Origin of the sequence: Luteimonas sp. 100069, assembly GCF_003813845.1 — a bacterium.
In the GTDB taxonomy this organism is placed as follows: Bacteria; Pseudomonadota; Gammaproteobacteria; order Xanthomonadales; family Xanthomonadaceae; genus Luteimonas; species Luteimonas chenhongjianii.
In genome coordinates this window covers 1-228,155 of sequence record NZ_RPFN01000002.1, presented here as the reverse complement: position 1 = coordinate 228,155, position 228,155 = coordinate 1, and the positions used below count along the sequence as shown (strand labels likewise).

The 228,155-nt window shown below is 67.8% G+C and carries 209 protein-coding genes, 7 tRNA genes and 2 pseudogenes (1 of these 218 running past the window's edge); 61 read left to right on the top strand and 157 right to left on the bottom strand.

What is annotated here, in order from left to right; translation table 11 throughout:
- From pstS to rnt, 6 genes are all read left to right on the top strand, one after another.
- A protein-coding gene (gene pstS / locus EGK76_RS07535) for a phosphate ABC transporter substrate-binding protein PstS (protein WP_123832191.1) crosses the window boundary here: on the top strand, positions 1-98 show its 3' end. The gene continues 967 nt to the left of window position 1, outside the view; the window shows 98 of its 1,065 coding nt (coding positions 968-1,065); its start codon lies off the left edge, out of view; the stop codon is at positions 96-98.
- 176 nt (positions 99-274) lie between these two features.
- A complete protein-coding gene (pstC, locus tag EGK76_RS07530) occupies positions 275-1,246 on the top strand; it encodes a phosphate ABC transporter permease subunit PstC (protein WP_123832190.1) in 972 nt (323 codons plus the stop codon).
- Positions 1,246-2,136 carry a phosphate ABC transporter permease PstA gene (gene pstA, locus EGK76_RS07525; protein ID WP_123832189.1) on the top strand — a complete coding sequence of 297 codons (891 nt, stop codon included), beginning with the start codon at positions 1,246-1,248 and terminating at the stop codon, positions 2,134-2,136. Before pstC ends, pstA begins: the two co-directional genes overlap by 1 nt.
- A 19-nt stretch (positions 2,137-2,155) precedes the next feature.
- Positions 2,156-2,983 (top strand): phosphate ABC transporter ATP-binding protein PstB, encoded by an 828-nt coding sequence (gene pstB, locus EGK76_RS07520; RefSeq protein WP_096297583.1) that lies wholly within the window; start codon positions 2,156-2,158, stop codon positions 2,981-2,983.
- Between the two features lie 141 nt (positions 2,984-3,124).
- Positions 3,125-3,829, top strand: coding sequence for a phosphate signaling complex protein PhoU (gene phoU / locus EGK76_RS07515; protein ID WP_096297582.1), 705 nt, complete (start codon positions 3,125-3,127; stop codon positions 3,827-3,829).
- Positions 3,830-4,029: 200 nt separating this feature from the next.
- Positions 4,030-4,677 (top strand): ribonuclease T, encoded by a 648-nt coding sequence (rnt, locus tag EGK76_RS07510; protein WP_096297581.1) that lies wholly within the window; start codon positions 4,030-4,032, stop codon positions 4,675-4,677.
- A gap of 19 nt (positions 4,678-4,696) precedes the next feature.
- On the opposite strand, the gene EGK76_RS07505 is transcribed toward rnt, so the two are convergent.
- The 5 genes from EGK76_RS07505 to rnr all read right to left on the bottom strand — a co-directional run bounded on the left by EGK76_RS07505 (position 4,697) and on the right by rnr (position 10,550).
- On the bottom strand, positions 4,697-5,827 hold the full coding sequence (locus EGK76_RS07505) for a metallophosphoesterase (protein ID WP_123832188.1): 1,131 nt from the start codon (positions 5,825-5,827) through the stop codon (positions 4,697-4,699).
- Between the two features lie 183 nt (positions 5,828-6,010).
- Complete coding sequence (gene sugE, locus EGK76_RS07500) at positions 6,011-6,325, bottom strand: quaternary ammonium compound efflux SMR transporter SugE (protein ID WP_096297579.1); 315 nt, start codon at positions 6,323-6,325, stop codon at positions 6,011-6,013.
- Positions 6,326-6,762: 437 nt separating this feature from the next.
- Positions 6,763-7,527 (bottom strand): 23S rRNA (guanosine(2251)-2'-O)-methyltransferase RlmB, encoded by a 765-nt coding sequence (gene rlmB / locus EGK76_RS07495; protein ID WP_096297577.1) that lies wholly within the window; start codon positions 7,525-7,527, stop codon positions 6,763-6,765.
- Between the two features lie 73 nt (positions 7,528-7,600).
- Complete coding sequence (locus EGK76_RS07490) at positions 7,601-8,056, bottom strand: GFA family protein (protein WP_199730880.1); 456 nt, start codon at positions 8,054-8,056, stop codon at positions 7,601-7,603.
- 10 nt (positions 8,057-8,066) lie between these two features.
- A complete protein-coding gene (rnr, locus tag EGK76_RS07485; protein WP_123832186.1) occupies positions 8,067-10,550 on the bottom strand; it encodes a ribonuclease R in 2,484 nt (827 codons plus the stop codon).
- 118 nt (positions 10,551-10,668) lie between these two features.
- Here rnr and EGK76_RS07480 point away from each other — a divergent pair.
- The 3 genes from EGK76_RS07480 (at position 10,669) to EGK76_RS07470 (ending at position 11,480) form a co-directional block, all read left to right on the top strand.
- A tRNA-Leu gene (locus EGK76_RS07480) sits at positions 10,669-10,755 on the top strand.
- A 125-nt stretch (positions 10,756-10,880) separates the two neighbouring features.
- A complete protein-coding gene (locus EGK76_RS07475; protein ID WP_123832185.1) occupies positions 10,881-11,303 on the top strand; it encodes a CopD family protein in 423 nt (140 codons plus the stop codon).
- Between the two features lie 90 nt (positions 11,304-11,393).
- Positions 11,394-11,480 (top strand) — tRNA-Leu (locus EGK76_RS07470).
- Positions 11,481-11,725: 245 nt separating this feature from the next.
- Here EGK76_RS07470 and EGK76_RS07465 read toward each other — a convergent pair.
- The 5 genes from EGK76_RS07465 to EGK76_RS07445 form a co-directional block, all read right to left on the bottom strand.
- Positions 11,726-11,938, bottom strand: a complete 213-nt coding sequence (locus EGK76_RS07465) for a hypothetical protein (RefSeq protein WP_123832184.1) — start codon at positions 11,936-11,938, stop codon at positions 11,726-11,728.
- Between the two features lie 140 nt (positions 11,939-12,078).
- Positions 12,079-12,189 (bottom strand): cytochrome bd-I oxidase subunit CydX, encoded by a 111-nt coding sequence (gene cydX / locus EGK76_RS07460; RefSeq protein WP_096297572.1) that lies wholly within the window; start codon positions 12,187-12,189, stop codon positions 12,079-12,081.
- Between the two features lie 28 nt (positions 12,190-12,217).
- A complete protein-coding gene (gene cydB / locus EGK76_RS07455; protein ID WP_123832183.1) occupies positions 12,218-13,366 on the bottom strand; it encodes a cytochrome d ubiquinol oxidase subunit II in 1,149 nt (382 codons plus the stop codon).
- Positions 13,367-13,390: 24 nt separating this feature from the next.
- Positions 13,391-15,025, bottom strand: a complete 1,635-nt coding sequence (locus EGK76_RS07450) for a cytochrome ubiquinol oxidase subunit I (protein WP_123832182.1) — start codon at positions 15,023-15,025, stop codon at positions 13,391-13,393.
- A gap of 403 nt (positions 15,026-15,428) precedes the next feature.
- Positions 15,429-16,265, bottom strand: a complete 837-nt coding sequence (locus EGK76_RS07445; protein WP_233580212.1) for a Crp/Fnr family transcriptional regulator — start codon at positions 16,263-16,265, stop codon at positions 15,429-15,431.
- 238 nt (positions 16,266-16,503) lie between these two features.
- On the opposite strand from EGK76_RS07445, the gene parC reads away from it, so the two are divergent.
- Both parC and EGK76_RS07435 read left to right on the top strand, forming a co-directional pair.
- A complete protein-coding gene (gene parC, locus EGK76_RS07440) occupies positions 16,504-18,747 on the top strand; it encodes a DNA topoisomerase IV subunit A (protein ID WP_123832181.1) in 2,244 nt (747 codons plus the stop codon).
- Positions 18,748-18,923: 176 nt separating this feature from the next.
- Complete coding sequence (locus tag EGK76_RS07435) at positions 18,924-19,583, top strand: thiopurine S-methyltransferase (protein WP_123832180.1); 660 nt, start codon at positions 18,924-18,926, stop codon at positions 19,581-19,583.
- A 317-nt stretch (positions 19,584-19,900) separates the two neighbouring features.
- Here EGK76_RS07435 and bfr read toward each other — a convergent pair whose 3' ends face one another.
- A complete protein-coding gene (gene bfr, locus EGK76_RS07430; RefSeq protein ID WP_096297567.1) occupies positions 19,901-20,395 on the bottom strand; it encodes a bacterioferritin in 495 nt (164 codons plus the stop codon).
- Between the two features lie 172 nt (positions 20,396-20,567).
- On the opposite strand from bfr, the gene EGK76_RS07425 reads away from it, so the two are divergent.
- Both EGK76_RS07425 and EGK76_RS07420 read left to right on the top strand, forming a co-directional pair.
- Positions 20,568-21,926: an Hsp70 family protein gene (locus EGK76_RS07425; protein ID WP_123832179.1), complete on the top strand. Its 1,359-nt coding sequence runs from the start codon at positions 20,568-20,570 to the stop codon at positions 21,924-21,926.
- 65 nt (positions 21,927-21,991) lie between these two features.
- Positions 21,992-24,550 (top strand): penicillin acylase family protein, encoded by a 2,559-nt coding sequence (locus EGK76_RS07420; RefSeq protein ID WP_123832178.1) that lies wholly within the window; start codon positions 21,992-21,994, stop codon positions 24,548-24,550.
- A 13-nt stretch (positions 24,551-24,563) separates the two neighbouring features.
- On the opposite strand, the gene EGK76_RS07415 is transcribed toward EGK76_RS07420, so the two are convergent.
- Positions 24,564-25,169 (bottom strand): alpha-ketoglutarate-dependent dioxygenase AlkB, encoded by a 606-nt coding sequence (locus tag EGK76_RS07415; protein ID WP_123832177.1) that lies wholly within the window; start codon positions 25,167-25,169, stop codon positions 24,564-24,566.
- A 222-nt stretch (positions 25,170-25,391) separates the two neighbouring features.
- Between EGK76_RS07415 and EGK76_RS07410 the strand changes: the two genes are divergently transcribed.
- Entirely contained in the window at positions 25,392-25,715 is a 324-nt protein-coding gene (locus EGK76_RS07410) for a hypothetical protein (RefSeq protein ID WP_123832176.1), read from the top strand.
- Positions 25,716-25,777: 62 nt separating this feature from the next.
- Here the strand turns inward: EGK76_RS07410 and fabV are convergent, their stop codons facing one another.
- Positions 25,778-26,989 carry an enoyl-ACP reductase FabV gene (gene fabV / locus EGK76_RS07405; RefSeq protein WP_123832175.1) on the bottom strand — a complete coding sequence of 404 codons (1,212 nt, stop codon included), beginning with the start codon at positions 26,987-26,989 and terminating at the stop codon, positions 25,778-25,780.
- A 318-nt stretch (positions 26,990-27,307) separates the two neighbouring features.
- Here fabV and EGK76_RS07400 point away from each other — a divergent pair, with 318 nt between their 5' ends.
- The gene (locus EGK76_RS07400; protein ID WP_123832174.1) at positions 27,308-27,856 is read left to right on the top strand and encodes a cytochrome b; all 549 of its coding nucleotides are present in this window, start codon (positions 27,308-27,310) and stop codon (positions 27,854-27,856) included.
- A gap of 293 nt (positions 27,857-28,149) precedes the next feature.
- On the opposite strand, the gene asnB is transcribed toward EGK76_RS07400, so the two are convergent.
- From asnB to trpB, 31 genes are all read right to left on the bottom strand, one after another.
- Complete coding sequence (gene asnB, locus EGK76_RS07395; RefSeq protein ID WP_123832173.1) at positions 28,150-29,856, bottom strand: asparagine synthase B; 1,707 nt, start codon at positions 29,854-29,856, stop codon at positions 28,150-28,152.
- A 521-nt stretch (positions 29,857-30,377) separates the two neighbouring features.
- Positions 30,378-32,486: a polyribonucleotide nucleotidyltransferase gene (gene pnp, locus EGK76_RS07390; RefSeq protein ID WP_123832172.1), complete on the bottom strand. Its 2,109-nt coding sequence runs from the start codon at positions 32,484-32,486 to the stop codon at positions 30,378-30,380.
- A 121-nt stretch (positions 32,487-32,607) separates the two neighbouring features.
- Positions 32,608-32,874 carry a 30S ribosomal protein S15 gene (gene rpsO, locus EGK76_RS07385; RefSeq protein WP_096297558.1) on the bottom strand — a complete coding sequence of 89 codons (267 nt, stop codon included), beginning with the start codon at positions 32,872-32,874 and terminating at the stop codon, positions 32,608-32,610.
- A 155-nt stretch (positions 32,875-33,029) separates the two neighbouring features.
- Positions 33,030-34,037: a tRNA pseudouridine(55) synthase TruB gene (truB, locus tag EGK76_RS07380; protein ID WP_255409779.1), complete on the bottom strand. Its 1,008-nt coding sequence runs from the start codon at positions 34,035-34,037 to the stop codon at positions 33,030-33,032.
- A 26-nt stretch (positions 34,038-34,063) separates the two neighbouring features.
- The gene (gene rbfA / locus EGK76_RS07375) at positions 34,064-34,426 is read right to left on the bottom strand and encodes a 30S ribosome-binding factor RbfA (RefSeq protein ID WP_179948227.1); all 363 of its coding nucleotides are present in this window, start codon (positions 34,424-34,426) and stop codon (positions 34,064-34,066) included.
- 113 nt (positions 34,427-34,539) lie between these two features.
- Positions 34,540-37,155: a translation initiation factor IF-2 gene (gene infB / locus EGK76_RS07370; protein ID WP_123832171.1), complete on the bottom strand. Its 2,616-nt coding sequence runs from the start codon at positions 37,153-37,155 to the stop codon at positions 34,540-34,542.
- 154 nt (positions 37,156-37,309) lie between these two features.
- Positions 37,310-38,821 carry a transcription termination factor NusA gene (gene nusA / locus EGK76_RS07365; RefSeq protein WP_096300405.1) on the bottom strand — a complete coding sequence of 504 codons (1,512 nt, stop codon included), beginning with the start codon at positions 38,819-38,821 and terminating at the stop codon, positions 37,310-37,312.
- 8 nt (positions 38,822-38,829) lie between these two features.
- The gene (rimP, locus tag EGK76_RS07360) at positions 38,830-39,456 is read right to left on the bottom strand and encodes a ribosome maturation factor RimP (RefSeq protein WP_123832170.1); all 627 of its coding nucleotides are present in this window, start codon (positions 39,454-39,456) and stop codon (positions 38,830-38,832) included.
- 232 nt (positions 39,457-39,688) lie between these two features.
- Positions 39,689-39,765 (bottom strand) — tRNA-Met (locus EGK76_RS07355).
- Positions 39,766-39,901: 136 nt separating this feature from the next.
- On the bottom strand, positions 39,902-41,368 hold the full coding sequence (gene nuoN, locus EGK76_RS07350) for an NADH-quinone oxidoreductase subunit NuoN (RefSeq protein ID WP_096297555.1): 1,467 nt from the start codon (positions 41,366-41,368) through the stop codon (positions 39,902-39,904).
- Positions 41,369-41,381: 13 nt separating this feature from the next.
- Positions 41,382-42,896 carry an NADH-quinone oxidoreductase subunit M gene (locus EGK76_RS07345; RefSeq protein WP_096297554.1) on the bottom strand — a complete coding sequence of 505 codons (1,515 nt, stop codon included), beginning with the start codon at positions 42,894-42,896 and terminating at the stop codon, positions 41,382-41,384.
- Between the two features lie 13 nt (positions 42,897-42,909).
- Positions 42,910-45,048, bottom strand: a complete 2,139-nt coding sequence (gene nuoL / locus EGK76_RS07340) for an NADH-quinone oxidoreductase subunit L (protein ID WP_096297553.1) — start codon at positions 45,046-45,048, stop codon at positions 42,910-42,912.
- 7 nt (positions 45,049-45,055) lie between these two features.
- On the bottom strand, positions 45,056-45,382 hold the full coding sequence (nuoK, locus tag EGK76_RS07335; protein ID WP_096297552.1) for an NADH-quinone oxidoreductase subunit NuoK: 327 nt from the start codon (positions 45,380-45,382) through the stop codon (positions 45,056-45,058).
- On the bottom strand, positions 45,379-46,020 hold the full coding sequence (locus EGK76_RS07330; protein WP_123832169.1) for an NADH-quinone oxidoreductase subunit J: 642 nt from the start codon (positions 46,018-46,020) through the stop codon (positions 45,379-45,381). The genes nuoK and EGK76_RS07330 overlap by 4 nt, the downstream gene beginning before the upstream one ends.
- A gap of 3 nt (positions 46,021-46,023) precedes the next feature.
- The gene (gene nuoI / locus EGK76_RS07325; protein WP_096297550.1) at positions 46,024-46,512 is read right to left on the bottom strand and encodes an NADH-quinone oxidoreductase subunit NuoI; all 489 of its coding nucleotides are present in this window, start codon (positions 46,510-46,512) and stop codon (positions 46,024-46,026) included.
- The gene (gene nuoH / locus EGK76_RS07320) at positions 46,512-47,612 is read right to left on the bottom strand and encodes an NADH-quinone oxidoreductase subunit NuoH (protein WP_096297549.1); all 1,101 of its coding nucleotides are present in this window, start codon (positions 47,610-47,612) and stop codon (positions 46,512-46,514) included. The genes nuoI and nuoH overlap by 1 nt, the downstream gene beginning before the upstream one ends.
- Complete coding sequence (gene nuoG, locus EGK76_RS07315; RefSeq protein ID WP_123832168.1) at positions 47,609-49,852, bottom strand: NADH-quinone oxidoreductase subunit NuoG; 2,244 nt, start codon at positions 49,850-49,852, stop codon at positions 47,609-47,611. Before nuoG ends, nuoH begins: the two co-directional genes overlap by 4 nt.
- Positions 49,849-51,216 (bottom strand): NADH-quinone oxidoreductase subunit NuoF, encoded by a 1,368-nt coding sequence (gene nuoF, locus EGK76_RS07310; RefSeq protein ID WP_096297547.1) that lies wholly within the window; start codon positions 51,214-51,216, stop codon positions 49,849-49,851. The genes nuoG and nuoF overlap by 4 nt, the downstream gene beginning before the upstream one ends.
- Before the next feature lie 14 nt (positions 51,217-51,230).
- Positions 51,231-51,758, bottom strand: a complete 528-nt coding sequence (nuoE, locus tag EGK76_RS07305; RefSeq protein WP_096297546.1) for an NADH-quinone oxidoreductase subunit NuoE — start codon at positions 51,756-51,758, stop codon at positions 51,231-51,233.
- Positions 51,755-53,062, bottom strand: coding sequence for an NADH-quinone oxidoreductase subunit D (locus tag EGK76_RS07300; protein WP_179948239.1), 1,308 nt, complete (start codon positions 53,060-53,062; stop codon positions 51,755-51,757). Before EGK76_RS07300 ends, nuoE begins: the two co-directional genes overlap by 4 nt.
- A 5-nt stretch (positions 53,063-53,067) precedes the next feature.
- Complete coding sequence (locus EGK76_RS07295) at positions 53,068-53,844, bottom strand: NADH-quinone oxidoreductase subunit C (RefSeq protein ID WP_096297545.1); 777 nt, start codon at positions 53,842-53,844, stop codon at positions 53,068-53,070.
- Positions 53,837-54,415 carry an NADH-quinone oxidoreductase subunit B gene (locus EGK76_RS07290; RefSeq protein WP_096297544.1) on the bottom strand — a complete coding sequence of 193 codons (579 nt, stop codon included), beginning with the start codon at positions 54,413-54,415 and terminating at the stop codon, positions 53,837-53,839. Before EGK76_RS07290 ends, EGK76_RS07295 begins: the two co-directional genes overlap by 8 nt.
- The gene (locus EGK76_RS07285; RefSeq protein ID WP_096297543.1) at positions 54,406-54,762 is read right to left on the bottom strand and encodes an NADH-quinone oxidoreductase subunit A; all 357 of its coding nucleotides are present in this window, start codon (positions 54,760-54,762) and stop codon (positions 54,406-54,408) included. The genes EGK76_RS07290 and EGK76_RS07285 overlap by 10 nt, the downstream gene beginning before the upstream one ends.
- Positions 54,763-55,104: 342 nt before the next feature.
- A tRNA-Leu gene (locus EGK76_RS07280) sits at positions 55,105-55,189 on the bottom strand.
- Positions 55,190-55,274: 85 nt separating this feature from the next.
- Positions 55,275-55,709, bottom strand: a complete 435-nt coding sequence (gene secG / locus EGK76_RS07275; RefSeq protein ID WP_123832167.1) for a preprotein translocase subunit SecG — start codon at positions 55,707-55,709, stop codon at positions 55,275-55,277.
- 58 nt (positions 55,710-55,767) lie between these two features.
- The gene (gene tpiA, locus EGK76_RS07270) at positions 55,768-56,517 is read right to left on the bottom strand and encodes a triose-phosphate isomerase (protein ID WP_123832166.1); all 750 of its coding nucleotides are present in this window, start codon (positions 56,515-56,517) and stop codon (positions 55,768-55,770) included.
- Positions 56,518-56,721: 204 nt separating this feature from the next.
- Positions 56,722-57,660, bottom strand: a complete 939-nt coding sequence (locus EGK76_RS07265) for a 2-oxoglutarate and iron-dependent oxygenase domain-containing protein (RefSeq protein WP_096297541.1) — start codon at positions 57,658-57,660, stop codon at positions 56,722-56,724.
- Between the two features lie 17 nt (positions 57,661-57,677).
- Complete coding sequence (gene glmM / locus EGK76_RS07260) at positions 57,678-59,030, bottom strand: phosphoglucosamine mutase (RefSeq protein WP_096297540.1); 1,353 nt, start codon at positions 59,028-59,030, stop codon at positions 57,678-57,680.
- Entirely contained in the window at positions 59,027-59,908 is an 882-nt protein-coding gene (accD, locus tag EGK76_RS07255) for an acetyl-CoA carboxylase, carboxyltransferase subunit beta (RefSeq protein ID WP_123832165.1), read from the bottom strand. Before accD ends, glmM begins: the two co-directional genes overlap by 4 nt.
- A gap of 92 nt (positions 59,909-60,000) precedes the next feature.
- The gene (gene trpA / locus EGK76_RS07250) at positions 60,001-60,807 is read right to left on the bottom strand and encodes a tryptophan synthase subunit alpha (RefSeq protein ID WP_123832164.1); all 807 of its coding nucleotides are present in this window, start codon (positions 60,805-60,807) and stop codon (positions 60,001-60,003) included.
- A gap of 184 nt (positions 60,808-60,991) precedes the next feature.
- Positions 60,992-62,209: a tryptophan synthase subunit beta gene (gene trpB / locus EGK76_RS07245; RefSeq protein ID WP_123832163.1), complete on the bottom strand. Its 1,218-nt coding sequence runs from the start codon at positions 62,207-62,209 to the stop codon at positions 60,992-60,994.
- Between the two features lie 92 nt (positions 62,210-62,301).
- Between trpB and EGK76_RS07240 the strand changes: the two genes are divergently transcribed.
- On the top strand, positions 62,302-63,186 hold the full coding sequence (locus tag EGK76_RS07240) for a LysR family transcriptional regulator (protein ID WP_123832162.1): 885 nt from the start codon (positions 62,302-62,304) through the stop codon (positions 63,184-63,186).
- 27 nt (positions 63,187-63,213) lie between these two features.
- Here the strand turns inward: EGK76_RS07240 and EGK76_RS07235 are convergent, their stop codons facing one another.
- The 7 genes from EGK76_RS07235 to prmB all read right to left on the bottom strand — a co-directional run bounded on the left by EGK76_RS07235 (position 63,214) and on the right by prmB (position 71,124).
- Positions 63,214-63,849 carry a phosphoribosylanthranilate isomerase gene (locus EGK76_RS07235; RefSeq protein WP_123832161.1) on the bottom strand — a complete coding sequence of 212 codons (636 nt, stop codon included), beginning with the start codon at positions 63,847-63,849 and terminating at the stop codon, positions 63,214-63,216.
- Entirely contained in the window at positions 63,846-64,634 is a 789-nt protein-coding gene (truA, locus tag EGK76_RS07230; protein WP_123832160.1) for a tRNA pseudouridine(38-40) synthase TruA, read from the bottom strand. The genes EGK76_RS07235 and truA overlap by 4 nt, the downstream gene beginning before the upstream one ends.
- An 8-nt stretch (positions 64,635-64,642) precedes the next feature.
- Positions 64,643-66,421, bottom strand: coding sequence for a FimV/HubP family polar landmark protein (locus EGK76_RS07225; RefSeq protein ID WP_343205619.1), 1,779 nt, complete (start codon positions 66,419-66,421; stop codon positions 64,643-64,645).
- 178 nt (positions 66,422-66,599) lie between these two features.
- Positions 66,600-67,628, bottom strand: coding sequence for an aspartate-semialdehyde dehydrogenase (locus tag EGK76_RS07220; RefSeq protein ID WP_123832158.1), 1,029 nt, complete (start codon positions 67,626-67,628; stop codon positions 66,600-66,602).
- A gap of 85 nt (positions 67,629-67,713) precedes the next feature.
- Entirely contained in the window at positions 67,714-68,775 is a 1,062-nt protein-coding gene (locus EGK76_RS07215) for a D-glycerate dehydrogenase (protein WP_123832157.1), read from the bottom strand.
- A complete protein-coding gene (gene aroC / locus EGK76_RS07210; protein ID WP_123832156.1) occupies positions 68,729-69,847 on the bottom strand; it encodes a chorismate synthase in 1,119 nt (372 codons plus the stop codon). Before aroC ends, EGK76_RS07215 begins: the two co-directional genes overlap by 47 nt.
- A 305-nt stretch (positions 69,848-70,152) precedes the next feature.
- On the bottom strand, positions 70,153-71,124 hold the full coding sequence (prmB, locus tag EGK76_RS07205; protein WP_096297530.1) for a 50S ribosomal protein L3 N(5)-glutamine methyltransferase: 972 nt from the start codon (positions 71,122-71,124) through the stop codon (positions 70,153-70,155).
- A 110-nt stretch (positions 71,125-71,234) separates the two neighbouring features.
- Here prmB and EGK76_RS07200 point away from each other — a divergent pair, with 110 nt between their 5' ends.
- Positions 71,235-71,900, top strand: a complete 666-nt coding sequence (locus EGK76_RS07200; RefSeq protein WP_123832155.1) for an SCO family protein — start codon at positions 71,235-71,237, stop codon at positions 71,898-71,900.
- Positions 71,897-72,745 carry an archaetidylserine decarboxylase gene (asd, locus tag EGK76_RS07195; protein ID WP_096297528.1) on the top strand — a complete coding sequence of 283 codons (849 nt, stop codon included), beginning with the start codon at positions 71,897-71,899 and terminating at the stop codon, positions 72,743-72,745. The genes EGK76_RS07200 and asd overlap by 4 nt, the downstream gene beginning before the upstream one ends.
- A 187-nt stretch (positions 72,746-72,932) precedes the next feature.
- Here the strand turns inward: asd and EGK76_RS07190 are convergent, their stop codons facing one another.
- Positions 72,933-74,480 (bottom strand): transglycosylase SLT domain-containing protein, encoded by a 1,548-nt coding sequence (locus EGK76_RS07190; protein WP_123832154.1) that lies wholly within the window; start codon positions 74,478-74,480, stop codon positions 72,933-72,935.
- 133 nt (positions 74,481-74,613) lie between these two features.
- Here EGK76_RS07190 and EGK76_RS07185 point away from each other — a divergent pair, with 133 nt between their 5' ends.
- Genes EGK76_RS07185 through EGK76_RS07175 form a run of 3 tightly spaced genes read left to right on the top strand, consistent with a single transcriptional unit; the run spans position 74,614 to position 77,196 of the window.
- Positions 74,614-76,104 (top strand): helicase HerA-like domain-containing protein, encoded by a 1,491-nt coding sequence (locus EGK76_RS07185; RefSeq protein ID WP_123832153.1) that lies wholly within the window; start codon positions 74,614-74,616, stop codon positions 76,102-76,104.
- Positions 76,105-76,111: 7 nt separating this feature from the next.
- Complete coding sequence (greB, locus tag EGK76_RS07180) at positions 76,112-76,618, top strand: transcription elongation factor GreB (protein WP_123832152.1); 507 nt, start codon at positions 76,112-76,114, stop codon at positions 76,616-76,618.
- Entirely contained in the window at positions 76,615-77,196 is a 582-nt protein-coding gene (locus EGK76_RS07175; RefSeq protein WP_123832151.1) for a hypothetical protein, read from the top strand. Before greB ends, EGK76_RS07175 begins: the two co-directional genes overlap by 4 nt.
- A 225-nt stretch (positions 77,197-77,421) precedes the next feature.
- Here the strand turns inward: EGK76_RS07175 and EGK76_RS07170 are convergent, their stop codons facing one another.
- Positions 77,422-77,817, bottom strand: a complete 396-nt coding sequence (locus EGK76_RS07170) for a hypothetical protein (protein ID WP_123832150.1) — start codon at positions 77,815-77,817, stop codon at positions 77,422-77,424.
- Positions 77,814-79,187, bottom strand: coding sequence for a 30S ribosomal protein S12 methylthiotransferase RimO (rimO, locus tag EGK76_RS07165; RefSeq protein WP_123832149.1), 1,374 nt, complete (start codon positions 79,185-79,187; stop codon positions 77,814-77,816). The genes EGK76_RS07170 and rimO overlap by 4 nt, the downstream gene beginning before the upstream one ends.
- A gap of 174 nt (positions 79,188-79,361) precedes the next feature.
- Here rimO and EGK76_RS07160 point away from each other — a divergent pair, with 174 nt between their 5' ends.
- On the top strand, positions 79,362-80,051 hold the full coding sequence (locus tag EGK76_RS07160) for a dienelactone hydrolase family protein (protein WP_123832148.1): 690 nt from the start codon (positions 79,362-79,364) through the stop codon (positions 80,049-80,051).
- The gene (locus EGK76_RS07155; RefSeq protein ID WP_123832147.1) at positions 80,048-80,467 is read left to right on the top strand and encodes an HIT family protein; all 420 of its coding nucleotides are present in this window, start codon (positions 80,048-80,050) and stop codon (positions 80,465-80,467) included. The genes EGK76_RS07160 and EGK76_RS07155 overlap by 4 nt, the downstream gene beginning before the upstream one ends.
- A 58-nt stretch (positions 80,468-80,525) precedes the next feature.
- On the opposite strand, the gene dcd is transcribed toward EGK76_RS07155, so the two are convergent.
- The gene (gene dcd / locus EGK76_RS07150; RefSeq protein ID WP_096297520.1) at positions 80,526-81,104 is read right to left on the bottom strand and encodes a dCTP deaminase; all 579 of its coding nucleotides are present in this window, start codon (positions 81,102-81,104) and stop codon (positions 80,526-80,528) included.
- Positions 81,105-81,193: 89 nt separating this feature from the next.
- Positions 81,194-82,045, bottom strand: coding sequence for an iron-sulfur cluster carrier protein ApbC (gene apbC / locus EGK76_RS07145; RefSeq protein ID WP_123832146.1), 852 nt, complete (start codon positions 82,043-82,045; stop codon positions 81,194-81,196).
- Positions 82,046-82,429: 384 nt separating this feature from the next.
- On the opposite strand from apbC, the gene EGK76_RS07140 reads away from it, so the two are divergent.
- The 6 genes from EGK76_RS07140 to rnfB all read left to right on the top strand — a co-directional run bounded on the left by EGK76_RS07140 (position 82,430) and on the right by rnfB (position 94,041).
- On the top strand, positions 82,430-85,453 hold the full coding sequence (locus EGK76_RS07140; protein WP_123832145.1) for a TonB-dependent receptor: 3,024 nt from the start codon (positions 82,430-82,432) through the stop codon (positions 85,451-85,453).
- A 92-nt stretch (positions 85,454-85,545) separates the two neighbouring features.
- Positions 85,546-87,591, top strand: coding sequence for a prolyl oligopeptidase family serine peptidase (locus EGK76_RS07135; protein WP_123832144.1), 2,046 nt, complete (start codon positions 85,546-85,548; stop codon positions 87,589-87,591).
- A 108-nt stretch (positions 87,592-87,699) separates the two neighbouring features.
- Entirely contained in the window at positions 87,700-88,140 is a 441-nt protein-coding gene (locus EGK76_RS07130) for a DUF2147 domain-containing protein (RefSeq protein WP_123832143.1), read from the top strand.
- 280 nt (positions 88,141-88,420) lie between these two features.
- Positions 88,421-91,423, top strand: a complete 3,003-nt coding sequence (locus EGK76_RS07125; RefSeq protein ID WP_123832142.1) for a TonB-dependent receptor — start codon at positions 88,421-88,423, stop codon at positions 91,421-91,423.
- Positions 91,424-91,529: 106 nt separating this feature from the next.
- Positions 91,530-93,596: a methionine--tRNA ligase gene (gene metG / locus EGK76_RS07120; protein WP_123832141.1), complete on the top strand. Its 2,067-nt coding sequence runs from the start codon at positions 91,530-91,532 to the stop codon at positions 93,594-93,596.
- Positions 93,597-93,630: 34 nt separating this feature from the next.
- Entirely contained in the window at positions 93,631-94,041 is a 411-nt protein-coding gene (gene rnfB, locus EGK76_RS07115) for an Rnf electron transport complex subunit RnfB (RefSeq protein WP_123832140.1), read from the top strand.
- Between the two features lie 4 nt (positions 94,042-94,045).
- Here the strand turns inward: rnfB and EGK76_RS07110 are convergent, their stop codons facing one another.
- The 6 genes from EGK76_RS07110 to EGK76_RS07085 all read right to left on the bottom strand — a co-directional run bounded on the left by EGK76_RS07110 (position 94,046) and on the right by EGK76_RS07085 (position 101,585).
- A complete protein-coding gene (locus tag EGK76_RS07110; RefSeq protein ID WP_158613461.1) occupies positions 94,046-95,128 on the bottom strand; it encodes a TraB/GumN family protein in 1,083 nt (360 codons plus the stop codon).
- Positions 95,129-95,157: 29 nt separating this feature from the next.
- Positions 95,158-96,114, bottom strand: a complete 957-nt coding sequence (locus EGK76_RS07105; RefSeq protein WP_123832138.1) for a DUF1684 domain-containing protein — start codon at positions 96,112-96,114, stop codon at positions 95,158-95,160.
- 1 nt (position 96,115) lies between these two features.
- Positions 96,116-97,939 (bottom strand): DNA mismatch repair endonuclease MutL, encoded by a 1,824-nt coding sequence (gene mutL / locus EGK76_RS07100; protein ID WP_123832137.1) that lies wholly within the window; start codon positions 97,937-97,939, stop codon positions 96,116-96,118.
- Between the two features lie 77 nt (positions 97,940-98,016).
- Entirely contained in the window at positions 98,017-99,510 is a 1,494-nt protein-coding gene (locus tag EGK76_RS07095; protein WP_123832136.1) for an N-acetylmuramoyl-L-alanine amidase, read from the bottom strand.
- Between the two features lie 75 nt (positions 99,511-99,585).
- Positions 99,586-100,071, bottom strand: a complete 486-nt coding sequence (gene tsaE / locus EGK76_RS07090; protein WP_123832135.1) for a tRNA (adenosine(37)-N6)-threonylcarbamoyltransferase complex ATPase subunit type 1 TsaE — start codon at positions 100,069-100,071, stop codon at positions 99,586-99,588.
- Complete coding sequence (locus tag EGK76_RS07085; protein ID WP_123832134.1) at positions 100,068-101,585, bottom strand: NAD(P)H-hydrate dehydratase; 1,518 nt, start codon at positions 101,583-101,585, stop codon at positions 100,068-100,070. Before EGK76_RS07085 ends, tsaE begins: the two co-directional genes overlap by 4 nt.
- Before the next feature lie 77 nt (positions 101,586-101,662).
- On the opposite strand from EGK76_RS07085, the gene queG reads away from it, so the two are divergent.
- Positions 101,663-102,697, top strand: coding sequence for a tRNA epoxyqueuosine(34) reductase QueG (gene queG / locus EGK76_RS07080; protein ID WP_233580220.1), 1,035 nt, complete (start codon positions 101,663-101,665; stop codon positions 102,695-102,697).
- Between the two features lie 34 nt (positions 102,698-102,731).
- On the opposite strand, the gene pgi is transcribed toward queG, so the two are convergent.
- From pgi to pcnB, 6 genes are all read right to left on the bottom strand, one after another.
- The gene (pgi, locus tag EGK76_RS07075; protein ID WP_123832133.1) at positions 102,732-104,258 is read right to left on the bottom strand and encodes a glucose-6-phosphate isomerase; all 1,527 of its coding nucleotides are present in this window, start codon (positions 104,256-104,258) and stop codon (positions 102,732-102,734) included.
- Positions 104,258-104,638 (bottom strand): aspartate 1-decarboxylase, encoded by a 381-nt coding sequence (gene panD / locus EGK76_RS07070; RefSeq protein ID WP_096297507.1) that lies wholly within the window; start codon positions 104,636-104,638, stop codon positions 104,258-104,260. Before panD ends, pgi begins: the two co-directional genes overlap by 1 nt.
- A 114-nt stretch (positions 104,639-104,752) precedes the next feature.
- Entirely contained in the window at positions 104,753-105,619 is an 867-nt protein-coding gene (panC, locus tag EGK76_RS07065; protein WP_123832132.1) for a pantoate--beta-alanine ligase, read from the bottom strand.
- Between the two features lie 31 nt (positions 105,620-105,650).
- A complete protein-coding gene (gene panB, locus EGK76_RS07060; protein ID WP_123832131.1) occupies positions 105,651-106,466 on the bottom strand; it encodes a 3-methyl-2-oxobutanoate hydroxymethyltransferase in 816 nt (271 codons plus the stop codon).
- Between the two features lie 4 nt (positions 106,467-106,470).
- Complete coding sequence (gene folK / locus EGK76_RS07055) at positions 106,471-106,965, bottom strand: 2-amino-4-hydroxy-6-hydroxymethyldihydropteridine diphosphokinase (RefSeq protein WP_123832130.1); 495 nt, start codon at positions 106,963-106,965, stop codon at positions 106,471-106,473.
- Between the two features lie 40 nt (positions 106,966-107,005).
- Positions 107,006-108,343: a polynucleotide adenylyltransferase PcnB gene (gene pcnB, locus EGK76_RS07050; RefSeq protein WP_123832129.1), complete on the bottom strand. Its 1,338-nt coding sequence runs from the start codon at positions 108,341-108,343 to the stop codon at positions 107,006-107,008.
- A gap of 127 nt (positions 108,344-108,470) precedes the next feature.
- Between pcnB and EGK76_RS07045 the strand changes: the two genes are divergently transcribed.
- Positions 108,471-108,546, top strand: a tRNA-Glu gene (locus EGK76_RS07045).
- A 352-nt stretch (positions 108,547-108,898) separates the two neighbouring features.
- Positions 108,899-109,222, top strand: coding sequence for a ferredoxin FdxA (fdxA, locus tag EGK76_RS07040; RefSeq protein WP_096297503.1), 324 nt, complete (start codon positions 108,899-108,901; stop codon positions 109,220-109,222).
- 93 nt (positions 109,223-109,315) lie between these two features.
- Here fdxA and EGK76_RS07035 read toward each other — a convergent pair whose 3' ends face one another.
- Positions 109,316-109,828 carry a hypothetical protein gene (locus tag EGK76_RS07035; RefSeq protein WP_096297502.1) on the bottom strand — a complete coding sequence of 171 codons (513 nt, stop codon included), beginning with the start codon at positions 109,826-109,828 and terminating at the stop codon, positions 109,316-109,318.
- A 19-nt stretch (positions 109,829-109,847) separates the two neighbouring features.
- Positions 109,848-110,750, bottom strand: a complete 903-nt coding sequence (dapA, locus tag EGK76_RS07030) for a 4-hydroxy-tetrahydrodipicolinate synthase (protein WP_123832128.1) — start codon at positions 110,748-110,750, stop codon at positions 109,848-109,850.
- Between the two features lie 170 nt (positions 110,751-110,920).
- On the opposite strand from dapA, the gene EGK76_RS07025 reads away from it, so the two are divergent.
- From EGK76_RS07025 to EGK76_RS06995, 7 genes are all read left to right on the top strand, one after another.
- The gene (locus EGK76_RS07025) at positions 110,921-111,529 is read left to right on the top strand and encodes a glycine cleavage system protein R (RefSeq protein WP_096297500.1); all 609 of its coding nucleotides are present in this window, start codon (positions 110,921-110,923) and stop codon (positions 111,527-111,529) included.
- Positions 111,530-111,609: 80 nt separating this feature from the next.
- Entirely contained in the window at positions 111,610-112,092 is a 483-nt protein-coding gene (locus EGK76_RS07020) for a peroxiredoxin (protein WP_123832127.1), read from the top strand.
- A gap of 127 nt (positions 112,093-112,219) precedes the next feature.
- Positions 112,220-113,617: a PhoH family protein gene (locus tag EGK76_RS07015; protein WP_123832126.1), complete on the top strand. Its 1,398-nt coding sequence runs from the start codon at positions 112,220-112,222 to the stop codon at positions 113,615-113,617.
- Positions 113,618-113,702: 85 nt separating this feature from the next.
- Entirely contained in the window at positions 113,703-114,383 is a 681-nt protein-coding gene (locus EGK76_RS07010) for a YoaK family protein (protein WP_123832125.1), read from the top strand.
- A 39-nt stretch (positions 114,384-114,422) separates the two neighbouring features.
- Positions 114,423-115,235, top strand: coding sequence for a bifunctional hydroxymethylpyrimidine kinase/phosphomethylpyrimidine kinase (gene thiD, locus EGK76_RS07005; protein WP_123832124.1), 813 nt, complete (start codon positions 114,423-114,425; stop codon positions 115,233-115,235).
- The gene (locus EGK76_RS07000) at positions 115,232-116,071 is read left to right on the top strand and encodes an alpha/beta hydrolase (protein WP_233580211.1); all 840 of its coding nucleotides are present in this window, start codon (positions 115,232-115,234) and stop codon (positions 116,069-116,071) included. The genes thiD and EGK76_RS07000 overlap by 4 nt, the downstream gene beginning before the upstream one ends.
- A gap of 54 nt (positions 116,072-116,125) precedes the next feature.
- Positions 116,126-117,415 carry a nucleotide sugar dehydrogenase gene (locus EGK76_RS06995; RefSeq protein WP_096297496.1) on the top strand — a complete coding sequence of 430 codons (1,290 nt, stop codon included), beginning with the start codon at positions 116,126-116,128 and terminating at the stop codon, positions 117,413-117,415.
- Positions 117,416-117,945: 530 nt separating this feature from the next.
- Here EGK76_RS06995 and EGK76_RS06990 read toward each other — a convergent pair.
- The 16 genes from EGK76_RS06990 to EGK76_RS06915 form a co-directional block, all read right to left on the bottom strand.
- Positions 117,946-118,022 (bottom strand) — tRNA-Arg (locus tag EGK76_RS06990).
- 101 nt (positions 118,023-118,123) lie between these two features.
- Positions 118,124-118,216 (bottom strand) — tRNA-Ser (locus EGK76_RS06985).
- A 50-nt stretch (positions 118,217-118,266) separates the two neighbouring features.
- On the bottom strand, positions 118,267-118,473 hold the full coding sequence (gene csrA, locus EGK76_RS06980; RefSeq protein WP_096297495.1) for a carbon storage regulator CsrA: 207 nt from the start codon (positions 118,471-118,473) through the stop codon (positions 118,267-118,269).
- 157 nt (positions 118,474-118,630) lie between these two features.
- Positions 118,631-121,273 (bottom strand): alanine--tRNA ligase, encoded by a 2,643-nt coding sequence (alaS, locus tag EGK76_RS06975; protein ID WP_123832122.1) that lies wholly within the window; start codon positions 121,271-121,273, stop codon positions 118,631-118,633.
- 176 nt (positions 121,274-121,449) lie between these two features.
- Positions 121,450-121,905 (bottom strand): regulatory protein RecX, encoded by a 456-nt coding sequence (locus EGK76_RS06970; RefSeq protein ID WP_233580219.1) that lies wholly within the window; start codon positions 121,903-121,905, stop codon positions 121,450-121,452.
- 118 nt (positions 121,906-122,023) lie between these two features.
- Positions 122,024-123,058: a recombinase RecA gene (recA, locus tag EGK76_RS06965; protein WP_096297492.1), complete on the bottom strand. Its 1,035-nt coding sequence runs from the start codon at positions 123,056-123,058 to the stop codon at positions 122,024-122,026.
- A gap of 186 nt (positions 123,059-123,244) precedes the next feature.
- A complete protein-coding gene (gene lexA / locus EGK76_RS06960; protein ID WP_096297491.1) occupies positions 123,245-123,874 on the bottom strand; it encodes a transcriptional repressor LexA in 630 nt (209 codons plus the stop codon).
- Positions 123,875-124,095: 221 nt separating this feature from the next.
- A complete protein-coding gene (locus EGK76_RS06955) occupies positions 124,096-124,323 on the bottom strand; it encodes a hypothetical protein (protein ID WP_123832120.1) in 228 nt (75 codons plus the stop codon).
- Between the two features lie 74 nt (positions 124,324-124,397).
- Positions 124,398-125,477, bottom strand: coding sequence for a tRNA pseudouridine(13) synthase TruD (gene truD / locus EGK76_RS06950; protein ID WP_123832119.1), 1,080 nt, complete (start codon positions 125,475-125,477; stop codon positions 124,398-124,400).
- A complete protein-coding gene (gene ispF, locus EGK76_RS06945) occupies positions 125,474-125,974 on the bottom strand; it encodes a 2-C-methyl-D-erythritol 2,4-cyclodiphosphate synthase (protein ID WP_123832118.1) in 501 nt (166 codons plus the stop codon). The genes truD and ispF overlap by 4 nt, the downstream gene beginning before the upstream one ends.
- Before the next feature lie 287 nt (positions 125,975-126,261).
- Positions 126,262-126,951, bottom strand: coding sequence for a 2-C-methyl-D-erythritol 4-phosphate cytidylyltransferase (gene ispD, locus EGK76_RS06940; protein ID WP_096297489.1), 690 nt, complete (start codon positions 126,949-126,951; stop codon positions 126,262-126,264).
- Entirely contained in the window at positions 126,948-127,298 is a 351-nt protein-coding gene (gene ftsB, locus EGK76_RS06935; protein WP_096297488.1) for a cell division protein FtsB, read from the bottom strand. Before ftsB ends, ispD begins: the two co-directional genes overlap by 4 nt.
- An 18-nt stretch (positions 127,299-127,316) precedes the next feature.
- Positions 127,317-128,603: a phosphopyruvate hydratase gene (eno, locus tag EGK76_RS06930; RefSeq protein ID WP_123832117.1), complete on the bottom strand. Its 1,287-nt coding sequence runs from the start codon at positions 128,601-128,603 to the stop codon at positions 127,317-127,319.
- Positions 128,604-128,665: 62 nt separating this feature from the next.
- Positions 128,666-129,499: a 3-deoxy-8-phosphooctulonate synthase gene (gene kdsA / locus EGK76_RS06925; RefSeq protein ID WP_096297486.1), complete on the bottom strand. Its 834-nt coding sequence runs from the start codon at positions 129,497-129,499 to the stop codon at positions 128,666-128,668.
- Positions 129,496-131,172, bottom strand: a complete 1,677-nt coding sequence (locus EGK76_RS06920; RefSeq protein WP_096300384.1) for a CTP synthase — start codon at positions 131,170-131,172, stop codon at positions 129,496-129,498. Before EGK76_RS06920 ends, kdsA begins: the two co-directional genes overlap by 4 nt.
- Positions 131,173-131,308: 136 nt before the next feature.
- On the bottom strand, positions 131,309-131,620 hold the full coding sequence (locus tag EGK76_RS06915; RefSeq protein ID WP_096297485.1) for a hypothetical protein: 312 nt from the start codon (positions 131,618-131,620) through the stop codon (positions 131,309-131,311).
- 297 nt (positions 131,621-131,917) lie between these two features.
- Here EGK76_RS06915 and parE point away from each other — a divergent pair, with 297 nt between their 5' ends.
- The gene (parE, locus tag EGK76_RS06910) at positions 131,918-133,807 is read left to right on the top strand and encodes a DNA topoisomerase IV subunit B (protein ID WP_096297484.1); all 1,890 of its coding nucleotides are present in this window, start codon (positions 131,918-131,920) and stop codon (positions 133,805-133,807) included.
- 139 nt (positions 133,808-133,946) lie between these two features.
- Here the strand turns inward: parE and mdtD are convergent, their stop codons facing one another.
- Genes mdtD through EGK76_RS06880 form a run of 6 tightly spaced genes read right to left on the bottom strand, consistent with a single transcriptional unit; the run spans position 133,947 to position 140,631 of the window.
- Positions 133,947-135,371, bottom strand: coding sequence for a multidrug transporter subunit MdtD (mdtD, locus tag EGK76_RS06905; protein ID WP_123832116.1), 1,425 nt, complete (start codon positions 135,369-135,371; stop codon positions 133,947-133,949).
- Positions 135,368-136,171 (bottom strand): N-formylglutamate deformylase, encoded by an 804-nt coding sequence (gene hutG, locus EGK76_RS06900; protein ID WP_123832115.1) that lies wholly within the window; start codon positions 136,169-136,171, stop codon positions 135,368-135,370. Before hutG ends, mdtD begins: the two co-directional genes overlap by 4 nt.
- Positions 136,172-136,217: 46 nt before the next feature.
- A complete protein-coding gene (gorA, locus tag EGK76_RS06895; protein WP_233580210.1) occupies positions 136,218-137,609 on the bottom strand; it encodes a glutathione-disulfide reductase in 1,392 nt (463 codons plus the stop codon).
- Positions 137,606-138,868 (bottom strand): FAD-dependent oxidoreductase, encoded by a 1,263-nt coding sequence (locus EGK76_RS15650; protein WP_158613460.1) that lies wholly within the window; start codon positions 138,866-138,868, stop codon positions 137,606-137,608. The genes gorA and EGK76_RS15650 overlap by 4 nt, the downstream gene beginning before the upstream one ends.
- Positions 138,865-140,100, bottom strand: a complete 1,236-nt coding sequence (locus EGK76_RS06885) for a DUF418 domain-containing protein (protein ID WP_123832112.1) — start codon at positions 140,098-140,100, stop codon at positions 138,865-138,867. Before EGK76_RS06885 ends, EGK76_RS15650 begins: the two co-directional genes overlap by 4 nt.
- Before the next feature lie 51 nt (positions 140,101-140,151).
- Positions 140,152-140,631, bottom strand: coding sequence for a peptidylprolyl isomerase (locus EGK76_RS06880; protein ID WP_096297479.1), 480 nt, complete (start codon positions 140,629-140,631; stop codon positions 140,152-140,154).
- A gap of 135 nt (positions 140,632-140,766) precedes the next feature.
- Here EGK76_RS06880 and EGK76_RS06875 point away from each other — a divergent pair, with 135 nt between their 5' ends.
- Together EGK76_RS06875 and EGK76_RS15645 are read left to right on the top strand one after the other, a co-directional pair.
- The gene (locus tag EGK76_RS06875) at positions 140,767-141,279 is read left to right on the top strand and encodes a C40 family peptidase (RefSeq protein WP_123832111.1); all 513 of its coding nucleotides are present in this window, start codon (positions 140,767-140,769) and stop codon (positions 141,277-141,279) included.
- A 131-nt stretch (positions 141,280-141,410) separates the two neighbouring features.
- Complete coding sequence (locus EGK76_RS15645; protein WP_233580209.1) at positions 141,411-142,067, top strand: C40 family peptidase; 657 nt, start codon at positions 141,411-141,413, stop codon at positions 142,065-142,067.
- 714 nt (positions 142,068-142,781) lie between these two features.
- Here the strand turns inward: EGK76_RS15645 and EGK76_RS06865 are convergent.
- Positions 142,782-144,164, bottom strand: coding sequence for a DEAD/DEAH box helicase (locus EGK76_RS06865; protein ID WP_123832110.1), 1,383 nt, complete (start codon positions 144,162-144,164; stop codon positions 142,782-142,784).
- A 599-nt stretch (positions 144,165-144,763) separates the two neighbouring features.
- Here EGK76_RS06865 and EGK76_RS06860 point away from each other — a divergent pair.
- The 3 genes from EGK76_RS06860 (at position 144,764) to EGK76_RS06850 (ending at position 151,458) form a co-directional block, all read left to right on the top strand.
- Positions 144,764-146,623: a monovalent cation:proton antiporter-2 (CPA2) family protein gene (locus EGK76_RS06860; RefSeq protein ID WP_123832109.1), complete on the top strand. Its 1,860-nt coding sequence runs from the start codon at positions 144,764-144,766 to the stop codon at positions 146,621-146,623.
- 476 nt (positions 146,624-147,099) lie between these two features.
- Positions 147,100-149,184 (top strand): M13-type metalloendopeptidase, encoded by a 2,085-nt coding sequence (locus EGK76_RS06855; protein ID WP_123832260.1) that lies wholly within the window; start codon positions 147,100-147,102, stop codon positions 149,182-149,184.
- A gap of 249 nt (positions 149,185-149,433) precedes the next feature.
- Complete coding sequence (locus EGK76_RS06850; RefSeq protein WP_096297475.1) at positions 149,434-151,458, top strand: M13 family metallopeptidase; 2,025 nt, start codon at positions 149,434-149,436, stop codon at positions 151,456-151,458.
- Positions 151,459-151,709: 251 nt separating this feature from the next.
- On the opposite strand, the gene EGK76_RS06845 is transcribed toward EGK76_RS06850, so the two are convergent.
- From EGK76_RS06845 to EGK76_RS06830, 5 genes are all read right to left on the bottom strand, one after another.
- Positions 151,710-152,363: a rhomboid family intramembrane serine protease gene (locus tag EGK76_RS06845; protein WP_096297474.1), complete on the bottom strand. Its 654-nt coding sequence runs from the start codon at positions 152,361-152,363 to the stop codon at positions 151,710-151,712.
- Positions 152,364-152,424: 61 nt separating this feature from the next.
- Positions 152,425-152,793: an MGMT family protein gene (locus tag EGK76_RS06840; protein WP_233580208.1), complete on the bottom strand. Its 369-nt coding sequence runs from the start codon at positions 152,791-152,793 to the stop codon at positions 152,425-152,427.
- 2 nt (positions 152,794-152,795) lie between these two features.
- The gene (locus EGK76_RS15525; protein WP_179948156.1) at positions 152,796-153,026 is read right to left on the bottom strand and encodes a hypothetical protein; all 231 of its coding nucleotides are present in this window, start codon (positions 153,024-153,026) and stop codon (positions 152,796-152,798) included.
- A gap of 61 nt (positions 153,027-153,087) precedes the next feature.
- Complete coding sequence (locus EGK76_RS06835) at positions 153,088-154,215, bottom strand: inorganic phosphate transporter (protein ID WP_096297473.1); 1,128 nt, start codon at positions 154,213-154,215, stop codon at positions 153,088-153,090.
- A gap of 12 nt (positions 154,216-154,227) precedes the next feature.
- Entirely contained in the window at positions 154,228-154,854 is a 627-nt protein-coding gene (locus EGK76_RS06830) for a DUF47 family protein (protein ID WP_096297472.1), read from the bottom strand.
- Positions 154,855-155,148: 294 nt separating this feature from the next.
- On the opposite strand from EGK76_RS06830, the gene EGK76_RS06825 reads away from it, so the two are divergent.
- Together EGK76_RS06825 and EGK76_RS06820 are read left to right on the top strand one after the other, a co-directional pair.
- Positions 155,149-156,456, top strand: coding sequence for a hemolysin family protein (locus tag EGK76_RS06825; RefSeq protein WP_096297471.1), 1,308 nt, complete (start codon positions 155,149-155,151; stop codon positions 156,454-156,456).
- On the top strand, positions 156,446-157,075 hold the full coding sequence (locus tag EGK76_RS06820; RefSeq protein WP_096297470.1) for an exopolysaccharide biosynthesis protein: 630 nt from the start codon (positions 156,446-156,448) through the stop codon (positions 157,073-157,075). The genes EGK76_RS06825 and EGK76_RS06820 overlap by 11 nt, the downstream gene beginning before the upstream one ends.
- Positions 157,076-157,222: 147 nt before the next feature.
- On the opposite strand, the gene EGK76_RS06815 is transcribed toward EGK76_RS06820, so the two are convergent.
- The 3 genes from EGK76_RS06815 to EGK76_RS06805 form a co-directional block, all read right to left on the bottom strand.
- On the bottom strand, positions 157,223-159,313 hold the full coding sequence (locus EGK76_RS06815) for an EAL domain-containing protein (protein WP_123832259.1): 2,091 nt from the start codon (positions 159,311-159,313) through the stop codon (positions 157,223-157,225).
- A gap of 38 nt (positions 159,314-159,351) precedes the next feature.
- Complete coding sequence (locus EGK76_RS06810) at positions 159,352-160,236, bottom strand: phosphate/phosphite/phosphonate ABC transporter substrate-binding protein (RefSeq protein WP_123832258.1); 885 nt, start codon at positions 160,234-160,236, stop codon at positions 159,352-159,354.
- Positions 160,237-160,346: 110 nt separating this feature from the next.
- Positions 160,347-161,126, bottom strand: a complete 780-nt coding sequence (locus tag EGK76_RS06805) for an RNA methyltransferase (RefSeq protein ID WP_123832257.1) — start codon at positions 161,124-161,126, stop codon at positions 160,347-160,349.
- Positions 161,127-161,242: 116 nt separating this feature from the next.
- Between EGK76_RS06805 and EGK76_RS06800 the strand changes: the two genes are divergently transcribed.
- Positions 161,243-162,070: an inositol monophosphatase family protein gene (locus EGK76_RS06800; RefSeq protein WP_096297468.1), complete on the top strand. Its 828-nt coding sequence runs from the start codon at positions 161,243-161,245 to the stop codon at positions 162,068-162,070.
- Positions 162,071-162,366: 296 nt separating this feature from the next.
- On the opposite strand, the gene secF is transcribed toward EGK76_RS06800, so the two are convergent.
- The 6 genes from secF to EGK76_RS06770 form a co-directional block, all read right to left on the bottom strand.
- On the bottom strand, positions 162,367-163,332 hold the full coding sequence (gene secF, locus EGK76_RS06795) for a protein translocase subunit SecF (RefSeq protein ID WP_123832108.1): 966 nt from the start codon (positions 163,330-163,332) through the stop codon (positions 162,367-162,369).
- Positions 163,333-163,347: 15 nt separating this feature from the next.
- Complete coding sequence (secD, locus tag EGK76_RS06790) at positions 163,348-165,231, bottom strand: protein translocase subunit SecD (protein ID WP_123832107.1); 1,884 nt, start codon at positions 165,229-165,231, stop codon at positions 163,348-163,350.
- Positions 165,232-165,294: 63 nt separating this feature from the next.
- Positions 165,295-165,633, bottom strand: a complete 339-nt coding sequence (gene yajC / locus EGK76_RS06785; protein ID WP_096297465.1) for a preprotein translocase subunit YajC — start codon at positions 165,631-165,633, stop codon at positions 165,295-165,297.
- Between the two features lie 127 nt (positions 165,634-165,760).
- Positions 165,761-166,897 (bottom strand): tRNA guanosine(34) transglycosylase Tgt, encoded by a 1,137-nt coding sequence (gene tgt, locus EGK76_RS06780; protein WP_123832106.1) that lies wholly within the window; start codon positions 166,895-166,897, stop codon positions 165,761-165,763.
- 84 nt (positions 166,898-166,981) lie between these two features.
- A complete protein-coding gene (queA, locus tag EGK76_RS06775) occupies positions 166,982-168,034 on the bottom strand; it encodes a tRNA preQ1(34) S-adenosylmethionine ribosyltransferase-isomerase QueA (protein ID WP_123832105.1) in 1,053 nt (350 codons plus the stop codon).
- A 421-nt stretch (positions 168,035-168,455) separates the two neighbouring features.
- Positions 168,456-168,887: an Lrp/AsnC family transcriptional regulator gene (locus tag EGK76_RS06770; protein WP_096297462.1), complete on the bottom strand. Its 432-nt coding sequence runs from the start codon at positions 168,885-168,887 to the stop codon at positions 168,456-168,458.
- A gap of 177 nt (positions 168,888-169,064) precedes the next feature.
- Here EGK76_RS06770 and EGK76_RS06765 point away from each other — a divergent pair, with 177 nt between their 5' ends.
- A complete protein-coding gene (locus tag EGK76_RS06765) occupies positions 169,065-170,564 on the top strand; it encodes an aminotransferase class III-fold pyridoxal phosphate-dependent enzyme (protein ID WP_096297461.1) in 1,500 nt (499 codons plus the stop codon).
- Between the two features lie 383 nt (positions 170,565-170,947).
- Positions 170,948-171,580 (top strand): uracil phosphoribosyltransferase, encoded by a 633-nt coding sequence (upp, locus tag EGK76_RS06760; RefSeq protein ID WP_096297460.1) that lies wholly within the window; start codon positions 170,948-170,950, stop codon positions 171,578-171,580.
- 101 nt (positions 171,581-171,681) lie between these two features.
- Here the strand turns inward: upp and EGK76_RS06755 are convergent, their stop codons facing one another.
- The 6 genes from EGK76_RS06755 to EGK76_RS06730 all read right to left on the bottom strand — a co-directional run bounded on the left by EGK76_RS06755 (position 171,682) and on the right by EGK76_RS06730 (position 179,343).
- On the bottom strand, positions 171,682-172,512 hold the full coding sequence (locus EGK76_RS06755) for a ferritin-like domain-containing protein (protein WP_096297459.1): 831 nt from the start codon (positions 172,510-172,512) through the stop codon (positions 171,682-171,684).
- Complete coding sequence (purF, locus tag EGK76_RS06750) at positions 172,509-173,975, bottom strand: amidophosphoribosyltransferase (RefSeq protein WP_096297458.1); 1,467 nt, start codon at positions 173,973-173,975, stop codon at positions 172,509-172,511. The genes EGK76_RS06755 and purF overlap by 4 nt, the downstream gene beginning before the upstream one ends.
- Positions 173,976-174,040: 65 nt before the next feature.
- Positions 174,041-175,063, bottom strand: a complete 1,023-nt coding sequence (locus EGK76_RS06745; protein ID WP_123832104.1) for an SPOR domain-containing protein — start codon at positions 175,061-175,063, stop codon at positions 174,041-174,043.
- Positions 175,064-175,121: 58 nt separating this feature from the next.
- Entirely contained in the window at positions 175,122-176,390 is a 1,269-nt protein-coding gene (folC, locus tag EGK76_RS06740) for a bifunctional tetrahydrofolate synthase/dihydrofolate synthase (RefSeq protein ID WP_123832103.1), read from the bottom strand.
- Complete coding sequence (locus EGK76_RS06735; protein WP_123832102.1) at positions 176,387-177,031, bottom strand: histidine phosphatase family protein; 645 nt, start codon at positions 177,029-177,031, stop codon at positions 176,387-176,389. The genes folC and EGK76_RS06735 overlap by 4 nt, the downstream gene beginning before the upstream one ends.
- A gap of 224 nt (positions 177,032-177,255) precedes the next feature.
- The gene (locus EGK76_RS06730; RefSeq protein WP_123832256.1) at positions 177,256-179,343 is read right to left on the bottom strand and encodes a S46 family peptidase; all 2,088 of its coding nucleotides are present in this window, start codon (positions 179,341-179,343) and stop codon (positions 177,256-177,258) included.
- Between the two features lie 223 nt (positions 179,344-179,566).
- Here EGK76_RS06730 and tdh point away from each other — a divergent pair, with 223 nt between their 5' ends.
- A complete protein-coding gene (gene tdh, locus EGK76_RS06725) occupies positions 179,567-180,601 on the top strand; it encodes an L-threonine 3-dehydrogenase (RefSeq protein WP_179948225.1) in 1,035 nt (344 codons plus the stop codon).
- Positions 180,602-180,652: 51 nt separating this feature from the next.
- Positions 180,653-181,648 carry a hypothetical protein gene (locus EGK76_RS06720; RefSeq protein WP_123832101.1) on the top strand — a complete coding sequence of 332 codons (996 nt, stop codon included), beginning with the start codon at positions 180,653-180,655 and terminating at the stop codon, positions 181,646-181,648.
- 586 nt (positions 181,649-182,234) lie between these two features.
- Here the strand turns inward: EGK76_RS06720 and EGK76_RS06715 are convergent.
- Positions 182,235-183,905: a Na/Pi symporter gene (locus EGK76_RS06715; protein WP_123832100.1), complete on the bottom strand. Its 1,671-nt coding sequence runs from the start codon at positions 183,903-183,905 to the stop codon at positions 182,235-182,237.
- Positions 183,906-184,038: 133 nt separating this feature from the next.
- Between EGK76_RS06715 and kbl the strand changes: the two genes are divergently transcribed.
- On the top strand, positions 184,039-185,244 hold the full coding sequence (kbl, locus tag EGK76_RS06710) for a glycine C-acetyltransferase (protein ID WP_123832099.1): 1,206 nt from the start codon (positions 184,039-184,041) through the stop codon (positions 185,242-185,244).
- A gap of 391 nt (positions 185,245-185,635) precedes the next feature.
- Here the strand turns inward: kbl and EGK76_RS06705 are convergent, their stop codons facing one another.
- From EGK76_RS06705 to EGK76_RS06695, 3 genes and pseudogenes are all read right to left on the bottom strand, one after another.
- Entirely contained in the window at positions 185,636-186,388 is a 753-nt protein-coding gene (locus tag EGK76_RS06705; protein WP_233580207.1) for a pseudouridine synthase, read from the bottom strand.
- A 73-nt stretch (positions 186,389-186,461) separates the two neighbouring features.
- Positions 186,462-186,947 (bottom strand): hypothetical protein, encoded by a 486-nt coding sequence (locus EGK76_RS06700; protein WP_123832097.1) that lies wholly within the window; start codon positions 186,945-186,947, stop codon positions 186,462-186,464.
- Positions 186,948-187,220: 273 nt separating this feature from the next.
- Positions 187,221-188,207, bottom strand: a pseudogene (locus tag EGK76_RS06695) (OmpA family protein); the annotation flags it as partial.
- Between the two features lie 499 nt (positions 188,208-188,706).
- On the opposite strand from EGK76_RS06695, the gene EGK76_RS06690 reads away from it, so the two are divergent.
- The 4 genes from EGK76_RS06690 to EGK76_RS06675 all read left to right on the top strand — a co-directional run bounded on the left by EGK76_RS06690 (position 188,707) and on the right by EGK76_RS06675 (position 193,415).
- Positions 188,707-189,723: a zinc-binding alcohol dehydrogenase family protein gene (locus EGK76_RS06690; protein ID WP_123832096.1), complete on the top strand. Its 1,017-nt coding sequence runs from the start codon at positions 188,707-188,709 to the stop codon at positions 189,721-189,723.
- 106 nt (positions 189,724-189,829) lie between these two features.
- Positions 189,830-191,875, top strand: a complete 2,046-nt coding sequence (locus EGK76_RS06685) for an NADPH-dependent 2,4-dienoyl-CoA reductase (protein WP_123832095.1) — start codon at positions 189,830-189,832, stop codon at positions 191,873-191,875.
- Between the two features lie 374 nt (positions 191,876-192,249).
- The gene (locus EGK76_RS06680) at positions 192,250-192,729 is read left to right on the top strand and encodes a cell wall hydrolase (RefSeq protein WP_096297446.1); all 480 of its coding nucleotides are present in this window, start codon (positions 192,250-192,252) and stop codon (positions 192,727-192,729) included.
- A gap of 56 nt (positions 192,730-192,785) precedes the next feature.
- Positions 192,786-193,415 (top strand): glutathione S-transferase N-terminal domain-containing protein, encoded by a 630-nt coding sequence (locus tag EGK76_RS06675; RefSeq protein WP_233580206.1) that lies wholly within the window; start codon positions 192,786-192,788, stop codon positions 193,413-193,415.
- Between the two features lie 42 nt (positions 193,416-193,457).
- On the opposite strand, the gene EGK76_RS06670 is transcribed toward EGK76_RS06675, so the two are convergent.
- The 6 genes from EGK76_RS06670 to prpB all read right to left on the bottom strand — a co-directional run bounded on the left by EGK76_RS06670 (position 193,458) and on the right by prpB (position 201,056).
- Positions 193,458-193,949 (bottom strand): hypothetical protein, encoded by a 492-nt coding sequence (locus EGK76_RS06670; protein WP_179948224.1) that lies wholly within the window; start codon positions 193,947-193,949, stop codon positions 193,458-193,460.
- A gap of 162 nt (positions 193,950-194,111) precedes the next feature.
- Positions 194,112-195,302, bottom strand: coding sequence for a 2-methylaconitate cis-trans isomerase PrpF (gene prpF, locus EGK76_RS06665; protein ID WP_123832094.1), 1,191 nt, complete (start codon positions 195,300-195,302; stop codon positions 194,112-194,114).
- Positions 195,303-195,540: 238 nt separating this feature from the next.
- The gene (acnD, locus tag EGK76_RS06660; RefSeq protein WP_123832093.1) at positions 195,541-198,138 is read right to left on the bottom strand and encodes a Fe/S-dependent 2-methylisocitrate dehydratase AcnD; all 2,598 of its coding nucleotides are present in this window, start codon (positions 198,136-198,138) and stop codon (positions 195,541-195,543) included.
- 76 nt (positions 198,139-198,214) lie between these two features.
- Entirely contained in the window at positions 198,215-199,372 is a 1,158-nt protein-coding gene (prpC, locus tag EGK76_RS06655; RefSeq protein ID WP_123832092.1) for a 2-methylcitrate synthase, read from the bottom strand.
- A gap of 157 nt (positions 199,373-199,529) precedes the next feature.
- Positions 199,530-200,138, bottom strand: coding sequence for a hypothetical protein (locus EGK76_RS06650; RefSeq protein WP_123832091.1), 609 nt, complete (start codon positions 200,136-200,138; stop codon positions 199,530-199,532).
- A gap of 33 nt (positions 200,139-200,171) precedes the next feature.
- On the bottom strand, positions 200,172-201,056 hold the full coding sequence (prpB, locus tag EGK76_RS06645; RefSeq protein WP_123832090.1) for a methylisocitrate lyase: 885 nt from the start codon (positions 201,054-201,056) through the stop codon (positions 200,172-200,174).
- 105 nt (positions 201,057-201,161) lie between these two features.
- Between prpB and EGK76_RS06640 the strand changes: the two genes are divergently transcribed.
- Complete coding sequence (locus EGK76_RS06640; protein WP_233580205.1) at positions 201,162-202,379, top strand: citrate synthase family protein; 1,218 nt, start codon at positions 201,162-201,164, stop codon at positions 202,377-202,379.
- Positions 202,380-202,496: 117 nt separating this feature from the next.
- On the opposite strand, the gene prpE is transcribed toward EGK76_RS06640, so the two are convergent.
- From prpE to EGK76_RS06620, 4 genes are all read right to left on the bottom strand, one after another.
- A complete protein-coding gene (gene prpE / locus EGK76_RS06635) occupies positions 202,497-204,398 on the bottom strand; it encodes a propionate--CoA ligase (protein ID WP_123832088.1) in 1,902 nt (633 codons plus the stop codon).
- Between the two features lie 416 nt (positions 204,399-204,814).
- Positions 204,815-205,801, bottom strand: a complete 987-nt coding sequence (locus EGK76_RS06630) for a malate dehydrogenase (protein WP_123832087.1) — start codon at positions 205,799-205,801, stop codon at positions 204,815-204,817.
- 69 nt (positions 205,802-205,870) lie between these two features.
- Positions 205,871-207,070, bottom strand: a complete 1,200-nt coding sequence (locus EGK76_RS06625) for an aminotransferase class I/II-fold pyridoxal phosphate-dependent enzyme (RefSeq protein WP_123832086.1) — start codon at positions 207,068-207,070, stop codon at positions 205,871-205,873.
- Positions 207,071-207,205: 135 nt separating this feature from the next.
- A complete protein-coding gene (locus tag EGK76_RS06620; RefSeq protein WP_096297436.1) occupies positions 207,206-207,700 on the bottom strand; it encodes a peptidylprolyl isomerase in 495 nt (164 codons plus the stop codon).
- Between the two features lie 180 nt (positions 207,701-207,880).
- Between EGK76_RS06620 and typA the strand changes: the two genes are divergently transcribed.
- From typA to EGK76_RS15370, 3 genes are read left to right on the top strand one after another with little or no spacing between them, the layout of a single operon-like run.
- The gene (typA, locus tag EGK76_RS06615) at positions 207,881-209,710 is read left to right on the top strand and encodes a translational GTPase TypA (protein WP_096297435.1); all 1,830 of its coding nucleotides are present in this window, start codon (positions 207,881-207,883) and stop codon (positions 209,708-209,710) included.
- Positions 209,707-210,288 carry a 2'-5' RNA ligase family protein gene (locus tag EGK76_RS06610; RefSeq protein WP_096297434.1) on the top strand — a complete coding sequence of 194 codons (582 nt, stop codon included), beginning with the start codon at positions 209,707-209,709 and terminating at the stop codon, positions 210,286-210,288. Before typA ends, EGK76_RS06610 begins: the two co-directional genes overlap by 4 nt.
- Complete coding sequence (locus EGK76_RS15370; RefSeq protein WP_157745290.1) at positions 210,285-210,743, top strand: DUF2127 domain-containing protein; 459 nt, start codon at positions 210,285-210,287, stop codon at positions 210,741-210,743. Before EGK76_RS06610 ends, EGK76_RS15370 begins: the two co-directional genes overlap by 4 nt.
- Before the next feature lie 225 nt (positions 210,744-210,968).
- On the opposite strand, the gene EGK76_RS06600 is transcribed toward EGK76_RS15370, so the two are convergent.
- The 30 genes and pseudogenes from EGK76_RS06600 to EGK76_RS06455 form a co-directional block, all read right to left on the bottom strand.
- Entirely contained in the window at positions 210,969-212,369 is a 1,401-nt protein-coding gene (locus tag EGK76_RS06600) for a 3-deoxy-7-phosphoheptulonate synthase class II (RefSeq protein WP_199730877.1), read from the bottom strand.
- Between the two features lie 47 nt (positions 212,370-212,416).
- Positions 212,417-212,935: a disulfide bond formation protein B gene (locus tag EGK76_RS06595; RefSeq protein WP_096297431.1), complete on the bottom strand. Its 519-nt coding sequence runs from the start codon at positions 212,933-212,935 to the stop codon at positions 212,417-212,419.
- A gap of 124 nt (positions 212,936-213,059) precedes the next feature.
- Positions 213,060-213,443, bottom strand: coding sequence for a 50S ribosomal protein L17 (gene rplQ / locus EGK76_RS06590; protein WP_096297430.1), 384 nt, complete (start codon positions 213,441-213,443; stop codon positions 213,060-213,062).
- A gap of 182 nt (positions 213,444-213,625) precedes the next feature.
- Complete coding sequence (gene rpoA / locus EGK76_RS06585; RefSeq protein ID WP_096297429.1) at positions 213,626-214,624, bottom strand: DNA-directed RNA polymerase subunit alpha; 999 nt, start codon at positions 214,622-214,624, stop codon at positions 213,626-213,628.
- A 55-nt stretch (positions 214,625-214,679) separates the two neighbouring features.
- Positions 214,680-215,315, bottom strand: coding sequence for a 30S ribosomal protein S4 (gene rpsD / locus EGK76_RS06580; RefSeq protein ID WP_096297428.1), 636 nt, complete (start codon positions 215,313-215,315; stop codon positions 214,680-214,682).
- 15 nt (positions 215,316-215,330) lie between these two features.
- Positions 215,331-215,723, bottom strand: a complete 393-nt coding sequence (gene rpsK / locus EGK76_RS06575) for a 30S ribosomal protein S11 (protein ID WP_096297427.1) — start codon at positions 215,721-215,723, stop codon at positions 215,331-215,333.
- Between the two features lie 10 nt (positions 215,724-215,733).
- Positions 215,734-216,090: a 30S ribosomal protein S13 gene (gene rpsM, locus EGK76_RS06570; RefSeq protein ID WP_096297426.1), complete on the bottom strand. Its 357-nt coding sequence runs from the start codon at positions 216,088-216,090 to the stop codon at positions 215,734-215,736.
- Between the two features lie 385 nt (positions 216,091-216,475).
- Entirely contained in the window at positions 216,476-217,852 is a 1,377-nt protein-coding gene (secY, locus tag EGK76_RS06565; protein WP_096297425.1) for a preprotein translocase subunit SecY, read from the bottom strand.
- Positions 217,853-217,857: 5 nt separating this feature from the next.
- Entirely contained in the window at positions 217,858-218,292 is a 435-nt protein-coding gene (gene rplO, locus EGK76_RS06560; RefSeq protein WP_096297424.1) for a 50S ribosomal protein L15, read from the bottom strand.
- A gap of 4 nt (positions 218,293-218,296) precedes the next feature.
- The gene (gene rpmD, locus EGK76_RS06555; protein WP_096297423.1) at positions 218,297-218,494 is read right to left on the bottom strand and encodes a 50S ribosomal protein L30; all 198 of its coding nucleotides are present in this window, start codon (positions 218,492-218,494) and stop codon (positions 218,297-218,299) included.
- Positions 218,487-219,026, bottom strand: a complete 540-nt coding sequence (rpsE, locus tag EGK76_RS06550) for a 30S ribosomal protein S5 (protein WP_096297422.1) — start codon at positions 219,024-219,026, stop codon at positions 218,487-218,489. The genes rpmD and rpsE overlap by 8 nt, the downstream gene beginning before the upstream one ends.
- A 167-nt stretch (positions 219,027-219,193) precedes the next feature.
- Positions 219,194-219,550 carry a 50S ribosomal protein L18 gene (gene rplR, locus EGK76_RS06545; RefSeq protein ID WP_096297421.1) on the bottom strand — a complete coding sequence of 119 codons (357 nt, stop codon included), beginning with the start codon at positions 219,548-219,550 and terminating at the stop codon, positions 219,194-219,196.
- Positions 219,551-219,579: 29 nt separating this feature from the next.
- The gene (gene rplF, locus EGK76_RS06540; protein WP_096297420.1) at positions 219,580-220,107 is read right to left on the bottom strand and encodes a 50S ribosomal protein L6; all 528 of its coding nucleotides are present in this window, start codon (positions 220,105-220,107) and stop codon (positions 219,580-219,582) included.
- Positions 220,108-220,122: 15 nt separating this feature from the next.
- A complete protein-coding gene (gene rpsH, locus EGK76_RS06535; RefSeq protein WP_096297419.1) occupies positions 220,123-220,518 on the bottom strand; it encodes a 30S ribosomal protein S8 in 396 nt (131 codons plus the stop codon).
- Positions 220,519-220,665: 147 nt separating this feature from the next.
- The gene (rpsN, locus tag EGK76_RS06530; protein WP_096297418.1) at positions 220,666-220,971 is read right to left on the bottom strand and encodes a 30S ribosomal protein S14; all 306 of its coding nucleotides are present in this window, start codon (positions 220,969-220,971) and stop codon (positions 220,666-220,668) included.
- An 18-nt stretch (positions 220,972-220,989) separates the two neighbouring features.
- Positions 220,990-221,532, bottom strand: a complete 543-nt coding sequence (rplE, locus tag EGK76_RS06525) for a 50S ribosomal protein L5 (protein WP_096297417.1) — start codon at positions 221,530-221,532, stop codon at positions 220,990-220,992.
- A 10-nt stretch (positions 221,533-221,542) separates the two neighbouring features.
- Complete coding sequence (gene rplX / locus EGK76_RS06520) at positions 221,543-221,860, bottom strand: 50S ribosomal protein L24 (RefSeq protein ID WP_096297416.1); 318 nt, start codon at positions 221,858-221,860, stop codon at positions 221,543-221,545.
- A 14-nt stretch (positions 221,861-221,874) separates the two neighbouring features.
- On the bottom strand, positions 221,875-222,243 hold the full coding sequence (gene rplN / locus EGK76_RS06515) for a 50S ribosomal protein L14 (RefSeq protein ID WP_096297415.1): 369 nt from the start codon (positions 222,241-222,243) through the stop codon (positions 221,875-221,877).
- Positions 222,244-222,258: 15 nt separating this feature from the next.
- Positions 222,259-222,519, bottom strand: a complete 261-nt coding sequence (gene rpsQ / locus EGK76_RS06510; protein WP_055246847.1) for a 30S ribosomal protein S17 — start codon at positions 222,517-222,519, stop codon at positions 222,259-222,261.
- Positions 222,520-222,529: 10 nt separating this feature from the next.
- Positions 222,530-222,718 carry a 50S ribosomal protein L29 gene (rpmC, locus tag EGK76_RS06505; RefSeq protein WP_096297414.1) on the bottom strand — a complete coding sequence of 63 codons (189 nt, stop codon included), beginning with the start codon at positions 222,716-222,718 and terminating at the stop codon, positions 222,530-222,532.
- Positions 222,718-223,131, bottom strand: coding sequence for a 50S ribosomal protein L16 (gene rplP, locus EGK76_RS06500; protein ID WP_096297413.1), 414 nt, complete (start codon positions 223,129-223,131; stop codon positions 222,718-222,720). Before rplP ends, rpmC begins: the two co-directional genes overlap by 1 nt.
- Positions 223,132-223,133: 2 nt before the next feature.
- Complete coding sequence (gene rpsC, locus EGK76_RS06495; protein ID WP_096297412.1) at positions 223,134-223,871, bottom strand: 30S ribosomal protein S3; 738 nt, start codon at positions 223,869-223,871, stop codon at positions 223,134-223,136.
- A 1-nt stretch (position 223,872) separates the two neighbouring features.
- The gene (gene rplV, locus EGK76_RS06490) at positions 223,873-224,265 is read right to left on the bottom strand and encodes a 50S ribosomal protein L22 (protein ID WP_055246839.1); all 393 of its coding nucleotides are present in this window, start codon (positions 224,263-224,265) and stop codon (positions 223,873-223,875) included.
- 10 nt (positions 224,266-224,275) lie between these two features.
- Positions 224,276-224,548 (bottom strand): 30S ribosomal protein S19, encoded by a 273-nt coding sequence (rpsS, locus tag EGK76_RS06485; protein ID WP_096208158.1) that lies wholly within the window; start codon positions 224,546-224,548, stop codon positions 224,276-224,278.
- Positions 224,549-224,554: 6 nt separating this feature from the next.
- Positions 224,555-225,382, bottom strand: coding sequence for a 50S ribosomal protein L2 (gene rplB / locus EGK76_RS06480; protein ID WP_096297411.1), 828 nt, complete (start codon positions 225,380-225,382; stop codon positions 224,555-224,557).
- Positions 225,383-225,392: 10 nt separating this feature from the next.
- The gene (gene rplW, locus EGK76_RS06475) at positions 225,393-225,692 is read right to left on the bottom strand and encodes a 50S ribosomal protein L23 (protein ID WP_096297410.1); all 300 of its coding nucleotides are present in this window, start codon (positions 225,690-225,692) and stop codon (positions 225,393-225,395) included.
- A complete protein-coding gene (gene rplD, locus EGK76_RS06470; RefSeq protein ID WP_096297409.1) occupies positions 225,689-226,294 on the bottom strand; it encodes a 50S ribosomal protein L4 in 606 nt (201 codons plus the stop codon). The genes rplW and rplD overlap by 4 nt, the downstream gene beginning before the upstream one ends.
- Positions 226,295-226,305: 11 nt before the next feature.
- The gene (gene rplC, locus EGK76_RS06465; protein WP_096297408.1) at positions 226,306-226,959 is read right to left on the bottom strand and encodes a 50S ribosomal protein L3; all 654 of its coding nucleotides are present in this window, start codon (positions 226,957-226,959) and stop codon (positions 226,306-226,308) included.
- Positions 226,960-226,970: 11 nt separating this feature from the next.
- Entirely contained in the window at positions 226,971-227,282 is a 312-nt protein-coding gene (gene rpsJ, locus EGK76_RS06460; protein ID WP_047137645.1) for a 30S ribosomal protein S10, read from the bottom strand.
- 540 nt (positions 227,283-227,822) lie between these two features.
- Positions 227,823-228,155 (bottom strand): annotated as a pseudogene (locus EGK76_RS06455) (elongation factor Tu); the annotation flags it as partial.

The window sequence follows — 228,155 nt, the reverse complement described above, 5'->3', positions numbered from 1 at the left end:
AATCGGGCCAGGCCCAGGCGAGCGAGCTGCATTACGTGCCGCTGCCGCCGGAGCTGGTGCAGCAGATCGAGGCCTACTGGGCTGCAGAGTTCCAGTGAGATTGAAGACCGCGTCCGCGGAAGCGGGCGCGGTCGCAAGACCGGCCCGGTGATGCCTGGCCCCATCCGGAGCCAGCATCGACTCGCCGGAAGATCGGCGACCCACCGTTGCAGCGCAGGCCGGCTCATCCGGACTGCCGGCTGCGCTCCGCGGCTCTTCCCTCCCGGACTTTCCAATGCACGCCGCTATCCCTTCCCCCGTGCCGGCGCCGAGCACCCGCGACCTCCGCGATGCCCGCGCCGACCGCCTGTTCAAGATCGTCCTGACCGCCACCGTCGTATTCGTGATGCTGGCGCTCGCCGGCGCCGCGCTGTCGATGCTGTGGGGCGGCCGAGACGCCCTGGCTTCGCAGGGGCTGTCGTTCTTCACCAGCTCCGACTGGAACCCGGTCGAGAACCGCTACGGCGCACTGGCGCCGATCGTCGGCACCATCGTCACCGCGCTCATTGCCATGATCGTCGCGGTTCCGGTGAGTTTCGGCATCGCCTTCTTCCTCACCGAAGTCGCGCCGCGCTGGCTGCGCGGCCCGGTGGGCACGGCGATCGAACTGCTCGCTGGCATCCCCTCGATCATCTACGGCATGTGGGGTCTGTTCGTGTTCGTGCCGGTGATGACGACCCACATCACGCCGTGGCTCAACGATACGCTCGGCGGGATCCCGGGCCTGGGCGCCCTGTTCCGCGGTCCGCCGCTCGGCATCGGCACGCTGACCGCAGGCTTCGTGCTCGCGATCATGGTGATCCCCTTCATCTCGGCGGTGATGCGCGAAGTGTTCCTCACCGTGCCCACGCCCCTGAAGGAATCGGCCTACGCCCTCGGCTCGACCAAGTGGGAAGTGAGCTGGGACATCGTGCTGCCCTATACCCGCTCGGCCGTCATCGGCGGCATCTTCCTGGGTCTGGGCCGCGCGCTCGGCGAGACGATGGCCGTGGCTTTCGTCATCGGCAACTCGGTGCGCCTGACGCCGTCGCTGCTGGAGCCGGGAACGACGATCGCGGCCTTGATCGCCAACGACTTCGGTGAAGCCACCGAAACCTACCGCTCGGCACTGCTGCTGCTCGGCTTCGTCCTGTTCATCGTCACTTTCGTGGTGCTGGCCCTCGCCCGCCTGATGCTGATGCGCCTGGCCCGCAAGGAGGGCACCTGATGAGCGCCACCACCGTCATCGACCGCGAGCGCAAGGTCGCGGACCGTCTGTACGCACGCCGTCGCGTGCGCAACGCCCTCGCGGTCCTCATGGGCTGCCTGACCGCCGCATTCGGTCTGTTCTTCCTCGGCTGGATCCTGTGGACGCTGGTGTCCAAGGCCGCCGGCGGCATCAACCCGGCGCTGTTCACCCAGATGACCCCGCCGCCGATGCAGGAAGGCGGCCTGCTGAACGCCTTCTTCGGCAGCGCGGTCATGTGCGGGCTGGCGATTGCGATCGGCACGCCGCTCGGCGTCGCCGCGGGCACCTGGCTGTCGGAGTACGGCCGCGCCCGCAAGGTGGGCATCGTCGTGCGCTTCATCAACGACATCCTGCTGTCGGCGCCGTCGATCGTGCTGGGCCTGTTCGTCTACACCGCGTTCGTGATGACCACCGGCGGCCGCTTCTCGGCGCTGGCCGGCGCGATCGCACTGGCCTTCATCGTATTGCCGGTGGTCGTGCGCACCACCGACGAGATGCTGCAGCTGGTGCCCACGCAGATGCGCGAGGCCGCGCTGTCGCTCGGGGTGCCGCAGTGGAAGGTCGTCGTGCAGGTGCTCTACCGCAGCGCTTCGGCCGGCATCGTCACCGGCGTGCTGCTGGCCCTTGCGCGCATTTCCGGCGAGACCGCGCCCCTGCTGTTCACCGCATTCGGCAACCAGTACTGGAACAGCAACATCATGCAGCCGATGGCCAGCGTCCCGGTGGTGATGTACCAGTACGCGGGCAGCCCCTACGAATCCTGGCAACAGCTGGCCTGGGCCGGCGCGCTGGTGCTGACCTGCTTCGTCCTGCTGGTCAGCCTCGGTGCGCGCGCGATCCTGCTGCGCAACAAGATTCCCAATGACTAATCTCAGCCTGGACCCGTCCATGAACGACCTCCACACCGCTCCGTCGCATCGCATCGCGCTGGCGACGCAGGCGCGCACCCAGCTGGCGCCGACGCCGGTCAAGATCGCCGCGCGCGGGCTGGACTTCCACTACGGTGATTTCCACGCGCTCAAGGGCATCAATCTGGAGATTCCGGAAAAGCGCGTAACCGCACTGATCGGCCCTTCCGGCTGCGGCAAATCGACGCTGCTGCGCACCTTCAACCGCATCTACGCCCTGTATCCGAACATGACCGCCAGCGGCGAACTGCTGCTCGACGGCGAGAACATCCTGTCGCCGAAGTATCCGATGAACCGGTTGCGCAGCAAGGTCGGCATGGTGTTCCAGAAGCCGGTGCCGTTCCCGATGACGATCTTCGAGAACGTGGCCTACGCGATCCGCCATCACGAGAAGCTCTCGAAGGCCGATCTCGACGTCCGCGTCGAGCAGGCGCTGACCCAGGCGGCGCTGTGGAACGAGGTGAAGGACAAGCTGGGGCGGAACGCGCTGGGCCTGTCTGGCGGCCAGCAGCAGCGCCTGTGCATCGCCCGCGCCGTCGCCCTGCATCCGGATGTCCTGCTGCTCGACGAACCGACCTCCGCGCTGGACCCCATCTCCACCAGCCGCATCGAGCAGCTGGTCGAGGAGCTCAAGCTCGACTACACGATCGTCATCGTCACCCACAACATGCAGCAGGCGGCGCGCGTCTCCGACTACACCGCCTTCATGTATCTCGGCGACCTGATCGAGCACGACACCACCGAAACCATCTTCTCCAATCCCTCCAAGCAGCAGACCGAGGACTACATCACCGGCCGGTTTGGGTGAGGCAGGGCCGCTTGCGCGGCACTGCCGCGCGCCCTGCCGAACGCCGCGCGTGCTGCGCGCGGCCGGACGAGCGCTCGCCATCAGACTTCAGTGTCATTGCAGTTCCTTCCACTGCCGCCACCTCCTCTCCAGGTACCCGCCATGCCCAACCAACCCACCGAGCACATCGTCAAGAGCTACGACGACGAACGCGCCCGTCTGACCAGCGAGATCCTGCGCATGGGCGAGATGGCGGCAGCGCAGCTGGAAGCCGCGCTCGACGTGGTCGAGCGCCGCGACGACAAGGCGGCCGCGCGCATCATCGCCAACGACGAGGCCATCGACACGCTCGAGCAGGAGATCAGCCAGGACGTCATGAAGCTCGCGCTGCGCGGGCCGCTGGCGCGCGACCTGCGCGACATCCTCGCGGCCCTGCGCATCGCCGCCGACATCGAGCGCATCGGCGACTACGCGGCGAACGTCGCCAAGCGCTCGACCGCGCTCAACCTCGCACCGCCCCTGCCCTATACGCGTGGCCTGACCCAGCTCGGCCAGCTGGCGGTGCGCCAGGTGCGCGAGGTCCTCGTCGCGTTCCGCGACAGCGATCCCGACGCCGCCCGGCGCGTGCGCGCCCAGGACGCAGAGATCGACACGGTCTACACCGGCCTGTTCCGGGAGCTGCTGACCTACATGATGGAAGATCCACGCGCGATCACGCCAAGCACGCACCTGCTGTTCATGGCCAAGAACATCGAGCGCATCGGCGACCACGCGACCAACATCGCCGAGAACATCTGGTTCCAGGTCAGGGGCGACGAGCCACTGCTGCCGCGCGACAAGCGCGACTTCACCAACACGGTGTCGTGAGTCGCCGAAAAGTACCGCCAGGGCCCGCGGCGGGCGTCGTGGCAAACCACGCCCACCGCCGCTGCGGGGCGCACCGCTGCGCCGTCCATTCCGCAATGCGGTCCGGCGTATGGACGGTCCTGCGTCGGCCGCGCGCCTCCGCCTCCCGCTAACGCGTCCACCGCGCAGTCGAGTCACCCCGCTCTGCTAGGCTTGCGCCCATGAGCGAAGCTGCAGCACCCGCCGAAACGGCGTCACACACCCCGATGTCCCGCCGCTTCCGCGGCTTCCTGCCGGTCGTCGTCGACGTCGAAACCGGCGGTTTCGAGGCGCGTCGCCACGCCCTGCTGGAAATTGCCGCGATCCCGCTGGATCTCGACGACGACGGCCGCCTGGTGCCCGGCAGTCCCGTGCACGCGCATGTCGAACCGGCCGACGGCACGTCGATCGATCCGCAGTCGCTCGAAGTGACCGGCATCGATATCCATCATCCGTTCCGCTTCGCCAAGCCCGAGTACGACGCGCTCGACCATGTGTTCGCGCACGTGCGCAACGCGGTGCGCCACCACAATTGCCAGCGCGCGATCCTGGTCGGCCACAACGCGCACTTCGATCTGGGTTTCGTCAACGCTGCAGTGGCACGCACCCAGCACAAGCGCAACCCCTTCCATCCGTTCAGCGTGTTCGACACCGTGACCCTGGCCGGCGTGGCCTACGGGCAGACCGTCCTGGCGCGCGCGGTGGCGGCGGCGGGGCTGGAATGGGACCAGAACCAGGCGCATTCGGCGCTCTACGACACGACGCTGACCGCGCAGCTGTTCTGCCGCATCGCCAATGCATGGCCGGCGATGGCGCCGCCGGCCGACTGATCCACCCGCGCGAACGCACTCAGCCCGGCGCGCGGCGCAGGGTCAGCACGGTGATCTCGGACGGCACGCCGATGCGCGTGGCGAAGCCCGGCCACAGGCCGGCGCCGTTGCTGACATAGAGCTGCATGCCGGCCACCCGGTACAGACCCGAGACGAAGCCACCGTTCGCGCGCGCGACGAGCCGGTGCATGCCGGTGATGTGACCGCCATGCGTATGTCCCGAGAGCTGCAGCGCGACGCCGCGCGAGGCGGCTTCGGGCGCCGCGACGGGGCGATGGTCGAGCAGGATTACCGGCGCCTGCGGCGGCGCGCCGGCGAGCGCTGCGTCGAGATCGGGGCCTGGCAGGCCGTAGCGTTCGGCCACCGGATCGGTGACGCCGGCGATGGTCAGCACCGCATCCCCGCGCGCGATCCCCAGATGCGTGTTCTCCAGGACCTGCATGCCCAGCGCGCGGAAGGCATCCATCCATGCCCGGTACTGGGCGTAGTACTCGTGGTTGCCGGTGATCGCCACGACGCCGTCGGGTGCGCGCAGGCCAGCCAGCGGCCGCACGTCGTCGGCGCGCGCCTCCACACTGCCGTCCACCAGATCGCCGGTGATGACGACCAGGTCGGGCTGCTGCGCGTTCGACAATGCGACGACATCGGCGACCCAGTCGCCGGTCAGCAGCCGGCTCGCGTGGATATCGGTCAACTGCAGCACGCGGTAGCCCTCGAAGGCCGCCGGCAGCCCGTCGATCGCGATCTCGACCTGCCGGACCTTCGGGACCGCCATCGCCTGCCAGGTCCCGTACAGCGCCAGCAGCAGGGCCAGCGCCGCGGCCGCAGGCCTCGGCCCCGGCGCGCGGAGGCGCGCGAGCGCCCCCCGCCGACGCAGGACCCGCGCCAGCAGCGTCACCGCGTCCAGCACGAGCACGAATACCGCCGTCAGCAGCAACGCGATGAAGCCGGTCCCCAGCGTGGCGATCACGAGTTTCGGCAGCTCGGGCGACGCCATGCTCCCGGCGAAGCGCGCGACGATGCGGTGATGCAGGGCCAGCCCGTACACGAGTACCGCCAGCGCGCTGCGGACTGGCCAGGACAGGCGAAGCGGCCACACCAGGCGCAACACCACATAGGACGCAAGAACGATCGCGACGACACTCAGCACAGGCACTTCCGGCTAGAAAACACAGGCGACCCGCTTGGCAGGGCCGCCGCGCGGGGCCGGCAATGGTCCCCGATGCGGACCGCTTGCACCAGCGCATTGGGCGGGCGCGGGCCTGCATGCGTCATCACAGCGCGCGGCCTGTGCGACCGCGCAGTGCGTGCGGTGCGCGTATCAGCCCTGCAGTCAGCTTGCGAGCTTCAGCCCGACGATGCCCATGACGATCAGGCCCAGGCTGATCAGACGTCCCGGCGTCGCCGGATCGCCCATAAGCACGATGCCGAGGATGACCGTGCCGACGGCGCCGATACCGACCCAGATGGCATAGGCCGTGCCCACGGGTAGCGTCCGCATCGCAACGCCCAGCAGGCCGATGCTGATCGCCATGGCCGCCAGCGTGGCGACGCTGGGCCAGAGCCGGGTGAAGCCTTCGGTGTACTTGAGGCCGATCGCCCAGGCGATCTCGAACAGCCCGGCCAGAACGAGAATGATCCACGACATACGCTGCCTCCACCGTGGCGATGGGGCCGTCCCCGGGAGCGGTGTGTCCCGGCAGGGTCGTCCCTGCCGTCGCCGAGCAATGCTAGCGACGCGCGACTGAATCGACCGGAATCAGTCGTCGCACACGCGGAACAGCTGCCGCCCGCAAGCACCGAACCCACAGACCGCCGGTTTCATCCTCGGCGAGGCTGAGCACAGACGGGACGACGCCCGGCTGCAGCTCGACCGGTATCAGCGGGCCACCGGACACCTGGCGGTCCAGACCGCTGGAATCGCGCAGCGCGCCCGCCGGCGGATCGCCCGGCGGTGGCACGAATGCGGCGACCGGCCAGGCAAGCGTCAGTACCAGCAGTCAGGGCAACACACACGGACGCGCGCTCGCCCCTCGCCGTCCCTGGCGTGCACGCACGCACCGCCTGCCACTGGGTTTCCCGGGGTCAGCCCTGGCGCTGGCGGACCGCTTCGAACAGGGTCACACCTGCGGCCACCGACACGTTGAGGCTCTCCACGCCACCGGCCACATCGACGCCGGGCATCGGGATCGTCACCAGCTGGTCGCAATGTTCGCGGGTCAGGCGACGCAGGCCGTCGGCTTCGCCGCCCAGCACCAGGGCGACGTTGCCGCGCAGATCGAGCGCGTACAGCGACGCGTCGGCCTCGCCGGCCAGGCCGTAGATCCAGACGCCGAGCTTCTGCAGGTCGCGCAGCGTGCGCGACAGGTTGGTCACGCGCACGACCGGCACGCTGTCCGCGGCGCCGGCGGATGTCTTGCGCACCGTGGCATTGACCTGCACCGCCTTGTCCTTGGGAATCACGACTGCAGTGACCCCGGCCGCGGCTGCGCTGCGCAGGCAGGCGCCGAGGTTGTGCGGATCCTGCACACCGTCGAGCACCAGCAGCAGGGCCTTGCCCTCGGCGGCCTCCACCAGGCCTTCGAGTTCGTCCTCGTCCCAGGTTTTCGCCGCCGCATAGCGCGCAACCGCGCCCTGGTGGCGCAGGCCGCCGGCGACGCCATCGAGCGCCTGCTGGTTGACCCGGCGCACGTCGATGTCGCGGCGACGCGCGCTCGATTCGATCTCGACGATGCGCGGATTCTTCGCGCCGGCTTCGAGCAGGACCTCGCGCACGTTCTCGGCGTCGTGCTCGACGGCCGCCGCGACGGCATTGATGCCGACGATCCACTGGTTCTGCTTGTTGCTCATACGTGCGCTGGAGAGACGGGAAACGGGTCGGCAAGCGTACACGAGCGCGCCTGAGCAGGCCCTGCGCGGCGGCTCAGGTGTCGTGATCTGGGTGCTGGTTGGAGACGATGTCGGCCATGAACGCGCTCGCGGCCTCGTCGTCGCTGCGCCGCCTGGGAAGCTGCGCCAGCGCGTCCACGAACGGCAGCGCCGCCTCGGTGCCGTACTGGATCACCGGCGGCAGACGCGCCGGTGTGTCGAACGCACCTGCGGCAATGGCCAGCCCCTGGGGCGACTCGTAGGTCAGCGGCGTTCCGCAGTCGGCGCAGAAGCCGCGTTGCACCAGGTTCGACGATGCATAGCGCCGGGGCGCGCCGCGGGTCCATCGGAACGTGGCCTCTTCGACCGAGACCAGCGGTGCGTAGTACGCACCGAAGGCCGTCTGGCACATGCGGCAATGACAGACCGAGGCCTCGAGCAGGCCCTGCGCCCGGAAGCGCACCGCGCCGCATTGGCAGCCGCCCGTGTACACCGCTTGCGCACTGTCCACGGGCGTGACCTCAGTAAGGCTTCTTTTCGCGCTTGGCCGGCTTGCCGCGCGGCGGGAGCGGTTTCGGCCCACCCTGCTCGGCCGCATCCGGATCGACGAGCCGGAAATCGATCTTGCGGTCTTCCAGGCTGGCCTTGAGCACGATGATCCGCACCCGGTCGCCCAGGCGGTATTCGCGCCCGGCGCGCTGGCCGTTGAGGGTCCGCCGGATCGGATCGAAGCTGTAGAAATCGTTCGGCAGCTGGGTGACGTGGACCAGGCCGTTGACCTTCGACTGATCGAGTTCAACGAACAGACCGAAGCTGGTCACGCCGCTGATCACGCCGTCGAACTGGCCGCCGACATGCTGCTCCATCCATGCCGCCCGGTAGCGCTCGTCGACTTCGCGCTCGGCCTCGTCGGCGCGTCGCGCGCGCTCCGAGCACTGCAGCGACAGGCTCTCCATCAGGCGCGGCGTGTAGAGGAACTTGGCCAGCGGCTGGCCCGACAGCACGTGTTTGATCGCGCGATGCACCAGCAGGTCGGGATAGCGGCGGATCGGCGAGGTGAAGTGCGCATACGCGGCAAGAGCCAGGCCGAAGTGGCCGATGTTCTCGGTCGTGTAGACCGCCTGGCTCTGGCTGCGCAGCAGCACCGACTCGAGCAGGGTCGCATCGGGTCGTTCGCGGATCTTCTTCAGCAGCTGGGTGAAGTCCTTGGGCTGCACCTTCGACCACGGCGGCAGGCGCAGCGAGAACTCCTTGAGGAACTCCAGCAGGTCGGCGTACTTCGACTCCGGCGGCTTGTCGTGGACGCGGAACGGCGCGGGAATGCCGGCTTCGAGCAGGAATTCCGCAGCCTGGACATTGGCCGCGATCATGCATTCCTCGACCAGCTTGTGCGCATCGTTGCGCTGGAGCATGCCGGCCTGGGTGACCTCGCCGGTGTTGTCGAGCACGAAGCGCACCTCGCTGCTCTCGAACTCGATCGCGCCGCGCTTGGCCCGGGCCTTGGCGAGCACCGCGTAGAGCTGGTGCAGGCGCTCGACCTGCGGCAGGACCGGCGCGATCGCCGCGCGCGTTTCGGCATCGTCCTCGCCGACCGCCTTCCACACCTGGGTGTAGGTCAGGCGCGCGTGCGAATACATCACCGCCTCGTAGAACTTCGAATGCGACACCGTGCCGTCGCGCTGCACCTGCATGTCGCAGACGAAGCACATGCGGTCGACCTTGGGCTTGAGCGAACAGATGCCGTTGGACAATGTTTCGGGCAGCATCGGCACGACGAACCCGGGGAAGTACACGCTGGTCGCGCGCAACTGGGCCTCGTCGTCGAGCGGCATGCCGGGGCGCACGTAGTTGGACACGTCGGCGATCGCGACCACCAGGCGGAAGCCGTCGCGGTTGGGCTCGCAGTACACCGCGTCGTCGAAATCCTTGGCGTCCTCGCCGTCGATCGTCACCAGCGGCAGGCTGCGCAGATCGACGCGGCCGCCGATCATCCGTTCTTCCACGTCCACCGGTATCGCGGCGGCTTCCTCGAGCACCGCCGGCGAGAACTCGTGCGGCAGGTTGTGGCCGTGGATCGCGGCTTCGACCACCAGCGACGGCTTGAGCACGTCACCGAGCACGGTCAGCACGCGGCCGATCGGCGGGCGGTGCGCGTCACCCGGCGCGGTGATCTCGCAGACCACCAGCTGACCGTGCTGCGCCTCCTGGCGCGCGTCGGCGGGAATCTGGATATTGCGCTGGATGCGGCGATCGTCGGGCACGACGTAGCTGATGCCGTGTTCGACCGAGAAACGGCCCATGAGGCGCGTGGTGCGCCGCTCGAGCACCTCGACCACCACACCGGCGCGCCGGCCGCGTGAATCGACATTGGTGAGGCTGGCCAGCACGCGGTCGCCGTGCATGGCCTTGCGCATCTCCGCCGGCGGCAGGAACAGATCCTCTCCGCTGCCCGAATCGGGGCGCAGGAAACCGAAGCCTTCCGGATTGGCGATCACCGTGCCGGGGATCAGATCCATGCGCTTGGCCGGCACCAGGCCGCCGCGGCGGTTCTGCAGCAGCTGGCCTTCGCGCATCATCGCCGCGACCCGCTTGCCCAGGGCGTCGGCGCGGTCGGGTTCGGTCAGGCCGAGCTTGGCCGCGAGCTCCTCGGCGGTCATCGGCCCGTCGGCGTCGGCGAGCACCTGCAGGATCGCTTCGCGACTGGGGATCGGATTGGCGTAGCGCGCCGCCTCGCGCGTGGCGTAGGGATCTTCGAAGCGCCCGCCACGTGCCGCGGCTGGTGGCGGCTGCGCCGGGGTCGCAGCGGACTTCGGCGCGCCCGAGCGCAAAGCCCGTTGCAGGCCGGGATCGGGCATCCACGGCGGCAGTGCGGTCGCGCCGCGCGCGCCGCTGTCGCTGTCTCGTTGGGGGCGGCCGGCGTCGTCAGGGCCGCGCTTGCGGGCCCCCTGCTTCGCGGGACCGGACGTGTCGCGGCTGCCGCCGCGCTTGCTGGGTGGTTTAGCCATTGGCGCGATGGTACAGCTTCGCCTGCGAGGAGCGCATCGATGCTTGCCCCGACCGGCGCCACATCCACAAACGCGTTGACAAGCGCCCGGCGCATCGACAACATACGCGCCCTGACCTGCCCGGGTGGCGGAATTGGTAGACGCACTAGCTTCAGGTGCTAGCGGGGGCAACTCCGTGGAGGTTCGAGTCCTCTCCCGGGCACCAAGGTCATCGCAGGCTTACCACCTGCGAACATCAAACCCGCCAAGGCGGGTTTTTTTGTGCCCGCTGCCCTCGATGCGACAACGCCGCCATCGCGACTGGGCCACGCACAGCCCGGCGGGGCCGTCATGGACCATGTCTCGCTCAGGCTGCTGCACGTGACCGCTGCCGCGGCCTGGGTGAGCGGGCTGCTGGGCGCGGCGCTCGGCGTGGCACTCCACCGTGCGATGGACTCTGCCGCCGGCCGTTCGGTGCTTGCGAGCCTGCGCAGCTGGCACCGCTGGGTGACCACGCCGGCGATGCTCGTGGTGCTCGGCTGCGGCGGATACATCGCCCTGCAGGCAGGCTGGATCGTGATGCACTGGCTGCAGATCAAGCTGGTCCTTGTCGCCTCGCTGGTGGTGATGCAGGTCCTGCTGGACCATGCGCTGGGGCGCATCGTGCGCGCGCAGGCACCGAGTCCACTGCCGATGGTCCTGCGCCAAGCAGCGCTGCTGACCTTGCTGGCCGCCCTGGCCATTGTCGGGCTGGCACTGGCAAAGCCGTTCTGAGGACCTGCACTGCATCGCCCCGCCGGGTGCCGCTTCTTCGCGGCGCATTGACAGCCGCATCGCGGGCCCGCAGAATTCGCGCCCTGACCTGCCCGGGTGGCGGAATTGGTAGACGCACTAGCTTCAGGTGCTAGCGGGGGCAACTCCGTGGAGGTTCGAGTCCTCTCCCGGGCACCAAGGTCATCGCAGGCTTACCACCTGTGAACATCAAACCCGCCAAGGCGGGTTTTTTTGTGTCTGATGCTTTGCCCTGAGATCCGAGGTTGCGGCGAGCGGCCCAGGACCAGCGCCTGCGGCTTAAGCCGTCGCGCGGCGCGTGTCGACCGCATCCGACGCGCGTGCGACAGGAGACGCACGCTTCAGCGTGATCGGGTGGCGCATGGCCCCCGCCATATCGTCGACGCCGCAGCCGATGGACCGTCTCAGTCCCGCTTGCGGTTGCCCGGATTGCCCGGGGGGCCGTCGCCGCCGCGACGCGCGGTATTGCCCGCCACCGCGCCCGGCATCGAGGCCGGGTCGTTGCGTTCGTCCTGATCGCGCTTCTCGGCCGATTCGCCGGGCACCTTGGGGGCGTCTGGCGTGCGCGTCTTCTCCAGCGGTCCGCGCGCGGTGTCGGGGGCGTTGTCTTGGGTCATCGGGCGAGCTCCGTGGACGGTGACCCGCAGTGTCGCGCCGCCGAGCGTGTGCGGACGTGAGTTCCGGGCCAACCGCCCGCCTCCGTTACGCCCGTCGCGCGTGGGCGGGCCCGATGTCGCCGGCCCGCTGCCTGCACACGTCAGTGGTCGGCGCGCACGCGGCGCTGCTCGCGCACTTCGAACCACATGCCGTTGAGGATCGCGAACGTCGCGGCCAGGCCGATGCCGAGGATCCAGGCGAAGTACCACATGGTGTCGTTTCCTTGAGAGTGCGCGCTGTCAGTACGCGTTGGGGGTGTCGGCGACGCTGGCGTCGGTGACCTTGCCGCGCAGGACGCGGTAGACCCAGCTGGTGTAGGCCAGCACCAGCGGCAGGAACACGATCGTCGCCAGCAGCATGATCCACAGCGTCATCCGGCTGCTGGAGGCATCCCAGAGGGTGAGCCCGGCCGAGGGCATGCTCGATGACGGCAGCAGGAACGGGAAGATCGCAAAGCCGACGGTCAGGATCACGCTGGCGATGGACACGCCCGATGCGATGAACGCCGACATCCCGAAGCGCATGCGCAGCAGCCAGGCCGAGGCAAGCGCGCCGGCGATGCCCAGCAGCGGGGCGAGCATCGTCCATGGCATCGTCTGATAGTTGTCCATCCACGCGCCCGGCGCCGTTATCACCTGCTTGTGCAGCGGATTGGACGGAAGGCCGCCATCGACCACGGATTCGATGCGGAATCCGTCGATTCCGGTCGCGATCCACACCCCGGCGCCGACGAACAGCAATGCACCCGCCAGGGCCGCGACGCTGCCGTAGCGGGCGGCGCGGTTCGCGATCGGACCATCGGTCTTGATCACCAGCATCGCCGCACCGTGCGCGACCAGCAGGCTCACGCTGACCAGGCCGGCGAGGAGTGCGAACGGTGTCAGCAACGCGAAGAACCCACCGGTGTAGACCGGGCGCAGCTCGGGAGTGAAATGGAACGGCACGCCGAGCAGCACGTTGCCCACCGCCACGCCGAAGATCAGCGCGGGCACCGCGCCGCCGATGAACAGCGCCCAGTCCCAGGTCTGCTTCCAGCGCGTGTTCTCGACCTTGCCGCGGAACTTGAAGCCGACCGGCCGCAGGATCAGCGCGAACAGGATCAGGAACATCGCGAGGTAGAACCCCGAGAAACTCACCGCGTACAGCGGGGGGAATGCGGCGAAGATCGCACCGCCGCCGAGGATCAGCCAGACCTGGTTGCCCTCCCAGACCGGGCCGATGGTGTTGACGACGATGCGACGCTCCGCATCGGTCCTGGCGACGAACGGCAGCAACGTGCCCACGCCGAGATCGAAACCGTCCATCACTGCGAAGCCGATGAGCAGCACGCCCAGCAGCAGCCACCAGATCAGGCGCAGCGTGGCGTAGTCGAGGGGAATGAAGTCCATGGGGAATGTCCTGGGGCAGACGCGTCAGGCGCGCGCGTTGGGGGCGGGATCGAGATCGTCGGCAGCCTGCAGCGGCAGACCGTCCCGATCGGGCACCGGATCATCGACAGCGGCCGGCGCGGCGTCGTGCGCAGGCGGGGCGAGCACGTCCGGGCCCTTGCGGATCGCGTTGAGCATCAGCTTGGCCGCGACGATCGCCAGACCCGTGTAGATGATCACGAAGCCCGCCAGCGAGATCAGAATGTCCTTGAGCGCGATGCCCGAGGCTGCATAGAACGTCGGCAGCACGCCTTCCACGGCCCAGGGCTGGCGACCGTACTCGGCGACGAACCAGCCGCATTCGATGGCGATCCACGGCAGCGGCAGGCTGAACAGTGCGACCCACAGGAAACGCCGGCTGTCCTCGATGCGGTTGCGGCTCACCAGCCAGAAGGCGATGGCGAAGAACGCGATGAGGTAGAAGCCGATGACCGCCATGATGCGGAAGGTCCAGAACAGCGGCGCCACGCGCGGCACGGTATCCAGCGCGGCCTGCGAGATCTCGGCCTCGGAAGCGGCCAGGATGTCGTCTCGATAGCGCTTGAGCAGCAGCGCATGGCCCAGATCCGCCCAGTGCCGGTCGAAGGCTTCGCGCGCGGCGGTGTCGTTGCGGTCCTCACGCAGGCGCTCCAGCGCGGCGTAGGCGAGCTGGCCGCCGCGGATGCGGTGTTCGGCGCGCTCGACGAGTTCAAGGATGCCGGGGATTTCGCCATCGAGCGAACGCGTCGCGATCAGCCCCATCAGCCAGGGAATCTTGACCTCGAAGCGGTTCGACTGGCTGGCCTGGTCCGGCAGGCCGATGACGGTGAAGCCGGCCGGCGCGGGCTCGGTGTGCCACATCGCCTCGATCGCGGCGAGCTTCATCTTCTGGTGTTCGGTGGCGGCGTAGCCGCTCTCGTCCCCGAGCACCACGACACTCAGCGCCGAGGCCAGGCCGAAGCTCGCCGCGACCGCGATCGAGCGGCGCGCGATGTCCTGGTGCTTGCCACGAAGCAGGTAGAACGCGCTGACCGACATCACGAAGATCGCGCCGGTCACGTAGCCGGCCGAGACCGTGTGCACGAACTTGGCCTGCGCGACGGGATTGAAGATCACCGCCATGAAGTCGGTGATCTCCATGCGCATCGTGTCGGGGTTGAACACCGCGCCGACCGGGTTCTGCATCCAACCGTTGGCGACCAGGATCCACAGCGCGGAGAAGTTCGCGCCCAGCGCCACCAGCCAGGTGATCACCAGGTGCTGCAGCTTCGACAGGCGGTTCCAGCCGAAGAAGAACAGGCCGATGAACGTGGCTTCGAGGAAGAACGCCATCAGGCCTTCGATCGCCAGCGGCGCGCCGAAGATGTCGCCGACATAGTGGCTGTAGTAGGCCCAGTTCATGCCGAACTGGAACTCCATGACGATGCCGGTCGCCACGCCCACCGCGAAGTTGATGCCAAACAGCACGCCCCAGAACAGCGTCATCCGCCGCCAGACGTCGCGGCCGGTCATCACATAGACGCTTTCCATGATCGCCATCAGGAAAGACAGCCCCAGGGTCAGCGGGACGAACAGGAAGTGGTACATCGCGGTCAGCGCGAACTGCAGGCGGGACAGTTCGACGACGGTCATGTCGATCATGGGGTGCGGCCGGAGCGGGTCATGCGCGCAGGTTGCGCCGCAGCCGCGGGCTCGGCATTGATCTGGATCAATGCGCTTGCGACCGCGCCTGCTGTCAGTGGACGCTCTGCTTCAAGCCCCTCTCCCCCTGGGAGAGGGGTTGGGGTGAGGGCAGCCGGTCGAGCGGCGCTGCAAGACAAAGTGACCCTTCCAACCACGCAGGAGGGGATCTGTTCCAGACGCCGCCAAGCAACCGTTGCAGCTGCCGCCGATCTGCTCCGGCACAAGCGAATGCTTGATCCCGCATCTGCATCGACGTCCCTCACCCGACCCTCTCCCGGAGGGAGAGGGGCTCAGGCTGGTCGCGTCCTGCAGAAATCGCCGGCGCTGCGCAGGGACTGCCGCACGCGCCATCGCTGCCGCACTAGAGCCCCGCCGAGGCCCGCAGCGCCGGCACGTCGACCAGATCGATCCGGTGTGGATCCGTGAACGCGACCGCCCCGCTCTGGCGCAGCTTGGTGAAGCTGCGGCTCACGGTCTCGATCGTCAGACCCAGATGGTCGGCGATGTCGGCGCGGGTCATCGGCAGATCCACCTGGCCGGCCGGTGCGCCGCGGCGGCGCTGGCGCTCGGCGAGTTCGACCAGGAATCCCGCGAGGCGTTCGCTCGGCCCCAGCCGGGCCAGCAGCATCAGGCTGCCGCGGGTCGCATCGAGCTCGCTGCAGGCTTGGGCCAGCAGGCCCGATTCGAGATCGGGATAGCGCTGGCACAGGCTGCGCATCGACTGCATCGGGAACACGCACAGCACGCAGTCGGTCACCGCTTCGAGCGTATGCCGGTAGTGCGGCGCGCCGCTGAAGCCGATGAAATCCCCGACCATCAGGAACCCTGCCACGAGCCGGCGCCCGTCGGGCAGCAGACGCACGCGGCGCAGCATGCCGCGGGTGACGGTGTAGACCTCGCGTCGCGCGTCGCCCTCGTGCGCGAGCGTCGCGCCGGCCGGCAGCAGCACTTCGCCGGCCACCGCCTCCAGCGCCTGGGTCTCGGTGGCGGGGATCGACGCACAGACCGCGAGCGGCCGGGCCAGGCAACCGGCGCAGCCACTGTGCGCCGCGCGCTTGGGCGTACCGGCGGCCGAATGGCGCGCCGGTCCGGCAGTATCGGGGGACGTGCGCGTACGCGCCTTGATGTGCATGGCCGCCATGATACCGCCCGCGTCGACGGCCACCGGCTCGCGACCGGTGGCGCCGCTGGGCGTCATCCCTGCACGGCTGGGGATGGCGCGCCGCAGCTTGACCGGTCCCGACGCCCCGCTGGTCGATTCCCCTCCACCCCCGCCCCCGCTGCACGCACCCAGGGCAATGACCTGTCCGCCAGAGCCGGCGCACGCCATGACCGTATGCCGCTGAACGCGGCGTCGATCGCCCTGCCGCCAACGGACGCAGCACCTGCGACCGGCAACCGCTAAAATCGCCGGTCCGCCGTAGATGCCGCCTTCGATGACCGAGTCCGTCCGCACCACGTTCCATGGTTTCGAGCAGTTGCCGCTGCGCGAGTTCGCCGAGCGCGCCTATCTCGATTACTCGATGTACGTGGTGCTCGACCGCGCGTTGCCGTTCATCGGCGATGGCCTCAAGCCGGTGCAGCGCCGCATCGTCTACGCGATGAGCGAGCTGGGCCTGGGCGCCGCCGCCAAGCCCAAGAAGTCCGCGCGCACCGTCGGCGACGTGATCGGCAAATACCACCCCCATGGCGACAGTGCCTGCTACGAGGCGCTGGTGCTGATGGCGCAGCCGTTCTCGTACCGCTATCCGCTGATCGACGGCCAGGGCAACTTCGGCTCCAGCGACGATCCGAAATCCTTCGCGGCGATGCGCTACACCGAATCGAAGATGACGCCGATCGCCGAGATGCTGCTGGCCGAACTGGGCCATGGCACCGTCGACTGGACCGACAACTTCGACGGCACGATGCAGGAGCCCTCGTGGCTGCCGGCGCGACTGCCACACCTGCTGCTCAACGGCACCACCGGCATCGCCGTGGGCATGGCGACCGACGTGCCGCCACACAATCTCGGCGAGGTGGTCAGCGCCTGCGTGCGCCTGCTCGAGGATCCCGACGCGAGCGTGCGCGATCTGTGCGAACACGTGCGCGGTCCCGACTATCCGACCACCGCCGAGATCATCACCCCGGCCGCCGACCTGCTCGCCATGTACGAGACCGGCCACGGCAGCGTGCGTGCCCGGGCGACGTTCGAGAAGGAACACAGCAACATCGTCATCACCGCGCTGCCGCACCAGGTCAGCCCGAGCAAGGTGATCGAGCAGATCGCAGCCCAGATGCGCGCCAAGAAGCTGCCGTGGCTGGAGGACATCCGTGACGAGTCCGACCACGCCAATCCGGTGCGCGTGGTGCTGATCCCGCGGTCGAACCGCGTGGATGCCGAGCAGCTGATGGGTCATCTGTTCGCGACGACGGATCTGGAGCGCAGCTACCGGGTCAACCTCAACGTCATCGGTCTGGACGGTCGTCCGCAGGTCAAGAACCTCAAGATGCTGCTGTCGGAGTGGCTGCAGTTCCGCACCACCACGGTCACGCGGCGCCTGACGCATCGGCTGGAGAAGGTCGATCGCCGACTGCACCTGCTCGAAGGCCTGCTGGTCGCGTTCCTCAACCTCGACGAGGTGATCCACATCATCCGCACCGAGGACGAGCCGCGCGGCGTGCTGCAGGCGCGCTTTGCGCTCAGCGACGAGCAGGTCGACTACATCCTCGAGACGCGCCTGCGCCAGCTGGCCCGCCTGGAGGAGATGAAGATCCGCGGCGAACAGGCCGAGCTCGAAAGCGAGCGCGATGGCCTGATGTCGACGCTCGCCAGCCCCGCAAAACTGAAGAAGCTGCTCAAGGACGAGCTGCTGGCCGATGCCAGGAAATTCGGCGATGCGCGCCGCTCGCCGCTGGTCGTGCGCGGCAGCGCCCAGGCGCTGGCGGAGACCGACCTGGTGCCGAGCGAGCCGGTGACCATCGTCATCAGCGAAAAGGGCTGGGTGCGTGCCGCCAAGGGCCACGACGTCGATCCGGCGGCCATGAACTACCGCGAAGGCGACAGCCTGCTGGCCTTCGCGCGCGGCCGCAGCACGCAGCAGGTCGCGTTCCTCGATTCCACCGGGCGCAGCTATTCGACGGTCGCGCACTCGCTGCCATCGGCGCGCGGCAACGGCGAGCCGTTGACCGGGCGCTTCTCCCCGGCCGCGGGCGCCTCGTTCCAGACCGTCGTCAGCGGCGAGGCCGATGCCCGCTTCGTCATCTCGTCCTCGCATGGTTACGGCTTCGTGACCCGCTTCGAGAATCTCACCAGCCGGCAGAAGGCCGGCAAGGCAATGCTGTCGCTCTCGCCCGGTTCGACCGTACTGCAGCCGGCCGGCGTACGCGATCCGCAGACCGATCGCCTGGTCGTGGTCACCAGCGCCGGCCATCTGCTCGCATTCCCGGTGGCCGAGCTGCCGGAGCTCGACAAGGGCAAGGGCAACAAGATCATCGAGATCCCCAAGGCCAAGCGCGGCACCGAACAGGTGGTCGCCGTCGCCGTAGTGCCGCCGGCTGGCTCGCTACTGGTGCGCTCGGGCGCGCGCACGATGACGCTGACGTTCAAGGATCTCGATGCCTATATCGGCGCACGCGCCTCCCGGGGCGGCCTGCTGCCGCGAGGCTGGCAGAAGGTCGAAGGGTTGACGGTCGAGTAAGACAAGGGCGCGCATGCCGGTGGACCGCCATGCGCGCCTGGTCGATCCGCGCGTCGTGAGGTTCCGGCCGTGACATCTCACGGCCTTCGCGCCCGAGGCGCGGTCGGCAAGGACGTACGACCTCAGGCTTTCGTGGGCACGCCCCCATGTGACCGTCGCCCCGTCAAGGAGACACCATGCACCCCGAGTTCTGGCACGAGCGCTGGTCCAGCAACCGCATCGGCTTCCATCGCGACGCGCCGTTGCCGCTGCTGGCCACCCACTGGCCGGCGCTGGGACTCGCTGCCGAGGCCCGCGTGTTCGTGCCGCTGTGCGGCAAGTCGCTGGACATGGTGTGGCTGGCCGAACGCGGACATCGCGTGCTCGGCGTCGAGCTGTCGGAGCTGGCGGTGCGCCAGTTCTTCGACGAGCGTGGCCTCGCGCCGTCGGTCCATGAGACCGCGACGGGGCGGCATTTCACCGCCGGACCCTACGAGCTGATCGTCGGCGACGCGTTCGCGCTCGACGCGAAGACGCTCGCCGACTGTGCAGCGGTCTACGACCGCGCGGCCATGATCGCCCTGCCGCCGGACCTGCGCCGCACCTATGCCGCTACCGCGTGGCGCGATCTGCCTCCCGGCTGCCGGGGATTGCTGATCACGCTGGAATATCCGCAGGCCGAGAAGGCTGGGCCGCCGTTCGCTGTGGACGCGGACGAAGTGGCTGCCTTGCTCGATCGGGACTGGGTGGTCGACGTCGTCGAGCGACGCGACATCCTCACCAACGAGCCCGGGTTCGTTGCCGATGGCGTCACTGCCTTGTCGACGGCGGTATATCGGGTGGCGCGGCGGGGGTGATGCCGGTTCTGGGCGGCGTGCGGTACGGGATGTGCCCGGCGGCGGCCCTCACCCCAACCCCTCTCCCGGAGGGAGAGGGGCAAAGAGAATGCGCGCGGGTTCCAGCCTCTGCCCCTCTGGTCGCCACGCTTGGAAGCCAATACCCGCGAAATCCGGGCCCCCTCCCTCCGGGAGAGGGGTTGGGTTGAGGGCATGCGGCCCACCCCGATGGCGCCGAAGGAGGCCGTCGTCAGCGGCGAATCGGGAAAACAGAAACGCCCGCGACAGCCGCAGGCGTTCCAACGATTCCCCAACGCGGCGAATCCGCCGCGTCCATCTCACCCGACGCCAGGATGGGCACCTTCTTCGCCCATGCGGCTCTGCTGGTAGCGCTCGATGCCGATCATGCGGATCAGGCGCAGCTGCTTCTCCAGCCAGTAGGTGTGGTCTTCCTCGGTGTCGGCCAGCTGGGTCACCAGCACTTCGCGGCTCACGAAATCGCCGTGCTGCTCGCACAATGCGATGCCCTTGGCCAGGTTGTCGCGCACGAGGTATTCGAGATCGAGATCCTTGCGCAGCATCTCCTCCACGGTGACGCCGGGCTCGAACGCATCGGGACGCATGTCCGGCACGCCTTCCAGGAACAGGATGCGCTTGAGCAGCGCGTCGGCGTGCTGGGTCTCCTCCTCCATCTCGTGGTTGATGCGCGCGTAGAGCTGGTACAGACCCAGGTCTTCATAGCGGCGCGAATGCAGGAAATACTGGTCGCGCGCCGCCAGCTCGCCACGGAGCAGGAACTTCAGGTAGTCGACAACTTCGGGATGACCCTTCATGGCAGCTCTCGCGACGCGTGGAATGCATGCAGTATGCCGGCGCGCGGTGAAGGATGATCGGATGGGAATGGATGCATTTCGCATTCTCAGGCGGGTTGCCACGACCCGGCGGCATGCGCCACCACGGGCAAGCGCGTAGACTCCCGCGCCTTTCCGCCCGGCGTCTCCCGCAATGAAGATCGGCATCGATTTCGGCACCAGTTATTCGGCCGCCGCCGCGCGCGTCGGCGACGACCTGGTGCACATCCGCTTCGACGGACAGCCGCAGTTCCGGACCGCGGTGTATTTCCCGACCACCCTGCCCGACCTCGACGCCTTCGAACTCGACGCGGCGATGGAAGCCGAGGTCGACGCCATTGCCCGCTCGCTGCGCAGCGAGCAGTCCCGTGCCGGCACGCCACCGCGCCCTTCGGCGTTGCTGCGCCGCGACGCCATCCGCGTGGTCCGCCGGCGGTGGCTGGAAGCGCGCATGCGCGATGCCGCCGCGTCCGCCGCCGACCTGCAGCACGCCGTCTTCGGTGAGGCGGCGATCGAGAGCTATCTGCTCGAAGGCAGCGGCAATCTGGTGCAGTCGCCGAAATCCATGCTCGGCTTCAACCTGCATCCGCGCGCGAAGGAGACGATCACCGGCATCGCCGCGCACATCCTCGAGCACATCCGGCTGACCGCGAGCCAGCAGCTCGGCACCACCGTGCGCGCGGCGACGCTGGGGCGGCCGGTGCGCTTCCGCAGCTCGCTCGGCGAGGCCGGTGGCGAGCAGGCGCTCGCGCTGCTGCGCGAGGCGGCAACCCAGGCGGGCTTCGATGCGATCGAGTTCCTCGAAGAACCCGCCGCGGCCGCGCTGCACTACCACGCCGCCAGCCCGGCGCGGCACACGACCCTCGTCGTCGACATCGGCGGCGGCACGACCGACATCGCACTGGCCGAGATCGGCGGCGGCGAGGCGCCACGGGTGCATCGCGCCTGGGGCGTCGCCAACGGCGGCACCGACGTCGACCTGGCGCTCAGCATGGCCCAGGTCATGCCCCTGTTCGGCAAGGGCGCCAGCCGCATCCCGGTCCATCACTTCGTCGAAGCGGCGACCGTGCAGGACATGCCGCGCCAGCGCGAATTCCACAACCGCGATTTCCGCCATGTCGATGCGCCCTTCGGCGCGCGGCTGCAGGGCCTGCAGCGCGACGGCGGCACCACGCGGCTCTACCGCGGCGTCGAAGGCATGAAGGTGCGGCTGAGCGGCCATGACACCGCCGGGCATGCACTCGACTACATCGAGCCCGGTCTACGCGTGGACGCATCGCGCGCCGATCTCGAGGCCGCCAGCGCGCGCTTCCTCGCAACCATCGGCGGACTGCTCGACGAGGTCCGCGGAGAACTCGATGCACCGCCCGACAGCCTGTTCCTGACCGGCGGCATGTCCGGCGCGCCCTATGTGCAGGCCGCCGCGCAGGCACGCTTCCCCGATGCACGCATCGTCCGCGGCGATCCCTCGCTGGGCGTGGTCTCCGGCCTCGCCGAGCACGCGCGCACCTGACCGACCGCCCCTGCCTGCGTGGAATAATCCGTCGGGGCCGCATCCGTCGCGGCCGGGGAAGCGCGATGCGCAAGTGGTTGCTGCGGACGGTGTTCACCCTCGCCGTGGTGCTGGTGCTGGCATGCGCCGGCACGTGGCTGGCGCTGCGTGCGAGCCTGCCGACGCTGGACGGCGAGATCGCACTGGAAGGACTCGGCGCGCCCGCCACCATCGAGCGCGATGCCGACGGCGTTGTCACCATCTCCGCCGCGAACGAAACCGATGCGATGCGCGCACTGGGCTATGTGCACGCGCAGGAGCGCTGGTTCGAGATGGACCTGATGCGGCGCGTGCCGCCGGGGGAACTCTCGGCGCTGTTCGGCGCGCGCGCGCTGGAAGCGGATCGCCGCAACCGCGTGCACCGCATGCGTGCGCGGGTGGAGGCTTCGCTTGCGGACATCGCCGGCGACCGCATGCCGCAGCTGCAGGCCTATGCCGACGGCGCCAATGCCGGACTTGCCGCACTGCGCGTGCGGCCATGGCCCTACCTGCTGCTGCGGCAATTCCCGCAACCCTGGACTCCCGCAGACTCCGTGCTGACCGGTTTTGCGATGTATTTCGATCTGCAGGACGCGACCAACGCCCGCGAGCTGGCGATGCATCGGCTCGCGCCCGCGCTGCCGCCGGCCCTGTTCGATCTGTTCGCGCATGCAGGCAGCCGCTGGGACGCGCCGCTCTTCGGCGCCACGCGGGGCGATGCAGTGTTGCCGGGCGCGGACGTCGTGGATCTGCGGTTGTTGGAGATGGTGGAGGGGGATGGCGGTCTTCGGGAACGTTCGCCGTTTGCGTCCATGGGTGCCGCACGAGACGAAGCTTCTTACGGAACATCTCCGCTGGCCCTCACTCCACCACCTGCTCCGCAGGTGGTCCCCCTCTCTCCCGCAACGCGGGAGAGAGGCGTTGGTGCGCCGCCTTCGGCGGCGGATCTTTCGCCGGGCAGCAACAACTTCGCCGTGTCCGGCGCCCTGACCGGCGACGGCCGCGCGCTGGTCGCCGACGATATGCATCTGGGCCTGCGCGCACCCAACATCTGGTTCCGCGCCCGGCTGCGCTATCCCGATCCGCGCGCGCCGGGTGGCCGGGTCGATGTCACCGGCTTCACCCTGCCCGGCCTGCCGGCCGTCATCGTCGGCAGCAATACCCACATCGCCTGGGGCTTTACCAACAGCTACGGCGACTTCCTCGACTGGCAGCGCCAGACGCCGTGCGGAGCGACGCCCACCGCAGGCTGTGTGCCGGTGGTGCGACACACCGAGCGCATCGAGGTGGCCGGAGGCGAGGCCGTCGAATTGGTCGTCGAGGAGAGCGACTGGGGCCCGTTGATCCACCGCGGCGACGATGGCAGCGCGCTGGCATTGCGCTGGACTGCGCATCTGCCCGGCGCCCTGAATCTCGGCCTGGCGGACTTCGCCCTTGCACGGGATGTCGATGACGCGCTGGCGATCGCCGACCGCACTGCGATGCCCACGCAGAACGTGGTGATCGGCGACCGCGTCGGCGCGATCGCCTGGCGCCTGCTCGGACCGATCCCGGTGCGGGGGCCGGCCTGCGACGGCGCGCGCGTGTCGGTACCGGCCGGTGCGGCCACCAACGCCTGCGCGCCCTGGTCCGTCGCCACCGATGCCTCGCCGGTGCTGCGCTCGCCCGACACCGATCGCCTGTGGACCGCGAACAACCGCGTCGTCGACGGCGCCGACTTCGTGCGCATCGGCGACGGCGGTGCCGCGCTCGGCATCCGCGCCTGGCAGATACGCGAAGGACTCGCCGCGCGGACGCGCTTCACCGAACAGGACCTGCTCGCGATCCAGCTCGACGATCGCGCGACGCTGCTGTCGCGCTGGCACGACCTGCTGCGCGACGTGGGCGGGGACGCGGCGGAAGACAGCGCGATGCGCGCACTCGCGGAGGCTTCGCGCGACTGGAGCGGTCACGCCAGCGTCGACTCGGCCGGCTACCGGCTGGTGCGCGCCTGGCGGATCGGAGTACATGCACGGCTCGCCGAGGGCCTGGCCCTGCCGGCACGGGCGAGACTCGGCAAGGACTTCGCGCTGCCTGATCCACCGAACTTCGAGGGTGTGGCGTGGCCGCTGGTCGAGCAGCGCCCGGCCCATCTGCTGCCACGTCGGTTCGCCTGCACCGCCGACACCCAGCGCGGCGCCTGCGTGCCGACCACCGACGGTTGGGCGGCCCTGTTCGAGGATGCCGCGCGCGAGGTCCGGGACACGCTTGGCGCGGACGGCCCGCTGGCGCAGCGCACCTGGGGAGAGCGCAACACCGCGGCGATCTGCCACCCGCTGGCTTCGGCCGTACCGTTGATCGGCAGGCGGGCCCTGTGCATGCCGGCCGAGCCGCTGCCCGGCGACGGGACCGTGCCCCGCGCCCAGGGCCCCGCCTTCGGCGCCTCGCAGCGCATGGTGGTGGCCCCCGGGCACGAGGCCGACGGCATCGCCCATATGCCGGGCGGACAGAGCGGGCATCCGCTGTCGCCGTACTGGGGCGCCGGCCACGCCGACTGGGCCGCGGGCCAGGCCACGCCATTCCTGCCGCAGGCCACCACGCACACGCTGCGGCTGGTGCCGCGCTAGCGGCATCCGCAAGTCACGGTGCGTCCTCGCGGTCCTCATCCACCGCCGCGGCCGAGCGCACGCGGAACACGACGCTGATGCGCGGCCCGACCGGTCGCGCGGTCTTGGGGATGCCGTGCAGATGGGTCAGCTGCGAGGCATGACTCATCACCAGCACGCTGCCCGGCGCGAGATCGACGGGAACAGCCTTCGCGCCTTCCCGCTGCGCGCGCAGCAGCATGCGCCGCGGCGCACCCAGCGACAGCAGGCCCAGCGGCTGCCCGGGCGCCAGGGTCCGGAGCGTGTCGTGGTGCATCGCCACGCTGTCCTGGCCGTCGCGATACAGGTTCAGGCCAGCGCCGGTGTAGGGCGCCGGCGCGAGCCGCTGCACCAGCGCGAGCATCGGGGCAAGCGGCAGGTCGGCCGGCAACGCATCCGTCCGATAGGCGGCCAGCAACCGCGGGACGGCGACGATGCGGTCATACATCGGCCGTTGCTGGGACTGCCAGCGAGCGCCATCGCGCAAGGCTTCGAACCATGCGGCGGCGGTCTGCGCGTCGACCGCACCCGGCCAGTAGCGCACACCGCCTTCGGCGTCGTCGACGAGGGTGATCGCTTCAGGGGAACCGAACAGATCCATGACCCGATCATTCCAGCACGGAGGTGTCGCGCAGGACGCGACGGTGCCGCAGAGGGCGCTCCACCGACGCGCGGCGGCGTGGGCGGGTTTGGTTTATGCGGGGTCTCGCGCACCGGAAACGCACGCCGCGACCTCGGGCGGCCGTCTTCTGACGGCGGAGCAACGCTTGACGCCTCCGCGCCCGCTGGCGAGCATCACCGGCTCCTGGTGTGGAGCGCGCGCATGGATGGCCTGCGGTTCCTGGGCATCGCCCTTCTGGCAGTTTCACCGGTGCTGGGCGTGGTGGCCCTGGCGGTCCGCTACGCCGGCGCGCGAGCGAGACCGCTCACCGGCGTCGATTACCGCCGCGTACACGATGCGGAGGCGCTGCATCGCTGGGCCGGACGCCGGCTTGCGATCCTGCCGGCCACGGCCTTCGTCCTCGGCCTGGCCTCCTTGCGGATGCCCGGCCTGGCCCTGCCGCTGACCGGGCTGTTCGCACTCGTTTCCATGGTGGTCGGCGCCTGGATCGCCCTGGGCGCCGAACGCTTCAACAGACCGACGTAGGCCGCGGCGCAGCCGGCTTGCCACGGCCGGAGCGCGCGCAGCGCCCGCTGTCGTTGCGCCGTTCAGTCGCGCAGTTCGATCACGTCGAATTCCACGACCGGATCGACCTCGGCGTCATAGTCCACATCACTGCGCTCGAAGCCGAACAGCTTCAGGAACTCGTGCTTGTAGCCGGCGTAGTCGGTGAGTTCCGACAGGTTCTCCGTGGTGATCTGCGGCCACAGCGCCTTGCACTGCGCCTGCACGTCATCGCGCAGCTCCCAGTCGTCCAGACGCAGGCGGTGTTCTTCGTCGAGCTCGGCCGGCGCGCCGTCGGCGCGATACATGCGCTCGCGGAACAGGCGGTCGAGCTGGTCGAGCGTGCCCTCGTGGAGTCCCTTCTCCTTCATGACCTTGAAAGCGATGGCGATGTACAGCGGCAGCACCGGGATGGCGGCGCTGGCCTGGGTGACCACGGACTTGAGCACGGCAACGTTCGCGCTGCCGCCGGTTTCGCCGAGTTGCGCATCGATGCGCCGCGCGGTTTCATCGAGATCGGCCTTGGCGCGGCCCAGGGCGCCGTGCCAGTAGATCGGCCAGGTGATCTCGGTGCCGATGTAGCTGAAGGCGACCGTCTTCGCGCTATCGGCGAGCACGCCGGCATCGCGCAGCGCGTCGATCCAAAGCTGCCAGTCCTGGCCGCCCATCACGGTCACGGTGTCGGCGATCTCCTGCTCGGTCGCGGGTTCGATCGAGGCCTCGATGATCTGGTCCTTGTTGGTGTCGATCGCGGTCGAGGTGTAGGCCTCGCCGATCGGCTTGAGCGCCGAGCGCTTCACTTCGCCGGTGTCGGGCAGCTTGCGCACCGGGGATGCCAGCGAATACACGACCAGATCCACCTGGCCGCCCATCTCGTTGCGGATCAGCTCGATCGCCTGCGCGCGCGCCGCATCCGAGAACGCATCGCCATTGATCGAGCGGCTGTAGAGCCCGGCCTGCTTGGCATACCTGTCGAACGCGGCGGCGTTGTACCAGCCGGCGGTCCCGGGCTTCTTCTCGGTGCCGGGCTTTTCGAAGAACACGCCGAGCGTGTCGGCGCCGAAGCCGAACGCAGCGCTGATGCGCGCCGCCAGGCCGTAGCCACTGGACGCGCCGATCACCAGCACCTTTTTCGGTCCGTCGTCGCGCACGCCGCGCGCGCGCGTGGCCTCGATCTGGTCACGCACGTTGAGGTCGCAACCGGTCGGATGCGTGGTGGTGCAGATGAAGCCGCGGACCTTGGGATGGATGATCACTGTGCTGCCCGTGTGTCTGGAAACGTGGCGCCCAGTTTACGGGCTGGGATCGCGGCGGTCCCGTACGGGGGTCGATGGTGACGCGCCGATCCGACGCGGTGGTTCCGTCACCATGCACTCGCCTCGTGCGCGGCAGCGCATGCAGACCATCGCTTCGCAGGCAGCGCCGGAGCGCGTCGCCGGCCACGTCGGCGATCCACGTTGCGCATGGCGCGCGCGCCGGTCTTCGCCTGCCGGCGCCGGAACGGGCGCGTCCTGCGATTGACAGCACTCGGCTGTGCGGCTGAACTGTGCGTCGTTTTTTCAAGGACGTTGTGCATGTCGTTTCACTGGAGCGATTCCCCACTGCGCTACGGCCTGGTCACACGCGTGCTGCACTGGGGCATGGCGGCGCTGCTTGCCTGGCAGTTCCTCGGCATGGGTGTGAAGCTCACGCTGGGCCGGCATCCGCTGACGGCCTTTCTCGTCGGCACGCACAAGCCGATCGGCACCACGCTGATGCTGTTGATCCTGTTGCGCGGCGCCTGGGGGCTGTCGCAGTGGCGACGGCGCCCACCGCATCCGGCCACCCGGGCAGGCCGCCTGGCGGCGCTCGGCCATGCGCTGCTGTATGCCTTGATGCTCTACGTGCCGATCGTCGCCCTGCTGCGCGAGTTCGGCTCGGGCCGGGGTTTCGCTCCGTGGGGCATCCCGCTTTTCCCGGCGACTGGAGAACGGATCGACCAGCTGATGGCACCGGCCAACCTGTCCCACGGCCTCGTCGCATGGACCCTGCTGGCGCTGATCACCGGGCACGTGGCGATGGTCGCGCTCCACCATTTCGTGTGGCGCGATACGACGCTGTCGCGGATGGCAGGAAAGTTCTGATCCGACGCGTGGTTCCGCGGAGTGCCTGGGATCGTCGCTCCGCATGGTCATGACCGTTGCCGTCGGGCCGATGCGGCTCAGCGCTTCAGTACAGCTGGAACGACGCACGACAAGCCGCGCTTGCGCGACATCAATGTAGAGCGGCCACCATCGGGCAGCGGCCGGCGCGACGCGCACCCAGCGGGACTGCGCAGGAGCATCAGCGCCTGCGCGTTTCGCCCCGCCCCGCCGCACCGGCGGCCCGGGGAGGCAGGACGGTCGCGCTCCACTGGACGGGCCGCACCGTCAGTCCATCAGGCCACAGCGGCGTTGTGCACACCCGCCACCGCCCGCCCCGAAGGATCGGCGGCGCTGGCGAAGGCGGCATCCCACGCGATCGCCGCGGGCGACGAACATGCGATCGATTTGCCACCAGGCACGGTCATCGCCGCTGCAGGTGACGGAAACACCTGCTCGAACAGGCAGCGATAGAGATAGGCCTCCCTGGTCTGCGGCGGATCGTGCGGGAACCGGCGCGCTGCGGCTGCGAGCTCGCGGTCGCTGACATGCTCCAGCGCGTGCGCCTTGAGGCCATCGATCCAGCCGTAGCCCACGCCATCGCTGAACTGCTCCTTCTGCCGCCACAGGATCTCGTCGGGCAGATGACCGTCGAAGGCGGCACGTAGCACGCCTTTCTCCATGCGCTGGAAGCTGTCGCTGCCGCGATGGATCATCTTGTGCGCGGCATCGAAACGCATGGCGACATCGAGGAATTCCCGGTCCAGGAACGGGACGCGCGGCTCGACGCCCCAGGCCATCATCGACTTGTTCGCGCGCAGGCAATCGAAGGTATGCAGCGCATCGAGCTTGCGCACCAGCTCTTCGTGGAACTGGCGTGCATCCGGCGCCCGGTGGAAGTACAGATAACCGCCGAAGATCTCGTCGCTGCCCTCGCCCGAGAGCACCATCTTCACCCCCATCGCCTTGATGCGGCGCGCGAGCAGGAACATCGGCGTCGACGCGCGGATCGTGGTCACGTCGAAGCTCTCGACATGACGGATCACGTCCGGCAGCGCGTCGAGACCTTCCTCCAGGGTGTATTCGAAGCCATGGTGCACGGTGCCCAGCGACTCGGCGGCAATCGCGGCGGCCGCGAGATCGGGCGAGCCCCGGAGGCCGATCGCGAACGAATGCAGGCGCGGCCACCAGGCCTCGCTGCGGTCGCCGTCCTCGACGCGGTGGCGCGCATAACGCGCGGCCACGGCGGCGACCAGCGAGGAATCCAGACCACCCGACAGCAGCACGCCGTAGGGCACGTCGGTCATCAGCTGGCGATGCACCGCCGCTTCGAACGCTTCGCGCAGTTCGTCGAGCGACACGTCCACACCTTCGACCGCCTCGAAGTCGCGCCACGGCCGCCGGTAGTACCGCGTGAGTACGCCGGTGGCACTGTCATAGAAGTGCCCTGGCGGAAACTGCGAGACATCGGCACAACTGTCGGCAAGCGCCTTCATCTCGGACGCGACGCGCAGGCGGCCCTCGCGGTCGTGCCCCCAGTACAACGGCACCACGCCGATCGGATCGCGGGCGATGATCGCGCGGCCGCTGTCGCGGTCCCACAGCGCGAACGCGAAGATGCCGTTGAGCCGTTCGAGGAAGGCGGCCGGGCCGCTGCCATCGGTCTCATGCTCGCGGTAGAGCGCGTTGACCACCTCGCAGTCCGATGCGGTCTTGAACGCGTAGGCCGAGCGCAGGCCGGCCTTCAACGCCTGGTGGTTGTAGATCTCGCCGTTGACTGCCAGCACCAGCGCCCCGTCCTGCGACAGCAGCGGCTGCGAACCGCCGGCAGGGTCAACGATCGCGAGGCGCTCGTGTACGAGGATCGCCTGGTCGTCGACGTACACGCCGCTCCAGTCGGGCCCGCGGTGGCGCTGGCGCTGCGAACATGCGAGGGCCTGGCGACGCAAGGCAGACACGTCGTCGCCTGGTTGCAGGCCGAAGATGGTGAAGATCGAACACATGGTGGGGCTCCTGAGCGGGTGATCGGGTCGATGGAGCCGGATACGGGCATGAAAAAACCCGCATCGCGGCCGATGCGGGTTGTGTGATTCGGTGCCTGCGCGTTCTTGCCTGTATTGCTACGTCCGCGCCCGCTCCCACACCCGCATCGGCCGCGCACGATTGTTCGTGCGCAGTGCGTTGCGGTTGCGATTGTTGGCGGCGATCTGCGGCATGGGATCGAAACTATCGGCGCAGCGCTCGTGGTGCAACCGTTGCGTGCGCAACAACCGCGTTCCCCCATGCAACCCACCTCCGAACCAAGCGGTTGCTCCAGCGCTGCCGCGCGGCAAGAGCGGCGATCGGCGGGCTGGCGGGCTGGCGGGCCGGCAGGTTCACACGCCAGCATCCGGCGCGGCGTGGCAGACCGATGCGCAGTGCGCGGACAGGGCCGCACCACGGCGCACATCCAGTCGCCAGCGAGGCCCCAACGAAAACGGGCCGCTTGCGCGGCCCGTTTCCTTGTTGCTTCGGACGCTGGCGATTACTCGGCCGGCGTGCCCTCGCCTTCGGCGACGGCCTTCATCGACAGACGGATACGGCCCTGCTTGTCGACTTCCAGCACCTTGACCTTGACCACGTCGCCTTCCTTGAGCACGTCGCCGACCTTCTCGACGCGCTCGTTGGAGATCTGCGACACGTGGACCAGGCCGTCCTTGCCGGGGGAGATCGTCACGAATGCGCCGAAGTCCATCAGCTTGACGACCTTGCCCTCATAGATCCGGCCCGGCTCGACGTCGGAGGTGATCTGCTCGATACGCTCCTTGGCGGCACGGCCGGCGGCCGCGTCGACCGAGGCGATCGTGATCGTGCCGTCGTCCTGGATGTCGATCTGGGTGCCGGTCTCCTTGGTGATGCCCTGGATGACCGAACCGCCCTTGCCGATGACCTCGCGGATCTTGTCGGGGTGGATCTTGATCGTGATCAGGCGCGGCGCGAACTCGCTGAGTTCGGTACGGGCGGTGGTCAGCGCGCTGCTCATCTCGTTGAGGATGTGCAGACGACCCTGCTTGGCCTGTGCCAGCGCGACACGCATGATCTCTTCGGTGATGCCCTGGATCTTGATGTCCATCTGCAGCGCCGAGATGCCGTTGGTGGTGCCGGCAACCTTGAAGTCCATGTCGCCGAGGTGATCTTCGTCACCCAGGATGTCCGACAGCACGACGTACTCGTCGCCTTCCTTGACCAGACCCATCGCGATGCCGGCGACCGGTGCCTTGATCGGCACGCCCGCGTCCATCAGCGCCAGCGACGAACCGCAGACCGACGCCATCGACGAGGAACCGTTCGACTCGGTGATCTCCGACACGACGCGGATGGTGTACGGGAACTCTTCCATCGTCGGCATCACGGCGAGCACGCCGCGCTTGGCGAGGCGGCCATGGCCGATCTCGCGACGCTTCGGACCCATCATGCGGCCGGCTTCGCCCACCGAGTAGGGAGGGAAGTTGTAATGGAACAGGAAGTGTTCCTTGTACTCGCCGGAGACCGAATCGATGATCTGGCCGTCGCGGGCGGTGCCCAGCGTGACCGCAACGATCGCCTGGGTCTCGCCACGGGTGAACAGCGCCGAGCCGTGCACGCGCGGCAGGATGCTGACCTTCGAGCTGATCGGACGCACCTGGTCGAGCGCGCGGCCGTCGATGCGGACCTTGGTCTTGAGGACCGAGTTGCGCATCGTCTGGTATTCCTGCTCGCTGAACTCCTTCGACAGCTCGCCGGCCGACCAGGCATTGGCCTCGGCGTGCGGCGCGACGGCTTCGAGGATCGCCTTCTTGACCTTGGAGATCGCGTCCTTGCGCTCGAGCTTGTCGCGCACCTGGAACGCGCCGGCCAGCTGCTCGCCGACCGCATTGCGGATCGCGGTGATCAGGCTTTCGTTGGTGGCCGGAGCCGACCACTCCCACTTCGGCTTGCCGGCCTCGGCGACGAGCTCGTTGATCGCGGCGATCGCGACCTGCATCTGCTGGTGACCGAACATCACCGCGCCGAGCATCACGTCTTCCGACAGCTCCTTGGCTTCCGATTCCACCATCAGCACCGCGTTGGCGGTACCGGCGACGACGAGCTCGAGGTCCGAATCCTTCAGGGCCGACACGGTCGGGTTCAGCAGGTACTGGCCGTCCTTGTAGCCGACCTTCGCCGCGCCGATCGGGCCGTCAAATGGCGCGCCGGAGAGCGAAAGCGCGGCGGACGCGCCGATCAGGGCCAGGATGTCGCCGTCGACTTCCGGGTTCATCGACATCACCGTGGCGATCACCTGGACTTCGTTGCGGAAGCCATCGGGGAACAGCGGACGGATCGGACGGTCGATCAGACGCGAGGTCAGCGTCTCCTTCTCCGTGGCGCGGCCTTCACGCTTGAAGAAGCCGCCGGGAATGCGGCCGCCCGCGTAGAACTTCTCCTGGTAATCCACGGTGAGCGGGAAGAAATCCTGCCCCTCGCGTGCGGTCTTGTTGGCGACCGCGGTGACGAGCACCTGGGTGCCGTCGCAGGACACCATGACGGCGCCGCCAGCCTGGCGCGCGATCTCGCCGGTCTCGAGCGTCACGGTCTGGCTGCCGTACTGGAAGCTCTTTGTCACTTTTGCCACGTTGGAATTCCTTGATGTCTCTTGCGATGAACCGGCCGGAACCCTTGCCCCGGTCGGGCGGGCGTTACCCACGCCCAGAAAAGAACCACGGCGCATTTCTGCGCCGTGGTGGGTGTCACGCTTAGCGACGCAGGCCGAGCTTTTCGATCAGCGCCTTGTAACGATCGGCATCCTTCCGGTGCAGATAGTCCAGCAGGCTGCGACGACGGTTGACCATCATCAGCAGGCCGCGGCGGCTGTGGTGGTCCTTCTTGTGCGTCTTGAAGTGCTCGGTCAGGTGCACGATGCGTGCGGTCAGCAGGGCGACCTGGACTTCCGGCGAGCCGGTGTCGTTGTCGCCGCGCTTGTGTTCTTCGATGATCTTGCCGTTGTCGATGCTGCTGGTCATTGCTGTTCTCTTGACGCGGGTCCCGCAGAAGATCGCGCTGTGCAGTTCGCACCGGCGCGTACCGCCCGGACCGCCATGAAATGGATGTTGCGGAGTGCCCCTAAAAGGGCGCACGAATTGTACCGCCGACCCGGAAGCCGGACAAGGCAGGCCATTCAGCCCGCAGTGTCCGACCCTGCCCGACGGAACATGCGTTGGGGCCTTAGACGGCCGTTCTCGTCCACGTGGCCCAGGCCCTCGGCCAGTCCGGCCGGGCCCATGACCGCGACCTCGCCTGCTGGTGCGTACGGCCCAGGCAGGTCCTGCCCATGCTGGAGACGCGCCGCCTGGCGAAGATCGACATGAACCTGCGGCCAGGCCAGCATGCCCGCCTCGATGTCCAGCACGCAGGCTTCGAGCTGCGCCTCGTCGCGGGCGGCCAGTGCCTGCAGGTCTTCGAGCGTCCACATGCGCGGATCGCGGAACGGGTCCACCCACAGCCGCCGCAGCTCGGCCACGTGGGCCCCGCAGCCGAGCAGTTCGCCCAGATCCCGCACCAGACTGCGCACGTAGGTGCCGGAACCGCATTCGACGTGAAGCCGCAGCTGCGGCATGCCGCCGGGCTCGACCACGCCGTCGAGCAGGTCGGCGGCGGATTGGAGTTCGAACGCATGCACGTCGACCGGTCGGGTATCGATCTCGACCGTCTCGCCACGCCGCGCCTTGGCATAGAGCGGCTCGCCGCCGCGCTTGAGCGCCGAGTAGATCGGCGGTCGCTGCTGGATGCGGCCGACCAGCTGACCGAGCGCGGCATCGAGCATCTCGATGCTCAGCGCCGGCACCGGGCGCTCGCGCAGCACCTCGCCGTCGGCATCGTCGGTATCGGTCACCTGGCCGAGCCGGGCGACCGTGGTGTAGGCCTTGCGCGCGCCGAGCAGACCGCCGGCGATCTTGGTGGCCTCGCCGAAGCACACCGGCAGCAGGCCGGTCGCCAGTGGATCAAGGCTGCCGGTATGCCCGCCCTTCTCGGCACGGAACAGGTGCCGCACGCGCTGGAGGGCCTGGTTGGAACTCATGCCGCGCGGTTTGTCGAGCAGCAGGATGCCGTCGAGCTTGCGGAACTTCGTGCGTGGCCGATCCTGGCCGCGGCGGTTCGCGCGCGGGCCGCTCGATGGACGGGGCACCGGCGCGACCGCAGGGTCGCGATCGCTCACTCGGCGGGACGTCCGTCGTCGAGGTCGCGCAGAAGATTGTCGATGCGTTCGCCGCGGTCGACCGAATCGTCGTAGTGGAAATGCAGCTCCGGCACGTGGCGAAGCTTGACCGCGCGCGCAAGGCGGAAGCGGATCTCGTGCGCCACCGCCTTGAGCCCCTTCATGGCTTCGGCGGCGCGCTCGGACTGCAACGCGGTCACAAAGACCTTGGCGTGGGCCATATCACGGGTGACCTCGACGTCGGACACGCTCACCGAAGGCAAGCCGTGTTCGGAGACCGCCTCGCGCACGAGCGTGCCGAGCTCGCGGCGCAGCTGGGCGGATACACGGTCGGTACGGTGGAAGGATTTGGTGGACACGGGAATGGGGCCTGTAACGATGGAACGGGACGGCCAGCGGCCGCCGTAGACGACGACGGCCGGGTCCGTGGGAAACGGAGCCCGGCCGCCGGTGTTTGCCGCCCGGCGCGCCCTTAGAGGGTGCGCTGGACCTCGATGCGCTCGAAGCACTCGATCTGGTCGCCCGGCTTGATGTCGTTGTAGGCCTTGACGCCGATGCCGCACTCGGTGCCGTTACGCACTTCGTCGACGTTCTCCTTGAAGCGGCGCAGCGATTCGAGCTCGCCTTCGAAGATGACGGTGTTGTCGCGCAGCACGCGGATCGGCTTGTTCCGCCGGACCACGCCCTCGATGACCATCGAGCCTGCGACCGCGCCGAACTTCGAACTGCGGAACACGTCGCGCACTTCGGCCACGCCGATGATCTCCTCGCGGATCTCCATGCCCAGGATGCCCGAGGCGACCTGCTTGACCTGGTCGATCACGTCGTAGATCACCGAGAAGTAGCGCAAGTCGAGACCATTGCTCTCGATCACCTTGCGCGCCGATGCGTCTGCGCGGACGTTGAAGCCGATGATCGTCGCCTTCGCCGCGGCTGCGGAGTTGGCATCCGACTCGGTGATTCCGCCGACGCCCGAAACGATGACGTTGATGCGGATCTGATCGTTCGACAGTGCGACCAGGGCCTGCTTGAGCGCTTCGACCGAACCCTGCACGTCCGCCTTGATGACCAGATTGAGCGACAGCTGCTGCTCGGCCTGGCCCATCTGCGCCATGATGTCTTCCATGCGGTTGCCCGCGGCCTGCACCAGGCGCGTCTCGCGACGCTTGGTCTCGCGCTGCTGGGCCACTTCCTTGGCCAGGCGCTCGTCGGCGACCACGACGAAGTCGTCGCCCGCGTCCGGCACGCCCGAAAGGCCAAGCACCTGCACCGGGATCGACGGGCCAGCCGTCTGCACCTGGTTGCCGGTTTCGTCGAACAGGGCGCGCACACGGCCGTACTGCACGCCGCAGACGAGGTAGTCGCCACGCGCCAGCAGGCCGTTCTGCACCAGTACCGTGGCCACCGGGCCGCGGCCCTTGTCCAGCGACGATTCGATCACGGTACCGCTGGCGCGGCCTTCGGCCACCGCACGCAGTTCGAGGATCTCCGACTGCAGCGAAATCGCATCGAGCAGATCGTCGACGCCGTCGCCGGTCTTGGCCGACAGTTCGACCATCTGCGTGTCGCCGCCGAACTCCTCGGCCACGATTTCGTGCTCGAGCAGCTCGTTCTTGACCCGCGACGGGTCGGCGCCGGACTTGTCGATCTTGTTGATCGCGACGATCAACGGCACCTTCGCCGCCTTCGCATGCTTGATCGCCTCGACCGTCTGCGGCATGACGCCGTCGTCGGCCGCGACCACCAGGATCACGATGTCGGTGAGCTTGGCGCCACGTGCGCGCATCGACGTGAATGCCGCGTGGCCCGGGGTGTCGAGGAAGCTGATGACGCCCTTCTCGGTCTCCACGTGGTACGCGCCGATGTGCTGGGTGATGCCGCCTGCTTCGCCGGAGGCGATCTTGGTGCGACGGATGTAGTCGAGCAGCGAGGTCTTGCCGTGATCGACATGACCCATGATCGTCACGACCGGCGGACGGGGCACCAGCTCGCCCTGCGTTTCGCCCACGTGTGCGATCAGCTCGCTCTCGGCGTCGTCGGCATCGGCGCGCACCGGAATGTGGCCGAGTTCTTCGACGGCCAGCGCCGCGGTGTCGTGGTCGATCGACTGGGTGATGGTCGCCATGACGCCCATCTTGAACAGCGCCTTGACCACGTCGCCGCCCTTCATCGCGAGCTTCTGCGCAAGGTCGGCCACGGTGATCGCATCGCCGATCGCCACTTCGCGCTGCATCGGCGCGGTCGGACGTTCGAAGCCGTGCGGGCCACCACCGCTGCGCGACGGCGCATTGCCGCGACGCTGCGGACCACCACGCTGCGGCTTGCCGCGGGTGTTGCTGGTGCTGCGACGGGCGCGGTCGGAGGCACTGAGGTGCAGCTGGCCGGCGAATCGCGCGGTCTTGTCGTCGTCCTCGACGCCGCTGACCATCGCATGCGAGCCGCGGTTGCCCTTCTTGGCACCGGCAGGCGCGTTGCGGTCATCGGCGCGCGGCGGCGTGGCCGGCTTGTGGCCATGGCCGTGCGCAGGCGGCGCGCGGCGGACAGTCTCGGTGGCTTCCGCCGCCGGCGGCGGCGCGGCGGCGGCAGCAGCCGCCTGCTCGCGCAGGCGCTCGGCCTCGGCCTCGGCCTCACGCTTGCGCTGCTGGACCTCCTCGGCGCGGCGCCGGTCATCCTCAGCCAGGCGCTGCTGCTCGGACAGGTTCTTCTGGCGCGACGCCTCGAGCTTGCGCAGGATTTCGGCGCGCTCGGATTCAGGATCGACCTTGCCACCCTCGCCGGGGCTCAGCGTGACCTTCTTGCGGACGACGACATCGACCGTCTGGCGGTTCTTGCCGCCACCGACCGTCAGTTCCTGCTTGCGGCTGCGGCTGAGCGTGATCTTCTTCGGCGCGGCGACTTCCTCGACCGGGGCATCGCCCTTGCCGTGCGCGCGCTTCAGGAAGCCGAGCAGCTTGAGCTTCTCGGCACTGGTGACGACCTGGTCGGGATCGCTGAACGGCATGCCCGCTTCGGACAGCTGTTCGAGCAGTTTCTCGACCGGCGTGTTCACCAGTGCGGCCAGCTTACGGATGGTGGTTTGTTGCGACATTCGTGGTTCCGGTTCCTTGCGCGCCGCCGCGAAGGCGGCGCAGTGGATTTGTCATTCTAACGCTGCATGGGATGCGTTCCGACTGGATCGTGTTCCATGACCGGGCGTCTGCTCGTCCGACCGCTGCCGCGAGGCAGCGAGCCGGCGCGTCCGATCAGCCTTCGCGCTCCAGGCGCGCGATTTCTTCGGACCGGGCGGCGAGGATCAGCGCCGCAGCGCGGCCCTCGTCAAGATCCTCGATACCGAACTCGAGCACCTCGTCCGCGCCGAGATCGGAGAGATCCTCACTGGTACGGATGCCGTGTGACGCCAGCGCATACGCAGTGGCCTCGTCCATGCCCGCCAGCGCCAGCAGATCCTCGGACGGCGCATTCTCGTCGACGCCCTCCTCGACCGCGAGCGCATCGTTGAGCAGCGAGTCCCTGGCGCGTCCACGCAGTTCCTCGACGATATCCTCGTCGAAGCCCTCGACGGCCAGCAGCTCGCCGACCGGCACGTAGGCGATTTCCTCGACCGTGCTGAAGCCCTCGGCAACCAGGATGGCGGCGATTTCCTCGTCGACCTCCAGCTTTTCCTGGAACAGGGCGCGCGCCGTCGCCTGCTCGGCGTCCGACTTCGCGGTGACCTGGTCCTGGGTCATCACGTTCAGCTGCCAGCCCGACAGGCGGCTGGCGAGGCGCACGTTCTGGCCGCCCTTGCCGATCGCCTGGGCCAGCTTGTCCTCGGCGACCGCCAGGTCCATGGAGTGCTTGTCCTCGTCGACGACGATCGACTGCACCTCGGCCGGCGCCATCGCATTGATGACGAACTGGGCCGGATTGTCCGACCACAGCACGATGTCCACGCGCTCGCCGTTGAGCTCGTTGCTCACGGCCTGCACGCGCGAACCGCGCATGCCGATGCAGGCGCCGATGGGATCGGTCCGAGTGTCGTAGGCCAGCACCGCGATCTTGGCGCGGTCGCCCGGATCGCGGGCACAGGCCTTGATCTCGACCAGACCCTGGCCCACTTCCGGCACTTCGAGCTTGAACAGCTCGATCATGAATTCAGGTGCGGCGCGGCTGATGAACAGCTGCGGGCCGCGGGGTTCACTGCGCACGTCGTACAGGTAACCGCGGACACGGTCGCCGGCGCGCACGACGTCGCGCGGGATCGCCTTGTCCTTCTGGATCAACGCCTCGGCGTTGCCGCCCAGGTCGACGTAGACATTGCCACGCTCCACGCGCTTGACCACGCCGGTGACCAGCTCGCCCACGCGATCCTTCCAGGCATCGACGACCTGCTGGCGCTCGGCTTCGCGCACGCGCTGGACGATGACCTGCTTGGCGGCCTGCGCAGCGATGCGGCCGAAGTCGACGTTCTCGATCTGCTCTTCGATGTAGTCCCCGACCTCGACGCCATCGGCCTCCTCGATCGCGTCCATCAGCCGGATCTGGCGGTCGGGCGATTCCATCACGACGTCGTCGGCCACGACTTCCCAGCGACGGAAGGTCTCGTAGCTGCCGTCCTTCGCGTCGATGGTGACGCGCGTCAGCACGTCCTGGTCATGGAAACGCTTCTTTGCGGCAGTGGCCAGCGCGGCTTCGATCGCTTCGAGGATCACCGACTCCGGGACACCCTTCTCGCTGGCGACCGCATCGACGACCAGCAACAGTTCCTTGCTCATCTTTTCATTCACTCCGCAGCGGTGGACGGATCCGCCGACCGCTTGTTGTCACGTGGTGTGTGGTTTGCCTTGCGGGTCGCACCCGAAGCGCGCCCCTTGTCTTTCTTCTCGCTCGACGGCGCCAGGCCCAGGGCGGCCCAGTCGGGCACCAGGCGGGCCTTGTCGATGTTGTCGCCCTGGGCGACAAACGCCGTACCGTCGATGTCGAAGGTCACCGTGTCGCCCTCGACCGAGACGATGCGGCCGGTCAGGCGACGGCGGCCGTCCTGCGGCAACCTGAGGGTGACCTTCGCACTCTCCCCGACATAGCGCGCGAACTGCGAGGCGCCGAACAGGGGCCGGTCGATGCCGGGCGAGGAGACCTCGAGCGTGTAGTTGCCGGTGATCGGATCCTCGACGTCGAGCTGCGCCGAAATCTCGCGACTGACCGCTTCGCAATGCTCGATCGTCACGCCCTGGCCACCCTCGCCTTCCGGGTCGGCCTGGCCGGCCTCGGCGCCGAGGGGCACGTCGATATAGATGCGTACGAGCGAACCGCCCGGCGCGGGCAGGTACTCGATACCGAGCAGCTCGAGGCCGAGCGCCTCGACCGTCGGCGCAAGCAATTGAGTGAGTTGTGTCGCCTTGTCCGCCACTGGTCCCTCGTCGGTTACGTGTCCGGTACCGCACGATCGCCGCACTTCGCGCGACCACCGCTTCGCCCCTGGGCGCCTGCGGCTTTCCGGTCGCGGAAAACGACAAAGGGCCCGATGGGCCCCTTGTCCGATACCACTGGATGTCGGCGCCGAAGCGAAGCAGTAGCTTCGGCAAGCCCAGATTCCTCGCTCCGACCGACCTTGAAGCCTGTCGTCGTTACCGCGATGAATATGGTAGCGGGGGCAGGATTTGAACCTGCGACCTTCGGGTTATGAGCCCGACGAGCTGCCAGACTGCTCCACCCCGCATCAGAAGCGGAATTATGAAGATTGCTCTTCGATATTGCAAGAAGTTTCGGGCGATTCCGCGTCCCTCAACTCTTCCCGATCGCGATGTTGCAACGACCGGGCGCGCATCTTAACAGATGCAACGCCCTTGGCAAGCTCAACCGGCGAATGCCTGCCGGCACCAAGCCATCAGCGGGCTGAAGAACGGCACGACCGCCACCAGCGCGAGCACGTTGAGCGCGAACACGATGCGCATCGGAGCGCCTGGACGCTGCGCCATCGGCGCGGCCTCGGGGGCATCGAAGTACATGACCTTGATCACGCGCAGGTAGTAGTACGCACCGACCACCGCGAACACGATGCCGACGATCGCCAGCCACAGCAGCCCGCCTTCGAGCGCGGCCTGCAGGACTGCGAGCTTGGCCCAGAAGCCCAGGAACGGCGGCACGCCGGCCAGCGAGGCCATGACGCACAGCACCATGAACGCCATCCACGGGCTGCGCTGGTTGAGACCCTTGTAGTCGTCGATGCGGTCGGCCTCGAAGCCGTTGCGCGACAGCATGACGATCGCGCCGAATGCCGCGGCCGACATCAGCGCGTAGGTGATCACGTAGAACATCGCCGATGCATAGCCCATCTCCCCGCCACCGGCCAGGCCGAGGAACAGGAAGCCGACATGCGAGATCGTCGAGTAGGCCAGCATGCGCTTGAGGTTGGTCTGCGCCAGGGCGAACAGGTTGCCCACCACCAGCGACAGCGCGGCGAGCAGCGAAACCAGCAACTGCGACTGGTCATGCAGCGGACCGAGCGCGGTATCGAGCAGGCGCCAGGCCATGCCGAACGCGGCAATCTTGGGCACCGAGCTGATGAAGGCCACGATCGGGGTCGGCGCGCCGGTATAGGTGTCGGGCAGCCACATGTGGAACGGCGCGGCGCCGAACTTGAACGCGATGCCGACGACCAGGAAAACCATGCCGGTGAGCAGCAGCACGCGGTTCTCGCCGTCGAGCGCGCCGATCGCCTGCTGGATCTCCGGCAGCGACAGCGAGCCGGTCGCGCCATACACCAGGGACATGCCGAACAGCAGCATGCCCGAGGCCAACGCGCCGAGGACGAAGTACTTCATCGCCGCTTCGGAGGCCAGCTTGCTGTCGCGGTCGCAGGCGACCAGCGCATACGAACACAGCGCGAGCAGCTCCAGGCCGACGTACACCATCGTCAGGTTGTTGGCCGAGACCAGCAACATCATGCCGGCGGTGGTGAACAGGAACAGCACCGGGATCTCGCCCTGGTAGAGATTCCGCTCACGCAGGAAGACCCAGGCATAGCCGAGCGCCGCGGCGCCGACCAGCAGGCCGGTGACCTTGAGCACGTCGGCGCCGCTGTCGCGCACGAACATGTCGGCCAGGATCGTGCCGTGGCCGCCAACGCCCATCATGATGAGGACGGCAGCGCCAATCAGCGTGGCCACCGCCAAGACGTGGGTGATCAGCCGTCGGCGCGGATCGATGAACAGGTCGAGCATCAGCAGGGCGAACGCGCCCAGCACCACTACGAGCTCGGGAACGATCGGGCCCAGCTCGGCCAGGGTGCGGATGGGAGGCGTCATCGGAGCAGAAATCATCGCAACAGTGTCCTCAGAGCTTGCTTACGGCGATCAGGTTCGCCAGTTGCGCGATGGACGGCTCCATCAGATCGATCAGCGGCTTGGGATAGACACCGATCAGCAGCGTGCCGGCCGCGAACACACCCAGCACCAGCGCTTCACGGGCGTTGATGTCCTTGAGCGCGGCGACGTGGGCATTGGAAACCTCGCCATAGAGCACCCGCTTGACCAGCCACAGCGTGTAGGCCGCGCCGATGATCAGCGTCGTCGCGGCGAAGAACGCGATCATCGGATGGCTCTGGAACGCCGCCATGATCACCATGAACTCGCCGACGAACCCTGACGTACCCGGGAGCCCGGAGTTGGCCATCGCGAACAACACGTAGAACGCGGCGAACCACGGCATGACGTTCGCGACGCCACCGTAATCGCGGATCTGCCGCGTGTGCATGCGGTCGTAGAGGATGCCGATGCAGGAGAACATCGCGCCGGAAATGAAGCCGTGCGACACCATCTGCACCATCGCGCCCTGCAGGCCGAGCCGCGCGGCGTCGGAGCCGTCAGGCACCTCGCGCACCAGCGCGAACGCGATGAACACGCCCAGGGTCACGAAGCCCATGTGCGACACCGACGAGTACGCCACCAGCTTCTTCATGTCCTGCTGGACCAGCGCGACCAGGCCGACATAGACGATCGCGATCAGCGACAGCGCGATGACCAGCCAGGCCCATTCGTGGCCGGCGTCAGGCGTGATCGGCAGGTTGAAGCGCAGGAAGCCGTAGCCGCCGATCTTCAGCATGATCGCCGCCAGGATCACCGAGCCGCCGGTCGGCGCCTCCACGTGCGCGTCGGGCAGCCAGGTGTGGACCGGGAACATCGGCACCTTGACCGCGAAGGCAGCCAGGAATGCGAAGAACAGCCACATCTGCTCGGTCGAAGACAGCGGCAGCGCGTAGAGATCGGGGAGCTGCCAGCTGCCTGCCTGGATGTACAGGTAGATCAGCGCGACCAGCATGAACAGCGAACCGAGGAACGTGTACAGGAAGAACTTCATCGACGCGTACACGCGGTTCGTACCACCCCACACCCCGATGATGATGAACATCGGGATCAGCATGGCTTCGAAGAACACGTAGAACAGCATCGCGTCGACGGCCGCGAACACGCCGACCATCATGCCCTCGAGGACCAGCATCGCCGCGAGGTACTGCGACACGCGCTTGGTGATCGAGGTCCACGCACCGATGATCACCAGCGCGGTGGTCAGCGTCGTCAACACGATCAGCGCGACCGAGATGCCGTCGGCGCCGAGGTGGTATTCGATGTCCAGCGACGGGATCCACTCGCGACGTTCGAGGAACTGCAAACCCCCGTTGGTGTAGTCGAAGCCGGTGAACAACGGGATGCTGACCACAAAGACGAGCAGCGCGACCGCCAGCGACACCCAGCGGGCGGCATCGGGGCGGCGCTCGCCCAGGGCGAGCACGCAGGCACCGCCGAGGATCGGCAGCCAGATCAGGAGACTGAGAAGAGGCCAATTCGACACGTAGGTATTTCCGTCAGCGCCAGTACTTGATGAGGACGGCCAGGAGCACGATCAGGCCGACGATCATCGCGAATGCGTAGTGGTAGAGAGCACCGGACTGCAGCCGGCGGACGAGGCCCGAGACCAGGCCGACGACGCGCGCCGGCCCGTTGACGAACAGGCCATCGATCACCCGGGTGTCGAACACGCGCGACAGCTTGCCCAGCGCGACGCCGCCACCGGCGAAGCCACCGATCCACAGGTCGTCCATGCCGTACTTGTTCTCGAGCACCCGGATCGGCAGACGGAACACATGGGCAGCCTTGGCGGGAAGCTCGGGCTTCCACCAGTACATCACCGTGGCCAGCACGAAGCCTGCCAGGACCAGCCAGAAAGCCGGGGCGACGAAGCCGTGCATCGCGAACGCAGCCGGACCGTGCCAGAGCTCTTCCTTCAGCGTCGCCATGACGTCGTGCGAAGCCAGCACGTGGATCACGCCGTCGAAGAAGCCACGCACGTCGTGGTGACCGGTCCAGTCGGTGCCGAACAGCATCGGACCCGCGGTGAAGTAGCCGATGAGGATCGACGGGATCGCCAGCAGGATCAGCGGCAACGTCACCACCCACGGAGATTCGTGCGGCTCGTGCGGGCCGTGATGTCCGTGATCGTCATGGGCGTCGCCGCCCGCCGGATGCGCATGGCCGTCGTCATGCAGCGGCTCGTGCAGGGTGTGCTGGCCGTGCGCGTCATGTGCGGCGTGGCTGTCCGACGCATGCGCCTCACGGAAGCGTTCCTTGCCGAAGTAGGTCATGTACAGCAGCCGGAAGCTGTAGAACGACGTCACGAAGGCGCCGAGCAGCACCGACCAGTACGCGTACTGGAACACCCAACCGCCGCCATCGCTGGCGTGCTTGGCAGCCTCGATGATCGTGTCCTTGGAATAGAACCCGCTGAAGAACGGCGTGCCGACCAGGGCCAGCGTGCCGATGACGCTTGTCCAGAACGTGATCGGCATGTACTTGCGCAGCCCGCCCATCTTGCGCATGTCCTGCTCGTGGTGCATGCCGATGATGACGCTACCGGCCGCCAGGAACAGCAGCGCCTTGAAGAAGGCGTGGGTCATCAGGTGGAACACCGCGGCCGAATACGCCGATACGCCGAGCGCAACGGTCATGTAACCCAGCTGCGACAGTGTCGAGTACGCGACCACGCGCTTGATGTCGTTCTGCACGATGCCGATCAGGCCGGTGAAGAACGCGGTCGTCGCGCCGATGAAGAGGATGAACTGCAGCGCGGTTTCGGACAGCTCGAACAGCGGCGACATGCGCGCCACCATGAAGATGCCGGCGGTGACCATCGTCGCGGCATGGATCAGCGCCGAGATCGGGGTCGGACCTTCCATCGAGTCGGGCAGCCACACGTGCAGGGGGACCTGGGCCGACTTGCCCATTGCACCGACGAACAGACAGATGCAGACCAGCGTGGCGACCGACCATTCGAAGCCGTTGATCACTTCGACCGTCTGCCCGCCGCCGATGGTGGCGTCGGCCGCGGCGAACACCGTCGCGTAGTCGAGGCTGCCGAACCAGTACAGCACGCCGGCAATGCCGAGCAGGAAGCCGAAGTCGCCGACGCGGTTGACCAGGAACGCCTTCATGTTGGCGAACACAGCGGTCGGCTTCTTGAACCAGAAGCCGATCAGCAGGTACGACACCAGGCCCACCGCCTCCCAGCCGAAGAACAGCTGCAGGAAGTTGTTGCTCATCACCAGCATGAGCATCGAGAAGGTGAACAGCGAGATATAGCTGAAGAAGCGCTGATACCCCGGGTCCTCGGCCATGTAGCCGATGGTGTAGAGATGCACGAGCAGCGCCACGAACGTCACCACGACCATCATCATCGCGGTGAGGTTGTCGACAAGGAAGCCGACATACGCCGAGTAGTTGCCGACCTCGAAGAACGTATAGACGTTCTCGTTGAAGACCGGCGCGCCCTGCATCAGCTGCCACAGCGTATAGATCGACAGCGCGCAGCTGATCGCGACGCCCGCGATGGTCACCGAGTGCGCGCCGACGCGGCCGACCTGACGACCGAACAGTCCCGCGATGATCGAGCCCAGCAGCGGCGCCACGACGATCGCGATCAGGATGCCCTTGGAAATTGTGTACTCCATGCCCGGGTCAGCCCTTCAGCGTGTCGAGTTCGGCGACGTTGATCGTGCGCCGGTTGCGGAACAGCGTGACCAGGATCGCAAGGCCGATCGCGGCCTCGGCCGCGGCCACGGTGAGAATGAAGAACACGAAGATCTGGCCGGCGGCATCACCGAACTCGCGCGAGAACGCAACGAAGTTGATGTTCACCGCGAGCAGCATCAGCTCGATCGACATCAGCAGGATGATCACGTTCTTCCGGTTGAGGAAGATGCCCGCCACGCTGATGCAGAAGAGCACCGCGCCCAGCGACAGGTAATGGCCCAGCGCGAGGCCGGTCCCGAACAGCTCGGTCATTTCGTTTCTCCCTCACCCGCACCCGGCACCGGCTCGACCACCGGACGCACCGCGTCCATCTTGACCACGCGCATGCGGTCACTCGCCCGCACGCGGGCCTGCTCGCTGGGGTTCTGGTGCTTGGCACCGGGACGGCGACGCAGCGTCAGCATCACCGCGGCGATCACCGCGACGGTCAGGATGACCGCGGCGATCTCGAACGGCAGCAGGAAGTCCGTGAACAGGCGGCGTGCGATCCATACCGTATTGGACAGGCCCGCCTCGTCGACCGCATCGGCGGCGAACGGCGTCATCCGCGCGCGAACCCCGATCAGCGTGATGATCTCGACCAGCATCACCACCGCGACGACCAGGCCGACCGGCAGGTAGCGCACATAGCCTTCCCGCAGCGGCGCGACATCGACGTCGAGCATCATCACCACGAACAGGAACAGCACCATGACCGCGCCGACATAGACCAGCACCAGCGCGATGCCGAGGAACTCGGCGCCTACAAGCAGCCAAGTGCAGGCGGTCGAGAAGAACGTCAACACCAGGAACAACGCCGCATGCACGGGGTTGCGGGCGCTGATCACCCCTACCGCGGCCATCACGGTGATCGCGGCGAAGACGAGGAATGCAATGAGGGTGGATTCCATGACTTACCTGTACGCGGAGTCGGCGGCGCGACGTTCGGCGATCTCGGACTCGAGACGGTCGCCGATCGCGAGGAGTTGCTGCTTGTTGACGATGTTCTCGCCGCGCTTCTCGAAGTGGTACTCGAGCACGTGGGTTTCGACGATCGAGTCCACCGGGCACGACTCCTCGCAGAAGCCGCAGTAGATGCACTTGAACAGATCGATGTCGTAGCGCGTCGTGCGGCGGCTGCCGTCCTCGCGCTGCTCCGAATCGATGGTGATCGCCAGCGCCGGGCACACCGCCTCGCACAGCTTGCAGGCGATGCAGCGCTCTTCCCCGTTGGGATAGCGACGCAGCGCATGCAGCCCGCGGAAACGTGGCGACTGCGGCGTCTTTTCCATCGGGTACATCAGCGTGTACTTGTCGCGGAAGAGATAGCGGAAGGTCAGCGCCATGCCGCCGATCAGCTCGAGCAGCAACAGGCTACGGAACCATGCAACGAACTTGCCCATCACCGTCCTGCCTCGAATACGCCGAAATACGCCATCAGTGCCGTCACCACGATCCAGCCGATGCTGATCGGAATGAACACCTTCCAGCCCAGGCGCATGATCTGGTCATAGCGGTAACGCGGGAACGACGCGCGGAACCAGATGAAGCAGCTGGCGAAGAAGATCACCTTGGCGAAGAGCCACCACCAGCCGTCGACCGACAGCAGCGGGATGCCCCAGCCCTGGAACGGCGACAGCCAGCCGCCGAGGAAGAAGATCGCGACCAGGAAGCTGATCAGGATCATGTTCGCGTACTCGGCGAGGAAGAACAGCGCGAACGCCGAACCCGAATACTCGACCATGTGACCGGCGACGATCTCCGACTCGCCTTCCACCACGTCGAACGGCGCGCGGTTGGTCTCGGCCACGCCGGAGATGAAGTAGATGACGAACAGCGGCAGCATCGGCAGCCAGAACCAGTCGAACAGGCCCTTGCCGCCCGCTTGCGCCATGACGATCTCGGACAGGTTCAGGCTGCCGGCGCCAACCATCACGCCGACGAGCGCAAAGCCCATCGCGATCTCGTAGCTGATCATCTGCGCCGAGGCACGCATCGCGCCGAGGAAGGCGTACTTGGAGTTCGACGCCCAGCCGGCGAGGATGATCCCGTAGATGCCCAGGCTCGTCATCGCCAGCAGATACAGCAGGCCGGCGTTGGCATTCGACAGCACCAGCTGCGCATCGAAAGGCACCACTGCCCAGGCGGCGAACGCCGGCGCGAGCGTGATCAGCGGCGCCAGCACGAACAGCACGCGCTGCGCGTTGGTCGGCTGGATGACTTCCTTGAACAGCAGTTTGAAGACGTCGGCAAAGGCCTGGAAGATGCCCATGCCCACGTACATCGGACCGTGCCGCTGGTGCATCCAGCCGAGGAGCTTGCGCTCCCAGACCACGTAGAACGCCACGCACAGGATCACCGGCACTGCGATCAGCAGGATCTTGAGCACGATCCACAGCACCAGCCCGACCGAGCCCAGGGACATCAGCCAGTCGTACAGGGGCGCGCTGGCGTCACCGAGGAGCGACGCGGTGTTGACGACGCTGTTCTGAACCCCGCTCATGCCGCCACCACCTTGACCTTGCCGGCTCCCAGCGCCGCAGTGGCGCCGTAGCCCGATTCCACCCACGCCGCGCCAGGTGCGACACGGTCGTCGACCGCCACCTGCAGCGTCGCGGTACCGACCCCGTTGGAGACCTTCGCCATCGCACCGTCGACCAACCCGCTCGCCGTGGCGTCGTCCGGATGCAGGACGATGCGCGGACCGACGGTCAGCGGATGCGACTGCAGCGCAGCGGCGCGGCGGGTCAGCCCATCGACGCGATAGATCGCCTGGGTCACGGCCAGTTCCAGACCGTCACCGTCCACGACCGGCGCCGCGGAGGCTGCAACCGTCACCGACTTCGGCTCGATACCCGCACGCAGGCCGGCCAGATCGGTGAACTCGAAACCGGGCATCGCCAGCGCACCACCCAGTGCGCGCAGCACGCGCCAGCCGGCACGCGCATCGACCGGCAGCTTGCCGGCGGCAGTGGCCTGCTGGTCGCGGCCTTCCAGATTGGTCAGCGTCGCGTCGATCTCGGCGAGGGCGCCGATCGGCAGGATCACGTCGGCCACGGCGCGCGTGGATTCACAGGCGAAGTGGCTGAAGGCCACGACCTGGGCAGCGCCCAGTGCCTGCAACGCAGTCGCCTGGTCGGCGAAGTCCAGACCCGGCTCGATGCCGTAGATCACGTAGGCGCCGCGGCGCTCGGCGAGCATCGCATTGGCGTCGCGCGAGGTCGGCAGCACGCCCAGGCGGCTCAGGCCCAGCGCATTGGCGCCCTGCGGGATGCGGCACAGCGCCGCACCGGTCGCACTGGCGAGCGCGGTGGCAGCCTTGCGGATGTCGGCAGCGTGCGCGCTGGCTTCCGCCTGCGCGCCGAGGATGATCGCGGCATGCTTGCCGCCGCGCAGCGCGTCACCGAGCTCGGCGACCTGCAGGGTCTCGGCGATCTTCGACGGCGGCACGATGGCCTTGTCGACGATGTCGAAAGTGAACTCGAAATCGACCGGATTGACCACGTACACCTTGGCGCCGCGCTTCCACGCCTGACGCACGCGGTGGTGGAGCAGCGGAACCTCGTGGCGCAGATTGGTGCCGACCAGCAGCACCACATCGGCCCGGTCGAGCTCGGCGACGGGCATCGGGAAAGCCTCGGCCACGGCGCCGTCGGACAGGTCGCGCTGGGCAATGCGGTGATCGAGATTGCCGGTCCCGAGCGCTTCGGCAAGGCGGACCAGCAGAGCGCCCTCCTCGTTCGAAGTCGCCGGATGCACCAGCACGCCGAGCTCGTCGGCAGCGTTGTCGCGCAGGATGGTCTCGGCGCGGGTCAGGGCTTCCTCCCACGAGGCTTCGCGCCATGCGCCGCCGTCCTTGACCAGCGGACGCACCGCGCGGTCTTCAGCCGCCAGGCCCTGGTGCGAATACCGGTCCCGATCGGAGATCCAGCACTCGTTGACCGCTTCGTTCTCACGCGGCACCACGCGCATCACTTCGCCGCGGCGCACGTGCAGGAATGTGTTGCTGCCGAGCGCGTCATGGCCGCCGAGCGACTCGCGCGCGAGCAGCTCCCAGGGACGCGCGCGGAAGCGATAGACCTTGTTGGTCAGCGCGCCGACCGGGCAGACGTCGATGACGTTGCCGGAAAGTTCGGTCGTCAGCGGCTTGCCGTCGTAGGTGCCGATCTGCAGGTTCTCACCGCGCTGCATGCCGCCCAGCTCGTAGGTGCCGGCGATTTCCGCGGTGAAGCGCACGCAGCGCGTGCACTGGATACAACGGGTCATCTCGGTCGCGACCAGCGGACCGAGATCCTCGTCGGCGACGACGCGCTTACGCTCGGCGAAGCGGCTGACCGAGCGGCCATAGCCCAGCGAGAGATCCTGCAGTTCGCACTCGCCGCCCTGATCGCAGATCGGGCAGTCGAGCGGATGGTTGATCAGCAGGAACTCCATCACGTTGCGCTGGGCCTTGAGCGCCTTCTCGTTGCGCGTGAAGACCTTCAGCCCGTCCATCACCGGCGTGGCGCAGGCCGGCGACGGCTTGGGCGCACCACGGCCGCCGACCTCGGTGTCGACCAGGCACATGCGGCAGTTCGCGGCGATCGCGAGCTTGTCGTGATAGCAGAAACGCGGGATCGGAATGCCGGCCTTGTCGGCGGCATGGATGATCATCGAACCCTTGGGCGCGGCCAGTTCGACACCGTCGATGAAGACGGTGACATGGTCTGGCGGCAGGTTCGGGTTCACCGGCTGGGCGCTCATGCGGCCACCGCCTTCGGCACGACGGTGCCGTTGCGCTGATCGTCGACGAGGAAACGCTTGTTCACGATCGCGTACTCGAACTCGTCCCAGAAGTGGCGCAGGAAGCCCTGCACCGGCCATGCGGCCGCTTCACCGAATGCGCAGATGGTGTGTCCCTCGATCTGTCCCGCCGCCGCCCGCAGCATCTGCAGGTCCTCTACAGTCGCGGTGTGCTCGGCGATACGGGTAAGCATGCGGTACATCCAGCCGGTGCCCTCGCGGCACGGCGTGCACTGCCCGCAGCTTTCCTTGTAGTAGAAGCGTGCGATGCGCTGGCAGGCACGCACCATGCAGGTGGTGTCGTCCATCACGATGACCGCGCCCGAGCCCAGGCCGGAGCCGGCCTTCTGCAGCGCGTCGTAGTCCATCGTCAGGCCCATCATGGTCTCGCCCGGCAGCACCGGCATCGAGGAGCCACCCGGGATCACGCCCTTGACCTTGCGGCCTTCGCGCACGCCGCCGCACATCTCGAGAAGTTCCGAGAAGGGCGTCCCCAGGCGGATCTCGTGGTTGCCGGGCCTGACGACATGGCCGGACACCGAAAAGATCTTGCAGCCGCCGTTGTTGGGCTTGCCGAGATTCATGAACCACTCGGCGCCATTGCGCACGATGGCCGGCACCGAGGCGAACGTCTCGGTGTTGTTGATCGTCGTCGGCTTGCCGTAGAGGCCGAAATTCGCCGGGAACGGCGGCTTGAAGCGCGGCTGGCCCTTCTTGCCTTCCAGCGACTCCATCAGCGCGGTCTCTTCGCCGCAGATGTAGGCGCCTGCGCCGAGGGCGTTGTGGATGTCGATGTCGATGCCGCTGCCGAGCACGTTCTTGCCCAGCCAGCCATTGGCATAGGCCTCGGCGGTGGCTTCTTCCAGATGCTCGAAGGGCTCGTGGTGGAACTCGCCGCGCAGGTAGTTGTAGGCCACGCTCGCGCCGGTCGCGTAGCAGGCGATCGCCATGCCCTCGATGACCGCGTGCGGGTTGTAGCGCAGGATGTCGCGATCCTTGGCGGTCCCGGGCTCGGATTCGTCCGAGTTGCAGAGGATGTACTTCTGCATCTCGCCCTTGGGCATGAAGCTCCACTTCAGGCCGGTCGGGAAGCCCGCGCCGCCGCGACCACGCAGGCCGGACTGCTTGACCATCTCGATGACGTCGGTGGGCGGGATCTTCTCTTCGAGGATCCGGCGCAGCGCGCTGTAACCACCCGTCTTGAGGTAGTTCTCGTAGGACCACGGCTTGTCGAAATGCAGCGTGGTGTAGACCGCCTGGTGTTCCTTCGGCGCAGGCCCGACGGGCCCGTAACCTTCGGAAGACTTGGGATGGTGATGTGCCATGTCCGCGCGATGCCCTACTTCAGACCGTCGAGCAGCTCGTCAACGCCCTCGGGCGTGAGCTTCTCGTGGTAATGACCGTTGATGACCACCACCGGCGCGCCGCAGCACGCGGCGACGCACTCTTCCTCGCGCTTGAGGTAGACGCGACCGTCGGCGGTGGACTCACCGAGCTTGCAGCCCAGCTTCTTCTCGGCATGGGCAACGAGCCCTTCGGCGCCGTTGAGCCAGCAGCTGATGTTGGTGCAGAACGCGACGTTGTTGCGACCGACCTGCTCGGTTTCGAACATCGAGTAGAACGTCGCGACCTCATAGGCCCACACCGGCGGCAGATCCAGATACTTCGCCACGGCGGCGATCAGCTCGTCGGTCAACCAGCCGTTGTTCTGTTCCTGGGCAGCGAACAGACCCTGCAGTACCGCGGACCGCTTGCGGTCCTCCGGGAACTTGGACAGCCAGTGGTCGATGTGCGCGCGCGTATCGCCGCTGAGCACGACCATCGGGTCGACGTTGCGGGCGTTCTCGAAATTTCCGGTCGCCTTCATCGGTCGACTTCTCCGAACACGATGTCATAGGTGCCGATCATCGCCACCACGTCGGACAGCATGTGCCCGCGCGTGATGTCGTCCATCGACGAAAGATGTGCAAAACCCGGCGCACGCAGGTGCACGCGGAACGGCTTGTTGGCGCCGTCGGAGATCAGGTAGCAGCCGAACTCGCCCTTCGGGCCCTCCACCGCGCTGTAGGTTTCACCGGCGGGCACGCAATAGCCCTCGGTGAACAGCTTGAAGTGGTGGATCAGCGCTTCCATGTCGTCCTTCATCTCCTCGCGGGAGGGCGGCGACACCTTGTAGTTGTCGAGCATCACCGGGCCGGGGTTGGCCCGCAGCCAGGTCACGCACTGCTGGATGATCTTCGCCGACTCGCGCATTTCGAACACACGCACGAGATAGCGGTCGTAGCAGTCGCCGTTGACGCCCACGGCGATGTCGAAATCGACATCCGCGTAGCGCGCATACGGCTGGGTCTTGCGCAGATCCCACTCGACGCCCGAACCACGCAGCATCGGGCCGGTCATGCCCCAGGCCTTGGCCAGATCCGGAGGAATCACGCCGATGCCGACGGTGCGCTGCTTCCAGATGCGGTTGTCGGTGAGCAGGGTCTCGTACTCGTCGACGCGGCTCGGGAAATCCTTCGCGAACGCCTCCAGATAGTCGAGCATCGAGCCTTCGCGCCACTTGTTGAAACGCTTGAGCTTCTCGCCCTTGCGCCAGCGCGATTCCGCGTAGCGCGGCATGTGGTCGGGCAGATCACGATAGACGCCACCGGGCCGGTAATAGGCCGCGTGCATGCGCGCGCCGCTGACGGCTTCGTAGACGTCCATCAGCTCTTCGCGCTCGCGGAACGCGTAGAGCATGACCGCCATCGCACCGAGATCGAGCGCGTTCGAGCCGATCCACATCAGATGATTGAGGATGCGGGTGACTTCGTCGAACAGAGTGCGGATCCACTGCGCACGCTCGGGCGCCTCGATCCCCATCAGGGTCTCGATCGCGCGCACGTAGGCGTGCTCGTTGCACATCATCGACACGTAATCCAGACGGTCCATGTACGGCACCGACTGGTTGAACGGCTTGCTCTCGGCAAGCTTTTCGGTACCACGGTGCAGCAGGCCGATATGCGGATCGGCGCGCATCACGGTCTCGCCGTCCATCTCCAGGATCAGACGCAGCACGCCATGGGCGGACGGATGCTGGGGACCGAAGTTGAACGTGTAGTTGCGGATTTCCTGCTTCAGGGCCTCGGCGCTGGGCACCGTATTGGCCTGATGCAGCGAAGTGGTCGGGATGGCGCTCACTTGCTGCTCTCCTGGCGACGGCCCTTCTGCTCGTCACGCGCAGTCGCATAGCGCGCATCGTCGCGGATGACGCGCGGCACGCCGACCCGCGGCTCGACCGAGGTCACGGGCTCATACACGACGCGGCGACGCTCGGCGTCGTAGCGCACTTCGACATTGCCGATCAACGGGAAATCCTTGCGGAACGGATGACCGACGAAGCCGTAGTCGGTCAGGATGCGGCGCAGGTCCGGGTGGCCCTCGAAGATCACGCCGAACAGGTCAAAGGCCTCGCGCTCGAACCAGTTCGCGACCGGCCACAGCACGGTCAGCGACGACAGCACGGGCAGATCGACGCTGGGCGCGAAACACTTCACCGCGACCCGCCGGTTGTGCTGGATCGACAGCAGCTGCGCGACCACGGCGAAACGCCGCTCGGGCACCGGAATCGCGGATTCCCCGCCCTGCGCCTGCGTGTCCTGGCGGCTGATGGTCTCGCCGAACTTGAAGCGCCCCGGGCCACGACCTTCGACGCCACGGCTGAATCCCTCGGAGGAGACCTCGGTGTCCCACTCGTCGCTGCCATGACCGAGGTAGTCCACGCCGCACAGGTCGATCAGCGACTCGAAGCCGAACTCGTCGCGCAGTGCGCGGCAGGTCTCGAGCCAGTCACCAGCGGTGGTGATGGTCACCTCGCCACGCGGCAGCGCGACGGCCACATCCGCATCGCCGAAACGGGCGCGCAGGCGCGCGGCGAAATCGGTCGCGGTCTCACGGGCAGGCTGCTCACGCATCACGCAACCCCACCTTGGTCTCACCGAAATTGGTCGCGCGACGGATCTTCTTCTGCAGCTGCAGGATGCCGTAGACCAGCGCCTCGGCGGTCGGCGGGCAGCCCGGCACGTAGATGTCGACCGGCACGATGCGGTCGCAGCCGCGCACCACGGAATACGAGTAGTGGTAGTAGCCGCCGCCATTCGCGCAGCTGCCCATGGAGATGACCCACTTCGGGTCGGGCATCTGGTCGTAGACCTTGCGCAGCGCCGGGGCCATCTTGTTGACCAGGGTGCCGGCGACGATCATCACGTCCGACTGGCGCGGGCTGGGACGGAACACGACGCCGTAGCGGTCGAGATCGAGGCGCGCGGCGCCGGCGTGCATCATCTCCACCGCGCAGCAGGCCAGACCGAAGGTCATCGGCCACATCGATCCGGTGCGCGCCCAGTTGAGCAGCACGTCGGAACTGGTCGTGACGAAACCACGCTCGAGCAGCGGGTTTTCGCCTTCCGGGCGCAGGATGTCCTCGACCCGGCCTTCCGGCAGCGGGTTGTTCATCAGGCGCGCAACGGTCTGGTTCACTCCCATTCCAGCGCTCCCTTCTTCCAAACGTAGACGAAGCCGAGCAGCAGCATGCCGGCGAAGATGCCCATCTCGATCAGACCCAGCACACCGAGTTCGCGGAACACGGTGGCCCAGGGCACGATGAAGATGATTTCCAGATCAAAGACGATGAACTGGATCGCGATGAGGTAGTAGCGCACGTCGAACTGCATGCGCGCGTCTTCGAATGCTTCGAATCCGCACTCGTACGGCGACAGCTTCTCGGGCGAAGGGCGCTTGGGTCCCAACAGGTTGCCGATGATCAGCAAGGCAATGCCGATCCCCGTGGCAACAATCAGAAACAGCAGGGTCGGCAGATATTCGGCCAGCACTCGGATGTTCTCTCGGCTACGGCCGCGACTTGCGGCCTTGGCTCGGCGCCCTGCGACGCCGCATTCTCGAAGCGTCGAAGCGCTTCACGAAGGCCGGGCAAGGCACGTTTCTGTGCGATGACCCGATCACTGCAATTGTACCGGTTACAGAACTGGCGAGTAAACGATTTACACCGGCGTGCAGACCACTTCATGCAGCATTCGCCACTGATGTGTCCGCGCGCGTGAACCCCGCGCAAAAAGGATTCCCGCACAGGGAAAACCTCTTGTAGCGGATACGAAAAACCCCGCTTGCGCGGGGTGATCCGTTCGACACGGGCAATGCCGCATCGGTTTTCCGGTTGGTGCCCAAGGGGGGACTCGAACCCCCACGACCTAAGCCGCTACCACCTCAAGGTAGTGCGTCTACCAATTCCGCCACCTGGGCCGGTCAACCTGAAACTGCTTGCCTGGCATCACTGCGTCGGCGAGCCGCGCATTGTAATGCCAATTCATCGATCTGGGGAGCCCCGTCAGGGCGTTTCCTGCGAAGAATCTTCTGCTGCGGGCGGCGCAGCCGGAACCGCACCTTCGGCGGGGGGCGCGGTCGGCACCGTAGCGTCCGCCGCAGGCGCCTGCGGCGTGGCCACCGGGGGAACCGCGCGATCGACCGGCGCCGCCGGGACTTCACTACCCATCACGCCCAGGTCCATATTCATCGCATTGGGGTTGGCGCGGTGCATCGCGTACCAGGCCATGAACAGGGTGACGGCGAAGAAGCTGATCGCCAGCCACTTGGTGGCCTTGGACAGGAAGTTCGAAGATCCCCGCGCGCCGAATACGGTGGACGACGCGCCGCCACCGAACCCGGAACCGGCCGAGGCGCCAGCGCCGCGCTGCATGAGGATCAGCGCGATCATCGCGATGGCGATGATGACGAACAGGATATTGAAGACGGTCAGCAGCATTGCGTGTGTGCTCAGCGGTGCCCGCGGACGGGACGTGTTTCAGAGGCGCCAGCCGCGCTCAACGCGCGGCCGCGGCGACGATGGCCAGGAAGTCGTCGGCCGCCAGCGAGGCGCCGCCGATCAGTCCGCCGTCGACGTCGGGCTGCGAGAACAGCGCAGCGGCATTGTCGGGCTTGCAGCTGCCGCCATAGAGCAGCGGCAACGAATCGGCGATTCTAGCATCCTGCCGGGCGACCACGCCACGCAGGAAGGCGTGGACCGCCTGGGCCTGTTCGGGGCTGGCGGTCAGCCCGGTGCCGATCGCCCAGACCGGTTCGTAGGCGATGATCGCGCCGTCGAACGCGGCCGGCCCGGCCGCGTCCAGTACGGCCTGGACCTGCGCGCCGATGACGTCCTCGGTCTGCCCGGCCTCGCGCTGCTCGCGGGTCTCGCCCACGCACAGGATGGGGGCCAACCCCGCTTCGCGTGCGGCAATGAACTTCGCCGCGACCAGCGCATCGCTCTCGCCGTGGTGCTGGCGGCGCTCGGAGTGCCCGACCAGCGCATAGCGCGCGCCGACCTCGGCAAGCATTTCGGCACTGACCTCGCCGGTATAGGCACCCTTGGCATGGGCACTGGTGTCCTGCGCGCCGAAAGCCACGCCGCGACCCTCGAATGCCTGCGCCAGCGCCGGCAGATACGGATACGGCGGCAGCACGATGGCCTCCACCCCGGCCGGCATGCCGGCGGCGATGCCCTCGACGAGGTCGTTGGCGAACAGGCGGCTGCCCTGCAGTTTCCAGTTGCCGGCGACAATCCTGCGGCGCATGGCGGACTCCTTGTGCGAAAGGCGCAAGAGCATAGCCCATGGCCGGAGACGGTTCGATGGCGCGCCGACCCGCCGCCCACCAGGTCGACAGCGGCGTTGACGACGGCCAGACCGGCGCCGTCCGCCTTGACCAGCCCGTCCGATGGCGCTTCCGCCGCAATTGAAAACGGCGCCCGAAGGCGCCGTTCGATCCCCTGCCCCGCCCTACTTCAGCTTGATCTCGCGCAGGCGCTCTTCGAGGTAGCCCTGGGCGGTGATCGGCTCGGGGTAGCGGCTCGGATTGTCCGCGGTCACCGTCGAGGGCAATACGTCGATGACGAAATCCGGATTCGGGTGCAGGAAGAACGGCACCGAGTAGCGCGGCTTGCGCGCGGCTTCGCCCGGCGGGTTGGTCACCCGGTGCGTCGTGGACGGGTATACGTGGTTGGTCAGGCGCTGCAGCATGTCGCCGATGTTGACCACGATGGTGTCGGCTTCGGACGTGAATGGCACCCACTCGCCCTGCTGGGAGCGCACCTCCAGGCCCGCCGCACTCGCGCCGACCAGCAGCGTGATCAGGTTGATGTCCTCATGCGCGCCGGCGCGCACGTTCGGAATGTCGTCGGCAGTGATCGGCGGATAGTGGATCGGCCGCAGGATCGAGTTGCCGACGTCGGTCTTGTCCGCGAAATAGTTCTCCGGCAGGCCGATGTGCAGCGCCAGGGCCGAGAGGACCTTCGAACCCAGCGCATCGAGCGTCTGGTACAGGCCATAACCGTGCTCGCGGAAGCCCGGCACTTCGGTCGGCCACAGATTGGGAGGCATCACCTCGCGGTACTTCGAATCGTCCGGAATCTCGCGGCCGATGTGCCAGAACTCCTTGAGGTCGAAGTGCTTGGCCCCCTTGGCGGTCTCCACGCCGAAGGCGGTGTATCCGCGCGCTCCGCCGCCGCCGGCCACGTGATAGCGCTTCTTGGTCTCTTCCGGCAGCGCGAAGAACGCCTTGAAGACCTCATAGGCGCCGTCGATCTGCGCCTGCGGGATGCCGTGGCCACTGATCCCGGCGAAGCCCCATTGCCGGTAGGCCGCACCGAGCTCGGCGACGAAGGCCTCGCGGTCGGTGTCGAAACGGCGGATGTCGAGCGTGGGGATGCGGGCGGTCATGCGAGGGGTCCTTGGAATCAGGGGGCGGCCGCCGCGCGTACGGCGTCGGCCAGTTGATCGAGGGTGGATTGCATCAGGGCATCGTCGTCGGCCTCGACGGTCACCCGCACCACAGGCTCGGTGCCCGACGGGCGCAGGAATGCGCGGCCACGGCCCTGTACCGCGGCCTGCGCATCGACGAGCGCGGCCTGTACGACCGGGGCCTCCGCCGGCCTCGCAGCGCCTTCGTAACGCACATTGATGGTCTTCTGCGGCACCTTGGACAGCCCGTGCAGCGCTTCCTGCAAGGACTCGCCGCGGCGGCGCAGCACCTCGAGCACCTGCAGCGCGCTGATGATGCCGTCGCCGGTGGTCGCGCGATCCAGGCACAGCAGATGCCCGGACGTCTCGCCACCCAGCACGCCGCCCTGTTCAAGCAGCATCTGGTGCACGTAGCGATCGCCGACATTGGCGCGGGCGAAGCCGATGCCCGTCTCGCCGAAGGCGCGCTCGAGCCCGTAGTTGCTCATCAGGGTGCCGACCACGGGGCCCCGCAGGCGGCCGGACTGCTGCCAGTCGCGCGCGAGCACGTACAGCAGGTCGTCGCCGTCGCGCACGCTGCCGTTGGCATCGACGAACAGCACGCGGTCGCCATCGCCATCGAAAGCGATGCCGAGATTCGCGCCGCTGCGGCTGACGCGTTCGCTCAGGTGTTCAGGGTGCGTCGAGCCGACGCCGTCATTGATGTTCAGGCCGTTGGGCTCGGCGCCGATGACCTCGACCTGCGCGCCAAGCTCGCGCAGCACGATCGGACCGACCTGGTAGGTCGCGCCGTTGGCGCAGTCGACGACGATGCGCATGCCGTCGAGATCGAAGCCGCGCGGCACCGAGGCCTTGCAGGCTTCGACGTAACGCCCGACCGCGTCGCGCGTGCGTACCGCCTTGCCGAGCTTTTCGGAGGCAACGGTGCGGAACGGCTGGTCCAGCGCGGCCTCGATCGCCAGCTCGCTCGCGTCGTCGAGCTTCTCGCCCTGGCGGTTGAAGAACTTGATGCCGTTGTCGTGATGGGGATTGTGCGAGGCGGAGATCACGATGCCGCCGTCAGCGCCGAGCGAATGCGTCAGATGCGCGACGGCGGGTGTGGGCATGGGGCCCATCAGCTGGACGTCGACGCCGGCCGCGACCAGGCCGGCCTCGAGCGCGGCTTCGAACATGTAGTTCGAGATGCGCGTGTCCTTGCCGATCAGCACCTGGGGGCGGCGCCAGTCACCGCCGCGGCCGCGCAGCGTATGCCCGTAGGCATTGCCGAGACGCAGCATGAAATCGGCCGAGATCCAGCCCTCGCCGACGCGGCCGCGGATGCCGTCGGTGCCGAAATACCTGCGGCTCACGCAGCCGCTCCCTCGGGCGCGCTCTGCCGGGTCAGCATCGCCAGCAGGTGGGCGATGCGCGTGCGCAGTTCGCGGCGGTCGCAGATCTGGTCGATCGCGCCATGCTCGACCAGGAACTCCGAACGCTGGAAGCCCTCCGGCAGCGTCTCGCGAACGGTCTGCTCGATCACACGCGGACCGGCGAAGCCGATCAGCGCCTCCGGCTCGGCCATGTTGATGTCGCCGAGCATCGCGAACGAAGCCGACGCGCCGCCGAAGGTCGGGTTGGTCAGCACCGAAATGTAGGGCAGTCCGGCTTCGCGCAGGCGCGAGAGCGCCGCGGAGGTCTTGGCCATCTGCATCAGCGAGAACATGCTTTCCTGCATGCGCATGCCGCCACTGGCGGTGAAGCACACATAGGGCGCGCCGATCTCGAGGGCGCGTTCGGCGGCGCGGGCGAACTTCTCGCCACCCACCGACCCCATCGAGCCGCCCATGTAGGCGAAATCCATCGCACTCGCGACGATCGGGCGAGCCATCAGCGTGCCCTCCATCGCGATCAGCGTGTCGCGCTCGCCGGTCGAACGCTGCGCGGCCTTGATGCGGTCGGCGTAGCGCTTCTGGTCCTTGAACTTGAGGATGTCGGTCGGGCCGAGGTCGGCCGCGATCTCCTGGGGGCTGCCCGGATCCAGGAAGGCCTTCAGACGCGCGCGGGCGCGGATCGGCCGATGGTAGGCGCACTTGGGACAGACCTCGAGGTTCTCCTCGAGTTCGGGCCCGTAGAGCACCGCGCTGCAGCGCTCGCACTTCTCCCACAGGCCCTCGGGGACGCTGCGCTTCTTGACCGCGGCGGCATCGGTACGGATGCGCGGCGGCATGATTTTCTGCAACCAGGACATGGCCTGCCTTCTCCCGACGGCCGCTACGGGGCCGTAAAGCGCGGAAGTGTAACCGACCGCCGGGGGGCACCCGACAGACCCCGGTCTGCCGGTCAGCCGCCGTCGAGGGCCGCCCGCAGCGGCCCCAGGAAGCGGTGCGCGCGGCCTGCCGCATCGGCCGGCGTGTCCGCGCCATCCAGCGCTTCGACCAGCGCACTGCCCACCACGACGCCGTCGGCCGCCGCGGCCATCGCCGCCGCGCTGGCGGCATCACGGATGCCGAATCCCACCACCACCGGCACCGCACTGGCCTCGCGCAGCGCACGCAACCGGGCGCCGGCACAGGCGGGGTCGAGCCGGTCGGCCGCACCGGTCACCCCGGCGAAGCTGACGTAGTACAGATAGCCCTGCGCCTGCTCGCACAGCGCGCGGCTCCGCTCCGGGGTCGTCGTCGGCGAGGCCAGCAGCACCAGCGCGAGCCCGTGCGTTGCGAACGCCTCGCGGAACTCGCCGGCTTCTTCCGGCGGAAGATCGACCAGCAGCACGCCGTCGACGCCGGCGTCCCGGGCCTGCGCCGCGAAAGTCGCCGGGCCGCGGATGTCGATCGGATTCAGATAGCCCATCAGCACGACCGGGGTGGCGGCGTCCTTCGCGCGGAATTCGCGCACCGCATCAAGCACATAGGTCATGCCCGCGCCCCGCCCCAGCGCGCGCTCGGAGCTGCGCTGGATCGTCGGGCCGTCAGCCATCGGATCGGAAAACGGCACGCCCAGTTCGATGACATCGGCCCCGGCCGCGACCAGCGCATGCATCACCGGCACCGTCGCTTCGAGCGACGGATCGCCGGCGGTGAAGAACGGGATCAGGGCCTTGCGGCCGGCGGCGCGGAGTGCGGCGAAACGGGTGTCGATGCGGTTCATGGGATCCGGCGTCGCGGGATTCGATTGAGAGGACGTCGCAGACATCAAGTGCATCCGTCCGACAGCGTGGCCACGTCGGCCGGACCGATCCGGAAGTCGCCGACAGCGTGATGCGGCCACTCGTCGGCCGATGCGGACATCGCAGCGAGGGGTGAGATGGCTGCGAGCCGGCAGACATTCTTCCTCACAGCACGAATCCTTCGCGCTGCGCGATGGTGTGGACATCCTTGTCGCCGCGGCCGGACAGGTTGGCGAGCACGATCGCGTCCTTCGGCAGCTCGCGCGCGAGCTTGATCGCCTGCGCGATGGCGTGGCTGGATTCGAGCGCGGCGAGGATGCCTTCGGTCTTGGCGAGCTGGTGGAATGCGGCCAGGGCTTCGTCGTCGGTGATGCCGACGTACTGCGCGCGGCCGGCGTCGGCGAGGAAGGCATGCTCCGGCCCGACGCCGGGGTAATCGAGGCCGGCGGAGACCGAATGGGTTTCGGTGATCTGGCCGTCGTCGTCGCAGATCACATAGGTGCGGTTCCCATGCAGCACGCCCGGTCGACCGGCCGCGATCGAAGCCGCATGGCGCCCGGTGTCGATGCCGTCGCCCGCAGCTTCGGCGCCGACGATGCGCACGCCCGGATCGTTGAGGAATGCGTGGAACAGGCCGATCGCGTTGCTGCCGCCGCCAACGCAGGCGGTGATCGCATCGGGCAGGCGGCCATACTCGGCCAGCATCTGCGCGCGCGCCTCGCGGCCGACGATCGCGTTGAAGTCGCGGACCATGCGCGGGTACGGATCGGGACCGGCGACGGTTCCGATGATGTAGAAGGTGTCGCGCACATTGGTGACCCAATCACGCATTGCCTCGTTGAGCGCGTCCTTGAGCGTCGCCGAGCCACTGGTCACCGGCACCACGGTCGCACCGAGCAGCTGCATGCGGTAGACGTTGATCTTCTGCCGCTCGATGTCGGTGGCGCCCATGTACACCACGCAGTCCAGGCCCAGGCGCGCGGCGACGGTGGCCGAGGCCACTCCGTGCTGGCCGGCGCCGGTCTCGGCGATGATCCGCGTCTTGCCCATGCGGCTGGCGAGCAGCGCCTGGCCGACGGTGTTGTTGATCTTGTGCGCGCCCGTGTGGTTGAGGTCCTCGCGCTTGAGCAGGATGCGCGCGCCGCCGAGGGCATCGCTGAGCCGCTCGGCGTGATAGATCGGGCTCGGCCGACCGACGTAATGCGCCAGATCCCGGTCGAAGGCCTGCTGGAACGCCGGATCGGCCTTCGCGGTGTCGTAGGCCGCCGCGAGTTCGGCGATCGGCCCCATCAGCGTCTCGGCGACGAAGCGGCCGCCGTAGCGGCCGAAGTGGCCGTTGGCGTCGGGATAAGCATGGAAATCGGAGATCGGAAGCTGCGACATCGGCGGACACGGATTCGGAAGATCTGCACTTTAACGCACACATCGGCGCGTCAGAATCGATAATATCTGACCGAACCGTCAGCAAATCTCACATGACCGATTCGGACCTGCCACCGCTCAACGCGCTTCGCGCCTTCGAGGCCGCTGCGCGGCTGGGCAGCCTCAGCCGCGCAGCCGAAGCCCTGCACGTCACCCATGGCGCGGTCAGTCGGCAGGTGCGGCTGCTCGAGGACTGGCTGGGCACGCCCCTGTTCACGCGCGCCGGGCGTGGCCTGCGCCTGACGCCCGCGGGCATCCGCCTGCGCGACGCGGCCGGCGACGCCTTCGCCCGGCTTCAGGGCGCCGCGGCGACCATCCGCCGCGCCGGGTCCGGGCAGGCGCGCGTGCTGGGCTGCCCGGGCAGCCTGCTGGCGCGCTGGATGATCCCGCGACTGCCGCGACTGGCCGAAGCCCTGCCCGACCTGAAGCTGCATCTGTCGCCGCATGAAGGCGCGTTTCCGCCGTCGCTGGACGGCTTCGACGCCGCCCTGCTGATCGCCACGCCGCCATGGCCGGCGTCGTGGCGCGTGCGCACGTTGGCAGTCGAGCGGATCGGGCCGGTACTCAGCGCCCGCCACGCCGAGGTGGACCGCCTCTCGGCACTCACGCCCGATGCGTTGCTGCGCGAGCCGCTGCTGCACACCACCTCGCGTCCGCAGGCCTGGCCGACGTGGGCATCGCTCCACGGCGCGGCGGCGCCTGGCAGCCCGGGGGCCGACTTCGAGCATCTGTATTTCCTGCTCGAAGCCGCGGCCGCCGGTCTCGGCGTCGCGATCGCCCCGCAGGAGCTCGTCGCCGACGATCTTGCGGCTGGCCGGCTGCTCGCGCCCTGGGGCTTTGTCGGAACCGACGCGCAGTGGATTCTCGCGACCCGCCGGGACGACGACGATGCGCAACTCGAGGCGCTCGCGGCGTGGCTGCGGCTGGAACTGGACTGAGTACGAAGCGCGCGCCAGGCCGCAACGTCACCGCCTGCCGCGTGCCGCGTCCACGAACGCCCGCATCCGCGCCGCGTCCTTGATCCCCGCGGCAGATTCGATGCCGCTGGAGACGTCGACGCCGGCGGGCCGCGCGACGGCGATCGCCTGGGCAACGTTGCCGGGATCGAGACCACCGGCCAGCCAGAACGGACGGTCGAGCGAGGTCGGCAACGCGTTCCAGTCGAAACGCTCGCCGCTGCCGCCCGGCTCGCCGGCGGCATGGCCGTCGAACAGGAAGGCCGACGCGCCAGGCCAATCGCCCAGCGAGCGCAGCGCCGCCGCGTGATCCCCGCCCATCGCGATCGCCTTCCAGTACGGCAGCCCGAATCCGGCGCAGAACGCGTCGTCCTCGGCGCCATGGAATTGCAGGATGTCCGGACGCACGACCGAGACGACAGCCGCGACCTCGTCGGCCGGCGCGTCCATCGTCAATGCGACCACGCGCATCGATGCCGGAACGGCCGTCCGCAGGCCGACTGCCGCGTCCAGGGTGAGCCTGCGCGGACTGCGCGCGGCGAACACCAGGCCGATGCAGTCCACGCCGAGCGCGACGGCCAGCGCGACATCCTCCTGCCGGGTCAGTCCGCAGAACTTGATCAACGGTTCGGCAGCGGCGCTCATGGGGCCAGCGTCACTTCCGCCGGCAGCTGCCATTGCGGCGGATACAGCGGCCCCAGGAACACCAGCCCGGCGGCGGGCGCGGTTGGCCCGGCCAAGCTGCGGTCGCGGCCGGCCAGCAGCTCGGCGACCCAGGCTTCGGGCCGCACGCCAGCGCCGACTTCCAGCAGCGAGCCGACGATGTTGCGGACCATGTGATGCAGGAATGCGTTGGCCTGCACCTCGACGATCACTTCATCGCCCTCGCGTACGACCGAGATGCGTTGCAGGTCGCGGCGCGCGTGCGGGGCCTGGCACTGGACCGTGCGGAACGCAGAGAAGTCCTGCTCGCCCAGAAGCGCCTGGGCGGCGCGGTGCATCGCGCCGGCGTCGAGCGCGCGCAGCTCCCAGGAGAGGTACTGCCGATGCAGGGCCGGACGGACCGGCCGGTTGAGGATCCGGTAACGGTAGTGGCGCGCGCGCGCGGAGAAGCGGGCGTTGAAGTCGTCCGGCACTTCCTTGCACCAGCGCACGCATACCGAGGGCGGCAGATGGGTGGTGGTGCCGAGCATCCATGCCCGCGGTGTGCGGACGGCCTCGGTATCGAAATGCACGACCTGGCAGCGGGCATGGACACCGGCGTCGGTACGACCGGCGCAGGTCGTCGAGACGGGATGGGCGGCGATGCGCGACAACGCGCGTTCCAGCGCCGCCTGCACCGATCCCTTGCCGGTTTCTTCCGCGCTTCCCAGCCGCTGCCAGCCATGGAATTCGTGGCCGTCGTACTCGACGCCGATCGCGTACCGCATCGACGTTCTCAGCCCAGCGTGCGCAGCAGCTGCGCGGCCTCGGCCGCCGCGATCGGATCGTCGCCGTCCGCCACTTCCTGCAGCAGACTGCGCGCGGTCCCGGTATCGCCCAGATCGACGTAGGCGCGGGCGAGTTCGATCCGCTCCAGTCCGATCGGCGTCTCGACCGCGTCGCCTTCGTCGAGTTCGACATGCGTAGCGGTTCCGCGCGGCGCATCGTCCGACCGGTCCGGCTCGGCCGGCCTGACGACGGGAGCCGCCTCCGGCGCGTGCCAGGTGGGGCCGACCGTTGCCGGCCCGGCACCGGTGGCAGGCGAGACTGCAGGCGCTGCATCCGGCACTTCGCGGACGAATGCGGGGGATGCGGCATCCTGCGCGGGCGCAGGCGTCAGCGAAGCCGGCGCGGCGGTCGGCATGGCCGTGGCCAGTGCGGCGCGGTCGAACGGGCGAGCGGTCGCCGGCATGCGGCCACGGCGACCGAGCAGGAACGCCAGCGCAGCGACGACGAGCAGGGCCAGTCCGAGCCAGACCCACGGGAACGACGCAGAGGCGGCCTGTTGCTGGTTGCTGGCCTCCATGCGCTGCTGCGCGGCGGCGAGCTCGGCATCCTTGAGTTCGATCAGCTGCTGCTGTTGCCGTTGCAGCTGCTCGAGGTCATCGAGCCGCGCCTTGAGTTCGTCGATCTCGGCGGTACGCGCGGCCACGGTCTCGTTGGCCTGTTGCAGTTCCTGACGCAGCATGTCCCCTCCGGTGCCGGCGGAAATGCCGGACTGGCTGCCCGCCGGCTGGGCTTCGCTGGCGGGTGGTGTGATTTCGAGCCGCGCGGCGGCCGTGCGTGGGGCGGCGTCCGATGCCGCGGCGGCGGTCGTATCCGCGGCCGGCGCGTCGGCAGTCGGCTCGGCTGGCTGCGGCGCCGGGCGACGCATCTCGCGCCACTGCCCGACCTGTTCGCGCACCACGGCGTTGGCCTCCGCGGCGCTGAACTGCGCCCAGGCATCGCGCGCCGGGATCCGCAGCACGGCGCCCTGGCGGACCAGGTTGAGATTGCCGCCGATGAACGCTTCCGGATTCGTGCGCAGCAGCAGCACCATTGCCTGGTTGACGCTGATGCCGGCCTGTTCGGCGAGCGGCGCGGCAATCGCCGACAGCGTCTGGCCCGCGCGCACCGCAGGCAGCGCATCACCCGGCGCGAGCGGATCCGCTGCGGCAGGTCGCGCCGCCGGGGCCGGCGCGGGCGCCGTGGCGAGGGCGTCGCCCGGCGCCGCAGTGTCGGTAGATGCCTCGGACTGCGGCGAGGACGAAGCCGCAGCGGCGGGCGTGCGGACGATGGTCGGCGATGACGCCGCGACCGGCGCCTGGATCGTCGGCTGGGCAGGCGCAGCGACCGTGTCGGGCACCGCAAGCAACGCGGCGTATTCGCGCACCAGACGTCCCTGGCCCCAGTCGACTTCGACGAGGAAGGTCAGCGATTCCTGGTCGACAGGCCCTGCGCTGGTGACGCGGATCACCGGGCGGCCGCTGGCATCGAGGGCGACATTGAACTGCAGGTCGGAGACCACGCCGCGCGGCGGCTCGAGGCCGATGCGCGCAAAGGTGTCGGGCGAGGCGAGCCGCGCCTGCAGCTGGCGCAGCTCGGCCGGATCGCTGGAGACGATCGGAATTTCGGCCAGCAGCGGTTGGCCCTGCTGCGAGCGGACCTCGATGCGGCCCAGTCCCAGCGCGAGCACGGGCCCCGCCAGGGCCATGAGCCCGGCGGTGAGCAACAGACGCGGAAGAATGCGCGACACGAACGTCCCCTGGTTCCTGCGGAGCGGCCTGGAGCGGCGCGTGCGCCGACTGACCGGATTCATCGGACGACTGTAGCGGCGCGGCATCCCGCTCCGCAACGCAACGCGTCCGCGCGGCTGTCGCCTACGCTTGCCGGTGCCCGCTGCGAGGTCGGGCGCGATGCGCTGCCTGCGTCCATCAGCCCTCGCCCGCCACCAGCTCGGCAACCTGCACCGCATTGAGCGCGGCGCCCTTGCGGATGTTGTCGGCAACGATCCACAGGTTCAGACCGTTCGGATGCGAGAGATCCTCGCGGATGCGGCCGACGAACACCGGATCGCGCCCCGATGCGTGGGTGACCGGCGTCGGCCAGCCGCCGGCGATGCGCTCGTCCACGACCTCCACGCCCGGTGCATCGGCGAGGATGGCACGCGCCTCGTCCACGCTGATGCGCTCGCGCAGCTCGACGGCGACCGACTCCGAATGCCCGTAGAACACCGGCACGCGCACGGCGGTCGGGTTCACCAGGATGCTGTCGTCGCCGAGGATCTTGTGCGTCTCCCAGACCAGCTTCATCTCTTCCCTGGTGAAGCCGTTCTCGAGGAAGGCGTCGATCTGCGGGATCAGGTTGAAGGCGATCTGCACCGGGAACTTCTGCGGGTCGATCCCACGGAAATTGAGCAGGTCGCCGGTCTGGCGGCCGAGCTCCTCCATCGCCGAACGCCCCGCACCCGACACCGACTGGTAGGTCGACACATTGATGCGCACGATCCCTGCGCGGCGGTGCAGCGGCGCCAGCGCGACCAGCATCTGCATCGTCGAGCAATTGGGATTGGCGATGATGCCGCGCGGGCGCTCGCGTGCGGCTTCCGGATTGACCTCGCTGATCACCAGCGGCACGTCGTCGTCGTAGCGGAACGCCGAACTGTTGTCGATGACGACGGCGCCGGCCGCGGCGAACTTCGGCGCGTACACCTTGCTGGTGTCGCTGCCGGCGGAGAACAGCGCGATGTCGATGCCGGAAGGATCGAACGTGGCGAGATCCTGCACGACGATGTCGTCATCGCCGAACTTCACGGTGGTGCCGGCGGAACGCTCGGAGGCCAGCGCTACGAGCTCTGACACGGGGAAATCGCGCTCGGCGAGGATCGACAGCATGGTCTCGCCGACGGCGCCGGTGGCACCGACGACGGCAACGCGGAAACGGCGGTTCAGGTCAGGGGACATTGCAAACTCTCGAAAGGATTCTTGGGGGGGCGCGCATGCGCGCGGATGCTGGGGATCGGACTTGCGGGAACCGCCCGGTCGGGCGTCAGGCGGCTCCCGCCCGTTTGCCGGCATCGCCGCCTTGCGTCACCGGCACGATCGGCGTCGGCGGACGACCGGCGTCGGGGCCGGCGCCGAGCGCGGCGATGAGATTGTCGACCGCCAGCGTCACCATCGCCCGGCGCGTGGACAGGCTGCCGCTGGCGATGTGCGGGGTGAGCACGATGTTGTCCAGTGCCAGCAGGCGCGGATCGACCGCCGGCTCGCCCTCGAACACGTCGAGCGCGGCCGCGGCGAGGCGGCCACTGCCCAATGCCTCGGCCAGCGCGGCCTCGTCAACGATGCCGCCGCGGGCGATGTTGGTCAGCGTCGCAGTCGGCTTCATCTTCGCCAGCGCGGCGGCGTCGACGATGTGGTGGGTCTGCGGCGAGTACGGCAGCACCAGGACCAGGTGATCGGCGCGTGCCAGAAGCGTGTCGAAGTCGACATACGAGGCCTTGTACGCGCCCTCGACATCGGCCGGCAGCCGGCTGCGGTTGTGGTAGAGCACCTGCATGTCGAAACCGGACGCACGTTTCGCGATGCCCTGCCCGATCCGGCCCATGCCGAGGATGCCGAGCGTGCTGCGATGCAGGTCGGCGCCGAGCAGACCCTTGAAGTTCCAGCCGGTCCACTTGCCACCACGCAGGTGACGTTCGGACTCGGTGACGCGGCGCGCGGCGGCCATCATCAGCGCGAAGCCGAAATCGGCGGTGGTCTCGGTCAACACATCCGGCGTATTGGTCGCGACGATGCCGCGCGACTGCAACGCGCCGACATCGAGATTGTCATAGCCGACGCCGACGTTGGCGACCGCGCGCAGCTTCGGCGCATTCGCGATCTCGCGCTCGCCGATGCGCTCGTTGAGCGTCACCAGCGCGCCGTCGACCTCGCGCAGCGCGGCGGCGATCGCGGCTTCGTCGTGCTCGCGGACATCGGGCGCCTGCACGACATCGAAGTACGCGTGCAGCCGGGAGACGATGTCGTCGAACAATGGCTGCGACACCCAGACGCGCGGCCGCTCAGCCACCGATGCGGCCCGGTATGCGTGGCGTGACGTCGCCGACATCGCCGCACTGCGCGCGATGCCGCAGCGCGTGGTCCATCAGCACCAGTGCGAGCATCGCCTCGCAGATCGGGGTCGCGCGGATGCCGACGCAGGGATCGTGGCGGCCGGTGGTGACCACTTCGACGACATTGCCGTCGACGTCGAGGCCGTCGGCCGGCAGACGCAGACTGGAGGTCGGCTTGAATGCGGTGGAGACCACGATCTGCTGGCCGGTGCTGATGCCTCCGAGCACGCCGCCGGCGTGGTTGGACGCAAAGCCCTGCGCCGTCATCAGGTCGCGATGCTCGCTGCCCCTCTGCGCAATGGAGGCGAAGCCGGCGCCGATCTCGACCCCCTTGACCGCATTGATCGACATCATCGCCGCGGCCAGATCGCCGTCGAGCTTGCCGTAGACGGGCTCGCCCCAGCCCGGCGGCACGCCGTCGGCCACGGCGGTCACGCGCGCGCCGACTGAGTCGCCGGACTTGCGCAGCGCATCCATGTAGGCCTCGAGTTCCGGCACCTGCGAGGCATCGGGCCAGAAGAACGGATTGGATTCGACGACGTCGAAGTCGATCGCCGCGCTGTCGAACTGCGCGGGCACGATGTCGCCGAGCTGCGAGAGATAGCCGCGCACGCGAACGCCGAAGCGATCATTCAGCCACTTCTTGGCGATCACCGCCGCGGCGACGCGCATCGTGGTTTCGCGCGCCGACGAGCGCCCGCCGCCGCGCGGATCGCGGATGCCGTACTTCTGCCAGTACGCGTAATCCGCATGCCCGGGCCGGAACTGTCGGGCGATGCTGCCGTAGTCCTTGCTGCGCGCGTCGGTGTTGCGGATCAGCAGCGCGATCGGCGTGCCGGTGGTCACGCCCTCGTAGACGCCGCTGAGGATCTCGACCTCGTCCGCCTCGCGCCGTGCCGAGGTGTGCCGGGTCTTGCCGGTCGCGCGACGCGCCAGGTCGTGGGCGAAATCCTCGACGGCGAGCTCTATGCCCGGCGGACAGCCGTCCACCACGCAACCGATCGCCGGCCCGTGGCTCTCGCCGAAGGTCGTGACGGTGAACAGATGGCCGAAGCTGTTGCTGGACATGGCACCAGGCGCCGAAGGGGCGCAGGAGGGAAACGCGGCCGGCAAGCTTAACGCGGAGAGGGCCGCGTGGCGGCATGGCCATCGGCAGCCCTGGCGGCGGCCGGAGGCGCCGGCCACGGCCGGCCGACGCCCGGGCATCACATCGTCACGTCATGCGCGACCAGCCGGGCACTCCCGGGCGATCGGGATCGGCGCGGCGGACCACGCAGCATGCTGATGCGGCTCCGGGGCACGCCGCTGATTGCGCCTACCACCACGCTGCCCGCGCGGACGGCGCGGCGCACGGGCCGATCAGAACAGCGCGATCAGAACAGCGCCGCTGCCCCGCTGCCCGTCGCCGCCACCGGGGCGGCGGCCTTGGCCTCGCGCTCGGCGGCGAGCTGGGTGATCCGCGGGTTGTGGGTCACCAGGTCGTGGCGTTCGACCACGAAGATCCCCATCTGCCCGACCTGGAACTCGATCCACATCAGCGGCAGTTCCGGCAACAGCTTGACCAGGTGCTGCTCGGACTCGCCGACCTCGCAGATCAGCAGGCCGTCCTCGGTCAGGTGCAGCGGCGCGTCGCGCAGGATCTTGAGGACCAGATCGAGGCCATCGTCGCCCGCGCGCAGCCCCATCTCGGGCTCGTAGGAGTACTCCCGCGGCAGGGCGTCGGTCTCGTCGTTGGTGACGTAGGGGGGATTGGTGACGATCAGGTCGTAGTGCTCGCCCTGCAGGCCGTCGAACAGATCGGACTTGAGAAAGCGGGTATTGCGCACTTCCAGACGCTGCTCGTTCTCCCTGGCGAGGCTCAGGGCGTCGTCGCTGAGATCGACGCCGTCGACGTGCCAGTCGGGATTGTGGTGCGCCATGGCGATGGCGATACAGCCCGAGCCGGTGCACAGGTCCAGGGCGCGGCGCACCTCGCGGCCACCGAGCCAGGGCTCGAAGCCACTCATGATCAGCTCGGCGATCGGCGAGCGCGGCACCAGCGCGCGCTTGTCGGACTTGAAGCTCAGGCCGGCGAACCAGGCCTCGCCGGTCAGGTACGCGGCCGGCACCCGCTCCTCGATGCGGCGGATGAACAAGCCGAGCACGTCTTCCTTCTCGGCCAGCGTGACCCGCGACTGGCCATAGACCGGGCTCAGGTCGTGCGGCAGATGCAGTGCATGCAGGGTGAGTTGGGTGGCTTCGTCGATCGCGTTGTCGTAGCTGTGGCCGAAGGTCAGGCCCGCGGCGTTGAAACGGCTGGCGCCATAGCGGATCAGGTCGACGATGGTCTGCAGTTCTTCGGTCATGGCGCGTGGAGCTCGGGAACGCTTGATGGCCACGGATTATAGGTCACCGGCCAGCCGGAGCCGGCACGAACGCGGCGGGTATCATGGCCGGCGCTCGAAACGGACCTGCCATGTTCAACCGGACCACACTCATCATCCTCTGCGTCGCGCTTGCCGGCGGTCTCGGCCTGCTGGCCGCGCAGCGCTACTTCGCCGCGCCCGCAGCCGCGCCAGCGGTCCAGCTCCAGGCGGTGCAGCTGTATCCGCAGCCGCGCCCGCTGCCGGATTTCGCCCTGCAGCAGTCGGACGGCACCCAGTTGCTGCCGGGCGAGCTCGCCGGTCACTGGACGCTGGTCTTCATCGGCTTCACCCACTGTCCCGACGTGTGCCCGATGACGCTGACGCATCTCGCCCGCGCCCAGCGCCAGTGGGAAGCGCTGCCGGCCTCCACCCGCCCGCGCGTGCTGTTCGTCTCCGTCGACCCCGAGCGCGACACACCCGAGCGCCTCGGCGAATACGCCCACGCCTTCCACCGCGACACCCTGGCAGCGACGGCCGATATCCCGTCGCTGGAAGCCTTCACGCGTTCGCTGTCCATGGTATTTGCGAAGGTGCCGCTGGACCCGGACATGCCCGACGGCCCCTACACGATCGACCACAGTGCGTCGCTGGCCGTGCTCGACCCGCAGGGCCGCATGGCCGGCGTCGTCTCGGGCCGCCTGCTCGGTGCGGAGACGCCCGACCCGGACGCCATTGCCGCCGACCTGCTGCGCCTGACCAACGAGCATCGCCCATGAGCTTCGTCACGACCCTGACCTACGTACTGCCGCACCGCCTGCTGTCCTCGCTGGCACGGCGCCTGGCGTATTCGCAGGATCCCCGCACCCGACGCTGGCTGATCGATACCGTCGTGCGCCGGTTCGGCGTGGACCTGTCGGAGGCTGCGAACCCCGATCCGGCGTCGTACGCCAGCTTCAATGCCTTCTTCACCCGTGCCCTGCGCGAGGGCGCGCGCGTGCCCGATCCCGATCCGCGCGCGCTGGTGATGCCGGCCGACGGCCACATCAGCCAGTGCGGTGCGATCGAGGCCGGGCGCATCTTCCAGGCCAAGGGCCAGTCGTTCACGGTCGCCGAACTGCTGGGCGACGAAGCGGACGCGGCGCCGTATCTCGACGGCAGCTTCGCCACCGTCTATCTGTCGCCGCGCGATTACCACCGCGTGCACATGCCGTGGACCGGCACCCTGCGCGAAACGGTGCACGTGCCCGGCCGGCTCTTCAGCGTCGGCACCGCGGCGGTCGGCCGCGTGCCGCGCCTGTTCGCGCGCAACGAGCGCCTGGTCTGCCACTTCGACACCGATTTCGGGCCGATGGTGCAGGTGATGGTCGGTGCGCTGCTGGTATCGGGCGTGGAGACGGTCTGGAGCGGCGAGGAGATCCCCGCCTATGGCGATCGCATCCAGCGCAAGGACTGGCGCGGCCGTGGCATCACCCTGCAGCGTTTCGAGGAAATGGCGCGCTTCAATTACGGCTCGACGGTCATCGTGCTGCTGCCGAAGGGCGTCGCCGAACTCGAGCCGTCGCTGCATGCCGAATCGCCGGTGCGGCTGGGGCAGCGGCTGGCGATGCGGACTGCTGACTGAAAGCGGCGTACTGCGCCGTTTCAGTCATGCGACATCTCCGGAAAATCGAGCCCCTCTCCCTCAGGGAGAGGGGTTGGGGTGAGGGTGCTTCTGCGGCTCTCCCGCGAACCCCCAGCCCTCACCCGACGCGCCATGCGCGATGCGCGTCGAGCTCCCACAGGGCGAGGTGTTCAACCATCCCTCACCCTCAGCCCGAGCACCCCTCCAGCTTCAGCGTCTGACCCAGCCGGAGCGTATACGCCGGCGCCCGGAGGCCGTTGGCGCCGGCCAGCGCGGGCACATCGCAACCGAAGCGCTGGGCGATGCTGCCGAGGGTTTCGCCACGCGCGACGCGATGCGTGCGCGCTGCGGCAGGCGCAACCTGTGGCGGACGCGGGGCAGCGGGCGCGGGCGGCAGCGCGGCCGGCGCCGGGGTATCCCCCACCGACATCACTTCGATCGCGCCGGTGCGCACGATGGCGGCACGCGGGTCGCTGTTGACGAGCTCTGCGGCCAGATCGGCGCGCTCTCCGCGCACGCACCAGCGCTTGTAGAGGCTGGCGATCCGCGTGGTGCCGGCGAGCGTGGTGCCGACCGGCAGCAGGCTGTCGGCCTCGTAGCTCGGGTTGAGGTTGCGCAGCGCGCGCATGTAGCCGTCGCGGGTATTGCCGTTACCCAGGCAGATCGTCAGTTCGTAGATCGAAGCCGGACGCTCGAGCGTGAACGTGGCCGGACGCGTGTCGATCTTCGGGAAGGTCAGGCCGTATTCCTCCGGATGCAGGTACAGCCAGGCCGCGGCGATCACCATCGGGACGTAGTCCTTGGTTTCGGCGGGAAACTGGTTGTAGACCGACGGATCCCAGAAGCTGCGCCCCGCGGCCTCGCGGTAGACGCGCAGCGCGCGGCCTTCGCCGCCGTTGTAGCCGGCGAGCCAGTACTCGATCTCGTTGCCGTGCTGGGCGAAGCGCTCGTTGAGATACACGGCAGCAGCGTCCGCGGCCTGGCGCGGGTCGTAGCGGGTGTCGAAGCCGGTGCCGTCGGGGCCCAGGCCGAAGCGCCGGCCGGTCGCCGGCATGAACTGCAGCGGCCCGGCAGCGCCGGCGCGCGATCGCGCATGCACGCGACCGTTGGATTCCTTGGCGAGGATGCCGAACAGCAGCGCCTCCGGAAGGCCGCTGCGCTTGAACGCCGGCGACATCAGGTGCTGCATGTACTGGTAGTTCTCGTGGCTGGTCATCAGCGCCACGCGCATGTCGGTGAGCCAGCGCCGGATCGACGCCTGCACCGCGGGATTGAGCTGGACCATGCGCTTGAAGCGCTCGTCCTCGGCGAGCAGCGCCGATGCGCTCGCGGCAGCCGGCACGTCGGCGGTGGGGAGCCCGCCGTCCGGTCCGTCGATGCCGGCCTCGCCGGGCCCCTGCCCGGCCTGGGCGTCGGCGTCGGCCTTGAGCAGGCGCTTGTAGGTGGTCAGCAGCTGCGGAACGCTGCAGGCACGCTGCTTCTCGCAGGCCAGCATCACGTCTTCCATGTCCTCGAGCGCGGCGTTGCTCGCATCCATGCCGGCGGGATCGTCGTTGGCGAGCTGCACCAGCGCCTGGCGGTAGCGGCCCTCGGCCTCGAGCATGCGCTGGGTCAGGCCCTCGGCGGCCTCACGGTCGCGGCGCGACTGCGCCTGCGCGTCGGTGGCCGTGCCGGCCAGGGCCAGCGCGAGCGCGAGCGCGCCGAAGCGCAGCGTCGTGGAAACGGAATCTGGCATCGTGACCGGGGTCCAGCAAAGAGGGCCCGCAGGGTAGCCCTGCCCCTCGCGGCCCGGCAAGGCGCGTGGCGCGAAGCGCTACCTGCGACACAGTCGCTAGAATCACTGTCCCTGGCGCCAGGACATGCATGCGATGGATCCGATCCTGCTCGGCAAGGCCGTCACCACGCCCGACGACGGACCCGTGCACCTGTTGCCCGGGCTCGGCAACCGCCACGGCCTCGTCGCCGGTGCGACCGGCACCGGCAAGACCGTGACGTTGATGACGCTGGCCGAAGGCTTCTCGCGGATCGGCGTGCCGGTCTTCATGGCCGACGTCAAAGGGGATGTCGCCGGCCTCGCGGTCGCGGGCACAGCGAGCGAGGCTCTGCAGGCGCGCGCCCTGGACATCGGCATCCCCGACTGGGCGCCCGCCGCCAGCCCGGTGGTGTTCTGGGATCTCTACGGCGAGCTGGGCCATCCGGTGCGCACGACGGTCAGCGAGGTCGGGCCACTGCTGCTATCGCGCATCCTCGAACTCAACGACACCCAGTCCGGCGTGCTCGACATCGTGTTCAAGCTGGCCGATGACCGCGGCCTGCTGCTGCTCGACCTCGCGGACCTGCGCGCCCTGCTCGGCGTGGTCGCCGACGAGCGCAAGGACATCTCCACCCGCTACGGGCTGGTCAGCGCGCAATCGGTCGCAGCGATCCAGCGCGCGCTGCTGCGGCTGGAACAGGACGGCGGCGATCGCTTCTTCGGTGAGCCGGCGCTGGAGCTGTCGGACCTCATGCGCACGACCACCGACGGCCGCGGCGTGATCGGCATCCTGGCCGCCGACCAGCTGGTCCTGCGCCCGCGCCTGTATTCCACGTTCCTGCTGTGGCTGCTGTCGGAGCTGTTCGAGACGTTGCCGGAAGTCGGCGATCTCGACAGACCGAAGCTGGTCTTCGTGTTCGACGAAGCGCACCTGCTCTTCGACGACGCGCCCCGTGCACTCCAGCAGCGCATCGAACAGGTCGTGCGCCTGATCCGCTCCAAGGGCGTCGGGGTGTATTTCTGCTCGCAGTTCCCCGACGACGTGCCCGGGGCTGTACTGGGCCAGCTCGGCAATCGCGTGCAGCACGCACTGCGCGCGTACACCCCGCGCGACCAGAAGGCGGTGCGCACGGCGGCCGAGACCTTCGCGCCGAATCCCGCGCTCGATGTCGCCGCGACGATCTCGCAACTCGCAACCGGTGAGGCGCTGGTCTCGACCCTCCAGCACAAGGGCGTGCCCATGCCGGTCGAACGCACGCTGATCGCGCCGCCACGCTGCCGGATGGGTGGCATCAGTGCGGACGAGCGCGCACGTGTGCGCGCCGGCAGCCCGATCGCCGGCAAGTACGACACCCCGGTCAATCGCGAGTCGGCGGCGGAACTGCTCGCCAGCCGCGCCCAGGATGCCGCCGCGCAGGCAAGGACCCCGCCCGCGCAAACCGCGCGTGAGGCCGAGGCCGAAGGTAGTGTCGGCCGGTCGATCAACGAGTTCCTGTTCGGCACCAGCCGCCGCCAGGGCGCCGTGCAGGCAGCCGGCAAGCAGGCGGTGCGCACGATCACCAATCGCATCGTCCGCAACCTGCTCGGCGGGATGCGCGTCAGGTGAGCGCCCCATGAGTCGCTGGCGTCCACCCTCCGCGGCGAGCACCGCGCTGATCACGCCCGAGGGGCATGCACGGCTCAAGACCGAGCTCGACGACCTGTGGCGCGTGCGCCGGCCCGAGGTGGTGCGGGCGCTGTCTGCGGCCGCAGCCGAAGGCGACCGTTCGGAGAACGCCGAGTACACCTACCGCAAGAAACAGCTCGGCGAGATCGACCGGCGCGTGCGGTATCTGTCCAAGCGGCTCGAATCGCTGCGCGTGGTCGACACCGTGCCCAGCGATGCAGACGCGATCTTCTTCGGCGCATACGTCGAGCTGGAGGACACCGACAGCGGCGAGCTGGCGCGCTATCGCATCGTTGGACCCGACGAGACCGACGCCAGGGCGGGCTGGATCAGCATCGACTCGCCACTCGCGCGGGCGATGCTGAAGAAACGCGTCGACGACGAGTTCGAAGCCCAGCTGCCTGCAGGACCGGTGCGCTTCGCGGTCGTGGCGGTCGCCTACCGCTCGGCATGAGCGTCAGGCAGCGGGTACGCGCCGGCGCTGCGTCCGCCGCGACGGGCAGCCCACGACTGGCGCGGGCACTGTGGCCGGTGCTGCTGGCGACCCTGCCCGCCTGCATGCAGGAGGCGCCGTTGCCGCCACCGGTCGCCGAGGCGACGGTGCGTGTGGATGCGAAAGCCCGGGCGCACGCCGAGCTCGCGCATCGCGTGCGTCGGTTCCTGATCGATCGCGGCGCGCGCGGACCGGTCGCGGCCAACGACGAACGGTTCCGGCTCGGCGCGTTCTGGCGCGCGCGCGCGGACACCCACCATTTCGGACCCGATTTCCACGCCCGCGCACGCGTCGCGCTGGCCGCTCCGGGGGCACCGACCCAGGCCGATACCGCGCTGCGGGCACTGCAGGCGACGGTGGATGCCCGCCTGCCGCACTGGCAGGCGCTGGTCGATTACAACGCCTCGGGCCGGATGCGCGACGACGCCGGCGAAGAGGGCCGTCGCCTGCTGCCGTGGGCGATCGCGGCGCTCGATGCGATCGAAGCGGCGGCCTGGCGGTACGTGGACGCGGTGGAATCGCCCCCGACCCGCGAGTGATCGGGCGGATGCAGCGCCCGAAGTGATGCGTCTTCCCTGCGCCGGCCGCGCGCCAGCGCTTCATCCCACGCCTGTGTCGCCGACGTCGGTCGGCATGTGCGCGCAGCCTGCGACGACACGCAGGTGAGCCGGCCAGAGCGGCCCGGTCTCGCGCGGTGCGGACGCGGTGGGCCATGCCATGCAGCGCGTGGGCCCGCCCGCACTCTGCGCTGCAACGCGGAGCCGTCAGTCGATACGACGCATCTCGAAGATCCGCTCGTCGGACAGCGCGGTGAAGTAGCCGGTCGTCGACCTGAAATTCTGCTGCGGGAACTCGGTGCCGGGCGACACCCGGCACAGCAGGAATGCCCGCGAGTAAGCGCACTGCAGACGGGCCTGCGGATCGACATCCGGAAACAGTCCCGCCTGCTCCAGGCGATCGAGCGGCAGCAGCGCCAGCCCCTCGCCGCGGAACATCGCCAGCCAGCCGCGGCCTTCGGCGCGCACCACCAGCTCGGCGTCGGCGGGAAACGCATCATTGCCGTCGCCCGCCGGCCGGTAGGTGCCACTGAGCCCGTCGCCTGCCTGCGCATGGGCGGCCGCGCCCAGCATGGCCAGCAGCACGAGCGCGAGGCGGTTCACGCGTGGACCTCGGCGACCTCGCCGTAGAGGTCGTGCTCGTCGCTGCCCATGATCTCCACATCGACGAAATCGCCCGGCTGCAGATCGGCTTCGCGGCCATCCTGGATCTGCACCACGCCGTCGATCTCGGGCGCGTCGCCCATCGAACGGGCGATCGCCAGATCGCCGTCGACCATGTCGACCAGGCACATCTGCACCGTGCCGACCTTGGCTTCGAGGCGGGCGGTGGAGATCTCCGCCTGCTTGTCCATGAAGCGCGCGAGACGCTCCTGCTTCACTTCCTCGGGCACCGCGTCCGGCAGCGCATTGGCCGTCGCGCCTTCGACCGGCGAATAGGCGAACGCACCCACGCGGTCGAGCTGGGCCTCGTCCATGAAGTCGAGCAACTGCTGGAAATCGTCCTCGGTCTCGCCGGGGAAGCCGACGATGAAGGTGCTGCGGATCGTCAGTTCGGGGCAGATCTCGCGCCAGCGCGCGATGCGTTCGCGGGTCTTGTCGATCGCGCCGGGCCGCTTCATGAGTTTGAGGATGCGCGGGCTGGCGTGCTGCAGCGGCACGTCCAGATACGGCAGCAGCTTCGGCATGCCGTCGACGTGGCGCTCGGTCATCAGCGGGATGATGTCGTCGACGTGCGGATACGGGTACACGTAATGCAGCCGCGTCCACACGCCCAGTTCCGACAGGCCTTCGCACAGCGCCTTCATCCGCGTGGCGTACTGGCGCTCGCGCCAGGTGCGCTCGGCATAGCGCACGTCGACGCCATAGGCTGAGGTGTCCTGCGAGATCACCAGCAGCTCGCGCACCCCGCCGCGCACGAGCTTTTCGGCCTCGCGCAGCACGTCATCTACCGGGCGCGACACCAGATCGCCGCGCATCGACGGAATGATGCAGAAGCTGCAGCGATGGTTGCAGCCTTCGGAGATCTTCAGGTACGCGTAGTGCTTGGGCGTCAGCTTGATGCCGACGTCGTCGTCCATTGCCGCGCGGCGCGGCAGCAGATCGAGGAAGGGGTCATGCTTCTGCGGCGCCGCGGCGTGGACGGCGCGCATCACCGAGCCGTAGTCCTGCGGCCCGCTGATCGACAGCACGCCCGGATGCGCCTCGCGGATCACCTCCGAACGCTTGCCCAGGCACCCGGTGACGATCACCTTGCCGTTCTCGGAGATCGCCTCGCCGATCGCATCCAGCGATTCGGTCACTGCCGAATCGATGAAGCCGCAGGTGTTGACGACGACGACGTCGGCATCGTCATAGGTCTGCACGATGTCATAGCCCTCGACCCGGAGCTGGGTGAGGATGCGTTCGGAATCGACGAGGGCTTTCGGACAGCCGAGGCTGACGAACCCGACCTTGGGATTGGCTGCGGACATGGGGAACCGTTGCTTGGGGAGATGGCCGCTGCAGCGGCTCCGGATCGCGTTCGCGCGGCATGAGGCCCACGCGCGGGCCGCGCAGTATACCGCCGCGCCGCGCCCGGACCGACCGCACACCATCGGCGCCGGCCTCCCGGTAGACTCGGGCCCTCACCTGAACAGGGAAACCGCATGGGCCGGGACATCAGCCTCGTCACTCCCTACGGACCGGTGAACGCCTGGCGGGCAGACCCGCCGCACGGCGCCGCGCCCCGGGGGGCGCTGCTGGTCATCCAGGAGATCTTCGGCGTCAACGCGCATATCCGCAGCGTCGCCGACGGCTATGCCGCCGCCGGTTATGTCGCCCTCGCACCGGCGGTGTTCGACCCCGTCGCCCGCAACGTGGAGCTGAGCTACGACGCCGAGGGCGTGAGCCGGGGTCGGGCCCTGGTCGCCTCGCTCGGCACCGAGCGTGCGCTCGGCGTGCTGCGGGCCGGGCGCGACCTGCTGCAGGCGCAGGGCCACCGTCGCGTAGGCGCCGTGGGCTTCTGCTGGGGCGGGACACTCGCGTTCCTTGCCAACGCGAGGCTGGGCATGCTGGCGGCGAGCTACTACGGCGCACAGACCCTGCCCTTCCTCGAGGAGCCCCTGCAGGCGCCGATGCTGTTCCACTTCGGCGCCGACGACCCCTCGATCCCTCCGGAAGCCATCGAGCGCCACAGGACCCTGCAGCCGGACGCGGAGGTCCGCGTGCACCCGGGCGGCCATGGCTTCAACCGGGATATCGACCCGAACCACTACCATGCGCAAAGCGCGACCAGCGCCCGGCGCGCGACCCTCGCCTTCCTCGACGCCGCCCTGCGGCGGGAGCCCACGCCATGACCCATGCCGGCCCGTACATCCTGCACCCGCAACTGGCGGAGGATACCCACCCTCTGGCCCTGCTCGGACTGTGCGAGCTGCGCCTGATGGACGACGCCAACTACCCCTGGCTGGTCCTCGTACCGCGGATCGCCGACGCCCGTGAACTGATCGATCTCGATCCCGACCAGCGCCGTGCGCTGACCGACGACATCGACACCGCCGCGCGCCTGCTGCGCGACACGTTCCAGCCCTACAAACTCAACATCGCCGCGCTCGGCAACATGGTCGAGCAACTGCACGTCCACGTGATCGGGCGCGAGCGCGACGATCCGGCCTGGCCGGCGCCGGTCTGGGGCCGGGTCGCCGCCAGACCCTATACGCCCGAGCAGCTGGTCACACGGATCGCCAGCCTGCAGGCAGCGCTGCAAGGCTGAGGCCGGGCATCACCGGCGGGCCGGGACCCCGGGCGCCGCGTCCCGCGAAGAAAGTTGCTCAGGTGCGCGGCAGGGTGACGCCGCGCTGGCCCTGGTACTTGCCGCCGCGATCCTTGTACGAGGTCTCGCAGACGTCATCGGCATCCGACTGGAAGAACAGCATCTGCGCCACGCCTTCGTTGGCGTAGATGCGCGCCGGCAGCGGCGTGGTGTTGCTGAACTCCAGGGTCACATGCCCTTCCCACTCCGGCTCGAGCGGCGTGACGTTGACGATGATCCCGCAGCGGGCGTACGTGCTCTTGCCCAGGCATACCACCAGCGTGTCGCGCGGAATGCGGAAGTACTCGACGGTGCGCGCCAGCGCGAACGAATTCGGCGGGATGATGCACTCGTCCGCCTCGATGTCGACGAAGCTCTTGGGGTCGAAGTGCTTGGGATCGACGATCGTCGAGTTGATGTTGGTGAACACCTTGAACTCGCGCGAACAGCGCACGTCGTAGCCGTAGCTCGATGTGCCGTAACTGACGATGCGCGCGCCGGCCGGGTCCTGCTTGATCTGGCCGGGCTCGAAGGGCTCGATCATGCCACCCGGCTGCTCGGACATGCGGCGGATCCAGCGGTCGCTCTTGATGCTCATCGTGGGGGTTCCTGCGGCCTTGGGCCTGGCCGGTCATTGTCCACGGCCTGTCTGCCGACGTCACCCCGGCTGGCCATGGCGCAGCTGGGTCAGAGCAGCGACGCGGAAATCGACATCGGCGCGCGCGGGCGCTTCTCGAGTTCTTCGACCAGACGCCGCGCTGCGGCGCGATAGGCCGTCGCGGCGGGCGATGCGGGCATCGCGGCGACGATCGGCACGCCGGCATCGCCCTGCGCGCGGATGCCGATCTCAAGCGGCAGCGAGCCCAGCAGCGGTACTCCGTACTGCGCCGCCATGCGCTGGCCACCGCCCTCGCCGAACAGGTGTTCCACATGGCCGCAATTGGAGCAGACGTGCTGGGCCATGTTCTCGACGAGCCCCAGCACCGCCACTTCGACCTTCTCGAACATCCGCAGCGCCTTGCGCGCGTCCAGCGTCGCCACGTCCTGCGGCGTGGTCACGATGACCGCGCCGGCCACCGGAATCTTCTGCGCAAGCGTCAGCTGGATATCGCCGGTGCCCGGCGGCAGATCGACGAGCAGGTAATCAAGCGCCTCGTCCCCGCCCCACAACGTGTCGTTGAGCAGCTGGGTCAACGCGGACGTCGCCATCGGTCCACGCCAGATCATCGGCGTGTCCTGGTCGACCAGCAGGCCGATCGACATCGCCTCGATGCCATGCGCCTGCATCGGCAGGATGGACTTGCCGTCCGGGCTGTCGGGCTTGCCGGACAGACCCAGCATCGTCGGAATGCTGGGTCCGTACACGTCGGCGTCCAGCACGCCCACCCTCGCCCCCTCGGCCGCCAGCGCAAGCGCAAGGTTCACCGCGGTCGTGGATTTGCCGACCCCGCCCTTGCCGGAACCGATGGCGATGATGTTGCGGATGCGGGGGTGGGAAGACAGGTTGGCTTGAACGGAACGGGCTGCGGCGTGCGGCATCAGAGTCTTCTTGTGATCGTGGTGGTGGCAGGCCGACGGTATCGGCTCCCCGCACTGGCAGCAGCTCGAGCGACGGACGAAGCCTGCACAGGCCGTGTTGAGGCACGGGATCTACGACATGCATCACGGTAGGCCGCTACCCGAGGCCAGCGCACCGCCGCCGTTGGGTGCGGCCCTGCGTATGAGCGCATTAGCTTAAACCGCGCCACTGACGGAAGGGCGGGACAGCGGATCCGGAAGGGACGACCGCAATGCGGCGAAAAAGCGCATATGAACCCAGGCGGAACTTGACCAAGGTTGTGAAATTGGTGTTAGGATCGGTTCACAACCGCTTAACGCTGCGTTCACTTAGACCATATGTGGTTGATAACCAAGGGGATTTAAATGCGCTCACGTCGAACCCTGGGCCCTGTCCGGCCCCGCCGCAACCCGCTTCATCTGGCGCTCGCCGCAGCCCTGCTGCTGCCCATGGGCCTCGCATCGGCGCAGAGCACCCCGCCGACAGACGACGAAGAAGAGCCGGCGCCCACGGCGGAGCAGACGCAGGCCGCCGCTTCCGCGCCAGCCACTACCCTGGATCGCGTCAGCGTTACCGGCTCGCGCATTGCGCGCGACACCTTCAACTCGGTTTCACCGGTTCAGGTGATCAGCCGCGAGGAATCCACGCTGGCAGGCTTCAGCTCCACCACAGGCGTGCTCCAGAGCAACTCGGTGACCGGCGGCTCCTCGCAGATCAACAACGCCTACGGCGGCTTCGTCGTCAATGGCGGGCCGGGCGTGAACACGCTGTCGCTGCGCGGTCTTGGCGCGACCCGCACGCTGATCCTGCTCAACGGACGTCGCGTCTCCCCGGCTGGCTCGCGCGGCGCCGTGGGTTCGGCGGATCTCAACGTGCTGCCGAACATGATGATCGAGCGGATCGAAGTGCTGAAGGACGGCGCCTCGTCGATCTACGGCTCCGATGCGGTTGCCGGCGTGGTCAACGTCATCACCCGCACCCGGGTCGATGACACCACGGTCGAGTTCCAACGCAACTTCACCCAGGACGGCGGTGGCGACGAAACGCGCGCCGGCATCATGACCGGCGCCGTAGGCGATCGATGGCATGCGTCAGGCTCGCTGGAAATGAATCAGCGCGCGGAACTCACCCTCGGCCAGCGCGGCTGGGCCAGTGACTGCCCGCGGCCGCTCCTCGGCCGCAACGCTGACGGCTCGTATGGCGCGGACGACTACATCGACCCCCGCACCGGCCGCCCGAAATGCTGGACGATCGACGACAGCGGCGTGACGATCAACACGATCGGCACGGGCAACATCGCCGGCGTCCCGGGCCTGGGCAGCGTCGGTACCGGCGCGAGCGGCAACATCTTCAATCGCTGGCGCCCGAACCCCGGCGTGACCACGGGTCTTCCCGGTTACGAAGGGGTCGACTACTTCGGTCGTGACAGCTTCGATCCGGCCATGCTGCGCGAGTCGCTGATTTCACCTACCAAGAACACCACCGGCTTCCTGCAGGCCGGCTTCGATCTCAATGCCCTGGGCGATGCCGAGCTCTACTTCGAGGGCCTTGGCCACCGTCGAGAGTCGCAGCAGATCGGCTATCTGCAACACAGCCTCGACTATCCCGTGGGCAGCCCGCTTCTCGGCAGCCTTTCGACCCTCCCCGCGTGGCTGGCAGCGCCTGCCGACGGATCCACCAATGGCAGGAATGTGTCGGTGCGCGCCTTCATCGGCTGGGGCCCATACAAGAGCTGGCAGGAAGTGGACTTCTTCCGCGCGACCGGGGGATTGCGCGGCAATCTCGGCACCGAGTGGAGCTACGACACTTACTACAGCCATGCGCGCTCTGATTCGGCATACATGGTGGAAAACCGCCTGACCGACCGCATCGCGCGGAGTATCGACGTCGTATCCGACGGGCGCGGCGGTTTCGTGTGCCGCGACCCCTCTGGCGGATGCGTCCCCACGCCTGCGTTGTCGGCTGCAGTGGTTGGCGGAGATCTTCCGCAGGCCTACCGTGACTACATCATGCAGGACACCCGCGGCCAGACCATCTATACCGAGTCCACGTTCAACTTCGGCGTCAATGGTCCACTGTTCGACCTGCCCGCGGGCACGGTCAGCACCGCGATGGGCGTGGAACACCGTCGTCAGGAAATCGACGACACCCCCGACATCAACTCGATCAACAACAACCTCTTCGGCTTTACCGCATCCCAGCCTACGCGCGGCAAGGACTCGGTGAGCGAGGCGTATATCGAGTTCGAGGTGCCGCTGCTGTCGGATCTGCCGTTCGCGCAGGAATTCACCTTCAATGCGTCCGCGCGCTACACCGACTACGACTCCTACGGTGACGACTCCACGTGGAAGCTCGGCGTGCTCTATACGCCGGTCGACTGGTTGTCGATACGCGCCTCCCGCGGCACGTCGTTCCGCGCCCCGGCCCTGTTCGAACAGTTCCTGGGTGCCACCAGCGGCTTCCTGTCCTCGGCTACAGACCCCTGCAACGAGTACGGCAACCGGAACCCCACCTCGGCCCGCTATCAGAACTGCGCCAGTGAAGGCCTGCCGACGAACTTCCAGCAGACCAGCAGCGTGACCTCGATCACGCAAGGCGGTGCCGAGACCGGCCTGGCCGCCGAGACCTCCGTCGCCGTGACGGCGGGCATCGTCCTGCAGCCGGAATTCCCGGAATGGTTTGGTGATCTGTCGTTCGCCGCCGATTACTACGACATCAAGGTCGACAACGGTGTCGCGCGCCTGTCCGGCCAGAATGTCATGAACCTCTGCTACGACAGCCAGCCGGCGGACTTCAATTCCGATGCCGGCCAGTGCAGCCTGGTGACCCGCGGCGTCAACAACACGATGTCGGTGACCTCGGGCTACGTGAACATCTCGGAAAGCCTGGTGCGCGGCTGGGACTTCACCGCCCGCTTCGTTCGGGAAATCGGTCCGGGCTCGTTCCGCACCACTGCGCGCCTTTCCAACTACCTGACCCAGGCCGGCCGTACCTTCCCGACCGACCCGCTGCGCAACACCACGGGAACGGTAGCGCAGCCCCAGTACGCCGGTGATGTGGACTTCTCGTATTCGGTGCAGAAGTGGCTGGTGCGTTACGGGCTCGAGTGGGTGGGGTCGACGAACGACTACGATTACTACGAGACCTATTTCGACACGGACTACCGTCCCCTCTATCTCCTCGAGACCGGCAACTACTTCCTGTCCAATCTTTCGGTCCAGTACCGGGGTGACGACTGGTCGGCCACGGTCGGCGCACGCAACCTTGCCGACAAGGAACCGCCGATGATCTCTGCAGGCTGGGGCAATCGCATCGGCAACGCCCCGCTCTACAGTGGCTACGACTATCTCGGAAGGACATTCTTCTTCAATCTGAGCAAGTCGTTCTGATCTGATCAGGGCACAGGTCCGGGCCGCCACTCTTCGAGTGGCGGCTCTTTTTTTGGCGGCAACCCGCCACCCCGAATTCTGGAAGGCATTCCATGAAACGCTTGCTGACCGCAGTATCGATCGCATCGGCTCTGGTCGTTGTCCAGACCGCACATGCCGAAAACAAGACGCCGAGCGCGCCGGCCATTGAGCAGCTGGCCGCATTCCCGGCCTTTTCCAGCTTCACCCTCTCACCTGACGGCCGGCACATCGCCGCGTTGCGGGCCATGGGAGAAGACCGCGCCATCGCGGTCTGGAAGACCGACGCACTGGACCAGCCACCCACGCTGATCGGCTCGGACCGGATGAAGTTCGGCGGCGTGTCTTTCATCAAGAACGATCGCCTCGCAGTTTCCCTCTGGCAACCGTTCGACCTGAGGACAGACCGTGTCACACGGACATTCCTCAACAAGCTGATGATCACCGACCTCCAGGGCAAAGAGTGGAAAGAGCCGCTGTCGCTGCCCCGCGCGCAGAGCCGTGCGGAGGAACTGCTTCAGGCCCGAACCAGCCCGTCCGTCCTCGACAGCCTGCCCAACGATCCGCACCACATCCTGGTGGTGAACACCATCGGCAGCAGTGCAGCGGACGTCTACCGGGTGGATCTACGCAACTACTCGTCGGCCCGGGTGCAGATGTCGGGCGAGAACGTCGCGGGCTATGTGACGGATCTTGATGGGGAGTTGCGTGCGCGGCTCAGATCGAATGTCGACAGCGTGGGCGCTTACATCGCTGCGGAGTTCCGCAACCCCGAAACCAACAGCTGGGACGAACACTTTCGCTCGTACGTCAAGAACCGTGACCAGACACAGATCATCGGCTTCGGCAGTGATCCCAACATCGCCTTTGTTGAAAGCAACGAAGGTCGCGACAAGTCCGTCGTCTACGAGTACGACATCCGCGCCCGACAGCGCAAGGAAGTTCTGTTCGAGCACAACTTCTTCAACGCGAACCGCGTCATCGTCAACCCGTATCGCAGCGCCGGCGAAGGGTACGGTGCCATCATCGGACTGGGCTATGAAGGCCCGCGCGGTGACGACGTCGAATGGACCGCCCCGCAGATGCGCGCACTCGATGCCGGACTGCGACAGGCGCTCGGAATCGGCGCCACGCCCATGGAGCTGGTGGATCCCGAATCAGGCGCCCGCGCGACGATCCAGTATCCGGTCGAGAAGCAGTACCGGATCGTCGGCTACACCCCGGACTTCACGACGGTACTGCTCGTGGTCGATGGCCCTTCGCTTCCGCCGGAGCATTACCTTTTCCGCGACGGACAGCTGTCGCTGCTCGCGAAGGCCTATCCGGATATCGATCCGAGGGCGCTGGGCAGGACGGAACTGGTCTACTACACCGCGCGCGACGGGCTGGAGATTCCAGCGTTCCTGACCCGACCCGATCCCGGGCTCTGTGGCGCCGGTCCCTGGAGTGCAGTCGTCCATCCGCACGGGGGGCCTTGGTCACGCGACACGATGGATTTCGACGGGTCGATGTGGGTGCCACTGCTGGCATCGCGGTGCCACGCGGTCCTGCGGCCGCAGTTCCGGGGTTCGGACGGCTGGGGCCGGAAGCTCTGGATCTCCGGCGACGCCGAATGGGGCCAGAAGATGCAGGACGACAAGGACGACGGCGCGAAGTGGATGCTCCAGCAGGGCATCGCGCTGGAAGGGCGCATCGCGATGTTCGGTTTCTCCTACGGCGGCTATTCCGCCTTCGCCGCCGCCGTGCGCCCGAACGGACTCTACAAATGCGCGATCGCCGGTGCCGGCGTCTCGGACATCGAACGTATCTGGTCAAGGTTCTACACCAATCCGTTCTTCCGCCAGGCACAGGCACCGACCGTAAAGGGCCTGAGCCCGCTCAGCCAGGCTGCCGACATCCAGATTCCGATCATGGTCTATCACGGCGTCCGCGATCAGACCGTCCCTATCGAGCAGTCGCAATGGTTTGTCTCGAGTGCGAAGCAGTCGCAGCAGGACGTGGAGTACCACGAGCTCGCCGACTACGGCCACGGCCCGGCATGGACGCGCGCGATCATGGCCGAACAACTCCGCGTCATCGATACCTATCTGAGGGAGGGCTGCGGCGGCCAAGGTCTCTGAACCATCGCCTGCCCATCACTGGCCACTGCAATGGCGCCTTTCCGAGATGCGTTATATAAGGCCGGTGTGCGGTCGCCACTCGGTCGGCCCCAACTCCTGGGAGGGAACATGCGTATCCACACACTTGCACTGCTGTGCGCGCTGCCGCTGGCCGCGCTTTCATCGTCGGCGTTCGCCGCCGATGGTCCGGTCGGCCGCTGGAAGACCATCGACGACCAGACCGGCCAGGTGAAATCGATCGTGGAGATCAGCCAGGCCACCAACGGCACGCTCAGTGGCCGCGTCGTCGAGGTGCTGCAGTCCGACCGCGGCCCGAACCCGGTCTGCGACAAGTGCAGCGGCGAGCGCCGGAACAAGCCGATCACCGGCATGACGATCCTCTGGGATCTCAAGCCCGACGGCAACGAGTGGGCCGGCGGCACCATTCTCGACCCTTCCAACGGCAAGACCTACAAGTCGAAGGCGAAGATGCTCGACGCCAACCGCCTTGGTGTCTCGGGCTGCATTGCCTTCATCTGCCGCGAGCAGGTGTGGCAGCGGGAGACCTGATACGCGTGATGGCTTAGAACGCCCCTGACCACCAACAAGGCGCCCGCAGGGGCGCCTTTTTTCTGCCCCCTGTCCGCCAGGTGTTGTCGTCAATCGACGCAGCAGACGCGCAACAGCGGAAGGCCAGACTCCGCATAACAAGCCAGCCGATCCGATGCCCGCGTTTCATTGCGTTCATATCGCTCCCCATGTCAGAAATGTTAACTCTGCGTTAAGCAGAAAGTGGCCGCCTCAGAACCCATGAACTGGGCCGGCTTTGTTCACACAGGGACATATTCGAATGACTGTACGCAACACCTCGACGTTGAGCGCGTCGATAGCAACCGCGCTGCTCGCTACCGCGACGACCGCTTGGGCCCAAGAGGCCACTTCAAATGATCCTCAGACGCTCGATCGCGTCTCTGTCACCGGTTCGCGCATCGCGCGCGAAGGCTTCGTCACGCCATCGCCCGTCACAGCCATCAGCGCCGAGGAAATCCGCGCCACCGGCGCGGTCACCATCGCCGACCTGATGACCAAGATGCCGGCGCTGAGCCCCAACTACACGCTGGGCAACTCCACGCGCTTCATCGGCACCGCCGGCCTCGGCCTGCTGGACCTCCGCGGCATGGGCACGGCCCGCACGCTCGTGCTGGTCAATGGTCGGCGCCACGTCGGTGCCACTCCGGGCTCGACCGCGGTCGACGTCAACACCATTCCGGTCGAGTGGATCGAGCGCGTCGAAGTCATCACCGGCGGCGCGTCCGCGGTCTACGGTGCCGACGCAGTGGCGGGCGTGGTCAACTTCATCACCAAGAAGTCGTTCGACGGCGTCGAGATGCGCGCCCAGCGTGGCGGCTCGGGCGAGGGCAACTTCGGCCGTGCATTCGCCAGCATTTCAGCCGGCAGCGACTTTGCCGATGGCCGCGGCACTGCTGCGGTCTCGATCGAGCGCAGCGAGCAGGACCGTTTCAGCCGCACGAGCCGGGAGATCGGCCGTCGCTACCAGGTGTCGCGCCCGAATCCGGACTTCGATCCGAGCCAGCCGTCCAGCGAGCGCAATCCCCAGACGATCCTTGAGGGACCCGGCGGCAATCACTCGATCTCCTACGGCGGCACGTTCAACGTCGGTACGTTCAACCCGGCCGATCCCACCACCCGCTACCAGTTCCGGCCCGATGGCAGCTTCGCCCGCAACCGCTACGACGGCTGGGTCAATTCCACCTCGTGCATCGACTGTGATTTCACCGACCTCAACGCGCTCGCGGATCTCGAGCCCGAGTTCAACCGCACCAGCGTCAACGCGATTTTCGGATTTGACCTGACCGAAAACCACCGCGTGTTCGCCGAGGCCAAGTACAGCAAGACCGAGTCGAACTTCTTCGGGCAGCCCGCGTTTGACCAGCCGATCCGCATCCGGCCCGACAACGCCTACATCACCCCCGAACTGGCCGCGTTCCTCGCCGCCAACCCGTCCGCGCTCTCGTCGACGAACCTCGGAGGCACCACGTACCGCTTCCTCGGCGTCAACCGCATGAACGCCGATGCAGGTCGACGGGGCGAGCAGGTTGACCGCGACACCAAGCGCGTCGTTGTCGGCGTCGAGGGATATTTCGGTGACAGCTGGAGCTACGAGGCGTCGTTCAACTACGGCGAGTCGTCGATCAACCGCCTGAATCTGAACAACCGTATCAACGAGCGCTGGCAGGCCGGCCTGGATACCGTCCGTGATGCGAACGGCAACATCGCCTGTCGCGTATCGGTGGACCCGACTGCGATCAACATCCACACGGGCCAGGCGTACAACCTCGACCTCACCGCCGGCTGCGTGCCTTTCTCGGTGTTCGGCGATGGCGCGGTGGCCGCCAACCCTGCGGCGGCAGCCTGGTTCAACACCGATTCGCTCAACCAGTCGAAGCTGCGACAGACGGTCTACAGCGCGTCGGTCGCGAACAGCGCGCTCTTTTCGCTGCCTGCGGGTGACGTCGGCTTTGCCGGCGGCATCGAGCACCGTACCGAACGCAGCCAGGAGAACACCGATCCGCTCGCCGCACAGGGGCTGACGTTCCTCAACGCCATCGCGAGTCGCGGCGGGCAGTACGACGTCACCGAAGTGTTCGCCGAGACGACGATTCCGCTGCTTGCCGGAGTACCCGGCGTGGAGCGGCTCGCGCTGGATCTGGCCGGTCGCTACTCCGACTACGACACCATCGGTTCGACCAAGACCTGGAACATCGGCATCGACTGGGAAGTTGTTCCCTCGCTGCGTATCCGCGGCACCACGGCCAAAGCCGTCCGCGCCCCGGGCATCGGCGAACTGTTCAACCCGCAGTCGCAGAACTTCGCGACGTTCAACGATCCGTGCAACACGCGCGTCACCAACACCAACCGGCCGTCGACCGCCGCGGATGTCGCTCTGCGTCAGGCCAATTGCGCTGCGCTGGGCATTCCGGCCGACTGGGTCGACGACTACACGTCCAACCGCCCCGGCCTGAGTGGCGGCAACCCCAACCTGCGTCCGGAGTCGGCCGATACGGTGTCGTTCGGCGCGGTCTGGCAGCCCGGATTTGTCCGCGGCCTGGGCGTTTCGGTCGACTACTGGCGCGTCACGCTGCACGATGCGATCGGTGCGGTCAGCGCGCAGACCAATGCGACGCGCTGCGTCGACTCGCCCGGCGGCGTGACCAACAACTTCTTCTGCGACCAGATCTTCCGTGCGCCGGTCGGTGGCTACAACGATCCCCAGGGTCGTGCATTCCCCGCCTACAGCGTCTACGACTGGATCGCGCTCAACGAGAATCTGGCCAAGTCGCGTCGCGTGGGTATCGACTTCGAGGTCGACTACCGCTTCGAGCTGGCGGGCGGCAACGCGGTCACCCGCCTGGTCGGCACGCGCTTGCTGCAGTCGCGCGAATGGGCGTTCCAGGACTTCCCGACCGAATACCGCGAGTGGGTGACCAACGTCGCCGATCCGCGCTACCGGGCGAACCTGGAAACGTCGTACAGCCGCAACGAGTGGAACGTGTCGTGGACCGCGCGATACATGCACCACAACCTGCGCGTGGAACCGGCGTCGTACCAGAGCAACCCGGGCCAGTCGAGCCCGATCCGCAACGGCTCGTACGTCTATCACAATGCCCAGGTCGGCTACACCTTCCCCGATTCCGGAATCAAGGTGTACCTCGGCGTGGACAATGTGTTCGACAAGGAGCCGCCGGTGAACTATTTCGGCGCCGACATCGGTTCGTCGTTCTACGACAGTGTGGGGCGCTTCATGTATCTGGGCGCTTCGTACAAGTTCTGACCGGTTCCAATGCGTGACGAAAGAGCCCGGCCCCGGCCGGGCTCTTTCTTTGGTGCGGTCGGAGCGCAGATGCGATAATTCCGCATCGCATACCACGCCCACGCCCATGCCCCGCAAGCTGCTCGTCACCACCGCACTGCCCTACGCCAACGGCCCGCTTCACCTCGGCCATCTGGTGGGCTACATCCAGGCCGATATCTGGGTGCGGGCCCGGCGCATGGATGGCGACACCGCGCATTTCGTCTGCGCCGACGACACGCACGGCACGCCGATCATGCTGGCTGCGGAGAAGGCCGGCACCACGCCGGAAGCCTTCATCGCCGACATCCAGGCGGGCCACGAGCGCGACTTCGCCGCGTTCGGCGTCGAGTTCGATCACTACGACTCCACCCATTCCGCCGGCAACCGCGAGATGGTCGAAACCATCTACGCGCGTCTCGACGCGGGCGGCCACATCGCACGCCGGGATGTCGCGCAGCTCTTCGATCCGGTGCGCGGCATGTTCCTGCCCGACCGCTACGTCAAGGGCACGTGCCCGAAGTGCGGCACTCCGGACCAGTACGGCGACAACTGCGAGCACTGCGGCGCCACCTATTCGCCGAGTGACCTGATCGACCCGGTCTCGGTCGTGAGCGGCGCCACGCCCGAACTGCGCGAATCGGAGCACTTCTTCTTCGAGCTCGGACACTTCGAAAGCTTCCTGCGCGAGTGGCTGTCCGGCGATGTCGCGGTATCGGGCGTCAAGGCGAAGCTCGCCGAGTGGCTCGATGGCGACGGCGGCCTGCGCGCCTGGGACATCTCGCGCGATGCGCCCTACTTCGGATTCGAGATCCCCGGCCATCCAGGCAAGTTCTTCTACGTCTGGCTGGATGCGCCGATCGGCTATCTCAGCAGCTTCAAGGCCCTGTGCACGCGCGAAGGGCTCGACTTCGATGCCTGGCTCGCGCCCGACAGCGGCGCCGAGTTGCACCATTTCATCGGCAAGGACATCGTCAACTTCCACGGACTGTTCTGGCCGGCGATGCTGCACGGCGCCGGCCTGCGCGCACCCGCGCGATTGCACGTCAACGGCTACCTGACCGTCGACGGCGCCAAGATGTCCAAGTCGCGCGGCACGTTCGTCATGGCGCGCACCTATCTCGACCAGGGGCTCGATCCCGAAGCGCTGCGCTACTACTTCGCGGCGAAGTCCTCCGGTGGTGTCGACGATCTCGATCTCAACCTCGGCGATTTCATCGCGCGCGTGAACAGCGATGTCGTCGGCAAGGTGGTCAACCTGGCCAGTCGCTGCGCCGGCTTCATCGGCAAGCGTTTCGACGGCCGGCTTGCCGAGGCGCTGCCGGAGCCGGAGATGTATGGCCGCTTCGTCGAGGCGCTGGTGCAGGTTCGCCAGAGTTATGCGCGCAACGAACCGGCCAGCGTGCTGCGCCAGGTGATGGCGCTCGCCGACGAGGCGAACCGTTACATCGACGAGCGCAAGCCCTGGGTGATCGCCAAGCAGGACGGCAGCGATGCCGAGCTGCAGGCGGTGTGCACCCAGGGGCTGAACCTGTTCCGCGTGCTGGCCACTGCGCTGCGGCCGGTGCTTCCGCGCGTGGCCCGTGATGCCGAAGCGTTCTTCGCGGCGCCGGCCCAATCCTGGTCCGCGCTCGATGCACCGCTGCTCGGCCACGTGATCCAACCGTATGCCCCGCTCTTCACCCGTATCGACCCAAAGCAGATTGACGCCATGACCGACGCCTCCAAGGACACTCTCGCCGCCCCGGCAGCGCCTGCCACGCCCAAGAAACCGGCCGACGTTCCGGCGGCGCCGGCGAAGGCGGCCGAGCCCGGGGTGCCTGCGCACATCTCGATCGACGATTTCGCGAAGCTCGATCTGCGCATCGGCAAGGTCGTGGTCTGTGAATTCGTCGAGGGCTCGGACAAGCTGTTGCGTTTCGAACTCGACGCCGGCGACCTGGGCACGCGTCAGATCTTCTCCGGCATCCGCGCCAGCTACGCCGAGCCGGACCGCCTGGTCGGGCGCAACGTGGTGTTCATCGCCAATCTCGCACCGCGCAAGATGCGCTTCGGCATCAGCGAAGGCATGATCCTGTCGGCCGGCTTCGACGGTGGCGCGCTCGCCTTGCTGGATGCCGACGCCGCCGCGCAGCCGGGTATGCCGGTCCGCTGAGGCGGCGCGTCACCCCGACCGGGATCTTCCGCGCATGTCCCCCAGCCCCGTCGAGCACGTCGACCGCCTGCTGCCGCAGACCCAGTGCGGCCAGTGCGGATTCGACGGCTGCCGTCCCTACGCCGAAGCGATGGCGCTCGGCGAGGCGGATGTCGATCGCTGCCCACCCGGCGGCGATGCCGGCGCACGTGCGCTCGCGCGCGTGCTGGGCGTCGCGCCGAGGCCGTTCGACCGTACGCGCGGCGAGTACCATCCGGTGCCGCCGGTCGCACTGGTCATTGAAGCGGACTGCATCGGTTGCACCAAATGCATCCAGGCCTGCCCGGTCGACGCGATCGTCGGCGGATCCAAGCTGATGCACACGGTGCTGGTCGATGCGTGTACGGGCTGCAGGCTGTGCGTGCCGGCCTGTCCGGTGGATTGCATCATGATGGTCGCCGCCTAGCCCCTCAGCGAGCACCCGCCGCGCTGTCCGGCGACCCGGCTCCGACGGGCGGTGTCTGCTGCGGCGCACATGCCGTGCAGATTCGCTCCACCTGATAGCCCTTGGCGGCCAGCTTCTCGACCACCCCGTCCGGCCCGAGCAGGTGCAGCGCACCGACGATAATCAGGATGTCTCCGGGCTGCTGCAGCATCTGCTCGAGCCTGGGCAGCCAGGCATCGTTGCGCTCGGTATTGATGCGCGCGTACAGCGCAGGAAAACGCGCATGCATGTCGCGACCCATCCCGTTCCACAGCGCATCGGCATCACCCGCGCGCCAGGTCGCGTGCAGGGCCTCGATCGATTGCGGGCCGGAACCGACCTGCTCGAGTGCTTCCTGGAGCATCTGCACCTGCTCCAGCCGGCCCATGCCGTCGAGAAAGCCGATCTGCTGCTCGGCCGATTCGAGCCCGGCCGTCGGCGTGCCGGCGGCCTGCGCCTGACGGGCGAGCTGCGCGTCCATGCCCAGGTGCGCCTGCAGGCCGGAACGGCCGAGCTCGCTGGTCGTCACCAGCAGGGACACGAACCACGGCTCGAACATCTGCAGGCTCGAGGCGCCGCCGGCGGCCTGCAATGAAGCCGGGTTGGCCTCGGCCCAGGCACGCAGTTGCTGCGCGGTCTGCGGCGGCAGCTCGTCATCGAGCTTGCTTCCGTCGGCGCGCAATCCGGCCTGCATCATCTGCAGGCCAAGCGTCGGCGAATGCAGTTCTTCGGGCGCGAGCTCGAACACCACTTCCCCCGCGCCCGCGATCACCGCGGCGACGTCTTCGGACAGCGGATAGTCGTCGGGCTTGAGGAAGTGGAACGACCCCAGCAGATACAGCGCGCCCTGCTCCCCGGCGACCCGCCAGAGCAGCGGAACGGGTGCTGGCGCGAGCGCGCCATAGCCGATCGCGGGAACGTCCTGACGGCCGTCGGCAGGCAGGACAACGGGCGAGAGCAGGATCGGCGGAGCCTCGAGCGGCAACTCGGCCTGCCCTGCGCCCCCGGCGAACAGACAGGCCAGCAGCACGAACGGGCGGGCAAAGCGAAGCGGCGCGTGTCTGCGCATGCGGGAACGGTACTCCGGGGTATGCGGCGTCATTCGAGTGTTGGCGGCGGCGGCGGGCGGTAGGCCTTCTCGCCTGCGGACACCGCGAGGTCCAGCCGATTGCCAGCTGGTGGCAACGGGCAGGTCGCGAACGCGGTGAACGCACATGGCGGGTTGTAGGCGCGGTTGAAGTCGAGCCGCAACCGGCCCTCGTCGTCCGGCAGCGGCGCATCGAGATAGCGGCCGGCGCTGTAGCTCCCGTGACCGCTGGTGCGATCGGCGAAGATGAGGAACAGGGTGTCATCGTCACCCTGCAGCGCCTGCAGTGCGTAGCGGCTGCCATCGCGCTCGAATGTCACCGTGCCCGGCGTGGGCATGTCCTCGATCATTCCCAGGATGTTGGCGATCGGCAGTGTCGCGCCGGCGCGGGCGGGTTCGAAGGTCGCATCCACCTGCCAGTCGCGCGCCGTCGGCCAGTACTCGAGCCCGGTGAATCGCGTGCGCGTGCGCGCATCCTCGTGTCGCGCGCGCACGAAGGCGACGCCGCCACGCTCGATGATCGACAGCGTGCCCTTGCCGGCGTCGAAACCGAGCGCGCTGGGCGACGCGTCCGCATCGCTCAGCAGGCGCACGCGACCACGCACCGGCACGTCATCAAGCGTGACGACAACGCCGCGCTCCGGCGTGAACCAGTACGCGCCCTCGTCCGATTGCAGCAGCCCGAGCTTCTCCGGCCCCATTGACAGCCGGATACCGGCCGCCTGACCGCTCCCGATGAAATGTGATTTCAGCTCGATTCGATGCAGACCGATCAGGCTGAGCCAGCCATCGGGCGAGACCAGCTCGGCCCGGCGCTTGTCCTGCCAGACGCGCGTCTGCGCCGAGAACACAACGTCGAGGCGCGCTGCATCGGCGCGCGCGGCCGGATCTTGCGAATCCGATGTCACGCCGCAGGCGACCAGCAACATCGCCAGTCCGATCGTCACGCAATGGCGCCATCGCAGCATGTCAGCGCCCTCGCAGGAACCAGCGGTCGATCTCGGCGATCGGGAAATGCGCCCAGGTCGGGCGGCCATGGTTGCACTGCCCGGAGCGCTCGGTCGCCTCCATCTGGCGCAGCAGGGCGTCCATCTCCGGCAGGCTCAACCGGCGGTTGGCGCGCACCGCGCCGTGACACGCCATCGTCGACAGCAGCGCGTCGCGCGCCGTGCGCACGCGCAGGCTCTCGCCGTGTTCGCGCAGGTCGGCGAGCACATCGCGCAGCAGCGCCTCGGTGTCGCCGTGCGCGAGCAGTGCCGGCACGCCGCGCAGCAACACCGAGTGCTGGCCGGCGCGCGATACCTCGAAGCCGAGCTCGGCGAGCGTGGCGGCCTCATGCTCGGCCACGTCCGCCTCGCGTTCGGAAACCGCGACCGTCTGCGGGACCAGCAAGGGCTGCATCCGGACACCCTCGCCGTCATGGGCGGTCTTGAGCTTCTCGTAACCGATACGCTCGTGCGCGGCATGCATGTCCACGACGATCAGGCCGTCGGCAGCCTGGCTGAGGATGTAGATGCCGTGCAGCTGCGCCACGGCATAACCCAGCGGTGGCACCAGCGCCGCAGCGTCATCGATCGCGCCGTCCATGCGCGGCGCGGCCTGCGATTCGTAAATGCCCTGCCCTTTGGCGACTTCCGGCCCCGTCTGGCCGTACAGGCCCGCGTAGGCGGCGCGCGTTTCGTCGACGCGCAGCGCGAGGTTCGACTGTGGCATCGGCCGCGACCAGTCCGGCAGCTGCGTCGCTGCCGGCGATGCAGCGAACGCGCCGCCGGCCGCTGCCGGTTCGCCCGCCTGTCCCGCGCGCGTGTCGGCCAGGGCTGCGTGCAGCGTGCGATAGACGAAGTCGTGGATGAGCCGGGCGTCACGGAAGCGCACCTCGTGCTTGGCCGGATGCACATTGACATCGACACGGGTCGGATCGAGCTCCAGGAACAGCACATACGCCGGTTGGCGACCGTGATACATCACGTCGGCGAACGCCTGCTTCACCGCGTGCGCGACGCTGCGGTCGCGCACGGCGCGGCCGTTGACGTAGAGATACTGCTGATCGGCGCTGGCGCGCGAATAGGCCGGCTTTGCGATCCAGCCGTGCAGGCGCAGGCCGGCCGCGGTGTGTTCGACACGCAGCGCCGCATCGGCGAATTCGCGACCGAGCGTCTCGACCAGGCGCGCGCCCGAAAAAAGGTCTTCGTCGCCGCGATAGCGTCGCGACGGCTTGCCGTTGTGGCTGATGCGCAGCTCCACATCGGGGCGGACCAGCGCCAGTGCGCGCAACCATTCCTCGATATGCCCGAGTTCGGTGCGTTCGGCGCGCAGGAACTTGCGCCGCGCCGGCACGTTGTAGAAGAGATCGCGCACTTCGACGGTCGTGCCACGCGGATGCGGCTTGGGCATGATCTCGCCGACGTGGCCGCCCTCGACCTGCAGCGCCGCGCCATGCGCGTCGCCTTCGCGGCGCGATGCCAGCGAAAAACGGCTCACCGATGCGATCGACGGAAGGGCCTCGCCTCGGAATCCCAAGGTTGCCACGGCTTCGAGATCGTCGAGGGATCCGATCTTGCTGGTGGCATGACGGGAAACCGCGAGCGGCAATTCCTCGGGCGGCATGCCGACGCCATCGTCGCGGATCCGGATCAGGCGCACGCCGCCTTCTTCCAGATCGATGTCCACGCGCATGGCACCGGCATCGAGCGCGTTCTCGACCAGCTCCTTGACCACGGACGCAGGGCGCTCGACCACTTCGCCGGCGGCGATCTGGTTGATCAGGATGTCGGGAAGTTGGCGGATCGGCACGTGGGCATCGGCGGCGCAGATGCGTCGCGGCAGGAATCAATCCGGATGATACCGGCTCGCGCGGTGCAACCGCCGGCTCAGGGGCTGCCGCCCCCGACCGCCGAACCGTTCGCCGCGACAGCCGCAGCGCGCGCGGCATACAGCGTGCCCGGAGGAGGCTGCGCGGTGAAGTAGGTATTGATGCCGTCGAGCACGGCACTGGCAAGCCGGCGCTGATGCGCGGGGTCGATCAGGCGGCGCTCTTCTTCCGGGTTCGAGATGAAGCCGGTTTCGACCAGCATCGCGGGCATGTCGGCATTGCGCAGCACCGAGAAGTTCGCGTACTCGACACTCGGCTTGTGGGTCTTGCCGACATTGCGCAGGCCCGAGAGCACGTGCGTGGCCGCATCCTGTGAGGCGCGCATGTGACCGCTCTGCGCCATCTCCAGCAGCACGTTCGACAGGGTGTCGCGCGAGAGCGATACGCCGCCGACCAGATCGGCACTGTTTTCGCGATCGGCCAGCCAGCGCGCCTGCTGCGACGACGCGCCCCGCGTGGACAGCGTATAGACCGATGAGCCATAGGCGGCGCGGTTGTGCGCGGCGTCGGCGTGGATCGAGACGAACATGTCGGCCTTGGCCCGGCGCGCACGCAGGGCGCGCTGCGGCAATTCGATGTAGCTGTCGTTGTCGCGCACCAGGTGCGCGCGCATGCCGGGCGTGGCATTGATCTGGCGGGCCAGTTCGCGCGAGATCGCCAGGACGACGTTCTTCTCGTGCGTTCCCGCCGGACCGATGGCGCCGGGATCCCGGCCGCCGTGACCCGGATCGATGGCGATCACCAACGGACGCATACCCGGCCCCAGAGCGGCCGGCATCGGAACCTGCGCGGGCGGCGGCACGGCGCGCTGCACGGCGGGCGCCGGTGGTAGCTCCGGCGCGGCAGCGACTTCGGGCGACGGATCCGGAGCCGTGCCTGCGGCAACGGCCGGCGACGACAGGACGGTCGAAGGCGTGGTGACCGCGGGCGACGGCGCCGGGGCCTGCGTGCCCGCCATGCTGGAGATCAGCCGCGAGGTCGCGTCGTTGGAGGCCGCAGCCGGATCGGGGGCTGGAACGACCGGGGCAACGGTCGGCGCGACGGTCGCGGCCCCGCTGGCCGCGGCGACCCGCGCGATCGGGTCGGCATCGCCATCGCCGGGCCATTCGATGACCAGTTTCGCGCCGTCGGCCCCCTCCTCGACGCGCGGCGGCAAGGCCTTCACCGCCGAGGCGAGATCGAACACGATGCGCGTCGTACCGGGGACGGGCTGGCCGGTGCGTACCGAGCGAATGGTGCCACTGCCGGCCGGCATGGCCGACGTCCGCATACGCGTGCCGGGCAGGTCGATGACCAGCCGGTCGGGATTGGCAAGCGAGATGACCGAATATTGGGTGCTGGCGTCGAGGCGCAATTCGGCACGCGTTCCGGTGGCCCCCGAGCGGACATCGATGCCACGCAGTTCGGCGGCAGACACGATGTTCCAGCACAACGCGGCGATCAGCGCGATCGCCAGCAGGGCCTGAGACAGATTGATTCCCCGGATGCGCATGCCGGCTAGTCAATCATCGGCAGTGGAACAATGCAAGCTGGTTTTCCTTGTAAATCCGTAGCCTGCAAGCGCTTCCTATGGTTTCGGTTCAGGAATGGTCGTCAAACACGGATCCCGCCTGAGCGCGTCCAGCCACGCGCGTCCGGCCACGCTTGCGGCCTCCAGCGCGACGCGGCGGCCAGTTCCATCGATCGCCAGCGCGACATCCAGATCGGGCTGTGGCAGGGCGGCGGCGCCGCGTTCGGGCCATTCCACCAGCCACAGTGCGCCCTCGACGTCGTCGAGGCCCAGGAAATCGAGTTCGGCGGCATCGCCGATCCGGTAAAGATCGAGGTGCAGGGCCTCGCCACCCTCTACCGGATAGCGCTCGACCAGGGTGTAGGTGGGGCTGCGCACGGTACCGGTGACCCCCAGGGCGCGCAGCCAGGCACGCGCGAGCGTGGACTTGCCTGCGCCCAGGTCGCCATGGAGGTGCACGCGCGCGCCATGCGGCTGATGGGCCGCGAGGCGTTCGGCGAGCAGGCGGGTGGCGGCTTCGTCGGCGAGAAACCGGTGGATCATGCTGCAGCTCCGGGATTGGCGCAGCTGCGCAATGCATCGATCAGGTCGAGCGGCGAGAGGCCGCGCGCGCCGCCGCTGGAGGCCGCGACATCCCCGGCCACCGCATGCAGCAGCGCCCCGCAGGCTGCGGCGGACTCGACGCCCAGACCCTGCGCGCAGAGCGCGGCGATGACCCCGGTCAGCACATCCCCCATGCCGCCGGTGGCCATACCCGGGTTGCCGGCAGCCACCAGCCATGGCAGCGCATCCGGCGCGCTGACCAGGCTGCCGGCGCCCTTGAGCACGACCACCGCGTTCCAGCGGCGGGCCAGTTCACGGACCGCGGCGGGGCGATCGCGCTGGATGGCGTCGGTCGTGGTGCCCAGCAGCCGGGCGGCCTCGCCCGGATGCGGGGTCAGGATGGTCCGCGGCGGCAGCGACCGGGGGTGCGCGGCGAGCAGGTTCAAGGCATCGGCATCCAGCACCAGCGGCGTCGATGCCGCGCATGCCGCCGCGACCGTTTCGTCGAACAGTGCATGTCCCCACGCGCCCTGCCCCAGGCCAGGCCCCAGCGCGATGACGTCGGCGGCCTCGAGCGCACCGGCCAACGCCGAGACACTGTCGGTCCGGCGCACCATCGCTTCGGGCCAGCGCGCGAGCAATGGCGCGACGTGGGCGCCCTGGGTCGCCACTTCCACCAGTCCGGCGCCACTGCGGAGCGCGGCGCCTGCCGCGAGCAACACCGCGCCGCCGGTGCCGTGGTCGCCGCCGATGCACAGCACGCGCCCGTGCCGGCCCTTGTGCGCGTTGCGCGCCCGCGGGCGCAACCAGTGCCCCAGGTCCGCAGCCGCGATGCGCCGTGCCTGGGGTGGTACATCCGCGAGCAGGGGGTCGATGCCGAGAGTGTCAAGCGAAAGGCTGCCGGCGAGGTCGGAGCCGTCACCGGTCTGCAGGCCCAACTGCGGCAGCAGGAACTGCACGGTGTGCGTCGCCCGCACCGCGGCGCCGTCCGCGCTGCCGCGATCGCCCGCGCATCCGCTGGGCACGTCGAGCGCGAGCACTGGCGCGCCGGCGCTGTTGATCGCGTCGATGAGCGCAGTCGCGGCGGCATCCGGCGCCTGCCGCAGGCCGATGCCGAACAGCGCGTCGACCACGACATCGGCCGCCGGCAGCGCGCCTGCGAAGGCCTCGACTGTGCCGCCAGCTGCTTCGAAGGCGGCGGCCATCGCCTGGGCCGGCGCGGTGCGTGACGCGTGCGTGCCCAGCCGCACGACGACGACCGCGCGGCCAGCGGCTTGCGCGTGGCGCGCGAGTACATAGCCATCGCCGCCGTTGTTGCCGGGGCCGCAGACCACGACGATACGTTGCGCCTGCGGCCAGTGCGCGAGCAGCGTGCGCCAGCCCGCCTGGCCGGCGCGCTGCATGAGCCCGGTCGCATCGGACTCCTGCGCCAGTGCTGCCGCTTCGAGCATGCGCAGCGCAGCCTCGTCGTACAACGGGGAGCCCGGCAGCGGCGTGGCACAGGGAGCGCTCATCGCGCCGATTCTATACTTGGCGCACCGTGAACCCACCCGTCGCCACTGCAGAATCCTCCGATGCGGGCGCCCAAGCCCTGGTCGCGCGCATCAAGGCGATCGCGGCCGGGATGGGCTTCCAGCGCTGCGGCATTGCCGGCATCGACCTGCGCGAGGATGAAGCGCATCTGCGGGACTGGCTCGCCCATGGCCTCTACGGCACGATGGACTGGATGGCCCGCCACGGCGACATGCGCGCCCGTCCCGCGGAACTGCTGCCCGGCACCGTGCGCGTGATCTCGGTCGGGCTGGACTACGGACGCAACGACGACGACAGCGCCTGGGACACGCTCGCCGACGGCAGCCGCGCCTACGTGGCGCGTTACGCACTGGGCCGCGACTACCACAAGCTGATGCGCAACCGGCTGCAGAAGTTCGCACATCGCATCGCCGAGGAGATCGGTCCGTTCGGTCATCGCGTGTTCGTCGATTCGGCGCCAGTGCTGGAACGTGCGCTCGCGCGCAATGCCGGGCTCGGCTGGATCGGCAAGCACACCTGCCTGATCGACAGGAACGGCGGCTCCTGGTTCTTCCTCGGCGAGATCTACGTCGACGTGCCGCTGCCGGTCGACCCACCGGCGAGCGCGCACTGCGGCACCTGCGTGCGCTGCATCGAGGTGTGCCCGACGCGCGCGATCGTCGCGCCGCATCGCCTGGATGCGCGCCGCTGCATCGCCTATCTCACCATCGAGCACGAAGGCGCGATCGATGCCTCGCTGCGGCCGCTGATCGGCAACCGCATCTTCGGCTGCGACGACTGCCAGCTGGTCTGTCCCTGGAACAAGTTCGCCAGGCGCACCGACGAACCCGACTTCCGCGCGCGCAACCATCTCGATACCGCGAGCCTGGCCGAGCTGTTCGCCTGGGACGAGGACGAATTCCTGCAGCGCACCGAAGGCTCGCCGATCCGGCGCAGCGGACATCGCCGATGGCTGCGCAACCTCGCGGTCGCGCTCGGCAATGCACCCGGCACGCCCGAGGTGATTGCCGCGCTGCGCAGCCGTCGGCGCTCGGGCGATGCGCTGGTCGATGAACACGTCGAATGGGCCCTGACGCGGCACGGCGTCGCCTAGTCCGACAGCCCTCGGCGCAAGCGACGCCCGCTACCTATACGCGATGCGCGCGGATCTCTTCCAGCAGCGCGCGCGTGACTGGATCGCTCACCGCGACCTCGTCGTCCTGCACCGCCGGCAACAGTTCGCCGGCAATGCGCTTGCCGAGCTCGACGCCCCACTGGTCGAAGGCGTTGATGCCCCAGAGCACCGACTGCGCGTAGACGCTGTGTTCGTACAACGCGATCAGCGCGCCGAGGCTGCGCGGCTCAAGCCGGTCGAGCAGCAGCAGCGTCGACGGACGATTGCCGGGATACGACTTCTGCGGATCGTCGGCCAAGTAGCCGTTGGCCAGGGCCTCGGTCTGCGCGAGCAGGTTCGACAGCAGCGCGGCGTGGTTGTCGGCATACGGATGCGCAGGATTCACCACGCCGATGAAATCGGCCGGCACGGTCTGCGTGCCCTGGTGCAGCGCCTGGAAAAAGCTGTGCTGGGAATTGGTGCCGGGGCCGCCCCAGAGCACCGGCACGGTGTCGATGCCGACGGGATGGCCGTCCGGCGTGACCGACTTGCCGAGGCTTTCCATCACCAGCTGCTGCAGGTAGGCCGGCAGCAGCGCGAGACGTTCGTCGTACGGCAGCACGGCGTGCGTGGCGAGGCCGAGCGCATTGCGGTTCCACACGGCGGTCAACGCATGCAGAAGCGGCAGGTTGGCGGCGACCGGCGCATGCAGCGCGTGCGCATCCATGTCGGCCGCACCGGTCAGCAAGGCCTCGAATCCGTCCATGCCGACCGCCAGCGCGATCGAGAAACCCACCGCCGACCACAGCGAATAGCGTCCGCCGACCCAGTCCCACATCGGCAACACGCGCTCCGGCGCGACGCCGAAGGCCTCCGCGCGCGGGACGTTGGCGCTGACCGCGTACAGCCGCTCGCTGCCACCGAGCCAGTCGCGCACCACCGCGCCATTGAGCAGCGTCTCCTGCGTACTGAAGGTCTTGGAGACGAGGATCGCGGCCGTTTTCGATGGATCCAGCCCGGCGAGAAGATGCTGCGCATCGCTGCCGTCGACATTGGTGAGGAAATGCACGCGGAACCGGCCGGTGCCGAAATCCTTCAGCGCGTCGACGACCAGCCGTGGCCCCAGGTCGGAGCCGCCGATTCCCACGTTGACGATGTCGGTGACCTCGGACGCCTGGAGCTGGGCGACCAGCTCGGCCATGCGCGCACGCGCGGCCGCAGCCTGCCGATTCGCGTCGCGCGCGATCGCGGTCTCAGAAAGCGCCGAGCGCAATGCGACGTGCAGCGCAGGGCGGTTCTCGGACGTATTGACGGTGACGCCGTCGAACAGCGCGCGGAACGCCTGCGGCAGCGACGCGGCCTCGCCCAATCCGACGAGTGCATCGCGCGCATCACGATCGAACCGCTGGCGCGCGAAGCTCGCGTACAGCCCACCAATGCGCAGGGCGAAATCGCGCGGACGACCCGCATCCGCTGCGACGAGGTCGGCGATACGCGCCGAATCGAGGCGACGCGCGTGCGGCGCCAGCGTGCTTTCGATCCGCCGGGCCGCCGCCGTCATCAGGCGGCCTGCGCCGGAATGGACTCGTTGGTGTGGGTCATGCGGTTGTCGCGGTCGACATACACCAGCTTGGGCTTGAACCCGGCCACGTCGGCCTCGTCCAGCGCGCCGTAGGCGCAGATGATCAGCAGATCGCCCACCCCGGCCTTGTGCGCGGCCGCGCCGTTGACCGAGATGATGCCGCTGCCGACGTCGGCGCGGATCGCATAGGTTGCGAAACGCTCGCCGTTGTCGATGTTGTAGATCTCGATGCGCTCGTACTCGCGGATGCCCGCCAGGTCGAGCAGACGCCCGTCGATGGCGCACGAGCCTTCGTAGTGCAGCTCGGCGTGGGTGACGGACGCGCGGTGGATCTTGGCTTTGAGCAGGGTCAGTTGCATGGCGGTGGCCGTGCGATCACGGCATCGGACAACGCGGGAAACCCGCAGGAACCGCGAAGTATAGGGACCATCTGCGGCATCGCAACATTGCCGCCGCAACGACTGGCGGCAAGTTCAGCCGGCCGAGGGCGCAGCGTCCAGCCTGAATTCGAGATTGTCGATCAGCCGCGTTCCGCCCAGGCGCGCGGCGGCCAGCGCCACCGCCACGGGCTGACCGACCAGGTACGGCGACAGGTCCGGGGCGCGCACCTCGACATAATCGACGTCGAAGCCCTCCGCCCGAAGCGCCGCAATGGCCTGGGACGCGGCCTCGGCTGCCGGGGACCCGCTCCGCATCGCCTGCGCCAATGCCAGCAACGACCGGTACAGGGCCGGCGCGCGCGCGCGGGAGGCGGCGTCGAGATACTGGTTGCGCGAGCTCATCGCCAGACCGTCCGCTTCGCGTGCGATCGCCACCGGCAACAAGTCGACCGGGAACGCCAGGTCGGTGACCAGATGCGAGATCACGGCCAGCTGCTGGTAGTCCTTGCGGCCGAACGCGGCGACATCGGGCTGCACCTGGTTCAGCAGGCGCGCAACCACCGTGGCCACGCCATCGAAGTGCCCCGGGCGATGGGCCCCGTCGAGGATTTCCGACACACCCGGGACGCGCACAGTGACCGCGTTGTGCAGTCCGAGCGGATACATCGCTTCCACCGTCGGCAGCCACAGCAGATCACAACCGGCGGCATCCAGCCCCTCGGCATCGCGCTCGGGCGTGCGCGGATAGCGCGCGAAATCCTCGTTCGGACCGAACTGGGTGGGGTTGACGAACACGCTGGCGACCACGCGATCGACCCGCGCGCGCAGCGCTTCGACCAGGCTGAAGTGGCCGGCATGCAGGTTGCCCATGGTCGGCACCAGACCGATGCGCAGACCGGCGCGCTTCCATTCAAGGATCCGCGCGCGCAGCGCGGACAGGGTGTCAACGGTTTCGATCATCGGAGTTCTGTATGCGTGCCGGCGCAGGCGCTCAGCTGTAGGAATGTTCGCGGCCGGGGAAGCTGCCGTCCTGTACCGCCGCGACGTAGGCGCGCACGGCGCCGGCGACCGAGCCGCCCTCGGCCAGGAAGTCGCGCACGAACTTCGGACGTCGATGCCCACTGTCCAGGCCGAGCATGTCGTGCAGTACCAGCACCTGGCCGTCGCAGCCGGGACCGGCGCCAATGCCGATCGTCGGCACCGGCGAATCGGCGGTGATGCCGGTGGCCAGCGCGGCCGGCACACCTTCGAGCACGACCAGCGTGGCACCCGCCGCGACGATCGCCTGCGCATCGTCACGCAGCGCCTGCGCGGCGGTATCGCCGCGACCCTGCACCTTGAAGCCGCCGAAACGCAGCACCGACTGCGGTGTCAGGCCCAGGTGCGCGCAGACCGGGATCTCGCGATCGACGAGAAAGCGCACGACCTCGCACTTGTTCGCTGTCGCCCCCTCGAGCTTGACCATGCCGGCGCCGGCCTGCAGCAGGCGCGTCGCGGCATCGAGCGCGCGCTCCGGCGTCGCGTCGGCCTGGAACGGCAGATCGGCGACCACCAGCGCCCGCCGCACCGCACGTGCGACGCAGGCGGTGTGATAGGCGATGTCATCGACCGTCACCGGCAAGGTCGAGCCATGGCCCTGCACCACCATGCCCAGCGAATCGCCGACCAGCAGCAGATCCACGCCTGCGGCATCGAGCGTCCGGGCGAAGCCGGCGTCGTAGGCCGTGAGCATGGTCAGGCGACGGCTGGCTGCGCGGGCCTCGAACAGCGCGGGCACGGTGACCGGCGCGGGAGCGGAAGGATTCATGGCGCTAGCCTAGCGCTTCGATGCCTGCGCGATCCACGACCACGAGCGCGTCGGCGGCCGCGCCGACCGTCGGGATCTGGACGCCGGCATCGAGTTCCAGCAGCGGAACAAGCACGAAGGCACGTTGGTGCATGCGCGGGTGCGGAACGGTCAATCCCGGCAGTGCGATGACGGCATCGCCATAAAGCAGCAGATCCAGGTCCAAAGTGCGCGGCCCCCACTGGTCCCCGGGTGCCTCGCTGCGGCTGCGACCGAAGTCCTGTTCGATGCCCAGCAGGGCGTCGAGCAGATCCATCGGCGCGAGCGCGGTATCCAGCATGGCGACCGCGTTGACGAAATCAGGCTGGTCGGTCCGCCCCCAGGCCGGTGTTCGGTACAGCGAGGACAACCGCAGGTCAGTCACGCCCGGCAGCGCGGCGAGCGCGGCGGCGGCGCCGCGGATCACCCGCGGCACATCGCCCAGGTTTCCACCAAGCCCGACGAAGGCACGCACGTTCATCGGAGCCTCCAATGCCGCCGACGTATCGCGCGGCCCTGATTCACCCGGCGGCGACCGGAGCGCGGCGCCGCCGACGGCGCTTGCGCGGGGCATCGTTCTCGCCATCGGCCTCGTCCTCGCCCGGATACAGCGCGATCGCGTTGTCCGGATCGTGTTGCGCCTCTTCCCAGAACGCGACGTCCGCGCTGTGCGCATCGGACGCGGTCTGTCGCAATACAAGGAAATCGAAGGCCGCGCGGAAACGCGGATGCGACAGCGTGCGCGTGACACGCTTGCGCTGGCGCAGCGGGAAGCGCGCCTGCAGCAGCCAGATTTCCTGCATCGGCAGCGAGAACCGTCGCGGCAGTGCGACGGTCGACAGCTGGTGCAGGGTCACGCGATCGGCTGCGCGGCGTTGCGCTTCCACCGCATGCACGCCGTCGGCCTGGAGCTTCATCCAGGTGCGGCAGAAGGCCGGCCACAGCAGCGTGGCGAAGAGAAATGCCGGCGAAACCGGATCGCCCGCGGCGATCCGGGCATCCGTCGACGCGAGACCGGCAAGCACGATCGCGCGCAGTGCTCCGCTGCGGTTGCTCGCCAGCGCCGCGGCCGATTCTGGAAACAGCGCCGGCAGCAGGCCGTAGCGCTCCAGCTGTTCGAAACTCGCAACCGCGTGCCCGGACAGGAACAGCTTCAGGCACTCCTCGAACAGGCGTGCGGGCGCAGCCTCCGACAACAGCGACGCCAGGCGCGGGATCGGCTCGGCCGTCCCGGGCTCGATCGTGAAGTCCAGCTTGGCCGCCAGCCGCACCGCACGCAGCATCCGCACCGGGTCTTCGCGATAACGCGTTTCCGGGTCGCCGATCAGCCGCATCACGCGGTTCTGCACGTCTTCGTAGCCGCCGGTGTAATCGCGCACCGAGAAGTCGGCGATCGCGTAATACAACGCGTTGGCAGTGAAGTCGCGGCGGACCGCATCGTCTTCGATCGTGCCGTAGACGTTGTCGCGCAGCAGGCGTCCACCATCGTGAACCTCGCGGTCTCCGCTGCCATCGTCGACGTTGGCGCGGAACGTCGCGACCTCGATGATCTCGCGACCGAACACCACATGCGCCAGCCGGAACCGGCGGCCGATCAGGCGGCAGTTGCGGAACAGCGCCTTGACCTGCTCGGGCGTGGCGTCGGTCGCAATGTCGAAGTCCTTCGGAACCAGGCCGACAAGCAGGTCGCGGACCGCGCCGCCGACCAGATAGGCCTCATGCCCGGACTCGTGCAGGCGATACAGCACCCGCAACGCGTTCTGGCTGATCTGCCGGCGCGAGATGATGTGCTGGTCGCGCGGAATGATCCGCAGCTGAGCAGTCACGGCGTCTGGAACGGGCGTGGAATGGGTATGCATCAAGTTCTGAAATTTTTCTCAGGCGGCCGTTGCGGCGCCAGCAAGCCTGCTATACTAGCAAGCTGCACACGTCTTAGACGCGTTTGCAGACCGGTCGTCCAACCGGCGCCGCTTGCGGCGGACCCCAGCTCCCTTCGTCTAGAGGCCCAGGACGTGGCCCTCTCAAGGCTAAAACACGGGTTCGAATCCCGTAGGGAGCACCATATCAAAGCGAAAGGCCCATGCCGACCGGCGTGGGCCTTTCTGCTTTTCAGGGACAGATTCCGGCCCTCCCGGATTGCACTGCGCCGCTCGGGCGTGCGGGTGTCGGCATCGCCGTGCAGAAGTGGTTGGCCGGCCAGGCCGCCCCATGACCTCACGCGACGTAGCGCAGCACAGGGCACAGCCGCGGTACGCATGCGCGACGCCTCGTCATGAACTGATTCTTCCGTAACCAGCCGCCGGACATCCGCAAGTCTCGCTCATGGGCAGGCGTACAAATGGGAACACTTCGCACCGGCACCTCGAGCGCTGCCTTAAACTGCAATCCCTCGTCGCCCCGCTCGATCCGAATCCATGCCTTTCGTCGTCACCGAAAACTGCATCAAGTGCAAGTACACCGACTGCGTCGAGGTCTGTCCGGTGGACTGTTTCCACGAAGGCCCGAACTTCCTCGTCATCGACCCGGACGAGTGCATCGACTGCACCTTGTGCGAGCCGGAATGTCCGATCAATGCGATCTATCCCGAAGACGACGTGCCGGCCGGACAGGAGGCGTTCGTCGCGCTGAACGCCGAGCTGGCAAAAGCCTGGCCGGTGATCACCACGCGCAAGGACCCGATGCCGGACGCGAAGGATTGGGAAGGCAAGCCGGACAAGCTGCCGCTGCTGGAGCGCTGATCCACACGGCGCTTCCGCCCAAAGAAACAAGAACGGGCGCCGAGGCGCCCGTTCTCGTAGATGTCCGCAGGTGGACCTGCCGACGCAGGAGCGTTACGGCGCCAGCGCGGCACGCAACGATGCGATCAGGCGCGTCGGCGCCTCGCCGGCCGCCGCGACGCCACGCGCATCGACCGCCGATACCACCGCGCCGTCCTGGCCCGAGGCCACGCGGAGCAGGAACTGGCTGCCGGCGTAGCTGATGTCATACGTACCAAGCGCCTCTGACCGGCTGTTGACGGTGACCCCGTCAGTGGCCGCGAGCGCCTGCCCGACCTGTGCGAACACCGCATCGCGCTGCCCGGGCACGGCGAACGAGACGTTCGGATTGGCCTGGGCCGCGCCGGTCGCGGACCGGGTGACCGAGCTGGGGGTGCCCGGCAATGCCATCGCGCCATCGGCCCGCGGCAGATCGAGATCGGGCGGCACTTCCAGCGGACGGGTTTCAGGGCTCTGCGCATAGAGCGCGTTGTCCTTCTTGAACCAGCGGCAGCCGCTGGTGCCCACGACTGCGACCGCAACTGCAGCAATGGCGACATAGCGCATGGAGGAACGGGGTAGACGCATCGTGGTATCTCCTGGGAAATCAGGCGGCGCGGGCGCGGCAGGACGCTTCAATGTCCGCCGCGAGTCGCGTCACATCGTCGGCTTCGGCGCGGTGCGCCTCGGCCAGTGTCGTCAGAGGCAGGCGCAGGCCGTGGCCGTAGCCCTGCCTCGCCAGCACCGCCTTGACGGGAATGGGATTGGATTCGACCCCGCAGAACGCCTGGACCGGCTTGAGCCGCGCATCCAGGGCGCCGGCCGCGTCGGCCCTGCCGGCCCGGGCCAGGTCGCACAGCTGGCGGAACGCCGCCGGCACGATATTGGATGCGACCGAGATCACGCCGTCGGCACCAGCAAGCATCGCACGTGCGGCGCTCGGATCATCGCCACTGAGCACGGCGAAGGACTCGCTCTGCAGCGCCAGCAGCGCCTGCATGCGTTCGACGCCATCGTGGGCCTCCTTGATGCCGACAATGCGTCGATGCGTGGCGAGTTCGGCGACCGTGGCGGGCAACATGTCGACGCCGGTTCGTCCGGGCACGTTGTAGAGCAGGACCGGAAGCCCGCCCTCGTCCGCGACTGCGCGGTAATGCGCCACAAGTCCGGCCTGGGTCGGCCGCACGTACGGCGGGACGACGACCAGCGCGACATCCGCGCCCATCGCGGCGAGCCGGCGGGTCGCCGCGACCGTCCTGGCGGTCGCCGACATACCGGTCCCTGCCAGCACCGGCACGCGCCCGGCGGCCAGCGCGACAGCCGAAGTCACCAGCCACTCGTACTCTCCGTCATCCAGCGCGGCCGCCTCGCCGGTCGAACCCGCGACCACGAGGCCCTGGGTGCCGGCGTCGATCTGGCTCTCGACCAGTCGCTTCCACGCAGCACGGTCCAGTGCGCCATCGGCATCGAAGGGAGTGGCAAGTGCGGTGATGCTGCCTGAGAGTCGCAAGACGTTGATCCGGTGAGCGGCCCGGTGGGCCTGAGAGTGCGCGCCCGCGATAAAACGGCGATTTGGCACGGAAAATTGCCGGCCGATGTTACTTGCGGCCATGAAGGACCGGCAAGTATGCTGATCCGCGCATCCGGTACCGTCCGGACGCCGTTCACCCTCCAGTCGCCATCGACCGCCCGGTCGACCCGTTTCCCGCCGCGGACCCCCCCTTGACCGATACCGACACCGCAGCACGGCCCTCGCCGAACGAGAACTATCTGCTGATCAACGCCTATACGACGCATCCGGCCTCGCCGCTGCTGTCCGTTTCGCGCCGCATCGCCGACAGTGGTTGCAACCTCGTCGACACCCGCCTGTCGACCGTGGGACGCGATGTCTCGGTCACCGCATTGGCCAACGGCCCCTGGGACGCGGTGGCGAAGCTCGAGGCCATGCTCACGCGCCTCGAGCGCGAGGAGGACCTCAAGCTGGTGTGGTACCGCACGGGGCCCAAGCCGGTGCAGTCCAACCTGTTGCCTTACGTGGTGGAAGTGGTCGCCGCCGACAAGCCGGGCATCCTGTTCCAGCTCGCCGACTTCTTCGACCGCCAGGGCATCACGATCGAGAGCCTGCATTCCTCGCGCTATCGCGCGATGCAGACCGGCGCCGACATGTTTTCGGCCCAGATCACCATCGGCATTCCGGCCAACATGCACATCGCCGCGCTGCGCGACGATTTCCTCGAGTTCTGCGACCACTTGAACCTCGACGCGATCATGGATCCGATGAAGTTCTGAACCTGCGCGCGGGCGCTTGCGAAAGCACCCGGCCGCGCGCATTGTGGAATTGCCTGCCGCAATGGAACGCCGTTCGCACGATGCCTCAAGCACGCAAGAAGCTCGCAGCCGCCACCCTGGAGTTGCCACTGGCGCTGTCGGGCGGCGAGACGGCCACGCTGGCCGACCATGCCGGACGCTGGCTGGTCCTCTATTTCTATCCCAAGGACTCGACGCCCGGCTGCACCACCGAGGGCCTCGACTTCAACGCGCGGCTGCCGCAGTTCGCCGCGCTGGGCGCTGATGTCTACGGCGTCTCGCGCGATTCCGTGAAGTCGCACGACAACTTCTGCGCCAGGCAGGGCTATGCGTTTCCGCTGGTCAGCGATGCAGACGAGGCGCTGTGCCGCGCGTTCGACGTGATCCGCGAGAAGAACATGTACGGCCGCAAGGTGCTGGGCATCGAGCGCAGTACGTTCCTGATCGATCCCGAAAGCCGCATCGCCGCAGAGTGGCGCAAGGTCCGTGTCCCGGGCCACGCGCAGGCCGTCCTCGAAGCACTCCAGGCCGCGCAGTCGCAGTGACTGCAACGATTCTCCAAGCCGCACGCCGTCCCGCATCCGGGGTCACGGCGGCGCGGCGTTGCGTGTGCGATACCGAAATCTCCAGCTCCGTCATCCCCTCCCACTACGGAACGCCGACACTCCGATGATGACCGAAGGCAAACGCGTCTACGTGCTCGATACCAACGTGCTGATGCACGACCCCACAGCGCTGTTCAAATTCGAGGAGCACGATGTCTACCTGCCGATGCAGGTGATCGAAGAACTGGACAACGGCAAGAAGGGCACGAGCGAGGCGAGTCGCAGTGCGCGCCAGGCCAGCCGGTTCATCAACGAACTTCTTCAGAGCGCGGGCAGCGACCAGGTGGCGACCGGCCTGCCCCTGCAGCGTCCGCAGGGCCTGCAGCTGCGCGGCGCGCAGAGCGTTGGCAAGCTGCGGTTCCAGACCACGGTGCCGTCCGAGGATCAGGCCTCGTTCGGTGTGGCCGCGCCCGACAACCGCATCCTGGGCGCGATCCTCGAACTTTTGCGCAGCGAGCCGGACTATCCGGTGGTGTTCGTCTCGAAGGACATCAACCTGCGGATCAAGGCGTCGATCGCCGGCATCCGCAACGAGGACTACGAAAACGACCGCGCGCTCGACGATTTCAGCCTGCTCTATACCGGCGCCACCGCCCTGCCGGCGGATTTCTGGTCGATGCACGGCAAGGACCTGCGTTCGTGGACGGACAAGGGCCGCACGTACTACGAGCTGGCGGTGGGCGAGGAGGACTGGCACGCCAACCAGTTCCTGTACCTGCCGGGCGACGAGGAATCGGAGTTCCGGGTGGTCAGGGTCGAAGACGGCCGCGCAACGCTGCAGATCGTCGACGACTTCCGTCATACCCAGCATGCGGTCTGGGGCATCAACGCGCGCAACCGCGAGCAGAACTTCGCGCTCAACGCGCTGATGGATCCGGAGATCGATTTCGTCACCCTGCTCGGCACCGCCGGTACCGGCAAGACGCTGCTCGCGCTGGCGGCCGGCCTGGCGCAGACGATGGACCAGCAGCGCTATCGCGAGATCATCATGACGCGCGCGACGGTCAGTGTCGGTGAGGACATCGGCTTCCTGCCCGGTACCGAGGAGGAGAAGATGACGCCGTGGATGGGCGCGCTGACCGATAACCTCGAAGTGCTCACCCACAACCAGGCCGGCGGCAGCTGGGGCCGCGCGGCGACCAACGACCTGCTGGCATCGCGCATCAAGATCCGCTCGATGAACTTCATGCGCGGGCGCACGTTCCTGTCGCGCTACCTGATCCTCGACGAGGCACAGAACCTCACGCCCAAGCAGATGAAGACCCTGATTACGCGCGCCGGGCCGGGGACGAAGATCGTGTGCCTTGGCAATGTCGAGCAGATCGATACGCCCTACCTCACCGAAACCACGTCGGGACTGACCTATGCGGTCGACCGGTTCAAGGACTGGGCGCACAGTGCCCACGTAACCCTGCGCCGCGGCGAGCGTTCGCGCCTGGCCGATTTCGCGTCCGAAGTGCTGTGACGCCGGGCATGCGCCGGGGATGAGCCCTGGATGAGCCGCTCCGGCAGCAGGCTCCACGCATGTCTTTTGCCAACCGGCAGCGCGCGTGGATAGCCGGCTGCCGGCCTGGGTGTGGATCGGCGCGATCGTGCTTGCCTGCGTGGCAGGCATGGTCAACGTCGTCGGCTACCTCGGGTTCGAATATCAGGCACTGAGCCACCTCACAGGCACCACCACCCTGCTCGGAGCGGCGCTGGTCGCCGGAGACCGCAGCACAGCCCTGCAACTTGCCGGCATCGTGCTGGCGTTCTGTGCAGGCGCCACCCTGAGTGGCCTGATCCTGCAGGACGACGCCCTGCGACTCGGGCGCCGTTACGGTGTTGCTCTGGCGCTGGAGGCGGGCCTGCTGGCGGCGGCGGTTCCCCTGTTCGAGCGCGCCGCGCTCTACGGCGCGCTCCTTGCGGCGATGGCCTGCGGACTGCAGAACGCACTGGCAACGACCTACAGTGGCGCGCTGGTCCGCACCACGCATCTGAGCGGCATGTTCACCGACCTGGGCATCGGCCTCGGACACCTGTTGCGCGGCCGACCACTGCCCACCCGGCGGCTTTCGCTGAGCGCACTGATCATCGCGGCGTTTCTGGCCGGAGGGGCGGCGGGTGCATGGCTGTTCGCGCTGCTGCGCTACGACGCGCTGCTGATCCCCGCCGCACTCACCGGGGCCACGGGCCTGGGGTACACGGCCTATCGCCAGTGGCGCGGAGTACCTGCGGGGCCGGCGGACTGATCCATCGCAGCCGTGAAGGCCGGCAGGCACAATACGCCGATGAGCACATCACCCTCGCGCGCCATCTCGGTCCTGACCATTGCCGGTTCCGATTCCGGCGGCGGCGCCGGCATCCAGGCCGACCTCAAGACCTTTGCCGCGCATCGCGTGCACGGCTTGTCCGCGATCGCTGCGTTGACCGCGCAGCACACCCGGGGCGTGACCGCGGTTCATGCGCCGCCGGTTGCGTTCCTGCGCGCCCAGATCGACGCCTGCTTCGACGATTTCGACATACGCGCGGTCAAGATCGGCATGCTGGCGACGGCGGAGATCGTCGACGCGGTGGTCGATGCACTGGCGCAACACCCCGAGCTGCCGATCGTGGTCGACCCGGTGATGATCGCGACTTCCGGCGCCAAGCTGCTCGACGACAACGCACTGGGCGCACTGCGCGGTCGCCTGATTCCGCGCGCCCACGTCTTGACGCCGAACCTGCCGGAAGCGGAGCTTCTGCTCGGCCGTGTGATCGACGGCGGCGCGGCTGCCGACGCGGCCCTCGCCGCGCTGCGTGCGCTCGGTGCGCAGGGCGTTCTGCTCAAGGGAGGCCATCTCCACGAAGGCGATGAGGTGGTCGACCGCTACGCCGATGCGGCGGCCGCGTTCACCCATCGCGCGCCACGCCTGGAGATCGATGGCCACGGCACCGGCTGCACGCTGTCGTCGGCGATCGCGGCTCGGCTTGCGCTGGGCGATGACGCGGCAGCGGCCTGCCGCGCCGGCATCGGCTACGTGCACAGCGCGATGCGAGACGCCTATCGGCCGGGACGCAGCGACGTCAGCGTGCTCGGACATCTCGGTCGCCTGGCGCCGTGAGCGCTGCGGCGGGGGTGACCGCGGTCGAGGTCGGCGACGGCCACCGCTTCGAGCTGATCACGCGAGTGCCCGAGGCACCACGCAGACGTCTGTTGTGGCTGCCGGCGATGGGCGTACCGGCCAGGCACTACCTGCCTTTCGCCGACGCACTGGCGGCGCGTGGTATCGCCGTGGGCCTGCACGAATGGCGCGGCATCGGATCGAGCAACCTGCGCGCCGGGCGCGCCTGTGACTGGGGTTACCGTGAACTCCTTGCCGATATCGCCGGCAGCGACGCAGCGCTGGATGGCTGCGCGCCGAATGCGGCGCGCATCGTCGGTGGTCACAGCCTCGGCGGCCAGCTCGCGTGCTGCCACCTCGCGCTGCATCCCGATACAGCGCAGACACTCTGGCTCGTCGCCAGTGGCGCGCCCTACTGGCGCGCGTTTCCACCGCGTGTGCGCTATGCGCTGCCGCCGCTTTACCGCTTCATGGCCTGGATCGCGCGTGTCCGTGGTGCGCTGCCGGGTCGCCGGCTGGGCTTTGCCGGCAACGAGTCGCGGAGCGTGATCGCCGACTGGACGTGCAGCGGACTGCGTGGACGTTATTCGGCTGCGGGCCTGGGCGTCGATCTGGATGCCGCAATGGGGCGCGTGGAAGTCGACGTCCGCGCGGCGTGGCTGCACGACGACTGGCTGGGGCCACCCACCTCTCTACGCTTCCTGCTGTCGAAGCTCGGGAGCGGTGCGGACGCGGACATTGCCGGCTTCGCCGCCCGCGATCTCGGCACAGCGGCAGATCATTTCGCGTGGATGCGCACGCCCGCCGTGATCGCGGCCTGGCTCGCTGACGCCTGAGCGGGGCGAAGGGCGTCCGCTACACTGCGCCGATTGCCTACCGAGCGCTCCTGCATGACCGCACCGTTGCCCGCACGCGACGACATCCGCATCGCCATCATCGGCCTGGGCTACGTCGGCCTGCCGCTCGCGGTCGCGTTCGGACGCCGACACGCCACTCTGGGCTTCGACATCGACACCACCCGCGTGGCGGGCCTGCAGCGCGGTGACGACCATACCCGCGAGCTGTCGCCCGACGAACTGCGCTCGGCGTCGCATCTGCGCTATAGCGCCGACGCGGCCGACCTCGCCGGATGCAATGTGCACATCGTCACCGTGCCCACGCCGGTCGACGCCTACAAACGGCCGGACCTGGGCGCACTCGAGGCGGCGAGCGCCGCGGTCGGAGCCGCGCTTCAGCGCGGCGGCGTCGTGATCTTCGAATCGACCGTCTATCCCGGCGCGACGGAAGAGATCTGCGTGCCGATCCTCGAGCGCGTCTCGGGCCTGCGCTTTCTGGAGGACTTCCACGTCGGTTACAGCCCCGAACGGATCAATCCGGGCGACAAGGAACACCGTCTCGAGAACACCTTGAAGGTCACCGCCGGCTCGAGCGAGGCCGCGGCCGGATTCGTCGACACCCTCTACCGCGACATCGTCGAGGCCGGGACCCATCGGGTCTCGAGCATCCGCGTGGCGGAAGCGGCCAAGGTCATCGAGAACACCCAGCGCGACGTCAACATCGCGCTCGTCAACGAGCTCGCGCTGATCTTCGACCGCCTGGGCATCGACACCCACGAGGTGCTCGAGGCCGCCGGCACCAAATGGAACTTCCTGCCGTTCCGCCCTGGACTCGTCGGCGGTCATTGCATCGGCGTGGATCCCTACTACCTCACGCACAAGGCGCAGGAGATCGGCTACCACCCGGAGGTCATCCTCGCCGGCCGGCGCATCAACGACAGCATGGGCCTGCATGTCGCCCAGCGCGTGGTGAAGCTGATGCAGCAGCGCGGCATCCAGACCGCGGGTGCGCGCGTGCTCGTACTGGGCCTGGCGTTCAAGGAGAACTGCCCGGATCTGCGCAACACCCGCGTCATCGACGTCGTGCGCGAACTGGAGAGCTACAGCATCCAGGTCGATGTCCATGATCCGTGGGTGGCCCCCGCCTACGCGCAGCACGAATACGGCCTGACGCCGATCGACACGCCGCAAGCGGGCATCTACGACGCGGTCGTGCTCGCTGTCGCGCACACCCGGTTCCGCGAGCTCGGTGCAGATGGCCTGCGCAAGTTCGGAAAGCCGGGCGCAGTGCTGTTCGACGTCAAGGCGGTCCTGCCGGTCGACGCGGTCGACGCTCGCCTGTAACGGCTGCGTTGCGCCGGCGCAGCCAGCTGCGCCGTCTCGTCCCGTGCGCGTCGCCGCGCCACTCCGTACCACTGCGCTTGCCGCAGCGCGAACGCTGCCACTGCACGTGACATCACGCGCCCTGGGGCGATGCACAGCCATGCCACGTCCATGGCGAGCTGCCGGTGCTACAGGCCGCCCGGATAACCCCACCACGTCCGCTTGAGGCGGGCGACACGCGCCGGCCTGGGCCTGGCCAGCCAGACGACGTCAGAAGTCTTCGTTTGCCGTGCGTGCCGGGCAAACACGCATCGCTGCGCGATGCACGCGATCACCGGCAAGACATCGATTTCGCGCCATGCATCGCTTGCGGCTCGCCGAGCGCCAGGAAGCAGATGGAGAGCCGCGCAGTGCCGACGCACACTGAAATCGGAGACGGCAGCGCCCGGCGTCGGGTTCATTGCTGACGGGATAGATCGCGCAGCAGCAGTCGTCGGAAAAAACGCAGGCAACAAAAAAGCCAGCGATCGCTCGCTGGCCTCTTTATGTTCTGGCGCGCCCGGAAGGATTCGAACCTCCGACCCCCAAGTTCGTAGCCTGGTGCTCTATCCAACTGAGCTACGGGCGCTTTGAACAGAAGCGGAATTTTGCAGAAATTCCGATGTTTCGTCAACCACCTCTGCAAAGATTTTTTCAGCGATTCGCGAGGAATCCGATCGATCTAAGCAGTGGCGGAGAGTGAGGGATTCGAACCCTCGATGGAGTTTTAAGCCCCATACTCCCTTAGCAGGGGAGCCCCTTCAGCCACTCGGGCAACTCTCCGAAGCAACGCGTCTGATGCATGCACCGAACGCGGGGCGAAGGATACCGATTCAGGGCGTCTGCGGCAAATCTTCCTGCACATCGCTCGACTCGCCTTCCCCATGGATCCGCTGGTAGATCTCTTCGCGATGCACGGCGACATCCTTCGGCGCGGTGATACCGATACGCACCTGGTTGCCCTTGACGCCGAGCACGGTCACCGAGACCGAGTCACCAATCATCAGCGTTTCCCCGACACGGCGGGTCAAAATCAACATAACAATCTCCTGGGCGCGACGCGCATCAAACGCGCCGGCATAGCTGTAATCGGACCGTTATCGACCATGGAAACCGATTACAGACCCATCAAGGGCGTGAAGCATGTCCTCTGCCGCCCGACCGGTCAATACACGGACGACACTGTTTAACGCCCGCTTAGCCGAGCCGTGTCGCAACCCAGTCAGGAACGTCCTCAAGGGCTGCAATCAGGGCCGGCCCGTCCTCGCCGCCGCCCTGGGCCAGATCTGGTCGACCGCCGCCCTTGCCGCCGATACGACCGGCCACATGCGACAGCAATTCGCCCGCCTTGACCCGTCCGCTGGCCGCTCCCGAGACTCCGGCCACCAGCGCTACCTTGCCCTCGCTTGCGCCGGCGAGCAGCACCACGACATCGCCGAGCTGCTGCTTGAGCCGATCGACGGCGTCACGCAACGCCTTCGCGTCGAGCCCCTCGATACGTGCGGCGACAATCTTGACGCCACCCACATCGACGGCTGATTCGCCCAGATCGGCGGTCGCGCCACTGGCAGCCTTGGCCTTGATCGTCTCGAGTTCGCGCTCGAGCTGCTTCTGCCGCTCCAGCAGGGCGCGCACCCGCTCGCCGATTTCGCCCGGGCTGCCGCCCAGCAGTGCCGCCGCATGACGCATGCGCTCCTCGTCCGTGCGCACATGATCGAGCGCAGCCTGTCCGGTCAGCGCCTCGACGCGGCGTACGCCCGAGGAGACACCGCCTTCGGAAACCAGCTTGAACAGCCCGATGCGACCGGTACGGTCGACGTGGGTACCGCCGCACAGTTCCACCGACTCGCCCATCGTCACCACGCGCACGCGCTCGCCGTACTTTTCGCCGAACAGCGCCATCGCGCCGGAATCGAGCGCGCTCTGCATGTCCATCTGCTCGATGCGCACCGGGTGGTTGGCGCGCACCTCGACGTTGACGCGCCGTTCGATCTCGGCAAGTTCCTCGGCGGTGACCGGCTGGAAATGCGAGAAGTCGAAGCGCAGCCGCTCGGGCGCGACCAGCGAGCCCTTCTGCGCGACGTGCGTACCGAGCAGTTCGCGGAGCGCGCCGTGCAGCAGGTGCGTGGCGCTGTGATTGAGCACGATCGAATCGCGGCGCTCCGCATCGACGACGCCGCGCACGCGATCGCCGGTGCGCAGCGCGCCCGACGTCACGCGGCCGACATGGCCATGGAACTGGCCGGAGAGCTTCTGCGTGTCGCCTACTTCGAAGCGCAGTCCATCGGCCTCGAGCGCGCCGGTATCACCGACCTGGCCACCGGATTCGGCATAGAAGGGCGTGCGATCGAGGATCACGACCGCCTCCTCACCCGCTGCAACCGCATCGACCGGCCGCCCGTTCTGCAACAGCGCGACGACCCGCAGGTCGTCGGCGGACGTGACACCGTCCCCGACGAACATGGTGGGCGACAGCTGCGAGACCAGTTCGGCCGACAGACCGGTGCCGGCAGAGAACTTGCCGGCCGCGCGCGCGGTCTCGCGCTGGCGCTGCATTGCGGCGTCGAAGCCGGCCATGTCGACATCGAGGCCACGCTCGCGCGCGATGTCCTGGGTGAGGTCCAGCGGGAAGCCGTAGGTGTCGTAGAGGCGAAATGCGTCCTCTCCGGGGATTGCGCCATTACTGCGGGAGGCCACTTCGTCGAAGATGCGCATGCCCGCGTCGAGCGTCTCGGCAAAGCGTTCTTCCTCGACCCTGAGCGCGCGTTCGACCAGCTCGCGCTTGGCATGCAGCTCGGGATAGGCCTCGCCCATCACCGCATCGAGCGTTTCGACCATCGCGCTGAAGAAGGGCTGACGCACGCCGAGCATCCAGCCGTGCCGCAGGGCCCGCCGGATGATCCGGCGCAGCACGTAGCCGCGGCCTTCGTTGGACGGCAGCACACCGTCGACGATCAGGAAGCTGCAGGCGCGGATATGGTCGGCGATCACGCGCAACGACTTGTTCTCCAGATCCTGGGTGCCGGTGAGCTCGGCGGCCTTGCGGATCAGCGCCTGGAACAGGTCGATCTCGTAGTTGCTGTGCACGCCCTGCAGGATCGCGGCCAGGCGCTCGAGCCCCATGCCGGTGTCCACGCACGGCGCCGGCAGCGGCAGGAGAGTGCCGTCGGCCTGCTTGTCGAACTGCATGAAGACGAGATTCCAGATCTCGATGAAGCGGTCACCGTCCTCGTCGGGCGAGCCGGGCGGTCCGCCGAAATGCGACGGGCCGTGGTCGTAGAAGATCTCGGTGCACGGCCCGCATGGGCCGGTGTCGGCCATCTGCCAGAAATTGTCGGAAGCAAACGGCGCGCCCTTGTTGTCGCCGATGCGCACGATCCGTTCTTCCGGCACGCCGACCATGTCGCGCCACAGTGCGTAAGCCTCGTCGTCGGTGTGGTAGACGGTGACCAGCAGCCGCTCGGCCGGCAGCTTCCACACGCCGGTCAGAAGCTCCCAGGCCCAGGCGATCGCCTCCTTCTTGAAGTAGTCGCCGAACGACCAGTTGCCGAGCATTTCGAAGAACGTGTGATGGCGCGCGGTATAGCCGACCTGGTCGAGATCGTTGTGCTTGCCGCCCGCGCGCAGGCAACGCTGTACATCGGCGGCGCGCACGTAGCTGCGCTTCTCCGCGCCGAGGAACACGTCCTTGAACTGCACCATGCCCGAGTTGGTGAACAGCAGCGTCGGGTCGTTGCCGGGCACCAGCGGCGCGGACGGCACGATGGTGTGGCCCTTGCCCTTGAAGAATTCGATGAAGTCGCTGCGGATCTGGGCGGTGCTGGAGGTCTGCGTGGTCATGGGCCTGACGGACGATGCGGGAGGGGGCATGGGCATGCCGGTACCACGCGCGTCCGTCTTCGACGGTGCCGATCCAACGTCATGCCCAGGAAAGCGAAGGGTAGCAGGCCGCCCGGGCACCCGGCGCCCTGCCCGGCCGTGCTGGCCTTGCGCGTGACACGACCGTCAGGGCGGGGTCAGCCGGCCTGCAGGGCCCGCACCGCGCCATAGGCGGTGTCGCCGTCGAACCCGCGACGCAGCAGGAACTCCACGGCCTTGCGGCGCAGCGCCGGATCAGCGGCGAACGCGCCGACGTCGTAACGACGCTCGAGCAGGTCGCGTGCACGCTGCGGCCAGTCGGCCTCGCCGTCGGCCGCCAGCGATTCGAAAGCGGTGGCGATCTGCCTGTCGGTCAGCCGATGACTGCCGAGTTCGGCCTCGATCCGCAGCGGGCCGTATCCGCCGGTCGCCCGGCTGCGGGCAAGACTCGCTGCGAAACGCGCGTCGTCCTGCCAGCCGGCGGCGTGCATCTGTTCGACCGCCGCGACAGCTTCCTCGCTGTCCACCCCGCGCGCCTCGAGCTTGCGCAACAACTCGGGGCGCGAATGTTCGCGCCGCACCAGCAACGACAACGCCCGCATCGCGGGCGTCATCTCACGGCGTTTGCGCCGTTTGCCGGTGCCACCTGTCAGCCCCGAAGCGCCCGCGTCGCAGCTTTCACTGCGCGCGCCGACGGCCTCGGCCGGATCATGCGGCTCCGTCATGCCGGCCTCAGCCGGCGTCGACTTCTTCATCGTCCGGGACGACCGCCACTGCCGGCAGCAGGCGCTCGCGGATGCCCGCCTCGATGCGCGCGGCGACCTCGGGGTTGTCCTTGAGGTACTGGCGGGCGTTCTCCTTGCCCTGACCGATCCGCTCGTCACCGGCGCTGTACCACGCACCCGCCTTCTCGATGAGCTTGGCTTCAACGCCCATGTCGATCAGTTCGCCCTCGCGGCTGATGCCCTCGCCGTAGAGGATCTCGGTGACCACCTGCTTGAACGGCGGTGCCATCTTGTTCTTGACGACCTTGATGCGGGTCTGGTTGCCGATGATCTCGTCACCCTTCTTGATCGCACCGATCCGGCGGATGTCGAGGCGCACCGAGGCATAGAACTTCAGCGCGTTGCCGCCCGTCGTGGTTTCGGGGCTCTGGCCCGGCATCATGATGCCGATCTTCATGCGCAGCTGGTTGATGAAGAACACCATGCAGTTGCTGCGCTTGATGTTGCCGGTCAGCTTGCGCAGCGCCTGGCTCATCAGGCGCGCCTGAAGGCCCGGCAGCTGATCGCCCATCTCGCCTTCGATCTCGGCGCGCGGGGTCAGCGCGGCGACGGAGTCGATCACGACCATGTCGACCGAATTGGAGCGCACCAGCATGTCGGCGATCTCGAGCGCCTGCTCGCCAGTGTCGGGCTGGGAGACCAGCAGGTCCTCGACGTTGACGCCGAGCTTCTGCGCGTAGGTCGGATCGAGCGCGTGCTCGGCGTCGATGAACGCGGCGACGCCGCCCAGCTTCTGGCACTGCGCGATCGTCTGCAGGGTCAGCGTGGTCTTGCCCGAGGATTCCGGACCGTAGACCTCGATGACGCGGCCACGCGGGAGGCCGCCGATGCCGAGGGCAAGATCGAGCTGCAGCGAGCCGGTCGGAATCACCGGAACCACTTCGGATACGCGATCGCCCATGCGGATCACCGAGCCCTTGCCGAACTGCTTCTCGATCTGGCTCAGGGCTGCGGAAAGCGCGCGCTTCTTGTTCTCGTCCATCGTCGTGGTCCTTGTCATTCGTATTCCGGTCTGGTGGGAGCATCCTCGCAATCACAGGTCGCACAGGCTGCGACGCTGCAGGGAGGAAGCAAAATTATGTGGATATGGGCATGCCGGTCAGCGGCGCGCTGCGCGGATGGCCGTCGGGGAACGCCGCGCACGCGCTGCGCCCAAGGGACACAACGCTCATCGGTTCGGCCTGACCAGCCCGCAGTACAGGCCTTCGATCGCGAAATCCTGGTCGGGCAGCACCTCGATGGGGGCGTAGTCGGGATTGCGCGGCATCAGGCGGATGCGGTCCTTGCCGATCTTCAACAATTTGACGGTGATCGCGTCATCCACCCGGGCGACGACGATCTGCCCGGAACGCGCGTCGCGCGTGCGGTGCACGCCGATCAGGTCCCCTTCGAAGATGCCTTCGTCGCGCATCGAATCGCCCTTGACCTTGAGCAGGTAGTCCGGCGACGGGGAGAACAGCACGCGGTCGAGCACGAGGTAGTCGTCGGAACCGATGTCGGCCCCGATCGGGGCGCCGGCCGCGACCTGGCCCAGCACCGGCAGCCGGAGCGCATCGCCCTGCAGGTCGGATGCGGGTCGCGACTGCGCCGGTGCCCGCACGCGGATGCCGCGCGCACGTCCCGGCACGCGCTCGATGGCGCCTGCAGCTTCCAGGGCATCGAGGTGGTATTGCGCGGCACGAACGCCGCTGAATCCGAAGGCCCGCGCGATCTCGGCCTGCGAAGGCGGCATGCCTTCGGACTCGATGCGCTCGCCGATCATGTCGAGAATCGCGTGCTGGGTCGGAGAGATGTCCATGGTTAGTAGTATTACTACTAACCGTCACCGCGGCAAGCGGTGCCCCCGGCGGGCCCAGGAGAGGACCTCAGCGTGGGCCGAACCGGTCGGCGGACCCTCCGAGCGTCCACGGCGGAGGCGCGGATGTCGACCGACACCAGAGTGTCCGGTGCGCGCAAGGCACGCACGCTGAGGTGATGCTGCGCTGGCTGGCGATCAGCCGGCGCACGAGCATCCTCCACTCAGTCCTGGCGGGCCCGCCGCATTGGCGGATTGATCCAATGTACCTGCAGGCCGCGGCGTAGCGCGGTCTGGTTGACGCGCCCGACATAGTTGTTGTCGACCGCGATGTGGTTGGCCGCCGACGCCGGATCCGGCTGGGGCGAGCTGGCCAGGCGTGGCGACTGGCTGGCGCAGCCGGCGGCGGTCAGAACGGACACAACGGCGACGATACGAAGGGAACTCTGCATGGCCCTGGCTCCGTGACGGGGGTTCGCGGCGGAACCTGCCCTACACCGCTATACACCCGGCGCCCCCGGGGCGGTCAGCCGTCCGTCGGCTGCGCAGGCGCGAGGCGACGGACGGCGCCGTTGCCGATGGTGCCGAGCTCGGCCAATACCGCGGTCGCGTAGCAACCCGCCGGCAGCGCGAAAGCGAGTTCCAACCGGTCGGGCGCGGGCCACGACCATCGGAGGTCGCCGGGACACAGCCGCGTGGCCCGCCGTTCCTGCGACAGGCCTGCAGCCTCCAGCCCGGCGCGCAGCGCCAGCGATTGCGCGTCCTCGAGGGCCGCGGTTTCCCGTGCCAGCGCGGCTGCGGCGCTGCGCAGCGCGCCGCGGCCCCACAGCGGCGCGGTGGGGTGGATGTCCTGGGCGGCGACACGGGCCGCAAGCGCTTCGCTGGCCGGCTCGGGGCCGAACACGCTGCGACTTCCATCGAGCATCCACACCTCGCCTTCGAGCCCGGCATCCCAGTCGCCGGCCACGACGCGTGCGGCCAGCACACGGTTGAACAGCGCCGAGCGTGCCGCCGACAACAGCATCGCGCGTTGTTCGCGATCGATGCGGCGTCGCGGCTCGGCGAACATGCGCAGGGCCTTGTCCACGTTGCCGCCATCGTGACCGAAGCGCTGTTCGCCGAAGTAGTTCGGCACGCCGCGGGCGGCAATCGTCTGCAGGCGCGCGTCGATCGCCGCCGCATCGCCGCTCACGTCGCGCAGGGTCAGCACGAACCGGTTTCCGGCCAGCGCTCCTCGCGGCAGCTTGCGCGCGTGCCGGGCCTGGTCGAGTACGCGCAGGGACTGGTGCGCACCCGCGCCCAGTGCCTCGAGCTCGGCGATATCGGGCGCGGCGCGACCCGGCAATTGCACCGAGAAGCGCTGCGTGGTCAGTGCGTGCCGGTCCTTCAGCCCGGCATAGCCCACCGCGCGCGCATCCACCCCCGCCCACTGCGCGAGCAGCCGCGCGACGAACGCGGTGTTCATGCCGGCCTTTTCGATGGTCAAGAGCAGGTGTTCGCCGCTGCCGCTGGCTTCGAAGCCGTCGATCTCGTCGACGCGGAAATCCGCCGGATCCTGACGGATCGTCGCCGTCAGCACCGGCGCACCGAGGGCAGTCGGATTCACGCTGCGGCGTCGCGGACCAGCAGGCAGATCGCCTGCGCGGCGATGCCCTCGCCGCGGCCGGCGAAGCCGAGCTTCTCGCTGGTCGTCGCCTTGACCGAGATGCAGTCCAGCGCGATGCCGAGGTCGCCGGCGATCGCCGCGCGCATCGCATCCGCATGCGGGCCGATCTTCGGCCGCTCGCAGATCACGGTGACGTCGGCATTGCCGACCCGCCAGCCGCGTTCGGCCAACAGCGCATTGCAATGGCGCAGCAGCGCGCGACTGTCGGCCCCCTTCCAGCGGTCATCAGACGGCGGGAAATGCACGCCGATGTCGCCCAAGGCGAGTGCCCCGAGCATCGCGTCGCACAGGGCGTGCAGGGCCACGTCGCCGTCGCTGTGCGCGAGCACGCCGTGGCTGTGCGGAATGCGGACGCCGCCGACCATGACGTGGTCGCCAGCGCCGAAGGCGTGGACGTCGAAGCCCTGGCCAATGCGGAAACCAGACGTGGCAGTCATGGGACGGATCCTGCGGCAAAAAACGGGACGGCAGCTTGCCACGGATCGCGGATCGGGCAAGCCACAGCCTGGTCACGGAGAGCCCAGTGGCCATGCCGCGCGGAGTCCCAAAAGGGCCCATGGCCAGCATGTGCGTCCATTACGGACTGCGCGGCAGGCGCTCGAGCGACCGGTCGGCTCCTGCTGCGAGCACCCATCCGCACGGCTTCCTGCGGTCGTATGCATGAGCCGGATGCCGCCTCACGCGCCACGCTCTCCGGAAGAACGCGTGCCGGATGGACAGCCCTTCACCCTCGGCGCGACAGCTCGAACTCGAAGCGCGCAAGGTCGGCAGGTGTCGTGACCTTGAAGTTGTCTTCGCGGCCTTCGACCAGCAAGGGGCGCGTGCCCTGGAGTTCCATCGCCATGGCCTCGTCCGTCACCGCGACGCCCGCGGCATCCGCGGCTTCCAGTGCCCGGCCCAGTTGGAGGCGGCGGAACAGTTGCGGCGTCAGCGCGCGCCAGAGCCGTTCGCGCGGCTCGGTACCGTCGATGCCGCCTTCGTCGCCTGCGCGCTTGAGCGTGTCGCGCACCGGCGCGGCGAGGATCGCGCCGACGGGATCCATGCGCCCGCGCTCGAGCAGTGCGTCGAGATCGCCGGGATGCAGGTTCGGCCGCGCAGCGTCGTGCACGAGCACGAAATCATCGGGCCGCACCGATTCGGGCAGCGCGTACAGGCCGGCCAGTACCGATGCCGCGCGGGTTTCGCCACCGCCCGCGCGCAGCAACGGCTTGCCGTGCAGCACGGACTCGGGCAGCGCCGGCGCGTCGTCCGCGCCCAGCACCAGCACGATGCCGGCGATCCCGGCATGCCCGGCGAGGGCGTTCAGGGTGTGCGCCAGCAGGCTCAACCCCCCCACCTCGAGAAACTGCTTGGGCACTTCGGCGCCAAAGCGCGTCCCCCGCCCTGCGGCCGGCACCACCACCCAGGCGCTCATGGGGTATTCGCCCGTTGCCGGGCGTCCGGGTCGAGCGCGTGCTCGGCCGGCAAGGGCGCGATGCGGGCGTCGTCGACGACGCGATAGAAGGTCTCGCCCGGCCTGATCATGCCCAGCTCGCCACGCGCCCGTTCCTCGATCGCCGCCTCGCCGGACTTCAGGTCGGCCACCTCGGCTGCGAGCGCGGCATTGCGCTGCTCCAGACCTTCGTTCTGCCGCGCCTGCGCTTCGACGCGGGCGCGCAGTTCCTCGACCTGCTCGGTGCCACCGACGCCATACCAGAGCCGGTACTGCAGCCAGGCCAGCAGCGTGGCCAGCAGCAACATCACCACAAGCAGGGCGCGCATCGGCGATGTCCCGGGGGATCAGCGCTTGATCGAAACGAATGCGTCGCGGCCGGCGTAACGGGCCTCGCTGCCCAGTGCCTCCTCGATACGCAGCAGCTGGTTGTACTTGGCGACGCGGTCGCTGCGGCACAGCGAACCGGTCTTGATCTGCGTGGCCGTGGTGGCCACCGCGATGTCGGCGATCGTCGTGTCCTCGGTCTCGCCGGAACGATGCGACACGACGGCGGCATAACCGGCGGCGTCCGCCATGGCGATGGCTTCGAGCGTCTCGGTCAGCGTGCCGATCTGGTTGACCTTGATCAGGATCGCGTTCGCGGTCCTGGAGTCGATGCCTTCCTTGAAGATCTTCGGATTGGTGACGAACAGATCGTCGCCGACCAGCTGCACGCGATCACCGATGCGATCGGTCAGCTGCTTCCAGCCGGCCCAGTCGTCCTCGGCCATGCCGTCCTCGATCGTGATGATCGGGTACTGCGCGGCCCAGTCGGCGAGGAAGTCGACGAACTGCTCACCGGTCAGGCGCTTGTTCTCGCCGACCAGGTTGTACTTGCCGTTGTCGTGGAATTCGCTCGACGCCACGTCCAGGCCCAGCAGCACGTCGTCGCCCGCGGCGTAACCTGCCTTGCCGATCGCCTCGAGAATGGTGTCGAGCGCTTCGACGTTGCTGCGGAAGTCCGGCGCGAAGCCGCCTTCGTCGCCGACGGCCGTGCTCAGGCCATGGCCCTTGAGCACCGATTTCAGCGCGTGGAAGATCTCGGTGCCGGCGCGCAGCGATTCGGAGAAGCTGCTGAAGCCGACCGGCAACACCATGAACTCCTGGAAATCGACGTTGTTGTCGGCATGTGCGCCGCCGTTGATGATGTTCATCATCGGCACCGGCAGCACCGGCGCGCGGTCGCCGCCCAGCAACTTCCACAACGGAATCTTCCGCGATGCGGCCAGCGCGTGCGCGTTCGCCATCGACACACCGAGCAGCGCATTCGCGCCCAGGCGGCCCTTGTTCTCGGTGCCGTCGAGGTCGATCAGGCGCTTGTCGAGACCGGCCTGGTCGGCGGCGTCGAAGCCCTTGAGCGCATCGGCGATTGGGCCGTTGACGTTGCCTACGGCCTTGCGCACTCCCTTGCCGAGATAGCGCGTCTTGTCGCCGTCGCGCAGTTCCACCGCCTCGCGGGCACCGGTCGATGCACCCGACGGCACCATCGCGCGGCCAAAGCTGCCGTCATCCAGGGTCACTTCGGCTTCGAGGGTCGGATTGCCGCGGGAGTCGAGGATCTCGCGGGCATGGATCTTGGCGATGGTCGTCATGGTCGGGTCGAAAGTCTCGGTCAGCGGAAAAGGAGGAGATCGGACAGCGGCACAGCCGGCCGTCAGAGATCGGATTCGGCGAAACCCGCGCGCTTGGTCACGGCGTCGAGCTCGAGCATGGTTTCCAGCAGCGCGCGCATGCGGTCCAGCGGCCAGGCATTGGGACCGTCACTGAGCGCTTCTTCCGGCCTGGGATGGGTTTCCATGAAGACGCCCGACACACCGACGGCGATCGCCGCGCGCGCGAGCACCGGCACGAACTCGCGCTGGCCACCACTGGACGTGCCCTGCCCGCCCGGCAGCTGCACAGAATGGGTCGCGTCGAACACGACCGGGCAATTGGTCTCGCGCATGACGGCGAGCGAGCGCATGTCGCTGACCAGGTTGTTGTAGCCGAAGCTCGCGCCGCGCTCGCAGACCATGATCTGGTCGTTGCCGGTGGACTTCGCCTTCTCGACGACCGGCTTCATGTCCCATGGCGACAGGAACTGGCCCTTCTTGATGTTGACCGGCTTGCCGGCGGCGCAGACCTTCTTGATGAAATCGGTCTGGCGCACGAGGAAGGCCGGGGTCTGCAGCACGTCGACGACCGAGGCGACCTCGTCCATCGGCGTGTATTCGTGCACGTCGGTCAGCACCGGCACGCCGATCTGGCGCTTCACTTCCGCCAGCACGCGCAGGCCTTCTTCCATGCCCGGGCCGCGGAAGCTCGTGCCCGAGGTGCGGTTGGCCTTGTCGAAGCTGGACTTGAAGATGAAGTTGATGCCGAGCGCCGAGGTGATTTCCTTGAGCTGACCGGCCACATCGAGCTGCAATTGCTCCGACTCGATCACGCACGGGCCGGCGATCAGGAAGAACGGCTGGTCCAGACCGACCTCGAAACCACAGAGCTTCATGCGTGCGCTTCCTTGAGAGGTTCGACGAGAGTTTTGCCGCCGGCCTTGTGCTCGCGCGCCGCGCGGACGAAGCCGACGAACAGAGGATGCCCGCCGCGCGGGGTCGACAGGAACTCGGGGTGCGCCTGACAGGCGATGAACCACGGATGCTGCGGCAGCTCGATCATCTCCACCAGCAGGTCGTCCATCGACTTGGCGCTGATGACCAGGCCGGCATCCTCGAGCTGGGTGCGATACCGGTTGTTGAACTCGTAGCGGTGGCGGTGGCGCTCGCCGACGACATCCCGGCCGTAGACCTCGCGCGATTTCGTACCCGGCTTGAGGCGTTGTTCCTGCAGGCCGAGGCGCATGGTGCCGCCGAGGTCGCTCTTCTCGTCGCGCCGCTCCACTTCACCGGCCTGCGTGCGCCATTCGGTGATCAGGCCGATCACCGGATGCGGCGACTGCTTGTCGTTCTCGGTGCTGTTGGCGCCTTCGAGGCCGGCGACATTGCGCGCCATGTCGACGACGGCCGCCTGCATGCCATAGCAGATGCCGAAATACGGCAGGCCGGATTCACGCGCATATTTCGAGGCCATCACCTTGCCTTCGAAGCCGCGATCGCCGAAGCCGCCGGGCACCAGCACGCCATCGACATCGCCCAGCCACGCGGCAGCGCCGTCGCGCTCGATGTCCTGCGATTCGATCCACTTCAGGCTCACCCGCGTGCGCTGGCGGATGCCGCCGTGCTTGAGCGCCTCGCCGACCGACTTGTAGGCATCCTTGTGGTCGACGTACTTGCCGACCACGCCGATCGTCACCTCGTCGTCCGGGTTCTCCACCGCGTCGACGACATCGATCCATTCCGACAGGTCGGCGATCGGAGCGGCCTTGGCGCCCAGACGCAGACGCTCGACCACCAGTTCGTCCAGACCGCGCGCGTGCAGCCACATCGGGATCTTGTGGATGTTGTCGAGATCGACGGCCGAGATGACGGCCTTCTCCGAGACGTTGGTGAACGAGGCGATCTTGCGGCGCTCGCCATCGGGCAGCGGCTGTTCGCTGCGGCACACCAGGATGTCGGGCTGGATGCCGATCGAACGCAGCTCCTTGACCGAATGCTGGGTGGGCTTGGTCTTGAGCTCGCCGGCGGCGGCGATGTACGGCACCAGCGTCAGGTGCATGAACAGCGCCTTCTCGGCGCCGCGGTCGGTGCGGATCTGGCGGATGGCCTCGAGGAACGGCAGCGATTCGATGTCGCCCACCGTGCCGCCGATCTCCACCAGCGCCACGTCATAGCCCTGGGTCGCTTCGTCGATCGCCCGCTTGATCGCATCGGTGATGTGCGGGATGACCTGGACGGTCGCGCCGAGGTAGTCGCCGCGGCGCTCCTTGCGGATCACGCTCTCGTAGATCTTGCCGGTCGTGATCGAGTTCTTGCCCGACAGACGCACGTTGATGAAACGCTCGTAGTGACCGAGGTCGAGATCGGTCTCGGCGCCGTCGTCGGTCACGTAGACCTCGCCGTGCTGGAACGGGCTCATCGTGCCGGGGTCGACGTTGATGTACGGATCGAGCTTCATCATCGTCACCCGCAGGCCGCGGGCTTCGAGGATGGCGGCCAGCGAGGCGGCCGCGATGCCCTTCCCGAGGGAAGAGACCACGCCGCCGGTAACGAATACGAGCGGTGTGATGGAACTGGTGGGAGGCGTCATGAGGACAGCGGGTCGCTGGAAAGCCCCATTCTACAGGCTGCAGCCCGCGACTGCCCGACCCGATGCAGAACGCCCCGGCAAGCCGGGGCGTCGGTCAGGTGGAATCGGCCGGAAATCAGGCCGGATCGTCCTCCTCCTCTTCCTCTTCCACCTGCTGCATGGTGCGCTCCTCCTCGATCGCGGCAGCTTCCTCCTGGGCGTCGACGGCCTCGTTCATGGCGTCGGCCGCGTACGTGGACTCCACTGCCGCATTCTCGGCGGCCTGCGCCGAAGCCTCTGCGGTCTGCGCGGCCTGCTCGGCCTGCTGCGCGGCGACCTCGGCATCGCGTGCCTGTTGTTGTTGCGTGGCCGCCGCGTCCTGGGCGAAAGCGGGGGCGGCGAAGGCGCCGGCGACGATGGCGGCGAAAAGCACATTGCGGGTGTTCATTGGACTGTTTCCCTTATGGCGAATTCGAATTGGCGCAGTGGATCGGTTGCAAGCCATCCGCGAGGCGGACGAAAAACCGTCGGCGATTTGCTGCTGACGGCTCGAACCTAGCCAAGCCAGACCGGCCGCGGACTGAACAACACATTGATCACTTGCCGCATACAGGCCGCTAACGGCGCTGCAATCGCTTACATCCCGCCGCAACGCGGATCGTGGCGCCGAGGCGCCAGCGAGACGCCGGAATCGGCGCGTCGGCAATTCCTTTAACATGCGCCGATTCCCGCGCAGCAGCCCCGCATGAACACCCGCTACAACGCCGCCGACATCGAAGTCCTCTCCGGCCTGGATCCGGTCAAGCGCCGCCCCGGCATGTACACCGACACCACCCGCCCGAACCACCTGGCGCAGGAAGTGATCGACAACGCCGTGGACGAGGCGCTGGCCGGGCATGCGCGGCAGATCGAGGTCACGCTGTTCAAGGACGGCAGCTGCGAGGTGTCCGACGACGGCCGCGGCATGCCGGTCGACATCCATCCGGAGGAGAAGATCCCGGGCGTGGAGCTGATCCTCACCCGCCTGCATGCCGGCGGGAAGTTCAACAACAAGAACTACACCTTCAGCGGCGGCCTGCACGGCGTGGGCGTCAGCGTGGTCAATGCGCTGTCGACCCTGGTGGAAGTGCACATCAAGCGCGATGGCAGCGAACACCGCATCACCTTCCGCAATGGCGACCGCGCGACGCCGCTGGAAGTCGTCGGCACCGTCGGCAAGAAGAACACCGGCACCCGCGTGCGCTTCTGGGCCGACCCGAAGTATTTCGACACCCCGAAATTCAGCGTGCGCGCCCTGCGCCACCTGCTGCGCGCCAAGGCGGTGCTGTGCCCGGGCCTGACCGTCACCCTCTTCGACGAGGCGACCGGCGAGCGCGACCGGTGGCTGTTCGAGGACGGGCTGCGCGACTACCTCAAGGGCGAGCTCGCGGAACGGGAACTGCTGCCGCCGGAACTGTTCGTCGGTGCGCTCAGGAAGGACACCGAGACCGTCGACTGGGCGGTCGCGTGGGTGGTCGAAGGCGAACTGGTGCAGGAGAGCTACGTCAACCTGATCCCGACCGCGCAGCACGGCACCCACGTCAACGGGCTGCGCACCGGTTTCACCGACGCGCTGCGCGAGTTCTGCGATTTCCGCAACCTGCTCCCCCGGGGCGTGAAGCTGGCGCCGGAAGATGTCTGGGACCGCGTCGCCTTCGTGCTGTCGATGAAGATGACCGACCCGCAGTTCAGCGGCCAGACCAAGGAGCGGCTGTCGTCGCGCCAGGCCGCGGGCTTCGTCGAGGGCGCCGCGCACGATGCGTTCTCGCTCTGGCTCAACCAGCACACGGATATGGGCGAGAAGATCGCCCAGCTTGCGATCGACCGCGCCAGTGCGCGGCTCAAGACCGAGAAGCAGATCGTCCGCAAGAAGGTCACCCAGGGGCCGGCGCTGCCCGGCAAGCTGGCCGACTGCATCAGCCAGGACCTCTCGCGCACCGAACTGTTCCTGGTCGAGGGCGATTCCGCCGGCGGCAGCGCCAAGCAGGCGCGCGACAAGGACTTCCAGGCGATCCTGCCGCTGCGCGGCAAGATCCTCAACACCTGGGAAGTGGCCAGCACCTCGGTGCTGGGTTCGGAAGAAGTGCACAACCTCGCGATCGCGATCGGCTGCGATCCGGGCAAGGACGATATTTCCGGCCTGCGCTACGGCAAGGTCGTGATCCTGGCCGACGCCGATTCCGACGGCCTGCACATCGCCACCCTGCTGTGCGCGCTGTTCCTGCAGCACTTCCCCGCGCTGGTCGCGGCCGGCAACATCTTCGTCGCGATGCCGCCGCTGTTCCGCGTCGACGTGGGCAAGCAGGTGTTCTACGCGCTGGACGAGGAAGAAAAGCGCCTGCTGCTCGAGAAGATCGCGCGCGAGAAGCTCAAGGGGCAGGTCAATGTGACCCGCTTCAAGGGTCTGGGCGAGATGAACCCCTCGCAGTTGCGCGAATCGGCGATCCATCCCGATACGCGGCGCCTGGTGCAGCTGACCGTCGACGACGACCTGGAAACGCGCTCGCTGGTCGACATGCTGCTGGCCAAGAAGCGCGCCGGCGACCGCAAGGCCTGGCTGGAAACCAAGGGCGACCTGGCCACACTCGAGGTCTGACAGGCCGGCTTTTCGGCCCACGCTGTCGCAGGCGCCGGCAATTCGCGACAGGGCCTGCGGCCATGGCGGCTGGCGTCCGCTGCGCAGGCAGGCGCACCCGCCTCGAAGCCCCGAGCGACGCGGATCGATCCGCGCCGCCTCAGGCCTGGTCGGCCGTGTCCACGACCCGCTCGGAAATGCGGCGAGTCCGGCCGAGCTGGGCGAAGATCGCCGCCGAGGCCAGGGTCAGCGCGCCGATGCAGACGAAGGTCCAGCGGAAGGCCGAGAGCATCGGGGCTGTCCCGGCCGGCTCCCCGCCGCTGAAGGCACCGAGCAGACCACCGGCCGTGGCGACACCCAGGCTCATCGCCAGCATCATCACCATCGACAGCAGGCTGTTTCCGGCGCTCGCCTCCGACCCGTCCAGATCGCGCAGCGCCAGGGTGTTCATCGCGGTGAACTGGAGCGAATTGACCGCGCCGAACACCGCGAACTGCAGCAGATGCAGCCAGAGCGGCTGGCCGGCTTCGACCAGGGCGAAGCTCGCCATCGTCAGGCCGGTCAGCACGGTATTGACCACCAGCACGTTGCGGTAACCGAAGCGCTGCACCAGGGGCACGACGATGCGTTTGGAGAACATGCCGGCGATCGCGACAGGCACCATCATCAGCCCCGCCTGGGTGGCCGGAAACCCGAGTGCGACCTGCAGCAGCAACGGAATCATGTATGGCATGCCGCTGCTGCCCAGTCTTGCGAACAGGTTGCCGAGCAGGCCGATGCTGAAGGTCCGGGTGCGGAACAGCGTCAGCGGGAACAGTGGCGCGGGCGCGCGCGCTGCATGCAGCCAGTAGGCGACCAGCGCGACCAGGCCGGCGACCAGCAGCACCACCAGCGCCGCCCGGCGGGGCGAATGCCCCGAAAGCGCATCGACCGACAGCGACACCGCGATCATCCCGAACGCGAGCAGTGCGTAGCCCGTCCCATCGAAACGCGACACTGGCGCGCGCAGATCGGGCATCCACTTCAGCGCCGCAATTCCGCCCACCACACCCAACGGCAGGTTGATCAGGAAGATCCAGTGCCAGGACGCGACATCGGTCAGCCAGCCGCCGAGCGCCGGTCCGATCAGCGGGCCGACCAGCCCCGGCACGGTCACGAAAGTCATCGCCGCCAGAAAGGCGCTGCGCGGCACCGCACGCAGCACGGCGAGCCGCCCGACCGGCAGCAGCATGGCGCCGCCGATCCCCTGCAGTACGCGCGCGGCGACCAGCGCATCGAGGCTCCGCGACGCGGCGCAGGCCAGCGAGCCGGCCGAGAACAGCAGGATCGCGGCGACGAACAGACGGCGCGTGCCGATCCGGTCGGCCAGCCAGCCCGACGATGGAATCAGCATCGCCACCGTCAGGGCATAGGCCACGACCACCGACTGCATGCGCAACGGCGACTGCCCCAGATCCGCCGCCATCGCCGGCAGCGCCGTGTTGACGATGGTGGTGTCGAGCATCTGCATGAACACCGCCGCGGCCACCAGCCACAGCATCGGCCGGAACGGCCGGAGCAGCGTGGCGTCGTCCGCGCGGCTCATGCGCCGGCCGCGAATCCGATGGCGGCGGCAAGCAGGCTCCGCAGCAACGGCGTCAGCACATCGGCGCGCGCCGCGTCCCACTCGAACGTGGTTTCGTCCATGTAGCAGCGCTGGCTGATCTCGAGCTGCACCGCCTCGATGCCTCGAGCCGGATCGCCGAAGTGGCGGGTGATGTGCCCCCCCTTGAAACGCCCATTGGCCACCCAGCCATAGTCCGTCTGCGCGGCAAGCACGGCCTCGAGCCGCGCCTGCAACGCCGGGCTGCAGCTGGCGCCGCCGGCGGTGCCGAGATTGAGGTCGGGCAGGCGACCTTCGAACAGGAACGGCAGATCGCCCTTGATCGAATGGCCCTCCCACAGCACGACGCGGCCATGCGCGGCAAGCAGGCGCGCGATCTCGCCCTGCAGTGCGGCGTGGTAGGGGCGCCAGTAGCGGTCGACCCGAGCGCGCACCTCGTCAGCATCCGGGGCGGCACCGTCGCGGTAGACGGGCGTACCGTCGAACTGCACCAGTGGACACAGGCCGGTGGTGTTCTGGCCCGGGTACAGCGAGACGTCGTCTTCCGCGCGGTTGAGGTCGATGACGTAGCGCGAGTGGGACGGCACCAGCACGGACGCGCCGAGGGTGCGCGCGATTCCGTAGAGGCGGGCGATGTGCCAGTCGGTGTCGGGTACGCGCCGGGCGGAAGGTGCCAGCCGCGCGCCGATCTCGGCAGGCACGTGGGTGCCGTCGTGCGGCAGGCTGACCAGCAACGGGGCAGTGCCGCGCTGCAGCTGGAAGATCGGCGGGGCTTCGGACATCGGCGCATTGTAGGGCCGGTCATGTCGTCGCCACCCGTCGATGGTGTCAGCGCATCAGCACGATCTCTTCGGCGCTGGTGGGATGGATGGCGATCGTGTCGTGCAGGTCGTCGAGCGTGATGCCCCGCTTGAGCGCCACCGCGAAGCCCTGGAGGATCTCGTCGGCCGAGTCGCCGAGCAGATGCAGGCCGACCACGCGCCGCTCCGCGCCGATGCAGACGAGCTTGAATACGCTGCGCTGCGTGGATTCGGCCAGGGCCTCGCGCATCGGCCGGAAGTTGCTGCGATAGACATGCACGTCATCGCCGTACCGTTCGCGCGCCTCGGCTTCGGTCAGCCCAACCATGGCCAGCGGCGGATGCGAGAACACCACCGAAGGCACGTTGTCGACGTCGAGCTTCGCATCCGGGCGGCCGCCGAACAGGCGGTCGCACAGCCGCCGGGCCGCAGCAATCGCCACCGGGGTCAGCGCCAGCCCGCAGCCGGAGATGTCGCCGACCGCATAGACGCCTTCGGCCTGCGTCACCTGCCATCTGTCGACGGGAATGTTCCCGGCGCCGTCCGGGGTAATGCCGACGGTATCGAGTCCGATGTCGCCGGTATTGGGTCGCCGCCCGGTCGCGAACAGCACCTGGTCGAAGCCGCCGCGGATGGTGCCGTCCAGGGCCTCGAGCTGAAGCTGGCCATCGTCGTCGCGGCGCAGGGCCTGGAGGTCGTAACCGAACACCAGCCCGATGCCCTGCTGCCTGTAGTTCTCCTGCAACTGCTCCACCAGCTCGGCGTCGGCCTGGCGCAGCAGGCGCTGGTCGCGCACGAACATCTCGACCTGGCTGCCCAGCGCCTGCAGTACGCCGGCGAGTTCGATGGCGATGTAACCGCCGCCGATGATCGCCAGGCGCGGCGGCGCCGCGTTCCAGCCGAAGAAGTCATCCGACACCGCGCCCAGCGAAGCGCCGGCCACGTCCGGCCGCACCGGGGACGATCCGGTGGCGAGCACGATGTGCGGGGCTGCCAGGCGCGCGCCCGCGTCGGTATCGACGCGCCCCGGCCCGGCGAGGCGTCCGCGGGCCGGCAGCACCATGATGCCGGCGCGGTCAAGCCGCTCGCCGTAGCTGTGGTGGATGCCGTGGATGTAGCGCTGGCGGTCGGTGATGAACCTGGCCCAGTCGAACCCGACCCGGCGATCCATCGGCAGGTCGAAGCCCAGCCGCGCCGCCTGCTCCAGACGCGTGCCCAGGTCCGCCGCGAGCCACATCGCCTTCTTGGGTACGCAACCGACGTTGACGCAGGTGCCGCCCAGCGCACCGGGTTCGACCAGCGCGACGCGCTGGCCATGTTCGACGGCGCGGAACGCGGCGGCGAGTCCGCCAGACCCCCCGCCCAGCACAATCAGGTCGAAATGCAGCAGGTCGCGATCATCGGGGCTGGCACCGCTCACGGGAATCGCGCCGGTGCGTAGGGGGCCGGGTCGAAGCGCGGCGCGCGGCCGCAGATCAGGTCGCTCATCAACTGTCCGGTCGCCACGCTCATGCTGACCCCCAGCATGCCATGACCGGTGGCCAGCCAGAGATGACGATAACCGGGCGCAGGCCCGAGTATCGGCACGTCGTCGATGCTCACCGGCCGCCAGCCGAACCATTCCTCTTCGCGCACCGGACCCACCGGCTCGTGCAGGTATTCGCGCGCCGAACGCTCCAGTGCATCCAGACGCACGCGGTTGAGCGAGCGGTCGTAGCCGGAGAATTCCATCGTGCTGCCGAGCCGGAAACCGCTGTCCCAGACCGTCACGCAGACGCTGCGCTCGTGCAGCACCATCGGATTGCGCGGCACGATCGACGGGCGCGAATAGGTGATCGAATAGCCCTTGCCCGGCTGCACCGGGACGCGCAGGCGCAGGCTGCGCGCGAGCAGCGGCGACCAGGCGCCGGTCGCCAGCAGCAGGTCGCGACCGTTGAAGGTGCCCTGCCCGGTCTGCACGACGACGCCGTCGCCGGTCTCCTCCACGCCCAGCACCTCGCAATGCTCGACCAGCTCGCCGCCGAGCGCGCGGAAGGCGCGTGCGAGCCCGGCGACATAGCGGTCCGGTCGCAGCCGGGCGTCGCCGGGAAAGCGGATCGCGCCGACCACGCCTTCGCGCAGCGCGGGTTCCTGGCGCAGATAGGCGTCGCCTTCGATGCGCTCCACCGCGACGCCGAGCGCACGCAGCTGCTGCGCCTCGTCTTCGAAGGCCTCGAAATCAGCGCGGTCCCGATAGACGTAATCGACGCCCGATGCCTCGAACTCGCAATCGATCCCCAGCGTGGCTAGCCAGTCGGGAAACGCGGCGCGCGAGGCTTCCAGGATCGTCGAGCGTGCCCGCATCGCATGCAGCCAGTCGCGCCGGTTGCAGCGCATCGCGAACCCGGCCATCCAGCGCCACAACGCCGGATCCAGACGCGGGCTGACCCGGAACGGCGCGTCTGGCGTCAGCATCCAGCGCAGGGCCTTGGCGATCGTGCCGGGCGCGGCGAGCGGCGCGGCGTGACTCGGGGTGATGGTGCCGCAGTTGCCGTGCGAACTGCCGCAACCTGCCGAGCCCGCCTCGAGCACGCGCACGCCGCGCCCGGCCTGCAGCAGGGCAATGCCGCTGGCTAGGCCGATGACTCCGCCGCCGACGATCAACACGTCGTCGCCGATGTTGGACGGCGTCGCGTTCACGGCAGCGCGGGCACGCGACGCCAGCCCGGACGGCGCCCGTAGGTCAGCCAGCGCCAGACCCATTCCATCGGGCCGTACCGGTGATGCGCGAGCCAGACATGACTGATGGCCACCTGCAGCGCGAACACAGCCAACGCCAGGCCGGTCTGCGCGGCGCGGTCAAGCTCGCCCCACATGCCCAGGCCGTAACCGTAGAACAGCAGCGAACAGATCAGCGACTGGCCCAGATAATGGGTCAGGGCCATGCGCCCGGCCGGCGCGAACACGCCCAGCACGCGCGCGCCCGCCCCGCTGGACCAGGCCAGCACGATCAAGGCGACGTAGGCGAGCGCCATCGGCAGCGCGCCCCCGAGCATCAATGCCTGGGCAAACACTGCGCGCGGCTCCATCGCCCCGAGGTCGAAACTGGTGCCCAGCGCGACAGCCGCAGCAGTGAATGCAAGTCCCAGCGGCAGCATGCATGCCAGCAGGCGCCACCAGAAGTCCCGGTGCACGGCGGGCGACTGCAGCCCACCGCCCGACAGCAGCCAGCTGCCGACGAGGAATACCCCGAGCGCCATCGGCACCGTCATGACCTGGCTCTGCAGGCCGATCGCCATGTAGTCGCTGACGCGCTGCATGGTGACCGCGGCGAAACCGCCATCGGGATACACATGCTCGGCGCGCCCGGCGCCGGCCACGAGCGGCGCCGCCATCTCGGCGAGCAGGTCCTCAGGCAGCATCAGCATCATTGCGGCGAACAGCAGGTAGAGCGTCACGATGCTCGCGTAGAGCAGCAGCCCGGTCAGCAGCTGCCACTTCGGCGTGAGTCCGCGCATCACCATCAGCAGCACCCCCGCCACCGCGTAGGTGACGAGGATGTCGCCCGGCCACAACAGCACGATGTGCAGGATGCCCAGCAGCAGCAGTCCGGCCATTCGGCGCAGGTAGATGCGCTCCACCGACAGGCCCGCAGCCTCGATGCGCCCGCTCATGAGCACGAAGCCCATGCCGAACAGCAGCGAGAACATCGTCCAGAACTTGCCGGCCACGAAGACATGGATGAGCCACGCGATGACGTAGTCGAGACCCGCCGCGTCGACCGGAATGCCCGAGCCCATCTGCTGCATAGGCCGGTTGAACCACTCGATGTTCATTACGAACACGCCCAGCAGCGCGATGCCACGCAGCACGTCCATCACGTCGAGGCGCTCGCCGGTGGGCACCGGACCGAGCGCGGCCTGCGTCCGCATCGGTATTTCCCGGGGGTGCGCGCCGGCCGGGGGCGGCCGGCGCAAGATCGATCAGTGCTGGTGGCCGCCGTCGCCGTGCACGTGGCCGTGCTCGATTTCCTCGGGCGTGGCTTCGCGCACGTCGACGATCTCGATGTCGAACTGCAGATCCTTGCCGGCCATCGGGTGGTTGAGGTCGACATCGACCACGCTCATGCCGATCTTCTCGATCGTCACCGCACGCGGGCCGAAGCTGGTGTTGAGCACGACCTGCTGGCCGACCGACAGCCTCTGGTCACCGAAATGCTTCTTGGGCACGCGCTGGCCCATGCCCTCGCGACGCTCGCCGTAGGCGTCGGCCGCGGTCACATCGGCCTTGAAGGTGTCGCCGGCCTCGTGGCCTTCCATCGCCTTCTCCAGCCCCGGGATGATGTTGCCGTGCCCGAACAGGATGGCCAGCGGTTCCCGGCCGCGCGAGGTTTCCACCGGTTCCTGGCCGGCTTCCGCGACGCTGTAATGGAAACGGACGACGCGGTCTTTCTCGATCTTCATTGGATTACCCGGTAACGCGGCGGCGCCGCTTGAGGAGGATGGTGTCGCTGGGGCACGATGCCGACGGTCATTCCGGTCGGACGCCCCATGCGAGCAATCCCACATTATCCCGGCTCCGGCGCGCCGGCGCCAACCATGGCGCCGCGCCTCGCGATGGCGACGGCCCTGGCCGGACTGCTGATGACCGGTTGCGGTCGCGACGACGTGCGGCCTGCCACGCCCGCAACTGCTGCCACCCGGGCCTGGACACCGGTCGCACCGGCCGACCCGGGCGCCGCGAACGCGGTGCTGATGCGCGCGATCAGCCTGGTCGGCACGCCCTACCGCTACGGCGGCAATACCCCCGAAGGCGGCTTCGACTGCAGTGGGCTGGTCAACTACGTCTTTCGCGACATGCTCGACCTGCGTCTGCCGCGAACCTCGCGCGATCTCTACGCCTATCAGGGGCCCAGGATCGATCCGGGCCGGCTGACCACCGGCGACCTGGTGTTCTTCGGTAGTGGCGGCAGCGTCTCGCACGTCGGCATCTACGTCGGCGAGGGCCGGTTCGTGCATGCCCCCAGCACCGGAGGAACCGTCCGGCTGGACCATCTCGACGGCGCCTACTGGCGCAGCAACTACTCGGGATCTAAACGTGTCCTGCACTAGCCACACACAATTTCTTCACTGAATTCTGTTCAAAAACGCGGACTTGGTCGCATTCATTTATTTTTGTTTAACAATTTTCACATCCCCGTCCGGTAGCTTCCCTCGCTGGTCCGCGACAATGTGAAACCCCCGTGACGAAGACAACCGCAACGCAGGGCGCCCGCGCCATCCGCCCCAGCCGCCTCCGCAGCGCCCTCTTCGCCGGCATTCTCACTGTCGCCGCAGCCCCCGTCTTCGCAGGTCCCGGCCTTGCCGGCGACTCGGCCGACCAGCTCGCAACCACTACCTCGGTCGCACGCTCGCTGACCGCGCCGGCTGCCCAGGTCGCTTCGCCCGAAGTGCTGCTTGCCAGCGACGTCAACCAGCTCATCGCAATGGATGTGGAGACTCCCGTCGCCCGCACCGACGGCCGCGTCGAAGGCCTGCTCAAGCGCGCCTTGACCCTGATCGGCACGCCCTACCGCTGGGGCGGCTCCAGCCCCGACGCCGGCTTCGACTGCAGCGGTCTCGTCGGTTATGTGTTCCGCACCGCGCTCGGGATCGAGCTGCCCCGCGTCTCGCGCGACATGGCGAAGAACGGCGAGCGCGTCGAGCGCGCCGCGTTGACTGCCGGCGATCTGGTGTTCTTCGGCCGCGGCGGCAATCGCATCGACCATGTCGGCATCTACCTGGGCGAGGGCCGCTTCGTGCACGCACCGCGCTCGGGCAAGGACGTGATGGTGTCCGAGCTCGACTCGGGTTACTGGGCCACCCGCTTCAAGTCCGCGCGCCGCGTCGCCGGCGTCTGAGGCACTGCCCCGCGTACCGGAAGGCCGCCATCAGGCGGCCTTTTCCGTTTCTGGCGCGCCAGCTACGCCCCTGCCCCACGCGAAGGGGCTAGCGACGTCCGTCGCAGCAAGCTGGTCCATCGAAGCGCCGCGGGCGCCCCGCTCCACCCCGCTGCACGCCGGCGGATCTGGTGACAGGCGCGGTTTCCCATGCGAGGGCGCTGGCGCGTCCCTCGCCAGGCGCGGGACGGTCCCGCATGAGCCCGCTCCAGGCTGCCCGCAATGGCGCCGTGGCGATCGAGCCGCTCAAGGCAGCGCACCGCCGCCAATCCCGACAGCCGCGCGCCGGGCCACCCCGTCCGAGCTCCGCGGCGACGAGGAATGACCTATTGCCCCCGCGCGCCGCGCGCACGCACCAGCCGCACATCCCCTCGCCCAGTCCCTCGCGACCCGGAGCCCTGCCAGGCCCGACAGGCGCTCGCCGCGGACACGCTCCATGCACCAGAGACCGGTTCGCACCGCACCGGGCCGGAGACGCGCGCGCCGGCGATGCAAGCCTGGCGGGACGATGCAGGACGTCTGCCGCCAGCGGCCAGCTCAGGGCGGATCGCCCGCCGGACTGACGCGCGCCGTGGCCGCAAATACCGGACAGCACAAGGCCGCCCGAAGGCGGCCTTGTGTATTGACCTGATCCGGTGAGACCCGGACGGCGTGGCCGCCGGGCCCAGCCCGGGATCAGGCCCGGCTGTCGCGACGCTCGGACTGCGCGCGGCCAGCGCCCGGACGGTGCTGCTTGGGACCGGCATGCGCATGCACGCTGCGATCCGCCGGCTTGCCATGGCCCCGGTTGCCCGGCTTGCGCGGTGCGCGCTCACCACCCGGCTTCTGCTCGCCCATGCGCGCGCCCGGTCGGCCGCCGCCCGGCTGGCGACGCTGACCGCCTCCGCCATTCTTCGGGATCGGCGTATCAAGCCGGATCGGCTGGCTCGGCGCGAAGCCTTCCACCGTCTCCATCGTGATCTCGGCATTGAGCATGCGCTGGATCTGCCGCAGCAGGCCGCCTTCTTCCGGCGACACCAGCGACAGCGCCTCGCCCGTCGCACCGTTGCGACCGGTACGGCCGATGCGGTGCACATAGTCCTCGGCGACCATCGGCAGGTCGTGGTTGATCACCAGCGGAAGGTTCGGGATGTCGAGACCGCGCGCGGCGACGTCGGTCGCCACCAGGATGCGGGCGCGACCGGACTTGAACGCGTCCAGCGCCTTCTGGCGCTGCGCCTGGCTCTTGTTGCCGTGGATCGCAACCGATGGCAGGCCGGACTCGGCGAGCTGCTCGGCCAGGCGGTTGCAGCCGTGCTTGGTCTTGCCGAACACGAGCACCTGATCCATGTGGCGCTTGGAGAGCAGCTCGACCAGCAGGTCGCGCTTGCGGGCGTTGTCGACCGGGTGCGCGCGGTGGGCGATGGTCTCGGCGATGGTGCTGTTGGCCGCCACCGTGACCTGCTTGGGATCGCGCATGAACTCCAGCGCCATCGCCTTGATCCGCGGCTCGAACGTGGCCGAGAACAGCAGTGTCTGACGCGTCTTGGGCACACGGCTCATGATGCGCTTCATCTGCGGCAGGAAGCCCATGTCGAGCATCCGGTCGGCTTCGTCGAGCACCAGCACCTCGACTGCGTCGAGCTTGGCGTGGCCGCTGTCCATATGGTCGATCAGCCGGCCCGGGCAGGCGATCAGCACGTCGACGCCGCGGCGCAGGTTGTCGATCTGCGGCTGCATGCCGGCGCCACCGAAGATCGTGGTGACGTTCATGCGCAGGTGACGACCGTAGGTCTTGAGGTTCTCGGCAACCTGCACTGCAAGTTCGCGGGTCGGCACCAGGATCAGCGCGCGCGGCTTGCGCGGACCCTTGGGCGGGGTTTCCTTGGCCAGGCGCTGCAGCAGCGGCAGGCCGAATGCAGCGGTCTTGCCGGTGCCGGTCTGGGCGCCGCCAAGCACGTCGTTGCCACCGAGGATCAGCGGGATGGCCTGTTCCTGGATCGGCGTGGGAGTGGTGTAGCTGGTTTCGGCGAGCGCGCGCAGCAGCGCGGGCGACAGCCCGAGATCTTCAAACGTCATGATGGAACTCCTTGCGCTTCCGCACGCCACCAGCCGCGAACCGTGCGGACGCACGGCCGGAATGGAAACGCTGGGAAGTCTTGCTCGGAGCTATCCAGAACCGCGCTGCGAGCAATGATGAAACGGCTGCCGGATGCTCCGGGCCGTGGTCTGCGCGACGAAAGACGTGCGGAATAAGTCCGCGCGGATCAGGATCGATCAATGCGGAAGGCGTACCAGGATCGTATCTGTCGGCGCGGAACGCGTCGGACAGGGGCAGCCGTGTTGCAGAACCGGATGGAGTCTACGCCAATTCAGCCCCGGCAGCCACTGCCGCGTTGCGGCGTGCGTCATCCCGTGACGGATGTCCGTGGGCTGCGCGTCCCGGGGTCGGGCCCGGTGCGTGCGTGCTGGGCGAGAGTTCGGCGCTGTGTCACCATTTCCGCCAGCTTCGAAGGAGCTGGGGCGCGCGCTCCGCCGTTTCCGGCAACACGCCGCCCGATCGACCGGGACCTCTGTTGCGCGCCGCCCGCTGGCTCTGGATCCACAACGCGCGCTCGTGCGCGGACCGGGCGGCGGCTGAACGCGCGACCCGCCACGCCGTATGCAGGAAGCACTCCATGGCCACCGAAGCACAAGAGACCACCAGCCAGCTGATCCAGGTCGTCGCGCTACTCGGCGCTGCGGTCGTCGCCGTGCCGCTGTTCCGCAAGCTCAGGCTCGGCTCGGTGCTGGGGTACCTGGCCGCGGGCCTGGCCATCGGCCCATTCGGCTTCGGCTGGTTCAACGATCCACAGTCGATCCTGCATGTCGCCGAACTCGGCGTGGTGATGTTCCTGTTCGTCATCGGCCTGGAAATGCGCCCCTCGCACCTGTGGGGCCTGCGCCGGCAGATCTTCGGACTCGGCGCGCTGCAGATCCTGCTGGCGCTCACCGCCCTCACCCTGGTCCTCGCCGCATTCGGTTTCGACTGGCGCATCGCCTTCGTCGGCGCCGCCGGCTTCGTGATGACCTCGACTGCGGTCGTGATGCAGCTGCTGTCGGAACGCGGCGAGCTCGCACTGCCACACGGGCAGAAGATCGTTTCGGTGCTGTTGTTCGAGGACCTGCTGATCGTGCCGCTGCTGGCCCTGATCGCGTTCCTGGCACCAACCCACCCAGCGATGGCTGACGCGCCCTCGCGATGGCTGTCGGTCGCGATCGGCATGGGCTCGCTGATCGCGCTGATCGTCGCCGGTATCTACCTGCTCAATCCGATGTTCCGCATCCTCGCCGCGGCGAAGGCCCGCGAGGTCATGACCGCGGCCGCGCTGCTGGTCGTGCTCGGTGCGGCGCTGCTGATGCAGCTTGGCGGGCTGTCGATGGCGATGGGTGCGTTTCTTGCCGGCGTGCTGCTGTCGGAATCCTCGTTCCGGCACCAGATCGAGGCCGACATCGAGCCCTTCCGCGGGATCCTGCTGGGCCTGTTTTTCCTTGGCGTCGGCATGGCGCTGGACCTCGCCGTGGTGGCTGCGAACTGGCCGCTGATCATCGGGGCGGTGCTCGCGCTGATGGCGACCAAGGCCCTGTGCATCTATATCGTCGCGCGCATCACCCGCAGCGCCCACCGCGAGGCGCTGGAGCGCGCAGTGGTGATGGCACAGGGCGGCGAATTCGCATTCGTGCTGTTCGCCGCCGCGGCCTCCACCGGCCTGATCGACGTCGAGGTCAACGCGAGCCTGACCGCGGTCGTGGTGCTGTCGATGGCGCTCACCCCGCTGCTGGTGCTGCTGACCGGACCGCTGACCGCGCGCCGCGAGGGTCCGTCGCTCGATGGCGTCGATGTGGTCGCCAACCAGAACGGCAGCGTGCTGATCATCGGGTTCGGCCGCTTCGGCCAGGTCATGAGCCAGTCGCTGCTGGCACGCGACGTGGACGTGACGATCATCGATACGGACATCGAGATGATCCAGAGCGCGGCCGAATTCGGCTTCAAGGTCTACTACGGCGACGGCACGCGGCTGGACGTGCTGCATGCGTCCGGCGCGCACAGCGCGCGCGCGATCGCGGTGTGCATCGACGACCGCGAGGCCGCCGACCGCATCGTCGAACTGGCGGCCGAGCAGTTCCCGCAGGCCAAGCTGCTGGTGCGCGCCTACGACCGTGCCCACGCGCTCAAGCTGGTCAACGCGGGCGTGGATGTGCAGATCCGCGAGACATTCGAATCGGCCGTCGTGTTCGGTGCACAGGCGCTGCACGCGCTCGACGTGCCGGAGGAAGAGGCCGAGGCGATCGCCGCCCAGGTGCGACGGCTCGACACCGAGCGCTTCGAGCTGGAAATCGCCAGCAACGATACCCGCGCCGGTATTCCGCTGATCATCAAGAACACCGCCGCGCCCGGCCCCAGGCCGGCGCCCCTGACCCGTCCCCGGCGGGAGAGCAAGCTGCTCAACGATGTGCCGGCCGCGCGGACCGACACCCACGGTCCGTCGGCGCCCTGACCGATTCGACAGTAACTTTGCATCGCCCTGCCCGGGGCCGGCCGGGCCGCGTCACCCGTCTGCGAATTGGACGTGCCCGATCGACCGGCGTGTGCAGCAAGCGACACAGGGTCCGGATCACCTTCTCGGCGGTCAGCGAGATCGCCGCGATCCTCGCTGGTGACGGGGCGTCACTGGAGCGGCTCCCTTGCAGCCGCGCATCGCGCCGGGGGCCGTCGCGAAGCCGCCGATCCCGATCCGGCGATCCACGTAGCGCTTGGCCGCGTGCAGGGTCGCGCCCTGTCGACACCTGACTCGCTCACGCCGCAGCCGCGGGCCCGCGCGCCCTGCCGCCCCGACTCGTGTCCGGCCGCTGCCGGCATGACCTTCGACACCCCTGCCGGCGGGAACGCAGGCGTAGAGTGCCCTCACACCGGGCATCGCCCGGCGGTCCTTCCTTCTGGAGATTCCACGTGATCGCTCTCGCTCCCCGGCGCCTGCTTCTGACCTGTTCGATCGTGCTGGCGCTGTCCGCCTGTTCCCGCGGCCAGGACACCCCCACGGCAACGGATGCCGCGCCCGCCGGCGATGCCGATGCGGCCAAGCTCCCCCTGGACGAGAGCACGCTGCCGGGCGTCAACCGCTTCGAGATCGGCGATCTCGACACCAGCAAGAACGCGTGCACCGATTTCAACGGCTACGTCAACGGCAAGTGGCTCGCAGCCAACACCATCCCGGGCGACCGCAGCTCGTGGGGCGCGTTCGAGATGCTCGACGAGCGCTCGACCGCGATCCAGCGCCAGCTGGTGGAGCAGGCGGCAGCGGACAGCAAGGCCGACGGCGTCGAGAAGATCGTCGGTGACTTCTGGGCCACCGGCATGGACGCCGAGAAGATCAATGCCCAGGGCATCGAGCCGCTGAAGTCGCGGCTCGCGGAGATCGACGCGCTGACCGACGGCCCTGCCGTGGCCGAGTACCTGCGCCAGACCTACGCGCGCGGCGAAGGCGGCCTGTTCGGCTTCGGTCCCGAGGCGGATTTCGATGCGCCCACGATGAACATCGCCTACGTGATGCAGGGCGGCCTCGGCCTGCCCGACAGCACGTACTACACCGATGCCGACAAGGCCGAAGTGCGCGACCAGTACGTCGCCCACATCGCCAGGATGCTCGAGCTGTCCGGCGTGCCGGCGGCCGAAGCGGCCAAGCAGGCCAAGTCGGTGCTGGCCTTCGAGACGCGGCTGGCAAGCAAGTCCAAATCCAGCGTCGAGATGTCGCGCGATGTGAAGCTGTTCTACAACCCGGTGACGCCGGCCGAGGCCGACGCGCTCACACCGAACTTCAAGTGGACGACGTTCTTCGAATCGCAGGGCATCCCGGCGCCGGAGAAGTTCTCGCTGGCGATTCCGGAGTTCCACAAGGAGTTCAGCGCGATGCTCGGCGATACGCCGGTCGCCGACTGGCAGAGCTACCTGCGCTACCACCTCGTCGACGGCGCGGCGCCGTATCTCGGCGACGAGTTCGTGCAGGAGAACTTCGACTTCTACGGCAACAAGCTGCGCGGCCAGAAGGAACTCAAGGAGCGCGGCAAGCGCGTGCTCGACACCATCAACAACCAGGTCGGCGAGACGCTGGGCCAGCTGTACGTGCAGGTCGCCTTCCCGGCCGAGTCCAAGGCGCGCATGGAAACGCTGGTCGAGAACCTCAGTGAAGCGCTCAAGGTCCGGATCGAGAATCTCGACTGGATGAGCGACGAGACCAAGGCCAAGGCGATGGAGAAATGGGCCTCGTTCACGCCGAAGATCGGCTACCCCGAAAAGTGGCGCGAATGGGACGGTCTCGCAACCTCGCGTGACAGCTACATCGGCAACGTGCTCGCGGCGACCCAGTTCAACTACAAGTGGATGCTGTCGAAGATCGGCCAGCCCGTGGACAAGACCGAGTGGGGCATGACGCCGCAGACGGTCAACGCCTACTACAACCCGCTGCAGAACGAGATCGTGTTCCCGGCCGCGATCCTGCAGCCGCCGTTCTTCGATCCCAATGCTCCGGACGAGATGAACTACGGCGGCATCGGCGCGGTGATCGGGCACGAGATGACCCACGGCTACGACGACCAGGGCAGCCGCTTCGGCCCCACCGGCAAGTTCGAGAACTGGTGGACCCAGGCCGATGCGACCGGCTTCAGCAGCCGCACCGACCTGCTGACCTCCCAGTTCAATGCCTACGAGGCGGCGCCGGGCAAGCATGTCGACGGCAAGCTGACCCTGGGCGAGAACATCGCCGACCTCGGTGGCCTGGCCACGGCCTATGACGCGATGAGGAAGGCGGCGGGCGACACGCCCGACCCGATGACCGACGGCCTCAGCCGCGACCAGCGCTTCTTCCTCAACTGGGCCACGGTGTGGCGCCGCAACTTCACCCCGCAGGAGCTCGACGTGCGCCTGAAGACCGACTCGCATGCGCCGGCGAACTTCCGCGCGATCGGCGCGCCGTCGAACCTGCCCGCTTTTGCGGTCGCGTTCTCGTGCAAGCCCGGCGACCCGATGGTGCGCACCGGCGATCAGCAGGTCGTGATCTGGTGATCCAGGCGGCATGAAGGATGAAGAAGCCCGGCAGCGATGCCGGGCTTTTTCGTTGCATCGGCCCCAAGCGTCCTATCGGCGCCCAGCCGCGCTCCGGCTCCCGGCTGCGCCGGACGACTTTTCCGCCCACCGACGAAGAGCAGGCCCGCACCGTTCGGCATGCGGGCTGCGCGGCCGGTCGAACGCCCTACGTGCCGCGACCACGTGCCTTGCTAGACTTGCGCGATTCACGCCCGCACGGACCTCGCAATGTCGCTTCCGCACACGTTTGCCCGCCCTGCCCTGCTCGCCGCCTCCATCGCCCTGCTCGTGGGCCTGAGTTCCGATGCCGACGCCCAGCGTCGCGGCGCCGCCGCACCGAAGGGGCCGCCGCCCGTCACCACCTGCACCGATCTCTACAGCGCAACCAACAAGGATTGGCTGGATGCCAACGTCGTCGCCGCAGGACAAGGCGTGCGCTCGGCACTCGGCGAATTGCAGGCACGGGCGCTGACCCAGCAGTACGACCTGCTCAATGGCGCGATGACCGCGCCGCAGAACGACGTGCAGCGCCTGCTTGGTGATTTCTGGGCCAGCGGACTGGACGAAGCCGCGGTCGAAGCCGATGGCGCCACGCCGATCGCCCCGCTGATCGCGCGCATCGAGGGTATCCGCCGCACGCGCGACGTGGCGCCAGCTATCGCCGCGCTGCACCAGGTCGGCATTCCGGTGCTGTTCGATTTCGGCGCGGAAGTCGACCTGTCCGATCTCGGCCGCCACCTGGGCTATTTCACCCAGGGCGGCCTCGGCCTGCCCGATCCGGCCTATTACAGCCGCGGTGATGCACAGACCCAGCAGATCGTCGCGCAATACACCCAGTACGTACGCAACATCCTGGCGTTGACCGGAACCGCCGAAGACCGCCTCGACGCGGAGACCGCGCTGGTGCTCGACCTCGAGCGCCGTATCGCCGCCGCGTCCAGGCCACTGGCCGAGCTGCGCGATCCCCGCGCACAGTACGCGCTCGTCGATACCGCCAGCCTCGACAAGCAGTTCCGTCGCCTGCAACTGGGCGAATTCCTCGCCGCGCAGGGCGTGCAGGCGCAGCAGGTCTCGCTGGCCAATCCGGCGCTGTTCACCCAGCTCGATACGCTGGTCAACGGCCTCAAGCCCGAACAGTGGAAGGCCTATCTGCGTTTCCACATCGGCAACGCGATGGCGCCCTACCTGTCGAAGAGCTTCCGCGAGGCCGAGTACGACTTCCACGGCCGCATCCTGCGCGGCGAGAACGCCCAGCCCACGCGCCAGGAGCTGGTACTGGGCGCGATCAACCGCGCAGCCGGTCCGATGATGTCGCGCGAATACGTCGCCACGTACCTCCCCGAGGCCAGCCGCGCCCGCGCCGAAACCGTCGCCGGCCAGGTCCGCGACGCACTCGGCCGCGGCATCGACCGCAGCACGTGGATGACCGATGCGGCGAAGACCGAAGGCAAGGCCAAGCTGGCCGCGTTGTCGATCGAGATCGGCGCGCCGGTGCAGGACATCGATTACACCGTCCAGCCCATGGGCCGCGCCAGCTTCGGCAGCAACATGCTGATCGCCTCGACCTGGCGCCACGCCCAGGAGATGCGCCGTATCGGCCAGGCGAACGCCGCGCGCCGCTGGGACGTGCTTCCGCAGACCCCGGCGTTGGCCTACGACCCGGCGCAGAACCGCCTGATCGTTTCCGCCGCGATACTGCAGGCCCCCGTGCTGGACATCGCCGCCGATCCCGCCGCGCATTACGGCACCTACGGTGCGCTGGTCGGTCATGAGCTCAGCCGCGCCGTCGACACCAAGGGCAAGCATGTCGACAGCACCGGCACCGTGCGGACCTGGTGGAGCGTCGATGACGACGCTGGCTGGCTGACCGCGACCGACAAGCTTGTGGCCCAGTACAACGCCTACGGCTATCCGGGCCTGAGCGGCGTCCAGGTGAACGGCGCGCTGACCCGCGACGAGAACGCTGCCGACCTGGCCGGCGTGGAACTGGCCTGGGATGCCTTGCAGCAGGCCAGCCCGGAGCTGACGCAGCCGGCCCGGGAAGCCTTCTTCCGCGGCTGGGCGCAGCTGTGGCGCCAGCAGGCGTCGGTCGACCTCGCCACCCGCAACGCCTCCAACAGCATCTTCGCACCGGGCCAGTGGCGCGCGAACGGTCCGGTCTCGAACCTGCCGGCCTATACCGAGACGTTCAAGTGCAAGGCGACCGACCCGATGGGCCGCAAGCCCGAAGACCAGGTCCGCATCTGGCGCTGAGCCGAGTCGCGCCTGTTCCTTCAAATGCGCCGGCCTGTCCGGCGCATTTTTTTTGACCGCGGAGATCGGGCCACACCTCGCTTCAGCTGGTCGCCGGCGCGCTGCCGGGTAGCGGCCCTCCCACCGGTATCAGCGAAGATGCATGGTCCCGGGAGGCCGCGCTTGCGCCGGGGTCACCGCGAGGCCGGGAATCGTCGCAAGGCTTCGGAGGGCCTGGCAGCCATCTTGCGGCAGCCGCCCCGCGCGGCGCTTCAGAGCCTGCGGACGTGACGCTTGCGCCCGCCGCGGTTGAACGGCGGGCGTCCGCGCCAGTGCTGCAGCAGCAGCCAGCCGAACAGCATGCCGCCCAGATGTGCGAAGTGCGCAACGCCCGAGCGCGTGCCGGTGATACCGAGCACCAGTTCGACCAGGCCGTAGACGATGACCAGGGTGCGTGCACGCATCGGAATCGGCGGAAACAGCAGCACCAGGCGCTGGTTCGGGAACAGCACGCCGTAGGCCAGCAGCAGGCCGAACACGCCGCCTGATGCGCCCAGCGTGGGATACGGAAACGCGCCCTGGGCCAGCGACCAGCTGACCACGCCCAGCTGGCACAGCCCCGCGCCGACCACGCAGACCAGGTAGTAGGTGACGAAGCGCCGCGTGCCCCAGGTGTACTCGAGCTGGGAGCCGAACATCACAAGCGCCAGCATGTTGAACGCCAGGTGCGCGATGTTGCGCGGGTCGTGCATGAAGCCGTAGGTCACAAGCTGCCACGGCATGAAGCCGAGCCCACCGACCTCGCTCCCGCCCAGCGGCCACAGCATGAACACCGCCAGCGCGTTGCCCAGCACAAGTTGCAGGACGAACACGACGACATTGATGGCCAGGATCGCTTTGACGGCCTGTGGCAACCTCGGAAACATCCGGACTCCTCACTGTGCGGCGCCATGATAGCGGGCCGCGAGTGGATGCGACCGTGCAGGATCAGTCGGGTGCGCCGGGTCCCCACAGCGCTTTGTCGAGACCGTCTTCGACCGGCATGCGCACGCGTCCACGGGTCACCGTGACGCCTTCGGCGTGCAGGCGGCGCGCCTGCTCCGCAAAGCCCGCGGACTGCTCGGGAAACGCGATGCGACCGTCGCTGCGGACGATGCGGTGCCACGGCAACTCCGGATCGCCGTGGTCACGCAATACCCGCGCGACCAGTCGCGCGCGGCCCGGCAGCCCGGCACGGCGCGCGATGTGCCCATAGCCGGCAACGCTGCCCGCAGGTACCGCGCGGATGGCGGCGAGGATGCGCTCGCGGGCAGCTGCGTAACCGTCCAGGGCAGCGTCCGCCTTGCAGGCGATCAAAATCAGGATCGTGCGTCCGAGCGGCCGGGATGCCGCAAGGCGTGCTTGATGCGACCGATCCCGTACAGCACGAGACCACTCATGAAGCCCCCCATCGCTCCCCAGATCATCAGCTCGCGGGTGCGCGTGTTCCCGAGCTGCACATTGAACACGATGAGCCCGCAGACGATGCCGAACAGAATCAGAAGCAGCCCACACTTCAGATAAATGTTGGTCAGACCGAGTCGATTCACAGGCACATCCTCATGCGGTGTCAGGCGACTCTAGCAAACCGCCCGCAGGCAGCTGCGCAACTCATACCCAGCCGAAGTGATGGAGCGTCCGGAACAGGCCATAGGCGATACCGCCCGACATCGGGATGGTCAGGATCCACGCCCAGATCATCTTGTTGACCACGCTCCACTTGATCGCATTGAGCCGCTTGGCCGTGCCCACACCCATGATCGCCGAGGAGATGTTGTGGGTGGTCGAAACCGGGATACCGAGCGACGACGCGGCCAGGATCACCGACGCGGCGCTGGTCTCGGCGGCGAAGCCGTGGATCGGATGCAGCTTGACCAGCTTGTGGCCGAGCGTCTTGATGATGCGCCAGCCGCCAGCCGCGGTGCCGGCCGCCATCACCAGCGCGCAGCTGATCTTGATCCACAGGTCGATGTCGCCATTGGCCAGCGCGCCAGGGGAGGGATGCAGGAAGGCGAGCCAGTCCGGCAGGTTGTCGAGCGTCCCCACGCTCTGGGCGCTGACCAGGGTCAACGCGACGATGCCCATCGTCTTCTGCGCATCGTTCATGCCGTGCGCGAACCCCATACCGGCGGCGCTGACGATCTGGCTCTTGCCGAACAACGCATTGACCCAGCGCGGACGGGCGAGGCGCGCCAGCACACCGCCGCTGCGCGCCATCATCGAGATGATGAAGAACAGCAACCCCATCATCAGGAAGCCGGCGGCGAAACCGAGGACTGGCGAGCCGACCATCGGCACGACCACCTTCCACAACACGCCGGCGCTGCGCCAGATCGGTTCTGCGGGCTCCGACCAGATCACCACGTCGAAGTTCATTCCGGCCGCGGCCAGCGCGGCGCCGATCAATCCGCCGATCAGCGCATGCGAGGACGATGAGGGCAGACCGAACCACCAGGTGATCAGGTTCCAGACGATCCCGCCCACCAGCGCGCACAGGATCAGCTGCGAACCGACTTCGACGACCCCTGCATCGATCAGGCCCGAAGCGATGGTCTGCGCCACAGCGGTTCCCGCCAGGGCGCCGATCAGGTTCATCGAGGCGGCCAGGCCCACGGCCTGCATCGGCGAAAGCACTTTGGTCGCCACGACGGTGGCGATCGAGTTGGCGGTATCGTGGAACCCGTTGATGTATTCGAACACCAGCGCGGTCGCGACCACGATCAGCACGAGGGTCAGCATGAGGTCGGCCCGTCAGGAGTTCTTGAGCACGATCTCGTAGGCGACCACGCCGGCTTCGCGGCAGCGGTCGATCGCCTTTTCGAGGATCTCGAAGAATTCCTTGAGCAGGAACATCTGCAGCGGGTCGAGCTTCCCCGAATAGATGTCGCGGTACAGCTCGAGCATCAGCCGGTCGGCTTCGTTCTCCAGCGCGCGCAGCTCGTCGTTGAGCGCCTTCATCGGCTCGAGCTTCATGCTGCGCAGGGTGCGCACCATCTTTACAACGACCGCTGCGGCCTGCTCGAGCATCGCCGCGCGGGGCGCGAAATCGATATGTTCGAGGTGCTGGGTGGCCAGCGAGTAGCGATCGGCGAACTTTTCGATCTGCTTGGGAATCTTGTAGAGCGCCGAACCCAGCGCCTCGATGTCCTCACGCTCGATCGGCGTGATGAAGCTGTCCACCAACGCTTGGCTGATCTTGTTGGACGCCTCGCGCTCGCGCATGCGGGCCAGCTTGAAGGCGTCGAGCGCCGGCTGGCGATCGGCATCGCGGAGCATCGCGTGCAGGGCCTTGGAGCTGTCGTGCGCCGCGACCGCGGCCTCCTCGAGCAGGGTGTAGAACTGGTTGCCTTGGCCGAAGATGGTTTGCAGGGAGAACATGCCGGACGCCTCGATGTCGCGTGCCCGGGGTGGGACGCTTTGCGCAGGCGCGAATTATGACGGCTCAATGACAGTTGCGGCCAGCCCGGCGCGGCTCAGGTCGCCATTGCCATCACGGCCCGCTGCTATAGTCCCCGCCGCGCCCCCCGCGCTGTTCATCCCGCACATGGAAGACGATTCTAGACCGCCCACCGCGTCCGCCTGCTCGCCGGTCCCGAACCGCCGCCAGGCCCGACCGCTTGCCGCCCCCCGTCATCGCCGTGACCGGCATCACATACCGCGGGAGGTCCGGCGATGCTGGAACTGATCCTGATCGTGCTGCTGCTGATCGCCTGCAATGCATTCTTCGCTTTGTCGGAGATGTCGGTGGTCACGTCCCGCAAGCCGCGTCTCAAGCAGCTGGCCGCCGAGCACCGCAGCGCGCGCGCCGCGCTTGACCTGGCCGAGCATCCCGAGCGCTTCCTGTCCACGGTCCAGGTCGGCATCACCACGATCGGCGTACTCACCGGCATGCTCGGCGGCGATGCCCTCGGTACGGCGATCGGTACCTGGCTGGCATCGAGTCTGCCGATCCTGGGCAGCTATGCCTCGACCGTCGGCACCGTGCTGGCGGTCAGCCTGATCACGTTCCTGACCATCGTTTTCGGCGAACTGCTGCCCAAGCGGCTCGCACTGCTGGCGCCCGAACGCCTGGCATCGCTGGTCGCCCTGCCGATGCACTGGCTGTCGCGAGCCGCCACGCCCGCGGTGTGGCTGCTCAGCGCCAGCGTGCGAGGTCTGCTGAAACTGTTGCGACTGGACAACACCCAGGCGGCCCAGGTGTCCGAAGAGGAGATCCGCATGCTGGTGAGCGAAGGCCACGAGCAGGGCGTGATCGACACGGACGAGCGGAACATGGTCAACCGGGTGCTCACCCTTGGCGATCGCGACGCCGAGAGCCTGATGACTCCGCGTACGCGCATCGCCTGGCTCGACATCGGCGCCAGTTTCGAAGAAAACCTCGCCGATATGCGCAAGACGCCGTACTCGCGCTATCCGGTGTTCCGCGGCAGCGATGCGGATGTGGTGGGCGTGCTCGAGATCAAGTCGCTGATCGACCGCCTCGAGGAGCCCGAGTTCGACCTGTTCAAGTACCTGCGCGAGCCGCTGTTCGTCTCCGAGTCGACGCCGGCGATGAAACTGCTGGAAATCCTGCGCGAGCACCAGCAGTCGCTGGCCCTGGTGGTCGACGAATACGGCGACATCACCGGCATGGTGACGATCAACGATGTCATGGAGGCGGTCATCGGCCGCACCCAGAGCAGCGGCGCCGATGCCACCCCGCTGGTGGTCACGCGCGAGGACGGCTCGATGCTGGTCGACGGCACCCTGCCGACGGGCGCCCTGCGCGAACTGCTCGGCGGCGGCGCCCTGCCGGGCGAGGACGAGCACATCTTCCACACTGCGGCCGGCATGACGATCGCGCGCTTCGGGCGGATTCCCAACGTCGCCGAGCATTTCGAATGGAACGGCTGGCACATCGAGATCGTCGATCTCGACGGCCCCAGGGTCGACAAGCTGCTGTTGCAGCGCCTGTCCGACACGCACGACGATGCCGCCTGAGTCCGACCAGCGCGGGCAAGCGGGCACCCGCGAGTTGCTGGCGGCAATGGCACAAGGCGATCCGGCCGACACCCTGCGCTTCGACGACCTGCTGCTCGGGCTGGGCAAGCGGGTCTTCGGCATGATGCTGTTCATGGCCACCCTGCCCGCCTTCATTCCCGTTCCCGGGGTTGGCGGCGCCATCGGTGGCCCGCTGGTCGTGCTGATCGGTGTGCAGTTGCTGCTCGGCATGCGCAAGCCCTGGCTGCCGCGATGGCTCGCGCAACGCGGCCCCCATCGCCGCGCGGTGCAGCGGTTCGAGGCCGTGCTCGATCCCTGGCTCAGACGGCTCGAGCGGCTGAGCCGGGCGCGCCTGACGCACGTGCTCGACCATCGGGCAGCGACCATGTTCACTGGACTGGTGCTGGTGCTGCTGGGGATCCTGCTGGCCCTGCCGATCCCGTTCACCAATTACGTCTTCGGCCTGCTGCTGCTGGCGTTCGCGCTGGCCCTGCTCGAACGCGACGGGGCGCTGATGCTGTGGGCATGGGGCGTGGGGGTGGCCGCCATCGGATTCTTCGGCGTGCTCAGCGGCGCCCTGGCGACCGCGACCGGCGAGTGGCTGGGGCGGCTGTTCTAGGACCGGGCCTGCACGTTCCGACTGTCGGGCGTCACGCAGCGCGCGATGCTGCTGCCCTGCACGTCTTGGGGCCGTGTCGTCAAGCGCGAGCGATCGCCAGGCACCGGGCGCCGCGGGCCCAGGAGGCAACCCCAGCGCAGGCGATCTTCAGGCGAGCAGCGCGTCGCACTCCGCCGCCGTCAACGGAGGGCCCAGCCAGTAGCCCTGGCCGAGATCGCAGCCGCGATCGCGCAGCACCTCGTACTGGCCCTCCGTTTCCACACCCTCGGCGACGACGGTGATACCGATGGAATGGGCCATCGAAATGATCGCGGAAGTGAGCGCCAGATCGTCGGGATCCCGCAACAGGTCGGCCACGAAGCTGCGGTCGATCTTGACCCCGTCCACCGGCACCCGTCGCAGGTGGTTGAGTCCGGAGAAGCCGGTACCGAAATCGTCGAGCCAGATCTTGACCCCGCGCGTGCGCAGTTCACCGAGCACCTGTCCGATCCTGGCCTCGTCACCGATCACCGCGGTCTCGGTGAGCTCCAGGTGCAGCAGGTGAGGCGGCAGGCCCGAGTCGTGCAGTGCGGCCTCGATCTCGGCCGCGAAGACCGTGCTGTGCAATTGTCGGGGAGACACGTTGACCGCAATGAACAGCGCCCCCGCCTTCGTGAAACGGCGCTGCCAGGCACGTGCCTGGATGCAGGCCGCACGCAGCACCAGCGGCCCGATCACGTCGATCAACCCGCTCTGCTCGGCCACGTCGATGAACACCGGCGCCGCCACGTGGCCGAGTTCCGGATGTTGCCAGCGCAGCAGCGTTTCCACGCCGACCAGCGCCCGGTCCTCCATCCGCACCACGGGCTGGTAGACCAGGCTGAGCTCGCCGCGCTCCCAGGCCCCGCGCAGCTCCTGCTCCATGTGGATACGCCGCTCGCCCGCCTGATCCAGTGCGAGGCTGTAGAAGCGGTAGCCGTTCTTGCCGGCGAGCTTGGCCTGGTACATCGCGATGTCGCCGTTCTTGAGCAGCATCGTCGCGCTGCTGGCGTCGTCGGGAAATACGGTGATTCCGATCGAAATGCCGAGAAAAACGCGCCGGCCCTCGATGTCGATGGGCCGCGCGACCTCCTCGACCAGCCGCGCCGCCAGCGCGGCGGCGACGTCGCGCAGGTCGGCGCCGCTGCCAGCGGGCACCTGCAGCAGGATGACGAATTCGTCGCCGCCGAATCGCGCCAGCTGGGGACGGGCGATGTCGAATTCGCGAACGGCGGCATCGATGCGTGCGGTGAACTGCACCAGGGCCTCGTCCCCGGCGTCGTGGCCCAGCGTGTCGTTGACGCGCTTGAAGTTGTCGACGTCGGCGAACAGCAGCGCCAGTTGCCCGGCCGAGCCCTGCATCTGCAACAGGCGCTGGTCCAGAGACTCCCGCAGCGCAAGGCGGTTGGCCAGGCCGGTCAGCGGATCCGTGTACGCCATGCGGCGGATGTCGCGATCGTGCCGCGCGATGCTGTCTCGCATGCGGTCGAACGCACGCATCAGATCGCCGATCTCGTCCTGGCGCGCGTCGACCGGAATCTCGACGTGATAGTGCCCGGCCTCGATCTGCTGGGCCGCGGCGGCGAGCTGGCGTACCGGACGCACCAGCCGGCGTTGCAGCACCGCGGCGACCAGTCCGCCGAGTACGAGCAGCACCAGCAGCAACGCGCCGAGCCCGACCAGGTGGCGCCGGGCGATCTCGTCGAGGCGGGCCTGCATCGCGTCCGCCATCGCCACCTCGTCGTCGCGCACGGTGGCCAGCGAATAGCCGATGCGGACACCGCCCAGGCGTTGATCGCCGATTCGGATGGGCGTGGAGACGTCGAGCATCGAATCGTCGCGCTGGACGAGCTGCCCGCCGGCGCCGATGACCTCCAGCGCGAATGGATCGCTCATGCGCTGGCCGTAGCGTTCGATGTCCTGGCTGCCGTCGTGGACCAGCCGCCCCTGGGCATCATAGACGAGCACGTAGCTCACATCGGGCTGGCGCAGCACGTTGCCAACGGCGCTGCCGATCGCTTCGAGATCGGAGTAGTACAGCGGATTCACCAGGGCATCGGCGAGCTGCGCCGACACCGCTTCGCCGCGCGAGAGCAGGCGCTGCGAAGCCAGCGCATGCATCGAGCGCTGGCTCAGCGTGACGATCTGCCGCTGTGACTGCTTCTGCTGCTGCATGACCAGGGCCACCGACACCAGCCCGATCAGCACGGTCGCCGCCATCAGCGCCAGGAACGCCGTTTGCAGGCTCGCGCGCAGTTTCACTCGACGTCCGCCACGACGCGGGCCACACCGTCGCGCAGCCCATCGAGTCCCGCCCGGGTATCCGCATCGATGGGCAGGAAGGCGGTTGTGCGGAAGAACTGGCGAAGCGCGTCGGCAGCTGCAGGATCGTCCCGGGCCTCGACCAGCACTTCGCGCAGCCGCTCCGCCACTCGCGGTTCCAGGTCGCCGCGGACCATTTCCAGCGCGCGCGGGAACGGCGCACTCTCGTGGAAGATCACGAAGTCGCGCTTGAACGCCGGGGGCACCTGGCGCGGGCTGTCCCAGTCGAGATTGCTCATCGCCCCGGCATCGACCAGTCCCTTGTGCACCCACGAGGCGATGTTGAATTCCGAGCGCCCGAACAGATAGCCCACCGAGCCCGGCTCGGGTGCATCGCGCGGGGACAGCAGGATCTCCAGCGGCAGCCCCTGGGCAAGCAGCTCGGCGGCGGGCACGAAATAGGCGCTCGTCGACTGCCGGTTCTGGAATCCGATACTGCGACCGCGCAGATCCTCGAGCGCGCCGATGCCGCTTTCGCGCCGAGCGAAGTAGACCGTGTGGTAACGGCTCACGCCATGCCGCTCGGTCAGCAGCAGCGCCCGCGCGCCTGCGCGAGCCTCGAGGCGCATCGCACCGCTGGCGGTCTCGGTCACCCAGTCCACCCGGCCGCGGCGCAGATAGCTCTGCATTTGCTGGACGTCGCGCGCCATCAGCACGCGGCCCTCGGTGATGCCGACATCGCCCATGCGGGAGACGACGTAGTCCAGCAGCGGCCTGAGCTGTTCGTAGTGCGTCGTTGGATCGTCGCTGATGCGACCGAGCACCAGCACCTTGCGCGGTTCGGCGGCGGGTGAAGCCGTGATCGCCAGTGCCAGCACCATCCCCGTCGTGAGCCAGCGGAAGAAAGGACGCAAGGCCAAGACCGATCCGATGACGTGGATGAAGCGGCGAGCCTAGCCCAATCGGAGGTCGCGCGACAGCGGCTGCGCGCTCATCCGGCGTCGCGCGTTCCCGCCAGTCGCGCCATGCGCTGGGCGTCGGCGAGGATGCCGCGCAGCAGGCGGACCTCCTTGTGGTCGAGCCCGGTGCGCACGAAGAGTCGCCGCAACTTGCGCATCGCCGAATCCGGCGCGCGCCCCTTGTGGAAATCGATCGCGTCCAGCGTGTCGGCCAGCTGGGCGAAGAAGCCTTCGAGCTCCGCGTGCGGAACCGCCTCCGGATTCGCGGTCGCGATCACCGCAGGCGGCGCGTCGCCCTCGCCCAGCAGCGCCAGCCGCACTTCGTAACTGAGCACCTGCACCGCGGCCGCGAGATTCAGCGAGCTGTACTCGGGATTGGCGGGAATATGCACGGCGGCATGGCACAGCTGCAGTTCGTCGTTGTCGAGGCCCGTGCGTTCACGGCCGAACACCAGCGCCACCTCGCCGCCGGCGCCGGCCTCGACGCGCACGGATGCCGCCGCCTCGCGCGGCCGCAGTTCGCGCAGCTGCACGCGACGACTGCGCGCGGTGCATCCGAGCACCAGCCGGCAATCGGCGACCGCCTCGGCCAGCGTCGCCACTTCGACCGCAGCGTTGAGCACGTCCTCGGCGCCGGCCGCCATCATGTCGGCCTCGTTGTGCGGAAACTTCTGCGGGGCGACCAGCACCAGCCGGTGCAGCCCCATGGTCTTGATCGCGCGGGCGGCCGAGCCGATGTTGCCGGGGTGCTGGGTGCCCACAAGCACGATGCGGATGCGGTCGGCGAGATCGATTGCGTTGGTCGTGTCCATGCCGGTGTCGGGATTCAGGGGCGCTTGCATGACGCGAATGGTAAACTGCGCGACCGGCCCAGCGCCGGCACCGCTCTTTTCCCCCTCGATCCCGCCCGCGCCCGGAGACCTCCGCGATGCTTCAACCTGCTGTCAATGTCATGGTCAAGGCGGCGCGCGCCGGCGGCGGCGTCCTGTTGCGCAACATGCACAAGCTCGATGCGCTCAACGTCGTCGAGAAGGCGCGCCACGATTACGCGAGCGAGGTCGATGGCCTCGCCGAAGAGGCGATCGTCAAGGAACTGCGCCGCGCCTATCCCGAATACGCCGTGCTCGGCGAAGAAGGCGGCGCCAAGCCGGGCCGCGGTGGTCAGAGCCGCTACACCTGGGTCATCGATCCGCTCGACGGCACCAGCAACTACCTGCGTGGCCTGCCCCACTGGTGCGTGTCCATCGCGCTGGTCGAAGGCGGCGAGCCGCTGCACGGCGTGATCTTCGACCCGCTGCGCAATGAGCTGTTCACCGCGACCCGCGGCGCCGGCGCGCAGCTCAATGAGCGCCGCATCCGGGTGTCCGAACGCCGCGAACTGACTGGCGCCCTGCTCTCGACCGGCTTTGCCCCGCGCGAACGCAAGCGCGTCGGCGCGCAGCTGCGCGCGGTCGAAACGCTGCTCGAGTCGGCCGAGGACATCCGCCGTACCGGCTCAGCCGCGCTGGACCTGGCCTATGTCGCCGCGGCCCGCACCGACGGCTATTTCGAGGCCGGCGTGCACCCCTGGGACATTGCGGCCGGCGTGCTGCTGGTCCGCGAGGCCGGTGGCCGCGTCAGCGACTTCAAGGGCGCCACCCTCGGGCCGATGAACGTGGCTTTCGCGGGCGGGCGCCAGGTCGTGGCAGGCAACGTGCACATCGTCACGCCGCTGCAGAAGAGCCTGGTCGATTCGGGTTACGCCAAGGAGTTCTGAGCCGCCGCTCACCCTGGGCACTCCGGAGAGGCCGCGCATTGCGCGGCCTTTTTTGTTGCGGATCATCGCCGGGCTGCGCGTCCGCCATCGGCGAGCGACCGCCGGCGGAGCGCGCTCCGGACGGCACCTGTGTCAGCGGGTATCCGCATCTGTGTGCGCGACGCACATCCAGTCGGCGCACTGCCTTCCGCTCCAGGTCCACGGTGAGTGGCAATCCCACAAAAAGAAGCCGCGCAATGCGCGGCTTCTTCGTACAACGCTCATTCCGGCGCCTGGCGGCGACCGGAATGCCGATCTCAGGGACGGCGCGCCAACGCTTCCTCGTCGCGCGCCTTCGGCAGCAGGTCCTGCTTGGTCACCTTCAGCGCGCCATATGTCAGCAGCGGGCAAGCAATGAAGATCGACGACAGGGTACCGACCAGTGCGCCCAACATCTGGGTCAGCGCCAGGCCTTCGAGCGAACCGCCGCCGTAGAGGAACAGGGCGAGCACAGACAGGAAAAACACCAGCGAGGTGATGATGGTGCGCGACAGGGTCTGGTTGATCGACCGGTTGAACACCTCCAGCGGATCGGCGCGCAGTACGCGGAAGTTCTCGCGCACGCGGTCGAAGACCACGATGGTGTCGTTGATCGAGAAGCCCATCACCGAGAGCAGACCAGCCAGCACGGTGAGATCGAACTCACGCCCGGTCAGCGAGAACAACGCTGCCACCACCATCACGTCGAACAGCGTGGTCAGGCTGGCGACGACCGCGAACTTCCATTCGAAGCGCACGCTGATGTAGAGCAGGAAGCCCACCAGCACGAAGATCGCCGCGTAGATGGCGTTCTTGCGCAGGTCGCCCGACACCTGCGAACCGATCGACTCGGTGCTCAGGATCCGGCCGGGATTCTCCGGCGTGGATGCCGCCGACAGCACGCTCGCGGCAAGCTCGGCATTGCCGTCCACGTTCGTCTGGTCTTCCTCACCACGCACCCGGATGAGCAGGTCGGTACCGCTGCCGAAGGTCTGCACCTGGGCGTTGGCGATGCCTGCCGTCTCCAGGCGCTCGCGCACGTCGTCGACGCTGACGGCCTGCTCGAAGCGGACATTGACGGCAGTGCCGCCGGTGAAGTCGAGGGCGAAATTGAAACCCTTCAGCCCCACCACCGCGACCGAGGCAATGGACAGCAGGACGAACAACGCGACCCAGACGTGCCGCATCCGCATGAAGTCGATGCGGGTGTTGGCCGGGATAAGTGTCAACGGGAAAATTTTCATCTGTGGGTTCTCCCGTCAGATCGCCAGGGACTTGAGCTTCTTGCGCGGCGCATAGATCAACGTGACCAGCGCACGCGACACGACGATCGCGGTGAACATCGAGGCGACGATGCCGATCACCAGCGTGACCGCGAAGCCCTGCAGCGGGCCAGTACCGAAGGCATACAGCGCAACGCCCGCGATGATGCCGGTGAGGTTGGAGTCGAAGATGGTGTCCGACGCCTTCTCATAGCCGGTCACGATCGCCGCCTTGGGCGGCATGCCCGCGCGCAGCTCCTCGCGGATGCGCTCGTTGATCAGCACGTTGGCGTCGACCGACAGGCCGATCGACAACGCCAGACCAGCGAAGCCCGGCAAGGACATCGTGGCCCCGAACAGCGACATCACCGCGACCACGATCAGCAGGTTCAGGATCAGCGCCAGGCAGGTCACGATGCCGAACATGCGGTAGTACAGCATGAAGAAGATCAGCGTGAAGACGAATGCGTAGGCCACCGCGGTCAGACCGCGCTCCACGTTCTCCGCGCCCAGGCTCGGGCCGACAACGCGTTCCTCGACGAAGTCCATCGGTGCGGCCAGTGCGCCGGCCTTGAGCTGGCGGGCCAGGTCGTTGGCTTCTTCGCGGGACAGGCCGGTGGTCTGGAACTCGCGCCCGAACACACCACGAATCGTCGAAGAGCTGATGACGCGCTCGATGCTGCGCGAAGATCGCACTTCCTCGCCGTCGACCATACGGACGGTCGGAATGCGCTCGACGTAGACGATGCCCAGGCGCTGGCCGACGTTCTGCAGCGTGTGGTCGAGCATGCGCTTGCCGCCCGCGCTGTTGAGCGTGATGCTCACGGACGGAGTGCCGGTCTGCGAATCGGTGGTCGGATTGGCATTGATCAGCTGATCGCCCGATACCAGGATGCGGCGCGACAGCAGCAGCGGCGTGCCGGTCTCGTTGTAGTAGATGCGCGAGTCGGCCGGGATGCTTCCCGACGCGACCGCTGCTGCGGCCTGGTTCTCGTCGCCGGTGACGGCGCGGAACTCGAGCGTCGCGGTCGCGCCGATCAGGCGCTTGGCCTCGGCGGTGTCCTGCAGACCGGGCAGCTGGATGACCAGGCGGTCCTCGCCCTGGCGCTGCAGCACCGGCTCGGCAACGCCGATCGCGTTGATGCGGTTGGAGATCACGGTGCGGTTCTGCTCGACCGCGTCGGCAGCGATGCGGTCGATCTCGCCCTGCGACAGGCGCACGGTGATGCGGTTGCCGTCGGCCAGCACCTGCGGGCCACTGCCGCCGACCACCTGGCCCGACGCGCTGGCCAGGCTTTCCATGATGCGTGCGCGGGCGGCGTTGACGTCCGCCCCCTCCACCAGCACCACGCCGATGGTGTTGTCGTTGCGGCGCTCGACGCTGGAATAGCCGATGCGTGCGTCGCGCAGCGCTGTCCGGATGCCGTCCGCGTAACCTTCCACGCGCTTCTGCAGCGCCGCGGCCTGGTCGACCTGCATCACGAAATGCACGCCGCCCTGGAGGTCGAGGCCCAGCGACATCGGCCGTGCGCCCAGATCCGACAGCCACTGGGGCACGGTCGAAGCGAGGTTCAACGCGACCGAATAGTTCTCGCCCAGCGCCGGACGCAGCACGTCGGAGGCCACTGTCTGCGCATCCGCGTCATGCAACCGCACGAGCAGATGATTGTCATCGATCTCCGTGCCGATCGGCGTCACGCCGGCTTCGCTCAGCAGGACCTCCACGCGCTGGCGCAGGGCCTCGTCGATGCGCGCCTCACTGGTGCTCGGGGTGATCTGCACCGACGGGTTCTTCTGGTAGGCGTTGGGCAGCGCATACAGCGCAGCCAGGACCAGCACCACCAGGATCAGGGCGTACTTCCAGCGGGGAAATTCAAGCATTGCGTTGCCTCGGCTACCACTCGCGGGTGGCGCCTGGAGAGATGATGGAACCGGAGATCGGAATCAGGCCGACTTCAGGGTGCCCTTGGGGAGCACGTTGCCGACCGCGCCCTTCTGCACGCGGATCTCGACGCGCTCGGCGATCTCGAGGGTCAGGAAGCTGTCACCGATCGCGCGGACCACGCCGGCAATCCCGCCATTGGTGATGACTTCGTCACCGACCGCCAGCTTCTCGAGCATCGCGCGGTGCTCTTTGGTGCGCTTCATCTGCGGCCGGATCATCAGGAAGTACATGATCAGGATCAGGATGACCGGGAAGGCCAGCGTCGACAGCAGGCTCGGGCCGGCCGGGGCGCCAGCGGCGGCATGGGCGGGAGCAATCACAAAGTCCAGCAGATTCATCGGAGCATCCGTCAGGCGAAAAATAGCGATCGATTATGCCACGAGCCGGCCTCGCCAACCGGGCGCGGAGTTCAGAGGGCGTGAAGGCCCGGGCGGGGCGGGCGACGGGCGTCGGCCGCCGCCCGTACTAGGGCGCCTCGGTGCCCTGCCGGGCCGCATAGAAGGACTCGCGGAACGCGGAAAAGGTTCCCGCGGCGATCGCGGCGCGCATGTCGGCCATGAGCTTCTGGTAGTACCAGAGGTTGTGCAGGGTGCCGAGCATGGGCCCGAGCATCTCGCCGCAGCGGTCCAGATGCCGCAGGTAGGCCCGGGTGAAGCCGCCGGCGCAGGCCTCGCAGCCGCAGCCCTCCTCGATCGGGCGCAAGTCCTTCTCGAACTTGGCGTTGCGGATGCGGATCACACCGGTCGAGGTGAAGAAGTGGCCGTTGCGCGCGTTGCGGGTGGGCATCACGCAGTCGAACATGTCGACGCCCCGCGCCACCGCCTCGACCAGATCCTCCGGCCGGCCCACGCCCATCAGGTAGCGCGGCCGATCCTCGGGCAGCTGCGGCGCGGTGTGCTCGAGCATGGCATTCCGTTCGTCCTCGGTCTCGCCGACCGCGAGGCCACCGATCGCATAGCCGTCGAAGCCGATCTCCTTGAGACCCTCGGCCGAGCGCGTGCGCAGATCGTGGTGCACGCCACCCTGGACGATGCCGAACAGCGCCGCGTCGTTGCCTTCGTGCGCGCGCCGGGAGCGCGCGGCCCAGCGCAGCGACAGCTCCATCGATTTTTCGACCACGCGCGGATGGACCGGCTTGCCGTCGATCTGCACCGGCGGGCACTCGTCGAAGATCATCACGATGTCCGAGTCGAGCACCTTCTGGATGCGCATGCTCTCCTCGGGACCGAGGAATACCTTGGCGCCGTCGGTAGGCGCGGCGAAGGTCACGCCCTCCTCGGTGATCTTGCGCTTGTGCGCCAGCGAGAACACCTGGAACCCGCCGGAATCGGTGAGGATGGGCTTGTCCCAGCGCGCGAAGCCATGCAGCCCGCCGTGCGCCTCGATGACCTCCAGCCCCGGCCGCAGGTACAGGTGGAAGGTGTTGCCGAGGATGATCTCCGCGCCCAGCGCGCGGATCTGATGCGGCAGCACGCCCTTGACCGTGCCGTAGGTGCCCACCGGCATGAAGGCGGGGGTTTCGATGGTGCCGCGCGGAAAGCTGATGCGGCCACGGCGCGCGGCGCCGTCGGCGCCGAGCAGCTGGAAGGACATTCTGGACATCGCACTAGTATGACGGACGCATCGCCGATGGCCGCGCGGCCGGGCCTCCGACGACAAGGCGTCGGCGCACGGACCTGGCTCGGTTTACCTCTCTGGGGAAGCCTCCCCGTCCGGCTGCCCCCACAGCAGCATCGCATCGCCGTAGGAGAAGAACCGGTACTGCGCCTGCACCGCGTGCGCGTAGGCTGCGAGCACCCGTTCCCTGCCGGCGAATGCCGACACCAGCATCAGCAGGGTCGACTCGGACAGATGGAAGTTGGTGACCATCGCATCGACGCTGCGGATGCGATAGCCGGGGAAGATGAAGATCTGCGTTTCGCCCGCAAACGGATGCAACTCGCCATCGACGCTGGCGCTCTCGAGTGCCCGTACCACGGTCGTGCCGACCGCGATCACCCGGCCGCCGGACTCACGCGTGCGATGGATCTGGGCGATCAGTTCCGCGCCGACGTTCAGCCATTCGCTGTGCATGCGGTGCTCGCGCACATCCTCGACGCGCATCGGCAGGAAGGTGCCGGCGCCGACGTGCAGGGTCACGTGTCCGAACTCCACGCCCCGCGCGCGCAGCGCAGCCAGCAGGGCGTCGTCGAAATGCAGGCCGGCGGTCGGCGCCGCCACCGCGCCGATCTCGCGCGCGAACACGGTCTGGTAGCGCTCGGCGTCGTCGCGCCCCGGCTCGCGGCGGATGTAGGGCGGCAACGGCATGCGCCCCACCTTGAGCAGCCAAGATTCCAGTGCATCCTCGACATGGAAACGCAGGTGGTAGAAGCCCTCGTCGCGCGACAGCACCTCCGCCTCGCCGCCGCCCTCGAGCACGATGCGGCCTCCGGGCCTGGGCGATTTGCTGGCCCGGATCTGCGCGCGCGCCTCGTTGCCGGGCAGCATGCGTTCGATGAGGATCTCCACCCGCCCGCCACTGGCCTTGTTGCCGAACAGCCGCGCCGGGATCACACGGGTGTCGTTGAACACCAGCAGGTCGCCCGGCTGCAGCAGATCCCGCAGATCACGCACATGGCGGTCGTCGAACGCGCCCGCACCGGGTGGCACCACCAGCATCCGGCTGGCCGAGCGCTCGGCCAGCGGCGCCTGGGCGATCAGAGCTTCCGGCAGGTCGAAACGGAAATCGGACTTCTTCAAGGGGAATGCGAGGGAATGCGGGGGCCACATTGTAATGAAGGCAGGCAACGAGGTCGGCCGGTCGACCTGGAGCCCCCTCTGCCGCCCGGAGCGGGACTGGGGGAGGCGCTTTTCGCGATGGCTGCAGATGAACCGGAATGCTGGGCGAGCGGGGCCCAGGCACGTCGGGAAACGCCTGCCCTCACCCATCATCGGCATCCGCCGGGGGTCCTCCCCTCGTCCGGAGGAAGCAGGGCCCGGCACTTCGCGAGGCCTGCCCTCACCCCACCATCGGCATCCGCCGATGGTCCTCCCCTCTCCCGGAGGGAGGGGCCAGGCACCTCGCGAGGCCTGCCCTCACCCCACCATCGGCATCCGCCGATGGTCCTCCCCTCTCCCGGAGGGAGAGGGGCCAAGGTGTCTCCGCCATAGGCGGAGACGCTTATCTTTCGAACTTGGTCGACAGGATGATCGACGAGGTCGTGCGTTCCACGCCTTCGATACAGCCGATGCGGTCGGTCAGTTCATCCATGTCCGCCACCGTCGGCACCACGCCCAGTGCGATCAGGTCGTAGTGGCCGCTGACCGAGTGCAGCGCGCGCACCGCGCTGATCGCGCGCAAGGCGGTGACCACCGGTGTGGTCTGGCGGGGTCGCACGGTAATCATGATCTGGGCGCGGATATGCCCATGTTCGAAGTCGTCGCGCATGCGCACCGTGTAGCCGCTGATCACGCCGGCGCGCTCCAGACGCTCGATCCGGCTCTGCACCGTGGTGCGTGACAGCCCAAGCCGGCGCGCGATCTCGGCGGTCGACAGGCGCGCGTTCTCGCGCAGCAGGCTGAGCAGGCGAACATCAGCGGATTCGATGAACATGGGGAGCCCGGTTTCGGCGATCTGCCGAAATTCTAGTTCATGTTCGGCATTTCGCCGCTTCCGTCCGGCGGAATCGTCCAGATAATGGAGAGACCGCCGGTTCTTGCCGCGTTGCCCGCGCTTCTACGCCCGGCTGCGCCACGCTCCGGCCTCCCGACGTCCCAAGGAGCCTTCCGCATGTCCGTGATCCAGATCCTCGCCCCGCTGCGTGCCCATGCCGGCAAGCGCCGCACCGCCGGCCTTCCCGACGACGTGCTCGAGCGCTTCGCGAAGACCCATCCCGAACTGCTCGAAGTGGCGCACGCCGCGGTCGATGCACATGCCGCGCTGGCAACCGATTTCGCCGATCTGCTCGATCTGGACGAGGATGCGCAGGCGCGCACCGTGCAGGCGGGCTACGTCAACTTCTATCAGGCCGATGCGGTGAATCCGTATGTCGCGCTGGCCGCGCGCGGTCCCTGGATCGTCACCCTCAAGGGCGCCGTGCTCCACGATTCGGGCGGCTACGGCATGCTCGGTTTCGGCCACACGCCCAAAGCTGTGATCGAGGCGATGGCCCGGCCGGTGCCGATGGCCAACATCATGACGCCGAGCCTGTCGCAGCTGAAACTCGACCGCGCCCTGCGCCGCGAGATCGGCCACACACGCGAGGGCGGCTGCCCCTACAGCCACTTCCTGTGCCTGAATTCCGGTTCGGAATCGGTAGGCCTCGCCGCGCGCATCGCCGACATCAACACCCGCACCCAGACCGATGCCGGTGGCCGCCATGCCGGCCGCACGGTCAAGCGCATCGTCGTCAAGGGCAGTTTCCACGGGCGCACCGAACGGCCGGCGCTGTACTCGGATTCCTCGCGCGCCACCTACAAGAAATACCTTGCGAGCTTCCGCAACGAGGATTCGCTGATCGCGGTGCCGCCCTACGATGTCGACGCACTGCGCAAGGCGTTCGCGGACGCCGACGCGAACGGCTGGTTCGTGGAAGCGGTGTTCCTCGAGCCGGTCATGGGCGAAGGCGATCCGGGCCGCTCGCTGCCGCCGGCGTTCTACGCCGCCGCGCGCGAACTCACCCGCGACCACGGCAGCCTGCTGCTGGTCGATTCGATCCAGGCGGGGCTGCGCGCCCACGGCGTGCTGTCGGTCGTCGACTATCCGGGCTTCGAAGGCCTCGACGCACCGGACATGGAGACGTACTCCAAGGCACTCAACGCGGGCCAGTACCCGCTGTCGGTGCTTGCGGTGACCGAGCATGCCGCGAAGCTCTACAGGAGCGGCGTGTACGGCAACACGATGACGGCCAATCCGCGCGCGCTCGACGTGGCCTGCGCCGTGCTCGCCGAGCTCACGCCCGAGGTGCGCGCCAACATCCGCGACGCCGGACGCAAGTCGGTCGAGGCGCTCGAAGCGCTGAAGACGGAACTCGATGGCCTCATCACCAAGGTCCAGGGCACCGGCCTGCTGTTCTCCTGCGAACTCGCGCCCCAGTTCAAGTGCTATGGCGCCGGATCGACCGAGGAATGGTTGCGCGAGCAGGGCCTGGGCGTGATCCACGGTGGCGCGAACTCGCTGCGCTTCACCCCGCACTTCAACATCGACGACGACGAGATCGCGCTGATGGTGTCGATGGTCGGCCGGGCGCTGCGCGAAGGCCCGCGCCAGTCGAGCGCAGCGGCGGCCTGATCGCAGCTGACGACCTGCCGGCGACTGCCGGCAGGACCGGCATTCTCCGGCGCCTCTCCATTCGTGCGGCGCCCAAGCAGCCGGCGTAGTTCCGTGCCGATCACGAGCCAGCTCCGTTGTCAGCTGCGGGAATTAGCCGGCCATTGCACGCCCGGGAGCTTGCTCCCGGGCGGCCCGTGCGAAGCGGCCGCGGAAGTCCCGGGGCCATCATCGACGGGTTCCGACCCGCGCCAAGCGCGGTTCTGATCCGGATGAGGTCCGCGCCAGGCGCGACCACTCTCCACGTTCCCGAGGGTCGGCGGCGCGCTGCGCCAGGGTCGTGATCGCACGTCATCGGCGGCAGTGAAATATCCTAGCCACGTCGTCCGCACAGGCCCCCGCCCATGAAAACCGTCGAAGTCCGCCATCCGCTGGTCCAGCACAAGCTCGGCCTGATGCGCCGCGCCGACAACAGCACCAAGACCTTCCGCGAACTGTCGGCCGAGGTCGCCACGCTGCTGACCTACGAGGCGACCGCGGATCTGGAAACAGAGGATGCCGAGGTCCATGGCTGGGCCGGGCCGGTGCGCGTGCGCCGGATCAAGGGCCGCAAGATCACCCTGGTGCCGATCCTGCGCGCCGGCATCGGCATGCTGCCGGGCGTGCTGGAGCTGATTCCCGCGGCCAAGGTCAGCGTGGTCGGCATCAAGCGCGACGAGGATTCGCTCCAGGCGGTGCCCTACTACGAGAACCTCGTCGGCGACATGGCCGACCGCACCGCGCTGATCCTCGATCCGATGCTGGCCACCGGCGGCACCCTGATCGCGACCGTCGCGATGCTCAAGGCCGCAGGCGCGAGCCGTATCAAGGGCCTGTTCCTGGTGGCCGCGCCCGAGGGGCTCAAGGCGCTCGAAGCGGTGCATCCCGACGTCGAGGTGTATACCGCCTCGATCGACACGCACCTCAACGAGAAGGGCTACATCCTGCCGGGCCTCGGCGACGCCGGCGACAAGATCTTCGGCACGCGGGTGGACTGAGCGAAGCGCACTCGGCACCCGCCTGCAGGAAGCCGTACGTGCCCGGGGCGGAGCACCTGCGCTCCAGCCCTTCGACGAGGGCTACCCGCGCCGAACGCTGGTCAGCGCTCGGCGAGCGCCTGCAGCGCGGCCAGCTCTTCCGCGCTGAAGCCCGCCGCGGCTCGTGCGTCGATGTTGAACGGCCCGTGCAGCACCGCGCGCGCATATTCCGACAGCAGGTCGCGGAAGGTCGATTCCGGCTCCACCCCGCGTCGTTCGCAGAACCAGCGGAACCAGCGGCTTCCCGCAGCGACGTGCGCGACTTCCTCTTCCAGGATGACTTCGAGCACGCCGACAGTGTCGTGATCGCCCAGCGCGCGCAGCTTGACGATCATTCCCGGCGTCACGTCGAGCCCGCGCGCCTCGAGCACGCGCGGCACCAGCGCCATGCGCGCCATGCCGTCATGCGCGGTCTTTTCGCACATTTCCCACAGGCCGTTGTGCGCGTCGAAATCGCCGTAGTCGAAGCCCAGTGCGCGCAGCCGCGTGCGCAGCATCATGAAGTGGCGCGCTTCGTCCGCGGCGACGGACAGCCAGTCGGCGTAGTAGTCCGCAGGCAGGTCGCGGAAGCGATACACCGCGTCCCAGCCCAGATCGATCGCGTTGAGCTCGATATGCGCGATCGCATGGATGAAGGCCGCGCGGCCCTCGTCGGTGCCGAAGCCGCGGCGCGGCAGCTCGCGCGGGTGCACGAGCCTGGGCCGCTCGGGCCGGCCGGGCATGCGGATCGGCTCGGGCGCGGGGGCGGACGGGTCAAGCGGCAGCGCGCCCGCCTCGAAGCGACGCGCATAGGCCTGCGTCAGCGCGACCTTCTCGTCGGGATCGCGTGCATCGAGGCAATGCCGCGCGGCCGCGAACAGGTGCGGCGCGTCCGCGGCCACCGCCGCGCTCACGCCCGGCGCTTCTTCTTTGCCTCGTCGCTGCGCAGCTGCTGCAGGCGTTCGAAATAGCCCGGCTCGATGCCGGTCACGTATTCGCCGCTGAAGCAGGAGCTGTCGAAGCGCAGGTCCGGGAACTTGGGCCCGGAGACCGCGGATTCCAGATCGGCCAGATCCTGGTAGATCAGCCAGTCGCAGCCGAGGAATTCCTCGATTTCCTTCTCGGTGCGGTTGTGCGCGACCAGTTCGTCGACCGACGGCATGTCGATGCCGTAGATGTTCGGATAGCGCACCGGAGGCGCCGCGGACGCGAGATACACCTTCTTGGCGCCGGCGTCGCGCGCCATCTGCACGATCTGCTTGGACGTGGTGCCGCGCACGATCGAATCGTCGACCAGCAGCACCACGCGGTTGCGGAACTCCAGCGGAATCGGATTGAGCTTGCGCTTCACCGACTTCGCGCGCTCGCCCTGCCCCGGCATGATGAAGGTGCGGCCCACGTAGCGGTTCTTGATGAAGCCCTCGCGGTACTTCACACCGAGCGTGTTGGAGATTTCCAGCGCCGCGTCGCGCGAGGTGTCCGGAATCGGAATCACCGTATCGATGTCGTGGTCGGGCCGCAGGCGCAGGATCTTCTCGCCGAGCGTCACGCCCATGCGCATGCGCGCCTTGTGCACCGAGATGTTCTCGATCATCGAGTCCGGGCGCGCGAAGTACACGTACTCGAAGATGCACGGCGCGTGCGGCTGCTGCGGCGCGCACTGGCGGTGGTGCAGTTCACCGCGCGGCGTGATCACGATGCCCTCGCCCGGCTCGACGTCGCGCAGACGCTCGAAGCCGAGGATGTCGAGCGCCACCGATTCCGAGGCCACGGCGTACTCGACGCCCTCGGCGGTCTCGCGGCGGCCGAGCACCAGCGGGCGGATGCCGTGCGGGTCGCGGAACGCGACCAGGCCCAGGCCCAGCACCGTCGCGACGACCGCATAGCCGCCCTTGGCGCGGCGGTTCACGCCTTCGACCGCGCGGAACGCAGCCTCCGGCGTCAGCGCCCGCTCGCGGTCGAGCTCGTGCGCGAACACGTTGAGCAGCACTTCCGAATCCGACTGCGTGTTGACGTTGCGCCGGTCGGTCTCGAACACCTGCTGGCGCAGCTGTTCGGTGTTGACCAGGTTGCCGTTGTGGGCGAGCGCGATGCCGTAGGGCGAATTGACGTAGAACGGCTGCGCCTCGTCATGGCCTTCGCTGCCCGCGGTCGGATAGCGGCAGTGGGCGATGCCGACCCGGCCCTGCAGCAGGTCCATGGACTTGCTGTCGAACACGTCGCGCACCAGGCCGTTGCCCTTGTGCACGCGCATCACAGTGCCACTGGCGACAGCGATGCCCGCCGCGTCCTGTCCGCGGTGCTGGAGCACCGTCAGGCCGTCGTACAGCGCGGCCGCGACTTCAGAGGTTCCGACGATTCCGACGATCCCGCACATGTTCGATTTCCAGTTCTGCTGAAGGCGTTCGAGACGCCGGTAAACGGAGTACGGCGCGAGAGCCGTCAGCGATGGGCACGCACCAGGCCGTCGACGCCGACGGCGCTCCGGACCTGCGCCTTGAGCCGGTCGGCATCGGCGCGACTTGCGACCGGACCCGCCTTGACCCGGGTCAGTCGCCCCTTGTCGGTGTCGACCGAATCGGTAAACGCGGTGATGCCGGCGCCGCGCAGGCGATCGCGCAGGCTGTTGGCATCGGCCGCATTGCTGAAGGCACCGATCTGGACCACGAAGCCGGTTCCCGACGCAGGCGCCGCGGCGGGTGCAGCCGCCGGTTCCGCCGGGGTCGCCCGCGGGCTCTCGGCGACAGGCGGCGTCCGCGCGGGCTCGCGCGCCGGCGGTGTCTCGGCCGGCAGCGGCTGTGTGGTCGGCGCGGCGGGCGGCGTGACCGCCGACGCGCGGGATGCTTCCGCAGGCGCAGGCGCAGGCGTAGCGGGGCGGGCGACTTCGGGACGCGCGCCCGCATCGAGCGCGACCACGCGCGGCGTGACGTCGTCACGCACCTGCGCCGCACGCACGCGGACGATCTCGGCGTCTGCGCGGCTGCCGTAGGGCCCCAGCCGCACGCGGTACGCGGGCTGGCCGTTGAGGGTGAAGCCTTCGCGGTAGCCGGTGAGGCCGGCTTGGCCGAGCTGGCGCAGGATCGCATCGGCATCGCCTTCGCTGGCGAATGCCGCGTAATGCACGGCGTAACCGCCTGCGGCCACGGTCGGCGGTAGCGCCGGCTCCCGGGTCGTCGTATCGACAGTCGGCAATGCACTGCCATCGGGCCGGGTAGCAGCCTGCGCAGGCGCGGCTTCGGCTAGGGGCCCGCCCGCGAGCGCGCCGCCCTCACCCACCGGTGGCGGCGTGACCAGCGGCAGATCGACGGTCCTGTAATCGCCGTCGGGCGTATCGGGCACCCGAAGCGGCATGTCCGGCAACCCGCTGGCGGGCGCAGGGCCCTTGACCAGCATCGGCAGGAAGATGACCGCGAGCGCGATCAGCACGGCGGCGCCGATCAGGCGTTGTTTGAGTGCAGACGACATGCGCAGATCCGGGGCACGGGAGCCGCGCGAATTATACGCGCGGCGTCGGGCGCGCTTCTTAACGCCCGCCCCGCAACCAGGCCAGTGCCGCAGCCGCGGCATGGAAAGACCCCAGCACCAGCACCCGCTCGCCGGGTTTGGCGGCCGTCACCGCGGCCTGGAGTGCTTGCCCAACGTCGGCATGCAACTCGGCGTCGAGCCCGGCAGGCAGGCGTGCGCGCAGTGCAGCCGCGTCCTGGCCACGGGCGCCGAAACCCTGCGAGCCGGCAAGGTGCCAGCGCGCGATCGACGGCGCGAGTGCGCTCGCAACACCGGCGGCGTCCTTGTCGGCAAGCGCGGCGAACACCGCGACCGTGCGCCCGGCAGCCGGCGCCACCTGCAGCCACTCCGCCAGCGCCTGCGCGGCCTGCGGGTTGTGCGCCACGTCGACGACGATCTCCACGCCGGCCCGCTCGAAGCGCTGCAGACGCGCGTCGACCGTGGCGTCGGCTATGCCCGAAGCCAGCGCGGTGTCTTCCACGTCCCGCCCCAGCGCCCGCACGGCTGCGACCGCGACTGCGGCATTGCGCAGCTGGACCGGCGCGGCCAGCGCGGGCATCGGCAGCTCGACCTCGTAGCCGACTTCGCGCCAGACCCATCTGCCCTCCCCGACCGGCGCGAACAGGAAATCGCTGCCCCCGCGGACCGCGACCGCGCCGATGCGGTAGGCATGTCGCAGCACGCTCGCCGGCGGATCGGTATCGCCGAGTACCAGCGGCTTCCAGGCGCGGGCGATGCCGGCCTTCTCCAGGCCGATCGCCTCGATGTCGTCGCCGAGCCAGTCCTGGTGATCGAGACCGACGGTCGTGATCACCGATACGTCCGGCTCGACGATGTTGACCGCGTCCAGTCGTCCGCCGAGGCCGACCTCCAGCACCGCCAGATCGAGATCCGCCCGCGCGAACAGCCACAGCGCGGCCAGCGTGCCGGTCTCGAAATAGGTCAACGGCGTGTCGCCGCGCGCGGTCTCCACCGCCTCGAACGCCGCCACCAGCGCGGCGTCATCGACATCGCGGCCGTCGATGCGCACGCGCTCGTTGTAGGCCAGCAGATGCGGCGAGGTATACGCGCCAACACGCCAGCCGGCCGCACGCGCGATCGCCTCGACGAACGCAACCGTGGATCCCTTGCCGTTGGTCCCGCCGATGGTGATCACCTGCGCAGCCGGGCGGCCGCAGTCCATGCGCGCATAGACCGCGCCGACGCGGTCGAGGCCCATCTCGATTTCGGTCGGGTGCCGCGCCTGGATCGCGCTCAGCCAGTCCTGCAGGTTGCCGGCCTCGTTCATAGCGCGCGATGGACCGCCTCGCCGAAGAACGCCGTGTGATGCGCGCAGTCGTTCAGGCGCACCACCTCGAGATGGTCGACGTCCGGGCCCTCGAGCAGGTTCAGCGTGGTCGGCGCCTGGCGGAACGTCCAGAGCCTGGAGAACGGAATGCCGAGGATGTGGCACAGGATGACGCGGTTGACCGCGTCGTGGGCGACGATCAGCGCGGTGTCGTCGGGACCGAGGCCATCGACGGCGCGCGCGAATGCCGGCCAGGCGCGATCGAAGACCTGCTGCAGCGATTCGCCACCGGGCATCTGCACGCTGTCGGGCGCATCGCGCCAGGCCGCCAGGCGCTCGGGGTCGCGTTCGCGGATCTCGCTGGCCAGCAGGCCTTCCCAGGTCCCGTGGGCGATCTCGGCCAGTCCTGCATCGTTGGTCAGCATCGACGCACGCGAGGCCCCGAGCGCGAGCCGCGCGGTGCGGTCGGCACGTGACAGCGGCGAGGCGACCGCGCGATCGATGCGCACATCGGCCAGTCGCTGCCCAAGCAGGGACGCCTGGCGCTCACCGACGTCCGACAAGGCGATGTCCTCCTGCCCCTGATAGCGGCCTTCGGCATTCCACGGGGTTTCGCCGTGACGGGCGAGCAGGATTCTCATCGGATGTGTCCTTGCAAGGCGCGGCGGCAGGCCGCGACGCGGCGCGCCAGTCTAATGGAAGCCGCGGCCGCCCCGCCTCCGGAGCGACCGCCACGGGCGAAACCCGGCAATCCTGCTGGACCCGCCTCGCCAGCGGCGGCGCCATGCCCGGATGTGGGCGTGGGCGCGGCCAACCGGACAGCGCCGCTGCCGGCAAGCGCCGCTGCCGGCATCCGCTGTCGCACTCAGCGTACCGGCACGCCCATCTCCTGCAGCAGGCGCGGCGCCGGATCGACTTCCTGCATGACCCAGCGGATGTAGCGCTGGTCGACCGAGATGGTGCGGGTCATCGCCGGATCGAACACCCAGTTCGACACCACCGCTTCCCAGGTCATGTCGAACAGCAACCCGGTCAGCCTGCCGTCGCCATCGAGCACCGGCGAGCCGGAGTTGCCGCCGGTGACATCGAGGTCGGACAGGAAGTTGACCGGCACCGTGCGCAGGCGGCGATCGGCGAGGCCTCCGTGGCGCGCGGCGGCAATCGCGTCCAGCTGCGCCTGCGGCGCGTCGAACGGTTCGATTCCAGTGGCCTTGGGCGGAATCTGCTCGAGCAGGGTGAACGGCGTCTGCCGGGCGCCTGCCGCATTGGTGTAGCCGGTCACCTTGCCGAAGGTGATGCGCAGCGACGAGTTGGCATCCGGGTAGACGGCCTCCTTTCGGCTCGCGCGGTAGTCGGCGACGGCCTGCAGATAGACCGGCCGCAGCTGCAGCAGATCGCCGGCGCGGGCCTTCGCCGCCGTCTCGATCTGCAACAGTTCCGGGGTGACAGCGACGGCGTAAACGAGCGCCGGATCGCGGCTGCGCAGGAACGCACGGCGATCGGCGGCGAACCACTTCAGGCGCTCGTCGCCGTTGCCCAGCATGCTGCGCTGCAGGCGATCGAGCGCGCGGTCGATCGCGGCGGCGTCATTGCCCCCCAGCCAGTTATCGATGGCCTTGATGCGCTGCTCCGGCGGCAGCTGCACGTATTGCAGCAGCGCGTAGCGCGTGAGCTCCCGGTCCATCGCCGGCACGAAGCGGCGGTCCATCTGCTTGAGGCTGCCCTCGATTGCGGGCAGGTCGCGCTGCTGGTAGCCCTGCTCGCGCATCGCGTCGGGCTTTTCCTTCTCGATCGACAGGCGATACAGGCGGTTCGCCGTCGACAGCAGTCCGCTGTTGTCAAGCAGCGACAGCACCAGGTCCCGGTCGCGCATCGCCTGGGCCTGGGCGTCGAGCGCGACGATCTTCGCGTGCGCATCGAGCGCGGCGGCGCCCTCGTCGCCCCGGCCGCGCAACCAGTCGAGTACGGCGGCCTCTTCGCTGCGCTTGCGCTCGAGCGCGCCGACGCGTTCGAAGCCCTGCAGCTGGCCTTCGTAGTTCTTCAGGGTGTTCTGCCAACCGCGCACGGCGCTGGCGTAGCGCACCTCGGTCTCGGGATCGGCCTTGCCGCGCGCCTCGACCAGGTCGATCAGGGCGCGGTAGTGGCGGCCGATCTGCGGGTAACGCCAGGCCACGGTCTCGGCGAACTCGTCGGCGAACGCATACCGGCTGGTGCGACCCGGATATCCCGCCACCATGACGAAATCGTTCTCGCGCAGCGGCTTGTCGGCCAGGCGCAGGAACTGTTTCGGGGTGTAGGGGACGTTGTCCTGGGCGTACTCGGCCGGGCGGCCGTCGCGGCCGACATACGCGCGGTAGAACGCGAAATCGCCGGTGTGGCGCGGCCACATCCAGTTGTCGACATCGCCGCCGAAGCTGCCGATGCCACCGGCCGGGGCGTAGACCAGGCGTACGTCGCGGATCTCGAGGTTGCGGAACAGGCGGTAGCTGTTGCCGCCGAGGAAGCTGTAAAGCCGGCAGCGGTAGCCGGGCTCGGCCTCGCAGCGCGCCACCAGGGCCTTCTCGACCGTGTCCAGCGCTGTCGTGCGGCCGAGGCTGTCGGGCGCGGCGTCGATGGCAGCGCGCACTTCGGCGGTGACGTCCTGGATGCTGTCGAGCGCATAGATACGCGCGTTCGGCCCGGCGGAGATCTCGTCGCCGAGCGCGGCGGCATTGAAGCCATCGCGCATCAGGTTGTTTTCAGGCGTCGAATTGAGCTGGATGGCGCCATAGGCGCAATGGTGATTGGTGATCACCAGCCCCTGCGGCGAGACGAAGCTCGCGGTGCAGCCGCCGAGAGACACCACGGCGCCCAGCGGATCGCCGGTCAGGTCGGCCATGCGGTTCGCATCGAGCCGCAACCCCGCCTTGCGCAGCGCCGGTGCGATGTCCGGCAGCTGCTGCGGCACCCACATGCCCTCCCCCGCCACCACCCCTGGCGCACTGCAGCCGAAGAAGACGCCCAGCAGCGTCGCGGCCAGTAACGAATGGCGCATGAGTGGTCCTGTGGATCGTGACGGGGGGCCAAGTCTAGCCAACCCGCCCGAGAGCGGGCGACCGCGGCGAGGCTCCCAGCGGTCGCCGCAGTGCCGCGCCGTATAATCGCCGGCTCTTTCCGCCACCGGCAGGCACGACGACATGGCCCAGACAATGAAGGCGCTGGTGAAGCGCGAAGCAGGCAAAGGCATCTGGATGCAGGACGTGCCGGTGCCCGCGCCGGGGCCCAACGACGTGCTGATCCGCGTGGAGAAGGCCGCGATCTGCGGCACCGACCTGCATATCTACCTGTGGGACGAATGGAGCCAGCGCACCATTACCCCGGGGCTGGTGATCGGCCACGAGTTCGTCGGCCGCATCGTCGAGCTGGGCTCGGCGGTCACCGGCTACACGGTGGGTCAACGCGTCTCGGCCGAAGGCCACTTGGTCTGCGGCCATTGCCGCAACTGCCGCGCCGGCAAACCGCACCTGTGCCCGAACACGGTCGGCATCGGCGTGACCCGTGACGGCGCCTTCGCCGAATACGTCGTCATGCCGGCAACCAACCTGTGGCCGATCCCGGACCAGATCCCGAGCGAGCTGGCGGCGTTCTTCGATCCCTACGGCAACGCCGCGCACTGCGCCCTGGAGTTCGACGTGGTCGGCGAGGACGTGCTGATCACCGGCGCCGGCCCGATCGGCGTGATGGCGGCGGGCATCTGCAAGCACATCGGCGCGCGCAACGTGGTGGTGACCGACGTCAACGACTTCCGCCTCAAGCTGGCCGCCGACATGGGCGCCACGCGCGTGGTCAACGTGTCCAACACCTCGCTCAAGGACGTCATGAAGGACCTCCACATGGAGGGCTTCGACGTGGGCCTGGAAATGAGCGGCAACCCGCATGCCTTCAACGACATGCTCGACTGCATGTACCACGGCGGCAAGGTCGCCCTGCTCGGCCTGCTGCCCAAGGGCGCGGGCATCGACTGGGACCGCATCATCTTCAAGGGTCTCACCGTGCAGGGTATCTATGGCCGGAAGATGTACGAGACCTGGTACAAGATGACCCAGCTCGTGCTGTCGGGTTTCCCGCTCGGCAAGGTGCTCAGCCACCAGCTGCCGGCCGACGAGTTCCAGAAGGGATTCGACTTGATGGAGTCGGGCAAGTCGGGCAAGGTCGTCCTCGACTGGCGTTGAGTTTTGCGCCACCACCCGGTCATACGGGCTTCTCTCACACCAAGGATGGTCATGCGCTTCTCACAGATGATTTCGATCGCCGGCCTGTTCGCGGCCGGCGCCGCCAGTGCCGGCGACCTGCAATGCCCGGTCGTCGATCAGCCGCCTGCGGCGGTGTGCGTCGCCTCGGCCCACGGACTCGCATACGCCGATACGCAGGAGGATGCAGGGACCGCCTCACGCGCACTCGCCGAGGCCGCGCAGCGATACGCGAACCTGTTCGGACGTGCGCCGGTGGGCATGCTGGTGCTCAGCACGAGCCTGGATCCGGTGGCCGCGATCGACTTCGCGAACACCCACGACCTGGAGTTCGCCCAGGTCTGGGTGCCCGCCAAGGCCAAGCGCGCCATGACCGAGCGGGCGATGCGTCAGGCCGGTTTGGACCGCGCCCGCATCAACCAGGCACTGGCCGGCATGTCCGACCAGGAGCCGATCACATTGCGGCACGAAGTGGGACACGCCATGCATGCGGCGATGTACTGGCCTGGAAGCACCGGAACGCTGCAGGACCGCTACGGGACGCCCGCGCCCGATTGGCTGGATGAGGCGGCCGCGATCGCAATGGAGCCGATCGAGGCCCAGGGCCGTCACGTCGCTGCGTTCATCGACTTCGCCAAGCGGCGTCCGCGCGACATTCCCGATCTGGCGGACTTCCTCGCATCCGAGCATCCGGTGCGCAGCGCCGGTCTCGCCGGTGCACTCGCACGTGGTCCGAAATCGGATTCCGGCGTGCAGATGATGGTGGCCAGCAGTGGCGATCGCTTCCCGGGCATGGAGACGTTCTATGGACAGTCCCTCCTGACGGCCCTGTTCCTGGCGGAGACGAGCGGCAATCCCCAGATCCTTGCGCCCATCAGCAGGGCCATCGCCGACGGCCTGGGTTTTGACGCATGGCTGGCGCGGGACGGCGCCGAGTTCAAGCTGCCCGCAACGGTCGCGGCCCTGCAGCCGCTCTGGAATGACTGGCTGCAGCAGGTGCTCCGCAGGGGCGGCAACAGCGAACCCTAGGCCGACATCGGGGAGATCGGTTCTCTCCACGCCTTCACCATGTCTTCGACCCGGCGCGGCGCCGACCTTCGATGGAATCCGCGAGGCCGGGTTGTTCAACTCCGAGCGCGTCATCACCGGCCCATAGTCGGCCGGCATCACGCCCGAAGAGCGGCGCACGGCGCTGAACATCCGCGCCCATAACGACGGAGGGCCCGGCCGGTCAACCGCACATCATCGCCGCGGCCCGGGATGCGCTGGACCCATGGCTTCGGCATGACCGCGGCGCGATCATCTGCGGCCCAGGACCTGCACAAGCAGCTGGGGAAAGACCAGCGCCGACCTCTTCGGCAAGCAGGACACTATCCTCCACGCCGCATGTTCAACGCCAACGGTCGCCCGTTCAAGCCGCTGCCGCTCGACAGCGGTGCGCAGCACGGCCTGCCGACCCGATGTATCCGCCATGCAGGCAGCGTGGAATGCCTGGCTCGAAGCACGCGGCCCGGCCGTCTCCCATTCGACCGGGTACCCGGGACGCGCCGCGTTTCGACGCGCTCGCTGGTCAGGAACCGGGCCGCAGCCGGGCACCGCACGCATCAGCCCCTGCTCAGTCCGCAACCGCATCCTCGACCACCCCGGCAATCTCCGGCGCCAGCAGGTGACGACCCAGCGCGCGCAGCAGCGATTGCGCCGACAGATAGATTGCACGGTTGACATTGAGCAGGGTGGACAGCGTCTCCTCGTCGATGCTCTCCCGGCTGGCCTCGCGGTAGAGCCGGGTCAGCGCACCGTCGCGCGTCTCGCGCACGCGGCTGCGCAGCGCCGAGACGGCTTCCACCAGCACCGGCTCCGGCTGCTCCGGCCCCAGCCTGTCGATGTCGCGGTACAGCGCTGCCGCCGAGGCTTCGAATTCCTCCAGCCGCGCATCCACCGGCGCGCGTAGCGCCAGTCGCAGCTCGACCAGGTTGCTGCGGATGTCCTTGAGCGCCTTGGCGGAGCTGACCGCCATGCGCATCGCGTCCAGCTGGGCCGACAGCCCGCTGCCCACGCTTGGCGTGACCTCCTGCAGCTGCAGGCGCGCCACGTACTCGACGATCTCCCCCTCCAGGCGCTTGAGCCGACGATAGCGCTCGTCGAAGTCGCGACGGGCATTGCGGCCCCGGACCTCGCCTGGATCGGACCAGGCGCTGTCGGGATCCACCGGAACCCGCAGCGTTTCGCGGTTCATCGCGATGGTCATGCCGAGCGCACGCGCCACCTCGCGACGGACCGCCTCCAGGCCGGCTTCGGGCACCTCGTCCCCGGCGGCCTGCAGGTAGTGGTTGATGTGGCCACCATCGCTGCGGAAGTGCCGGCCCAGCCACAGTGCAAGCCTTCCGGCGAACGGCAGCACCAGTGCGATGCCGAGCAGGTTGGTGGTGGTGTGGAACGCGGCCAGCCGCAGCAGCGGATCCTCCAGTCCCGGAACCCGCGCCAGCAATGCGAGCAGCGGATACAGCAGCAGCAGCGCCAGCACCGCTTTGAACAGGTTGAAGCCGAGGTGGGTCGCGGCCACGCGCTTCTTGTCGGCGCTGCCACCGAGCGCGCCGAGCAACGCCGTGAACGTGGTGCCGACGCCTGTACCCGCAGCGAAGGCCGCCGCCGAGGGCAGGTCGACAAGGCCGCCGTGTACCGCGCCCAGCGCGATCATCATCGCCGCGGTGCTCGACTGGATGGCGCCGGTTACCGCCATGCCCAGCAGCGCCATCATCACCAGCGACCAGCCGGCGAAGGGCGCGACGTCGAAGCCGGCGGCCCAGTCCTCGACGCCGGACTTCATCAGGTCCAGGCCATAGAGCAGCAGCCCGATGCCCAGCAGCAGACCTGCGACGTCGCGTACCCAGCTGGCGCGCCGCAGCAGCGCGAAGCCCACACCGCCGACGCCGATGAAGGCCATCGCTGGCGCCGCCAGGTCGAGTTTGAAGCCGAGCGACGCCACCAGCCATGTGGTGAGCGTGGTCCCGAGGTTGGCGCCCATGATCACGCCCACGGCGCCTGACAGCTGCATGATTCCGGCGCCGACGAAGGCCAGCACCAGCAGCGACACCAGGGTGCTGCTCTGCAGCACGGCGGTCGCGGCCGCGCCGATCAACAGACCACGCGACGGCGTGCTGGCATGGGTGCGCAGGAAGCGCCGCAACGGGAGGCCGGCCAGCGCCCCCACGGCGTCCTCCAGCAGTTTCATGCCGAGCATGAAAAGGCCGAGGCCGGCAATCAGCGGCAGCAACTGGTCAAGCACTCACGTTCTCCCCGGGGCAGGCGGACAGCAGCTTAGTCAGACCGGACAGGAACAGCCATGCGCAGGGTCAAGACAGGGACCGCCATCGGGTCAGCGGCTACCATAGCCGCTGCCCCGCAGCACAGGATCCGCCATGTCCAGCACGTCCGCCCCCACCCAGCGCTACGCCGACACCCTCGACGAGATCCGTGACGCCGGGCTGTTCAAAGCCGAGCGCGTGATCACCGGCCCGCAGTCGGCCGAGATCACCCTGGAAGACGGCCGCACGGTGCTGAACTTCTGCGCCAACAACTACCTGGGCCTGGCCGACCACCCGGACATCATCGCCGCGGCCAAGAACGCGCTCGACACGCACGGCTTCGGCATGGCCTCGGTGCGCTTCATCTGCGGCACCCAGGACCTGCACAAGCAGCTCGAGACGACCATCGCCGACTTCTTCGGCAAGCAGGACACGATCCTCTACGCCGCGTGTTTCGACGCCAACGGCGGCCTGTTCGAGCCGCTGCTGGGCGAGGAGGACGCGATCATCAGCGACGCGCTCAACCACGCCTCGATCATCGACGGCGTGCGCCTGTGCAAGGCCAGGCGTTACCGCTACGCCAACTGCGACATGGCCGACCTGGAGGCGCAGCTCAAGCAGGCGCGCGCCGACGGCGCGCGTACGATCCTGATCACCACCGACGGCGTGTTCTCGATGGACGGCTTCATCGCCCCGCTCGACGAGATCACCGCGCTGGCGGCGAAGTACGACGCGCTGGTGCACATCGACGAGTGCCATGCCACCGGCTTCCTCGGCGAGACCGGCCGAGGCTCGGCGGAAGTGAAGGGCGTACTGGAGAAGATCGACATCATCACCGGCACGCTTGGCAAGGCCATGGGCGGCGCGCTTGGCGGCTTCACCACCGCCAGGGCCGAGGTCATCGAACTGCTGCGCCAGCGCTCGCGCCCCTACCTGTTCTCAAACTCGCTGCCCCCGCACGTGGTCGCGGCCGGCATCAAGGCGTTCGAGATGCTCGATGCCGCCGGCCACCTGCGCACGCAGCTGGCCGAGAACACCCGCTACTTCCGCGAGAAGATGACCGCCGCCGGATTCGACGTGCGCCCGGGCGTGCATCCGATCAGCCCGGTGATGCTCTACGACGCCAAGCTCGCGCAGCGCTTTGCCGAGCGCCTGCTCGAGGAAGGTATCTACGCGATCGGCTTCTTCTTCCCGGTGGTGCCCAAGGACCAGGCGCGCATTCGCACGCAGATTTCCGCCGCGCACACGCGTGAGCACCTGGACCAGGCGATCGATGCGTTCACCCGGATCGGCCACGAGCTGGGCGTGCTCAAGCGCTGAGGCAAGCGCGCCGCTTCGATAGCAGTTGCTGCCCGCGGCGCAAACCAACGCCGTCCTTCATGGCGGCCGGCATCTGTTCGATCCCGCAGCATTGCCCTGCCCTTGCCTACCCGTCAGGGCGGCGAGCTGCTCGGACCCAAACGCCGGAACACACGGTTCGGGCGTGATTGTCATTCGCGCCGCAGCGGCGGCGCCTGCTCGCGACTCGCTCGCGATCCACGCATCCGGCCGACTGCACCCCGCATGACCCGATCGATGCGCGGGACACAATGGGAGCGTCGAGGCGCCGCGCCCCGACCGAGCGCAAGCGCCGTTTCGCGAGGCGCCGGCGGAACATGCGTTCACCCGACACGCGACCGGCGAAGGGCGTCGACGCGCTTGGTCGCGCCGCTCAGTCGCTGGCGGAATCCGCAGGGGGCGCCAGAGCCTTGACCTCGTCGAGCCCCAGAGGCCGCCAGCCGCCCTTGGGCAACTCGCCCAACGCCAGGCCGCCGACCGCAACACGCACAAGCCGCAGCACCTCGAGCCCATGGGCCGCGAGCAGGCGCCGGATCTGCCGGTTCCGCCCCTCGTCGAGCACGATTTCGAGCCAGGCATTTCGCGCGCCACACCGCAATACCCGCGCTGACGTGGCACGCAGCCATTCGCCGGCGTCTTCCACGCCCCGCGCGAGGGCGGCGAGCAGCGCTCCGTCGGGCAGCCCATCAACCTGGACGTGATAGGTCTTGTGCGGGCCGGAGTCGGGATCGGTGACCCGGGCGGCCCAGGCCGAATCGCTCGAGAAGAGCAGAAGTCCTTCGCTGGCCTTGTCGAGTCGCCCGACAGGGGCGATCCAGCCCAGATCCGCACCATCGAAACATCGATAGACGGTATCCCGGCCCCGTTCGTCGCGTACCGTCGTCACCAGCCCACGAGGTTTGTTGAGCATCAGGTACTGATGCACGTCCGTGCGGGCGGAACCGCCATCGAGCTCGATACCGGACGCATCGAGCGCCACCGGGAATTCCGGATCACGCACCACCCGGCCGTCGACCCGGACGCGGCCATCGCGGATCCGCCGCTCGGCTTCGCTGCGCGAGCACAGGCCTCTTTTCGACAGCACACGCGCAAGGCCGTAGCGCGGCGGGCGAGTCGCGCGCTTCATGGCTGCGGTGCCGGACATGCAAACGGCCCGCTCTCGCGGGCCGTCCATGGGCAACCGGTGCGATCGGGCCGGATCACTCGGCCGGCGCTTCACCCGGCGCCGCAGTCTCGACCACGACGGGGGCCGGGTCGACGCGACGGCTGCCGACCGTATAGCCGTTGGCCTTGACCCACGCGTCGAAATCGTCAGCGGTCATGCGCTTGCCGCCCTGCGTCATGTTGAACCGGTACGGCGCGTTGTCGAACTCCGTCCGCTTGACGTATGCGGCCGGATCGTTGGCTTGCACTGCGCCGGCGGCGGGCGTCACGACCGCCACGTTCTGGCACTTCTCGATCTCCAGACGCCGCACCACCTGCTCTGCCGACTGGGCCTCGTCATAAGCGCGAGACAGCACCGCGCCACTTCCCAGCCGGTAGGCCGGCGCCGAAAGCTCCGGCGACAGGGGCGCAAGCGCGGAGGTCTGCACGGGAAGCGCGGCAGGGGTATCGAGCGTTGCGCATTCCACGGCGTAGCCGGCGAGCGGAAAGGCCAGCAGGGTCAACAGCAAAGGCATGCGCATGAGGGGGCACCTAGTATCGAATTGAGCTGAAGTGTAGGCGGCAAGTACCCGCCATACAAGGGAAATTTGCGCGTTACGCATTCACGAAGTGACGGCCTCCCGGACTGACGCGCCCACGTGTCAGCCCGCGTCAGGCCAGTCACCGCCAAAAAAAAAGCCCGGCACGAGGCCGGGCTTTTCCTTAGCTAGCGCACGCCCTTAGTTCAGGGTGTTCAGCTCGGTGCGGCGATTGATCTCGCTCTTACAGGCCGGGAACGTGGTGGGGGTCTGCTCCAGCGGACGGCTCTCGCCGTAGCCGATCGGGCCCACCAGGCGGCCGGCGTCGATGCCGTTGCTGGTCAGGTAGTTGTACACCGTGCTCGCACGGCGCTCCGACAGGCCCATGTTGTAGGCCTCGGTACCGCACAGGTCGGTGTGACCGGCCACTTCCACGCGCAGATCCGGGTAACGCTTCAGGATCTCGATGGCTTCGTTCAGGATACCGACCGCTTCAGGACGCAGCGTCGCCTTGTCGAAGTCGAAGTGCACGCCGTTGAGGTCGATGGTGATCGGAGCCGGGGCCGGGGCCGGGGCCGGAGCCGGCGGCGGCGGCGGCGGAGCGGGCGGAGCCGGCGGCATCGGCGGCGGACCCAGCGGCACTACGATGCCGACCGAGGCCAGCACATCACCGAAGTAGCTCTCTTCGGAATTGTGCGGGTAGCCCGCCCAATCGCGTGGACCGTTCGCGGCGTAGCTGTTGTCGTTGAAGTCGGCACGGTAGGCGACTTCAGCACGGACCGCTACGCGCTTTTCGAACGTGGTCTGCAGACCGACGCCGACCTTGGCCGCCACGTTGCCGTCCTTGTACTTGCCCGGCGAATCCGGGTTCGGGAACGCGTCGTACTCTTCTTCCGAGCGCTGGTAGCCGACGCCAAAGAGGAGGTAGGGGTTCCAGCCGCGCGCTTCATCGATGAAGTGGTAGCGGAAGTCCAGCGAGATGCCGTACTGGCTCCAGTGGAGGTCGTTGTTCGCGCCTTCGACCGAGCTGTCAAAGCTCGGGTTCTGGTAGTTCAGCTCACCGTCGAGCGACCAGTTGGGGCTGATGAACTTACCCATGCCGAGCGTGACGAACGGGGTGTCGTCCGTGCGGCGATCTTCTGCCTGGAAGTTGTAGCCGACCGAGCTGGTGAGGTACCAGCGGTCGTCGAACTCCTGGGCGCTGGCGTGACCCGCCAGACCAAGACCGCCGAGCAGAGCGGCACAGAGGAGTTTCTTATTCATGTCTTTTTAGCTCCTAAAAATGGGGAATGCGTTGGGGCATCGAATGAGGCGTCAAACGCACACGCCTTGAACATAGCCTAAAGTCAGCTGCGTGAAGGCGTTGTTAACACTAACATAACGTTGAAGCCTTCCATTTCCCGCCTCCAGTCCATTCATGCAAGCTTTGGTTTGGTCAGGAACTTCAACGGAGCGGCATTGTCGTTAAGCACATGTGCGCGCAGTGTCAACGCCTGCAGCCCCCGCATTTGAACGCGTTTCGCCCACTTTGGCCTCGAACAAACCCCTGTCACAAACCCCTGTCAGTCCCAAAAATATCAAGCGCGTCGGCCTCTGGACGATCACAGAGATAGCGGCGCCGGCGTCGCGCATGCGAGTGAGGATTATCGATCGAGCTATTGCATTGTCCGCGCGGATCAACGCCGGCCGCCGCAACGATCCTTACCGCTTCGCGGAGATGGAACAGGTCGACAATGGCGTCCCCGTCATATCGAGCGAAGCCATGAAAGCAGTCGCCCTCACCCGCTATCTCCCGGTCGATGATCCGTCGTCCCTGCAGGATGTCGTGCTCGAAGAACCCGCGCCCGGGCCCGGCGATCTGCGGGTGCGTGTCGAAGCGGTCTCGGTCAATCCCGTCGACACCAAGGTCCGTGCGCCCAAGGCGCAGGTGGAGCCAGCGCCGAAGGTGCTGGGCTATGACGCAGCCGGCGTCGTCGATGCAGTCGGCAGCGACGTGGAAGGTTTCGCGGTTGGCGACGCGGTCTATTACGCGGGCGACATCACGCGCCCCGGCAGCAATGCGCAGTTCCAGCTGGTCGATGCGCGCATTGCGGCGCGCAAGCCGGCGTCGCTCGATTTCGCCGCGGCGGCCGCCCTTCCGCTGACCGCGATCACTGCCTGGGAGCTGCTGTTCGAACGGATGCCGTTCGTTTTCGACGGCGGCGGGGCAGGGAAATCGCTGCTGGTGATCGCCGGCGCCGACGGTGTCGGTTCGATCACGATCCAGCTCGCCAAGCTCGCCGGCTTCACCGTCATCGCCACCGCATCCCGCGAGGACACGGTCGCCTGGTGCAAGTCCATGGGCGCCGACCACGTGATCGACCACCGGCACGCGCTGGCGCCGCAACTCGAGGCGCTCGGTTTCCCCAGCATCGATGCCGCGGTCAATTTCGCCGACACCGACCGGTACTGGCAGGTGCTGGGCGAACTGCTCGCACCACAGGGCCATGTGGGCCTCATTGTCGAGCCGGCCGGCGCATTGGCGATCGGCGATCCCTACAAGGCCAAGTGCATCGGCATCCACTGGGAACTGATGTTCACGCGATCGCGCTTCCGCACGCCTGACATGGCCGAACAGGGACGCATCCTGGCGCGGGTGGCAAGCCTCGTGGATGCCGGCAGGTTGCGCAGCACGCAGACGCAGACGCTGTCCCCGATCAATGCCGAGAACCTGCGTGAGGCGCATCGGCGGCTCGAGTCGGGCCGGACGATCGGCAAGCTCACGCTGTCGGGCTGGTAGGACGCGACAGCGCGCGACGCCGCGACCGCCTCCGGTCGCGGCGTCGCGTTGCGTTACGCGTGTGGAGGCGGCACGCTGCCGGATCCATACGTGACCGTATCCAGCCATGACGCCAGTCTCCCACCAGCCCCTCGCCCGACCCTATCCGCATCTGCTGGCGCCGCTCGATCTGGGTTTCACCACGCTGCGAAACCGCGTGCTCATGGGATCGATGCATACGGGCCTCGAAGATCGCGCCGCGGATTTCCCGAAACTCGCGCGCTATTTCGCCGAGCGCGCCGAAGGCGGCGTGGGGCTGATCGTCACCGGCGGCTTTTCTCCCGACATCGCCGGCTGGCTCAAGCCTTTCGGCGGCAAGCTGTCCTGGCGCTGGGAAACGCGCCGGCATCGGCAGGTGACCGATGCCGTGCACGGCCACGACGCGAAGATCTGTCTGCAGCTGCTGCACGCCGGGCGCTACGGCTACCACCCGCTGCAGGTCGCACCGAGCCGCATCAAGTCGCCGATCAATCCCTTCACTCCACGGGCGCTTTCGGCGCGTGGCGTCGAGCGCACGATCGATGCGTATGCGCATGCCGCAAAGCTCGCCCGCGAGGCGGGCTACGACGGCGTCGAGATCATGGGCAGCGAGGGCTACCTGATCAACCAGTTTCTGAGCCGGCGCACCAATGCACGCGCCGACGCCTGGGGCGGCGACACCGCGCAGCGCATGCGCTTCGCAACCGAGATCGTGCATCGAGTGCGCCAGGCTGCGGGCGACGACTTCATCATCGTCTACCGCCTGTCGATGCTGGAGCTTGTCCCGGACGGCTCGGACTGGGGCGATATCGTCATGCAGGCGCAGGCGATCGAAGCCGCCGGCGCGACGCTGATCAACACGGGTATCGGCTGGCACGAAGCGCGCGTGCCGACCATCGCCACCTCCGTCCCACGCGCCGCCTTCGCGGGCGTCACCGCCAAGCTGCGACCGCACGTGAACCTTCCGCTGATCGCGACCAACCGCATCAACATGCCCGAGGTGGCCGAGCGCATCCTCGCCAGTGGCGCGGCGGACATGGTCTCGATGGCCCGGCCGCTGCTGGCCGACCCGCAGTGGGTCACCAAGGCGCGCGCGGGCACGCCCGAGCGCATCAACACCTGCATCGCCTGCAACCAGGCCTGCCTCGACCATGTGTTCGCGAACCGCACCGCGAGCTGCCTGGTCAACCCGCGCGCCTGTGCGGAAACCGAGCTCAACTACTTTCCCGCCGCCACGCAGCTGCGCATTGCCGTGGTCGGCGCCGGGCCAGCCGGCCTGGCCTGCGCGACCGTCGCCGCGCAGCGCGGCCACGCCGTGACCCTGTTCGATGCCGCCGACGACATCGGCGGCCAGTTCAACCTGGCGCGGCGCATTCCCGGCAAGGAAGAGTTCGCGGAAACACTGCGCTACTTCCGACAGCGCCTGGTCGAGACCGGCGTCAAGGTGCGCCTGTCCACCCCGATCGCAGCGGGCGACCTCGCCGGCTTCGACGCGGTGGTCCTTGCGACCGGGGTGGTGCCACGCCAGGTCGACTTCCCCGGCCACGACCATCCGAAGGTGGTGGGCTATGTGGATGTCATCGAGGGGCGCGTGGTGCCCGGCAGGCGCGTGGCGATCATCGGCGCGGGCGGCATCGGCTTCGATGTCGGCGAGTTCCTGGTCGAACGTCCGGGCGCATCGCCCAGCCTCGACACCGCGGCGTGGATGCACGAGTGGGGAATCGATCCGAGGTTCGAGCGCCCCGGTGGGCTGGTGCCTGCGGCACCCGCGTCGCCGCTGCGTACGGCATGGCTGCTGCAGCGCAGCCCCGGCCGTCCCGGCGCGCGGCTCGGCAAGACCACCGGCTGGATCCACCGCAGCACGCTAAAGGCCAAGGGCGTGAAGATGCTGGGCGGCGTGGAGTACCTCGGGGTCGACGACGACGGCCTGCGCATCCGCGTCGATGGGGCCGAGCAGCTGCTCGATGTGGATCACGTGGTGGTCTGCGCTGGACAGGAGCCGCGCCGCGACCTGCACGCGGCGCTCCAGGCCGCCGGCGCGACCGTGCATCTGGTCGGCGGGGCGGACGTCGCCGCTGAGCTCGATGCCAAGCGCGCGATCGCGCAGGCCTCGCGACTGGCCGCCCATCTATAACGGGATACGCGCTTTCCGTTCAGCTGATGTGCTTTTCGGGGGCGCGGCCTTCCCGGCCGCGGCGGGCCCGGTGTAAACCTGAATAGGTATGGTCGAATCCGGACCGCCAGCACAGATAAGGCACTATGCGCCAGTGCCGCGCATTCACGTTTGATTCGAAAACGCCCATCTACCGTGCCCCCACTTCGTCCCGCCTCCTTCGGCGGGACACCGGCCCGATCCGCGTTCTGCGGACTTCGGTGCCCGGGCGATCAAGCGCACCACAGAGTCCGCCGCCCTCCCCAATACGCCATGCCGGTTTCCGCAGTGTCTGCGTCTCTCCCGTGAAGGGACAGCCGCAGCGCGACCCGGCGCAACGCAGCAAGGAGTCGTAGATGAAACTCGAATGGGTGATGTGGCTGGCCTCCGTGCTGCCAACCCCCGCCGCCGATTCGCTCTGCCTGAGCACGACGGTGTATCTGGAAGCCCGCGACCAGTCGGTCCGCGGGCAGGAAGCCGTCGCTGAAGTCGCCCTGCGGCGGCAGGAGAGCGGCCTGTGGGGCGATTCGATGTGCGAGGTCGTGACCGCGCGCAAGCAGTTCGCCCCGACCATTCTTTCGCCCAATACGCGTCTGGCGAACACCAATGCCTGGACCCGCGCGGTCAGCATCGCGCTGGAGTCGGAGCGAAACTGGTCGCTGCCACCGGACCAGCGCCGCCAGGTCGTGCCGGGCGCCAGCCACTTTCTGGCACATGCGATCGCGGCGCCCGCGTGGCGCAGCGCGCACCAGGTCGCGACCATCGGTGACCACACGTTCCTGCGCGTGCAATCGCTGCGACCGGTGCGTGCCGACGCCGAGACCGATCGCGGCTGAGCCATGGTCGCGGCTTTCCCGAGTGGATGCCGCGGCGCATGATGGCGGCCCTTTAGATGACCGGATCATTCATGCCCACGCTCTACACCAAGCCCGGCGCCTGCTCGCTGGCTGACCACATCGTGCTGCGCTGGATCGGCGCGCCGTTCGAGCTTCGCGTCCTGGACGCGACGCAGATGAAGGAACCCGCGTTTCTCGCGCTCAATCCCGCCGGCGCGGTACCGGTGCTGGTCGAAGGAGACTGGGTGCTGACCCAGAACGCCGCGATCCTCAACTATCTGGCCGACAGTCATCCCGAGGCAAAGCTTGGTGGCGACGGTTCCCCGCGCGGACGCGCCGAGGTCAACCGCTGGCTGGCCCTGCTCAACGCCGATCTGCATCCCGCGTTCCATCCGCTGTTCGGCAGCACGAAGTACCTCCAGGACGCGGACGCCGTGGATCGCACGCGCAAGCACGCGATGCAGAAGATCCGCAGTCATTACGAACGTCTGGATGCGCAGCTCGCGGGCCGCGACTACCTCGCCGGCACGCGTTCGATCGCCGACCCGTATCTGTTCGTCACCCTGCAGTGGGCCAAGCGCCTGAAGCTGGATCTCGGCGGTCTCGACAACCTGCACGCATTCGATGCGCGCATGCTCGCCGACGAAGGCGTACGTGCCGCGATGACGGCCGAAGGCCTGATCTGAGGCTCCGCAGACGCCGCCGCATTGCGGCAGCGTCCGCGCGTTTCACGCAGCCGCGTCGAGCCCGGCTGCAGCACGGATACCGGAGACCAGGCCCGCTGCAAAACGGGCATCGCGTGCCTTCTTCAGCGCTGCCTCCAGCGTTGGCAGCAACGCTGTCAGCGCAGCAGCATCGTCCGCACGTTCGATCTTGAGCTGGGTCAGATAGCCACCGACCAGTCCGAGATGCGCCCGCGTCGCGTCGGTCATCAACGCATAGAGGATCAGATGGCGCTGCGTATCGCTGTCGCTGGGCATTGGCGCGCCCGCATCGGCCTCTGGCGCTGCCGCCCCGTCCGTGACCAGCCCCATCGCCTGGAGCTGCGCCAGCGCATCCTCGGGTGCGTGGATCCGGCGCGCGATGGCCTCGAGTTCGTCGTGGCCGCGCCTGCCGTCTACGAGCAGCAACAGCGAGCGCAGGCTGGTCGCCAGCCCTTGGTCGCGTGTCTCGATTTCCGCCCGTCCCGCGTCGGTCTTCGTGGGTATCGCAATCACCATCGCAGTGCCCCTCCCCTGACGGCGAAGCCGTCCCCCGCGTGGATCCTTGCACGCGCCGGCGGACAGCGCCAGTCAGACGAAGGTGGAAACCGCGATGGCCGACACATTCGATGCGGCTGGCACGGCGCCGGGCCGTACGGTGTGCCAGCGCGCGCCTTCGGCTCAGCCCAGCGTGTCGCCGGGCACGCGCACCGCGCCTTCCATCAGTACGCGCGCCGAACGCGACATGATCGCCTTGGCAACGCTCCACTGTCCGTCGAGCTCGACCGCCTCGGCGCCGACGCGCAGCGTGCCCGACGGATGACCGAAGCGCACCGAGGTGCGTACGCCCCCGCCGGCGGCGAGGTTCACCAGCGTGCCGGGGATCGCCGCCGCGGTACCGATGGCCACCGCAGCCGTACCCATCATCGCGTGATGCAGCTTGCCCATCGACAGCGCGCGCACCAGCAGGTCGATATCGGCAGCCGCGATGGCCTTGCCGCTCGACACCACGTGGTCGCGCGGCGGCGCCACGAACGCGACCTTGGGCGTGTGCTGGCGCTTCGCCGCGTCGGCGATGTCATCGATCAGTCCCATGCGTACGGCGCCGTGGGCGCGGATCGTCTCGAACATCGCGAGCGCCTTGGCGTCGCTGTTGATCACGTCCTGCAGCTCGGTGCCGGCATAGCCGATCGACGCGGCGTCGACGAAGATCGTCGGGATGCCGACATTGATCATCGTCGCGCGCAACGTGCCGACGCCCGGCACGTCGAGGTCGTCGACGAGGTTGCCGGTCGGAAACATCGCCCCGCCACCCTCGCCTTCGTCGGCCGGATCGATGAACTCCAGCACGATCTCCGCTGCCGGGAACGCGACGCCGTCGAGCTCGAAGTCACCCGTTTCCTGCACCTGCCCCGCCGCGACCGGCACGTGCACGATGATGGTCTTGCCGATGTTGGCCTGCCACACCCGCACCGCCACGGTACCGTCCTGCGGGATCCGCGCCGCGTCGATGAAGCCGTTGGCGATCGCGAACGGCCCGACCGCGGTACTGAGGTTGCCGCAGTTGCCGCTCCAGTCGACGAAGGCGCTGTCGATCGACACCTGACCGTAGAGATAGTCGACGTCATGATCGGGCCGCGTCGAGGGGCCGATGATCACGCACTTGCTGGTCGACGAAGTCGCACCGCCCATGCCGTCAGTGTGCTTGCAGTAGGGATCAGGGGAGCCGATGACGCGCATCAGCAGCGCATCGCGCGCAAGGCCCGGAACCTGTGCGGCCGCGGGCAGATCCTCGAGGCGGAAGAACACGCCTTTGGACGTGCCACCACGCATGTAGGTGGCGGGGATGCGGAGCTGGGGATGAAAGGACATGGTCACTACCGTCGTAATGTTTGAAGAGGCCCACCCGATGCGTCGCATCCTGACGGGCTTTAGGTAAAGGCCGGGCCGCGATCCACAAATGCGTCGCGGCAATCACCGCCGGCGCGCACCTGTTGGACCTCACCCGGCGACCCGCCCACCCGCGGAGACCGGCGCGCTTGAAAGCAGTGCGCGCTGCTCGCGACCGCCCCGCCATCGGAAACGGCGTGCCGCCACGCCTCCGCAGGTCTCAAGCCGCCTGGGACGACGCCAGGAAATCCTGCGCAAACCGCTGCAGCACACCGCCCGCTTCGTAGATCGAAACCTCTTCCGCGGTATCCAGGCGGCAGGTCACCGGCACTGCGAGCTGGGTGCCGTCCTTGCGATGGATCGCCAGCGTCAACATCGCACCCGGAGTGCGCTCGCCGATGACGTCGAAGGTCTCGCTCCCGTCGATGCCCAGGGTCAGACGGGTGACGCCCGGCTGGAACTCCAGCGGAAGCACGCCCATGCCGATCAGGTTGGTGCGGTGGATGCGCTCGAAGCCTTCGGCGACGATGGCTTCGACGCCCGCAAGACGCACGCCCTTGGCCGCCCAGTCGCGCGAGCTGCCCTGGCCGTAGTCTGCGCCGGCGATGATGATCAACGGCTGCTTGCGCGCCATGTAGGTCTCGATCGCCTCCCACATCCGCACCACCTCGCCCTCGGGCTCGATGCGGGCCAGGGAGCCCTGCTTCACCTGTCCGTCGACGACCGCCATCTCGTTGATCAGCTTTGGATTGGCGAACGTGGCGCGCTGCGCGGTCAGGTGGTCGCCGCGATGGGTCGCGTAGGAATTGAAGTCCTCCTCCGGCACGCCCATCTTCGCCAGGTACTCGCCGGCTGCGCTGCTCGCCATGATCGCGTTCGACGGGGAGAGGTGATCGGTGGTGATGTTGTCGCCCAGCACTGCGAGCGGCCGCATGCCGGTGAGCGTGCGCTCGCCCGCCAGCGCGCCTTCCCAGTAAGGCGGACGGCGGATGTAGGTGCTCTGCGGCCGCCAGTCGTACAGCGGGTCGATGCGCTCGCCGGTATCGACGTGCAGCTTGAACATCGGCCCGTACACGGCGCGGAACTGCTCGGGCTTCACGCTGGCCTTGACCACCGCGTCGATCTCCTCGTCGGACGGCCACAGGTCCTTGAGCGTGACGGGCTTGCCCTCGCGATCGAGCCCGAGCACGTCCTTCTCGATATCGAATCGCACGGTGCCGGCAATCGCATACGCCACCACCAGCGGCGGCGAGGCCAGGAAGGCCTGCTTCGCATAGGGATGGATGCGCCCGTCGAAATTGCGGTTGCCGCTGAGCACGGCTGTCGCATAGAGGTCGCGATCGATGATCTCCTGCTGGATCGCCGGGTCCAGTGCACCGCTCATGCCGTTGCACGTGGTGCAGGCGAAGGCGACGATGCCGAAGCCGAGCTGCTCGAGTTCCGGCAGCAGGTCCGCCTCCTGCAGGTACAACTCCACCGCCTTCGATCCCGGCGCCAGCGACGACTTTACCCAAGGCTTGCGCTGCAGGCCGGCGCGATTCGCATTGCGCGCAAGCAGGCCGGCGGCGATCACGTTGCGCGGGTTACTGGTGTTGGTGCAGCTGGTGATCGCAGCGATGATCACCGCGCCATCGGGCATCGAACCGTCCGCCGGCATCTCCCAGGGACGGGCGATCCCGTTGGCGGCGAGGTCGGTCGTCGACACGCGCCGATGCGGATTCGACGGCCCGGCGACATTGCGCACCACGCTCGACAGATCGAACTTCAGCACGCGCTCGTACTCGGCGCTGACCAGATCGTCGGCCCACAGGCCGGCGGCCTTCGCATAGGTTTCCACCAGCTGGATCTGATCGTCCTCGCGGCCGGTCAGGCGCAGGTAGTCGATCGTCTGCTGGTCGATGTAGAACATCGCCGCAGTCGCGCCGAACTCCGGCGTCATGTTGGAGATCGTCGCGCGGTCACCGATCGTCAGCGCAGTGGCGCCTTCGCCGTAGAACTCCAGGAACGCGCCAACCACCTTCTGCGCGCGCAGGAATTCGGTCAGCGCCAGCACGACGTCGGTGGCGGTGATGCCCGGCTGCGGGCGCCCGGTCAGCTCGACGCCGATGATGTCGGGCAGGCGCATCCACGACGCGCGGCCGAGCATGACGTTCTCCGCCTCCAGCCCGCCGACGCCGATCGCGATCACGCCCAGCGCGTCGACGTGTGGCGTGTGGCTGTCGGTGCCGACGCAGGTGTCGGGGAACGCGACGCCGTCCTGCGTATAGACCACCGGCGACATCTTCTCCAGATTGATCTGGTGCATGATCCCGTTGCCCGGCGGGATCACATCAACGTTGCGGAAGGCGCGCTTGGTCCAGTCGATGAAGTGGAAGCGGTCGGCGTTGCGACGGTCCTCGATCGCCCGGTTCTTGTTGAATGCCTCGGGATCGAAACCGCCGCATTCGACTGCCAGCGAATGGTCGACGATCAGCTGCACCGGCACCACCGGATTGACCTTGGCCGGATCGCCGCCCTGATCGGCGATCGCGTCACGCAGGCCGGCCAGGTCCACCAGCGCGGTCTGGCCCAGGATGTCGTGACAGACCACGCGCGCCGGGAACCACGGGAAATCCAGATCCCGGCGGCGCTCGATCAGCTGGGTCAGCGATGCGGTCACCGTGCCGGGATCGCAGCGGCGCACGAGGTTCTCGGCGAATACCCGCGAACTGTACGGCAGCCTGGCATAGGCGCCCGGCTGGATCGCGTCGACGGCCTCGCGCGCATCGAACCAGTCGAGCTTCGTGCCGGGAAGGGATTTGCGGTGCTGGCTGTTCATGGCTGGCTTCAAGAAGTCGGGGAAGCAGAAAAAACGCGCGGGCCCCGCGAACGCGCGGGACCCGTGCAGTAAGTACCTAGCTGCGCTCGGTGATCGGCACGAACGCCTGGTCCTCGGGACCGGTGTAGTGCGCGCTCGGACGGATGATCTTGCCGTCGATGCGCTGCTCGATGACGTGCGCGCTCCAGCCGGCGGTACGCGCGATGACGAACAGCGGGGTGAACATCGCCGTCGGCACGCCCATCATGTGGTAGCTCACCGCGCTGAACCAGTCGAGGTTCGGGAACATCTTCTTGACGTCCCACATCACCGTCTCCAGGCGCTCGGCGATGTCGTACATCTTGCGGCTCCCCGCTTCGTCCGACAGCTCCCTCGACACCAGCTTGATGACCTCGTTGCGCGGATCGCTGACGGTGTAGACCGGATGGCCGAAGCCGATGATCACTTCCTTCTTCTCCACGCGCGCGCGGATGTCGACTTCAGCTTCGTCCGGCGTGTCGTAGCGCTTCTGCACCTCGAACGCGACCTCGTTGGCGCCGCCATGCTTGGGCCCACGCAGCGCGCCGATGCCCGCAGTGATGCAGGAGTACATGTCGCTGCCGGTGCCGGCGACGACGCGGCTGGCGAACGTCGACGCGTTGAACTCGTGCTCGGCGTACAGGATCAGCGAGGTGTGCATCGCCTTGACCCAGGACTCGCGGGGCGCGTGGCCGTGCAGCAGGTGAAGGAAATGCCCGCCGATGGAATCGTCATCGGTCTCGACATCGATCGCGCGGCCGTTGTGGCTCCAGTGGTACCAGTACATCAGCATCGAACCGAGCGAGGCCATCAGCTTGTCGGCGATGTCGCGGGCCCCGGGATGGTTGTGATCGTCCTTCTCCGGCGCCACGCAGCCGAGCACCGATACGCCGGTGCGCATCACGTCCATCGGGTGCGCCGACGGCGGCAATTCCTCCAGCGCTGCTTTCACCGCCGCGGGAATGCCGCGCAGCGACTTGAGCTTGGCCTTGTAGCCGCGCAGTTCGGCTGCGTTGGGCAGTTTGCCGTGGACCAGCAGATAGGCGATCTCCTCGAATTCGCTGGTGCGCGCGAGATCGAGGATGTCGTAACCCCGGTAATGCAGATCGTTGCCGCTGCGGCCGACGGTGCACAGCGCGGTATTGCCCGCGGCCGTGCCGCTCAGCGCGACCGACTTCTTCGGCTTGAACGGCGTTGCGGTGGTGGCTTCGCTCATGGATGTGTCTCCTGGACTGCGTTCTGTTTGGTGTGCGGTGTCGCGGCATGCGGACCGCAACGCATGGCTACGCATAGCGCGACATGCGGGTGGGGAAAACCTGCCATTCAAATGACAGACGCCGAGGCATGGCGCTCGTCAGATCCGGCTTCATGGCTCATTGGTTCACGGACGTCTCCGGTCGCATCAAGACGTTGTCGAGGAATTCGTCCGGCCCCGGAGCCGGACACGCATCGACCTCGGTGTGTGGCTGACCGGTGCGACGGCCGGGCTCCATCAGCCAGCAATCGCCGAGCGTGGAGCAGTAACAGATCGCCATTCGCACGCGCGAGTATTGGCCGAGCAGGCGCGGAAAGTCTGCCGGATTGTCGAGCGTGACCTGCTGAAGGCTTTCCCCCCGGGCAATGACGACGCCGTTGAGGGTGGAGGCCCGGGTATCCCGCAGATCGGACAGGCCCAGCGCATCGAAAACGTCCGCCCAGGTGCGCTGCGGTTGCTCGTCAACGTAGACGCGCAGGCCGCGCACCAGGGCGGGCCCGGCGCCCTTGTTCTCGACACCGACCGACAGGACCCCCTGATCGATCATGACCACCGTCTGGAGGTACGGCCAGACCTCGGCCCGCACCTGCTCGCGCTGAAGCAGCGCGGTGTAACTCGACACGACCAGCGCCAGCAGACCGATCAGCGCCGCGATCACGGCGGCAACCGCATTCCACTCCACGCGCCGCTTCGGTGCGGGCGTGGTGACCTCAGGGGTTTCGCTCATCTGGCAGTCCTCTGGATCCCGGGATGGAGTGGTCTATTTCTTCGATGCGAACAGCGCGTCGAGCCGCTGTTCGAAGGCGTGGTAGCCGATGCGCTCGTAGAGCTCCTCGCGGGTCTGCATCGTGTCGACGACATTGCGCTGGTGGCCGTCGCGGCGCACGGCTTCGTAGACGTTCTCGGCGGCGCGATTGGCGGCGCGGAACGCCGACAGCGGGAACAGCTGGATCGCGACCCCGGCCGAAGCCAGTTCGTCACGGGTGAACAACGGTGTCTTGCCGAACTCGGTGATGTTCGCCAGCACGGGCACGCGTACCGCATCGACGAACCGGCGATACGTCTCGAGGTCATAGGCGGCCTCGGCGAAGATGCCATCGGCGCCAGCCTCGACGCAGGCGATCGCGCGTTCGATCGCAGCATCGACGCCGTCGACCTGGATGGCGTCGGTGCGGGCGATCAGGAAAAACTCCGGATCGGTCTTGGCGTCCGCCGCCGCCTTGACCCGGTCGACCATCTCGCCCTGCGACACGATCTCCTTGCCCGGGCGGTGACCGCAGCGCTTGGCGCCAACCTGGTCCTCGATATGGCAGGCAGCGGCGCCCGCCTTGATCAGCGACTTGACCGTACGCTCGATGTTGAACGCGCTCGCTCCGAAGCCGGTGTCGATGTCCACCAGCAAGGGCAGTTCGCAGACATCGGTGATCCGGCGCACGTCGATCAGCACGTCCTCGAGCGTGTTGATGCCCAGGTCCGGCAGACCCAGCGAGCCCGCCGCGACCCCGCCGCCCGACAGGTAGATGGCCTGGAAGCCGGCGCGCTTGGCCAGCAGCGCGTGGTTGGCGTTGATCGCGCCGATCACCTGCAGCGGCGATTCGGCGGCCAGGGCGGCGCGGAACCGGGCGCCAGCGGTAGAAGTGGTCAAGGGTCGACTCCGGGGATGGGCGGTATTCCGCGATGGCCCACAATCTGGCACTCTTCGACTGGTTGATCAATCTTGATCGATTAAATCAATATATTGGAACCCATGATGTCCGCACACGAGGGCGACCTGATGTCCGCGGCCGAGGCCTGCGCCGCGCTCGGCATCAGCACCGCGACGCTCTATGCCTATGTCAGCCGGGGCCTGCTGGAATCGCGTCCCGGCCCTGACCACCGCAGCCGCATGTACCTGCGCCAGGACGTGGAGCGCCTGACCCAGCGCAAACGCGCCGGGCGCGGCGCGGCGCGCGGCGCGGCCCAGAGTCTGGACCGCGGCCTGCCCGTGATGGAGACACGGATCTCGCTGATCCGTCCCGACAGCCCGTACTACCGCGGGCGCTCGGCCGTCGCCATGGTCCGCGGCGGCGCCACGCTCGAAGACACGGCCCGCCTGCTCTGGGACTGCGGCGAAGCCGACCCCTTCGACGCCGCCCCCGACGGCTGGCCGACCCGCGTTGCCGGCATCGCCGGTGACGCCGCGCTGCCGCCGATCGAGCGGGCGATGGCGGCGATCCCGCTACTCGCGCCGGACCTGCGGCACTCGCTGAGCGCCGCGCCCGCGGCCAAGCGCGGCGTCGCGGCGACGCTGCTGCGCCAGAACGCCGCGCTGCTGGTCGCAGGCACGCCCGACGCGCGCCCGGTGCATGCACTGCTCGCCGATGCCTGGCGTCCCGGCGACCCGGCATTCGCCGATCTGGTGCGCGCGGCGCTGGTGCTGTGCGCCGACCACGAACTCAATGTCTCGGCGTTCGCCGCCCGCGTGGTGGCGTCCACCGGGGCGCATCTGCATGCCACGGTCTGCGCCGGACTGGCGGCACTGTCGGGGCCGCGCCATGGCGGCGCGACAGCGCGCGCGCACGCGCTGATCCGCGAAGCCTGCGATGCGCCCTCGCCCGCCGCCTTCGTCAGCGAGCGCTGGCAACGCGGCGACGACCTGCCCGGCTTCCATCACGTGCTGTACCCCGATGGCGATCCGCGCGCGGCCGAAGTGCTGGCGATGCTGCGCGAACGCCGGGCGGGTGATGCGCGCATGCAGCAGGTGGAAACGGTGCTCGCTTCGGCGGCCGAAACCAGCGGCCGCCATCCCAACATCGACGGCATGCTGGCGGCGATCTGCTTCGTGCACGGCCTGCCGGCGACACCGGCGCTGTGCATGTTCGCGGCCGGCCGCTTTGCCGGCTGGCTGGCGCATGCGCTGGAGCAGCAGGAGCACGGCATGTTGATCCGGCCGCGGGCGCGCTACACGGGGGCCACCCCCGCGGAGTAGTCCACATGCCTGCTGCCCGGGGCGCGCCTACCTGGCAGCGTGCTGCGAGCGATGCGGCGCCCGATCGCGCGCCCCGGCGCGCCCGCGCCCGCGCCACCCATGGCATGGCCTCGATGCCTAGCCGGCATCCGCACCCCGCTCCAGAACGCGGCGTACCTCCTCGAGCGCGGCGGGGTCGTCCAGCGTCGACAGGTCGCCAGGATCGCGCGACTCGGCCAGCGCCTGCAGCGAGCGCCGCAGCAGCTTGCCCGATCGCGTCTTGGGCAAGGCGCTGACCACGTAGACCCGCGCCGGCCGCGCGAGGGCGCCGAGCTGGTCGGCCACGGTGCGCATCATCTCGCCAGCGGTGGCGTGCTGCGCGTCCGCATCCACGGCGCCCTGCCTGAGCGTCGCGAACACGATCGGCACCTGGCCCTTGAGCGCATCGGCGACGCCGATCACCGCGGCTTCCGCGACCGCCGGATGGCTGGAGATCGCCTCCTCGATCTCGCGCGTGCCCAGCCGATGGCCGGCGACATTGATGACGTCGTCGGTGCGGCCGAGGATGAAGGTGTAGCCGTCCTCGTCCTGGATCGCCCAGTCCAGCGAGCTGTAGAGCAGCTCGTCGAAGTGCGAGAAATAGCTCGACAGGAAGCGCGCGTCGTCATTCCACACTGTGGTCATGCAGCCCGGCGGCAGCGGCGGCTGGATCACCAGCACGCCCTTGGTCCCCGGCGGCACGCGCGCACCGGTGACCTCGTCCACCACGCGCAGGTCGTAGCCCGGCGTCGGCAGGCCCGGCGAGCCGAACTTCACCGGCTTGAGCTCCACGCCGGGCATCAACGCCAGCACCGGCCAACCGGTCTCGGTCTGCCAGTAGTTGTCGATGATCGTGGTGCCGCCCAGGCCTTCGCTGATCCAGGTCGCGGTGGGCTCGTCGAGCGGCTCGCCCGCCAGGAACAGGTATTCCAGCTTCGACAGGTCGTATCGCGTGAGATGGGCGGGATCCTGTTTCTTGAGCACCCGGATCGCAGTGGGCGAGGAAAACATCGTGCGCACGCCGTAGTCGGCGCAGATCTTCCACCAGATGCCGCCATCCGGACTGGTCGGCAGGCCCTCGTAGAGGATCACCGTCGCGCCGGCGATCAGCGGGCCGTAGACATTGTAGGAGTGGCCCACTGCCCAGCCCACGTCGGACGTGGTGAACATCACCTGCCCGGGCCGGATGTCGTAGATCGACCACATCGACAGCGCCAGCGCGACCGCGTACCCGCCGACATCGCGCTGCACGCCCTTGGGTTTGCCGGTGGTGCCGGAGGTGTAGAGCAGATAGCTCGGCTCGTTGGATTCCAGCCATTCCACCGGCACGTCGGTGCCGGCAAGCTGCGCGCGGATGGTGGCGTAGTCGACGTCGCGACCCTCGACGCGCGCGTAGCCGGGGTCGAGTCCGCGATCGACGATCAGCACCTGCGGTGGCGCCGATTGCGCTTCCGCGCACGCGGCATCGATCAGCGGCTTGTACGGAATCACCTTGCCGCCGCGACTGCCGGCATCGGCGGCGATCAGCAGTGCAGGCCTGGCATCGTCGATGCGCAGCGCGAGGTTGTGCGCGGCGAACCCGCCGAAGACAACCGAGTGCACCGCGCCGATGCGCGCGCAGGCCAGCATCGCGAATGCGGCCTCGGCCATGTTCGGCATGTAGATGACCACGCGATCCCCGCGCCCGACGCCCAGGGCCCTGAGCACGGCGGCGAAATCGTTGACCTCGCGATACAGCTGCGCATAGCTGATCTCGCGCGTTTCATTGGTTTCCGTCGAGATCGCGACAAGGGCGAGCTGGTCGCCACGCGCCTCGAGATGCCGGTCGACGGCGTTGAAGCAGAGATTGGTTTCGCCGCCGGCAAACCACTTGCGGAACGGCGGGCTCGAATAGTCGAGGATCCGCTCCGGTGCCTTGTGCCAGTGGATCGCCTGCGCCTGCTCACCCCAGAACCCTTCGGGGTCCTCGATGGAGCGACGGTGGAATGCCTCGTAGCCCATGACACGCTCCCGGTAACGAGTCCAGAAGGCTAGTCCGGCGGCGGCGCCGACGCGTTTAGACGATGGTCTATCCGCATCGCCACGGACGGGCTTCCATGAAAAAGCCGGGCACGTGGCCCGGCTTCTTCCTGACTGTCCGGTGGATCACCGCCGCATTTCTCCCGCGCCAGCGGCGCGGGCGTTCGCGAAGGCCGCGGACCGATGGTCCGCAAGTCGCACCCCCGGCCCGCGCCAGCGGCGCGGGCATTCGCGAAGGCCGCGGACCGATGGTCCGCAAGTCGCACCCCCTGCCCGCGCCAGCGGCGCGGGCGTTCGCGAAGGCCGCGGACCAATGGTCCGTGTCGCACCCCCTGCCCGCGCCAGCGGCGCGGGCGTTCGCGAAGGCCGCGGACCAATGGTCCGCAAGCGGCCTTCGCTCACCCCAGAAGGTGGGCGACGCCGCTGCGCTCTTCCTCGAGCTCGGCCAGGGTCTTGTCGATGGCCTTCTGGCTGAAGTCGTCGACCTCGATGTCCTTGACCACGGTGTACTCGCCGTTCTGCGTGGTCACCGCGAAGCCGAAGATCACGCCTTCGGGAATGCCATAGCTGCCGTCGGACGGCACGCCCATCGTCACCCACTTGCCGTTGCTGCCCAGGACCCAGTCGCGGACATGGTCGATCGCGGCATTGGCCGCCGACGCGGCCGAGGACAGGCCGCGCGCCTCGATGATCGCCGCGCCGCGCTTGCCGACCTGCGGAATGAAGGTGTTGGCGTTCCAGTCGGCGTCGTTGATCTTGTCCTTGAGGCTCTCGCCGTTGGCCGTGGCGAAGCGGTAGTCGGGGTACATCGTCGGGCTGTGGTTGCCCCAGACGATCAGGCCCTCGATATCGCCGACGGCGACGCCCGCCTTGGTCGCCAGCTGGCTCAGTGCGCGGTTGTGGTCGAGACGCAGCATCGCGGTGAAATTGCGCGGATTGAGATCCGGCGCCGACTTCATGGCGATGTAGGCATTGGTGTTGGCCGGATTGCCGACCACCAGGACCTTGACGTCGCGCGAGGCCACCTTGTTCAGCGCGGCGCCCTGGGCGGTGAAGATCTTGGCGTTCTCGAGCAGCAGGTCCTTGCGCTCCATGCCCGGGCCGCGCGGACGCGCGCCGACCAGCAGGGCGATGTCGGCGTCCTTGAACGCGACTTCCGGATCATCGGTGCCGACCATGCCGGCCAGCAGCGGGAACGCGCAGTCCTCGAGCTCCATCATCACGCCCTTGAGCGCCGCCTGGGCCTTGTCGATCGGCAGTTCGAGCAGCTGCAGGATCACCGGCTGGTCCTTGCCCAGCATTTCGCCGGAAGCGATGCGGAACAGCAGGGCATAGCCGATCTGGCCGGCAGCGCCGGTCACGGCAACACGGACGGGCTTCTTCATGGTCAATCCTCTCGATTCGTTCGAACGTTCACGGGGGTGGGGAAGATCCGGGCCGCAAAGGGCGGAGGATCAGGTCAGCTCCGCGAAGAACTCGCGGATGCGGTCCAGCCCGGGCACAAGCTGCGCCTCCGGACAGGTGTAGCTGATACGCAGGGCGCGCGGCTCGCCGAAGGCCGAACCCGGCACGCAGGCCACGCCTTTCACTTCAAGCAGCGCATTGCACAGGTCGACGTCGGTGCGGATGGGCATGTCGCCATGCGACTTGCCGAAGGCGACGCTGACATCGGGAAACACATAGAACGCGCCGGCCGGCTTCGGGCAGACGATGCCCGGAATGTCCGCCAGCGCTGCCATCACCAGGTCACGGCGCGCCTGGAACTCTGCGCATTTGGCCTGGGGTACGTCCTGTGGGCCATTGAGCGCGGCAACCGCCGCAGCGGTCACCACTTCCGGCACGTTGGTGATGTGGTTGGAGTTCATCGTCGCAAATGCCGTGGCGACGCGCTCGGGGCCGGCCAGCAGGCCCACGCGCCAGCCGGGCATGCCATAGGTCTTGGACAGCGAGTCCACGAAGATCGTGCGCTCGCGCAGCTCCGGCCGCGCCTGGACCACGTTGTGGTATCCGATGCCGTCGAACACCATCGCGTTGTAGATGTCGTCGGTGACGATCCACGTATCGGGATGGCGCACCAGCACCTCGGCCAGCGCGCCGATCTCGGCCTGCGTGTAGACCATGCCGGTCGGGTTCGACGGGTTGTTGAACAGGAAGACCTTGGGCTTGCGGGCCAGCGCGGCATCAAGCTGCGCAGGGCTCAGCTTGTAGTCCTGCTCGGGCGGGCATGGCAGCAGCTGGATATCGGCGCCGACGATCTCGGCGATGTCGAGGTAGGTGGTCCAATACGGCGTGGCGAACGCGAAGCCGTCGCCCTCGTCGAGCAGCACCTCGGCCAGCGTGTAGAGGACATGCTTGGCCCCGATACCGCTGGCGCAGTGCGCTCGGGTGTAGCCCGGCAGACCGAGGCGTTCGAGATGGCCGATGAACGCATCAAGCAGCGCATCGCTGCCGCGGTTGCTGCCGTACTGTCCGCTGTCGTGATCGAGCGCCTCGCGCGCAGCGGCATAGACATGCGGACCGGGCAGAAAATTCGGCACGCCGATCGAGAAGCTGATGATGTCGCGCCCTTCAGCCTTCAGGCGCTTCGCCTTCTGGGCGACCTGCATGATGGCGCTGGGCCTGGCGCGGCCGGTACGCTTGGCAAGCTGGGGCATTGCGAACCTCCGAACGGGCAGCGCGCAGGCTGCGGCAGCCGGCGATTTTAGCAGGCGCGCTGCGTGGCCGGCGGGCGCCGCAAATGACGACGCCGCGACCGGCAGGCCGCGGCGTCGGGACAACCGGACTCGGCGTCAGGCCGCCAGGGTCTTGTTCCACTCGGCCACGCGGTCGGCCTTCGCCGCCAGCACCGCGTCGGCATCGCCCTCGATCCGGATCGACTTGATCACATCGCCCTGCTTGACCGCATCGACCACGTCCAGGCCTTCGGTGACCTTTCCGAACACGGTGTGCTTGCCGTCCAGCCAGTCGGTCTTGATGTGGGTGATGAAGAACTGGCTGCCGTTGGTGTTGGGACCGGCATTGGCCATCGACAGGACGCCGCGCTCGTGCTTGACGCCGTTGTTGGTCTCATCCTCGAACCGGTAACCCGGACCGCCGCGACCCGAACCCTCGGGGCAACCGCCCTGGATCATGAAATCGGGGATCACCCGGTGGAAAGTCAGGCCGTCATAGAACCCACGCTTGGCCAGGTTGACGAAGTTGGCCACGGTGAGCGGGGCCTTGTCGGCGAACAGCTCGACGGTGATCTGGCCACGGTCGGTATCGAATACGGCGTTCAGGGACATGAGGAATCCTGGAAGTGAAAAGGCCGCCGGAGGCCGGCGAACCGGCTAGATGCGGCCTCGGGACCCGATTTCAAGCCGCCGCGAACGGTTTCTCCATGCGGCGGCGCAACACGGTATAATTCGCAGCTCTTTTACTCACTTTTGCGCGCCCCGGTCCTCGACTCTGGCGCGGCCTTGCCTATGTCCATCGAACGCCTGCGCAACATCGCCATCGTCGCCCACGTCGACCACGGTAAGACCACCCTCGTCGATTGCCTGCTCAAGCAGTCGGGCACCCTCTCGGAGCGGACCGTCCTCACCGAGCGCGTGATGGACAGCAACGACCAGGAAAAGGAACGTGGCATCACGATCCTCGCCAAGAACACGGCGATCAACTGGAACGGCAACCGCATCAACATTGTCGACACCCCGGGCCATGCCGACTTCGGCGGCGAGGTGGAGCGCGTGCTGTCGATGGTCGACTCGGTGCTGATCCTGGTCGACGCGATGGACGGCCCGATGCCGCAGACGCGCTTCGTGACCCAGAAGGCGTTCGCGATGGGCTTCAAGCCGATCGTCGTCGTCAACAAGATCGATCGCCCCGGCGCACGTCCGGACTGGGTGATCGACCAGGTGTTCGATCTGTTCGACAAGCTCGGCGCGACCAACGAGCAGCTCGACTTCCCGATCGTCTACGCCTCGGCGCTGCACGGCTACGCCAGCCTCGATGATTCCGCGCGTTCGGGCGACATGACCCCGCTGTACGAGGCGATCATGCAGCACGTGGCGCCGCCGGAAGTGGATCGCGACGGCCCGTTCCAGATGCGCATCAGCCAGCTCGACTACAACAACTTCGTCGGCCTGATCGGCATCGGCCGCATCCAGCGCGGCAAGCTCAAGAAGAACCAGCCGGTCAGCGTCGTCGACCGCGAGGGCAAGAAGCGCCAGGGCAAGGTGGTCCAGGTGCTGGGCTTCCTGGGCCTGGAGCGCGTGGAAGTGGAAGAAGCACAGGCGGGCGACATCGTCGCGATCGCCGGCGTGCAGGATCTCTCCATCTCCGACACCGTCTGCCAGCTCGACACGCCCGAAGCCCTTCCGGCGCTGACGGTCGACGAACCGACGATCTCGATGACCTTCCAGGTCAACAACTCCCCGTTTGCCGGCAGCAAGGAACACAGCGGCGGCAAGTTCATCACCAGCCGCCAGATCCGCGAGCGCCTGGAGCGCGAGACGCTGCACAACGTGGCGCTGAAGGTCGAGGAGACCGCTGACGCCGACAAGTTCCTGGTCTCGGGCCGCGGCGAGCTGCACCTGTCGGTGCTGATCGAAAACATGCGCCGCGAAGGTTTCGAACTGGCCGTCTCGCGCCCCGAGGTCATCGTCAAGGAGATCGACGGGCAGCTGATGGAGCCGGTCGAGCAGCTCGTGGTCGACGTCGAGGAGATCCACCAGGGCGGCGTGATGGAAAAGCTGGGCACCCGCAAGGGCCAGCTCAAGAACATGGAATCTGACGGCAAGGGCCGCGTGCGCCTGGACTACATGATCCCGGCGCGAGGCCTGATCGGCTTCCAGAACGAATTCAAGACCCTGACCCAGGGCTCGGGCCTGCTGTTCCACGTGTTCGACCATTACGGGCCGAAGGAAACCGGCGCGATCGCCAAGCGCAACAACGGCGTGATGATCGCCAATGCGCCCGGCATGACGCCTGCCTACTCGCTCGGACCGCTGGAAGAGCGTGGCCGCCTGTTCGCTGCCGAAGGCGACCATGTGTACGAGGGCCAGCTGGTCGGAATCCACTCCAAGGACAACGATCTGACGGTCAACGTCATCAAGGGCAAGCCGCTGACCAACGTGCGCGCCTCGGGCAAGGACGATGCGATCAAACTGACGCCGGCGCTGAAGTACACGCTGGAGCAGGCGCTGGACTTCATCGAGGACGACGAGCTTGTCGAAGTGACCCCGAAGGAAATCCGGCTGCGCAAGAAGATGCTCACCGAGAGCGACCGCAAGCGCGCCTCCCGCGCTGCGTGAGCCAGGCGCTGTTCCCGGCATGGCGGCCGACCGCCGACGGCCGGGCGGCGCTGGCGACATTGTCACGACGATTGCAGACGGCGCGTCCATTGGACGCGCCGTCTTTGCAACTGCGCCGCCCCGACCAGTGGCATGTCACGCTCTGCTACATCGGCAACGGGTTGTCGCCTTGCGTGCCTGCGGCCCTGCGTGATGCATTCGCCGGCGCGGCGGCCCAGATTCCGCCGCATGCCTGGACCATCGAGCGTCTCGCCTACTGGCACCACTCAGGTGCCGTCGTTGCGCTGCCCGCGCCCTGCCCTTCGCTTCAGGCCTTGTGCGACGCGACGCGCGATGCGATCCGACGCGCGGGCATCGTGCCGGCGGCAGTGACCACGCGCCCGCATCTGACCCTCGCATACCTCGATCGCGGCCTGCCGGCGCAGGCCTGGCCAGGGGCCGTGGACTGCACCGGTGTTATGTTCCAGATCGAACACTTCGAGCTGCTGTTCAACCCAGGAGGCCGTTACGAGGCCTTGGGCACGTGGCCGTTGACTGGCACCACGCCGCCGCCGCATCAGGAGACGCTGTTTCCGTGAGCGACCTTGCATCCGCTTCCGAACGGGCCCTGCGTGGGATCGCGCTGTTCGAGTTCGCCAAGGGCGGGCTGGCGGTGGTGGTGGTGGCGGCACTCGCAACCATAGGCCCGGAAGCGCTGCAACACGACATCGCGGCCATACTGGGCCGCCTGGGCATCCACCGCCCGAATGCGGGCCCCACACTGCTCGATGCGATTACCCCGCACACAGTGCACATGGCGATCGCGATTGCAACGATCTACGCCAGCTTGCGGCTGCTCGAGGGCTGGGGTCTGTGGCGCCGCCGGGCCTGGGCCTCGTGGCTCGGCGCGATCGGCACCGCTGCCTACCTGCCCTTCGAACTGTATGCCCTCTGGCAGCACCCGGCCTGGGTGACCTGGGGCGTGTTCCTGCTCAATCTGGCGGTCGTCCTGCTGCTCGTGGCCGATATCCACCGACGCCGGCGCGCTGCTTGACCGCCGCGCCGGCCGCGCGGCGCCGGCAAGGCCGGAACGCGCGGCATGCCGGAACAACGAAGCAACCCGTGGCGAAGTCGATACCGGTGCCGGCGTGACAGCGACCGCCGTCGGCCACACACCTTCCAGCGGAAGTTGTCCGGCCCCGCAGGCGCCACCCGATCGATCGCAGCCAAGGCACGACCGGCAACGCCGCAGGCGCCCCCCGGGTCTGCAGCGACGGCATTATTCCCGTGCGAGCGCGCCGACCTGCACCTGCTTGCGGACGATCAGCATCGCGGTCTCAAGCGCCTGCTCGTAGTTCAGGCGCGGATCCACCGAACTCTTGTACGCGCGCTCCAGATCGACCTCGGTCAGGGCCCTGGCGCCGCCCATGCACTCGGTGACGTCCTCGCCGGTGAGCTCGAGGTGCACGCCGCCCAGACGGGTGCCGGCCGCGGCATGAATGTCGAAAGCCTGCTCGATCTCGCTGCGGATATTGTCGAAACGGCGGGTCTTGTAACCGTTGCTCGTCGACTCGGTATTGCCATGCATGGGATCGCAGATCCACAACACCCTGCGCCCTGAGCGTTGCACCGCCTCGAGCAGCGCCGGGAGGCGCGACGCGATCTGGGTCGCCCCCATGCGATGGATCAGGCTCAGTCGGCCCGGCTCGTCGTCGGGATTGAGCACGTCGATCAGGCGCAGCAGCGCGTCGGCGGTCGACGTGGGCCCAACCTTCACCCCGATCGGATTGCGGATGCCACGGAAGTACTCGACGTGCGCGCCATCGAGCGCCGCGGTGCGCACACCGATCCACGGGAAATGCGTGCTGAGGTTGAACCAGCCGCGTTGCCGCGGCACCTGCCGCGTCTGCGCTTCTTCGTAGGGCAGCAGCAAGGCCTCGTGCGAGGTATAGAAATCGACGCGGTTGAGGTTGTGGACCTGGGTGCCGGCCAGCGTCTCCATGAAGCGCACGGCGTCGCCAAGCCCCGACACCATCCGCTGGTACTCCTCGGCCAGAGGCGATTCCCCCACCCAGCCCAGGCCCCAGTATTCGGGGTGGTGCAGGTCGGCGAAGCCACCGTCGATCAGCGAGCGCACGAAATTCATCGTCATCGCCGAGCGCGCGTGCGCCTTGACCATCCGCCTGGGATCCGGGATCCGCGCCTCCGCCGTGAATGCCGGCGCGTTGACCACGTCACCGCGATAGCACGGCAGGGTCACGCCATCACGGGTTTCGGTATCGGCGGAGCGCGGCTTGGCGTACTGCCCGGCGAACCGACCCACGCGCACCACCGGCAGACGCATGCCATGCACGAGCACCAGGCTCATCTGCAACAGCACCTTCAGCCGGTTGGAGATCACGTCGGAGGTGCAGTCGCCGAAATTCTCCGCGCAGTCGCCACCCTGCAGCAGGAACCGCCGGCCTTCCTGGGCATCGGCCAGCTGCTGCTTGAGGCTCTGGATCTCCCACGACGTCACCAGCGGCGGCAGTGCCCGCAACTCTTCCTGGACGCCCGCGAGCGCCACGGGATCCGGGTACGTCGGCAGCTGCGTCGCCGGGTACGCGCGCCAACTCTCCGGCTGCCAGTCTTCGGGCACGTGTACCGGATGCATCACGGATGGGGCGGGCGACGACTGCATGGGCGTTCCTCTAGCGGGTCGTCATCATCGCAGGTTGCTGCTCTGCGTCAATTTCGCGACCGTCCCCGCCGCCCACTGCGCAAGCCCGCGTACAGCGCCACAGCCCCGAGGAGCACGAACCACAGCAGGCTCCACGCCGGCATCGACAGGCCGAGGAAGGTCCAATCGATGGTGCCGCAGTCGCCTGAACCGGTCAGGACGCGCTTGATCAGCGTCGGCGTATCGAGGGTCTCGCGCATGAAGGCGAACGGCGCGCCGCAGGTCACGAACCCGGGCGGATGCATCTGCAGCCAGACATGGCGCCCGGCGATCCCCACACCGACCGCCGCCGCAGCAAAGGCCAGCAGGCCATACGTGGCCCGCGCACCGCTGCCACGCGGCGCGTGCAGGCCGGCGACGAGCATCACGACACCCAGGGCGGCAAATGCGAGGCGCTGGAAGATGCACAGCGGACAGGGCTCGAGACCCCACTGCAGCTGGGAATAGATGGCGAATCCGATCAACGCGAAACACAGCACGGCGCCGCCGAGCATCAGCGCACGGAACGACCAGCGAAGAGGATTCATGGAGATACCGGAGGCGGGGACATACCGATTATCGTGCCGGGCCGCACAAACAAAAAGCCCGGCATTGGCCGGGCTTCCGTTCCATACGATCGGCCTGCGCGTGGGCGCAGGCCCGCTCGCGGGATTACTCGGCGTCGACTGCCGACGCCTGCGGGCGGTCGACCAGCTCGACATACGCCATCGGCGCATTGTCACCAGCGCGGAAGCCGCACTTGAGGATGCGCAGATAGCCACCCGGACGCGCGGCGTAGCGCGGGCCAAGCGTGGTGAACAGGGTGCCCACGGCTTCCTTGTCGCGCAGGCGCGCGAAGGCGAGACGGCGATTGGCGACGCTGTCGACCTTGCCCATGGTGATCAGCGGCTCTGCGACGCGGCGCAGTTCCTTGGCCTTGGGCAGGGTGGTCTTGATCAGCTCGCTCTTGATCAGCGAGGCGGCCATGTTGCGGAACATCGCTTCGCGATGGGCGCTCGTGCGGTTGAACTTGCGACCGGCTTTCTGGTGGCGCATGGGATTGAATCCTTCAGGCTTGGAATGATGGGTCTGTGTGGATCGCTGTCGCCGTCCTGGCGTTGCAACTTGGACTGCGGATGGTCCGGAACCGGTTGTCCTTCACCGGCGATCGTGGCAGGCCTCGAGGCCTGTCTCACGATGGTCGGAAGGCGCGCCCTCGGGCACGCCTTCCGGGTATATCAGCCGAGCATGCCGTGCGCGGAGACGCCGACCGGCGGCCAGTTCTCCAGCTTCATGCCCAGGGCAAGGCCACGCTGCGCGAGGACTTCCTTGATCTCGGTCAGCGACTTCTTGCCGAGGTTCGGGGTCTTGAGCAGCTCGACTTCGGTCTTCTGGATCAGGTCGCCGATGTAGTAGATGCTCTCGGCCTTGAGGCAGTTGGCCGAACGCACCGTCAGCTCGAGATCATCGATCGGACGCAGCAGGATCGGGTCGACGCCCGGGGTCTGCGGCTTCGCTGCGCCGCGGTCGCGGTGCGTGAAGTCGCCGAACACCGACAGCTGGTCGGTGAGGATGTCGGCGGCGGTGCGCACGGCTTCCTCGGCATCGATCGTGCCGTTGGTCTCGATGTCGAGCACCAGCTTGTCGAGGTCGGTGCGCTGTTCGACGCGGGCCGCTTCGACTTCGTACGCCACGCGGCGCACGGGCGAGAACGACGCGTCAAGCATCAGACGGCCGATGACGCGGGTTTCTTCATCCGGACGGCGACGGGCCGAGGCCGGCTGGTAACCGAAGCCACGCTCGATCTTCAGACGCATGTTGATCGACGCGTCCTTGGTCAGGTGGCAGATGATGTGCTCGCCGTTGAGGACCTCGACGTTGTGGTCGGTCTTGATGTCGGCAGCAGTCACGACGCCCGGACCCGACTTCGACAGCGACAGCGTGGCGCTTTCGCCGGTCCCCATGCGGATGGCGACGTCCTTGAGGTTGAGCAGGACTTCCAGCACGTCTTCCTGCAGGCCCTCGATGGTGCTGTACTCGTGCAGCACGCCGTCGATCTCGACTTCGGTGATCGCGAAGCCCGGAATCGACGACAGGAGCACGCGACGCAGGGCATTGCCCAGCGTGTGCCCGTACCCGCGCTCCAGCGGCTCGATCACGACCTTCGCACGGTTGCCGGCGAGGCGTTCGATCTGCGGGCCGCGAGGACGCAGGACCTGGTTGGCGGTAGCCGTCATGTGTGTGTGTCTCCTGAGGACCGCCGCGCTTGTCACGCGGCGGTACCTGGTTGAATTACTTCGAGTACAGCTCGACGATCAGCGCTTCGTTGATATCTGCCGGCAGATCACCACGATCCGGAACGGCCTTGAAGACACCACTGAACGCCTTGGAGTCGACTTCGACCCACGACGGCGCCAGGTCCATCGTCGACCATACGGTCAGCGCTTCCTGCACGCGGAGCTGCTTCTGCGCCTTCTCGGACAGCGCAATCGCGTCGCCCGCCTTGACCTGGTAGGACGGCAGGTTGACGGACTGGCCGTTGACCGTGACGCCGCGATGGGAGACCAGCTGGCGCGCGGCCGGACGGGTCACCGCAAAGCCCATGCGGTAGATGACGTTGTCGAGGCGGGTTTCGAGGAGCTGCAGCAGGTTTTCACCCGTGTTGCCCTTCTTGTTCGACGCCTTCTTGTAGTAGTTGCGGAACTGCCGCTCGAGCAGACCGTACGTACGCTTGACCTTCTGCTTCTCGCGAAGCTGGGTGGCGTAGTCGGACAGCTTGCTGCGACGCGCGCCGGTACCGGCACCGTGCTGGCCGGGCTTCTGCTCCAGCTTGCACTTCGAGTCGAGCGCGCGGGTCGGGCTCTTGAGGGAGAGGTCGGCGCCTTCGCGGCGCGCGAGCTTACAGGTAGGACCGATGTAACGAGCCATTTCTTTATCGCTCCTTTAGACGCGACGCTTCTTCGGCGGGCGGCATCCGTTGTGCGGGATGGGCGTCACGTCGATGATGTTGATGATCTTGTAGCCCACGTTGTTCAGCGAGCGCACGGCCGACTCACGACCCGGTCCCGGGCCCTTGATGCGGACTTCCAGCGACTTGACGCCGTAGTCGAGGGCGGCCTTGCCGGCCTTCTCGGCGGCGACCTGGGCTGCGAACGGGGTCGACTTGCGCGAGCCGCGGAAACCGGCACCGCCCGAAGTCGCCCACGAGAGCGCGTTGCCCTGGCGGTCGGTGATCGTGATGATCGTGTTGTTGAACGAAGCGTGGACATGCGCGATGCCGTCGGTGACGACGCGCTTGATCTTCTTCTTGGTCTTGGTTGCTGCGGGCTTGGCCATGGTCTATTCCTTACTTCCTGATGGCCTTGCGCGGACCCTTGCGGGTGCGTGCATTGGTCCGGGTGCGCTGGCCACGCAGCGGGAGACCACGACGGTGACGCAGGCCGCGGTAGCACGACAGGTCCATCAGACGCTTGATGGCCATGCCGATTTCGCGGCGAAGGTCGCCTTCGACCACGTACTTGCCGACTTCCGAACGCAAGCGCTCGACTTCCGGCTCCGACAGGTCGCGGATCTTGGTGTTCGATTCAACGCCTGCGGCTTCGCAGACCTTCTTCGATCGGGTACGGCCGATGCCGTAGATGCTCTGAAGCCCGACCCAGACATGCTTCTGGGCAGGCAGGTTCACACCTGCAATACGCGCCATGCGCGGATCTCCAACTGGTTTGGCTGCCAGGGGTTCAGTCCTGGCAAAAGGGAACAAGAAATGATAACAGGGCCTCGTACTTACGGGAAGTCCACGGCGCCAAGGCGCCAGAAGACCCGGCATGGGGAGCGTGCCCATGCTCCGGCGACAGTATCGGGGTGGCAGATTCGGGGATCGATTCCCTCGCCTGCCCCGCGCGCTACTCTGGCGCACGGATGTCCCGGTACCACCCGCGCACGAGACCGCCGCGCGAGTCGCCCATCTGAAGTCCGGCGCGTTGGTCCGGACTTCATGCATCGCCCGGCCGGGCGATGCGGTGCGGCTGGGGGAGTACCCGAGCCGCGAGAACCATGCCGGACGCCTTGCGGCCGTCCGGCGTATTCAGTCAGCGGCCGCTCAGGCCACCGCCGCTGCGCGAACCCTTCAGGTTCGCCTTCTTCAGCAGGCTTTCGTACTGATGCGACATGAGGTGCGACTGGACCTGGGCGATGAAGTCCATGACCACCACCACCACGATCAGCAGCGACGTGCCACCGAAGTAGAAGGAGCTGCCGAACTCGGCACGCATGAACTCGGGCAGCAAACAGACCAGCACCAGATAGGCCGCACCGACCGCCGTGAGGCGGGTCAGCACGCCGTCGATGTAGTCAGCCGTAGCCTTGCCCGGGCGGATGCCCGGAATCAGCGCGCCCGACTTCTTGAGGTTGTCCGCCGTTTCCTGGCTGTTGAACACCAGCGCCGTGTAGAAGAACGCAAAGCCGGCAATCAGGCCACCGAACAGCAGTACGTACAGCGGCTCGCCCGGCGAAATCGCCTGCGCCATCCGCTGCAATGCCTGCTGCCAGCCGCTGGACGAGGTCGCCTCGCCAAACCAGGTGGTCACCGTCGCCGGGAACATGATGATCGACGATGCAAAGATCGCCGGAATCACGCCCGCCATGTTGAGCTTGAGCGGCAGGAACGAGCTCTGGTTCATGTACGCGTTGCGACCGCCTTGACGGCGCGCGTAATTGACCGTGATCCGACGCTGACCACGCTCCACGAACACCACGAAGAACGTCGCCGCCAGCACCACCAGCACCAGCAGGATCGCCGCGATCGGGCTCATGTCGCCGTTGCGCAACGAATCGAACGTGCCCAGAACGGCGCCCGGAAGACCCGCCACGATGCCGGCGAAGATGATCAGCGAGATACCGTTGCCGATGCCCCGCTCCGTCACCTGCTCGCCCAGCCACACCAGGAACATCGTGCCCGCGGTGAGCGCGATGATCGCGGTCAGCACGAAGCCCATGCCCGGTGCGTAGACGACCGGAATACCGTTGTTGGCACCCGAGCTCTGCAGCGCCACCGCGATACCCGCCGACTGGAACACGGCCAGCGGGATCGCGCCGATGCGCGACCACTGGGTGATCCGGCGGCGTCCTGATTCGCCTTCCTTCTGGATGGCCTTCAGGCTCGGCACGACCTGCACGAGCAGCTGCATGACGATCGACGCGGAGATGTACGGAATCACGTTCAACGCGAACAGGCTGAACCGCGACAGGGCGCCGCCGGAGAACATGTTGAACATGTCCACGATGGTGCCTTGCTGCTGCTCCATCAGCTGCAGCATGGCCTCGGGATTGACGCCCGGCACCGGGATGAAGCACCCGATGCGGTAGACGATCAACGCCCCGAGCACGAACAGCAGGCGCTGGCGGAGCTCGGTAAACTTACCGAGCCCGGCGCCGACGCCGCCCATTGCGCTGCCGCTACGCGACATCCGGCTTACTCCTCGACCTTGCCGCCAGCGGCTTCGATCGCCTCACGGGCGCCAGCAGTCGCCAGGATGCCCTTCAGCACGAGCTTCTTGCTGATCTCGCCCTTCTTGACGATCTTTGCGCGCTTGGCGGTGCTGGGCACCAGCTTGGCGGCACGCAGCGCGGCGAAGTCGATGTCGCCATCGAGCTTGTCGAGCTGGTAGAGCATCACTTCGGCGACGTCCAGCTTGAGCTTCGAGCGGAAGCCGACCTTCGGCAGACGCTTGCGCAGCGGCATCTGGCCGCCTTCGAAGCCGGCCTTGATCTTGCCCTTGCCCGAGCGCGCGAACGAGCCCTTGTGGCCGCGACCGGCGGTCTTGCCCAGGCCCGAACCGATACCGCGACCGACGCGCGTACGCTCGGTGCGGGCGCCCTGTGCGGGCTTGAGTGTGTTGAGCTTCATTCGATTACTCCTCGACCCGGACCAGATAGTGGACCTTGTTGATCAGGCCACGGACCTGCGGGCTGTCCTTCAGTTCGCGCACGTCGTTGAGCTTGTTGAGGCCCAGCGCACGCACCGACAGGCGGTGCTTGGCCTGCGAGCCACGCATGCCCTTGACCAGGCGCACCTTGACGGTGCCGCCAGTGTTCTCGTTATTAGCCATGCCCAATGTCCTCCAGCTTCTTGCCGCGCTTGGCAGCGATCTGCGCCGGCGAGTGCATTTCGTTGAGGCCGCGGATCGTGGCGCGCACCAGGTTGATCGGATTGCGCGAGCCCACCGCCTTCGCCAGCACGTCCTTGACGCCGACGGCCTCGAGCACGGCGCGCATCGCGCCACCGGCGATCACGCCGGTACCCTCGGACGCGGGCTGCATGAACACGTTTGCCGCGCCATGACGCGACTTGACGGTGTGCCACAGCGTGCTGCCGTTGAGATCGACAGCCTTCTGGTTCTTGCGGGCCTGCTCCATCGACTTCTGGATCGCGACCGGCACTTCGCGCGCCTTGCCGTAACCGAAACCGACCTTGCCGTTACCGTCGCCGACGACCGTCAGCGCGGTGAAGGTGAACTGGCGACCGCCCTTGACGGTCTTGCTGACGCGGTTGACCGTGATCAGCTTCTCGATCATGCCGTCGTCGAGTTCCTCACGGTCGCGATTGCGGTCGCGCCCGCGGTTTTCCCTTTCGTTTGCCATCGTTGATGCCTGTAGTGGTTGAGAGATGTACGGCTCGGGCCGCTTGTAGTTGGGGTGCGGATCGGTGGAACGCTGACGCGGCACAGAAGGCCGCGGGCGCCCGGCACTTCCCGTGCCGGCGGGTCAGGCGACGCGGGGCCGGAAGCCCCGCATCGACGACGTACTAATCAGAACTGCAGGCCGCCTTCGCGGGCAGCGTCTGCGAGCGCCTTGATGCGACCATGGTAGCGGTAGCCCGAACGGTCGAACGCGACCTTCTCGATACCTGCAGCCTTGGCCTTCTCGGCGATCGCGCGACCCACCTTGCTGGCGGCGTCGCTGTTCTTGCCGTTCTTGAGGCCGTCCTTGACGTCGGCCTGCAGGGTGCTGGCGGCAGCCAGAACCTTGGAGCCGTCGGCGTTGAACAGCTGGGCGTAGATGTGCTGGCCGGTGCGCAGCACCGACAGACGCGGCACGCCCAGGACACGGATATGCGCACGGGTGCTCTTGGCGCGACGCAGACGGGCGTTGTTCTTGATGCTCATGATCTAGATCCTCGGGAAGCGGATGGGCCTTAGGCCTTCTTGGCTTCCTTGCGAATGATGGTTTCGTCGGAGTACTTGACGCCCTTGCCCTTGTACGGCTCCGGCGGACGGAACCCGCGGATCTTGGCGGCAACCTGACCAACGAGCTGCTTGTCTGCGCCCTGGACGAGAATCTCGGTCTGGGTCGGCGTGCTCAGGGTGATGCCTTCCGGCGCCTGGAACACGACCGGGTGCGAAAAGCCCAGCGAGAGGTTGAGATCCGTGCCCTGGAGCGCTGCACGGTAACCGACGCCGACGAGCTCGAGCTTGCGCTCGAAACCGGTCGACACGCCGTGGACCATGTTGGCGACGATCGCACGCAGGGTGCCCGTGAGCGGGGTCTGCCCAGGATCTTCCGACGACAGCACCGCATTGCCGTCTTCGATCTTGACGTCGATGTTGGCAGGCTTGGTGATCGAGAGGGTGCCCTTCGGGCCCTTCACGCTGACCAGTTCGGACTGGATGTTGAGTTCTACGCCCTTCGGGAGGGCGATCGGCTTCTTGGCGACGCGGGACATTATTCGCTTACTCCCTTAAGCCACGAAGCACAGGACTTCACCGCCGACGCCCTGCTGGCGTGCCTGCGCGTCGGTCATGATGCCTTTCGACGTGGAGATGATGGCGATGCCCATGCCGTTGAGAACCTTCGGCAGCGCATCCTTGCCGCGATACTGGCGCAGGCCCGAGCGCGAGAAGCGCTGCAGGCGCTCGATCACCGGGCGGCCTTCGTAATACTTGAGGACGATCTCGAGTTCGGCCTTGGCGCCGTTCTCGGTCACGCGTGCTTCGCCGATGTAACCCTCGTCCTTCAGGACGTTGGCGATCGCGACCTTGATCTTGGACGACGGCATTTTTACCGTCTGCTTACCGACCGCTGCCGCATTCCTGATGCGGACCAGCATGTCGGCGATGGGATCAGTCATGCTCATGATGATTACCTTCTGAGTGCACCGATATCCGCTTTCGCGAACACTAGTTTTGAACCCGACCGGACCCGGACGGGGTGTGGCGTGAGGGGCGGTATTCTACAGGTCCGGCGCCGGAACGCCAGACCCGTATAAATGCGCGACCCTGGATTACCAGCTGGCCTTGCGCAGGCCGGGCACGTCACCACGCATCGTGGCCTGACGCAGCATGTTGCGGCCGAGGCCGAACTTGCTGTACACGCCACGCGGGCGCCCGGACAGGGCACAGCGCGTCGTCTGACGGGCCGGCGACGAATCGCGCGGCAGCTTCTGCAGCTTGATCACCGCATCGGCCTTTTCTTCGTAGCCTGCGGTCGGGCTGCTGATGATCTTCTTCAGCGCCGCACGCTTCTCGGCATGCTGCTTGGCCAGCTTGGTGCGCTTGGCCTCGCGATTGATCATGGACGTCTTTGCCATAAATGCTCTGCCTTCGGATCAGTTGCGGAACGGGAAGCGGAAGGCTTCCAGCAGGGCCTTGGCTTCTTCGTTGGTGCGGGCGGTCGTGGTGATGGCGATATCCATGCCGCGGATCGCGTCGACCTGGTCGAAGTCGATTTCCGGGAAGATGATCTGTTCCTTCACGCCCATGTTGAAGTTGCCACGGCCGTCGAACGAACGACCGGACACGCCACGGAAGTCGCGCACGCGCGGCAGCGAGACATTGATCAGGCGATCGATGAACTCGTACATGCCCTTGCGACGCAGCGTGACCTTGCAGCCGATCGGCCAGCCGTCGCGGATCTTGAACGAGGCCACCGACACGCGCGACTTGGTCACCAGCGGCTTCTGGCCGCTGATCTTGGCCATGTCGGCGGTTGCGTGCTCGAGCACCTTCTTGTTCGCAGCAGCCTCGCCCACGCCCATGTTGAGCGTGACCTTGGACAGGCGCGGGACCTGCATGATGTTGGCGTAGCCGAACTGCTCCATGAGCTTCGGCACCACCTCATCCTTGTAGAACTGTTCCAGACGGGTCGTCATTTCTTCATCCTCAGGCGTCAAGCGCCTCACCGCTCGAGCGGAACACGCGCAGCGTGCGTCCATCCTCGAGTGTCTTGGTTCCAATGCGCTCGCCCTTGCCCGTGGCAGGATTGAACGGCATCACGTTAGAAGCATGGATCGGCGCTTCACGCTCGACCACGCCACCAGCCTGGCCGGCCTGCGGGTTGGGCTTGGTGTGGCGCTTGATGATGTTGATGTTCGAAACGACGACCTTGTCGCCGATCACGCGCACCACGTCACCGCGCTTACCCTTGTCCTTGCCGGCGATCACGATCACGTGGTCGCCCTTCTTGATTCGATTGGCCATTTTCGTGTCCTCGCTCAGAGCACTTCGGGCGCGAGCGAGACGATCTTCATGAACTTCTCGGAACGGAGTTCACGGGTCACGGGCCCGAAGATGCGGGTGCCGATCGGCTCCTGCTTGTTGTTGAGCAACACCGCAGCGTTGCCATCGAAGCGGATCAACGAACCGTCGGCACGACGCACACCCTTGCGGGTACGCACCACGACGGCGTCATAGACCTCGCCCTTCTTGACCTTGCCACGCGGAATCGCTTCCTTGATCGACACCTTGATGATGTCGCCGATCGCGGCGTAACGGCGCTTGGAGCCGCCGAGCACCTTGATGCACATCACTTCCTTGGCACCGCTATTGTCCGCCACGTCGAGGTGGCTCTGCATCTGGATCATTTCGAGCTCCTGGCGTTATTCGGCGGCGCGCGTGACGATCTCGGCCACGCGCCAGTTCTTGGTCTTCGACATCGGCGCAATCTCGACGACCTTCACCAGATCGCCTTCCTGACACGCGTTGTCGGCGTCATGGGCGTGGAGCTTGGTCGAACGCTTGATGTACTTGCCGTACAGCGCGTGCTTGACCTGACGCTCGACCAGCACGGTGACGGTCTTGTCCATCTTGTTGCTGACCACGCGGCCCTGGACCGTACGCTGCTTCTTTTCGGTATTCATGGTCGGGTCCTTACTTCTTCTGACCGATCAGGGTATTGACGCGAGCAATCTCGCGGCGCACCCGACGGGCTTCGTGCGTCTTGGTCAGCTGGCCAGTGGCCTTCTGCATGCGGAGCGAGAAACGCTCCTTGTGCAGTTCGAGGAGGTGCGACTGCAAATCCTCGACCGACTTCTCGCGGAGTTCCTTGGTCGTAGCCATCAGCGCACCGTCCGGGTCACGAATTGGGTGGTGACCGACAGCTTCGCGGCGGCCAGGCGGAACGCTTCACGCGCCACCTCCTCCTCGACACCCTCGATCTCGAAGATCATGCGGCCGGGCTGGATCTGCGCGACCCAGTACTCGACGCTGCCCTTACCGGAGCCCATTCGGACTTCGATCGGCTTCTTGGTGATCGGCTTGTCCGGGAACACGCGGATCCACATCTTGCCGCCGCGCTTGACGTGACGGCTGATGGACCGACGGCCCGCTTCGATCTGACGTGCGGTCAGCTGGCCGGTCGCGGTGGCCCGCAGACCGAACTCGCCGAAGCTGACGGCATTGCCGCTCCACGCCAGGCCGTCGTTACGGCCCTTGTGCATCTTGCGGTATTTGGTTCGCTTGGGTTGCAGCATGATTAATCCCTCGCCTCGCGCTCGCGACGCGGACCACGACGGTCGCGGTCACCGCGATCATTACGGTCGCCACGCGGCGTGTCGTCCTGCTTCTCCTGGCCTACCTGGCTGAAATCGAAGATCTCGCCCTTGTAGATCCAGGTCTTGATGCCGATGATCCCGTAGGTCGTCTTGGCCTCGGCGAAGCCGTAGTCGACGTCGGCGCGCAACGTGTGAAGCGGCACGCGACCTTCGCGGTACCACTCCGAACGTGCGATTTCGGCGCCGTTAAGGCGGCCGGCGACGTTGACCTTGATGCCCAGCGCACCCAGGCGCATCGCATTGCCCACCGCGCGCTTCATCGCGCGACGGAACATGATGCGGCGCTCGAGCTGCTGCGCGATCGATTCGGCGACCAGCTGCGCGTCGAGTTCCGGCTTGCGGACCTCGGTGACGTTGATGTGCGCGGGAACGCCCATCATGTCGCTGACGTCCTTGCGGAGCTTCTCGATGTCCTCGCCACGCTTGCCGATCACGACGCCCGGACGGGCGGTGTGGATCGTCACGCGAGCGGTCTTGGCCGGACGCTCGATCAGGATCTTGCTGATGCCGGCCTGGGCGAGACGCTTGCGCAGCATCTCGCGGACCTTCAGGTCAGCGGCCAGGTACTCGGCGTATTCCTTCTTGCCGGCGTACCACTTGGAGTTCCAGTCCTTGGCGATGCCAAGGCGGATGCCGGTGGGATGAACTTTGTGACCCATATTACTTGCCCTCTCCCACGACGACGGTGATGTGGCTGGTGCGCTTGAGGATGCGGGTACCGCGTCCCTTTGCGCGCGCCATGAAGCGCTTCAGCGTCGGACCTTCGTCGACCGTGATGGTGGCGATCTTCAGTTCATCGACGTCGGCGCCAGCGTTGTTCTCCGCGTTGGCGATGGCCGACTCGACGACCTTCTTGATCATGTGAGCGGCCTTCTTGTCCGAGAACTTCAGCAGGCCGACGGCGCGCTCGACCGGCAGACCACGGACCTGGTCAGCGACCAGACGTGCCTTCTGCGGCGAGATGCGCGCGGTGCGAAGAATCGCGGTGCGCTTGTTGACCTCGGTGCGAGCGCGCTTCTGCTCTTCGAGGCGGGCTTTCGTTGCCTTGTCCATTGTGCGCTCCTTACCTGCCCGACTTCTTGTCGCCGCCGTGACCCTTGAAGGTCCGGGTCAGCGCGAATTCGCCGAGCTTGTGGCCCACCATGTTCTCGTTGACCAGCACCGGGACGTGGTTCTTGCCGTTGTGGATGGCGATGGTGAAACCGATCATGTCCGGCAGGACCATCGAGCGACGCGACCAGGTCTTGATCGGCTTCTTGGTGTTGGAACCCGCGGCTTCCACCTTCTTGATGAGGTGGTGGTCGACGAAGGGACCCTTCTTGAGTGAACGTGCCATGGTCTATCAGCTCCTGCGATCGCGCACGATGAACTGCTGCGTCCGCTTGTTGTGGCGGGTCTTGTAGCCCTTGGTCGGGACACCCCAGGGCGTGACCGGGTGCGGATTACCCTGACCGGCCTTGGCCTCACCACCACCGTGCGGATGGTCGACCGGGTTCATCGCCGCACCGCGGACGGTCGGCTTGACGCCACGCCAGCGCTTCGCACCGGCCTTGCCCAGCTTCTCGAGGCTGTGCTCGTCGTTGCTGACCTCGCCGATCGTGGCGCGGCACTCGGACGGCACGCGACGCACTTCGCCCGAACGCAGGCGGACAGTCGCGTAGACGCCTTCGCGCGACACCAGCTGCACGCCGGCACCGGCGGCGCGGGCAATCTGCGCGCCCTTGCCCGGCTTCATCTCGATGCAGTGGATCGTCGAGCCGACCGGGATGTTGCGCAGCGGCAGCGTGTTGCCGGTCTTGATCGGAGCATCCGAACCGGAGATCACCTGATCGCCAGCCTTGAGACCCTTCGGCGCGATGATGTAGCGACGCTCGCCGTCGACATAGCACAGCAGTGCAATGTGGGCGGTGCGGTTGGGGTCGTATTCGATGCGCTCGACGCGCGCCGGAATGCCTTCCTTGTCCCGCTTGAAGTCGACGATGCGGTAGTGCTGCTTGTGGCCACCACCGATGTGACGGGTGGTGATGCGGCCGTGGTGGTTGCGACCACCGGTGTTGGTCTTCTTCTCGACCAGCGCGGCGTGCGGCGCACCCTTGTGCAGGTGCGGATGCACGACGCGGACCGCGGAACGGCGACCGGCGGACGTGGGCTTGAATTTCATCAATGGCATCGGGGCTTCCTCAGACCTTCGCGTTCATGACGTCGATCGACTGGCCGTCGGCCAGCTTGACGTACGCCTTGCGCCAGTCGCCACGGCTGCCCTGGCGCTGACGGAAGGACTTGTTCTTGCCCTTCACGTTCAACACGTTGACAGCCTCGACCGTCACGCCGAACAGCTTCTCGACCGCAGCCTTGATATCGGCCTTGGTCGCGACGGTCGACACTTCGAACGCGTACTGGTTGGACACTTCCTGCAGGCGCGCGGTCTTCTCGGACACGCGCGGCGCACGGATCACTTCATAGAGCTTGGCGTCGTTCATGCCAGCCACTCCTCGATCTTCTTCACCGCATCGGTGGTGATCAGCACGGTATCGGCGCCGACCAGCGCGACCGGATCCAGGCCCTGCACGTCGCGGATCTCGACGTAGGGCAGGTTGCGTGCCGACAGGTACAGGTGCTCGGACGCGTCCTCGGTCACGATCAGCGGACGCTTGCCCAGATCGAATTCCTTGAGCTTGGCGACCATGCCGCTGGTCTTGGTCTCGGTCAGGTCGAACGTCTCGACGACCATCAGACGGCCCTGGCGGTTGAGTTCGGACAGGATCGCCGACATCGCCGCGCGGTACATCTTGCGGTTGACCTTCTGCGCGAAGCTGCGCGGCTTGGCCGCGAACGTCACACCACCGCCGACGAAGATCGGAGCCGTCAGCGCGCCATGACGCGCACCGCCGCCCTTCTGCTTCTTCGACTTCTTGGTCGTGCCGTTGACTTCCGAACGGGTCTTCTGCGCCTTGGTACCGGCGCGACCGGCGTTGCGGTAGGCAACGACCACCTGGTGGACCAGGTCTTCGCTGAAATCGCGGCCGAAGACTTCGTCGGAGACCGACAGCTTCGTGCTGCTGTTGTTGATTGCGAGTTCCATCGTGCTACTCCTTATGCCTTGCTCGACGGACGCACGATCACGTCGCCACCCGGCGCGCCAGGCACGGCGCCCTTGACGGCGATCAGGCCGCGCTCGGCGTCGACCTGCACGATCTGCAGGCGCTGCGTGGTCTGCACGTCGGCACCCATGTGACCGGACATCTTCTTGCCCGGAAACACGCGGCCCGGCGTCTGGCGCTGACCGAGCGAACCCGGCTGGCGGTGCGACAGCGAGTTACCGTGCGTGGCGTCGCCCATCTTGAAGTTCCAGCGCTTGATCGTGCCCTGGAAACCCTTGCCCTTCGTGACGCCCTGGACGTCGACGATCTGGCCTACTTCGAAGATGTCGGCCTTGATCTCGCCACCGACACTGAAGTCGGCGATCTTGTCGTCGGCGACGCGGAGCTCCCACAGGCCACGGCCGGCTTCGACCTTCGCCTTGGCGAGGTGGCCGGTTTCCGGCTTGTTGAGCAGCGATGCACGCTTGACGCCTGCGGTGACCTGCACGGCGCTGTAGCCGTCGGTGTCGACGGTCTTGATCTGGGTGATGCGGTTGGGGGTCGCCTCGATCAGCGTCACCGGCACGGACTTGCCGTCCTCGGTGAACACCCGGCTCATGCCGGCCTTGCGGCCGACGATGCCCAACGAATGAATCTTCGCGGTCATGGGTCGGTCCTTTAGGTCAGCTTGATCTGAACGTCGACGCCAGCTGCGAGCTCAAGCTTCATCAGCGCATCAACGGTCTTGTCGTTCGGGTCGACGATGTCCAGCACGCGCTTGTGCGTGCGGGTCTCGTACTGGTCACGTGCATCCTTGTCGACGTGCGGCGACGTCAGGATGGTGTAACGCTCGATTTTGGTCGGCAGTGGGATCGGGCCGCGCACCTGCGCACCGGTCCGCTTGGCGGTCTCGACGATCTCGCTTGCCGAGCGATCGATCAGGCGGTGATCGAATGCCTTGAGGCGGATCCGGATCTTTTGGTCCGTCATGACGGAAATATCCTTGGTTGAAAGAGCGACGGGCCTGCGGCTGGGTGCGCAGAACCCCATTGATTCGTGGCGATCCGAGGCATTCACCCGCGCCCCGGGGCCTTTCCTTGCAAACACAAAAGGCAGACCGGTTACCCGGTCCGCCCAGACACAGAAATTTGGACGCGGTGATCCGCTCCATCCCTTCGTGCTCCGGAAATCTCCGGAACGGGTGGAGCACAGCCTCGCGACATTTCCGTGTCTGGCGAAGACGAGGGCATCCTGCACCTCATTTCGCGATTTCGCGGGCATCTGATGACAGCATGTCCGCGAGGGTCTTGCATTCTAGCGGGTACGCAGGCTTGGACGCAAGCCCCCGCCAAAACCGGACGGACCGGCATAGCCGGCCCGCCTTTCGATCGTCACCCCGCAAAGCAGGGGATCCAGGATTCGCATGTCGGACCTCGGAATGGCGAAGTCGAAATCGAAATCAATGGATGCCCTGCCCGACCAGCCCTTGGGCCAGTGGCCACGCGCGCGATGCGCGCGTGGCCCGTCAGATCACTTGAGGATCTTGGCGACCACGCCGGCGCCGACGGTACGACCGCCTTCGCGGATCGCGAAGCGCAGGCCTTCGTCCATGGCGACCGGGTTGATCAGCGTGACCACCATCTTCACGTTGTCGCCCGGCATCACCATCTCGGTGCCTTCCGGCAGCTCGACCGCACCGGTGATGTCGGTGGTGCGGAAGTAGAACTGCGGACGGTAGCCCTTGAAGAACGGGGTGTGACGGCCGCCTTCGTCCTTCGACAGCACATAGACTTCGGCTTCGAAATCGGTGTGCGGCTTGATCGAACCCGGCTTGGCCAGCACCTGGCCACGCTCGACGTCGTC

What these genes read in the sequence shown, in the direction of transcription:
- truA (WP_123832160.1), bottom strand. Translation starts at nt 64,634, where the DNA reads ATGCGGTACGCGATCGGCGTCGAGTACGACGGCCACGAATTCCATGGC.
- EGK76_RS07175 (WP_123832151.1), top strand. Translation starts at nt 76,615, where the DNA reads ATGAGCGTCAGGCAGCGGGTACGCGCCGGCGCTGCGTCCGCCGCGACG.
- trpB (WP_123832163.1), bottom strand. Translation starts at nt 62,209, where the DNA reads ATGTCGCAGCTTCCGATCTCCGATTTCCATGCTTATCCCGACGCCAAC.
- EGK76_RS07085 (WP_123832134.1), bottom strand. Translation starts at nt 101,585, where the DNA reads ATGAGCGCTCCCTGTGCCACGCCGCTGCCGGGCTCCCCGTTGTACGAC.
- EGK76_RS06850 (WP_096297475.1), top strand. Translation starts at nt 149,434, where the DNA reads ATGTCGCTTCCGCACACGTTTGCCCGCCCTGCCCTGCTCGCCGCCTCC.
- EGK76_RS06730 (WP_123832256.1), bottom strand. Translation starts at nt 179,343, where the DNA reads ATGTGGGTGCCGCAGCAGCTGCCGGACATCGCACCGGCGCTGCGCAAG.
- rpsH (WP_096297419.1), bottom strand. Translation starts at nt 220,518, where the DNA reads ATGAGCATGACTGATCCCATCGCCGACATGCTGGTCCGCATCAGGAAT.
- EGK76_RS06595 (WP_096297431.1), bottom strand. Translation starts at nt 212,935, where the DNA reads ATGAATCCTCTTCGCTGGTCGTTCCGTGCGCTGATGCTCGGCGGCGCC.
- EGK76_RS07155 (WP_123832147.1), top strand. Translation starts at nt 80,048, where the DNA reads ATGACCCATGCCGGCCCGTACATCCTGCACCCGCAACTGGCGGAGGAT.
- EGK76_RS07220 (WP_123832158.1), bottom strand. Translation starts at nt 67,628, where the DNA reads ATGTCCCCTGACCTGAACCGCCGTTTCCGCGTTGCCGTCGTCGGTGCC.
- rplE (WP_096297417.1), bottom strand. Translation starts at nt 221,532, where the DNA reads ATGACGACCCGTCTGGAACAGTTCTACAAGGATGAGGTGGTGCCGAAG.
- EGK76_RS06685 (WP_123832095.1), top strand. Translation starts at nt 189,830, where the DNA reads ATGACGCCAGTCTCCCACCAGCCCCTCGCCCGACCCTATCCGCATCTG.
- hutG (WP_123832115.1), bottom strand. Translation starts at nt 136,171, where the DNA reads ATGTCCGAAGCCCCGCCGATCTTCCAGCTGCAGCGCGGCACTGCCCCG.
- EGK76_RS06970 (WP_233580219.1), bottom strand. Translation starts at nt 121,905, where the DNA reads ATGACGCCCGCGATGCGGGCGTTGTCGTTGCTGGTGCGGCGCGAACAT.
- EGK76_RS06995 (WP_096297496.1), top strand. Translation starts at nt 116,126, where the DNA reads ATGACCGCACCGTTGCCCGCACGCGACGACATCCGCATCGCCATCATC.
- folK (WP_123832130.1), bottom strand. Translation starts at nt 106,965, where the DNA reads ATGAACGTGCGTGCCTTCGTCGGGCTTGGTGGAAACCTGGGCGATGTG.
- EGK76_RS06700 (WP_123832097.1), bottom strand. Translation starts at nt 186,947, where the DNA reads ATGCGCATGCCTTTGCTGTTGACCCTGCTGGCCTTTCCGCTCGCCGGC.
- EGK76_RS07200 (WP_123832155.1), top strand. Translation starts at nt 71,235, where the DNA reads ATGTTCAACCGGACCACACTCATCATCCTCTGCGTCGCGCTTGCCGGC.
- prmB (WP_096297530.1), bottom strand. Translation starts at nt 71,124, where the DNA reads ATGACCGAAGAACTGCAGACCATCGTCGACCTGATCCGCTATGGCGCC.
- EGK76_RS07420 (WP_123832178.1), top strand. Translation starts at nt 21,992, where the DNA reads ATGCGCAAGTGGTTGCTGCGGACGGTGTTCACCCTCGCCGTGGTGCTG.
- EGK76_RS06690 (WP_123832096.1), top strand. Translation starts at nt 188,707, where the DNA reads ATGAAAGCAGTCGCCCTCACCCGCTATCTCCCGGTCGATGATCCGTCG.
- cydB (WP_123832183.1), bottom strand. Translation starts at nt 13,366, where the DNA reads ATGGACTTCATTCCCCTCGACTACGCCACGCTGCGCCTGATCTGGTGG.
- rpsO (WP_096297558.1), bottom strand. Translation starts at nt 32,874, where the DNA reads ATGACCAGCAGCATCGACAACGGCAAGATCATCGAAGAACACAAGCGC.
- lexA (WP_096297491.1), bottom strand. Translation starts at nt 123,874, where the DNA reads ATGGACATCTCTCCGACCCAGCACGCGATTCTCGACATGATCGGCGAG.
- secG (WP_123832167.1), bottom strand. Translation starts at nt 55,709, where the DNA reads ATGCTGCTGACCGTCTTCAATATCCTGTTCGTCATCATCGCCATCGCG.
- rpoA (WP_096297429.1), bottom strand. Translation starts at nt 214,624, where the DNA reads ATGACGGCTACCGCCAACCAGGTCCTGCGTCCTCGCGGCCCGCAGATC.
- EGK76_RS07235 (WP_123832161.1), bottom strand. Translation starts at nt 63,849, where the DNA reads ATGAGCGCCGCTGCCGAACCGTTGATCAAGTTCTGCGGACTGACCCGG.
- pstC (WP_123832190.1), top strand. Translation starts at nt 275, where the DNA reads ATGCACGCCGCTATCCCTTCCCCCGTGCCGGCGCCGAGCACCCGCGAC.
- EGK76_RS07290 (WP_096297544.1), bottom strand. Translation starts at nt 54,415, where the DNA reads ATGGGAGTGAACCAGACCGTTGCGCGCCTGATGAACAACCCGCTGCCG.
- EGK76_RS07190 (WP_123832154.1), bottom strand. Translation starts at nt 74,480, where the DNA reads ATGCCAGATTCCGTTTCCACGACGCTGCGCTTCGGCGCGCTCGCGCTC.
- asd (WP_096297528.1), top strand. Translation starts at nt 71,897, where the DNA reads ATGAGCTTCGTCACGACCCTGACCTACGTACTGCCGCACCGCCTGCTG.
- EGK76_RS06880 (WP_096297479.1), bottom strand. Translation starts at nt 140,631, where the DNA reads ATGAAGATCGAGAAAGACCGCGTCGTCCGTTTCCATTACAGCGTCGCG.
- rpsN (WP_096297418.1), bottom strand. Translation starts at nt 220,971, where the DNA reads ATGGCAAAGACGTCCATGATCAATCGCGAGGCCAAGCGCACCAAGCTG.
- EGK76_RS07185 (WP_123832153.1), top strand. Translation starts at nt 74,614, where the DNA reads ATGGATCCGATCCTGCTCGGCAAGGCCGTCACCACGCCCGACGACGGA.
- rplV (WP_055246839.1), bottom strand. Translation starts at nt 224,265, where the DNA reads ATGGACAAGGCAACGAAAGCCCGCCTCGAAGAGCAGAAGCGCGCTCGC.
- EGK76_RS07130 (WP_123832143.1), top strand. Translation starts at nt 87,700, where the DNA reads ATGCGTATCCACACACTTGCACTGCTGTGCGCGCTGCCGCTGGCCGCG.
- bfr (WP_096297567.1), bottom strand. Translation starts at nt 20,395, where the DNA reads ATGAAGGGTCATCCCGAAGTTGTCGACTACCTGAAGTTCCTGCTCCGT.
- aroC (WP_123832156.1), bottom strand. Translation starts at nt 69,847, where the DNA reads ATGTCCAGCAACAGCTTCGGCCATCTGTTCACCGTCACGACCTTCGGC.
- tdh (WP_179948225.1), top strand. Translation starts at nt 179,567, where the DNA reads ATGGCCCAGACAATGAAGGCGCTGGTGAAGCGCGAAGCAGGCAAAGGC.
- rnfB (WP_123832140.1), top strand. Translation starts at nt 93,631, where the DNA reads ATGTCCCCCAGCCCCGTCGAGCACGTCGACCGCCTGCTGCCGCAGACC.
- EGK76_RS07415 (WP_123832177.1), bottom strand. Translation starts at nt 25,169, where the DNA reads ATGGATCTGTTCGGTTCCCCTGAAGCGATCACCCTCGTCGACGACGCC.
- EGK76_RS07465 (WP_123832184.1), bottom strand. Translation starts at nt 11,938, where the DNA reads ATGACCCAAGACAACGCCCCCGACACCGCGCGCGGACCGCTGGAGAAG.
- EGK76_RS06835 (WP_096297473.1), bottom strand. Translation starts at nt 154,215, where the DNA reads ATGCTGACCCTCGTGCTGATCGTGGTCGCGACCGCGCTGGTGTTCGAA.
- rplB (WP_096297411.1), bottom strand. Translation starts at nt 225,382, where the DNA reads ATGCCATTGATGAAATTCAAGCCCACGTCCGCCGGTCGCCGTTCCGCG.
- ispF (WP_123832118.1), bottom strand. Translation starts at nt 125,974, where the DNA reads ATGACTGCCACGTCTGGTTTCCGCATTGGCCAGGGCTTCGACGTCCAC.
- EGK76_RS06955 (WP_123832120.1), bottom strand. Translation starts at nt 124,323, where the DNA reads ATGCAGAGTTCCCTTCGTATCGTCGCCGTTGTGTCCGTTCTGACCGCC.
- EGK76_RS07295 (WP_096297545.1), bottom strand. Translation starts at nt 53,844, where the DNA reads ATGCGTGAGCAGCCTGCCCGTGAGACCGCGACCGATTTCGCCGCGCGC.
- recA (WP_096297492.1), bottom strand. Translation starts at nt 123,058, where the DNA reads ATGGACGAGAACAAGAAGCGCGCGCTTTCCGCAGCCCTGAGCCAGATC.
- EGK76_RS06630 (WP_123832087.1), bottom strand. Translation starts at nt 205,801, where the DNA reads ATGAAGAAGCCCGTCCGTGTTGCCGTGACCGGCGCTGCCGGCCAGATC.
- EGK76_RS06805 (WP_123832257.1), bottom strand. Translation starts at nt 161,126, where the DNA reads ATGGACACGACCAACGCAATCGATCTCGCCGACCGCATCCGCATCGTG.
- tsaE (WP_123832135.1), bottom strand. Translation starts at nt 100,071, where the DNA reads ATGATCCACCGGTTTCTCGCCGACGAAGCCGCCACCCGCCTGCTCGCC.
- nuoG (WP_123832168.1), bottom strand. Translation starts at nt 49,852, where the DNA reads ATGAGCGCCCAGCCGGTGAACCCGAACCTGCCGCCAGACCATGTCACC.
- pstA (WP_123832189.1), top strand. Translation starts at nt 1,246, where the DNA reads ATGAGCGCCACCACCGTCATCGACCGCGAGCGCAAGGTCGCGGACCGT.
- prpF (WP_123832094.1), bottom strand. Translation starts at nt 195,302, where the DNA reads ATGTCCTTTCATCCCCAGCTCCGCATCCCCGCCACCTACATGCGTGGT.
- EGK76_RS07425 (WP_123832179.1), top strand. Translation starts at nt 20,568, where the DNA reads ATGAAGATCGGCATCGATTTCGGCACCAGTTATTCGGCCGCCGCCGCG.
- apbC (WP_123832146.1), bottom strand. Translation starts at nt 82,045, where the DNA reads ATGCCGCACGCCGCAGCCCGTTCCGTTCAAGCCAACCTGTCTTCCCAC.
- prpE (WP_123832088.1), bottom strand. Translation starts at nt 204,398, where the DNA reads ATGGGCTACGAGGCATTCCACCGTCGCTCCATCGAGGACCCCGAAGGG.
- parE (WP_096297484.1), top strand. Translation starts at nt 131,918, where the DNA reads ATGAACACCCGCTACAACGCCGCCGACATCGAAGTCCTCTCCGGCCTG.
- EGK76_RS07140 (WP_123832145.1), top strand. Translation starts at nt 82,430, where the DNA reads ATGCGCTCACGTCGAACCCTGGGCCCTGTCCGGCCCCGCCGCAACCCG.
- panD (WP_096297507.1), bottom strand. Translation starts at nt 104,638, where the DNA reads ATGCAACTGACCCTGCTCAAAGCCAAGATCCACCGCGCGTCCGTCACC.
- secY (WP_096297425.1), bottom strand. Translation starts at nt 217,852, where the DNA reads ATGTCGCGTAGCGGCAGCGCAATGGGCGGCGTCGGCGCCGGGCTCGGT.
- thiD (WP_123832124.1), top strand. Translation starts at nt 114,423, where the DNA reads ATGAGCACATCACCCTCGCGCGCCATCTCGGTCCTGACCATTGCCGGT.
- EGK76_RS07160 (WP_123832148.1), top strand. Translation starts at nt 79,362, where the DNA reads ATGGGCCGGGACATCAGCCTCGTCACTCCCTACGGACCGGTGAACGCC.
- EGK76_RS06705 (WP_233580207.1), bottom strand. Translation starts at nt 186,388, where the DNA reads ATGAAGCGCGCGACTCGCCCGCCGCGCTACGGCCTTGCGCGTGTGCTG.
- EGK76_RS07445 (WP_233580212.1), bottom strand. Translation starts at nt 16,265, where the DNA reads ATGACGCCCAGCGGCGCCACCGGTCGCGAGCCGGTGGCCGTCGACGCG.
- infB (WP_123832171.1), bottom strand. Translation starts at nt 37,155, where the DNA reads ATGTCGCAACAAACCACCATCCGTAAGCTGGCCGCACTGGTGAACACG.
- EGK76_RS06620 (WP_096297436.1), bottom strand. Translation starts at nt 207,700, where the DNA reads ATGTCCCTGAACGCCGTATTCGATACCGACCGTGGCCAGATCACCGTC.
- dcd (WP_096297520.1), bottom strand. Translation starts at nt 81,104, where the DNA reads ATGAGCATCAAGAGCGACCGCTGGATCCGCCGCATGTCCGAGCAGCCG.
- purF (WP_096297458.1), bottom strand. Translation starts at nt 173,975, where the DNA reads ATGTGCGGGATCGTCGGAATCGTCGGAACCTCTGAAGTCGCGGCCGCG.
- EGK76_RS07110 (WP_158613461.1), bottom strand. Translation starts at nt 95,128, where the DNA reads ATGCGCAGACACGCGCCGCTTCGCTTTGCCCGCCCGTTCGTGCTGCTG.
- rplN (WP_096297415.1), bottom strand. Translation starts at nt 222,243, where the DNA reads ATGATCCAGATGCAGAGCCACCTCGACGTGGCGGACAATAGCGGTGCC.
- rpsM (WP_096297426.1), bottom strand. Translation starts at nt 216,090, where the DNA reads ATGGCGCGTATTGCAGGTGTGAACCTGCCTGCCCAGAAGCATGTCTGG.
- sugE (WP_096297579.1), bottom strand. Translation starts at nt 6,325, where the DNA reads ATGTCGTGGATCATTCTCGTTCTGGCCGGGCTGTTCGAGATCGCCTGG.
- rplF (WP_096297420.1), bottom strand. Translation starts at nt 220,107, where the DNA reads ATGTCCCGCGTCGCCAAGAAGCCGATCGCCCTCCCGAAGGGCGTAGAA.
- nuoL (WP_096297553.1), bottom strand. Translation starts at nt 45,048, where the DNA reads ATGGAGTACACAATTTCCAAGGGCATCCTGATCGCGATCGTCGTGGCG.
- upp (WP_096297460.1), top strand. Translation starts at nt 170,948, where the DNA reads ATGAAAACCGTCGAAGTCCGCCATCCGCTGGTCCAGCACAAGCTCGGC.
- rpsK (WP_096297427.1), bottom strand. Translation starts at nt 215,723, where the DNA reads ATGGCCAAGCCCGCAGCAACCAAGACCAAGAAGAAGATCAAGCGCGTC.
- parC (WP_123832181.1), top strand. Translation starts at nt 16,504, where the DNA reads ATGACCGAGTCCGTCCGCACCACGTTCCATGGTTTCGAGCAGTTGCCG.
- pgi (WP_123832133.1), bottom strand. Translation starts at nt 104,258, where the DNA reads ATGACGGCGGCGGCCCGGCGGATCGAAAGCACGCTGGCGCCGCACGCG.
- EGK76_RS06680 (WP_096297446.1), top strand. Translation starts at nt 192,250, where the DNA reads ATGAAACTCGAATGGGTGATGTGGCTGGCCTCCGTGCTGCCAACCCCC.
- rplW (WP_096297410.1), bottom strand. Translation starts at nt 225,692, where the DNA reads ATGAACGACGCCAAGCTCTATGAAGTGATCCGTGCGCCGCGCGTGTCC.
- EGK76_RS06720 (WP_123832101.1), top strand. Translation starts at nt 180,653, where the DNA reads ATGCGCTTCTCACAGATGATTTCGATCGCCGGCCTGTTCGCGGCCGGC.
- EGK76_RS07215 (WP_123832157.1), bottom strand. Translation starts at nt 68,775, where the DNA reads ATGTCGGCGACGTCACGCCACGCATACCGGGCCGCATCGGTGGCTGAG.
- EGK76_RS06915 (WP_096297485.1), bottom strand. Translation starts at nt 131,620, where the DNA reads ATGAACACCCGCAATGTGCTTTTCGCCGCCATCGTCGCCGGCGCCTTC.
- pcnB (WP_123832129.1), bottom strand. Translation starts at nt 108,343, where the DNA reads ATGCATACCCATTCCACGCCCGTTCCAGACGCCGTGACTGCTCAGCTG.
- EGK76_RS06815 (WP_123832259.1), bottom strand. Translation starts at nt 159,313, where the DNA reads ATGGCGGCGACCGTGCTGATCGGGCTGGTGTCGGTGGCCCTGGTCATG.
- EGK76_RS06640 (WP_233580205.1), top strand. Translation starts at nt 201,162, where the DNA reads ATGTCCGCACACGAGGGCGACCTGATGTCCGCGGCCGAGGCCTGCGCC.
- rnr (WP_123832186.1), bottom strand. Translation starts at nt 10,550, where the DNA reads ATGGCTAAACCACCCAGCAAGCGCGGCGGCAGCCGCGACACGTCCGGT.
- rplP (WP_096297413.1), bottom strand. Translation starts at nt 223,131, where the DNA reads ATGCTGCAACCCAAGCGAACCAAATACCGCAAGATGCACAAGGGCCGT.
- rpsD (WP_096297428.1), bottom strand. Translation starts at nt 215,315, where the DNA reads ATGGCTCGTTACATCGGTCCTACCTGTAAGCTCGCGCGCCGCGAAGGC.
- nuoK (WP_096297552.1), bottom strand. Translation starts at nt 45,382, where the DNA reads ATGACCGAGCTGTTCGGGACCGGCCTCGCGCTGGGCCATTACCTGTCG.
- rpsJ (WP_047137645.1), bottom strand. Translation starts at nt 227,282, where the DNA reads ATGACGGACCAAAAGATCCGGATCCGCCTCAAGGCATTCGATCACCGC.
- EGK76_RS07450 (WP_123832182.1), bottom strand. Translation starts at nt 15,025, where the DNA reads ATGATCGACATGACCGTCGTCGAACTGTCCCGCCTGCAGTTCGCGCTG.
- rplO (WP_096297424.1), bottom strand. Translation starts at nt 218,292, where the DNA reads ATGAAGCTCAACACACTCAAGCCCGCACAGGGCGCCCGCACCGAGCGT.
- phoU (WP_096297582.1), top strand. Translation starts at nt 3,125, where the DNA reads ATGCCCAACCAACCCACCGAGCACATCGTCAAGAGCTACGACGACGAA.
- rpsS (WP_096208158.1), bottom strand. Translation starts at nt 224,548, where the DNA reads ATGGCACGTTCACTCAAGAAGGGTCCCTTCGTCGACCACCACCTCATC.
- panB (WP_123832131.1), bottom strand. Translation starts at nt 106,466, where the DNA reads ATGAATCCTTCCGCTCCCGCGCCGGTCACCGTGCCCGCGCTGTTCGAG.
- ftsB (WP_096297488.1), bottom strand. Translation starts at nt 127,298, where the DNA reads ATGCGCGCCCTGCTTGTGGTGATGTTGCTGCTGGCCACGCTGCTGGCC.
- ispD (WP_096297489.1), bottom strand. Translation starts at nt 126,951, where the DNA reads ATGAGCGCCTGGGTGGTGGTGCCGGCCGCAGGGCGGGGGACGCGCTTT.
- EGK76_RS06735 (WP_123832102.1), bottom strand. Translation starts at nt 177,031, where the DNA reads ATGAGAATCCTGCTCGCCCGTCACGGCGAAACCCCGTGGAATGCCGAA.
- cydX (WP_096297572.1), bottom strand. Translation starts at nt 12,189, where the DNA reads ATGTGGTACTTCGCCTGGATCCTCGGCATCGGCCTGGCCGCGACGTTC.
- kdsA (WP_096297486.1), bottom strand. Translation starts at nt 129,499, where the DNA reads ATGAAGCTCTGTGGTTTCGAGGTCGGTCTGGACCAGCCGTTCTTCCTG.
- EGK76_RS07015 (WP_123832126.1), top strand. Translation starts at nt 112,220, where the DNA reads ATGACCGAAGGCAAACGCGTCTACGTGCTCGATACCAACGTGCTGATG.
- yajC (WP_096297465.1), bottom strand. Translation starts at nt 165,633, where the DNA reads ATGAATCTGCTGGACTTTGTGATTGCTCCCGCCCATGCCGCCGCTGGC.
- EGK76_RS07475 (WP_123832185.1), top strand. Translation starts at nt 10,881, where the DNA reads ATGGACCATGTCTCGCTCAGGCTGCTGCACGTGACCGCTGCCGCGGCC.
- EGK76_RS06625 (WP_123832086.1), bottom strand. Translation starts at nt 207,070, where the DNA reads ATGCCCCAGCTTGCCAAGCGTACCGGCCGCGCCAGGCCCAGCGCCATC.
- rpsC (WP_096297412.1), bottom strand. Translation starts at nt 223,871, where the DNA reads ATGGGTCACAAAGTTCATCCCACCGGCATCCGCCTTGGCATCGCCAAG.
- EGK76_RS06670 (WP_179948224.1), bottom strand. Translation starts at nt 193,949, where the DNA reads ATGGTGATTGCGATACCCACGAAGACCGACGCGGGACGGGCGGAAATC.
- rpsE (WP_096297422.1), bottom strand. Translation starts at nt 219,026, where the DNA reads ATGGCAAACGAAAGGGAAAACCGCGGGCGCGACCGCAATCGCGACCGT.
- EGK76_RS06810 (WP_123832258.1), bottom strand. Translation starts at nt 160,236, where the DNA reads ATGGTGCTGGCACTGGCGATCACGGCTTCACCCGCCGCCGAACCGCGC.
- EGK76_RS07240 (WP_123832162.1), top strand. Translation starts at nt 62,302, where the DNA reads ATGACCGATTCGGACCTGCCACCGCTCAACGCGCTTCGCGCCTTCGAG.
- EGK76_RS07035 (WP_096297502.1), bottom strand. Translation starts at nt 109,828, where the DNA reads ATGCGTCTACCCCGTTCCTCCATGCGCTATGTCGCCATTGCTGCAGTT.
- fdxA (WP_096297503.1), top strand. Translation starts at nt 108,899, where the DNA reads ATGCCTTTCGTCGTCACCGAAAACTGCATCAAGTGCAAGTACACCGAC.
- csrA (WP_096297495.1), bottom strand. Translation starts at nt 118,473, where the DNA reads ATGTTGATTTTGACCCGCCGTGTCGGGGAAACGCTGATGATTGGTGAC.
- EGK76_RS06600 (WP_199730877.1), bottom strand. Translation starts at nt 212,369, where the DNA reads ATGCAGTCGTCGCCCGCCCCATCCGTGATGCATCCGGTACACGTGCCC.
- EGK76_RS07410 (WP_123832176.1), top strand. Translation starts at nt 25,392, where the DNA reads ATGGATGGCCTGCGGTTCCTGGGCATCGCCCTTCTGGCAGTTTCACCG.
- greB (WP_123832152.1), top strand. Translation starts at nt 76,112, where the DNA reads ATGAGTCGCTGGCGTCCACCCTCCGCGGCGAGCACCGCGCTGATCACG.
- nuoN (WP_096297555.1), bottom strand. Translation starts at nt 41,368, where the DNA reads ATGATTTCTGCTCCGATGACGCCTCCCATCCGCACCCTGGCCGAGCTG.
- EGK76_RS06845 (WP_096297474.1), bottom strand. Translation starts at nt 152,363, where the DNA reads ATGTTTCCGAGGTTGCCACAGGCCGTCAAAGCGATCCTGGCCATCAAT.
- pstB (WP_096297583.1), top strand. Translation starts at nt 2,156, where the DNA reads ATGAACGACCTCCACACCGCTCCGTCGCATCGCATCGCGCTGGCGACG.
- rnt (WP_096297581.1), top strand. Translation starts at nt 4,030, where the DNA reads ATGAGCGAAGCTGCAGCACCCGCCGAAACGGCGTCACACACCCCGATG.
- EGK76_RS07095 (WP_123832136.1), bottom strand. Translation starts at nt 99,510, where the DNA reads ATGCGCATCCGGGGAATCAATCTGTCTCAGGCCCTGCTGGCGATCGCG.
- kbl (WP_123832099.1), top strand. Translation starts at nt 184,039, where the DNA reads ATGTCCAGCACGTCCGCCCCCACCCAGCGCTACGCCGACACCCTCGAC.
- folC (WP_123832103.1), bottom strand. Translation starts at nt 176,390, where the DNA reads ATGAACGAGGCCGGCAACCTGCAGGACTGGCTGAGCGCGATCCAGGCG.
- rpsQ (WP_055246847.1), bottom strand. Translation starts at nt 222,519, where the DNA reads ATGAATACCGAAAAGAAGCAGCGTACGGTCCAGGGCCGCGTGGTCAGC.
- nuoF (WP_096297547.1), bottom strand. Translation starts at nt 51,216, where the DNA reads ATGGCACATCACCATCCCAAGTCTTCCGAAGGTTACGGGCCCGTCGGG.
- EGK76_RS06770 (WP_096297462.1), bottom strand. Translation starts at nt 168,887, where the DNA reads ATGTTCATCGAATCCGCTGATGTTCGCCTGCTCAGCCTGCTGCGCGAG.
- EGK76_RS07135 (WP_123832144.1), top strand. Translation starts at nt 85,546, where the DNA reads ATGAAACGCTTGCTGACCGCAGTATCGATCGCATCGGCTCTGGTCGTT.
- acnD (WP_123832093.1), bottom strand. Translation starts at nt 198,138, where the DNA reads ATGAACAGCCAGCACCGCAAATCCCTTCCCGGCACGAAGCTCGACTGG.
- tpiA (WP_123832166.1), bottom strand. Translation starts at nt 56,517, where the DNA reads ATGCGCCGCAGGATTGTCGCCGGCAACTGGAAACTGCAGGGCAGCCGC.
- typA (WP_096297435.1), top strand. Translation starts at nt 207,881, where the DNA reads ATGTCCATCGAACGCCTGCGCAACATCGCCATCGTCGCCCACGTCGAC.
- EGK76_RS06650 (WP_123832091.1), bottom strand. Translation starts at nt 200,138, where the DNA reads ATGAGCGAAACCCCTGAGGTCACCACGCCCGCACCGAAGCGGCGCGTG.
- EGK76_RS06675 (WP_233580206.1), top strand. Translation starts at nt 192,786, where the DNA reads ATGACCGGATCATTCATGCCCACGCTCTACACCAAGCCCGGCGCCTGC.
- EGK76_RS07265 (WP_096297541.1), bottom strand. Translation starts at nt 57,660, where the DNA reads ATGACCGCCCGCATCCCCACGCTCGACATCCGCCGTTTCGACACCGAC.
- rplX (WP_096297416.1), bottom strand. Translation starts at nt 221,860, where the DNA reads ATGGCCAATCGAATCAAGAAGGGCGACCACGTGATCGTGATCGCCGGC.
- asnB (WP_123832173.1), bottom strand. Translation starts at nt 29,856, where the DNA reads ATGTGTTCGATCTTCACCATCTTCGGCCTGCAACCAGGCGACGACGTG.
- nusA (WP_096300405.1), bottom strand. Translation starts at nt 38,821, where the DNA reads ATGAGCAAGGAACTGTTGCTGGTCGTCGATGCGGTCGCCAGCGAGAAG.
- rimO (WP_123832149.1), bottom strand. Translation starts at nt 79,187, where the DNA reads ATGTCCGCAGCCAATCCCAAGGTCGGGTTCGTCAGCCTCGGCTGTCCG.
- EGK76_RS06860 (WP_123832109.1), top strand. Translation starts at nt 144,764, where the DNA reads ATGGCCACCGAAGCACAAGAGACCACCAGCCAGCTGATCCAGGTCGTC.
- EGK76_RS06745 (WP_123832104.1), bottom strand. Translation starts at nt 175,063, where the DNA reads ATGTCGTCTGCACTCAAACAACGCCTGATCGGCGCCGCCGTGCTGATC.
- rplQ (WP_096297430.1), bottom strand. Translation starts at nt 213,443, where the DNA reads ATGCGCCACCAGAAAGCCGGTCGCAAGTTCAACCGCACGAGCGCCCAT.
- panC (WP_123832132.1), bottom strand. Translation starts at nt 105,619, where the DNA reads ATGATCGAAACCGTTGACACCCTGTCCGCGCTGCGCGCGCGGATCCTT.
- rplD (WP_096297409.1), bottom strand. Translation starts at nt 226,294, where the DNA reads ATGGAACTCGCAATCAACAACAGCAGCACGAAGCTGTCGGTCTCCGAC.
- EGK76_RS07105 (WP_123832138.1), bottom strand. Translation starts at nt 96,114, where the DNA reads ATGCTGCGATGGCGCCATTGCGTGACGATCGGACTGGCGATGTTGCTG.
- nuoH (WP_096297549.1), bottom strand. Translation starts at nt 47,612, where the DNA reads ATGAGCGGGGTTCAGAACAGCGTCGTCAACACCGCGTCGCTCCTCGGT.
- alaS (WP_123832122.1), bottom strand. Translation starts at nt 121,273, where the DNA reads ATGACCACGCAGACCTCCAGCACCGCCCAGATCCGCAGCGACTTCATC.
- EGK76_RS06820 (WP_096297470.1), top strand. Translation starts at nt 156,446, where the DNA reads ATGCCGCCTGAGTCCGACCAGCGCGGGCAAGCGGGCACCCGCGAGTTG.
- EGK76_RS06765 (WP_096297461.1), top strand. Translation starts at nt 169,065, where the DNA reads ATGTCCGTGATCCAGATCCTCGCCCCGCTGCGTGCCCATGCCGGCAAG.
- EGK76_RS06875 (WP_123832111.1), top strand. Translation starts at nt 140,767, where the DNA reads ATGGCGCCGCGCCTCGCGATGGCGACGGCCCTGGCCGGACTGCTGATG.
- EGK76_RS06885 (WP_123832112.1), bottom strand. Translation starts at nt 140,100, where the DNA reads ATGCGGACGCAGGCCGCGCTCGGTCCGGTGCCCACCGGCGAGCGCCTC.
- secF (WP_123832108.1), bottom strand. Translation starts at nt 163,332, where the DNA reads ATGAAAATTTTCCCGTTGACACTTATCCCGGCCAACACCCGCATCGAC.
- EGK76_RS06825 (WP_096297471.1), top strand. Translation starts at nt 155,149, where the DNA reads ATGCTGGAACTGATCCTGATCGTGCTGCTGCTGATCGCCTGCAATGCA.
- EGK76_RS07020 (WP_123832127.1), top strand. Translation starts at nt 111,610, where the DNA reads ATGCCTCAAGCACGCAAGAAGCTCGCAGCCGCCACCCTGGAGTTGCCA.
- secD (WP_123832107.1), bottom strand. Translation starts at nt 165,231, where the DNA reads ATGCTTGAATTTCCCCGCTGGAAGTACGCCCTGATCCTGGTGGTGCTG.
- rplR (WP_096297421.1), bottom strand. Translation starts at nt 219,550, where the DNA reads ATGAGCATCAAGAACAACGCCCGTCTGCGTCGCGCCAAGAGCACCCGT.
- EGK76_RS06865 (WP_123832110.1), bottom strand. Translation starts at nt 144,164, where the DNA reads ATGACGTTTGAAGATCTCGGGCTGTCGCCCGCGCTGCTGCGCGCGCTC.
- nuoE (WP_096297546.1), bottom strand. Translation starts at nt 51,758, where the DNA reads ATGAAGGCGACCGGAAATTTCGAGAACGCCCGCAACGTCGACCCGATG.
- tgt (WP_123832106.1), bottom strand. Translation starts at nt 166,897, where the DNA reads ATGTCCAGAATGTCCTTCCAGCTGCTCGGCGCCGACGGCGCCGCGCGC.
- eno (WP_123832117.1), bottom strand. Translation starts at nt 128,603, where the DNA reads ATGACGACCATCGCCAAGATCCATGCCCGCGAGATCCTCGACTCCCGC.
- metG (WP_123832141.1), top strand. Translation starts at nt 91,530, where the DNA reads ATGCCCCGCAAGCTGCTCGTCACCACCGCACTGCCCTACGCCAACGGC.
- prpC (WP_123832092.1), bottom strand. Translation starts at nt 199,372, where the DNA reads ATGAGCGAAGCCACCACCGCAACGCCGTTCAAGCCGAAGAAGTCGGTC.
- EGK76_RS07330 (WP_123832169.1), bottom strand. Translation starts at nt 46,020, where the DNA reads ATGGAATCCACCCTCATTGCATTCCTCGTCTTCGCCGCGATCACCGTG.
- EGK76_RS07435 (WP_123832180.1), top strand. Translation starts at nt 18,924, where the DNA reads ATGCACCCCGAGTTCTGGCACGAGCGCTGGTCCAGCAACCGCATCGGC.
- EGK76_RS07125 (WP_123832142.1), top strand. Translation starts at nt 88,421, where the DNA reads ATGACTGTACGCAACACCTCGACGTTGAGCGCGTCGATAGCAACCGCG.
- trpA (WP_123832164.1), bottom strand. Translation starts at nt 60,807, where the DNA reads ATGAACCGCATCGACACCCGTTTCGCCGCACTCCGCGCCGCCGGCCGC.
- rplC (WP_096297408.1), bottom strand. Translation starts at nt 226,959, where the DNA reads ATGACCGCGAAGATTCATTCGTTGGGCATCGTCGGCCGCAAGGCCGGC.
- mdtD (WP_123832116.1), bottom strand. Translation starts at nt 135,371, where the DNA reads ATGAGCCGCGCGGACGACGCCACGCTGCTCCGGCCGTTCCGGCCGATG.
- rpmD (WP_096297423.1), bottom strand. Translation starts at nt 218,494, where the DNA reads ATGGCTAATAACGAGAACACTGGCGGCACCGTCAAGGTGCGCCTGGTC.
- rpmC (WP_096297414.1), bottom strand. Translation starts at nt 222,718, where the DNA reads ATGGCTACGACCAAGGAACTCCGCGAGAAGTCGGTCGAGGATTTGCAG.
- nuoI (WP_096297550.1), bottom strand. Translation starts at nt 46,512, where the DNA reads ATGGGCAAGTTCGTTGCATGGTTCCGTAGCCTGTTGCTGCTCGAGCTG.
- EGK76_RS06800 (WP_096297468.1), top strand. Translation starts at nt 161,243, where the DNA reads ATGCTTCAACCTGCTGTCAATGTCATGGTCAAGGCGGCGCGCGCCGGC.
- rlmB (WP_096297577.1), bottom strand. Translation starts at nt 7,527, where the DNA reads ATGAGCAACAAGCAGAACCAGTGGATCGTCGGCATCAATGCCGTCGCG.
- accD (WP_123832165.1), bottom strand. Translation starts at nt 59,908, where the DNA reads ATGTCCTGGTTGCAGAAAATCATGCCGCCGCGCATCCGTACCGATGCC.
- EGK76_RS07400 (WP_123832174.1), top strand. Translation starts at nt 27,308, where the DNA reads ATGTCGTTTCACTGGAGCGATTCCCCACTGCGCTACGGCCTGGTCACA.
- EGK76_RS06830 (WP_096297472.1), bottom strand. Translation starts at nt 154,854, where the DNA reads ATGTTCTCCCTGCAAACCATCTTCGGCCAAGGCAACCAGTTCTACACC.